Raw genomic sequence first — 230,686 nt, 5'->3', positions numbered from 1 at the left:
TTCATTAAAGGCTGCCATGAAATCGTTCTTCACCAGACGACGGATCTTCTGCGCTTTCAGGTAGTAGGCGTCGTAGTAACCGGCGGACAGCGCGTAGGCACCGACCATGATCCGGCGCTGCACTTCAGGCCCGAAGCCTTCGCCACGGGAGCGCTTGTACAGGTCGATGAGGTTTTCCGGGTTCTCGCAGCGATGGCCGAAACGCACGCCGTCGAAACGCGACAGGTTCGAGGAGGCTTCTGCCGGGGCGATCACGTAGTACGCCGGAATCGCATGCTGCATGTTCGGCAGGCTGATTTCCTTGATCACCGCACCGAGCTTCTGCAGCTGCTGGATGCTGTTCTGGATCAGCTCGGCGATGCGCGGGTCGAGACCGGCGCTGAAGTATTCCTTCGGCACGCCAATGCGCAGGCCTTGCAGGGAATCGCCGAGGCTGGCGGAGTAATCCGGCACCGGCTCATCGATGCTGGTCGAATCGTTCTGATCGAAACCGGCCATGCCTTGCAGCAGAATCGCGCAGTCTTCAGCGGTGCGCGCGAGCGGGCCACCCTGATCGAGGCTGGAGGCGTAGGCGATCATGCCCCAGCGCGATACGCGACCGTAGGTCGGTTTCAGGCCGGTCAGGTTGGTGAATGCCGCCGGCTGACGGATCGAGCCGCCAGTGTCGGTGGCGGTCGCGGCAGGCAACAGGCGAGCGGCCACAGCGGCGGCCGAACCACCGGACGAACCGCCCGGTACGTGTTCCAGATTCCACGGGTTTTTCACCGCGCCGTACCAGCTCGACTCGTTGGCCGAACCCATGGCGAATTCGTCCATGTTGGTCTTGCCCAGGGTCACGGCGCCGGCAGCGGCCAGCTTCGCCACCACGGTGGCGTCGTACGGGGCCTTGAAGTTGTCGAGCATCTTCGAGCCGCAGCTGGTGCGAATGCCTTGGGTGCAGAACAGGTCTTTGTGGGCGATCGGCGCGCCGAGCAGGGCGCCGCTCTCACCATTGGCGCGGCGCGCATCGGCGGCTTTCGCCTGCTCGAGGGCCAGCTCTTCGGTGAGGCTGATGAAACTGTTGAGCTGCGGATCGAGCTGGGTGATTCGCGCCAGCAGGACCTTGGTCAGCTCTTCGGAGGAAAACTTTTTATCGGCGAGACCGCGGGCGATCTCGGCCAGAGTCATTTGATGCATTGCAGGCTCTTTCCCTTTAGTCGATGACTTTCGGAACCAGATACAGGCCGTTTTCGACCGCTGGTGCGATGGACTGGTAGGCCTCGCGGTTATTGGTCTCGGTCACAACGTCGGCGCGCAGGCGCTGACTGGCTTCCAGCGGGTGGGCCAGAGGCTCGATTCCGTCGGTATTTACAGCCTGCATTTCGTCGACCAGACCGAGAATGCTGTTGAGGGCGGAAGTAATGTGTGGAAGATCGGCATCATTGAGGCCAAGGCAGGCCAGATGAGCGATTTTTTCCACGTCGGAGCGTTCTAGCGCCATCGGGATTCTCCTGTGGAAAACAGAACGGACGGCGTCCGTGTGTTAGATTGTCGGAACACTACCGCACTTCTACGGTCATAAGGCCGCGATTGTGGGGCTTGGTGCACAGAAAAGCGGCCAATTTAACATATTGGCGCCTTGCCCAAAATCCCTGTCGTTGTTAGAGTTTGCCGCACTTTTTTACCCACGCGTTGCCTAGGGTCCCTTTCCCATGTTCAAGAAACTGCGTGGCATGTTTTCCAGCGATCTTTCCATTGACCTGGGCACTGCCAACACCCTTATTTACGTGCGCGAGCGCGGTATCGTCCTGAATGAGCCATCGGTTGTGGCCATTCGGACACACGGTAACCAGAAAAGTGTCGTCGCTGTCGGCACCGAAGCCAAGCGCATGCTCGGCCGTACGCCGGGCAACATTGCTGCCATTCGTCCGATGAAGGACGGCGTGATCGCCGACTTCAGCGTTTGCGAAAAGATGCTGCAGTACTTTATCAACAAGGTTCACGAAAACAGTTTTCTGCAGCCCAGCCCGCGTGTGCTGATCTGCGTTCCATGCAAATCCACTCAGGTCGAGCGTCGCGCCATTCGCGAGTCGGCGCTGGGTGCCGGCGCCCGTGAAGTATTCCTGATCGAAGAGCCAATGGCCGCTGCCATCGGTGCCGGCCTGCCGGTGGAAGAAGCCCGCGGTTCGATGGTGGTCGATATCGGTGGCGGTACCACTGAAATCGCGCTGATCTCCCTGAACGGCGTGGTCTATGCCGAATCCGTACGTGTGGGCGGCGACCGTTTCGACGAAGCGATCATCACTTACGTACGTCGCAACTACGGCAGCCTGATCGGTGAGTCCACTGCTGAGCGCATCAAGCAGGAAATCGGTACGGCCTACCCGGGCGGCGAAATCCGTGAAGTCGACGTTCGCGGTCGCAACCTGGCCGAAGGCGTTCCTCGCGCATTCACCCTGAACTCCAACGAAGTGCTGGAAGCTCTGCAAGAGTCGCTGGCAACCATCGTTCAGGCCGTGAAAAGCGCGCTGGAGCAGTCGCCGCCGGAACTGGCGTCCGACATCGCCGAGCGTGGCCTGGTGCTGACCGGTGGTGGTGCGCTGCTGCGTGACCTCGACAAGCTGCTGGCGCAAGAGACGGGTCTGCCGGTGATCGTTGCCGAAGATCCGCTGACTTGCGTAGCTCGCGGCGGTGGCCGTGCATTGGAAATGATGGATAAGCACACCATGGATCTGCTCTCGAGCGAGTAAGTCGCCGATTGCATTACGTGGGTGAACGCACAGGCAGCACTTTGCAGTGCTGCCTGTTGGCGTTTATCTTCTGTCAGTCTTCATCCAGGCCGGTTTGATGCCGTATGAATAAACAGAACATTTGCCTGGGAGGAGCGGCTTATTAAACCGCTTTTCACCAAAGGCCCTTCGTTGGGCGTGCGCCTGTTGGTGCTGGCCGTGCTCGCGGTCGCGCTGATGGTGGTCGATGCGCGTTTCGACCTGCTCAAGCCCGCGCGCAAACAAGCGTCGCTGGTGCTGATGGATGCCTACTGGATCACTGACCTGCCCGGCAGATTGTGGGACGGGGTCGCCAGTCAGTTCGGCAGCCGTACCGAGCTTGTCGCTGAAAACGAAAAACTCAAGACCGAAAACCTGCTGTTGCAGGGGCGCATGCAAAAGCTTGCCGCCCTGACCGAGCAGAACGTTCGGCTACGCGAGTTGCTCAATTCCTCCGCGCTGGTCAATGAAAAGGTCGAAGTGGCCGAGCTGATCGGCATGGACCCCAACCCCTTCACCCATCGCATCATCATCAATAAAGGTGAGCGCGATGGCGTGGTCCTCGGTCAGCCGGTGCTCGATGCCCGCGGGCTGATGGGCCAGGTGGTCGAATTGATGCCTTACACCTCGCGTGTATTGCTGTTGACCGACACCACCCACAGCATTCCCGTCCAGGTCAACCGTAACGGTCTGCGCGCGATTGCCAGCGGCACCGGCAATCCGGAGCGTCTGGAACTGCGCCATGTCGCCGACACCGCGGATATCAAGGAAGGCGATCTGCTGGTCAGCTCCGGTCTCGGCCAGCGTTTCCCGGCCGGTTACCCGGTGGCCACGGTGAAGGAAGTCATCCACGATTCCGGCCAGCCGTTCGCCATCGTCCGCGCCGTGCCGACCGCCGCGTTGAATCGCAGCCGCTACCTGCTGCTGGTGTTCAGCGACAGCCGCACCGCCGAAGAACGCGCCAACGAAGCCGCTCAGGCCCAGGAGCAGCTCGATGCCCACGGTGGCGGTCCGATGATGCCGGTCAACGTACCCAAGCCTCTGATCATGGCGACGCCGGCGACCCCGGCTGCTGCGCCTGCCAGCGAAGCGGCGGCACCCGCAGCCACGCCTGCTGCCACGCCTGCCAAGCCTGCTGCGACTAAACCGCCGGCCGCCGCCAAACCACCGGCAGCGACAAAGCCACCGGCGAAACCGCCAGCCACCACCGGGGGACGAGAATAATGGTCGGGGCCAAAGCTTCGGGGAATGGCTGGATGATCTGGCTAACGTTCGTCATCGGCATCCTGCTCAGCGTATCGCCGCTACCGATTTTCATGGAAATCCTGCGTCCGCTCTGGCTGGCCCTGCTGGTGACGTTCTGGGCGCTGTACATGCCGCACACGGTCGGCATGGTTACGGCGTTCTGTCTGGGCCTGGCCGAAGACGTGCTGCAAGGCGACCTGCTGGGGCAGAACGCGTTGATCCTGACGCTGATCACCTTTCTGGTGCTGTCGTTGCAGCAGCGTCTGCGCATGTTTCCGATGTGGCAGCAGTGCCTGGTGATCCTGGTGATTTTCGGTCTCGCGCAATTGGCTCAACTGTGGCTCAGCGCCTTGACCGGCAACCGTCAGCCAACTCTCGCCCTGGTCTTGCCGGCGTTGGTCAGTGCCTTGCTCTGGCCGTGGGTCAGTTTCGCCTTACGCGGATTGTGCCGACGTTACAGAATCTATTGAGCCGGTGAAGCAGGGCACTGAACAGGGAGATGTTTTGATGAAGCTGCTTTACCTCGCCTCCGGATCGCCACGCCGGCGTGAATTGCTCACGCAGATCGGCGTAGCGTTCACCGCCATCAGCGCGGACATCGACGAAACTCCTTTACTTGAAGAATCGCCCTCGGCCTATGTCGAACGCCTCGCGCGCGGCAAGGCTGACGCCGGGCGCCGCAGCGTCGTGTCCGCTCAGGGCTACTGCGTGTTGGGCGCCGACACCGCGGTGGTGCTTGACGGCAAAATTCTTGGCAAACCGGTGGACGAAGCCGACGCATGCGCCATGCTGATGATGTTGTCTGGCAGGGAGCATGAAGTGCTGACGGCCATCGCCGTGCTCGAAGGCGAACGCTGCGAGTCGCGGGTGGTGCGCAGTCTGGTGCGCTTTCGCCCGATCAGCCGCGAGGAAGCCGCCGCCTACTGGGCCAGCGGTGAACCCCAGGACAAGGCCGGCGGTTATGGCATTCAAGGCCTCGGCGGGGTGTTCGTTGCCAGCCTCAATGGCAGCTACTCGGCCGTGGTCGGCTTGCCCGTTTGCGAAACCTGCGAGGTATTGGGCCATTTCGGCATACCCTGTTGGCAAAACCTGAACGCGCCATAAGCGTCGTACCCATCCAGATGCGGCCATTATCGTGAACATGCCTGAACGAGATCCTGCCATGAGTGAAGAGATTCTGATCAACATCACGCCGATGGAGTCGCGCGTGGCGGTGGTCGAAAACGGTGTGCTGCAAGAAGTCCATGTTGAGCGCACGCAAAAGCGCGGGATCGTCGGCAACATCTATAAAGGCAAGATCGTGCGCGTATTGCCGGGCATGCAGGCGGCGTTCGTCGATATTGGTCTGGACCGTGCGGCGTTCATTCACGCCGCAGAAATTTCCCTGCGCGAAGGCCCGGCGGTCGAGAGCATCAGTTCGCTGGTGCACGAAGGCCAGAGCCTGGTGGTGCAAGTGACCAAGGACCCGATCGGTTCCAAGGGCGCACGCCTGACCACGCAACTGTCGATACCGTCGCGCTATCTGGTGTACATGCCACGCACGGCCCACGTCGGTATTTCGCTGAAAATCGAAGACGAAGCCGAGCGTGAACGTCTCAAGCAGGTGGTCAGCGATTGCGTGGCCAAAGAAGGTATCAAGGAAGCGGGTGGCTTTATTCTGCGTACTGCAGCCGAAGGCGCCGGTGCTGATGAAATCCTCATGGACATCCGTTACCTGCGGCGTTTGTGGGATCAGATCAACGAACAGATCAAAACCATCGCTGCGCCCAAGGTAATTTACGAAGACCTCGGCCTGGCGCTGCGCACGCTGCGCGATCTGGTCAACCCGAAAATCGAGAAGATCCGTATCGATTCCCGGGAAACCTTTCAGAAAACCACGCAGTTCGTCGCTGAACTGATGCCGGAAATCGCTGATCGTCTGGAGCATTATCCGGGCGAACGACCGATTTTCGACCTGTATGGCGTCGAAGACGAAATCCAGAAAGCCCTCGAGCGCAAGGTGCCGCTGAAATCCGGCGGCTATCTGGTGGTCGATCCGGCGGAAGCCATGACTACCATCGACGTCAACACCGGGGCGTTCGTTGGTCATCGCAACCTTGAAGAAACCATTTTCAAGACCAACCTCGAAGCGGCGACCGCGATTGCCCGGCAACTGCGCCTGCGCAATCTCGGCGGGATCATCATCATCGATTTCATTGACATGGAAGATGAAGAGCATCAGCGTCAGGTGCTGCGTACGCTGGAAAAGCAGCTGGAGCGTGATCACGCCAAGACCAACATCATCGGGATCACCGAGTTGGGCCTGGTGCAGATGACCCGCAAGCGTACCCGCGAAAGCCTCGAGCAAGTGCTCTGCGAGCCGTGCAGCAGTTGCCAGGGCCGGGGCAAGCTGAAAACCGCCGAAACCATCTGTTACGAGATCTTCCGCGAGATCCTGCGTGAAGCCCGTGCCTATCAGGCCGAGGGTTATCGGGTGCTGGCCAATCAGAAGGTGGTTGATCGCCTGCTCGATGAAGAATCCGGTAACGTCGCCGAGCTTGAAGGGTTTATCGGCCGCACCATACGCTTCCAGGTGGAAACCATGTATTCCCAGGAACAATACGACGTGGTGCTGCTCTGAACCCCTGCATCACCTTTAATCCACCGCGGCTGGCCTCAGCTTTTCGCAGTATTTTCGCCATGGGAGCCACCTGACATGGAGCGTCTGACCCGCATTCTGGCCGCACTCACCCGGTGGGGGCTGGGCCTGTGCGCGTTGGTTCTGGTGTTGATGGCGTTGTATGTCAGTCTCGGCCGCGAACTGACCCCGCTCGTGGCCGAATACCGTACCGATATCGAAGACAAGGCCAGTACTGCCCTCGGCATGCCGTTGCAGATCGGCGAGCTGGAGGGCAACTGGAGCGGTTTTGCGCCGATCCTGCTGGCGCATGACGTGATGGTCGGCAGCGGCGCCAACGCGCTGCGTCTGGACCGTGTACGCGCGGTGCCGGATCTGTGGGCCAGTCTGCTCGCCCGCGAAGTGCGCATTGCGCATCTTGAATTCAATGGCTTGAAGATCAGCCTCAAGGAAGGCGAAGACGGCAAGTGGGCGCTGGAAGGCCTGCCAGTGCAGAACGATCAGCCGTTCGACGCCGCGCAACTGTTCCAGCGTTCGCAGATGATCCAGCAATTGTCGATTCTCGACAGCCAGGTCACGCTGCAGCCGCTCGATCACCCGCCAATGACCCTGACCTACGTCGGGATCAATCTGAAAACCGGCGCCAGTCGCCAGCGTCTCGACGCACGCCTGACCTTGCCCGACGGCCAGCCTGTGGCGTTGAACCTGCGCACGCGGCTGCGTCCGGAGCAATGGCAGAACAGCACGGTCGACGGTTACGCCAGCCTGCCGCAGAGCGACTGGTCGAAGTGGCTGCCGGAACGCCTGACCCAGCAATGGAATTTTTCCGAGATCAAGGCCGGCGGCGAACTTTGGGTGAACTGGGCCGAGGGCACCCTGCAAAGCGCGGCGTTGCGCCTCAATGCTCCGCAAATCACCGGCGCCTACGCCGAGCGCAAACCAATCCAGATCAACAATCTGGCGCTCAATGCCTATTACCGCAACAGCGCCGAGGGCGCGAGCGTCATTCTCGATTCGCTGGCGATGAGCTTCGGCGAAACCCGCTGGGAATCGCGCGTGCAGGTGCAGCAGACCCGCGCGAACGACAAGGTCGAAGAGCTCTGGCATTTGCAGGCTGATCGCCTCGACCTGACGCCGATCACACCGCTGCTCAACGCGCTGGGGCCGCTGCCGCAGAGTTTCGCCACGGTGGTCGAGCGGCTCAAGGTCACCGGCGGCTTGCGCAATGTCCTGCTGGACTTCCACCCGAATGCCACCGACGGAACCAAATTCGGCTTTGCCGCCAATCTGGATAACGTCGGCTTCGATGCCTATCACGGCGCACCGGCGGCACGAAATGTCAGCGGTAGCCTGAGCGGCAATCTCGACGGCGGCGAGTTGCGCCTGGACAGCAAGGACTTTGTCCTGCACCTCGACCCGATCTTCGCCAAGCCCTGGCAATACCTGCAAGCCAACGCCCGGTTGACCTGGAAACTCGACAAGGACGGCTTCACCCTGATCGCGCCGTACCTGAAGGTGCTGGGCGAGGAGGGCAAGATCGCCGGCGACTTCCTGATTCGCCTGCACTTCGACCACAGCCAGGAAGACTACATGGACCTGCGCGTCGGTCTGGTCGAGGGCGATGGTCGTTACACCGCTAAATATCTGCCGGCAGTGCTCAGCCCGGCGCTCGATGAATGGCTGCGCACGGCCATTCTCAAAGGCGCGGTCGATCAGGGCTTTTTCCAGTATCAGGGCTCGCTGAGCAAGAATGCCGGGGATGCCGATCGCAGCATCAGCCTGTTCTTCAAGGTGCACGACGCCGAACTGGCCTTTCAGCCGGGCTGGCCGCATGTGAAGAAGGTCAGTGGCGATGTGTTCATCGAGGACAGTGGCGTGCGGATCTGGGCCGACAAGGGCCAATTGCTGGACACTCAGGTAAGCGATGTCTTCGTCAATATTCTCCATGTACCGGCCGGGCAAAACCCCCACCTGTTGCTCGATGGCGCGTTTGCCGGCGGCTTGGGCGACGGGCTGAAAATCCTCCAGGAAGCGCCGATCGGCACCGCCGATACGTTTGCCGGTTGGGAAGGCGCGGGTGATCTCACCGGCAAGCTCAAACTCGACGTACCGCTGGCCAAGGGCGAGCAACCAAAAGTCCTCGTCGACTTCAAGACCGCCAATGCCCGCTTGAAACTGGCCGAGCCGAAACTGGAACTGACGCAGCTCAAGGGCGACTTCCGCTTCGACAGCGCCAAAGGCCTGAGCGGGCAGAACATCGCCGCGCGTGCCTTCGACAAACCCGTCACCGCGCAGATTTTCGCCGATGGCAGCCCGGGCAAGCTCAAGACTCGGGTCGCTGCGACGGGGCAGGTCGAAGTCAAGAAACTCACTGACTGGCTGGGCGTGACCCAGCCGTTGCCAGTGTCGGGGACGATTCCCTATCAGTTGCAGTTGAATCTGGACGGCGTCGACAGTCAGTTGATGGTCAGCTCGAATCTCAAAGGCGTGGCGGTGGATCTGCCGGCGCCGTTCGGCATGGCTGCCGATGTCGGTCGTGACACGGTATTTCGCATGACCTTGCAGGGGCAGGAGCGGCGTTACTGGGTCAATTACGATCAATTGGCCAACTTCACCTTCGCGGCGCCGCCGAGCAATTTTGCCGAGGGCCGTGGGGAATTGTTCCTCGGTGCCGGCGAAGCGGTGCTGCCGGGCGCCAAAGGCTTGCGCATTCGCGGTGTGTTGTCGGAGCTGGACGTTGCGCCCTGGCAGAATCTGGTCAACCAGTACGCCGGGCAGGATCCGGGCGGCAGCGCCAAGCAATTGCTCAACAGCGCGGACTTCAAGGTCGGCAAGCTCACCGCAATGGGCACGACGCTGGATCAGGCATCGGTACAGCTCAATCGCAAACCCGCCGCGTGGAATCTGGCCCTCGACAGCCAGCAGGCCAAAGGCACGGCGAGCCTGCCGGACGCCAAAGGCGTGCCGATCGCGGTCAACTTGCAATACGTGAAACTGCCGGCGCCGGACCCGGCAGTGCAGGCTGACGAAAATGCGCCCGATCCACTGGCTTCAGTCGATCCGACGAAAATTCCGGCGCTGGATATTACCCTCAACCAGCTATTCCTCGGCCCCGATCTGGTCGGTGGCTGGTCGCTGAAAATCCGTCCCACCGCCAAAGGCATCGCTCTCAACAACCTCGACATGGGCCTCAAGGGCATCCTGCTGCAAGGCAACGGTGGCTGGGAAGGCACGCCGGGTTCGACCAGCAGTTGGTACAAGGGGCGTATCGGCGGCAAGAACCTCGCCGACGTGCTCAAGGGTTGGGGTTTCGCGCCGAGCGTAACCAGCGAAGAATTCCATATGGACGTCGACGGCCGTTGGCCGGGTTCGCCGGCCTGGCTGGCGACCAAGCGTTTCTCCGGGACACTGGATGCTTCGTTGAACAAGGGCCAGTTTGTCGAAGTGGAGGGCGGCGCGCAGGCCTTGCGTGTGTTCGGTCTGCTCAACTTCAACTCGATCGGCCGCCGCTTACGCCTGGACTTTTCCGACCTGTTCGGCAAGGGCTTGAGCTATGACCGGGTCAAAGGCCTGCTGGTGGCAAACAACGGCGTGTATGTGACCCGTGAGCCGATTCGCCTGACCGGCCCGTCGAGCAATCTTGAACTGGACGGCACCCTCGATCTGGTTGACGACAAGGTCGATGCGAAATTGCTGGTGACCTTGCCGGTGACCAACAACCTGCCGATTGCCGCGTTGCTCGTCGGCGCACCGGCAGTCGGTGGCGCCTTGTTCTTGATCGACAAGCTGATCGGGGACCGTGTGGCGCGCTTCGCCAGTGTCAAATACACGGTCAAAGGTCCATGGAAAGAGCCGAAAATCACTTTCGACAAGCCTTTTTGAGCGGCCCGGCCTTGGAGCGATGGAGTAGCATGGCCAGATACCTCGTTGGGAGTTCGCCATGTCTTTAGCGGTGATTCAAATGGTCAGCCAGAGCGACGTGCTGGCCAATCTGGCTCAGGCCCGGCGCCTGCTCGAACAGGCCGCGGCCGGCGGCGCGAAGCTGGCGGTGCTGCCGGAGAACTTCGCTGCGATGGGCCGTCGCGATGTCGCTGATATCGGTCGCGCCGAAGCGCTGGGCGAAGGGCCGATCCTGCCATGGTTGAAACAGACCGCCCGCGACCTCACCTTATGGATAGTGGCCGGCACGTTGCCGTTGCCGCCGGCGGATCAGCCGACTGCCAGGGCCCATGCCTGCTCGCTGCTGATCAATGATCAGGGCGAAATCGTTGCCCGCTACGACAAGCTGCACCTGTTCGATGTCGATGTGGCGGACAATCGCGGGCGTTACCGCGAATCCGATGACTATGCTTATGGCAGCAATGTGGTGGTGGCTGACACGCCAGTGGGCCGGCTCGGTCTGACGGTGTGTTACGACCTGCGGTTTCCCGAGTTGTACAGCGAATTGCGTGCGGCCGGTGCCGAGTTGATCAGCGCGCCGTCGGCGTTCACCGCGGTGACTGGCGCGGCGCATTGGGACGTTCTGATTCGCGCGCGGGCCATCGAGACCCAGTGTTACGTATTGGCGGCTGCGCAGGGCGGGACTCACCCGGGGCCGCGAGAAACCTTCGGCCATGCCGCGATCGTCGACCCGTGGGGCCGTGTGCTGGCCAGTCAGGATCAAGGCGAAGCGGTGTTGTTGGCCGAACGCGACATCAATGAACAAGCGTCCATCCGGGCGCGCATGCCGGTGACGAATCATCGGCGGTTTTTCTCGCAGGGCGCTCAGCGGCCTGCTTCAGAACACGAATTTAAGGCGTAAACCCATGAGCGAGTTGTTGTCCTCTGTCAGTGATCACCTGTTGGCGCCCGGCGGCGTGACGATCGAGAGCCTGCAAGGCGTGCTCGGCGATCTCGCCGGCCCCGGCATCGATGCCGCCGATCTGTATTTCCAGGGCCAGATTTCCGAGTCCTGGGCGCTGGAAGACGGCATCGTCAAGGAAGGCAGCTTCAACCTCGACCAGGGTGTCGGCGTACGTGCGCAGTCCGGGGAAAAAACCGGTTTCGCTTACAGCAACGCGATCACCCTCGAAGCCCTCGGCGCCGCTGCCCGTGCGGCGCGTTCGATCTCCCGTGCCGGGCAGAACGGCACGGTGCAGGCGTTCAGCACCCAGGATGTGGCGCAACTGTACGCGCCGGACAACCCGCTGGAAGTGCTCAGCCGCGCCGAGAAAGTCGAGTTGCTCAAGCGTATCGACGTCGCCACGCGCGCCCTCGACCCGCGTATCCAGCAGGTCAGCGTGAGCATGGCCGGGGTCTGGGAACGGATTCTGGTAGCGTCCACTGACGGTGGCCTGGCCGCCGATGTGCGCCCGCTGGTGCGCTTCAACGTTAGCGTCATTGTTGAGCAGAATGGCCGTCGCGAGCGCGGCGGGCATGGCGGTGGCGGGCGTACCGACTACCGCTATTTCCTCGCCGAAGACCGCGCCATGGGTTACGCCCGCGAGGCACTGCGTCAGGCGCTGGTTAACCTGGAAGCGATTCCGGCACCGGCCGGCACGCTGCCCGTGGTGCTGGGCTCGGGCTGGTCCGGGGTGTTGCTGCACGAGGCGGTCGGTCACGGTCTGGAAGGCGATTTCAACCGCAAGGGCAGTTCGGCCTACAGCGGACGCATGGGCGAGATGGTTGCGTCGAAACTCTGCACCATCGTCGACGACGGCACCTTGAGCGGCCGCCGCGGATCGCTGAGTGTCGACGACGAAGGCACGCCGACCGAGTGCACCACGCTGATCGAAAACGGCGTGCTCAAGGGTTACATGCAGGACAAGCTCAACGCGCGTCTGATGGGTGTGGCCCGCACCGGTAACGGCCGTCGCGAGTCCTACGCGCATCTGCCGATGCCACGCATGACCAACACCTACATGCTCGGCGGCGAAAGCGATCCGGCGGAAATCATCGCTTCGGTGAAAAAGGCATCTACTGCGCCAATCTCGGCGGCGGTCAGGTCGACATCACCAGCGGCAAGTTCGTGTTTTCCACCAGCGAGGCGTATCTGATCGAGGACGGCAAGATCACCGCGCCGGTCAAAGGCGCGACGTTGATCGGCAACGGTCCCGAGGCGATGAGCCGGGTGTCGATGGTCGGTAACGATCTGGCGCTGGACAGCGGGGTCGGCACGTGCGGCAAGGATGGGCAGTCGGTGCCGGTGGGTGTGGGCCAGCCGACGCTGAAAATCGATGCGATCACCGTCGGTGGCACGGGCGCATAAGAAGGGGTGGAGCTTCGGGTGGCGCGCAGGGCGGCCACCCGGTGGCGAAGATCAGCGCAGGCCGCGTTGAGTTTCGTCCAGCTCACGGATGTACTTGAAGATCTTGCGGCTGGAAGCAGGAGGTTTGTTTTGCGCAACCTCGTGCTGAGCCTGACGGATCAGGGAACGCAATTGCTGGCGATCGGCGTCCGGGTACTCGACGACGAATTTCTCCAGCACGGCGTCATCGCCGCCGATCAGGCGGTCGCGCCAGCGTTCGAGATTGTGGAAACGCTCGTTGTACTGACGGGTCGAGGCATCGAGTTGATCGAGCAAGGTCAGAATCGCGTCGGTGTCCTGATCGCGCATCAGTTTGCCGATGAACTGCAGGTGCCGTTTACGCGCGATGTTCGCGGTGTGCTTGGGCGCATCGGCCAGCGCCCGGCGCAGGGCGTCGGTCAATGGCAGTTTTGCGATCAAGTCAGGCTTGAGTGTGGTCAGGCGCTCGCCGAGGTCAACCAGAGCATGCAGCTCGCGTTTGACCTGAGATTTGCTTTTTTCTCCCGTATCGAGGGAGTCGTCGTAAGAATCAACCATGGTGGCAGTCCGCAAAGAAACGCCGCCATGATAACCAGTCGGGGGCCGCTTGTCCGGCCCGGTCGCTCGATGGCCCCAGCCGAAAGCAGAATTTGAGTGGAGATGAGCATGAGTGCAGTTCAAAGCGTCGGCCCGCAGGCATTGCCGGCACTGCAGGAACAGGTCGAGCAGATCATCGCCGAAGCCAAGCGTCAGGGGGCCAGTGCCTGCGAAGTCGCGGTGTCGCTGGAACAGGGTTTGTCGACATCGGTGCGCCAGCGTGAAGTCGAAACGGTCGAGTTCAATCGTGACCAGGGCTTTGGCATCACCTTGTACGTCGGCCAGCGCAAGGGCTCGGCCAGCACCTCGGCGACCGGCCCGGACGCTATTCGCGAGACCGTCGCAGCGGCGCTGGCGATTGCCAAACACACCTCCGAAGACGAAGCCTCGGGCCTTGCCGATGCAGCGCTGATGGCCAAGGAACAGCACGATTTCGATCTGTTCCACGAATGGGATATCACCCCGGAGCAAGCGATCGAGAAGGCCTTGCTGTGTGAAGCGGCGGCATTCGATGCCGACGCACGTATCAAGAACGCCGACGGCACCACCCTCAGCACCCATCAGGGCTGTCGCGTGTACGGTAACAGCCACGGTTTCATTGGTGGCTACGCATCGACCCGACACAGCCTCAGTTGCGTGATGATTGCTGAAGCCGACGGGCAGATGCAGCGTGATTACTGGTATGACGTCAATCGCCAGGGCACGCTGCTGGCCGATCCGGTGAGCATCGGCCAAAAAGCCGCGCAACGGGCGGCGAGCCGTCTCGGCGCGCGTCCGGTGCCGACCTGTGAAGTGCCGGTGCTGTTTTCCGCCGAGCTGGCTGGGGGCTTGTTCGGCAGCTTCCTCTCGGCGGTGTCCGGCGGCAGTCTGTATCGCAAATCGTCGTTCCTTGAAGGCACGCTGGGCCAGAAGCTGTTCCCGGAGTGGATGACCATCGACGAGCGTCCGCATCTGATGCGCGCCATGGGCAGCGCTTCGTATGACGGTGACGGTCTGGCGACCTACGCCAAACCGTTCGTCGAGAACGGCGAATTGGTCTCCTACATTCTCGGTACTTATTCCGGCCGTAAACTGGGTATGCCGAGCACGGCGAACGCGGGTGGCGTGCACAACCTGTTCGTCACCCATGGCGACGAAGATCAGGCGGCGCTGTTGAAACGCATGGGCCGTGGGCTACTGGTTACCGAGTTGATGGGCCATGGTCTGAACATGGTCACCGGCGACTATTCGCGTGGTGCGGCCGGTTTCTGGGTCGAGAACGGCGAGATTCAGTTCGCCGTGCAGGAAGTGACCATCGCCGGCAACATGCGCGATATGTTCAAGCAGATCGTTGCCGTTGGTAATGATCTGGAGCTGCGCAGCAACATTCGCACCGGTTCGGTGTTGATCGAGCGGATGACCGTCGCGGGCAGCTAAACCCCGGTCCGCTGAGCGAAAAGGCGCGTCATCCGCACTGGATGACGCGCCTTTTTTATTGCTCTCGCCACAGCCCCCTTGTGAGAGCGAGCATCTCCATGGCTGACACGCTTGTGTTGCGTCTTATTATCATTTAATAATCAATCCCATCTATCCGTTGGAAGAGCTACTTAAACCCTGAAAGCTCACCGCCGGCGGCGTGTAAACCCCGCAATCGCTTTGGAGGTTCACCATGGAGCACTGGAAACGCACGATCGAACGGGCCAATCGCTGCTTCATGCTCGGCGAATTGATCGACGCCCGTGAGGCTTACCTGCAAGCCCTGGCCTTGGCGCAAGTGCTGTTCGAGCGCTGGGCGGACCCCGACGAAGCGGTGGCGGCCTGCGTCATCTCCCACCACAACCTCGCGGATCTGCATCTGCGCCTGAATCAGCCCGAGGAGAGCGCCGAATACCTGTGCGCCATCCATCAGCGGCTGTTGCAGACCATGCAGGACGAGCGGCTGCGCCCGGCCCTGCGGGAAGCAGCATTGCGTCAGAGCAGCGAGACCTACGTCGAGCTGCTGAATTTCATCAGCGAACACGGCGAATACCCGCGCACCCAACGCCTGCTGCACCCGCATACCGGCAATGCCCGCCGCGCGCCTGTTTCACACCACTATGGAGTTCATTGAAATGGCTTTTACCTTGCCTGCCCTGCCTTACGCCTACGATGCCCTGGAACCGCACATCGATGCGCAAACCATGGAAATCCACTACACCAAGCATCACCAGACTTACATCAACAACCTCAACGCTGCCGTAGAAGGTACGGAGTATGCCGAGTGGCCGGTGGAGAAACTGGTCGCCAGCGTGCAGCAACTCCCGGAAGAAATGCGGGCGGCGGTGATCAATCAGGGCGGCGGTCACGCCAACCACTCGCTGTTCTGGGAAGTCATGGTGCCAGGCGGTGGTGGCAAACCGGATGGCGCGCTGGCCAGGGCAATCGATGAGCAACTGGGTGGCCTCGACAGTTTCAAGGAAGCGTTCACCAAAGCCGCGCTGACCCGTTTTGGCAGTGGCTGGGCGTGGCTCAGCGTCACCCCGGAGAAAAAATTGCTCGTTGAGAGCAGCGGCAATCAGGACAGCCCGCTGATGAACGGCAACACGCCGATTCTCGGTCTCGATGTCTGGGAGCACGCCTACTACCTGCGCTACCAGAACCGCCGCCCGGAATACATCAATGCGTTCTACAACGTGATCAATTGGCCTGAAGTCGCGGCGCGCTATCAGGCCGCACTGGTTTAACCCCTCTATAAAAACAAATCCAGGGCTGACTATGGGCACTGAAACACTGGCGACTGGCAGCGGGCGTATGTTTCGTTACGCAGTGGGATCGCTGTTGCTGTTGGCGGGGATGACCTTGCTGGTCGCTCACGGGCTGCAGTGGCTGAATCTGGAACCGCGCCTGTTGCGTGCACTTCAGGGCGGTGCTCTCTGCGCGCTTGGCACGGCGCTCGGCGCGGTGCCGGTGCTGATCATCCGGCGCATGCCGCAGGCGCTCAGCGATACCTTGCTGGGTTTTGGTGCCGGGGTGATGCTGGCGGCGACCGCGTTTTCGCTGATCGTGCCGGGCATCGCGGCGGCCGAGAGTCTCGGTCTGACACCTTGGGGCGCCAGTGGCCTGATCTGCTTCGGCATTCTGCTCGGCGCGTTGGGCCTGTATCTGGTCGATCGCAAGGTTTCTGGCGCTTCCCCGGAAATGCTGGTTGGCACCCTCGAACGTCCGGTGATCCCGCCGCGGATCTGGCTGTTCGTGTTCGCCATCATTGCCCACAACATTCCGGAAGGCATGGCCGTCGGCGTTTCTGCCGGTGGCGGTATGCCGGATGCGGACAGCCTGGCCATGGGCATCGCTTTGCAGGATGTGCCGGAAGGTCTGGTGATTGCGTTGGTATTGGCCGGTGCGGGGATGTCGCGGGTCAAGGCGTTTTTGATCGGTGCTGCGTCTGGTCTGGTCGAACCGGTGTTTGCGCTGTTATGTGCATGGCTGGTCAGTCTGGCGCAGGTGTTGTTGCCATTGGGACTGGCACTGGCGGCTGGGGCGATGTTGCTGGTGGTGACTCACGAAGTAATTCCCGAGTCGCGACGCCATGGCCATGACAAACTCGCGAGCCTTGGTTTGCTGATCGGGTTTTGCCTGATGATGGTGATGGATACGGCGTTGGGTTAAGCGGGGCGGAGGGAGCGAGCGCCCTCATCTGGCAAAGATCAGCCGCCTTCATCGAAATAGTTGTTGATCAGCGCTACCAAGGCGTCCATGGCTTCCTCGGCTTGTTCGCCTTCGGTACTCAAATGGATTTTGGTGCCCTTGCCTGCCGCGAGCATCATCATTGCCATGATGCTTTTGCCATCGACCACTGTCTCGGGGGTGCGGCCTACTCTGATCGTAGTATCCGGAAACTTGCCCGCCACGCCGACAAATTTTGCCGACGCTCGGGCATGCAAACCGAGTTTGTTGATGATTTCGATTTCACGAGCAGGCATCGCGGTGTGGATCCTTTAGGTGAGGTCGCGGTGGCGAACCTGGACGTTTTTCAAGGTTTTCTGCAGCGCCTGACCCAGACGTTCGGTCAGGTAGACGGAGCGGTGATGCCCGCCGGTACAGCCAATGGCGACGGTCACATAGGCGCGGTTGCTCGCAGCAAAGCGCGGCAGCCACTTGTGCAGGTAGGCGTAGATGTCCTGATACATTTCTTCGACGTCCGGCTGTTCCGCCAGGTACTCCGCCACCGGCGCGTCGAGACCAGACTGCTCACGTAATTCCGGCTTCCAATAGGGGTTGGGCAGGCAGCGAACGTCGAAGACCAAATCCGCATCCACCGGCATGCCGCGCTTGAAACCGAACGATTCGACGAGAAACGCCGTGCCCGGCTCAGGCTGGTTCAGCAGGCGCAACTTGAGCGTGTCGCGCAACTGGTACAGGTTGAGGTGGGTGGTGTTGATCTTCAGATCAGCCAGGTCGGCGATCGGGCCGAGCAGGGCGCTTTCATCGTGGATCGCTTCGGCCAGTGAGCGATTGGCGTTGCTCAGTGGATGGCGGCGGCGGGTTTCGGAAAAACGCTTGAGCAGGGTTTCTTCGTCCGCATCCAGGTACAGCACATCACACTGGATGTGCTTGCTGCGCGCGTCTTCGAGCAGTTCCGGAAATCGTGACAGATGACTGGGCAAGTTGCGCGCATCGATCGAAACGGCTACCAGCGGTTGCGCGAGTTCGGTGTGAATCAGCGCACGTTCGGCCAGTTCCGGCAGCAAGCCGGCGGGCAGATTGTCGATGCAGTAGTAGCCGTTGTCCTCAAGGACATTCAGCGCGGTACTCTTGCCCGAGCCTGAGCGGCCACTGACGATGATCAAGCGCATGATTAATGCCCGTTCTGCTCGTCCAGTACGACCTGGTACAAGGCTTCGTTGCTTGGTGCGCTGCGCAGTTTTTCACGCACTTCCTTGCGATCGAGCATGCTGGCGATCTGGCGCAGCAGTTCCAGGTGCGCATCGGTGGCGGCTTCCGGGACCAGCAACACGAACAGCAGGTCGACCGGGGCTCCATCGATGGCGTCGAAATCAATCGGGGCTTCGAGGTGCAGCAGGGCGCTGACTGGCCCTGCGCAGCCCTTAAGGCGGCAGTGGGGGATGGCGATGCCGTTGCCAAAACCGGTGGAACCGAGTTTTTCACGGGCGACCAACGCCTCGAAAACATCCTGCATCGCCAGATCCGGCACTTCGCGGTGGATCAGGTTGGCAATCTGTTCGAGGGCTTTTTTCTTGCTGCCGCCCGGCGCGTTCACTTGGGAGCGGCCGGGGGTCAGGATGGTTTCAAGTCGGATCATGGATGAGGGTGTTAACGACCGGTCGCGCCCTGGAGGAGGCTCTGGGTCTTTTCCTTATGCTTTTTGAGTTGGCGATCCAGCTTGTCGGTGAGTGAGTCGATCGCAGCATACATGTCGGTATCTTCTGCGTTGGCGACCACTTCACTGCCGGGAATATGCAAGGTGGCTTCGATTTTCTGCTTCAGCTTTTCGACACACATCGTGACTTGCACGTTGGTGATCTTGTCGAAATGTCGCTCCAGTCGTTGGAGTTTTTCCTCGATGTAGGAACGCAGAGGTTGGGTCACTTCCAGTTGGTGTCCACTGATGTTGACTTGCATACAGCTTCTCCTTCGTTGCCAGTGCATAAAGCGGCAGGCCGAAAAGCCTGCCACTGGAACGCTGTAACGTGGCTTACATCAACCGCTTGCGTTCGCTCGAAGGCGCGATTCCGAGGGATTCGCGATACTTGGCGACGGTGCGGCGAGCCACCTGAATGCCTTGTGCCTCCAGTAAACCAGCGATCTTGCTGTCACTCAACGGCTTTTTCTGATTTTCCGCAGCAACCAGTTTCTTGATGATCGCGCGGATCGCCGTGGACGAGCATTCGCCGCCCTCGGAGGTACTGACGTGGCTGGAGAAAAAGTATTTCAGCTCATAAATACCGCGCGGGGTATGCATGAATTTTTGTGTGGTCACCCGGGAAATCGTCGATTCGTGCATGCCCACCGCTTCGGCGATGTCATGCAGGACCAGCGGTTTCATGGCTTCGTCGCCATACTCGAGAAAACCGCGTTGATGCTCGACGATCTGCGTAGCGACCTTCATCAGGGTTTCGTTGCGGCTCTGCAAGCTTTTGATGAACCAGCGCGCTTCCTGCAGCTGATTGCGCATGAAGGTGTTGTCGGCGCTGGTGTCGGCGCGTTTTACGAAACCGGCGTACTGCGCGTTGACGCGCAGGCGCGGTACCGATTCCTGGTTCAGCTCGACCAGCCAGCGGTCGTTGTCCTTGCGCACAATAACGTCAGGTATGACGTATTCGGCTTCGGTGGACTCGATCTGCGAGCCTGGCCGCGGATTGAGGCTCTGCACCAGTTCGATGACCTGGCGCAGCTCGTCTTCCTTGAGTTTCATGCGCCGCATCAGTTGGCTGTAATCGCGGCTGCCGAGCAGATCGATGTAGTCGCTGACCAACCGCTTGGCTTCTGCCAGCCAGGGTGTCTTGGCCGACAACTGACGCAGTTGCAGCAGCAGGCATTCGCTGAGATTGCGTGCGCCGATGCCCGCGGGTTCGAACTGCTGGATGCGGTGCAGGACGGCTTCGATCTCGTCCAGTTCGATGTCGAGTTCTGGATCGAAAGCGTCGAGGATTTCTTCGAGGGTTTCGTCCAGATAGCCCTGATTGTTGATGCAATCGATCAGGGTCACCGCGATCAGGCGATCGGTGTCGGACATCGGTGCGAGGTTCAATTGCCACAGCAGGTGGCTTTGCAGGCTTTCGCCGACGGAAGTTCGGGTGGTGAAGTCCCACTCGTCATCGTCGCTGCTCGGCAGGCTGCTGGCGCTGGTCTGGTAAACGTCTTCCCAGGCCGTGTCGACCGGCAGCTCGTTGGGGATGCGCTCGCTCCATTCGCCGTCGTCGAGGTTATCCACCGTCGGCGCGGCCTCCTGGTAAGAGGGCTCCTGAATTTCAGTGTTGGGCTTTTGCTCGACGTTGTCGGCCAGTGGATCGGAGTTGTCGAAGTCCTCGCCTTCTTCCTGGCGTTCGAGCATCGGGTTGGATTCCAGAGCCTCCTGGATTTCCTGTTGCAGATCCAGGGTCGACAATTGGAGCAGGCGGATGGCCTGTTGCAGCTGCGGTGTCATCGTCAGCTGCTGGCCCATTCTCAAGACTAGCGATGGTTTCATGGCAGGGGCTTAACACCTTATTCGCCGGCGCTATGCGCCATCCACTACAGGGCGCCGAGGCGCCAAACTTAAGCAAATTATATGCCTGAAACTGAAGTGTTTGCCTAGAGCGCTGTAACAATTAAACGGTATAAAAAACGGCTTGATCGATACAGCACCCGCGCAGCTCACCCAACGGCTCGCGCTTACAGGCGGAACTCGTGACCCAGATACACTTCCTTGACCAGATCGTTGGCCAGGATAGTCTCGGCGTCACCTTCGGCGATCAGTTGACCGTCGTTGACGATGTAAGCGGTTTCGCAGATATCCAGCGTCTCACGCACGTTGTGGTCGGTGATCAATACACCGATGCCCTTGGCCTTGAGATGATGAATGATTTGCTTGATGTCGCCGACCGAGATCGGGTCGACACCGGCGAACGGCTCGTCGAGCAGGATGAATTTCGGCGCGGTGGCCAGTGCGCGGGCAATTTCCACCCGGCGCCGCTCACCACCCGACAGGCTCATGCCGAGGTTGTCGCGAATGTGGCTGATGTGGAATTCCTGCAGCAGGCTTTCCAGCTCTTTGCGACGGCCGGCCTTGTCGAGTTCCTGACGGGTCTCGAGGATGGCCATGATGTTGTCGGCCACCGACAGTTTGCGGAAGATCGACGCTTCTTGCGGCAGATAGCCGATACCGGCCTTGGCACGGCCGTGCATTGGCTGGTGGCTGACGTCCAGGTCGTCGATCAGTACGCGGCCCTGATCGGCCTGCACCAGGCCGACGATCATGTAGAAGCAGGTGGTCTTGCCGGCACCGTTCGGGCCGAGCAGGCCGACGATCTGGCCGCTGTCGATCGACAGGCTGACGTCCCGCACGACCTGGCGGCTTTTATAGGCCTTGGCCAGGTGCTGAGCTTTCAGAGTTGCCATTACTGGGTTTTCTCGTCGGTTTTCTTCTTCGGCTGGATCACCATGTCGATGCGCGGACGCGCCTCGGTGACCTTGCTGCCGGTAGCGCGACCGGCGCTGGCGAGTTTCTTCACGGTGTCATAGACGATTTTCTCGCCTTGAGTCACGTTGCCGTCCTTGTCGACGACCTTGGCCTTGTCGATCAGCACGACGCGGTTTTGCTGGGCGTGGTACTGGATCGTCACGCCGTAGCCTTGTACTGGTTTGGCGTCGCCCTGGGTTTGCAGCTGCTCGAAGTAAGCCAGGTTGCCCACGGAGGTCACAACGTCGATATCGCCGTTCGGCGCACGAGTCATGGTCACCGTGTTGCCTTTGACGATCATCGAACCCTGAGTGATGATCACATCACCTTTGTAGGTAGCGATGCCGTTCTTGTCGTCCAGTTGGGCGTCGTCGGCCTGAATGCGGATAGGTTGCTGCTGATCGTTCGGCAGAGCCCAGGCGCTCACGCTTCCCAGTGCTGCGCCCAGACTGAGCAAAATAGGGAGGGTTTTAACGAGCCTCATACTGTCCTCTTACGTTCGATTGCAGGTGTATCCTGCTGTCCTTCAGGTACGCTTTCATTCCGACGCCAGTCGACACACCGCCAGCGCCCTCGATTCTAACGGGTTGCGCGGTCTGCGCATATTCCTGCTGCGGGAATACGGTCATGCGAGTGCTGGTGATCAGGGTGTCGCGTTTCTTTTCGTCGGTGCGCTTCACGCGCACCGAGTCGATCAGTTCTACTTCGGTGCCGCCGGAATTCACTTCGCCGCGCTCACTGGTCACGTGCCACGGAAAATCCGTACCGCGATACATGTTCAGATCCGGTTTGGTCACCAGCGTGATGTCGGTGGCCTTGACGTGCTCGGCCTTGTCCGACGTCATCTCGTACTGCACCTTGCCGTCGGGCAGGTACTGGATGGTATGCGTATTGGTTGCATACCAGTCGATCGGATTTTCGGCGGCCGAGACCGGCGGCTTGTCGAGAAAGCGTTCCGGGCTGATGTTCCAGTAGCCGACCGCGGCGAAAATCGCCGCGATGCAGCCGAACAGCAGGAAGTTGCGAAATTTTTTACTGAACATGGCTTGGCTCACAGGTACGCGGCATTGGCCGCATCGAGGCGGCCCTGGGCGCGCAGGATCAATTCGCAGAATTCGCGGGCGGCACCTTCGCCGCCACGGGCGCGGGTCACGCCGTGGGCGTGCTCGCGGACGAAATCGGCGGCGTTGGCGACCGCCATGCCCAGACCGACACGGCGGATCACCGGCAGGTCAGGCAGGTCGTCACCGAGGTAGGCGACCTGTTCATAGCTTAGGCCCAGTTGCTCGAGCAGACCGTCGAGTACCACCAGTTTGTCTTCGCGGCCCTGAAACAGGTGCGGGATGCCGAGGTTTTTCGCCCGGCGCTCAACCACCGGCGTCTTGCGACCGCTGATGATGGCAGTTTCCACGCCGGCGTTCATCAGCATCTTGATGCCCTGACCGTCGAGGGTGTTGAAGGTCTTGAATTCACTGCCGTCTTCCAGGAAGTACAGGCGCCCGTCGGTGAGGACGCCGTCAACATCGAAAACCGCCAGTTTGATTGCCTTGCCGCGTTGCAGCAGTTCGTTGCTCATTACATGACTCCTGCGCGCAGCAGATCGGAGAGGTTGAAGGCGCCTACCGGGCGGTCCTCCTCGTCGACGACGACCAGTGCGTTGATTCGGTGATCTTCCATGATTTTCAGGGCTTCGGCAGCGAGCATTTCCGGGCGCGCGGTCTTGCCGTGTGCGGTCATGACCTGGTCGATGGTGGCGCTGCGAATGTCGATGGCGCGATCCAGGGTGCGGCGCAAGTCGCCGTCAGTAAAGATTCCGGCGAGCTTGCCGTCGGCTTCCAGGATCACGGTCATGCCCAGACCTTTGCGGGTCATTTCCATCAGCGCGTCCTTGAGCAAAGTGCCACGTTGTACCTGCGGCAGCTCCTGGCCGGCGTGCATGACGTTTTCGACTTTCAGCAGCAAGCGGCGACCGAGGGCTCCACCCGGATGGGAAAAGGCGAAGTCTTCGGCGGTGAAGCCGCGGGCTTCCAGCAAGGCCACGGCCAGTGCGTCACCCATGACCAGTGCAGCGGTGGTCGAAGAGGTCGGTGCCAGGTTCAGCGGGCAGGCTTCATGCTCGACGTGCACGTTGAGATTGACCTCGGCGGCCTTCGCCAGTGGCGATTGCGGGTTGCCGGTGACGCTGATCAGCTGGATGCCCAGGCGTTTGATCAGCGGCAGCAGCGTGACGATTTCATTGGTTGAGCCGGAGTTCGAAAGGGCGAGGATCACGTCATCGCGGGTGATCATGCCCATGTCGCCGTGACTGGCTTCAGCCGGGTGCACAAAAAATGCCGGGGTGCCGGTGCTGGCCAGGGTCGCGGCGATCTTGTTGCCGACGTGCCCGGACTTGCCCATGCCGACCACGACCACACGGCCCTTACTGGCCAGAATCATCTCGCAAGCGCGTACGAAATCGGCGTCGATATGGGGTAGCAAGCCTTGTACGGCTTCCATTTCGAGGCGGATGGTGCGTTGTGCCGATTGAATCAGGTCGCTGGATTGGCTCATGTCAGAAATCGTATAGCCCGATGAAAAGGCGGCGATTATAGCGGTTATGTGGCAAAGCCTCACGCAAGTTCGTCGTGCTTTGTCATTCCCCGTTACCAAAAGCCGGGAAAAGCCGCTGCAGACCTGTCATATCGCCGAATACAGGCTGGCACAAGCCTTGGGCGCGTGGCCTTTGCAGTGATATAGTTCGCCGCCAGTTCGGCCTGCCCGGGATGTATGTACTTTTTAACCAAAGACAGGCGTCCGAGTGAGAGGCTGCATCGCAAGGAGTTTAGATGAGTGCCGATAACGCCTACGCGGTCGAGCTGAAGGGAGTCTCCTTCAAGCGCGGTGCGCGCAGCATTTTCAATAACGTCGATATTCGCATCCCGCGCGGCAAGGTCACCGGCATCATGGGGCCTTCCGGGTGTGGCAAGACCACGCTGTTGCGGTTGATGGGCGCGCAGTTGCGTCCGGCCAGTGGCGAAGTCTGGGTCAACGGCCAGAACCTGCCGACGCTGTCGCGCAGCGATCTGTTCGATGCGCGAAAGCACATGGGCGTGCTGTTTCAGAGCGGCGCGCTGTTCACCGATCTCGATGTCTTCGAGAACGTGGCTTTCCCTCTGCGCGTGCATACCGAGTTGCCGGAAGAAATGATCCGCGACATTGTCCTGCTGAAATTGCAGGCGGTGGGGCTGCGCGGTGCCATCGAGCTGATGCCGGACGAGCTGTCGGGCGGCATGAAGCGCCGTGTGGCGCTGGCGCGGGCGATTGCGCTCGATCCGCAGATTCTCATGTACGACGAACCGTTCGTCGGTCAGGACCCGATCGCCATGGGCGTGCTGGTCCGCCTGATCCGCCTGCTCAACGATGCGCTGGGGATCACCAGTATCGTGGTCTCCCACGATCTGGCCGAGACTGCGAGCATTGCCGACTACCTTTATATAGTCGGTGACGGCCAGGTGCTGGGGCAGGGAACTCCGGACGAGTTGATGAACTCGGACGAGCCACGCATCCGCCAGTTCATGACCGGCGATCCCGATGGCCCGGTGCCGTACCATTTTCCAGCGACGGACTACCGCGCAGATCTTCTGGGGAAGCGCTGATGCGCAGAATTTCATTATTAGAGCGCGTGCGCCGATTCGGCGAGACGGCCATCGACGCCGTTGCGGTATTCGGCCGCGCGACGTTGTTCCTGTTTCACGCCCTGTTGGGGCGCGGCGGTATCAGCGGTGGTTTCAGTCTGCTGGTCAAGCAACTGCATTCAGTCGGCGTCATGTCGCTGGTGATCATCGTCGTTTCGGGGATTTTCATCGGTATGGTCCTGGCGTTGCAGGGCTTCAGCATTCTGTCGAGCTACGGCTCGGAGCAGGCGGTCGGGCAAATGGTCGCCCTGACCTTGTTGCGTGAACTGGGGCCGGTGGTGACCGCGCTGTTGTTCGCCGGGCGTGCCGGTTCGGCACTGACCGCCGAGATCGGTAACATGAAATCCACCGAGCAGCTGTCGAGCCTGGAAATGATCGGCGTCGATCCGCTCAAGTACATCATCGCCCCGCGTCTGTGGGCCGGTTTCATTTCCCTGCCGGTGCTGGCGATGATTTTCAGCGTGGTGGGTATCTGGGGCGGTTCGTGGGTGGCGGTCGACTGGCTTGGTGTGTATGAAGGCTCGTATTGGGCGAACATGCAGAACAGCGTGACCTTCACCAGTGATGTGCTCAACGGCATCATCAAAAGTATCGTTTTCGCCTTCGTCGTCACCTGGATCGCCGTATTCCAAGGCTATGACTGTGAGCCCACTTCCGAAGGGATCAGTCGTGCCACCACCAAGACCGTAGTGTTTGCCTCGCTGGCAGTGCTCGGCCTGGACTTTATTCTGACCGCTTTGATGTTTGGAGATTTCTGATGCAAAACCGCACCCTGGAAATCGGTGTCGGCCTGTTCCTGCTGGCAGGGATCCTGGCTTTGCTGCTGCTCGCCTTGCGGGTCAGTGGCCTGTCTCCGACTTCGTCCACCGATACCTATAAACTTTATGCGTATTTCGACAATATCGCCGGTTTGACGGTCAGAGCCAAAGTGACCATGGCCGGTGTGACCATCGGCAAGGTCACGGCCATCGATCTGGATCGCGACAGCTTCACCGGTCGGGTCACGCTGCAAGTGGACAAGAAGGTCGACAACCTGCCTGTTGACTCCACAGCGTCTATCCTCACCGCGGGTCTGCTGGGCGAGAAGTACATCGGCATCAGTGTCGGCGGCGAAGACACCCAATTGAAAGACGGTGGAACCATCCACGACACGCAGTCGTCACTGGTACTGGAAGACCTGATCGGTAAATTCCTGCTCAATACCGTTAGCAAAGACGCCAAATGAGGAGCTTTTGAATGATCTCTACCTTGCGACGTGGCCTGTTGGTGTTGCTCGCGGCCCTGCCGTTGATGGCTAACGCAGCACCTGGGCAATCGGCACACGATCTGATTCAGGACACCACCAACCGGATGCTGGCCGACTTGCAGGCCAACAAGGAAAAGTACAAGCAGGATCCGCAGGATTTCTATACGGCGCTGAACAACATTGTCGGCCCGGTGGTGGATGCCGAGGGCATTTCCAAAAGCATCATGACCGTCAAGTATTCGCGCAAGGCTACGCCTGAGCAAATGACGCGCTTTCAGGAGAATTTCAAGCGCGGCCTGTTCCAGTTCTACGGTAACGCGTTGCTTGAGTACAACAACCAGGGCATCACCGTTGACCCGGCCAAAGACGAATCGGGCGATCGCACCAGCGTCAACATGACCGTCAAGGGCAGCAATGGCGCGATCTATCCGGTGCAGTACACGCTTGAAAAAATCGGCGGCGAGTGGAAACTGCGCAACGTGATCATCAACGGCATCAACATCGGCAAGCTGTTCCGTGATCAGTTCGCTGATGCGATGCAGCGCAATGGCAACGATCTGGACAAGACCATCGATGGCTGGGCCGGTGAAGTGGCCAAGGCCAAGCAGGAAACCGACAAAGCTGCTGCGAAGCCAGCGCAATGAGTGAGGCGGCCGTGCGTATGAGTGATGTCGACGAGCTTCTGCTCAGTGGCGTGCTGGACTATCGCACCGGGCCGGACCTGAGAAAGGAAGGCCAGGCGCTGATCAAGTCGAGCAAGGCGAACTCGCTGGTCATCGATTGCTCGGCGGTGAAGAAGTCCAGCAGCGTCGGCCTGTCGTTGCTGCTGTGCTTCATGCGCGATGCACAGGCAGCCGGCAAGGCGGTCAGCATTCGCGCCATGCCGGAAGACATGCGCGAAATTGCCGAGGTCAGCGAGCTGACCGAGCTGTTCGCGCCACACTGATCCCGCATCTGCAACAAAAGCCCCCCGTCAGAGTCCTGCATTGCGGGGTTCGCAGGCGCGGGGCTTTTTTGTATGATGTCCGACCCGTGCGCACAGGGCGCCGATTGAGGTTGAGCATGCAGGCCGTAGAAGTGAAAAACTTCCTTGAAGGGAAGCTGCCAGGAATTCAGGTAGAAGTTGAAGGCGAAGGCTGCAACTTCCAGCTGAACGTGATTAGCGATGAACTGGCGGCGTTGAGCCCGGTCAAGCGTCAGCAGCAGGTCTATGCCCATTTGAACCCATGGATCGCTGATGGCAGCATCCACGCGGTCACCATGAAATTTTTCAGCCGCGCGGCCTGGGCCGAGCGCACCTGAGCCCTAGGGCGTCGAGATACTAATGGATAAATTGATTATTACCGGTGGCGCGCGTCTTGATGGCGAGATCCGCATTTCCGGCGCGAAGAACTCCGCTCTGCCAATCCTGGCGGCCACGCTGCTGTGCGATGGCCCGGTGACCGTTGGCAACCTGCCGCACCTGCACGACATCACCACCATGATTGAGCTGTTCGGTCGCATGGGCATTGAGCCGGTGATCGACGAGAAACTCAGCGTCGAAATCGACCCGCGCACCATCAAGACCCTGATCGCGCCGTACGAACTGGTGAAAACCATGCGTGCGTCGATCCTGGTACTGGGCCCGATGGTTGCCCGTTTCGGTGAAGCCGAAGTGGCACTGCCTGGCGGTTGCGCCATCGGTTCGCGTCCGGTTGACCTGCACATCCGTGGCCTCGAAGCCATGGGCGCAGTCATCGACGTCGAAGGCGGCTACATCAAGGCCAAGGCGCCTGAAGGCGGCCTGCGTGGCGCGCACTTCTTCTTCGATACCGTCAGCGTGACCGGTACCGAGAACATCATGATGGCCGCTGCTCTGGCCAAGGGCCGCAGCGTGTTGCAGAACGCCGCCCGTGAACCTGAAGTGGTCGACCTGGCGAACTTCCTCAACGCCATGGGCGCCAAGGTTTCCGGCGCCGGTACCGACACCATCACCATCGATGGCGTCGAGCGTCTGGGTTCGGCTTTCTACAAGGTCATGCCTGACCGTATCGAAACCGGCACCTACCTGGTTGCCGCCGCCGTGACCGGTGGTCGCGTCAAGGTCAAGGACACCGATCCGACCATCCTCGAAGCCGTTCTGGAAAAACTCCGTGAAGCCGGCGCAGAAATCACCTGCGGTGAAGACTGGATCGAGCTGAACATGCACGGCAAGCGTCCGAAAGCGGTCAACGTGCGTACCGCGCCGTACCCGGCGTTCCCGACCGACATGCAGGCGCAGTTCATCTCGCTCAACGCCATTGCCGAAGGCACCGGTGCGGTGATCGAGACGATCTTCGAAAACCGTTTCATGCACGTGTACGAACTGCACCGCATGGGCGCGAAAATCCAGGTCGAGGGCAACACCGCCATCGTCACCGGTACTGAAGTGCTCAAGGGCGCGCCAGTCATGGCCACCGACCTGCGTGCTTCGGCCAGTCTGGTGATCTCGGCGCTGGTCGCCGAAGGCGATACGCTGATCGACCGCATCTACCACATCGACCGTGGTTACGAGTGCATCGAAGAAAAACTGCAGATGCTGGGCGCCAAGATCCGTCGCGTTCCGGGCTGATTGCTGCATCGGGACACACGGACGTGTCCACTGAATTCGTTTCGAGTCGAGGGTGTGCGCACCCTCGATGTGTGTTCGGCGCCGATTGCGACCGGGCATGAGTACCTTGATAAGGACTGACGTTTCCCATGTTGACCATCGCACTGTCCAAGGGCCGCATCCTTGACGACACTCTGCCGCTTCTCGCTGAAGCGGGCATCGTGCCGACCGAGAATCCGGACAAGAGCCGCAAGCTGATCATCCCCACGACCCAGGACGATGTGCGTCTGCTGATCGTGCGGGCCACCGACGTGCCGACCTATGTCGAGCATGGCGCGGCCGACCTCGGCGTGGCCGGTAAAGACGTGTTGATGGAATATACCGGTCAGGGCCTTTACGAGCCGCTGGATCTGCAGATTGCCCAGTGCAAACTGATGACCGCCGGCAAGATCGGCGCTGCCGAGCCCAAGGGCCGTCTGCGCGTGGCGACCAAGTTCGTCAACGTTGCCAAGCGTTATTACGCCGAGCAGGGCCGTCAGGTCGACATCATCAAGCTGTACGGCTCGATGGAGCTGGCGCCGCTGATCGGTCTGGCCGACAAGATCATCGACGTGGTCGACACCGGCAACACCTTGCGCGCCAATGGCCTGGAACCCCAGGAACTGATCGCCACGATCAGCTCGCGTCTGGTGGTCAACAAGGCTTCGATGAAAATGCAGCACGCCCGAATCCAGGCGTTGATCGATACCCTGCGCAACGCAGTGGAATCGCGACACCGCGGCTGATCTACCAGCGCGGCCCGAGGCCGCGCCGTCTATCCGCCTCATAGCCAGAATTCTCAGGTGCCCAAGCGGATCGAATGTTAGTTTCGGGCGCCTGAGTTTTTGCCAATTCCTATGAGGCTCTCGCTATGACCGCACCGACTGCAATTCGCCGACTCAACGCTGCTGACCCGGATTTCGCGCATCATCTGGATCATCTGCTGAGCTGGGAAAGTGTGTCTGACGACTCGGTCAATCAGCGGGTGCTGGACATCATCAAGGCTGTGCGCGAGCGCGGTGACGCGGCGCTGGTCGAGTTCACCCAGAAATTCGATGGCCTTGAAGTCGCCTCGATGGCAGACCTGATCCTGCCGCGTGAGCGCCTGGAACTGGCCCTGACCCGCATCACTGTGGCCCAGCGTGAAGCGCTGGAAAAGGCTGCCGCCCGGGTGCGCAGCTACCACGAAAAACAGAAGCAGGATTCCTGGAGCTACACCGAAGCCGACGGCACCGTGCTCGGCCAGAAGGTTACGCCACTGGATCGCGCCGGCCTTTATGTACCGGGCGGCAAAGCCTCGTACCCATCGTCGGTGCTGATGAACGCAATTCCGGCGAAAGTGGCTGGCGTTACCGAAGTGGTGATGGTCGTGCCGACGCCGCGCGGTGAGATCAATGAGCTGGTGCTGGCCGCCGCGTGCATCGCCGGGGTTGACCGCGTGTTCACCATCGGCGGCGCGCAAGCCGTTGCGGCATTGGCGTATGGCACCGAAAGCGTGCCTAAAGTCGACAAGGTGGTGGGCCCGGGCAACATATATGTCGCCACCGCCAAACGCCATGTGTTCGGTCAGGTCGGCATCGACATGATCGCCGGCCCTTCGGAAATCCTCGTGGTCTGCGACGGTCAGACCGATCCGGACTGGATTGCCATGGACCTTTTCTCCCAAGCTGAGCACGACGAAGACGCGCAAGCGATCCTGGTCAGCCCGGACGCCGAATTCCTTGACAAGGTCGCCGCCAGCATCGACAAACTGTTGCCGACCATGGACCGCGCGACCATCATCGAGACCTCGATCAACGGCCGCGGCGCGCTGATTCAGGTTAACGACATGGCCCAGGCCATCGAGGTCGCCAACCGCATCGCCCCGGAACACCTGGAATTGTCAGTCGCTGATCCGCAAGCCTGGCTGCCGCAGATCCGTCACGCCGGGGCGATCTTCATGGGCCGTCACACCTCCGAAGCGCTGGGTGACTACTGCGCCGGTCCGAACCACGTGCTGCCGACCTCCGGCACCGCGCGATTCTCGTCGCCGCTGGGCGTGTATGACTTCCAGAAGCGTTCGTCGATCATCTTCTGCTCCGAGGCCGGTGCTTCCGAGCTGGGTAAAACCGCTTCGGTACTGGCCCGTGGCGAATCGCTCAGCGCGCACGCGCGCAGCGCCGAATACCGCATCAAAGATCAGGACTTTCTGAAAGGGCAGGGGGAATGAGCATGAGTAAATTCTGGAGCCCGTTCGTCAAGGATCTGGTGCCGTATGTGCCGGGCGAACAGCCGAAGCTGACCCGACTGGTCAAGCTCAACACCAACGAAAACCCCTATGGCCCGTCGCCAAAAGCCCTGGCGGCGATGCAGACCGAACTCAACGATAACCTGCGCCTGTACCCGGACCCGAACAGCGATCTGCTGAAAAATGCCGTGGCCGATTACTACGGCGTACAAAGCAATCAGGTGTTCCTCGGCAACGGTTCGGATGAGGTGCTGGCGCACATTTTCCACGGTCTGTTTCAGCACGATCAGCCGCTGCTGTTCCCGGACATCAGCTACAGCTTCTATCCAGTCTATTGCGGTCTGTACGGCATCCAGTTCGACGCAGTGCCGCTGGACGCGCAGTTCCAGATCGACCCGGCCGACTACGCCAGACCCAACGGCGGGATCATTTTCCCCAACCCGAACGCCCCGACCGGCTGCCTGCTGGCGCTGGAGGCGGTCGAGCAAATCCTCCAGGCCAGCCCGGATTCGGTGGTGGTGGTCGATGAGGCGTATATCGACTTCGGCGGCGAGACGGCGATCAGTCTGGTGGCTCGCTATCCGAATTTGTTGGTCACGCAGACGCTGTCCAAATCGCGTTCGCTGGCCGGTCTGCGGGTGGGGCTGGCGGTCGGGCATCCCGATCTGATCGAGGCGCTGGAGCGGATCAAGAACAGCTTCAACTCCTATCCGCTGGATCGCCTGGCAAATGTCGGCGCGGCGGCGGCGTTTGAAGATCGCGAGTATTTCGACAAGACCTGCCGTTTGGTCATCGAGCACCGCGAATGGGTGGTTGCGCAGTTGCAGGCCAAGGGCTTTGAAGTACTGCCCTCGGCGGCAAACTTCATCTTCGCCCGGCACCCGCAGCACGACGCGGCGGGGCTGGCGGCCAGGTTGCGTGAGCAGGGCGTGATCGTGCGGCACTTCAAGCAGGAGCGGATTGCGCAGTTTTTGCGGATTTCGATTGGCACGCCGGAGCAGAATCAGGCGTTGATCGACGGTCTCGGCGACCTCTAAAAGCAAGAGTCCCTCACCTAGCCCTCTCCCAGAGGGAGAGGGGACTGATTGGGGGATGCTGTTGAATTGCACCGTGCCTGATCTGGCTTTACCGAATCCATAATCGACTCGGATTCTCAGGTCGACGTATCCCGCCAGACACCTCGGTCGGCTCCCTCTCCCTCCGGGAGAGGGCTGGGGTGAGGGTGCTTTTATTCGTGATGCGGCTCGCCAAGGAATGTCAGCGATGTGAACAACCCGCGACTGTCCACATCCGCACTGTCCTTCACCGGCACTTCAACCTGCGCCGCAATCACATTCAACCCTTCATTCCTTACCAGCACCTGCGCACGGCCGTCCTTGTCGGTCTCCGTGCTCGGCGTGTTCGGCGCGCTGCGATAGTCGCCTATCAACTTGACCCCGGCCGCCGGTTTGCCATCGAGCAATACCCGCACCGGCAATGAGTTGCCCGGCCCGACGGTCAGCGGATCCACTTCCGGCAGGATCAACAGTTTGATCTGGTCAAGCTTCGGCAACTTCGCGCCGGGCTGATAAATCGCCAGGCTGTATTTGAATGTCTCGGTCGCCTCGATTGCGCCCGGTACTTTGCTGCGTCCTTGGTTGACCCACTTCTTGTCGGCCGTTTGCGACCACATGCCGTTGTTCAGGGCGACGGCCATTACCGCCGGTGACTTCAACGGTTTCAGGCGCGCGTGATCTGCCAGGCGCTCGACGCTGACCGGGATCATTTTGCCGCCCGCATCATAGGCCCACGCGCCGCTGATCTTTTGCGCTTTGAACGCGTTGTCTTCGGCGCCATGTCCGTAGACCACTTCAATGTTGCCGCGCCGCTGTTCGGTCCACAAACCGTGGGCCGAAACCTGACTGGCGAACAGGGCGGCGATCAGTACGAGGGTTTTGCCGTATTGCATGGTGACGTCCTTTTACAGGTTGAGTGTCAGGCTGACAGTGAAGTTGCGCGGCTCGCCGGGGTTGACCCAGTAGTTGCTGTACGAGCGCTCGTAATATTTCTCGTCGAAGAGGTTGTTCAGGTTCAGGCCGACCGTGACGTTGTCGCTGGCCTTGTAATGGGCGAGCAGGTCGACGGTGTGATAGGCCGGCAACTCGAAATCGCTGCCGGATTCGCCCGAGCGGTCGCCGACATAGGTGAACGCTGCGCCAAGGTCCGAGCCGCGCAGGTGGCCATCCTGAAATTCATACACGCCGAGCAGGCTGCCACTGCGTTTGGCCACGCCGAGAATGCGGCTGCCGGTGGGAATCGTCGCGTCGCCCTTGGTCACTTCGGCATCGATGTAGGCGAACGCGCCGATGACCCGCATCGCATCGGTCACTTGCCCGCTCACTTGCCAGTCGAAGCCCTGGCTGCGCGCCTTGCCCATGGCGCGACTGGTGTCGGTGCCCGGGTCGAGGGCGAGGACGTTTTCCTTGTCGATGTGGAAGAAGGCGAGGGTGCTGCTCACGCGCTCGTCGAACAATTCGTTCTTGATGCCGATCTCGTAGCCGACGCCTTCTTCCGGGTCGAATGATTTGCCGGCCGCATCGAGGCCATTGTTGGGTTTGAACGAGGTCGAGGCGTTAGCGAACAGGCCGGTGCTCGGTGTCAGTTGATAAAGCAGGCCCGCGCGTTGGGTGAGGGCATCGTGACGCTGGTTGCTGGTCGCGTTGCGGCTGTGATCGTCGATGTGCTGATCGAAATGTTCGAAACGCGCGCCGATCATCCCGCGCAGCTTGTCCGTGAAGATGATCTGATCCTGCACATTCAGCGCATGGGTTTCGACATGTTCGAAGAAGTCAGTGCCCGAGCGGGCGCCGTCGGGTTTTGCCTGGCCGTAGATCGGGTCGTAGATGTCGATGGCGTAGGGGCCGCCCGCGAGGGTGGTGACGCGTTCGTTCTTGCGGAAGTTTTCGTACTCGGTGCCGAGCAGCAACTCGTGTTGCCACGGGCCGAGGTCGAACAGGCCGCGCAATTCCAGTTGCGTGATGCTGTCGTGCCAACTCGTGTCGCGCTCGCGATAGCGGCGGTTGACGGTGAGGCCGTCGGCGTTCAGCGCCCGTTGTTCCGAGGCGTCGCCCCAGAGTTCGCCTTCCTTGTAATGGCTGGCCAGGCGCAGCTTCCAGTTGTCATTGAGGTGATGTTCGAGGGTCGCCTGCAGCAGATTGTTGTGGTTGTCGATGTTGCCGTCGTTGGGCTCGCCGAGGAAGGTCGAGCGTGATACGCCGCTCCATTTATTGTTCGGCGCAACGATGCCGCGATCGAAGGTCGAGCTGTGCCGGACGATCTCGCTTTCCACCAGCAGCGAAGTGTCCGGGCTCAATTGCCAACTGATCGACGGCGCGACAAACACACGCTGGCTGTCGACGTGATCGCGGAAGCTATGGTTGTCTTCGACCGCCAGGTTGATGCGTGACAGCACATCGCCCTGCTCATCGAGTGGGGTGTTGACGTCCAGCGCGGTGCGATAGCGATCCCAACTGCCAGCGCTGGTCTGCAGGGTCGTAAACGCTTCGGGCTGCGGCTTTTTCGTCACGATGTTCACCGTGCCGCCCGGATCGCCTCGGCCATACAGGCTGGCGGCCGGGCCTTTGAGCACTTCGATACGCTCGATGTTGGCGGCGTCCGGCGTGCTCGGGTAGCCGCGATTGGCGCTGAAGCCGTCCTTGTAGAACTCCGAGGTGGTGAATCCGCGCACGCTGTATTCGTAAAGCGTCAGGCCACCGAAGTTGTTCTGCTTCGACACGCCGCCGGCGAAATCCAGCGCCCGCTCGACGCTGCTGCTGCCCAGATCCTTGAGCACACTGGCCGGTACAACGCTGATGGCTTGTGGAATATCGCGGATCGCGGTGTCGGTTTTGGTTGCGCTGGAGGAGCGGGTGGCGCGGTAGCCTTTGACCGGACCGGTAGGCGATTCGTAATCGGATACGACGCTGATCGCTTCGAGCTCAACCGGCTGCGGCTCATCGGCAAAAGCGGGGTCGCAGAGCAATCCAAGGGTCAGGCCGAGCAGCGAGGCCTTTTTGCGAGACGGCATGTTATGTTGTTCCAATTGTCAGAATTGAAACAATATAACATGCCTGTTGAGAATGTCTGTTATTCGCGCCATTGGCGCGAATAAACTTTTATTCTTCTTTTTCTTTCACCGGTGCCGGAGGCGGACGCAGACCGATTTCAGCGGTCAGCTTCAGCTCTTTGCCGTTGCGCATCACCTGAATCGTGACCTTGTCAGTCGGCTTGATCCGCGCCACCTGATTCATCGAACGGCGGCCATCGCCTGCCGGCTCGCCATCGATACTCAGAATCACATCGCCCAGTTGCAGGCCTGCTTTCTGCGCCGGGCCGTCACGGAAAATCCCCGCAACCACAATGCCCGGGCGCCCGGACAAACCAAACGATTCGGCCAGTTCCTGAGTCAACGGCTGCACTTCAATGCCCAGCCAGCCCCGAATGACCTGGCCGTGCTCGATGATCGACTTCATCACTTCCATCGCCAGCTTCACCGGAATCGCAAAGCCGATGCCCTGCGAGCCGCCGGATTTGGAAAAGATCGCCGTGTTGATGCCGGTGAGGTTGCCGTTGGCATCCACCAGTGCGCCGCCCGAGTTGCCCGGGTTGATCGCCGCGTCGGTCTGGATGAAGTCTTCGTAGTTGTTCAGGCCCAACTGGTTGCGCCCGGTGGCACTGATGATGCCCATGGTCACGGTCTGGCCGACACCGAACGGGTTACCGATAGCCAGCGCGACGTCACCGATGCGAATGTTGTCGGAGCGGCCGACGGTGATCGCCGGGAGGTTTTTCAGATCGATCTTCAATACCGCAAGATCGGTTTCCGGATCGCTGCCGATCACGCGAGCGAGGGTTTCACGACCGTCCTTGAGCGCCACGACAATCTGGTCGGCGCCGCTGGTCACATGGTTGTTGGTCAGGATGTAGCCTTCCGGGCTCATGATCACCCCGGAACCGAGGCTCGATTCCATGCGCTTCTGTTTCGGCGAATTGTCACCGAAGAAGCGTCGGAACTGCGGATCCTCGAACAGCGGATGCGCCGGTTTGTTGATGACCTTGGTGGTGTAGAGATTGACCACCGACGGTGCGGCGATGGACACCGCGTCGGCGTAGGACACCGGCCCCTGTTGCACGCTGGTGGTCTGCGGTGCCTGTTGCAGGTTGACGTCGAGGCTCGGCAGCCCGACCCACTCGGGGTAACGCTGAATAATCAGCAGAGCGATAAGCACACCGGCCAGCAGCGGCCAGCCAAAAAAACGCAGCGCCTTGAACATTAAGCACGTCCTGGAAAAGTTGCAGGCGGGGTCAGACCGCCCATAATGTCGCGCATTATACGAGGCCGCGCGTGCCTCTGAACGGGATATTTAGGAGTCTTTCATGGCCGTTGCCCTCAGCACCCTCGTCGAAGAAGCCGACCGTTACCTGGCCAGTGCAAAAATCGCCGATTATTGCCCTAATGGTTTGCAGGTCGAAGGCCGCCCGCAGGTGATGCGCATCGTCAGCGGCGTCACCGCCAGCCAGGCCTTGCTCGATGCCGCCGTCGAGGCCGAGGCCGATCTGATCCTGGTGCATCACGGGTATTTCTGGAAAGGCGAAAACCCCTGCATCACCGGCATGAAGCAGCGCCGCTTGAAAACCCTGCTCAAGCACGATATCAGTCTGCTCGCCTATCACTTGCCGCTGGATCTGCACCCGGACGTTGGCAATAACGTGCAATTGGCGCGTCAGCTCGACATCACCGTCGAGGGGCCGCTGGACCCGAGCAATCCGAAAATCGTCGGTCTGGTCGGTTCGCTGAACGAGCCGATGACGGCGCGCGATTTCGCCCGCAAGGTGCAGGAAATCATGGGGCGTGAGCCGCTGTTGATTGAAGGCAGCCCGATGATTCGGCGGGTCGGCTGGTGCACCGGTGGCGGCCAGGGTTACATCGATCAGGGCGTTGCGGCGGGTGTCGATCTGTTCATCAGCGGCGAAGCCTCCGAGCAGACTTTTCACAGCGCGCGGGAAAACGATATCAGCTTCATCGCCGCCGGCCACCATGCCACCGAACGCTACGGCGTGCAGGCGCTGGGCGATTATCTGGCGAAACGTTTCGCCCTGGAACACATCTTCATCGATTGCCCCAACCCGATCTGACACACCGCGTTTCCCCTGTAGGAGTGAGCCTGCTCGCGATAGCGTTGTCATATCCAACATAGCGGTGACTGACTCACCGCTATCGCGAGCAGGCTCACTCCTACAGGGGCCGCAATGGCCGAACTGGTGGGCATATTCATATGCCCTTTCGTTCTAGCAGGCGTCCTGATTAGAAGAGGTCGCTGTGCTAGGATTCCCCGCTCGAACACGGCCCGCTGGCCGTTCATAAGAAAGCTTTCGTGAGTAGCCATGGTCGACAAACTGACGCATCTGAAACAGCTGGAGGCGGAAAGCATCCACATCATCCGCGAGGTGGCCGCCGAGTTCGACAACCCGGTGATGCTGTACTCCATCGGTAAAGACTCCGCCGTGATGCTGCACCTGGCACGCAAGGCGTTCTTCCCGGGCAAACTGCCGTTTCCGGTGATGCACGTCGACACCCGCTGGAAATTCCAGGAAATGTACAAGTTCCGCGACAAGATGGTCGAGGAACTGGGCCTGGACCTCATCACCCATATCAACCCCGATGGCGTGGCGCAGAACATCAACCCGTTCACCCACGGCAGCGCCAAGCACACCGACATCATGAAAACCGAAGGCCTGAAACAGGCCCTCGACAAGCATGGTTTCGACGCAGCGTTCGGCGGCGCCCGTCGCGATGAAGAGAAGTCCCGCGCCAAAGAGCGCGTCTACTCGTTCCGCGACAGCAAGCACCGCTGGGACCCGAAAAACCAGCGTCCGGAACTGTGGAACGTCTACAACGGCAAGGTCAACAAGGGCGAATCCATCCGTGTATTCCCGTTGTCGAACTGGACCGAGCTGGACATCTGGCAGTACATCTACCTCGAAGGCATCCCGATTGTGCCGCTGTACTTCGCCGCCGAGCGTGAAGTGATCGAGAAGAACGGCACGCTGATCATGATCGACGACGAGCGCATCCTCGAGCACCTGTCCGATGAGGACAAGGCGCGCATCGTCAAAAAGAAAGTGCGGTTCCGCACCCTTGGCTGCTACCCGTTGACGGGCGCCGTGGAGTCCGAGGCCGAAAGCCTCACGGACATCATTCAGGAAATGCTCCTGACGCGAACTTCCGAGCGCCAGGGCCGGGTCATCGACCACGATGGCGCAGGCTCGATGGAAGACAAAAAACGTCAAGGTTACTTTTAAGCTTCGAGTTACAAGCGGCAAGCTGCAAGTTAAAGGCGGTATGCGTAGCTTTGCAGTCTGGCGCTTGCAGCCGGTTGCTGCGAGCCGGAATCGGATGACTCGTAATGGATTTCGAGAGACTGGTTGTATGGCAGCGAAGCAAATGTCTGGCGGTGAGGATTTTCAAAGAGTTTGCGCGGTGCGGGGATTTTGGATTCAAGGATCAGATCACCCGTTCTGCACTTTCAGTGCCTTCCAATATTGCTGAAGGCATGGAGCGTCGGAGTTGCAAAGAAAAGGTTCATTTTCTTTGGATTGCGAAAGCTTCTTGTGGAGAGCTGCGCACCCAGATCCTGATAGGCCGAGATATCGCTTACATCGCAGAACCACTGGCTGAAAATTGGATTATGGAGACCCGAGAGCTTTCTAGGATGCTGGTTGGGTTGATCAACAAAATTTCTGACTAGCTGTACGCCGACAAGCTTGCCGCTTGAAGCTTACAGCTTGGAGCTTGAATGCAATGAGCCATGCTTCTGATTTGATCAGCGAGGACATCCTCGCCTACCTGGGCCAGCACGAACGTAAAGAACTGCTGCGCTTTTTGACCTGCGGTAACGTCGATGACGGCAAGAGCACCCTGATCGGGCGCCTGCTGCACGACTCGAAGATGATCTACGAAGATCACCTCGAAGCGATTACCCGCGACTCGAAGAAAGTCGGTACCACCGGTGACGACATCGACCTGGCGTTGCTGGTCGACGGTCTGCAGGCCGAGCGTGAGCAGGGCATCACCATTGATGTCGCGTATCGCTATTTCTCGACCGCCAAGCGCAAATTCATCATCGCCGATACCCCCGGCCATGAGCAGTACACCCGCAACATGGCCACCGGTGCCTCCACCTGTGACCTGGCGATCATTCTGGTCGACGCCCGTTACGGCGTGCAGACACAGACCCGTCGCCACAGCTTCATCGCCTCCCTGCTGGGCATCAAACACATCGTCGTCGCCATCAACAAGATGGACTTGAAGGACTTTGACGAAGGTGTGTTCGAGTCGATCAAGGCTGACTACCTGAAGTTCGCCGAAGGCTTGAAAATGAAGCCGACCAGCATGCACTTCGTGCCAATGTCCGCCCTCAAGGGCGACAACGTGGTGAACAAGTCCGAGCGCTCGCCGTGGTATACCGGTCAGTCGCTGATGGAAATTCTCGAGACCGTGGAAGTGGCGGGCGATCGCAATTTCAGCGATCTGCGTTTCCCGGTGCAGTACGTCAACCGTCCGAACCTGAACTTCCGTGGTTTCGCCGGTACGCTGGCCAGCGGCATCGTGCACAAGGGCGACGAAGTCGTCGTGTTGCCGTCGGGCAAGAGCAGCCGGGTCAAATCCATCGTCACCTTCGAAGGTGAGCTGGAACACGCAGGTCCCGGTCAGGCGGTGACGCTGACCATGGAAGACGAAATCGACATTTCCCGTGGCGACCTGCTGGTGCATGCCGACAACGTGCCGCCGGTCACCGACAGTTTCGAAGCGATGCTGGTATGGATGGCCGAAGAGCCGATGCTGCCGGGCAAGAAGTACGACATCAAACGCGCCACCAGTTACGTGCCGGGCTCGATTGCCAGCATCGTCAACAAGGTCGACGTGAACACCCTGGAAGAAGGCCCGGCGAGCGCGTTGCAGCTGAACGAAATCGGCAAGGTCAAGATCGCGCTCGACGCGCCGATCGCCCTCGACGGTTACGACAGCAACCGCACCACCGGCGCGTTTATCGTCATTGATCGGTTGACCAACGGCACCGTCGGCGCCGGCATGATCGTCGCGCAACCCGTGACGCATGGCACCGCCACGCACCACGGCAAACTGGCCCACGTGGCGACTGAAGAACGTGCCCAGCGCTTTGGCCAGCAACCTGCCACGGTGCTGTTCAGCGGCCTGTCGGGCGCGGGCAAGAGTACCCTGGCGTATGCGGTCGAGCGTAAGCTGTTCGACATGGGCCGTGCGGTGTTCGTGCTGGATGGGCAGAACCTGCGCCAGGACCTGAATAAAGGCCTGCCGCAGGATCGCGCCGGGCGTACGGAGAACTGGCGACGTGCCGCGCATGTGGCGCGTCAGTTCAACGAAGCGGGCCTGTTGACCCTGGCTGCGTTCGTTGCGCCAAGCGCCGAAGGTCGCGAGCAGGCCAGGGAACTGATCGGCAAGGAGCGTTTGTTGACGGTCTACGTGCAGGCCTCGCCAACCGTGTGCGCCGAGCGTGACCCGCAAGGTCTGTACGCTGCTGGCGGCGACAACATCCCGGGCGAATCCTTCCCGTACGATGTGCCGCTGAATGCCGATCTGGTGATCGACACGCAGTCGCTGAGTCTGGAAGAAAGCGTCAAGCAAGTGCTGGAGCTGCTGCGTAAACGCGGCGCCATCTAAGCAAAAGACAGCGGCAAGCTCTTAGCTTCAAGCTGCAAGAAAAAGCCCGCCGGTGAGCAGTCATCGGCGGGTTTTTTTGTTCTTGGTGATCGTTAACGCTTCGGTGATCGTTCCCACGCTCCGCGTGGGAATGCCTCATTGGACGCTCCGCGTCCGCTTCGGCAGGGACGCGGAGCGTCCCGGGCTGCATTCCCACGCAGAGCGTGGGAACGATCATCTCTAACGCTTTGGATACTCGCGGTGCAGTTGTTCCAGCAACGCATCCTTGTCCAGCCACAGCTGGTTGATCCAGCCCTGAAACTGCAAACGGTACTCGCCGTCCTGGTCGTAGTTCTTGCCAATGAAGGACGGCGGAATCTTCAGTTCTTCAAAGTGCACCACCACATCGCGCACGTTGCCGCTGAGCAGGTCCCAGAACCCCGGGCGCCCAGCCGGGTAGTGGATGGTCACGTTGACGATCGACTCCAGTTGCTCGCCCATCGCATCCAGCACGAAGGCAATCCCGCCGGCCTTGGGCTTGAGCAGGTATTTGAACGGTGACTGTTGCTGCGCATGCTTGCCTTCGGTAAAGCGCGTGCCCTCGACAAAGTTGAAAATCCCCACCGGGTTATTCCGAAACTTCGCACAGGTCTTGCGCGTGGTTTCCAGGTCTTTGCCTTTCTTCTCCGGGTGCTTGGCCAGGTAGGCTTTGGAGTAGCGTTTCATGAACGGAAAGCCCAGCGCCCACCAGGCCAGACCGATCACCGGCACCCAGATCAACTCCTGCTTGAGGAAGAATTTCAGCGGCTGAATTCGGCGGTTGAGCACGTATTGCAGGACCAGAATATCGACCCAGCTCTGATGGTTGCTGGTGATCAGGTACGAGTGCTGATAATCCAGACCTTGCAGGCCGCTGATGTGCCAGCGGGTGCGGCGGACCAGGTTCATCCAGCCTTTGTTGTTGCTGATCCATGCTTCGTGGGTGTGGCTCATCAACCACCCGGCGATGCGTTGCGTCAAGGCGAACGGCAACGCCTTGACCAGTGCCACGCAGAACAGGAACGAGCACAGCAGAATCGTATTGAGTGCCAACAGCAGCGAGGCGATCACGCCGCGCACGGGTGCAGGGAGAAAATCCAGCATTTACACATCCATAGGTCGGTTGGCGGCTTGAATCGCGGTGAGCGCGATGGTGTAGACGATGTCATCGACTTGCGCGCCGCGCGGCAGATCGTTCACCGGTTTGCGCAGGCCTTGCAGCATTGGCCCGAGGCTGACGCAATCGGCGCTGCGCTGCACCGCTTTGTGCGTGGTGTTGCCGGTGTTCAGATCCGGGAACACGAACACTGTGGCGCGCCCGGCGACCTGACTGTTCGGCGCCAGTTGCCGGGCCACTTCGGCGTTGGCGGCAGCGTCGTATTGCAGCGGGCCGTCGATCAGCAGTGAGTGCTGTTGCTCGTGAGCGAGCAGGGTGGCTTCGCGGACTTTCTCAACTTCTTCGCCGCTGGCCGATTCGCCGCTTGAATAGCTGATCATCGCCACACGCGGCGTAATGCCGAACGCCGCAGCGGAGTCAGCGCTTTGCAGGGCGATTTCAGCCAGCTCGCTGGCGCTTGGGTGCGGGTTCATCACGCAGTCGCCATACACCAGCACTTCTTCGGGAAACAGCATGAAAAACACCGACGACACCAACGTGCAGCCCGGCGCGGTCTTGATCAGTTGCAGCGCCGGGCGGATGGTGTTGGCGGTGGTGTTGATCACACCGGACACCAGACCATCGACTTCATCCAGCGCAAGCATCATGGTGCCGATCACCACGGTGTCTTCCAGTTGCTGCTCGGCCATGGGCGCGTTGAGGCTTTTGGTCTTGCGCAGGGCGACCATCGGCTCGACGTAGCGCTCGCGAATCAGGTCCGGATCCAGAATCTCCAGTCCGGCAGGCAAGACGATGCCTTGCGCGCGCGCTACCGCTTCGACGTCCTCGGGTTTGGCCAGCAACACGCAACGGGCAATCCCGCGTTCCTGGCAGATCGCCGCCGCTTGCACCGTGAACGGCTCGCTGCCTTCGGGCAGCACGATGCGCTTGTTGGCTGCCTGGGCGCGTTGAATCAGTTGGTAGCGGAACACCGCTGGCGACAGACGCATCTCACGCGGCGTGCCGCAGCGCTGATGTAACCAGTTGGCGTCGAGATGGCTGGCGACGAAATCGGTGATGATCTCGGCGCGCTCGCGGTCATCGATCGGGATTTCCTTGTTCAGGCCATTGAGCAGGTTGGCGGTGTCGTAGGAGCCGGTGCTCACCGACAACACCGGCAGGCCGGCCTGCAACGCGCCCCGGCACAAATCCATGATCCGCGGATCGGGCAGGGTGTCGCTGGTCAACAGCAGGCCGGCCAGCGGTACGCCATTGATTGCCGCGAGGCTGACGGCAAGGATGATGTCGTCGCGATCGCCCGGCGTCACCACCAGCACGCCCGGCTTGAGCAGCTCGACGGTGTTGCGCATGGTCCGTGCGCAAATGATGATGTTGCTCATGCGCCGGGTTTCGTAGTCGCCGGCATTGAGCACCTGCGCACCCATCAGGTCGGCGACGTCGCGGGTACGCGGCGCGTTGAGTTCCGGTTGAAACGGGATGCAGCCGAGCAAGCGGAAATCGCCGCTGCGCAGCAACGGCGAGTGTTCTTTCAGACGTGCGGCGAAAGCCTCCATGCTCTCGTCTGTCTTGACCTTGTTGAGAATCACGCCGAGCACTTTCGGGTCTTTCGGGCCGCCGAACAATTGCGCCTGCAACTCGACGCGGCCGGACAGTTCGGCGAGTACTTCGTTTTCCGGCGCCGAGACCAGAATCACCTCGGCATCGAGGCTCTTGGCCAGATGCAGATTGACCCGTGCGGCATAACTGGCGCTGCGGGTCGGCACCATCCCCTCAACAACCAGCACATCTTTGCCGACCGCCGCCTGTTGATACAGGGTGATGATTTCTTCAAGCAGTTCGTCGAGCTGACCGTCGCCGAGCATCCGCTCAACGTGCGCCAGGCCCAGGGGTTGCGGTGGCTTCAGGCCATGGGTGCGCGCCACCAGCTCGGTGGAGCGCTCCGGGCCGGTGTCGCCGGGGTGCGGCTGGGCGATTGGCTTGAAAAAGCCGACTTTAAGCCCCGCGCGCTCAAGCGTACGCACCAGCCCGAGGCTGATGGAGGTCAGGCCCACGCCAAAATCGGTGGGGGCGATAAAAAAAGTTTGCATGGGAATTCTCTATGCAAGGGTGTCGGCCTATGGCTGGCCGACTACCGAAATTCAGTCGCCAAGGTTATCGCTAACCGAGCCCTGTGCGCACCAGCCACAGGCAAAAGGTTGACCTGTTTTTTCAATACGTTGCGCCGGGTCCAGCACCCACGCGCGTGATTGCCATGGCGGCTGGTGACGCAGGTGCTGAGTGTGGCCACAGGAAAGTTCGACCACCCAATGACCCTCTTCATCCTGATGAAAGCCCGTGATCGTCGAAACCCGTTTGTCCGGGTTGTGGTCGCTTTCACGCGATTGCTTCGCTAAACTTGGCCTTTCTATATTCTTATGCAAAAGGTCTCGCCCCATGCTGATCGCCGCCAATAAGGCTGTCTCCATCGACTATACCCTGACCAACGACGCTGGTGAGGTCATCGACAGCTCCGCCGGCGGCGCTCCGCTGGTCTACCTGCAAGGCGCAGGCAACATCATCCCGGGCCTGGAAAAAGCCTTGGAAGGCAAGACTGTCGGCGACGAGCTGAAAGTATCCGTCGAGCCGGAAGATGCTTACGGCGAATACGCCGCCGAGCTGGTCAGCACCCTGAGCCGCAGCATGTTCGAAGGCGTCGACGAGCTGGAAGTCGGCATGCAGTTCCACGCTTCGGCGCCGGACGGCCAGATGCAGATCGTCACCATCCGTGACCTCGATGGCGACGACGTGACTGTCGACGGTAACCACCCGTTGGCCGGCCAGCGTCTGAACTTCCAGGTGAAGATCGTCGACATCCGTGATGCCAGCCAGGAAGAAATCGCTCATGGTCACGTCCATGGCGAAGGTGGCCATCACCACTGATTTTCTGCGCTAAGCTTCGAGTACTGGAGAGGCGCCTGCGGGCGCCTTTTTAGTCCGCGGCTGTCCTTGGTGGTCACGCCAAGTGGCTGTTTCGAGAAGAACAGAGAATCCTGGAGTTCGTCATGAGTGCTTTTCACGACCTTAAGTTGACAGCCCTGGATGGTCAGGAGCTACCGCTGGCGCCGTTCAAGGGCCAAGTCGTGCTGGTGGTCAACGTCGCCTCCAAATGCGGCTTGACCCCTCAGTACGCGGCGCTGGAAAACCTGTATCAGCAATACAAAGGCAAAGGCTTCAGCGTGCTGGGCCTGCCGTGCAATCAGTTTGCCGGACAGGAGCCGGGCTCGGAGCAAGAGATTCAGGAATTCTGCAAACTCAACTATGGCGTGACGTTTCCGTTGTCGAGCAAGCTCGAAGTCAACGGCCACGAGCGTCATCAGTTGTACCGTCTGCTGGCGGGCGAGGGCGCCGAATTTCCTGGCGACATCACCTGGAATTTCGAGAAGTTTCTGCTCGGCAAGGATGGCCGCGTCCTGGCGCGGTTCTCGCCGCGTACGGCGCCGGATGATCCATCCGTGATTGCCGCGATCGAGAAAGCGCTGAGCTGAACCATGAATATCGCAGTCAACCGGCTGCGATTTTTTTTGCCTGGCTTTTGACCTTTAATCATTCAGATCAATAGTGGTATCGCATTAGGCTGCGCGCGCATATTATCGCCGTCATATGAATTCATGACCTGTCGATCTTTTCGTGGAGCCTTTCGATGCCCGTTCAAGCCTTGTTCAAACCGTTCCACCTCGGTGCCCTCGAACTGCCGACCCGTGTGGTCATGGCGCCGATGACCCGCTCGTTCTCTCCCGGCGGCGTGCCGAACTCAAAAGTCATCGAGTACTACCGCCGCCGTGCGGCAGCCGGGGTTGGCCTGATCATCACCGAGGGCACCACGGTCGGCCACATTGCCTCCAACGGTTATCCCAACGTGCCGCAGTTCTTCGGTGAAGCGCCATTGGCCGGTTGGAAAAAAGTCGTCGATGCGGTCCACGCCGAAGGTGGCAAGATCGTTCCGCAACTGTGGCATGTCGGCAGTGTGCGCCGCATCGGCACTGAACCGGATGCCAGCGTGCCGGGCTATGGCCCGTCGGAAAAACTCAAGGACGGTCAGGTCGTGGTGCACGGCATGACTAAACAAGACATTCAGGATGTGATCGCTGCGTTCGCCCAGGCTGCCAAAGACGCACAAAGCATCGGCATGGACGGCGTCGAGATCCACGGCGCCCACGGTTACCTGATCGACCAGTTTTTCTGGGAAGGCAGCAACCAGCGTACGGACGAATACGGCGGCAGCCTGGCCAACCGCTCGCGTTTCGCCATCGAGCTGATTCAAGCTGTGCGCGCCGCGGTCGGCGAAGGTTTCCCGATCATTTTCCGTTTTTCGCAGTGGAAGCAGCAGGATTACACCGCACGTCTGGTGCAAACGCCGGAGGCGCTGGGCGAGTTCCTCAAGCCGTTGTCGGACGCCGGCGTGGATATTTTCCACTGCTCGACGCGGCGTTTCTGGGAGCCGGAATTCGACGGCTCCGACCTGAATCTGGCCGGCTGGACGCGCAAGCTCACCGGCAAACCGACCATTACCGTAGGCAGCGTCGGTCTGGATGGCGAGTTTTTGCAATTCATGGTCAACACCGACAAGGTCGCGCAACCGGCCAGCCTGGAAAACCTGCTCGAGCGTTTGAACAAAGAAGAGTTCGATCTGGTGGCAGTGGGCCGTGCGCTGCTGGTTGATCCGGACTGGGCGCAGAAGGTTCGCGAAGGGCGTGAGCAGGACATTTTGCCGTTCAGCCGTGAGGCGTTGATGACGCTGGTTTAAGCGGCGCCTGACAGGTCCTCATTGCCAGCAGGCTGGCCCCCACAGGGAATCGTGTTCACAACAAAGCCCCCGTGTAGGAGCGAGCCTGCTCGCGAAAGCGGTATCTGCTTCGATGGACATCTAAGGTAGTGTCTGAGCTCCAGGCACCACCTGCTCCCCACACAAGCCCCGCGCAAGTGCCCCTCAAACTGCTCAATAATCGCCCCCCACCCTTGGCGACTCGCATGCTGCCGCGCATTCAACCGCACACAGCGCAACCGTTCATCCTCCTCCAGCAACCACATCGCCGCCTCGCAAAACGCCTGCTCATCGCCGGGCATCGCCGACACGCCGTTGTAACCGTGGCGGATGTGCTGCGCCGCCGCTGCCGCCTGATCGTAAGCCACTACGCCAAGGCCCGAAGCCAGTGCCTCAAGTACCACGTTGCCGAATGTCTCGGTCAGGCTGGGAAACAGAAATACATCGCCTGACGCATAGTGCGCGGCCAGCGCTTCTCCGCGCTGTGCACCGCAGAAAATCGCCTCGGGCAAATCCCTTTCCAGCGCCGCACGTTGCGGTCCGTCGCCGACAATGATCAGTTTCAGATTGCGTTGTGGATAAGTTGCCTGGAGTAGTTCGAAGCAGCGTTTGAGCAGACCAAGGTTCTTCTCCGGCGCGAGTCGTCCTACGTGGATCACGGCAATGTCGCGCTCGGACAGACCCCATTGCTCCCGTAGTGCGTTCTGGCGTTTGCTCGGATGAAACAACTGACTGTCCACGCCCCGCGACAACAACGCCAAGCGCTCGAAATGTCGCCGTTCCAGTTCCAGCCGCTGACTGACACTGGGCACCAGAGTCAACGCCGAGCGGTTGTGAAACCAGCGCAGATAATGCGTGAGCATCCGGGTCAGCAAACCGAGGCCGTACTGGCTGGTGTATTGCTGAAAGTTGGTGTGAAAACCACTGACCACAGTAATGCCCAGGCGCCGTGCTGCTCTTAGCGCCGACAACCCCAGCGGGCCTTCGGTAGCGATGTACAACACATCCGGCCGCTGGCGCTTCCAGCGGCGCAGCAGCTTGTGCATCGACGACTGACCCCATTGCAGCCCCTGATATCCCGGCAATGGCCAGCCGCGACACAACAGCAACGCTTCGTCTTCACTGCGCTGCGGATCACTGGCTTGCCGCGGTCGCACCAGCTCGACCTGATGGCCGCGGGCGCGCAAGCCATCGCACAAACGGCCAAGGGTATTGGCCACGCCGTTGATTTCCGGAGGGAAGGTTTCGCTAATGAGGGTGATATGCAGAGCTGTCGTCATGACCTCAGTGTCGGATGAGGCCATGTCGACGTTGTGACGTTCGGATGATGGATTTGTGACGAGGTCAGCGCTGCGTCACAAGATTCTCGGCACCACGCTCGCGCACCCAGAACAACGTCGCCCCGGCCACAGCGGCCGGCATCATCAGGATATTCACCACCGGAATCAGCAGCACCAGATAGACGATCCCGCCAAAACTCATGCTCTGCCAGCGCTTTTGCCGCAGCCAGGCGAGCATTTCGTTCCAGCCCAGTTTGTGGTTGTCCGCCGGGTAGTCAATGTACTGGATCGCCATCATCCACACGCCGAACAGCAGCCATAGCGGTGCGGCGACGATGTTGACCACCGGAATGAACGAGAGGATGAACAGGCCGATCGCCCGCGGCAGGAAGTAGCCGAGCTTGCGCATTTCCCGGGCCAAGGTGCGAGGGATCATTGCGATCAGTTCGCCCCAGCTGAAGGCCGGGAAGTCATCGGTGCCGCGTACCACCACTTCGACTTTTTCCGCGAGAAACCCGTTGAAGGGCGCGGCGATCACGTTGGCCAGCATGGTGAAGGTGAAAAACACCATCAGTGCCACGAGTACTACGAACAACGGCCAGAGAATGTAGCTGAGAAAACTCAGCCACTCGGGCAACGAAGGCATCAATGTATCGACCCACAGGCTGAACTGATGGCCGGCCAGATAGATCAATCCGACGAACAGCACCAGGTTGATCGCCAGCGGCAGCAGCACGAACAGGCGCAGGCTGGGGCTGAGGACCAGTTTGAGGCCTTCGCGCAGGTATTGCGGGCCGGACAGAACAGGGGCGGGCATAAGGTGCTCCGAGCAAGGGAAAACGCGCCGACCTTACCGGCTTTGCCAGGGCAGCGAAAGCGCGGCAAAGCCATCGACATTCACTGTAACAAAGACGTCGATCACATCAGCGCTTCGGCATAGAGACCACCTATGAGCTGGATTGTTAAACCGTATTTCCTTAATCTTGCCCCCCTCGATACGCTTCACCCAACTTTTTACAGGACTGTCGAGTTCAAGCCTTCCCCAAGGTGTCCACGGTCCTTTTTTATTCTCGCCGGCAGTCCGGCGATCCGCGCCAGTGTTTCGGCCCGGTCAACAGGAGCAGGTCATGTCTGAAGTCCGTCATTCGCGAGTGATTATTCTCGGTTCCGGCCCTGCCGGTTACAGCGCTGCGGTCTACGCGGCCCGTGCCAACCTCAAGCCACTGCTGATCACCGGCATGCAGGCCGGCGGTCAACTGACCACCACTACCGAAGTCGACAACTGGCCGGGCGACGTTCATGGTTTGACCGGCCCGGTGCTGATGGAGCGCATGCGCGAGCACGCCGAGCGCTTTGAAACCGAGATCGTCTTCGATCACATCAATGCCGTCGACTTCGCTGCCAAGCCTTACACCCTGACCGGTGACAGCGCGGTCTACACCTGCGACGCGTTGATCATCGCTACCGGCGCCAGCGCCCGCTACCTGGGCCTGCCTTCGGAAGAAGCGTTCATGGGCAAAGGCGTGTCGGCCTGCGCGACCTGCGACGGTTTCTTCTACCGCAACAAGCCGGTCGCCGTGGTTGGCGGCGGCAACACTGCGGTTGAGGAAGCGCTGTACCTGGCCAACATCGCCAGCACCGTGACCCTGATCCACCGTCGCGAAACCTTCCGCGCCGAGAAGATCCTGATCGACAAGCTCAACGCCCGTGTGGCCGAAGGCAAGATCATCCTCAAGCTCAACGCCAACCTCGACGAGGTGCTGGGCGACAACATGGGTGTGACCGGTGCGCGTCTGCGCAACAACGACGGCAGCTTCGACGAGATCAAAGTCGACGGCGTGTTCATCGCGATCGGCCACACCCCGAACACCTCGCTGTTCGAAGGCCAGTTGACGTTGAAAGACGGTTATCTGGTGGTGCAGGGCGGCCGTGAAGGCAATGCCACCGCGACCAGCGTCGAAGGCATCTTTGCTGCCGGCGACGTGGCTGACCACGTTTACCGTCAGGCCATCACCTCGGCCGGCGCCGGCTGCATGGCGGCGCTGGACACCGAGCGTTACCTCGACGGTCTGCAGAACGCTACGTTCTAAGATCGCAGGCACAAAAAAACCGGCTAGATCGGCCGGTTTTTTTGTGCCCGTTATTCCTGCTCCACCGCAATTCATTGTAGGAGCGAGCCTGCTCGCGATAGCGGTTTTACATTCAGCACATGAGTCAATTGACAGACCGAATTCGCGAGCAGGCTCGCTCCCACAGGGAATTGTGGTTGGCTCTGGAATCAGCGGCGAGTCAGGGGCTGGGCGGTGAATTTGACACCGGCCAGGCCGTGCTTGATCAGTGCGCGGATGTTGCCGTGGTCGCTGCCCTCAGGCGTCGCCAGCACCGAGCGGTAGTGCTCGCCGAATGCCAGCAGCGCTTCGTCATCGCTCAGGCCTTCCAGCAGCGCCAGGCCCAGAGTCTTGCAGGAGCCTTCGTTCTGCCCGGCGGCGTTTTCCACCCCACCGTTGGTGAACGCCTGGGGCTGATAGTCGTAACCGGCGGCAATGAACGCCAGGGTGTCGGCGAAGGCGTGGTCACCGCTGTTGAGGCTGGCGCGCAGGGTGTTCAGATCAGTCATGGGGCTTTCCTTTGGCAAACGCGGCTTGCTGCTCGGCGCTGGCTTCTTGCTGATATTGGGCTTTCCACTCGGCGTAGGGCATGCCGTAAACCACTTCACGGGCATCGTCGAGGCTGACCTCGATCTGGCGCTCGTCGGCTTCGGCCTTGTACCACTTGGACAGGCAGTTGCGGCAGAACCCGGCGAGGTTCATCAGATCGATGTTCTGTACATCCTTGCGGCTGTCCAGGTGGGCGACCAGCCGACGAAAAGCGGCGGCTTCGAGTTCGAGGCGTTGTTGCTCGTTCATGGGAGTCTCTGCGAGACAGCTTCAAGCGACGAGCTTCAAGCTGCAAGATGGGTGGCGGTGATACGAAGTTTACAGCTTGCCGCTTGAAGCTTGAAGCTAGCGGCTCGCTGCAAGTGTAATTGATACGGATTCGGCAAAGCGCAGCGCATGCGGTTTGTCGACTTCGACTTCAGCGTACAGCACCGATTCGTTGCTCATCACCAGATCAAGCAACTCTTGGGTCAGGCGTTCGAGCAGGGCAAAGCGGTTGCCTTCGACATGGGCGATGATCGCCTTGGTGATGGTGCGGTAATTCAGTGCGTGGTCGATGTCGTTGTCACGTACCGCTTCCTGCGCGGCATACAGGATAGTCAGGTTGATCAGCACATCCTGCTTGTTGAGGATTTCGTCCTCGTTGATCCCGATAAAGGTGCGCAAGCGCAGATCCTTGACCCGGATGCGCGCCATTCCCGGCTGAAGTTGTGGCATTTACTTGCTCCGTCCAATCAATTGCAGAAACTCCTGGCGAGTCGTGTTCGACTCGCGGAACGCGCCGAGCATGACCGAGGTGTTCATCGTCGAATTCTGTTTCTCGACACCGCGCATCATCATGCACATGTGTCTGGCCTCGATGACCACGGCGACGCCAGCGGCACCGGTGACCTGTTGCACCGCATCGGCAATTTGCCGGGTGAGGTTTTCCTGAATCTGCAGGCGCCGGGCGAACATGTCCACCAAGCGCGCGACCTTCGACAAGCCCAGCACCTTGCCCGTCGGAATATAAGCCACATGGGCCTTGCCGATGAAGGGCAGCAGGTGATGTTCGCACAACGAGTACAGCTCGATGTCGGCGACGATGATCATTTCGTCCGTGTCGGACGCAAACAGCGCGCCATTGACGATTTCATCGACGCTCTGGGCGTAACCGTGACACAGGTATTGCATGGCCTTGGCCGCGCGCACCGGGGTGTCGAGCAAGCCTTCGCGGTCGGGGTTTTCACCGAGGCCAAGCAGGATTTCACGGTAATTCTCAGGCAGTGAGCGGGTCATGGAAATCCTCGCGAGTCGGCTTACTTAAGGTGCCGTCCGCCATTGACGGTCAGGGTCGTACCGGTGACATAGGGGTTGTCGAGCAGATAGCGCAGGCTCTGGTAGATCACTTCGCTGCCAGGCTCGATGCCCAGCGCCGATTTGGCCAGCGCCTTGGCGCGGTACGCCGCGTTGTCGTCGGGATTGAACAATAGCAGGGCCGGGGCGATGCCGTTGACCTTGATGGCAGGCGCATAGCGCGCCGCGAAAGACAGAGTCAGGCTGTCGAGCCCGGCTTTGCTCGCACAATAGCCGATATGCTTGCTGCTGCCCTTGCGCGTGACGTCGTCGCTGATGTGGATGATGTCGGCGGGCGTCGAGCGCTGCAGCAAATCGGCGCAGTGCAGATTGATCAGGTACGGCGCGAGCATGTGCAGATTGACCATGCGAGTGAAGGCTTCGGCCTCGTTGCCCGGCGTTTCGGCGAGCCATTCGGAGGCGTTGTGCACGATCGCGCGCAGGCTGCCGGTGTGGTTTTTCAGTGCGCTGATGAACGCCAGAATCCCGGCCTCGCTGGCGAAATCCGCAAACAGGCCGATGGCGCCCAGGTCGCGCAAGGTTTGTACGCCGGGGCGTTCAGTGCGGTAAGTGAAGATGACCCGATGACCCTCTTCGAGCAAACGCTGGGCGCAATGCAGTCCGACGCGTTGCGCGGCGCCAGTGATGAGAATCGGGGCGGCGGAATCAGGCATGAACGGCTCGCATCGCGGGGAAAGCAAAAACTATAACAGCGAGCGCAGCCGCACACCTATTGCCGCAGTGGCCAAAACCTGTGGGAGCGAGCAGGCTCGCTGCCACACGGGATCAACGATTTTGAGCGGCGGGTTCGGCAGACAGTCGCCGCGCCGGCGTGCTGTTCAGCCAGTTCGCGAGCAGGCGCGTCGACAGCGGAATAAACAGGTAGACCATCAGCGGCGTCAGGCACGCAGTGCTGAGCAGCACGCGCGGCAGCAAGCTCATTTCGCCCAGCAGTGGGCCAAGCAAAAAGTTGAAGATCAGTGACACCGGAAAAAACGCCAGCCAGATCGCCACGGCCTGCTTCCAGCGTGGAGGGCGCTGTCCGGCGGCGGCGAACCAGCCTTCGATACCGCTGACCCGATGCTCTTTGGGGTGGGCGAACAGGTCGCTGCCACGGCTCAGCCACGCGGTGCGCGATGCCGAATGTTCCCAGGCATGCAGGGTTTGCTCATCGACAAAGCGGAAGATGATCTGGAATTCATTGTCGCCGGGCGGCGGAGCGAGCACGCCGGAACCCAGATAACCGGAAAAGTCTGTGGCCAGTTGCTCGCCTTCGCGCAGCCAGGCCATCAGTTCTTGATAGCGGCCATCAGCGACGCGCCGGGCTACCATCAGCGTGACGGGGGATGTAGACATTTTGTATCTCCATATTTCAATCGCTTCGCTCCGGGTAGGAGTTTCGCCTGACGCAGCGCCGGGGTAGAGGGCTGCGTTTTACAACAAGCAAGGATTATTCCGGTTTTTACCGATTAAACCAGCGACATTCGTCGCATTTGCCTACTTGAATGCAATTGATAAATAGGCGTTAAAATGGGATCCAAATTTCTGACATGGAAGTTGAGTGCTTTATGCCTGTGATTACGGACGCAAACCCTGCTTCGCAGGTATCGCAAGCGCTCGAACGCGCTGAGCTTTTCCCTATTCGTGAAGTTGCCCGGCTCACTGGCGTGAACCCGGTGACCTTGCGCGCCTGGGAGCGCCGTTATGGTTTGATCCAGCCGACTCGCACCGAAAGCGGGCATCGGCTCTATTCGATGAGCGAAATCGAGCGCGTACGCAGCATCGTCGACTGGATCGATCGCGGTGTGGCGGTCAGCAAAGTCGGCAAGATCCTCGCCAAGACCGAACCGCTGAAAGCCCTGGCGCACATCATTCCTGACGATCTGGTTCAGGCTGATTACCGGCAATGGCAGGAACAGGTCCAGCAGGCTGTCAGTGCATTCGACGATCAGCAGCTGGATCGGGTCTATGGCCAGATCTTCTCCTCCTATGCACTGGCGGTGGTGTTCCAGGACATCCTGATGCCGCTGTGGCGGCAAATGCTGCAACGTCAGGACGCGTTCGGGCAAACCAGCGAGTGGCTGTTCTATGACGGATTCCTGCGCGCGCGGGTGTTGCAACGGATTGTCATGCTGCGTGGCGCGCAACCGCGCCGGGTGATCGTCAGCGCGCTGGCCGGGCAGTGCCGTGAATTGAGTTGTTGCTGGTGGCGGCGCTGTTTCTCAGCGGCAATAATTCCGGCGTTCGGGTGCTGACTACCGGTCAGCCATTCGATGAATTGACACTGGTCTGCGAGAAAGTCAAACCCGATGCGCTGGTGTTGTTTTCCAATCACGCGCCCGCTGCCGACTTGCCTCGGCGGTTGAACCGCTTGGCGATGAGCCTTGATTGTCAATTGATGCTGGCGGGGGATGCCGCGGATCTGGCGCAGGACAGTCTGGCCGGATCATCGGTTGCCTGCCTGGGTAACGAAGGGACAAACATGCGTCAACGCATGATGCAGTTTCTAGCGGGAACTCTGGATACCTGAATCAGGTATGCAGAGCCGGGTGGGTCAGGCGATGTTGCTGCAGAATGAACTGGCGCAGACGTTCGGTTTCATCGCTGTCGGTCTGGCTCAGTTCGTAGGCGTAAAAACCGTTTTCGGTTTCCCGTTCGAAATGCCCACGCAATGAAATGCGTTCATACCCTGAAGGACTGAACCACAACGCGAAATGCTTGGGCGGCTTGGTCTTGTTGCGCACTTCCAACAGCACACCTTTGTGCGACACCTCGTGCACCCACAACGTCCCCGGCTGACCCTTGGCGTTTTCCAGCGCTACCGGCTCTTCAAGCACCAGTCGCCATGGCCTTACCGATGGGCCGTCCTCGTAAATACTCGGTACGCCCAAGCGCAGATGCAGCGCGTGAAATTCGTCTTCCACCAAGTGCAGCGGGAAAGTCATTTGCTGGTTTTCGAAGTTCGCCTGAATGGTCACCTGCTCATGGGCGGCCAGCCGCGTGAGCAGGTCGCGGATCTGCGAACCGCCATTAACCAGCAGACTAGACGTCGCATCCCGCACGTTCAGTTGCGGGTTGTGCTGCATCTTCTGGATGAAATCCAGCTCATCCTGAGTGAGAAGGGCGTCACGCTGCATGGCTAACTCGAAAGATATAATTACAAAGTCATTGGTGATTGTAGTTAATGACCATCGGTTCGCGGTTTTGTTTTAACCGTTGGTCGCTTTCAAGGAATCCAGTTCCGCCTGCAGGGCGGCCACTTGGGCTTCGAGCTGCGCTACGCGCTGCTGGGCCTTGACCTGAACGGTGACATCCTTTTGCACACCGACGAAGTAGGTCTGCCCATCGTCGGCGTTTTTTACTGTCGACAGCGACAATTCATTCCAGAACGGCGTGCCATCCTTGCGATAGTTACGCAGGATCTCCCGACATGATCCACCCTCGCGCAATACGTCACGAATCAGACTCAGACTGTCCTGGTCGCGATCACCGGCCTGGAGAAAGCGGCAGTCCTGATAAAGGATCTCTTCACTGGTGTAGCCAGTCAGGCGTTCAAACGCCGGATTGACGTAAATCAGAATGTTGTCCTGCTCGCCTTCCTTCTCCGCCACGACGATTCCATCGTTGGATGCGTTGATCACCATTTGCAGCAGACTGGCGTTGATCATCCCTGAATTCCCGTTAAGTAATAGGCGATTGGCATTCTAGAAGAACCTTGGCGGCTGTCTACTGATCATTATCGCCAGTTGAGATTCAATCGCAGCCTTGCGCGACGGACTGTTACTATCGCCGATCTTATTTTCAGTTTTCAGGATCAGATTGATGAAAGTCGCCATCCTCTCCGGTTCGGTCTACGGCACCGCCGAAGAAGTCGCCCGTCACGCCCAGAACCTGTTGAAAGCCGCTGGTTTTGAAACCTTCTACAACTCGCGCGCCACGCTTGCCGACATTCAGGCATTCGGCCCGCAAGCGTTTCTCGCCGTCACCTCGACCACCGGCATGGGTGAGCTGCCGGACAACCTGCAACCGCTGTATTCGACCCTTCGCGATCAGTTGCCGGCCGCCTGGCGCGGTTTGCCGGGTGCGGTGATCGCCTTGGGCGACGCCAGTTATGGCGACACGTTCTGCGGTGGCGGGGAACAGCTCCGCGAGCTGTTCGAAGAATTGGGCGTTATCGAAGTGCAAAAAATGTTGCGCATCGACGCCAGCGAAAGCGTCACCCCGGAAACCGATGCCGAGCCGTGGCTGGCGCAGTTCATCGAAGCGCTCAAGGGCTGAACGGATCCAGACCGCTTGCATGGCTGACTCGGTCAGTCATCAAGCTGGCTGCCAATGCAACTACGCGATCACCTGCGTCTGACTAGACTGCGCATACGTGCAGAACAACAAGAACGCAGAGGTGCATACAGTGAGCGTAGCCCCCGTCCCATCGTCCCTTGATGTCAAAAGCCAGGTCAGCGCCGCCGAATGGCAGACCCGAGTCGATCTCGCCGCCTGCTATCGGCTGGTCGCACTGCATGGCTGGGACGACCTGATCTTCACGCATATCTCTGCCAAAGTCCCAGGCACCGAAGATTTCCTGATCAACCCGTTCGGTCTGATGTTTCATGAGATCACCGCGTCGAGCCTGGTGAAAGTCGATCAGGCCGGCAACAAACTCATGGCCAGTCCTTACGAGATCAATCCGGCCGGCTACACCATCCACAGCGCCGTACACGAAGTGCGCCACGATGTGGTGTGTGTGCTGCACACCCACACAGCCTCCGGTGTTGCGGTGTCGGCGCAAAAGCAGGGCGTGTTACCGATCAGCCAGCAATCGCTGTTCGTGCTGTCGAGCCTGGCCTATCACGCCTACGAAGGCGTGGCGCTGAATCACGAAGAGAAGGCGCGCCTGCAGGCCGATCTCGGCGACAGCAATTTCCTCATGCTGCACAACCACGGCCTGCTGACCTGCGGCGGCACCATTGCCGATACCTTTCTGATGATGTTTACCTTCCAGCGTGCCTGCGACATTCAGGTGATGGCGCAAACCGGCGGCGCTGAACTGATCGCCATCGAACCGCAGATCCTGGCGGGCGCCAAAGCGATGATCGCCGGTGTCACCAAAAGCGCTCAAGGCATGGGTGGTGCGCTGGCCTGGCCGGCGCTGCTGCGCAAACTCGATCAACAAGATTCCGGATATAAACTCTGATGCCACTCGCCGAGATTCCTCTGTGTGTCTGGCGCAAGCGCAGCCGGACCTTTGTTTTTCGCGGTCAGCCGATTCGCTACTGGACAGCGGGGCAGGGTGAGCCGTTACTGCTGATTCACGGTTTTCCGACCGCCAGTTGGGACTGGCATTATCTCTGGCAGCCGCTGGCCCAGCGCTATCGGGTGATCGCCTGCGACATGCTCGGCTTCGGCGATTCGGCCAAACCGCTCAAGCACACCTACAGCCTGCTGGAGCAGGCCGATCTGCAGCAGGCGTTGCTCGCGCATGTGCAGGCTGAACAACCGTTGCACATTTTGGCCCATGACTACGGCGACAGCGTTGCCCAGGAATTGCTGGCGCGGCATTACGAAGGGCGCCTCGAGATCGCCAGTTGCGTGTTTCTCAATGGCGGCTTGTTTCCCGAAACCCATCGTCCGGTGCTGATGCAGAAGTTGCTGCTCAGCCCGCTGGGCTGGATGATCGGCCGCGCGTTCAGTCGGGATGCGCTGGTAAAGAGCTTTCGGCAGATTTTCGGCCCGCACACCGGCCCGAGCGAAAGTGAACTGGACGATTTCTGGAGCCTGGTCGAGAGCAATCGCGGGCCACGGATCATGCACAAGCTGATCGGCTACATTCCCGAACGACGGCTGCAGCGGGATCGTTGGGTCAGGGCGATGCAGCGTGATGAAATTCCGTTACGGCTGATCGACGGTGAGGTCGATCCGATTTCCGGAGCGCACATGGTCGAGCGTTATCGCGAACTGATACCCAGCCCCGACACCGTGGTGTTGCCGGGGATTGGTCACTATCCGCAGACCGAAGCGCCGGTTCAGGTGCTTAAACATTACCTGGAATTCCGCGAGCGGCTGGTGCTGCCGCCGCGCAAGGTCGCGTATTCCTGATCGGGCCGGGAGGCATGCCGCCTCTCGCTGGCCCAAGGCTTTTCATCATCCCCCAGCCTTATTGCGCACCATTCAGCCGCAGTCGTGTTCGTTGTGACCCACAGCGCTGTGCCTGACACTCCCGGTCAATGTTCCATTGGCCTGTTGGAGTTGCCGCGATGAATGAGTCTGTGCGTTTCGAAGATAAAGTCGTGATCGTCACCGGAGCCGGTGGTGGCCTCGGCCGCGCCCACGCGTTGCTGTTCGCCAGGCAGGGCGCGAAAGTGCTGGTCAATGATCTGGGCGGCTCGACCCAGGGCGAAGGCGCCAACGCCTCAGCCGCCGATCGTGTCGTTGCGGAGATCCGCGCGGTCGGTGGCATCGCCGAAGCCAACCACGACTCGGTCACCGACGGCGACAAGCTGGTGCAGAACGCCCTCGATGCCTTCGGTCGCGTCGACGTGGTGGTCAACAACGCCGGCATCCTGCGCGACAAGACCTTCCACAAAATGGACGACGCCGACTGGGATCTGGTTTACCGCGTCCACGTCGAAGGCGCCTACAAAGTCACCCGCGCCGCCTGGCCACACCTGCGCGAGCAAAACTACGGTCGTGTGATCTTCACTGCCTCGACGTCCGGCATCTACGGCAACTTCGGCCAGTCCAACTACGGCATGGCCAAACTGGGTCTCTACGGTTTGACCCGCACGCTGGCCATTGAAGGGCGCAAGAACAACATCCTCGTCAACGCGATCGCCCCGACCGGCGGCACGCGCATGACCGAAGGCCTGATCCCGCCGCAAGTCTTCGAGCAACTCAAACCGGAACTGGTCAGCCCGTTGGTGGTGTACCTGGCCAGTGAGCAATGCCAGGAAACTTCCGGATTGTTCGAAGTCGGTGGCGGCTGGATGGGTAAAGTGCGCTGGGAGCGCAGCCTCGGCGCCGGGTTCGATCCACGGGTGGGCTTTTCGCCGGAAGATGTGGCCGCGCACTGGCAGCAGATTTGCGATTTCGAAGGGGCGGCGCATCCACAGGACAATATCGAGGCGTTGAAAGAGATGATGGCGAATTTGCAGAAGTATTCGCTATAACGAAGAAGGGCGGGCAGTCTCCATGTGCCCGCCCGGCTGAATATCCTGATGTAATTTTTCCCGCTCGCACTACGAATCCACCGATCACAGCCGCAGATCCCCAACTGTAATTCCCGCCGAATTAGCGCGAGTTGCGCCAAAGCTTCAGCCCCGCAAAGTCATCCTCCCAAAAAGCACCCGGAAAACTCACAGCCATAAAAAGGCCGCTGCAAACGCAGCGGCCAAGGTAAGACGTTGGATCAAGGAGCTACAAATCAACGTCAGTGAACAGCGGGGCGATCAACCGAAACCTTCGGTTCATCTGAAATCTGAAAGCAATGCCTGTTTTGCTCAAAGGCAGTGCTTGGTGCTTTACGGCGATCCCGTGAAAGCGCGGTCAGAATACGGCGTTGCGTCTGTAGGAAAAATACCGAATCCGGACATGCACTGTTGCGGAGCATGCAACAGTGCCGTGCCCTGAAAGGCGCCATGCGCGGCGCTGATGATCGCTTATCCAGCCGGTCCATGAATGGCGCAACGCCCCGCAGTGCGCGGGCATTCATCCTTTCGAGCGACAACGCAAATACCTCCTTGGTGCGCTTATCGATGCGATGGCGCGGCAGTAGGGTGAGGTCTTCTGTCACTCACCGGGGAAGACGCATGACAAAAACAACAATGCGCGCCATCTTCACACCGCAGGCGCTGGCTGCTGCGGTGGCTTTGGGTTGCTGCACCCAGGCGCAAGCGGTTGCATTCAACATCGGCGAAATCGAAGGCACCTTCGACTCGTCCCTGTCGATCGGCGCGAGCTGGGGTCTGCGCGATGCCGACAACTCGCTGGTGGGCACGGTCAATGGCGGGAGCGGGCAATCCTCGACCGGTGATGACGGGCGCTTGAACTTCAAAAGGGCGAGACCTTCTCGAAGATCTTCAAAGGCATTCACGACCTCGAACTCAAGTACGGCGATACCGGCGTGTTCGTGCGCGGCAAGTACTGGTACGACTTCGAACTCAAGGATGAAGACCGCGAGTTCAAGCAGATCAGTGACAGCGGCCGCAAGGAAGGCGCCAAATCCTCCGGCGCGCAGATTCTCGATGCTTTCGTTTATCACAACTACGCCATTGCTGATTTGCCGGGCACCGTGCGAGCGGGCAAGCAAGTGGTGAGCTGGGGCGAAAGTACCTTCATCGGCAACTCGATCAACAGCATCAACCCGATCGACGTTTCGGCGTTTCGCCGTCCCGGTGCAGAGATCAAGGAAGGCTTGATCCCGGTGAACATGCTATTCGGTTCGCAGAGCCTGACCGACAAACTCTCGGTTGAAGGTTTTTATCAACTGGAGTGGGACCAGACCGTGCTCGACAACTGCGGCACCTTTTTCGGTGTCGATGTCGCGGCAGACGGCTGCAATAACGGCTACACCGTTGGCAGCCCGGCGGTGGCGCCACTGGTGCCGTTGACTACCGCGTTCGGTCAAGGCATTCAGGTCACCCGTGAGGGCGTGGTGATTCCCCGTGGCGGCGATCGTGATGCGCGCGATTCGGGGCAGTGGGGCACGGCGTTGCGCTGGCTCGGCGAAGACACCGAATATGGCCTGTACTTCATGAACTACCACAGCCGCACGCCAACGGTCGGCACCACCACCGCGGGTTTGTCGACGCTGGCGGCGTTGCCCGGCATGGTTGGCATTGCCAACGGCCTCGCGCCTGGCAGCGGTGCGGGGCTGGCGCAAAGCGTGATGCTCGGGCGCGGCCAGTATTACCTCGAATATCCAGAAGACATCCGTCTCTACGGGGCAAGTTTTTCCACCACGCTGCCTACCGGTACCGCATGGACTGGCGAGATCAGCTACCGGCCCAACGCCCCGGTGCAGGTCAACACCAACGACCTGACCCTGGCGCTGGTCAATCCGATTGCCGGCGGCACCGCTTCACCACTGGCCACTTCGCCGGGCGCCGACAACAAGGGCTATCGCCGCAAGGAGGTCACGCAGGTCCAGAGCACGCTGACGCATTTCTTCGATCAAGTGCTGGGCGCCGAACGCCTGACCGTGGTCGGCGAAGCCGCGGTGGTCCATGTCGGTGGTCTGGAATCGCGCAACGAGCTGCGTTACGGCCGCGATTCGGTGTACGGGCAATACGGCTTTGGGGGTGACACCGACGGTTTCGTCACCTCGACCTCTTGGGGCTATCGCGCCCGGGCCATTCTCGATTACGCCAACGTGATCGGCGGGGTCAACTTCAAACCCAACCTGTCATGGTCCCATGACGTTGCCGGTTACGGCCCCAACGGCCTGTTCAACGAAGGCGCGAAAGCGATCAGCTTCGGCGTCGATGCCGACTACCGCAACACCTACACCGCGAGCCTCAGTTACACCGACTTCTTCGGTGGTGACTACAACGTGCTGGAAGACCGTGACTTCGTCGCCTTGAGCTTCGGTGTGAACTTCTGATCTGCCCGAGAAGGATAAATGCAATGCGCAAAATGATTCTGCAGTGCGGCGTACTGGCCCTGAGTCTGCTGGCGGCCAATGTCATGGCGGCGGTGTCGCCGGACGAAGCCAACAAGCTCGGCACCAGCCTCACCCCGCTGGGAGCGGAGAAGGCGGGTAATGCCGATGGTTCGATCCCGGCCTGGACCGGCGGTATTCCAAAGAATGCCGGTGCGGTGGACAGCAAGGGTTTCCTGGCTGACCCGTTCGCCAATGAAAAGCCGCTGTTCACCATCACCGCAGCCAACGTCGATCAGTACAAGAGCAAGCTTTCCGACGGTCAGGTAGCGATGTTCAAGCGTTACCCGCAAACCTACAAAATCCCGGTCTACCCGACGCATCGCACGGTCGGCGCGCCTGCGGAAATCTACGAATCGGCCAAACGCAGCGCGTTGAACGTGACCTCGATCAACGACGGCAATGGCCTGGCAAATTTCACCGGTAATCGCTATTACGCCTTCCCGATTCCGAAAAACGGCGTCGAGGTGCTGTGGAACCACATCACCCGTTATCACGGCGGCAACCTGCGGCGGATCATCACTCAAGTCACGCCGCAAACCAACGGCAGCTACACGCCGATCCGCTTTGAGGAAGAGGTGGCGGTGCCGCAGCTGATGAAGGAGCTCGATCCGGAAAAAGCCGCCAACGTACTGACCTTCTTCAAGCAGTCTGTCACCGCGCCGGCCCGTCTGGCCGGTAACGTGCTGCTGGTGCACGAAACCCTCGATCAGGTGAAGGAGCCGCGTCTGGCCTGGATCTACAACGCCGGACAACGCCGCGTAAGGCGCGCCCCGCAAGTCGCCTACGACGGCCCGGGCACCGCCGCCGACGGTCTGCGCACTTCGGACAACTTCGACATGTTCTCCGGCGCGCCGGATCGCTACGACTGGAAACTGGTTGGCAAGAAGGAAATGTACATTCCGTACAACAGCTACAAACTCGATTCGCCAAAACTCAAATACGACGACATCGTCAAGGCGGGCCACATCAATCAGGACCTCACCCGTTATGAGCTGCACCGGGTCTGGGAAGTGATCGGCACGGTCAAGCCAAATGAACGTCACATCTATGCCAAACGCCACATGTACATCGACGAAGACAGCTGGCAAGTGGCGCTGGTCGATCACTACGACGGGCGCGGGCAATTGTGGCGTGTCGCCGAAGGTCACTCGCAGTATTACTACGATCACCAGACCCAGGCGTACACCCTCGAGGCGCTCTACGACATCATTGCCGGCCGCTACATCGCCCTGGGGATGAAAAACGAAGAGAAGCACAGTTTCGAATTCGGCTTCGAAGCCAAGGCGGCCGATTACACGCCATCGGCCTTGCGCGCCGAGGGCGTGCGCTAACGGTTTCGATACCTGGGCAGTACGAAAGGCGACCGCACGGTCGCCTTTTTATGGTCGTCAATCAGCGCGCTGAATATTTATCAACAAGTTCGGGGAGAGGGCTAGGGTGAGCGCACAACGATAAAAAGGCTCAGCCGATGACCGCCATGACGCCCTGCCTGGATCGACCCGGATTTTTGCCCAGACTCTCCTCACATCACGTGCCGCGTGCGCGCCTGAGTGCGCCGCTGCCGCGAGTCGACGGCGCGGGTGCGGCTGCTTTGCGCTGCGCCGGGCAGTGGCAAAACCGCGCTGTTGACCGAGTGCCTGTTACACGCACCTGCGAGCTGCAGCGTGCACTGGTTGCCGTTGATGGGGGCGTCAATGAGCACCGGGCAATTTTGCCAGCGCCTGAGCCAGGCGCTGGGACTGCCGGAAGCGGACGAAGAGCAATTGATCGCTGCGTTGTCGCGCTGGTCTACCGCAACCTGGCTGTTCATCGACGATTATTGCCGCTGGCCTGACCCGGCACTCGATGCGTTGCTGGATCGTTTGCTGGCATTGAGCAGCCCGGCTCTGACCTGGTGGATCGGCACGCGTCGTCGCCCGCAATGCAACTGGCCCCGATTGCTGCTCGAGGACGAACTGTATGAATGCGAGAGCGCGACGCTGGCGCTGACCGAAGCGGAAATCGTCCAGGCGTTGGCGCATTTGCCAGCGGAACAAGCGGCCAGTGTGGCGCGACGCATGGTCCAGCGATCGGGTGGCTGGTGCGCGGGTGTGCGTATGGCGCTGCTGCAAAAATGCGACTGGGCCAACAGCAATCAACCGCAGCAACGGCTGGAAACGTTGCTCGATTATCTGCAGCACGAGTTGTTCAATCATCTGACCCCGGAGTTGGCGGAAGTCTGGCGCGTGCTGGCGAACATGCCGCGTTTCAATGCGCAGCTATGTGAGCATTTGTTTGGTGCGGGAGAGGGCGCGCAGAGTTTGCGTCTGCTGCAGACGCTCGGCTGCTTTATCGAGCCCTGGCAGGACTCGGCCGACTGGCTGCAGGTTTTTCCTCCGTTGGCGCGGGTCATGCAGGACGAACCCTGGCCAGCCGTCCGCTCATGGCATCGCCGCGCCTGTCAGTGGTTTGCGGCGAGTGAAGACTGGCACTCGGCGTTTGAACAGGCGCTCCTTGCCGAGGAACATGAAACGGCGGTCAGCCTGCTGCAGCACTTCACGTTTGAACATTTGTTCGAGGAACAGACCGTCGTACTGCTGTTGCGCCTGCATGAACGGCAGGACGAACAACTGACGCTGGCAACGCCGCACCTGGTCGGTCTGGTCACGGCAGCGTTGTTGTTCGCTGGCCGGTTCGAACAGGCTGAAGAGTGCATTGCGCATCTTTCGCGATTCCTGCCGCAACCTTCGGCGGCTCTCCAGCGGCAATTGATTGCGCGATGGCAGGCGCAGCAAGGCTGGCTGTTGCATCTGCAGGGGCGGATGGAGCCAGCCGAGGAACACTTTCGGCAAGCGCTGACTGAGCTTTGCGTGCAAGCGTGGCCTGCTCGTCTGTTGTGCCTGTCAGGACTGACCCAACAAGCCCTGCTCAAAGGAGAGCTGGAACAGGCCCATGCCATTAATCGTGAGGCGCTGCGACTTGCCAGATCACAAGGATCCTTGCTGTTCGAAAGCTTGCTGGAACTCGATCACGCACAGTTGCTTGAGCAACGTGGTGCGGCGGCAAGGGCGCGCGCATTACTCATCGGGATTGAGCAGTTGCTGGCTCAGCGCAGGGAACGCCCCGCTCCGTTGCTCGGGCGCATCGGGTTGTGTCGCGGCCGCCTGGCGATGAGTCTCGGATTGGAAGACGAAGCCGCTGCGTTGTTTCAACAAGGGCTTGAAGATTGTTCGCGCAATCACGATAAGCGCGTGCTTTATGGCTACTTGGGGCTGGCCCAATTGGCCGCCAACCGGTGCGATTACGCCCAGGCTTTTGTACGGTTGCGTGAGGCCGAGCGGTTGATGCAACAGCGTCTGATTCCCGACACGGTTTATCGTGGCGTGTTGTTGCAAGTCAGTAGTCAGTTCTGGATACAGCAGGGCCAGGCACACCTGGCACACGAAGCCTTGAGCCGGCTGCTGCGGCATTACCAACCACCCGAGGCGTTGCAGGCCCCGCCGGCGACCGTTGAACTGATTGCGCGTATTGAATATTTACTCATCCTGGCAAAAGTTTGCCTTCAGCCAGATAACGATCTGTTGGTTCATCTTCGAATGCAGTTAGGTCGGGCAAAAAGACTGGGGCTCTGGCATTGCAGGCTGAACTGCATTTTGCAATTGCAGAAACCGCATCGCTGCTGAATCAGACTGTGCTCGTCACTCAGCATAGGGAACAAGGGCTGAAGATGGTCCGGCAGTGTGATCTGCATTATTTGAAACGTCAGGTTTCATTACGTGCACCGCATTTGCTGGACGATGAGTCAGGCGCCTGTCCGGATTTGCGATCCGTTAAAAAAGTTGCGGTTGAAGGTGAGCTAAGTCAGCGTGAACTGCAGGTGTTGAAACTCATTGCCATGGGAGATTCGAATCAACAGATTGCCGAAAAGTTATTTCTTTCCCTGCATACTGTAAAAACTCATGTGCGAAGAATTTATACAAAGTTGGCGGTGGTGCGCAGAACTCACGCTGTCGCGAAAGCGCGAATGCTGGGTTTTCTATTCTGATTCCATGTTTTTTTTGAGAGTGGTGCGGCAATAAAAGACTATCTGTAAGCAAGCCTACATGCTTGGAAAAGTATTTTTCATATATCTTCTGCGCAGTTCTGAATTAGTTTTGATTGGCGAGGCAAGTGAAGTCAGGTTACTTGCCAGTCTTTAGCTAACAAGGAAAGCGATATGCAAGATGATGAAATGGATAATTCAAGCTTGAAAGAGCTGGGTGTTGCACTGCTGGATGTTAATAAAGAGTTAAAAAATATTCCGGTGTTTCGAGTGTTGACACAGAATGCACTGGCTGAGGAACTCTCTAAAATATCCTCTGGTCATCTGGTAAGCAGAGTCTCCATTAACGTGCTGGCGGGTCGCAAGCCAATTTCGAAGGAGCCGGTTGGGCGATTGCTGGATGTTCTGATCGAATGTTTGCGACAGGGTCGGGCGCCTCAGTATGATCCTGAAGTGTATGGGGTTTTCGAGCATCCTAACCTTACTTCCCGTGAGGACGCGATAACGCAAATATCGGTCGCCGATATTGAAATGGTGTTGCGTCGTGTACAAGGCAGTTTCCCTGCGCGATACGTTGCCGCTTTGCAGCGCTATTGGGAAAATGCAGACGCACTGGATAATACGGCGACCTATCCGCATCTTTCGCGTAAAGCGGCATTGGCCCTGCTTCAAAATATAGTGTTCATGCGCGAACTGGTGGTGCTGGTGGATCAGCAAGGTCTGTCGCTGAAAGAGGGCACGGCCATTAGCCGGTTGATCCAGCCAGGCCTGACCAGTACTTGCTATGGAGTAAGTATTGAAACCAATGAGGGCGAGTATGTTAATCAATCTTCGATGTTTGTCTTGCCAGCCGATGGTGTGGTACACGAACAACTTGTCGCAGAAAGTGAAGGCGCGTTGGTTTTCTATTCTTCGGATCGTGGTATTGAAAGATTCGCTTCAGCGGCCGAACTGCGACAGGTAATTTCAAGCAGGCTGAGTTCGGCAGCCAGTCAGGTAGCGTTTCTGCAGGCATTGCCTGGCGACGAGCGAAAGGTATTGACCGATGGAGCCGGGATCCGCTTCACGAAAATCCGTGCGAACCTGTTTGAGCGGTACACGGACGCACTGCTACGCAATCTATATGACACCGTCGGCCAGCATCTCGCGCTGTTGAACAAGTTTGATGCTGATTTCGAGGAGATCGTCGCGCTTGTGGAGTTCGCTCAGTCCTTGGGTCATATTCCTGGGCAGGCGAAACTGCGCCAAGCCGGCTTATTACGACGCGTGCAAAGCAACGCACGGCCGCTTTGGTTGAAGGAAGCCGATCAGGCAACTCAAGATATTTACGATGCGCTGGAGCAACGCCTGCTTGAAAGTCAAGTGCAATATCATGAAGCGACCAAAGGATTCGCATCGTTCAAGGATTATGTCAAAGACAAGGTCGAGGACTTCATCTCGCCGGGCACTGACGAGCGCATAGACCCTGACACGGTCTTGGTGAACGTGACTTATGTCTTGCCGCTGGACGATGGTAAAAAGATCGAACATCGCGAGCGCAAGACTTTGACTCAACTGTTCATGTATGGCGTTCATGAAGACAGTCGTCAGATTCAGGTTTCGGTTGAAGGACAATACTACAATTCAAAGTTTACCCACGCCAATCTGATATATGCCATTCGCAGCATGAATTTACGGGCGGCCTATAACCCGGTTCGGCAAGCGTTTTTTTCCCAAAATCATGTGATTGAATCTCTGCGAGAGCTGCTTGGACGAAAGGCAGCTTTATCTTTGTTCCGTGCTCAGTTGCGTAAGCAGTTCAGCATGGAAGGTTATAATGCGCTCACTCGCTATCACACTGGGGACAGCGCAAGTCTTATTAGCGCAAGAGTTGCGTTAGCCAAAGGCTTCGAATTGTTCAAGGACTTGATGGTCTATTCGCCGGTCGATATCCATAATCCAGGTAACACGGTGTATTTGTACGCGCCCGGGTTTCCGACGGGGCAGGAGTGGTATGAGTTCAGTGATGCGTCTTTGCTGCGCAAGCACATCGCCGCGTGGGTGACAGATGATCAGGCTTGGGAATATTTGCAGTCACAAGCCATTGTGTCCGATATTTCGCGAATGACCGCCCATGTGACAGGCGACGCAAGGGGACCTCGCAGGATTACGCCATGGGATTTCGTTCTGCAATATCGTGTCGATGACTTCCCCAGGAGTATGCAATCAAAAGCACGCTCGATTGGGAAATCAAACAAATCGAAGCCGTAACTCCCGTCTGGTATAGAAACGCCCGAGTCGAGGATCAGCAGCTGTTCACTCGGTTGAATACCGATTTGAAGTTGTTGACGCAAGCTTCGAAAGAGGCTTTGGCAGTTACCCCGTTTCATGAGTTTGCTCGTGAATTGATCATGAAATCGCTGCAGCAATATTTGAGTCGCGATGGAGGCTCCGCTCCGGTTATTGATCCCGATAAGGTTCGAGTGAAGTTTCACGCAGGACCGGAAATGACACTGACCAATTTGTTTGTGCAATGGCAACTCTGGGGCAGTGACGTTTCGGTGTTCGAGAAGGTCTTTCAATTCACACCGCTTGGTTCGTTACTGGTTGAGCTTAAAGAGAAACTACGCACAGCAACCTTCAAGACGCTTGAAGGCTACACAGTCACTGTGCTGAATGCGAAAGTAATCAATGACCTGATCGATCTGAAGCCTGGCGAGGTTTACGACCAGTACCTACGAGACAAATTTCTTCTGGCAACAGACAGACCGTTGAAAGAGGACCTGTTTCGCAAGATCAAACAGAACGAAATGCTGCGTACCGCCTTGCTGCAAAAGATCAACGGTACGCTGTCGCAAGATCAGTTCAATTGGTTGCAGACGCTGATCAACGGGTTTGACCATGATTTGCCACGGGGAAACATTATCGAGGTCGGTGTGAGACCAGGCGCCGGCGTGTATGGATTTACCCTCGAAGGGAAAACGATAACCGGGGCGTATGTTTTCGGACGTATCTTCAGCGGCCGACTGGAGCAAATTGTCTATGTGCCCGGGAGCCATGACGGCAGAGATTTTTTCGCTCTGGAAACACTGGCTGATCGCCTGAAACTCAGAGCGTTTACCGCTGATGTATTGAATCTGGCGCGGCTTGAGGACAAGGCTGTCATCGAAAACCTGATGCGTAAGTATTGGAGCTGGCCAATTCAGGCTACGGCGACTCCGGAACTGGTGAACAGTTATCAGATAAAAAGCTTCAAGAAGGGCGAGTACTCCGCACTGATCGGAAAATTCATCGCCGACGTGGACTTTCAAACAACCAGTTCGGCCGAGGCGTTCTGGAAAGATGCCAGGATTCTGATCGAGTTTGCCTTGGATGTGGCCTCGCTTTTCGTACCGCCTCTGGGGCTGGGGTTGAGCGTACTGCGCATTACCCAATCCGTCGTGAAAGGCATCGTGGCTTCCAGTCATGGAAGCGAAAGTGAGGCCAACGCGCATTTCGCTGCGGCCTGGCGAGGCGCGATCATGCTGTACATCGGCAAGGTTTCGGCGATAGGCGCACCGGTCAATCCAATCGGCTTACTGTCGCAGATCCGGGATTTCGCCGACCTGCTGTCGACAGTTACCGGTGTGCCGGTGACCGAGAGCTATCTGACCGCCGTCGCCGTTGCGCCTCACGAGATCGAAAGCACGACTCGACTGATCAATTGATGCGACTGAACGTGCCGAACGTTTACCGAAAGTAGTCCACACGCAGATCAAGCGTGCTTTTCATACCCCATCCGCCAACTCACGGCCCGCGTCGCCGCCAGCAACCGCTGCGCCGCCGGGCCGTTTTCGTCGGCGTGGAACAGCGAAGTCGGGCCGACGATGGTCAGCACCGCGGCGATCTGTCCGACGGCGTTGAACACCGGTGCCGAAAGCGCATCCACCCCTGGCATCAGCAAACCGTGCACATGATGCAGGCCGCGTTCGCGGATTTGTTCGCACAGCCTCGTATACACCTTTTCGTCCTTGAGCGGATGCTCAGCCGCGGCGACTTCCATTTCACGCAAGTCATCGGTTTCCCGGTGCGGCAGGTAGGCGCTGAACACCAGTCCGGTCGAGGAACTCAGCAGTGGCAGCACCGAGCCCAGTTGCGTGACCACCGTTACCGCGCGCACCGCCGGTTCGATGTGCACCACGGTTGCGCCTTGGTTGCCCCATACCGCCAGAAAACAGGTTTCGTTGAGTTCGTCGCGTAGTTCGGCGAGCGGCAGGGCGGCGACTTTCAGCACGTCCATGCTGTTGAGGGCGGCGAGGCCGACGCGCAGCGCTTCCCGGCCCAGACCGTAATGGTTGGTCGCAGCGTTCTGCTCGGCAAAACCCGAGGCGATCAACGCTTGCAGATAGCGATGCACCTTGCTCGCCGGCATCTGCACGTGCTCGGCCAGGCGCGACAACGAAGTCGATGGCGACAACTCGGCCAGCGCCTTGAGGATGTCGGTGCCGACCTCGGCGGAGCGGACTTTCTGTTTGCCGTTGCTGTCGCTGGTTTTTTCCATGGGGCTGGCGGTTCCGGTTCGAATGGGCGTCTTTATAGCTTGACGCTGGATAGCGAGCAAATTACGTTATGCGTAATCAGATTACGATAATAACAACCCCGGCTTGCCGAGACCTCTGAGCCAGAGCGATGGGCCACTGCCGACTCCCTGTTCAGGAGGCTCCATGAACTCCGATTCAACCGCTCAGGCCTTGGCGTATCAGACCGGGTTCGGCAACGAATTCAGCTCTGAAGCGTTGCCCGGCGCGCTGCCCGTTGGCCAGAACTCCCCGCAAAAAGCCCCGTACGGCCTCTACACCGAATTGTTTTCCGGCACCGCTTTCACCATGGCCCGCAGCGAAGCGCGGCGGACCTGGATGTACCGGATCCAGCCGTCAGCCAATCACCCGGCCTTCGTCAAACTTGAGCGGCAGATCGCTGGCGGTCCGTTGGGCGAAGTGACACCTAATCGCCTGCGCTGGAACCCGCTGGATATCCCCGCCGAACCGACCGATTTCATCGACGGACTGGTGAGCATGGCCGCCAATGCCAGCGCGGAAAAACCGGCCGGGATCAGCATTTACAATTACCTCGCCAACCGTTCGATGGAGCGCGTGTTCTTCAATGCTGACGGTGAATGGTTGCTGGTGCCACAGCTTGGCCGTCTGCGCATCGCCACCGAACTGGGCGTGCTGGAAGTCGCGCCGTTAGAGATCGCCGTGCTGCCGCGCGGTCTGAAATTTCGCGTCGAACTGCTCGACGCGCACGCACGTGGCTATATCGCTGAAAACCACGGTGCGCCGCTGCGCCTGCCGGACCTGGGGCCGATCGGCAGCAATGGCCTGGCCAATCCGCGGGATTTTCTCAGCCCGGTCGCCGCTTACGAGAACCTCCAGCAACCGACCACGCTGGTGCAGAAATTCCTTGGCCAGTTGTGGGCCACTGAACTCAATCATTCGCCGCTCAATGTGGTCGCCTGGCACGGCAACAACGTGCCGTACAAATACGATCTGCGCCGCTTCAACACGATCGGCACGGTCAGCTTCGATCACCCGGATCCGTCGATCTTCACCGTGCTGACCTCGCCAACGAGCGTGCACGGCTTGGCCAATCTCGACTTCGTGATTTTCCCGCCGCGCTGGATGGTCGCTGAAAACACCTTCCGTCCGCCGTGGTTCCACCGCAATCTGATGAACGAATTCATGGGCCTGATCCAGGGTGAATACGACGCCAAGGCCGAAGGCTTCGTGCCGGGTGGCGCATCACTGCACAGTTGCATGAGCGCTCACGGTCCGGATGGCGAAACCTGCACCAAGGCGATCAACGCTGAACTCAAACCGGCGAAAATCGACAACACCATGGCCTTCATGTTCGAGACCAGCCAAGTGCTGCGCCCAAGCCGCTTCGCCCTCGACTGCCCGCAATTGCAATCTTCTTACGACGCCTGCTGGGCCACGCTGCCCGCCACGTTCGACCCGACCCGGAGATAACCCATGACGCAGAATTCCATCACCCGCAGTTGGGTCGCCTCGGCCAACGGTCACGCTGATTTCCCGTTGCAGAACCTGCCCCTCGGCGTGTTCAGTAACAACGCTTCGGCGCCACGCGCAGGCGTTGCGATTGGCGAGCATATCTTCGATCTGCAAGTGGCGCTGGAAGCCGGGCTGTTCGACGGTGCGGCGCGCAGCGCTGTCGAAGCCATGCACGGCGGCCAGTTGAATGCGTTCTTCGAACTCGGCAGTGAGGCGCGGATTGCCTTGCGCACGCGTTTGCTGGAACTGTTCAGCGAAGGCAGTACCGAACGCGGCAGCATCGAAGCTCAGGGCGTAAAACTATTGCCACTGGCTGCCGATTGCCAGTTGCACCTGCCGGCACGCATCAGCGACTACACCGACTTCTACGTCGGCATCGAGCACGCACAGAACGTCGGCAAACTGTTCCGTCCCGACAACCCGTTGCTGCCGAACTACAAGCACGTACCGATCGGTTATCACGGTCGCGCCTCGACCGTGCGGGTGTCCGGCACTGACGTGCGCCGGCCGAAGGGCCAGACCCTGCCGGCTGGTCAGACTGAACCGGTGTTCGGCCCTTGCGCGCGTCTGGACTACGAACTGGAACTGGGCATCTGGATCGGCCCGGGCAACGAGATGGGCGACTCGATCGCCATCGGCGATGCCGCGCAGCATATTGCCGGTTTCTGCCTGCTCAACGACTGGTCGGCGCGCGATATCCAGGCTTGGGAATACCAGCCGCTGGGGCCGTTCCTGTCGAAGAGTTTCATCACCAGCGTGTCGCCCTGGGTGGTGACGGCCGAAGCGCTGGAGCCGTTCCGCACCGCGCAGCCAGCGCGTCCGCAAGGCGATCCGCAACCGCTGCCGTATCTGTTCGACAAACGCGATCAGGACGGCGGCGCCTTCGACATCGAACTGGAAGTGCTGCTGCTCACCGAAGCCATGCGCGAGCAGAACCTGCCGGCCCATCGCCTGACCCTCAGCAATACGCGCTACATGTACTGGACCGTTGCGCAGATGGTCGCGCACCACAGCGTCAATGGTTGCCAGTTGCAGGCCGGCGATCTGTTCGGCTCGGGCACCTTGTCCGGCCCGCAAAGCGGTCAGTTCGGCAGCCTGCTGGAAATTACCGAGGGCGGTAAAAAGCCGATCGAGCTGGCGTCTGGCGAGGTGCGTAAATTCCTCGAAGACGGTGACGAAATCATCCTGCGCGCACGCTGCGCCCGCGACGGTTTTGCCTCGATCGGCTTTGGCGAATGCCGCGGCAAAGTGCTGGCGGCGCGCTGAGGGGAGCGGCTATGGATCTCTATACCTATTACCGTTCGACCTCGTCGTATCGGGTGCGCATCGCACTGGCGCTCAAGGGGCTTGAGTATCAGGCGCTGCCGGTCAACCTGATCGCGCCAGCAGGTGGCGAGCATCGCCAAGCGGCGTATCTGGCGCTCAATCCGCAGGGCCGGGTGCCGACCTTGCGCACCGATGACGGCGCTTTGCTGATCCAGTCGCCGGCGATCATCGAATATCTCGAGGAACGTTATCCACAAGTGCCGTTGTTGCCGGATGATCTTGTCGCCCGGGCGCAAGTGCGTGGCGTGGCGGCGGTGATCGGCTGCGATGTGCATCCGCTGCACAACGTCAGCGTGCTCAATCGCCTGCGCCAGGCGGGGCAGGACGAGCCGCAGGTGGTCGAGTGGATCAGCCACTGGATCAGCCAGGGCCTGGCGACGGTGGAGCAGTTGATTGGCGAGAGTGGCTTCTGTTTCGGTGAGTGGCCGTGTGTGGCGGATGTGTATCTGATCCCGCAGTTGTATGCGGCTGAGCGCTTCAATGTGAGCCTGGAGGCTTATCCGAAAATCCGTCGTGTTGCGGCACTGGCGGCGGAACATCCGGCGTTCATCAAGGCGCATCCGGCCAACCAGCCCGACACCCCGTAGGGTGTCCTTGTGGGAGCGAGCCTGCTCGCGAAGGCGGAGTATCAAACACAGACGTGTTGGCTGACACACCGCATTCGCGAGCAGGCTCGCTCCCACACGTACCAGTGCTGAACCGTCAAAAAATCATAAAAACAAGACAGGTACCTTGCGATGCACAACCAGATTGCCAGCTTTCGCGCGGCACTCGACGCCCGCCCTGTGTCCCGATACCAATGGTTGCTCTTGATCCTGCTGGCGCTGCTGCTGGTCACCGATGGCTATGACGCCCAGGTGCTCGGTTATGTGGTGCCGGCATTGGCGCAGGATTGGGGGCTGGAGAAGTCGGCGTTCGGGCCTGTTTTCAGCGCCAACCTGCTGGGCCTGACGCTTGGCTCTCTGGTGGTGACGCCGCTGGCTGACCGCTTCGGCGTGCGGCGCATTCTGCTTGCCTGCGTACTGATCTACGCGACCTTGACGGTGCTGATGGTGTTCGCCGACTCGTTGAATGGTTTGATGATCGCGCGTTTTATTTGCGGCATCGGCATGGGTGGGGCGATGCCCAGTGCCATGGCGCTGATGTCGGAATATTCACCACCACGCTTGCGCACCCTGATGGTGACGCTGGCGGCCTGTGGTTTTTCCTTCGGCGGGGCGGCCGGTGGATTTGTCGCCGCCGGGTTCATCGACCGGTTCGGCTGGCAAGCGGTGTTCCTCGCCGGCGGCGTTACGCCGTTGCTGCTGTTTCCGTTCCTGTGGTGGATGCTGCCGGAGTCACTGCCGCGACTGCTGCGTGACGCGCCCCCTTATGCGCGTTTGCGAAAAGTCAGCGCGCGGATGCTGCCGGACTGGCAACCGCCCGTGGCCAGCGTCGAGCAGAACGAGCGCGAACAGGGCAGCAAACTGACCGTCGTCGAATTGTTTCGCAATGGCTACGCGCGGCCGACCGTGCTGATCTGGGCAACGTTTTTCGTCAGCCTGATTCTGTTGTATTTCATGATCAGCTGGCTGCCTTCGCTGCTGCTGGAAAGCGGCCTGAAACTCAACGAAGCCAATCTGGTGACCTCGATGTTCCTGTTCGCCGGCACGCTTGGCGCGATCTGCATGGCCTGGTTCGCTGACCGCTTGAAGCACAAGGTGCGTCTGTTGTCCGGCGTGCTCGCCGGCGCAGCGCTGTGCACGATTCTGCTCGGACTCAATCACGATAACCCGCGCTATCTGGTGGCCTGCGTGTTCGCGGCCGGGTTCTGCATCATCGGCGGGCAACTGACGCTGAATGCCTTTGCCAGCAACTTCTACCCCGCGCACGTGCGCGCCACCGGCACCGGCTGGGCCTTGGGCGTGGGGCGTTTTGGTTCGATCCTCGGGCCGTTGTTCGGCAGCCTGCTGCTGGCGATGCACATACCGGTGCAGCAGATTTTCTTTTTCTGCGCGATTCCAGCGGTCATTGCAGCGCTATTGATCATCCAGGTTCGCGCGCCTTTCGAAACCAAGCAAAGTCCTGCAGGATCCAGCCTGCTGGTGAAGAGCGATAATGCGGTTTGACGGATAGATGGAGTCGCCTGCATCGCTAGCTCTCACATAAAATCGCGCCTGACGAAAGGCCGAGTGGCAGCTCGCGTGCTTTTGATCTTGCTTTGAATCAAAGCCCCTCACCTAGCCCTCTCCCGGAGGGAGAGGGGACTGATCGCGGTGGATGCGAGAGCTACGCCGACTCGAAATACCGGGTCGTACGAAACTTCGAAGCCAACCCAAATCGGCTCCCTCTCCCTCGGGAGAGGGCTGGGGTGAGGGGCAGCCACACCACAAATCCAAAGCCAACCACCCGCTTCTAACCACTCAACAATGAGCGTTAGCTCGAGTGCTCTTGATCTTGATCTTGCCTAACCAGCGACATCGGAAGGCTGAGTGGAGGGAACGATCCGGGCGTGGGAGCGCAGCGACCGTACGACGAAGTCGTACACAGCGGAAGTAGGTGCAGCGGAGCAAACCGTAGCCGCTGCGCCCGGATCGATCCCGGAGCGAAGGAACCCGAGCCTGCGAGGGCCGAACGCAGGAGCAAAGCCTTTGGTTCCTTTTTGGCGTTTGAAAAAGGGACTCGCCGTAAGGGCGAAACCGCCAGCCGCAGCACCCGCAGCAACGGATATGTACCCAAAACTCAGCGCCTGAAAGCAAGCCATCGCGAGCAGGCTCACTCCTACAAAAACGACGGTTCAGTGAACCACAGAGTTGGGCGGCAAATGCCCGAGACGTTCAGTCAGGCGCAGGCGCTGGATCGGATCATCGCTAAGCAACAGAGCATGCTCCAGATCAAAGCGCTCGGCATTCGGACAATCGAGCCGCTGATACAAACTGGCGCGAGCCAGATAATCGGCGGCCGAAGCATTGCCCAGCTCCAGCACCCGTTCGGCGTCAACCAGCGCAGCAATAAAGTCATCGTGGCTCAAGTGCAACTGACGCAGATTGCGCGACAGGCGCTGCAACATTTGCTGCGGGCTGGCGGTCAGCAAATGCTCGGCACTGAGCTTCATGTTCGGCCCGTATTGGCGCTGCAGCAACTCACGGCAATCGTTGGGATACAGACGTCGCCCCCGCACGGATCAAGCAAATGATCGGCGCCCGGCACGCGCAGCAGGAAGTGTCCGGGGAAGTTGACCCCCACCAAAGGAATCTCCAGACCCCGCGCCAACTCCAGCGCAATCAGCGCCAGCGCCAACGGTTGCCCGCGACGGTTGTGCAAGACTTCAGGCAGCAACGCCGCCTGCGGGCGCAGCGGCAGAAAATCGTCCTTGGCAAAGCCCAGATCATTCATCCGCCGCAACAGCGGTTGCGCCAGTTCGCTGACCGGCAACATCGGCAAGCCATAGCTGACCCGTTGCTGCAGATCGTTGAATTCCTGCAACAACGCTCCGGGATCCACGGCTTTTTCGTGCTCGGCCGCGATCCACAACGCCGCTTCCAACAGTGCGGGCGGTGAGCGGTGCAGGCAGTCAAAAAAGCGCTGACGCGGGTTCATCGAAATCTCCAGGCATTGCCTCGTTTTTAGCCTCGTCTGCGGCATTCGTCCAGTGGCCTGTATGGCAGATACCGGGTTATGCCGCAAAGCGCTTGTCGGCGCGGGCGCTTATTCCGGTGCGCTCCAGCAATTTTCATGGGCAAGCCTATACTGGCGTTCTACAAGAAGTGATTCGGGAGCCTGTCGATGTTCGCTCTCATGCAAAGCACTCGCCTGGAATCGCTGCACCTTAGCGTCGACCCGGTTTCCGGGTTGAAGGCGGTCATTGCCATTCATAACAGTCGCCTCGGGCCTGCCCTGGGCGGGTGTCGTTACCTTGCCTATCCCGATGACGAATCAGCCATCGAGGATGCCATTCGTCTCGCTCAAGGCATGAGTTACAAAGCCGCGCTGGCCGGGCTTGGGCAGGGCGGTGGGGTGGCGGTGATCGTGCGGCCGGCCCATGTCGAAAATCGCGCCGCGCTGTTCGAAGCGTTTGGCCGTTGCATCGATCAGCTCGACGGCCGCTACATCACTGCCATCGACAGCGGCACTTCGGTGGCGGATATGGATTGCATCGCCCAGCAGACCCGCCATGTCACCAGCACCACGTCTGCCGGCGACCCGGCGCCGCACGCGGCGATGGGCGTATTCGCTGGCATTCGAGCCACGGCCATGGCGCGCCTGGGCAGCGACAACCTCGAAGGCTTGCGCATTGCCATTCAGGGGCTGGGCAATGTCGGTTTTGCCTTGGCCGAGCAACTGCACGCGGTGGGTGCCGAACTGCTGGTCAGCGATATCGACCACGGCAAGGTGCAACTGGCGATGGAACAACTCAACGCCCATCCGATTGCCAACGACGCCTTGCTCAGCACACCGTGCGACATCCTCGCGCCGTGCGGTCTGGGCGGCGTATTGAACAGCCACACGGTCAGCCAGTTGCGCTGCGCGGCGGTGGCCGGCTCGGCGAACAATCAGCTGACGCACCTGGACATGGCCGATCAACTGGAACGGCGCGGCATTCTTTATGCGCCGGATTACGTGATCAACGCCGGCGGCCTGATCTACGTTTCGCTGAAGCATCGCGGCGAAGAATTGCCGACCATCACCGCACATCTGTCGAAAATCAGCTCACGCTTGACCGAGGTTTTTGCCCACGCTCAGGCGGAAAAACGCTCGCCGGCGCGAGTGGCCGATGAACTGGCAGAGAAAGTTTTGTATCGCTGAGTTTCACAGGCATTAAAAGGCCCCGAGTCCTGCGACTCGGGGCCTGTTCAATTCAGGCGTTTATCACTTCGCAGCCTTCGCTGCTTTGGCCGGTTTTACCGGCGCTTCAGACGCTTGTACGTCCTCGGCAGGCTCGCTGGCCTCGACCGTTTCGGCCGGTGCGTTGATCAGTTCAGCCAGCGCGTCTGGCTGGCTCTTGAATGCCCGGGCGAACACATCGCGATTCTTCGCCATGTAGATCCCGGCTTCTTCCACTTGCTGTTCACTCAGAGACGGAACGGCTTTTTGCAGAACATCGGCCAGATATTCGGCCAGTTCGAGCATTTTGTCATGACGGTCAGCTTCGGCTTTATCCATGAACAAGCGCTCCAGATCTCGGCTGCTGCGGTATACCACTTCGACGGCCATTCACCACCTCACATGCCTTCACGTTAAGTTGTCTTGTCGACCACTGTATCCATATACAGCTAAAAGGATAAGCGAATCCCTGCGCCATGGGTAGTGGCTTTTCAATGTAGACCGGATTTTCGCTTTGTCAGTGAGTCAGGTATCGGCTGCATATGCGAGCAGCCTCGCTCCCACACAGGCAGCGACCGTGCGACGAAACGCCACGGGGCGGGGTTGGCGGCGGTTCGCCATGATGGCGTGGCCTCGTTTCTGCATGAAAACGTGCGCATGCCGCAAACCGTAACGTCCAACACGCATCATCCGCTCGAATCGGGCTAAGGAACATCATCGTGAAAATCAACTGGGCCGAGAAACTGCGGCAGAACGTGCATCAACTGGCCGAGTCCCTGGGCAACCTGTTCGTCGAAACCTTCCACTACCTGGCGCTGTTCGCCATCGGTGCGGTGACGGCGTGGGCAGCGGTGATGGAGTTTCTTGGCATGCTCGAAGTCGGGCACATCAAGATCGATGACATTCTGCTGCTGTTCATCTATCTGGAACTGGGAGCGATGGTCGGGATTTATTTCAAGACCAACCACATGCCGGTGCGCTTCCTGATCTATGTGGCGATCACCGCACTGACGCGTCTGCTGATCTCCAACGTCTCGCACCACAATCCGCCGGACATGGGCATCATTTACCTGTGCGGCGGCATTCTGTTGCTGGCGTTTGCGATCCTCGTGGTGCGTTACGCCTCGTCGCAATTTCCGTCAGTGAAGATCGAGAACCCGCAGCGCAAGATCGGCACGGGCTCAAGCGAACATCCGGAAGTCGAAAAGGGTGAGCTTTAAAGCCCCGCCGTCTGGCTCGGCGGGCTCTTGACTGGCGGCGGCGGGGTGAGCCCTGCGCCGTTGGTCATGGCTTCGAGAATCGACATGGCGCTGTGGCCCTGCTCGATGGCGATACCGAACTGGATGCTTTGCACCAGACGTTTCAAACGCGCAGGATCATTGCGCTGTTCGGCGCTGATCATGCGTTTGGCGACAATCCGGCCGCCGTTGGACAGGGTCAGCATGATGCTGCCGTCCAGCCCTTGAATGCTCAGGTTGATCTGATAGTCCGGCGCGAAAGCATCGGTAATGATCTGAAATGGGTTGTCCATGATGCGTCACCGCCTGATTGAACGTGCAGTTGTTGACCGGCCATGATCGGGTTGGTTCGCCATACCGGACCATTGGCATATCGTTCGCTGAGGTTCGCAAAGTCCGTTTGCCTCACAGGGGGTATAGCAAGGGCCATGCCGGAATAATTGTCGAACAATAAACACGGACACAACACAGGCGAGCGCTCGGGCTCGCCTGTGTTTATCGCGCGTTTTCAGGGCAGAAAGGCGTTGGTGGTCGCTGACGGTGCAGGTCGTTTCATCAACATTCCACCCAGTTCACGGCGAGGCCGCCGCGCGAGGTTTCCTTGTATTTGTCGTGCATGTCGGCGCCGGTATCGCGCATGGTGCGGATCACCCGGTCGAGGGAAATGAAATGATTGCCATCGCCGCGCAAGGCCATTTGCGTGGCGTTGATCGCCTTGACCGCGGCAATCGCATTGCGCTCGATGCACGGCACCTGCACCAGTCCGCCAACCGGGTCGCAGGTCAGGCCGAGGTTGTGTTCGAGGCCGATTTCCGCGGCGTTTTCCAGTTGCTCTGGCGTTGCGCCGAGGATTTCCGCCAGGCCCGCTGCAGCCATCGCGCAGGCTGAACCCACTTCACCTTGACAGCCGACTTCGGCGCCGGAGATCGAGGCGTTTTTCTTGCACAGAATGCCGACGGCGGCGGCGCCGAGAAAGAACGCGACGACATCATCGTCAGACGCGTCCGGGTTGAATTTCATGTAGTAATGCAGCACCGCCGGAATGATCCCGGCCGCGCCATTGGTCGGCGCAGTGACCATGCGCCCGCCGGCGGCGTTCTCTTCGTTGACAGCGAGGGCGAACAGGTTGACCCACTCCATGGCCGACAGCGTTGAACTGATCACATTCGGCTTGCCGATCTCCAGCAGGCTGCGATGCAGTTTCGCCGCGCGGCGCGGCACATTGAGACCGCCCGGCAGGATGCCTTCGTGGCTCAAGCCTTTTTCCACGCACTCACGCATCACCGCCCAGATGTGCAGCAGGCCCTGACGGATCTCGGCATCGCTGCGCCAGGCGCGCTCGTTGGCCATCATCAACTCGGACACGCGCAGGTTGTGCTGCTTGCACAGCGACAGCAATTGCGCAGCACTGGAAAAATCGTACGGCAATTCAACGTCGCCGCTTGGCGCCACACCGGACTCGGCTTCAGCGGCTTCGATGATGAAACCGCCGCCGACCGAATAGTAGGTTTGCTCGAACAACTCGCCGGTCGCGCCAAAGGCTGTGAGCGACATCGCGTTGGGGTGATAAGGCAGGCTCTCATCCAGCAAAAGCAGATCGCCCTGCCAGTCGAAAGCAATGGTTTGCTGGCCGCCGAGGCGCAGTTGGCCAGTTTCGCGCAGTTGTTGAATGCGGGCGTCGATGGTCGACGGATCGATGCTGTCCGGCCATTCGCCCATCAGGCCCATGACCGTGGCGCGATCGGTGGCGTGACCGACGCCAGTGGCCGAGAGCGAACCGTATAAACGGATTTCGACACGCCGTACGTCGTCGAGCAAATGTTGATCGATCAGGGCTTGGGCAAATGTCGCCGCCGCACGCATCGGACCCACGGTGTGGGAACTGGACGGGCCGATGCCCACTTTGAAAAGATCGAAAACACTGATAGCCATGCTAAACCCTTACAAGCAATGGAGGAGGAATCGCTGCCATTTTTTGTCGGACAAGCGCAATGTCGGCGATACTGCCCGCCTCGGTCCTAGGTGACCAACGAAACTTCCTAAGATAGCCTTTAGCAGGACTAAACGATGAGTCGTCAATTGCATGCCCAGACTTACGTCTGGCTGCAGGTGTTTTCCTGTGCCGCTCGGCACCTGTCGTTCACCCGGTGCGCCGAAGAACTGCACATCACCCCCGGTGCGGTCAGCCAGCAGATTCGGCAACTTGAAGAGCGCCTGGGATTTCGTCTGTTTCACCGGCGCGCGCGGCGTGGAACTGAGTGCGGAGGGGCAGCGCCTGGCGATTACCGTCAACGAGGCTTATGGCAGCATCGACGCGGAATTGCGACGGCTGGATGCCGGGATGATCAGCGGCACGCTGCGTGTGCGCTCGATTCCATCGTTTCTCAGTAAATGGCTGACGCCGCGTCTGCCTCGCCTGCAACAGCGCTATCCGGACATTCAGCTGCGCCTGGTGGCCGAGGACAGCAGCGTGCCGTTGCACGAAGGTGAGTTTGATCTGGCGATCGATCTGAACGACGGCAGCTACCCAGGATTGTTATCCACAGCCTTGCTCGACGAGCAGATATTTCCCGTATGCGCGCCGAGCCTGTTGCGCGGCCGGCCGCCATTGCATGGGCCGGCGGATCTGCTGCATTTCCCGCTGCTGCACGACATCACCGCGTGGCGCGGCAGCTACGAGTACGCCGAGTGGGAGTTTTATCTGAACGCGATCGGCTTCGAGGGCGCGGATGTGCGCCGGGGTCATACCTTCAATCGCAATCACCTGACCATCGAAGCGGCAATTGCCGGCATGGGCGTAGCGATTGCCCGACGTACTTTACTCAACGACGAGCTGGAACGCGGCGCGCTGATCGTGCCGTTCGGCCTGTCGGTGCCTAATCACAAACGTTACGTGCTGCTCTATGCGCCGGGGGCGCTGAGCCATCCGGGCGTACGTGCAGTGCATGACTGGCTTGTTGAGGAGGCGGGGATTTTCCGCAGCTTGCACCCGCTGAATGATGGGCAATTGTGAGCAAACTTTGCCGGGGCGCAGGGCGACCCAACTCCCGACCTTACCAGCGCTTCGCTCGGTTGTCCGGCTTTTTTTGCGAATCAATATTTATCTTTTTTCAGGGGTTGAAATGTTCGCCGCTCGGGCCGATTGTTGTAATCAAGGGGTCACGAAATCCTGTTCCAGGCCCCTTGCGAGCTAGCTGAAATAAGGGATGAACTATGCAAATCCAAGTCAACAGCGATAACCATATTCAAAGCAGTAAGCGACTGGAGGAGTGGGTACGTACAACTATTGAGAGCACGCTCGACCGTTATGAAGAAGACCTGACCCGTGTCGAAGTCCACCTGAGCGACGAGAACGGCGAGAAACCAGGTCCCCATGACTTGCGCTGCCAACTGGAAGCGCGGCCAAAAGGCCACCAACCGATTTCCGTGACCCATAAAGCCGATTCGCTGGAACAGGCGATCGACGGTGCTGCCGAAAAACTCGAGCACAAACTGGATCACCTGTTCGGCAAACTGCGAGGTAAACCACGCGCCGCTGTAGTGCCATTCACCGGCAAAGCGAATGACAAATTGCTGGCAGAAGAATTTGACGAGAACGAACAGGCAGCGATCAACAGTTGATGCGCTGATTTCATAAGCCACCCCAATGAGAACGGGCCTGCGAATGCAGGCCCGTTTTTGTTTGTGGCTGATTTGGTGTACGGCGTGAGAACGCAGCCCTCACCCCAGCCCTCTCCCGGAGGGAGAGGGGGCCGACCGCGTTGTCAGCGGGATGTATATCGACCTGACATACCGCGTCGATCATGGATTGCGTTCAGTACTGTCAGGTCGACGAATTTCTGGAGTATCCCCCAATCGGTTCCCTCTCCCTCCGGGAGAGGGCTAGGGTGAGGGCGCTTTTCGATTCGCCGCGATTCTGATGATCTGCTCCAGCACATCGTCCATTTGCTGCATCACCTCAAGATTACTGAAGCGCAAGACTTCAATGCCTTTTTGGTTCAGATAACGCGTCCGGCGTAGGTCGTGGATCACTCCCGGCGACTCATGGTGTTGTCCACCATCCAGCTCGATCGCCAACTTCAGCTCGGCACAGTAAAAATCCAGAACATAGGGTGCGCAAGGATACTGACGACGAAATTTCAGATTGGCGATTTGCCGGGCGCGAAGCTTTTGCCAGAGCAGGTGTTCGCAGTCGGTTTGTTTGGTGCGTAGCTGGCGGGCGAACTGGGCGAGGGTAGGGCGATTCTGCATGCTTCACGGTCCTTGTGAAGTGGATTTGATAACTCACTGTAGCCCAGAACCCTCACCCCAGCCCTCTCCCGGAGGGAGAGGGGGCCGACCGCGTTGTCAGCGGGATGTATGCCGGCCTGACACACCGCGTCGATCATGGATTCAGATTAGTACTCTCAGGTCGCTACACTTCTGAAATATCCCACAATCAGTCCCCTCTCCCTCCGGAGAGGGTTAGGGTGAGGGGCTTTTGATTTTGAATATGCAGCCTCAGAACGCCACCGAAGTCTGCACATAAACCGTCCGCGGCTCCCCACATATTTGCCCTTGTTGTTGTCATCGAACGAGCGCGTGAAGTACTGCGTGTTGAAGATGTTCTTCACCCCCACCGCCACGTTCAGATCGGACAACTGCGGCCCGAAGTCATACCCTGCGCGGCTGCTGAACAGCATGTAGCCGGGGATCTTGCCGGTGCTGCCATCGGCGCTTTCCTTTGCGGTATTGGCGTTGTCGGCGAACTGGTCGCTCTGGAAGGTGCTGTCCAGATTGAGTTTCCATGGCCCTTCGGTGTAGCCGACGCCCAGCGTGCCTTTGTGCTTCGAAGAGAACGGCACGCGGTTGCCCTTGTTCGGGCCGTCTTCGCGGATGGTCGCATCAACATAGGCGTACGAGGCGTAGACATCGAAACCGGCCAACGCCGGATTCAGGTCGTCGAGCGCGTAGTTGATGCTGGTCTCGATGCCTTGATGGCGGGTTTCACCGCGGGCGATCACCGAATCGTTGGTCTGGTTGCTTTCGTACTGGTTGTCGAAGTTGATCAGGAACGCGCCGATCTCCGCACGCAACGCGCCATTGTCGTAGCGTGTGCCGACTTCCCAGGTGCGTGCCTTTTCCGGTTTTACTTCACCGCTGGTGACGCGGTTGGGCATCTGGCTGTATTGCACGCTGCCGAACGAGCCTTCGGTGTTGGCGTATAGGTTCCAGCTGTCGTTGAGGTGATAAAGCACATTCAGCGCCGGCAGCGCGGTGTTGTAGTCGCCCTTGTATTTGACGTTGGTCAGGTTGTTGGTCTGCTGCGACTCGATCATTTCGTAGCGCACGCCGGGGGTGATGGTCCACTTGCCGATATCGATCCGATCGTCGACGAAGAACGCATTGGCCTCGGTGCCGCCACGGGTATCGCGGTCATTGCGGCTGTTGGTGGTCGGGTATTCGTTGCTGGCGATCGGCGTGCGATAGCGCAGTTCGTGGCCGGCTTCGTTGATGTAGCGGTAGCCGACGCCGACTTCATGGCTGGTCGGACCGAGGTCGAAGCCTTGGGCGAAACGGGTTTCCAGACCGCGCACCCAGTACTCGCGCGGCGACAGCGACAGGAACGTGCCCTGGTCCAGATAACCGCTGCGCAGGGTCTTGGTGAAGAAGGTGTTGGCGGTGAATTCGCGTCGATCTTCCTGATAGCGATAGCCGAAGTTGAACATCGTGCGGCGGCCCCAGAACTGGTCTTTCGGCCGTGTCGACTGGTACGGATCGGCGTCGTAGTCGGCGACGTTCAAACCACCAGGCATGTCGGCCTTGCCTTCGTAATACTGGGCCATGGCGTTGAAGCTGTTGGCCTCGTCGAGCTGGTATTTGCCTTTGAGAATCAGGTCATCGATTTCAGTATCGCTGTGTTCGCGCCAGTCGCCGCCGCGAGTGCCGGAGTAGAGCAACGCGCCGCCGAGGCCATTGGCGTTGCTGCCACCGGCCAGCAGGTTGGCGCTGGTCTTGAAGCCGTCGTGGCTCGACGAAGGGCTGGTTTCGGTCTGGAAACCGCCTTTCACCGTTGGCTCATCGGGAATCGCCCGGGTCACGAAGTTGACCACACCGCCGACGTTTTGCGGCCCGTAACGCACCGCGCCACCGCCACGCACCACGTCCACCGCGTCCATGTTGCCCATGCTGATCGGCGCGAATGATAGCTGCGGCTGGCCGTAAGGGGCGAAGGGCACCGGGATGCCGTCCATCAACACGGTCGAGCGCGCGGCCAGACGCGGATTCAAACCACGGATGCCGAAGTTCAGCGCCATGTCATGGCTGCCGGTGCCGTTGTTTTCCGGGGCGTTGACGCCGGGGATGCGGTTGAGCACGTCGCGCGCCTGCGTGGCGCCCTGGCGTTCGAATTCTTCGCGGCGGATCACGTCGCGGGCGCCGGGATGTTCGAACACATTGATCTGCGCCGCATCGCCAAGCCAGTCGCCGACGACTTTCGAGGTGTCCAGCTCCAGCGCCGCGTCTGCCAGCGGTTGCAGGCTGAACGCATTGTCGCCCTCGGCGCGTGCTTGCAGGCCGGTCCCTTCGAGCAAGGCATCGAGACCTTGCTCCGTGGTGTAATTGCCTTCCAGACCACGGCTTTGCAAGCCACCGGTGACTTGCGAGCCAAAGGAAATCAGCACCCCGGCTTCACGGCCGAATTGATTGAGCGCGTTTTCCAGCGACGACGGCGCAATGTGATAAGCCTTGGCGTCGGCGGCCAGCGCGGCGGCCAGGGCGCTGAAACTCAGGCTGGCGCCAAGGACGACGTTGCGCAAAGTGCGAGCCAGTGGCGTGAGGCGGATAGGGTGCATGGCGGATGATCCTGAGAAGGTTGAATCAAGGGGGCTTTCCTTCTCTGTCACGCCAGATCTGAAAAACGGCTCATTTATTTTTCAGGGGCTTTAAACCCGCGCTTCGACGCTCACCCAGTAGCGGGTGAAACGCCGGACTTTGACCGGCAGACTGATTTGCAGCAGATCGAGGATCCGCTCGCTGTCGTCCAATGGATACGTCCCGGAGATCAGCAAGTCGGCGACATTATTGTCGCAATGCAGCTGACCGCGACGGTAGCGGCCCAGCTCATCGAGGAAGTCGCCCAGACGCATGTGCGCGGCGACCAGCATGCCGTCAGTCCACGCGCCGCTGTTGGCATCCAGCGGTTTGGCTTCGCTGATGGAACTGGCGGTAAAGCTCAGCTGGCGCGCGACCGGCAGCAGCACGGGCGCGCGCTGGTTGACGGTCAGTTCGACTCGCCCGGCAAACAGGGCGATCTGCGTGCGGTCGGCAAACTGCCGCACATTGAGGCGCGCGCCTTGAGTGTTCAGAACACCTTGCGCGGTGCGGATCGCGAACGAGTTGGCAGCGCTGAGGAGCATTTCGCCTTCGAGCAGGCGAATCAGGCGCTGCTCGCCATCGATGTCTATGGCGCTCGCCGTGTTGAGCTGCAACAGATCGTCGCCACCCAGCGACACCTTGCGCCGCTGCCCGAGCGGCGTGCGGTAATCGGCGAGCAACGACGGCAGCGGCGTGTGCTCGCGCAGGCCCCAGGTCATGGCCGAACCGGCGCCCAGAATCAGCAGCAGTTTCAGCGCCTGTCGACGGCTGGCGGACTTCGGCCCATTCAGCGCCGCATGGGCCAGCGGCGACGCCACCCCGCGCAAGCGTTGATTGACCCGCTGCATGTGCTCCCAGGCGCGGCGATGTTCGCTGTGCGCGTCCAGCCATTGCTGCCAGGCCTGTTGCTGGCGCGGCGTAAGGGCGCCTTGCTGCATTTCCAGCAGCCAGTGCACGGCCTGCTCGGCCACTTGCGCGGAGAAATCCGGTGCGCGGTTCATAGCGCGAAATAGCAGCGCAGCGCCGCTTTGTGCAGGTGCCGTTTGACCGTGGCCACCGAGATGCCGAGTTCTGCGGCGATTTGTGGATACGTCAGGCCATCGACCTGCGCCAGCAGAAAGGCGCGTTTGACGGCACGCGGCAGGCCGTCGAGCAACTCGTCCAGCTCCATCAGGGTCTGCAGGATGATCGCTTTGTGTTCTTCCGACGGCGCGACGATCTCCGGCATCTGCGCCAGGGTTTCGAGGTAGGCGCGCTCCAAGTCCTGGCGGCGGTAATGGTTGAACAGTACGCGTTTGGCGAGGGTGGTCAGGAACGCGCGCGGCTCGATGATCAGCGGCGGCTCGCGTGCAGTCAGCACTTTGATGAAGGTGTCCTGGGCCAGGTCCGCCGCGCTGTCCGGGCAGCCGAGCTTGCGTCGCAACCAGCCGGTAAGCCAGCTGTGATGAGCCTGATAAAGCGATTCGACGGAGTGGGCGGACGACAACGGAATGACTCCGGACGCAAAACAGGCGTCGAGAACGTGCGTTAGAGAACAAGAACGGTTCGCATTGTAGGGTCGATTGCGTCATCCGGCAATCAGAATCCTTTGCGTATGAGAATATTTATCATTAATATCGCTGGCCTGATCCGGCTCGTCTGCCGGACGTTTTTCGTTTCAGGGTCGAAACATGAAAGACAAACTCCTCACACTGCCCATGTCCTATCGCCTGGCCGTCACCTCACGGATATTGGCGGCGGTGTTCGGTGGCTATCTCGTTGCCGCGCTGGCCAGCGTGACGCTGACCCTATGGTTGCCGCAGGGGCGTGCCGAAGCGCTGGTGACGGACATGGCCGTTTCGTTTCTGGTTTATCTGGTTGCCGTGCTGTGGTGCATGGCCTGTCGTACGGCATGGTCGGCGTGGGTCGGCTTGCTGGTGCCGAGCGTGATTCTGGCGACCGTTTCCGGGGTAGTGCGAGGCTTGGGGCTGGTATGAAAGCAGGCTTTCATCAGGTCCTGACCAGGCTGCAAACACGGGCGCAGGGCTGACATGCTGATCGGCCTGCCACCGGAGTCGCGCGACGACGAGCCGCATGGCGCGCGTGCGCATTTTCTTCAGGTGTTTCTGTCGCAGCGCTCGCAAATGGAAGCGCTGGTGAGCCGTCGTGTCGGTTGCCGCGCGACGGCGGCGGATCTGGTGCAGGATCTGTTTTTGCGTTTCTGGCGACGGCCGCTGGTGCAGGTCGAAGAGCTCAGCACCTACCTGTTGCGCTGCGCCGGCAACATTGCCATCGACCATCTGCGCAGCGAAGGCACGCGCGCGCGCGTCAACGAAGGCTGGCAGCCGGACGAGCCGCACAGCCACGGCAGCGAGCCGCAAGCTGCGCTCGAAGCCGGCAATGACCTGCGCCATGTCGAAGCGGCGTTGCGCGCCTTGCCCGAGCGCACCCGGCAGATTTTCCTGCTCAACCGCATCCACGGGCGCAAATACGCAGACATCGCCAGAGCCATGGGCCTGTCCCAAAGTGCCGTGGAAAAACATATGATGCGCGCCCTCGAGGCCTGCAAAGCCAGCCTGCGCGACCCCGCGCCACGTCTGCCAGGGAAAGCACCGTGAACCCCGCCGATAACATCGTTCCGACGCCCGCCCAGGAGCAGGCCGCTCTGGCCTGGCTGAGCCTGCTGCATGACCGGCCCAGCACCGGCGATCAACTGACCTTCAGCCAATGGCTGCGCGCCGACCCGGCCCACGCCCAGGCGTATGCCCAGGCGCAGGTGCTGTGGGAGCTGAGCGAAGGCCCGGCACAAACCCTGGCCGATGAAGAGGCGTTGGCGTTGCAGGGGTATCTCGAAGCAATGGACCGTCCGCGACGTTCGCCGGTTTTGCGCTGGTCCGGGGTGTTTGCCATGGCGGCGTGTCTGCTGCTGATGGTCAGCCTCGGCACGGGATGGCAAGCGCAGCGCTGGCTCGATGATCTGGGCGCCGATTTTGTCTCGGCACCCGGTGAGATCCGCACGGTGACGCTGGCCGATCAATCGCAAGTGACACTGGATGCCGACAGCGCAATTGCCGTCGACTTCAGCCACGGCGAGCGCCATGTACAGCTGCGTCGTGGTGCCGGATTCTTCAGCGTCAGCCACACCGGCGCGCCGTTTGTCGTCGCGGCCGAAAACGGTGAGGCGCGGGTGCTCGGCACGCAATTCGAAGTGCGCTTGCAGCCCCAGGGCGCGCAGGTCACGGTGCTGTCGGGGCGGGTGGGCGTAACGGCGAGCCGCGATGGCGAACAGCAGATTCTCACCGCGGGCCAGCAGGTGGCTTACGGCGAAGGTGCAGCGGAAAAACTTCATGCGGTCGACAGCGAAGCGCAACTGGCCTGGCGTCAGGGTTGGCTGACTTACTACAAATCGACGCTGGCCGAGGTGGTCGAGGATTTGCGCCGCTATTACCCGGGCAGGATCGTATTGCTCAATGATGAGCTGGCGGCGCGCAAGGTCAGCGGCAGCTTCCCCAGCAAGGATCCGCAAGCGGTGCTCAATTCGCTGCAGGGGGTGTTGGGGTTTGAGCAGCATCGGGTGTTGGGGCATTTGATTATTTTGCGTTGAGCCGCCTGACGCCATCGCGAGCAGGCTCACTCCTACAGGGGAAACGCATTCCAGATGTAGGAGTGAGCCTGCTCGCGATGGCGCCGGATCAGTCAGCGCAAAAATAATTTCAGATTATGAGTGAGGTAAACCCAGCCCCCATCCGTGTAGTGACTGAAACTGCGAGTCATTCGCATCCGTTGCGGTTCTACACAGGTCATTGAGTCATGAAGTCCAGGGCAAAATCGGGTTCGGTCAAACAGTGGTTGGGCAGGTCGGCGTTGAGTTTTTCGGCACTGGCGATGTTGCCGGTCAGCATCGCATTGGCCGCTGAAACGCTCAGCAGCCAGGCGCAAAAGCAGTTCAGTTTTTCGCTGGCCGCCAAACCGCTGCCGCAAGCCTTGAGCGACTTCAGCCGCGTCACCGGGCAAAGCGTGGTCTACACCGACGAAGCGCCATACGGGCTGACGGCGCCGGCGGTCAACGGCCAGATGAGCGCCGAACAGGCACTGCAGCGCTTGCTCAGCGGCTCCGGCCTGAACTTCCGCCGCACCGACAGTCACACGCTGGCGCTTGAGCCCAAACCCACCGAAGGCGCACTGAGCCTCGGCGCCACCACCATCACTTCGACGCGCGACGACTCAACCAGCTATCAACCGCCAGAGACCAGTTCGGTGATGCGTTCCTCGGCGTCGTTGCAGGAGGTGCCGCAGACCGTCAACGTCATCCCGGCCCAGGTGATCCGCGATCAGGCGCCGCGCAATCTCGACGATGCGCTGGCCAATGTCAGCGGCATCACCCAGGGCAACACTTTGGGCAGCACTCAGGACTCGGTGATGACCCGCGGCTTTGGCGACAACCGCAACGGCTCGATCATGCGCGACGGCATGCCGATCGTGCAGGGCCGAGGGATGAACGCCACGGTCGATCGCGTCGAAGTGCTCAAGGGCCCGGCCTCGTTGCTCTATGGCATTCAAGACCCGGGCGGCGTCGTCAACCTGGTCAGCAAGAAACCGGAACTGACGCCCTACAACGCGCTGACGGTGCGCGGCTCGACCTATGGCGAGGGCAAGAATGGCAGCGGCGGCAGCTTCGACAGTACCGGCGCACTGGGTGAGTCCGGGCTGGCCTATCGCATGGTGGTGGATCACGAGGACGAGGATTACTGGCGCAATTTCGGCACTCACCGCGAAACCCTGATCGCGCCGTCGCTGGCCTGGTTCGGTGAAAACACCCAATTGCTGTTCGCCTACGAGCATCGCGAATTTCTCACGCCGTTCGACCGCGGTACGCTGATCGACCCGCGCACCAATCATCCGCTGGACATCTCGCGCAAGCAGCGCCTCGACGAGCCGTTCAATGACATGGAAGGGCGCTCGGATCTTTATCATTTCGAAGCCGATCACCAACTCAACGACGACTGGAAAGCCCATTTCGGCTACAGCTGGAATCGCGAAACCTACGACGCCAGCCAGGTCCGGGTGACCGCGATCGACACGAAAAAAGGCACGCTGACGCGCAGCATGGACGGCACGCAGAACGCGATCAGCACTGACCGCTTCACCACCGCCAGCCTTGAAGGCAAGGTCAATGTGCTGGGCATGCAGCATGATCTGGTGTTCGGCGTGGACGACGAGTACCGCAAGATCTACCGTGAAGACCTGATCCGGCAGAAGAGCCTGACCACCTTCAGCTACGTCAACCCGGTGTATGGCCGCGAAGTGATGGGCACCACAGTCAGCGCACCGGACAGCGCACAGACCGATGAACTGCGCAGCGATTCGCTGTTCCTGCAGGACTCGATTCACCTCACCGATCAGTGGATTCTGGTGGCCGGCGGGCGTTTTCAGGAATACGACCAGTACGCCGGCAAAGGTGTGCCGTTCAAGGCCAACACCGACAGCAACGGCCAGAAATGGGTGCCGCGTGCCGGCCTGGTGTATCGCTACACCGACGCCTTGTCGTTCTACGGCAGCTACACCGAGTCGTTCAAACCCAACTCGACCATCGCCCCGCTGAGCGGCAGCAGCACCGTGCTCGACGGCAGCATCGCGCCGGAAGAAGCCAAGTCGTGGGAACTGGGGGCGCGGCTGGATCTACCGGGGCGTATCACCGGCAACGTCGCGTTGTTCGACATCAAGAAACGCAACGTACTGGTGGCCAACGCCGAAGGCCCGACGACGCTTTACAGTGCTGCCGGTGAGGTACGTTCGCGCGGCCTCGAGGTGGATTTGAGCGGGCAGCTCAGTGAGCGCTGGAGCATGATCGGCAGCTACGCCTACACCGATGCCGAAGTCACCGAAGATCCGGACTACAAGGGCAAGCGCCTGCAAAACGTGGCGAAAAATTCCGGCTCGCTGTCGGCGGTTTATGATTTTGGCAGCGTGTTCGGCGGCGATCAGTTACGCGTGGGGGCGGGAGCGCGTTACGTCGGTGAGCGCGCGGGGAATGCGGTGAATGATTTCGATCTGCCGAGCTACACCGTGGCCGATGCGTTTGCGACTTACGACACGAGGGTGGAAGGGCAGAAGGTCAAGTTTCAATTGAACGTGAAGAACCTGTTTGACCGCACGTATTACACGTCGTCGGCGAGCCGGTTCTTTGTGTCGATGGGGGATGCGCGGCAGGTTTCGTTGTCGAGCACTTTGGAGTTTTAAGGCAAGATCAAAAGCCCCTCACCCTAGCCCTCTCCCGGAGGGAGAGGGGACTGACCGTGTGTTATTCGAAAGGAACTTCGGCCTGAGATTTATGTGCTGAATCCATAATCGACTGGTTCTGTCAGGTCGGCGGAGAACCTGAGACACCTCGGTCGGCCCCCTCTCCCTCCGGGAGAGGGCTGGGGTGAGGGGAACGGGTTCAACGCAAAAACGCCTGCCGATACTCCCCTGGCGTCCCGCCCAACACCTGCTTGAACCGATTAGTAAAATGACTCGCACTGGCAAACCCGCACGCCAGCGCAATCTCACCCAGCGGCAGCATGGTCCCGCGCAACATCTGCCGCGCCCGATCCAGGCGCCGCGCCAGCACATATTGATGCGGTGGCAACCCGAAACTCGCACGGAACATCCGCGCGAAATGGTATTCCGACAGCGCACACAATCCGGCCAGTTGTCCGAGGCTGATCGGCTCGGCCATTTGGCTGTCGATGTACGCCACCAGTTGCCGGCGTTGATGCGCCGCCAGTCCACCCTTCAAACGCAAGCCCTGACGCGCACCGACCTGGCTGAGCAAGGTGTGGCTGATCAATTCATGGGCGATGCTGCTGGTCAGCAAGCGCTCGGCGGGTTCGTCCCAGTTCAGCGCCAGCAATTGGCGAAAACGCTGTGCCTGTTGCGGGTCTTCGAGGAAGGTGTGCTCGCGCAACTGCATCTCGCGTGGCTCGCGGTCGAGCAAGGTCACGCAGCCGAGGGCGAATTGTTCGGCGCTGAAATACAGGTGCGCCAGGCGGATGTCGCCGTTGACCACCCAGCCCGACTCATGCTCGGCCGGCAGGATGCACAGCTTGTCCGGTGCACCCTTTTGCTGCGGTTGGCCGCGCCGAAACGTCCCGGTGCCGCCGGCGATGTAGCAGGACACAGTGTGGTGGCCCGGCGCTGAATATTCGCGGGCGTCGTGGTGATTGGTCCACACCGCGGCGGACAAGCCGTCGCCGAGCTCGGCGCTGTGCACCAGGCGGGCGTTTGGCGAGCTGTTGAGCTCTTGAAAGACTTGCAGGGTATCGATGGCGGCCATGGGCGATTTTCTCCGACGCCTTGCATGCTACTCCGTAGGCGCCGGGCTGCCAGCCAGTCAACCGAGAAAAGCGCAAGAATCTGCAAGCGTGCACAGCGGCGCCAGACCGACACTGATGCTCTGTCGAGGAGAGTGCATCATGAACTTGTCGTTGTATTTGTTGACCGTAGTGATCTGGGGCACCACCTGGATTGCCCTGAAATGGCAGTTGGGCGTGGTGGCGATACCGGTGTCGATCGTCTACCGCTTCGGCCTCGCCGCGCTGGTGTTGTTTGCGCTATTGCTGCTCAGCCGCCGTCTGCAGCCGATGAATCGTCGCGGGCATCTGATTTGTGTGGCGCAAGGGTTGTGTCTGTTTTGCGTGAATTTCATGTGTTTTCTCACCGCCAGCCAATGGATTCCCAGCGGACTGGTCGCGGTGGTGTTTTCCACGGCGACACTGTGGAATGCGCTCAACGCGCGGGTGTTCTTCGGCCAGCGCATCGCACGCAACGTGCTGATGGGCGGCGGGCTCGGTTTGTTCGGCCTGGGCCTGCTGTTCTGGCCGGAACTGGCCGGGCATCAAGCCAGCCCGCAAACCCTGCTAGGGCTAGGTCTGGCGCTGTGTGGGACCCTGTGTTTTTCGGCGGGCAACATGCTCTCGAGTCTGCAACAGAAGGCCGGCCTCAGACCGCTGACCACCAATGCCTGGGGCATGGCGTATGGCGCGGCGATGCTGACGCTCTGGTGCCTGGTCAAAGGCATCCCGTTCGACATGGATTGGAGCTCGCGGTACGTCGGCGCGCTGTTGTATCTGGTGATTCCGGGTTCGGTGATTGGCTTCACCGCCTACCTGACACTGGTCGGGCGCATGGGCCCCGAGCGGGCGGCGTACTGCACGGTGCTGTTTCCGGTGGTGGCGTTGAACGTCTCGGCGTTTGCCGAAGGTTATCAATGGACAGCACCGGCGTTGATCGGTCTGGTGTTGGTGATGCTGGGCAACGTGCTGGTGTTTCGTAAACCGAAAATAGCGATAGCCCCCGTGCCCGGAAAATTGGCTTGAGTGATTGAGCACCGAACTTCAGTGCTCAACTTTCAAGCTGATGTAAATCATTACCGGAAAGATGAAGTCGACAATATGTCGGGCCCAGTCTTTGGCATTCCAGGATTGCGAAGTGTCCATGTCGAACCATTCGACGCCGACGGTTTGCAGGCAAACGTAGTAAATGAAAATAGCCGCCAGAATACCCATGATTGAAAACTTTTTCGCTTCATGGAAAATCTCGGCGGAGGAGTTGATATGCCGATACAGCTGATAGGTGCCGATCAGGCAGAGCACGGTATAGGTAACTTCCAGGGTAATGATGAACCAGTAGATCCGGTGGTGGACCATCGGTGACTCAATCGCCCGATACTTGATACTCTCGCTGGCGGTGGTGGTATCCATACTCAGGATATGCGCAACGTAAGTGTAGTTTGATTCGTAGTCGGTGAAGTTGTGAATCATTACCAATAGTCCAAAGAAGCTGATGTAGGCCATCAGGATTACTTTGCTGTAACGGATCAGTTTTTCGGTGGTCAGGGTGTTCACGGTATTGGCTCTCCATGGCAAATGTCTTTAGATAGACGGATACGGAGAGCTTATAGTGCGGTTGTGGAAGTTTGGTCGTTGTTCGATTGCAAGTTGTGTATATATAACTAACGGGCAAGTGCAATGTGCACTTGCCCGTTGTTTTTTCAGCCACGCCAGACTTGCGGGTTGACCAGATCCTGCGGACGTTCGCCGAGCAGGGCGCTGCGCAGGTTGGCCAGTGCGCGATTGGCCATGGCTTCACGGGTTTCGGTGGTGGCCGAGCCGATGTGCGGCAGGGTCACGGCGTTACTCAGCTGGAACAGCGGCGACTCGGCCAGCGGTTCCTTTTCGTAGACGTCCAGCCCGGCGCCACGGATGCGCTGGTTTTGCAGGGCTTCGATCAGTGCCGGTTCATCGACAACCGGGCCGCGCGAGATGTTGACCAGGATGGCGCTCGGTTTCATCAGCGCCAGTTCGCGGTGGCTGATGAGGTGGCGGGTCTTGTCGCTGAGCGGCACCACCAGGCAGACGAAATCGGCTTCGGCGAGCAGTTGCTCAAGGCTGCGAAATTGTGCGCCGAGTTCCTTTTCCAGTTCGGTCTTGCGACTGTTGCCGCTGTAGATGATCGGCATGTTGAAGCCGAAACGGCCGCGGCGAGCGACGGCGGCGCCGATGTTGCCCATGCCGACAATGCCGAGGGTTTTGCCATGGACGTCGCAACCGAACAGGGGCGCGCCGACGCTGGCTTGCCATTGCCCGGCCTTGGTCCAGGCGTCCAGTTCGGCGACGCGGCGGGCGCTGCTCATGATCAGGGCGAAGGCGAGATCGGCGGTGCTTTCGGTGAGCACGTCGGGGGTGTTGGTGAGCATGATCCCGCGCTGGTTGAAGTAGTCGAGGTCGTAGTTGTCGTAGCCGACGGAGACGCTGGAGACCACTTCGAGTTTGGTCGCGCTTTCGAGTTGTGCCTGGCCGAGTTTGCGGCCAACGCCGATGAGGCCGTGGGCGTGGGGCAGGGCTTCGTTGAATTGGGCGTTGATGTCACCGCTCTTTGGGTTGGGGACGATGACGTCGAACTCCTGTTGCAGGCGTTCGATCATGGGCGGCGTGATGCGGCTGAAGGCCAGGACTGTTTTTTTCATTGCTCGGGGCTCGTCGTGCGGCTTGATTGAAAGCACGCTAACATTTTCTGGGCTGGGTTGTCTTGGCGGCCTCTGGGCCGACCAGGCTCCGGGGTTTTTGGGTGAATATCCGTTTTTTGGGTGATGCTGATGGCGGTTTCGCCCTTACGGCGAGTCACCTTTTCCAGACGCCGAAAAGGTAACCGAAAAGGCTTGCTCCTGCGTTCGGCCCTCGCAGGCTCGGGTCCCTTCGCTCCGGGATCGATCCGGGCGCAGCGGCTACGGTTTGCTTCGCTGCACCTCCTTGCGCTGTGTCTGGCTGCGCCAGACGGTCGCTGCGCTCCCACGCCCGGATCGATCCCTCCACTCAGCCTTCCGATGTCGCCGGTTAGGCAAGATCAAGAGCACTCGAGCTTCGCTCATTGTAATGAGTGGTTAGGAGCGGGTGGTTGGCTTTAGGTTTGTGGTGTGGCTGCCCCTCACCCCAGCCCTCTCCCTCTGGAGAGGGAGCCGATTTTGGTTGGCTTCGAAGTTTGCGTACGACTCGGTATTTCAGGTCGGCGTACTTTTCGCATTCGCTGCGGTCGGTCCCCTCTCCCTCCGGGAGTGTATGTACCGGAGACATGGTGGACACATGTTCGGAGACATGGTGGACGGTTTTAGATCTTCTTACCTGCCGTCACGATCTGCAAGTTCAAGTCGATTCGGGCGATACGATGTCTACTCCAGTAGACATCGTGGATGCCGTCCTCCGTCGTCTCCCTGATCGCTATGCACCTGCCATAAAAAGCCTTTCCGATCTTGTATTCCCGATTCCTCCAGAAGATTTCGCCTCCCACCTGTACCTTCCTGACCACATCTGCGTCGTTGTACTCCGGTTCCGCCGGTCGCTCCTGATATTCCCGTGGGCTGCCACTGTAACGAGCCGCCGGCACCGCCATGCCCAGCGCCTGATGAGGGCGTTTCTGGTTGTAGATGTCGCGCCAGGTATCAAACGCCCGTTGTGCGTCGTCGAGATCGGTGAAAAACCGGCCTTGCAGGACTTCATTTTTCAGGCTGCGGTGGAAGCGCTCCAGTTTTCCCTGAGTCTGCGGATGATAAGGCCGGGAGTGACCGACCTTAATGCCTTGGCTCATCAGCCAGACTTCCAGCGCAGTATAAACGCCAGTCTGATCGCCCCATGGCGAGCCGTTGTCCATCGTCATGCGCAACGGCAGACCGTAGCGTCGAAACGTCCGGATTAGATGGTCTTGTACAGTTTGGCGCTGCTCATTGGCACATGCGGCAATGCACAGCGAAAAGCGTGAGTGGTCGTCCAGTATTGTGAATGGATGGCAGCGTCCGTGACTCAGACTGAAATGTCCCTTGAAGTCGATCTGCCATAGATCGTTAGGCGCTTCGTGCTCAAAGCGGATAAATGGTTTGATCTCGGTAGCCTTTGGATCAACACGCGAATGACGCTGCAAAACCGCATGCACAGTGCTGACAGAGGGCATCACAGCGCCTTCATCTTCCAGCACGCGCTTGAGCTTGCGGGCACCCCAGGCGTCGTATTGCTGACTCATGGTCAGAATCTGCTGCTCAACCTCATCAGCACAACGTTTCGGTGATGTTTTCGGTCGACGGGACTGATCGTGCAACCCCTCTACACCTGATATTTCAAACCTGTTGAGCCATTTGTAGGCAGTACTTGGGCTGATATTGAATCGACGGCAAAGCTGCCGAACATTCGCTCCTTCTTGCCGAGCCAAATGCACAAACTCTGTACGAAGTTGCATGGTGGATGCCTCTTGCCAGGACACAGGTCATCTCCTTGATGATGAGCAATGTGCCTATTAAAAAGTGTCCACCATGTCTCCGAACACCTGTCCACCATGTGTCCGGTACATACAGGGAGAGGGTTAGGGTGAGGGGCTTTTCAGTTTTGGGCAGGGAGTGGCTGGCTTGGTCGGACTTTACAACCCTTCACCCCTCGATAATCTCGAGGTCTTGAACATCAATACGACCATCATGAATCTGGTGTTCCTTATTGTTGTTGTCGAAGTCCTGGCCAACGCAGATTCAGAGCGAAATACTGTCCCGCCCTTCAATGTAGAATTTGCCATCATTGACTTCCAGTTCCTTACCTTCAGCGCCAGCAGATTTGAACTGTAAGCTCCCCTTGTACACCTCTAGATCATGATCAAAACTCAAGGTGATGGAACCGGTATCAGCACTGTAAGTTTCAAAGCGGATATGGGTCTCCACTTGCCATATCTTCCAAAAAGTCGCACAGACTTTTTTATCTTCGAAGTTATAGGTGCCGCTCGAGACGTCGTGTGGGAACACTATTTCAATGCCACGCTCGATTTGGTTTCCATTTGCATCGGTAGTGAGCTGCACCGTGTTTAAAGACAAGTGCAGTTTATTGTCGGTGGTGTAGTGGTCGTGGGCGAAGCCTAAGCTTTCCGAGGTGAAGCCCAGATCACCCGATATGCGGGCGGTCAAACTCCCGATGCAGGGAGAGGTTTTGATAATGGGAAACTGATGCCTGGTGAACATGATGAACTCCTTGGCGTTGATCGTTCCGTGAACCAGACAAAGTCTGGCGACGTTTTCAAGCTAGGAGTGACGGGCAGCCCCGTCAACTGTCAGAGTTGACAGTTGACAATAAAGAGAATCGAACGTCAGAAGGACTGCCAACGCCAATCGCACCCGTTCAGCAACGTCGGCAGAACGCTACATTCAGTTGGCGACGCGCACGCCGGCCAGACTCCCGCTCAATTCATACGCCGCCAGTTCCGCCTGATGCGCCGCCAGTATTTCCGGCAACGAGCCGCGCAGGTATTCGACCCACGTCTTGATCTTTGCATCCAGATACTGCCGCGACGGGTAGATCGCATACAGGTTGAGCTCTTGGGAACGGTAGTTCGGCATCACTCGCACCAAAGTGCCGTTGCGCAGGCCTTCGATGGCGGCGTACACCGGCAATACGCCCACGCCCATGCCGCTGGTGATCGCGGTTTTCATGGCGTCGGCGGAGTTCACCAGGAACGGCGAGCTGTTGATGGTGACCATTTCCTGGCCGTCCGGGCCGTCGAAGGCCCATTTTTCCAGGGGGATCACCGGGCTGACCAGGCGCAGGCAGGCGTGGTTGAGCAGGTCGCTGGGTTTTTGCGCGGCGCCGTTGGCTTTCACGTAGGCCGGTGAGGCGCAGACGATGCTGTAGGTGATGCCCAGGCGTTGTGAGACGAAACCCGAGTCCGGCAGTTCGCTGGCGAGCACGATGGACACGTCGTAGCCTTCGTCGAGCAGATCCGGCACGCGGTTGGCCATGGTCAGGTCGAAAGTCACGTCCGGGTGGGTCTTGCGATAGCGGGCGATGGCGTCGATGACGAAGTGCTGGCCGATGCCAGTCATGGTGTGCACTTTCAACTGTCCGGCGGGGCGGGCGTGGGCGTCGCTGGCTTCGGCCTCGGCTTCCTCGACGTAGGCGAGGATCTGCTCGCAGCGCAGCAGGTAGCGCTTGCCGGCCTCGGTGAGGGCGATGCGCCGCGTGGTGCGGTTGAGCAGGCGGGTTTGCAGGTGGGCTTCGAGGTTGGAAACCGCGCGCGAGACGTTGGCGGTGGTGGTGTCGAGTTGCACGGCGGCGGCGGTGAAGCTGCCGGCTTCGGCGACGCAACTGAAGGCGCGCATGTTTTGCAAGGTGTCCATGGGGTGCTCTCAAGGGAGATGGCAAATTGTGACACGAAGTTTCAGGGGCTGAGACCCCAGACTTAAGGATTATCGCGTTAACCGTAACAAAGATTCACAGAAAACCCAGCTTATCGCCGCAAAGGCGCCCCCCTAGAATTGCGCCGTTGTGGGAGTCGAGGCGCACAGGCCGGTTGTTCAGCCCGACCCAAGTTGCTGCTTTGACGAGCAGGCTCGCGTCCACAACGTCCCGGTTTATCCCCTTTTCAGGAATTCGCAGCTGTGCCGCGTCGCATCAACAGAGCGCTTTTGCCGCTCAGTGTTCTGGCTTTCACCCTGGGTCTTGGCGGCTGCATCTCAACGCAAGGAATCGCCCCGCACAGCGAGGCATTGGCGGCCAATTCACTGGCCACCGACGAGGCCATTGCCCACGCCGCCCGTGACGCCCATTGGCCCAGCGCGCAATGGTGGCAAGCCTACGGCGACCCGCAACTCAACCACTGGATCGACCTCGCGGTGCAAGGCAGCCCGACGATAGTCATGGCCGCCGCGCGGGTGCGCCAGGCCAAGGCGTTGGCCGGCGTCGCCGAGGCGGCGGAGTCGTTGCAGGTCAATGGCCAGTCGACGCTCAAACGGCACAACTGGCCGACCGATCAGTTCTATGGCCCCGGCGAGCTGGCCAACACCACGACCTGGGACAACAACGCCGCGTTAGGTTTCAGCTATGCGCTCGATCTCTGGGGGCGTGAGAGCAATGCCAGTGAGCGCGCGGTGGATCTGGCGCACATGAGCGTCGCCGAGGCGCGGCTGGCGCAGCTTGAACTGCAGAACAACATCGTGCGCGCCTACATCGAACTGTCGCTGCATTACGCCCAGCGTGACATCGTCGCGGCGACGCTGGCGCAGCAACAGCAAATTCTCGATCTGGCGCAGAAACGTCTTGATGGCGGGATCGGCACGCACTTCGAAGTCAGCCAGGCTGAAACGCCGCTGCCGGAAACCCATCGCCAACTTGATGCGCTGGACGAAGAAATCGCCCTGAGCCGCAATCAGATCGCCGCGCTCGCCGGCCAGGGACCGGGCGCGGGTGCGCAGTTGCAGCGCCCAACCCTGGCCCTTGGCGCGGCATTGAAACTGCCTTCGGCGTTGCCCGCCGATCTGCTCGGCCAGCGTCCCGACGTGGTCGCCAGTCGCTGGCAAGTGGCGGCGCAGGCGCGCGGCATCGATGTCGCTCATGCGGGTTTTTACCCCAACGTCGATCTGGTCGGCAGCCTCGGCTATATGGCCACCGGTGGCGGCGCGCTGGAGTTTCTGACGGGCAAGAAACTCAACTACAACGTCGGCCCGGCGATTTCATTGCCGATTTTCGATGGCGGGCGATTGCGTGCCGAGTTGGGCGAGGCGGCGGCCGGTTACGACATCGCCGTGGCGCACTACAACCAGACGCTGATCAACGCGTTGAAGAACATTTCCGACCAGTTGATCCGCCGCGAATCGATGGACAAGCAGCAAGGCTTTGCCGCCGAGTCGGTGGCCACGGCGCAGAAAACGTACGACATCGCGATGATCGCTTACCAGCGCGGCCTCACCGATTACCTCAACGTGCTCAACGCGCAGACCTTGCTGTTCAAACAGCAGCAAGTGCAGCAGCTGGTGCAGGCGGCGCGGTTGAGTGCGCATGCCGAACTGGTGACGGCGTTGGGTGGCGGCCTCGGTGCCGGCAGCGACGTGCCAAGTGCCGAGCAGACCCAGGCGCCGAAAACCCCGGCACTCCTGAAGTGAACCCACATCCCATTGTAGGAGTGAGCCTGCTCGCGAAAGCGGTGTATCAGTCGACGTCAATGTTGAATATGAAAACGCATTCGCGAGCAGGCTCGCTCCCACAGGTTCTGCGACCAGACCAAATCTCATTGAGCACATCTGAATGACGCCCTTGCCCGCACCCATACGCTGGCTCTACACCCTGGAATGGCGCCGCGGTTTCTATGACTGGGCGCGCAGCGACGGCGTGACCTGGGTCTACATTTTCAAAGTGTTGATCGCCGCATTCCTGACCTTGTGGCTGGCGATGCGCCTGGAATTGCCGCAACCGCGTACGGCGATGATTACCGTTTTCATCGTCATGCAGCCGCAGAGCGGTCAAGTGTTCGCCAAGAGTTTCTATCGTTTCCTCGGCACATTGGCCGGGTCGGCGATGATGGTCACGCTGATCGCTTTATTTGCGCAGAACACCGAACTGTTTCTCGGTTGCCTGGCGATCTGGGTGGGCATCTGCTCGGCTGGCGCGGCGCGCTGCCGTAACTTTCGCGCGTACGGTTTTGTGCTGGCCGGTTACACCGCGGCGATGGTCGGTTTACCGGCACTGGCACACCCCGACGGCGCGTTCATGGCGGCGGTGTGGCGTGTGCTGGAGATCTCGTTGGGGATTCTCTGCGCCACCCTGATCAGCGCGGCGATCCTGCCGCAGACCGCCAGCGCCGCCATGCGCAACGCCTTGTATCAGCGCTTCGGCGTGTTCGCGCTGTTCGTCACCGATGGTCTGCGCGGGCGCAGCAAAGCCGAGGCCTTCGAGGCCAGCAACGTGCGCTTCATTGCCGAAGCCGTGGGCCTGGAAGGGTTGCGCAGCGTGACCGTGTTCGAAGACCCGCACATGCGTCGGCGCAATGGTCGGCTGAGCCGTTTGAACAGCGAATTCATGGGCATCACCACGCGTTTCAACGCCCTGCACCAGTTGCTTGAACGCTTGCGCGGCAATGGCGAAGAACACGTTGTCGCGGCGATCAAACCGGGTCTGCAGGACCTTGCCGAAGTGCTCGACGGTTTCAGTGGCCGCGCCCTGACCAGCCCCGATGCCGCACGTCTGGCGACAGCGCTGGCGATCTACAAGGACGGTTTGCCGGCGCGCGTGCGGACCCTGCGCGGGCTGTTTCAGGAGACCGCGCCGAGCGAGGCCGAACAACTGGACTTCCACACCGCGTACGAATTGCTTTATCGCTTCGTCGACGACTTGCACGGCTACGCCCAGACCCACGCGTCCCTCGCCGAGCACCGGCACGAACGCGAGCGCTGGGACGAACCGTTCATGCCACAGACCAACTGGTGGGCGGCTGCCGCTTCCGGGATTCGCGCCTCGTTCATTCTGCTGTTGCTGGGCAGCTATTGGGTCGCCACGGCGTGGCCGAGCGGCGCGACGATGACCCTGATTGCCGCCGCCACCGTGGGCTTGTCCGCCGCCACGCCAAACCCCAAACGCATGGCGTTTCAGATGGCCTGCGGGACGTTTCTCGGTGCGTTGATCGGCTTCGTCGAGATGTTTTTCCTGTTTCCGTTGATCGACGGTTTCCCACTGCTGTGCGTGATGCTCGCTCCGGTGATCGTGCTCGGTTCGTTCCTCACCTCGCGGCCGCAATACGCCGGGGTCGGCCTCGGTTTGTTGATTTTTTTCAGCACCGGATCAGTGCCGGACAACCTGACGATCTACAACCCCTACACCTTCATCAACGACTACATCGCCATGGTCATGGGCATGCTCGTTTGCGCGGCGGCGGGGGCGATTATTCTGCCGCCGAACAGTCGCTGGTTGTGGCAGCGGCTGGAGCAGGATCTGCGCGGTCAAGTGGTCTACGCAATCAGCGGCAAACTCAAGGGGCTGGCATCGAGTTTCGAGAGCCGCACCCGCGATCTGCTGCATCAGGCTTATGGCCTTGCGGCCGGCCAGCCGAAGGTGCAGAAGAACCTGCTGCGCTGGATGTTCGTGGTGCTGGAAGTCGGTCACGCGATCATCGAGTTGCGCAAGGAGCAGGCGATTCTGCCGGTGCATCCGGCCTACGCCGAATCGCAGCCGTGGCGTCAGGCGATCCGCGTGATGGGCCGCGCGCTGGTGCGGCTGTTTCTGCAACCCAACTCGAGCAATCTGGAACGGGCGCTGGTCGCCGTCGACCATGCGATCAGTCGCGTTGCGGCCACCGACGAGCCGTTCGCGCCGCACTTCGATACCTCGGCGTTGCGTCGGGTGAAAAGCTACCTGCACTTCATCCGCACCTCGCTGCTCGATCCGCAATCACCGCTCGCTGAATACGCCATCGTCAGCCCCGAAGGACCTGCCCGTGCCTCGTGAAATAGCCTTCCACGGCGTGTACATGCCGACCATGACCCTGATGTTTTTCATCGCTGCGGCGCTGGCCTGGGCGCTCGACCGCTTCCTTTCGGGGTTCGATCTGTACCGCTTTTTCTGGCACCCGGCGCTGCTGCGTCTGAGCCTGTTTACCTGTCTGTTCGGCGCGATGGCGCTGACTGTCTACCGTTGAGAAGATCTTGATGAAAAAGTTTTTCAGCCTGCTCGCAACCCTGCTGGTGCTGGCCCTGGCGTTGTGGATCGGCCGCACCTTGTGGCAGCACTACATGAACACGCCGTGGACCCGCGACGGCCGCGTCCGCGCCGACATCATCAACGTCGCCGCCGACGTCACCGGCGAAGTGGTCGAGGTGCCGGTGCGTGACAATCAGTTGGTGAAGAAGGGGGATCTGCTGATGCGCATCGACCCCGAGCACTACCGCATCGCGGTGAAACAGGCGCAATCGCTGGTCGCTGCGCGCAAGTCGACGTGGGAGATGCGCAAGGTCAACGCCCATCGCCGCGCCGACCTCGACAATCTGGTGATCTCAAAAGAAAACCGCGACGACGCCAGCAACATCGCCGACGCTGCACTCGCCGATTACCAACACGCGCAAGCGCAACTGGAAGCCGCCGAACTCAACCTCAAACGCACCGAAGTGCGCGCGGCGGTGGATGGTTACGTGACCAACCTCAACGTGCATCGCGGCGACTACGCGCGCATCGGCGAGGCGAAAATGGCCGTGGTCGACATGAATTCGTTCTGGGTTTACGGCTTCTTCGAGGAGACCAAACTGCCGCACGTAAAAGTCGGCGACAAGGCCGAGATGCAGTTGATGAGCGGCGAAGTGCTCAAGGGCCATGTGGAAAGCATTTCACGCGGCATCTACGACCGCGACAACCCGGAAAGCCGCGAGTTGATCGCCGATGTGAACCCGACGTTCAACTGGGTGCGCCTGGCCCAACGGGTACCGGTGCGGATTCACATCGATGAAGTGCCGGAAGGGGTGTTGCTGGCGGCGGGGATTACTTGCACGGTGGTGGTGAGGCAGGATGCTTTGGATAACTGATGAACCGCGTCGTCTGCATCGCGAGCAGGCTCACTCCTACACTGGATCTGCGTTACACCGAAGATCACCTGTAGGAGTGAGCCTGCTCGCGATAAGGGCGACTCGGTGTATCAGACCAACACCGGAAATCAATCACTCACTGCAAAACGTCTCCTGCAAATGCAGCCACAACACCCGCCCGGATTCGAGCTTTTCAAACACCACCGTCGAGCGCCGATCCGTGTGCACTCCGCTGGCATCGCTCTGCTGTTCGCGGTAACTCACGGTCGCGCCACGCTGATGCAAGGCAATCACGCGTAACTCACTGAGCTGGATTCGGAAACCTTTCTTCTGTCCCCCGGCGGCTCGAAACAGCAGGCGCAAGGCGTCGACATCCAGTGCTCGGCCCGACGGCGTCACCATGGAAAAGCGTGGCGAAAAACGCCCCAGCAAACGCTGCAGCGCGGCGTCCTCTTCTTCTACGGCAAACCATCGTTCGATGGCTTCGTGCGCCTGAATCACTTCGTCCAGGTAGGGCGTGGCGTCGTTCATGCAGTTTTTTCCTCAAGGGCAGGTGGGTTCAATAGCGCGAGCACGTGCGTCGAGTCGAAACGCAGGACGGCGACCATGGGCAACAGGGTCAGTAGCGCGGCGGCGATAAAGCACCCGTGGAAACCGTTACCACCCAACGCGCCCAACAGGGAGCTGAGCAGCGCCGCCGCGAGACAGAAACCGAGTTGGCGATTGATGTTCCAAAGGGCACTGGAGTGGCCCATTTTTTCTGGCGCGATGCGGACAAACGCCAAGGTCTGCGCGGTGACACTGCACAGGCTGCCGCCCAGCCCCATCAGCGCGTAGGCGATGATCAACGGCGTGCTCGCCGGTTGTTCGATGTGCATCAGCAGTACGATGCCCAGGCATTGCAGGAGCATGCCGGCGCTGAGCAATGGCTTGGGGCCGATGCGATTGAAACTGCGTTTGCCAAGCATGATCGCCACGCCCGAACCGACGGCCCAGGGCAGCATCAATGCGCCGGTCTGCGCCGCGCCGACGCCGAGGGTGTGCAGGTACAACACGGCAATCATGTGGGTGCCGGTGAACACTCCCGGCACGCACAGGTAGATCAGCATCGCCAGACGCAGCGACGGGTGCTTGATCAGTTGCAGATCGAGGATCGCGCCGGATTTGTACCAGCCATCACGCAGATACATGCACAGAGTCAGAAGGCTCAGCGCCAGAACAAAGACGCCGACGATTCGGCTCTCGGCGTCGCTCAAAAGGCTCACGGCGATCAACAACAGACTCAGCGCCGAGGCCGCCAGCAGCAGGCCGCGGATGTCCAGCGTCGGGCGCTCACTAAGAGGCTGATCGGCTTTCAGCCAGAGCAGACCAAGCCCGAATGCGAGCAGTGTCAGCGGCAGATTCAGGTAAAAAATCCAGCGCCACGACAACGCCTGAACAATCAAACCACCGGCCGCTGGCGACAGTGCCGGTACCAGCAGCGCCACCAGCAACACCACACCGGTGAAGTGCGCGCGTTGCGTGGCCGGGAACTGTCGATACGCCAGGGCTTGCCCCACCGGCAACAGTAGTCCGCCACCGAGGCCTTGCAGCAGTCGCCAGGCAATCAGGCTTTCGATCGAACCGGCCTGTGCCACCAGCGCCGAACCCACGCCGAACAACAGCAGCGACGCGAGGATCAGCCGCCGCTCGCCGACCCGTGTCGCCAGCCACACGCTCAACGGAATGATCAGCGTCAGGCCCAACATGTAGGCGTTGCTGATCCACGCCAGTTGCGTCACCGAGGCGTGCAGTTGTTGAGCGATGTCGGGGTAGGCAATGCTGGCGACGAACATGTTCAGCAGGTCGAGCGCGAAGCCCAACAAATACACCAGCGCGACTTTCGAGCGATAAGCCATGGCAGCTTCCCTGTGATGAGACGTGCAGGGTAAGGCGCTTCTGGCGATAGGAAAACGCTGGTTCGCCTGCTAGTTTGTCAAAATTATTTTGACAAGGAGCGCCTTGGTCATGGTCAGCCTGGATCGTTTTGACACCTTCAAAGCCGTGGTCGAAGCAGGTTCCTTGACCGCTGCGGCCGATACGCTGGGGCAGACGCGCGCGGTGGTCAGCTTCAACCTCAAGCGCCTGGAGGAAGAACTGGGCGTGACCTTGCTCACGCGTAACACGCGGCAACTGGCGCTGACCGATGCCGGTGAACGCTTTTATCGACGCTGTCTGCGCACGCTGGATGAAGCGCGGCTGGCGATCGAAGAGGCGCGGTCCGAGCACGCACAACTCAAAGGCACATTGCGCATCACCACGACTGTCGAGTTTGCCTTGGCTCAAGTGGTGCCGGCGCTGGAGGTGTTTCGCCAGCAGCAACCGCAATTGAACATTCATTTGTCGACGTCTTCGACACATGCCGATCTGATCTCCGAGCGCTTTGACATGGCGATTCGTCTGGGGCGCATGCACGACTCCAATTTGCGTGCGGTGCAGTTGTCGACGTTTGAAGTGTTTGCCGTGGCGGCGCCAGGATTGGTCGAGCGCTTTGCGCCGGTGGTGACGCTGGCCACGCTGGAGTCGATGCCGACCCTGGGTCATGGGCGAGTGCCGGAATTGACGGTGACCGATCCGGCCGGTGAGGAACATGTCTACCTGCCAAAACCGGGAACCACTGCCATCGTCGCGGACAATTCGGCGACGTTGCGGGCGTTCGCGTTGACCGGGCAAGGTGTGGCGATTTTGCCGCAATGGTTGATTCAGGATGATCTGGAAGCGGGGCGGTTACAGCGTTTGCTGGTGGATTACCGGTTTGCGCAGCAGGGGGTGTATGCGCTGTACCCGGATACCCGGCATTTGCCGCTGAAAGTGCGGGCGTTCATTGATTTCATGAAAGAGTGGCGCTGAGTGTTGACTGATCCGGCCTCTTCGCGAGCAGGCTCGCTCCCACAGGGGACCCTCGGCATGACAGAGAACCCATGTGGGAGCGAGCCTGCTTGCGAAAGCGTCAACCCGGTCTCAGAAAACTTTGCGCGTAACCCGAACCGCTTTATCAACGTCGATTCCAGCAATCCCTTTGGCAACAACTCCGCCAACAACGGCAACGCCCGGCAGCCATCGCCGATGCGGATCAACCGATGTAACTGTCAATTCGTCCTAACCCGCTCAAGTGCTCGAAATTGAAGGACAAAAAGATATAGTTGTCTGAGCGCGCGACTAATTGACAAGGCGGGAGTTTACCTACGTCCGCGTTGTTCAGTTTTACGTGACCCAGGTTGCCAAATTCCTGATCCGCCTGGCCATCCGGCAGAATCCGTGCCAAGTACAATTCGAGGTCTCCCGACAGCGCTACGATGCGGCCATCCTGCTGTATGTAGCCACAACGCCAGCGGACTCCCTCCGATGCCCCATCAAAGTGGGTGAGCAGGGGCTGGCCCCTATTGAAGATCCGATGCGGTGTGCCGTTGGGCGTCAGCAGGGTCAGCAGACCCTGGCTGTCTGGTTCTGCATCGGCCCCGCACTGCCCGAAACAAGCCAGGCTGCCATCGGATTTTTTGTTTAAGTCATTGAATTTACAGTCTTTTTGATTGATCCGAAGGATGTGGAGGCCCGGGGTTTTCGGATCGCCGAAGCGCTGATCAAGCTGGCCGTCATGGCTAATCCGGGCGACGTAAGCGTGATCCAGTCCGTGCCATAGTGCGTTTCCCGCAACCAGCAGTTTGTCTCCTTGTTCCAGACAAGCGTTGACTGCCGTGAACGGCCCGGTGGTGTCGACTCTGAAGTCCAGGCGGCCTGTACCGTTGAAATCGGTGTTCCACGAACCATCCGGACGGACGCTGAAGATACGCCCGCTGAAGTGATCGGAGGCATGCGGATCGACATAGTTCGCTGTCACGAAAAAATTGTCTTGAGTGGTGGTTTGCATGGTTTCCGATGTCACTACGAACTTGCTGCGCTCGGCGTTTTCGATGATGAGTCGTCCATGGTCACCAAAGCCTTCATCCACGTTTCCATTTTGATTGAAGCGGGCAATGACCAAATGTGCCCAGCCGTCATCTTCGCGGAGCGTCCAGCCCAGCAACAATAGCTTGCCATCGGCCAGCACCCTTACTTTGCCACTGCCACAGCTCTGACCTTTTACGAAGCTGGCGCTTTGAATGCCCTGTTCCGCAAATGTTTTATCGAGGCTGCCATCAGTGTGCAAGCGGATCAAGGCATAGACGCTGCGATCTGACTTACCGTTGAACAGTTCGGCCCCGATAATTATTTTTCCATCGGGTTGTAAAGCCAGTCCTTTAACCAAACGTGTTCCGTTAAATTCTTCGGGAAGATCCAGGCGACGCAGCGTAAGTTCGCCAGATACTCCGAAATCAAGGTTCGGACTACCGGGTTGATGTCGTTGAACAGTGTTCATGAGGACCTCTTGGTACAGACCCGCTTGATCAATGCGCTAAAGCATTGCTTCCAATGAAAGGTTTTCCTTTGCTCTTGGCCAACGCTGACCGCCGATCAATGAGTTACGCCAAGTTGCAGAAGTCCACCGATTTCCCGTTTGAGCATCGTGTGGCATCGGTCAGAGGTCGTCTACTGTCAGAGTTGACAGGTGTGCTATTGGAAAAAGTATGCACGAGTGGTTTGGTAACGATCGCGATACGGTCTCAGAGCTGCCCACATAATCCGAAGCGCTTCATCAACGTCGACTCCAGCATGCCCTTTGGCAATAACGTCGCCAGTAACGGCAACGCGCGGCTGCCATTGCCAATACGGATCAACCGCGGCGGCTTGCTCTTCTGCACGGCTTTGAGCAACACCGCAGCAAACTCTGCGGCCGGGGTCGGTTTGTCCTGCGAGGCCTTGGCCCGTGCGCGAATGCCTTCGCGCAGGGGGAACCACGGCGATTGCTCGTTGATCAGTTGCTCGGCTTCATGCCCGGCATTCTTGGCGAAGCTTGACTGGATCGCGCCGGGCTGCACTTCCATCACACGAATGCCGAACGGTGCCAGTTCCATGCGCAAGGCATCGCTCAGCGCATGCACCGCCGCTTTCGAAGCGCAATAGGCGCCGGCAAACGGCGTGACCAGTACACCGGACACACTGCCGATATTCACCACCAATCCTTTGGCTCGACGCAGCACTGGAAACAGCGCGCGGGTGACGCCGACAATCGAAAACACATTGGTCTCGAACTGCCGCTGCATGGCCGCTACGCCACCGTCGAGCAGCGGCCCCATCGCGCCGTAACCGGCGTTGTTGATCAGCACATCGAGGCCGCCATGCTCGCGGTTGATGCGCTCGCCCAGTTGCTCCAGCGCGGGGTTGTCATTGACGTCGAGTTGCACGGCGGTGAAGCCGGCGCTGGCTAACATCGCCACGTCTTCGGCCCTGCGCGCAGTGGCCCAGACCTGGTAACCCGCCGCTTTGAAGGCATCGGCGAGGGCGCGGCCGATGCCGCTGGAGCAACCGGTAATCAACGCAACGGGCATGGCGCATTCCTTGTGCAGAAAATGAAAGGGGAGATCAATCGGAGAAACTGCCCTGCAAATGCTCGGCGCGAAACTCCAGGGTCTGCGGACGATAACCGGGACGCAGCGGTGGCAGCGGCAGGCAGTCTTGCCAATTGCCGCCGGCCTGCAATTCACCGGGGCCGCGATAGCGCGGGGCAGTGTACTGGTTGTCGGCCAGGTTGACCGTGTCGCCCGGGGCATAAGCCGCGATGCGCCAGCGCAGTTCGGTCAGCGGTACGTCGTTGCCGTTATTCATTTTCAGTTGCAGTGGGCGATCGGCCGGGCATTGATCCGGCGCGTAGGCAATGCGCAGTTCCAGCCGCGCCAGTTGCTTGATCTCGCGGTTGTCCAGCCACACCACCCACATCGCGACAACACCCAGGCCAATCGCCGCCGCCACGGACACCGGCAGCGCCTTGGCCGGATAGCGCAGCAACAGGATCAGCCAGGTGATGACCAACAGGACGCCGATGAACATGCTTGAACGCTCCGTGGATGAATGAGCCCATCCTACCGAAGGCGTTGCGCGATGGATATTCATGTCGGTTATCAGGTCACCGTTGGTCGGGACTGTAATTTCTGACAGTGGTGCTGCCTAGCCTGCACCGGTTAACTGGTCCAGGGCACACACGGACGTTGACAGATCATGGGCATCCACAGCAAAACGCCAACGCTAGCCGTCAACGATTCGCGGGGGTTGGCAATCCTGACGATCAATTACTGGCGGGCCGATGCAGCGCTGCCCAGCGAGAAGCGGATCGAGCGGACGCTGCGCGACCCGGCCGGACGCGCCGTCAAGCAATGGGACGCACGGCTGTGGGCTCTGCAGGCGGACGATCCCGATACGCCGCCCAGTGTCGTCAGCGTCTGCGCCTTGAACGACAGCGTGCTGCGCTCGGTCAGCACCGATGCCGGGGGCAGCGTCCATTTGCGTGGTCTGGCAGGCGAGCAACTGCTCGGTTGGGACAGCAGAATGACCCGCCGTGAGGTTGAATACGATGATCTGCTGCGACCGCTCGCCGTGTTCGAAGAAGGTGCTGGCGTGCCGCGGCGCTGTGCCGAACGTTTTGCCTATGGCTCGCCCGATGCTGGCGACCCGCTGCACAATCAGCTCGGACAATTGATCCGTCATGACGATCCGGCCGGCAGCGTGCTGTTCGAGCAGTTTTCAATCACGGGACAGTGCAGCAAAAACACTCGGCATTTCACCCTTGAACCGGTTACCCCAGACTGGCCGGAAGCCGTCACGGATCGGCAGAAACTGTTGGAAGCCGGCGCGGGCGCGTCTACGCATCGACGCTTTGCGCCCTACGACGCTGTGCTGGAACAGGTGGATGTCGGCGGTCATCGGCAGACATTCGCGTTGACCCTCGATGGTCGTTTGCGCGCGGTTGATCTGCAGCTCGGGTTGCAGACGGAGGGCTACCCGGTTGTCAGCGATATACGCTACGACGCACACGGGCAAGTCACACACGAACTGGCGGGCAACGGGGTGCTGACTACGCTGGGTTACCGTGCCGAAGACGGTCGGTTGAGCTCGCGTCATGCGCAGGACCGACTGGGCAATGTGTTGCAGCACCTGCTTTATGACTATGACCCGGTAGGCAATGTAACGCGTATCGAGGATAAGGCATTGCCAGTGCGCTGGTTCGCCAACCAGCGCATCGAACCCGTCAGCCTTTATTGCCACGACAGTCTTTCGCAACTCCGCCAGGCCAGTGGTTGGGAAGCCGGCATCGCCGGTGGCGGGCCGACCGCGGTCGCCAATTACACTCAAAGGTACCGTTATGACGCCGGCGGCAATTTGCTCGAGCTGACCCACGTTGGCGCACAGAGTCCCGGGCATCAATTGCAAGCCGCGCGCTATAGCAATCGCTGTCTGCCCTGGCGCAATGGTGTACCGCCTGATGAGGCAGAGATTGGCGCGGCGTTCGATGCGCGGGGCAATTTGCTGTTGCTGGATCAGGGGCGCCAGTTGCAGTGGAATCTGCGCAATCAGCTGGACTCGGTCGTGGCCGTGCAACGCGAATCAAGGGTTGATGATCGCGAAAGCTATCTCTACGACGGCGCCGGTCAACGTGTACGTAAAACGCGATTATCCCTGGCCGGCGCACGCAGTCTGCTCACCGACGTCCGTTATCTGCCGGGCCTGGAAATGCGTGCCGACACCGGCACCGGGGAAAGGCTGCAAGTCATCATCGTAGAGACCGGACTCAACAGCGTTCGCGTTCTGCACTGGGAGAGCCCGCCACCGACCGGTATCAACGATCTTTACCGATACAGTTTCAGCGATCATCTGGGTTCGATCAGCCTTGAGCTGGACGCTGATGGGCAACTGATCAGTCGCGAGCATTTCTATCCCTTCGGTGCGACGGCATGGGCGGATGAGCCCGACGTCAGCTACAAGACAGTGCGGTATTCAGGCAAAGAGCGTGACGCGACCGGGCTTTATTACTATGGGTATCGCTATTACATGCCGTGGTTGCAGCGCTGGCTCAACCCGGATCCCAAAGGATTTGTCGATGGGCCGAATCTCTTTCAAATGGTTGGCAATTCGCCCATCCGCTACGCGGACAGCGATGGTGCAGGCAAAGATGAAAAGATGCTGGCGCAAAGCATGAACAACCAACGCAAGCTTCTGGACTCCGTAGGCTCCACCGTTTCTGTGATTCAAAACTCGATTATCAATCAGCTCCAGCCGGGGCAGCGTTTTCGAGCGCTGATTCGGCGAGTCCTTACACAGGCTGGCAGCACCGCAGCGAGTGCGCTTGGCACTGCCGCCGGCGGCTCTGTCGGGACACTCGTAGGCGGACTGGTCGCGACGCCTGCAGGGGGCGCCATGGGCGGAGTGATAGGCGCGAAGGTTGGCGGCAAGATGGCAGGCAAACTCTTTGACAAGACGGCGGATGCCTTCCAGTTGAACAGGCCGATCAACCTGACCGGGAATGAGTTGAATCCCAAAGCCCTCATCGAAAGCGTCGATCGAGCTCAATTCAAGCTATCCGGGCTTCCCATGCGAGCCAGGTTGCAGGTGCAGATCCAGATGCAGGCGCATGATCCGCGAGACGCCGAGGGGCGCGCGCTTGTCGCTGACAAGCTCATGGACGCAGCGACGGACAAAGTGATCTCCAAGGTGGAAGATTCGATTGGCTCATTGGCCTCGGGAATGGTCGGTATCGCGCGTGAGTTCCACCGCGCCGGTCAGGGACTGAATGCGGATGCCTTGAGCCAGGTTTATGACGACGCAGCTGACACCAGTGCCATGCTGGAATACAGAACACAGGCCATTGCCGTTGAGTTTGCGGGTATTGGCAGCAATGACCCCGAATTGTTTGAAAACGTCGCCGCGCTCTCCAGCCAGACACAGGGTACCGTGCAGAAACTGAGCCGTACGCAGGACTTCATTGGTTTGGTGGCACCCAAACCTTATGCGGGACGAGCGAATTCGCTGGGACAGCGCACCGGCCCGATTCTGAAGCGGCAAAAGACAGTCGGTGGCTGAATGAAAAAGCCCCCGCCCAACCCGCTGCGGATAGGGGACGCAACGGGCTGGACGAGGGCTTCTTTTTTCAGAGCGATTACTGCGCGATGGTTTTCACCGACACGCCGCGTTCGATCGGGGTGGAACGGCCGTAGATATCTTCGAAACGTTCGATGTCGTCTTCACCCAGATACGAACCCGACTGAACTTCGATGATTTCCAGCGGGATCTTGCCCGGGTTACGCAGGCGATGCACCGAAGCGATCGGGATATAGGTCGACTGGTTTTCGGTGAGCAAGAACACGTTCTCGTCGCAGGTCACTTCGGCGGTGCCGCTGACCACGATCCAGTGTTCGGCGCGGTGGTGGTGCATCTGCAGCGACAGGCACGCGCCCGGCTTGACCGAGATGTGCTTGACCTGGAAGCGGCCACCCATGTCCACCGAGTCGTACGAGCCCCACGGACGATAGACTTCACAGTGGTTCTGGGTTTCGCTGCGGCCCTGTTCGTTGAGCGTGTTGACCATCTGCTTGACGCCCTGAACCTTGTCCTTGTGGGCGATCATCATGGCGTCTTTGGTTTCGACCACAACGATGTTTTCCAGACCGATCACCGAGACCAGTTTGCCGTTGCCGTGGATCATGCAGTTCTTGCTGTCCTGAATCACCACATCGCCTTTGCTAACGTTGCCGTTGGCGTCTTTTTCGTTGACTTCCCACAGCGACGACCAGCAACCGACATCGCTCCAGCCAGCGGTCAGCGGCACGACGCAGGCGCGCTGGGTTTTTTCCATCACCGAATAGTCGATGGAGTTGTCCGGGCAGCAGGCGAACGTGGCTTCGTCCAGGGTCACGGTGTCGGCATCCTGCTGGCTGCGCTCAAGGGTCAGCAGGCAGGTGTCGTAGATGTCCGGATCGTGCTTTTTCAGTTCTTCGAGGAAACGGCTGGCGCGGAACAGGAACATGCCGCTGTTCCAGTAGTAACCGCCGGATTCGACGTATTCGGTGGCGCGCTTGACGTCCGGTTTTTCAACGAAGTGCGAAACACGGCTGACGCCTTCCGGCAGCAGCGAATCGCCAGTGGATTTGATGTAGCCGTAACCGGTTTCCGGTTTGGTTGCCGGCACGCCGAACAGCACCATTTCGCCATTTTCAGCGGCGACGGTGGCCAGGGCGAGAGCGCGCTGCAGGGCTTTCTGGTCTTCCAGAACGTGGTCGGCCGGCAGTACCAGCATCAACTCGTCACGGCCTTCATTGACCAGCATCATCGCGGTCAGCGCCACGGCCGGTGCGGTGTTGCGGCCGAACGGTTCCATCAGGATGCGCTGGCATTCCAGGTTGCGATTGGCCAACTGCTCGTTGACGATGAAACGGTGATCCTTGTTGCAGACCACGATCGGGGTGTCCATGCCTTCGAACACCAGACGTTCCAGGGTTTGCTGGAACAGCGTGTGTTCGCCGGTCAGGGCGAGGAATTGTTTAGGGAACTGCTTACGCGAAAGTGGCCACAGACGCGAACCGCTACCACCTGACAAGATCACCGGAATCATAATGTTTACTCCATAAAATGCAGTTGAGAGCTGCAAGCTGCAAGCGGTGAGTTAGAAGCACTTCACTTGCAGCTTGAAGCTAGTAGCTGATAGCTCGAGCGATTAGCGAGTCGACACCGGGCGTTTCACCCAGACTGGCGACAGGTTGCTGCCGTTACCGGTGACGTACAGCACTGCTGCTTCACCGCGCTCCAGAGCGACGGGTTTGACGTCGCCGACTTTCTTGTCACCTTCGTACAGCGCCAGGCTGACTTTCACCGGGTTGATTTCACGTTCGCCACGGCCCTTGGCAGCCACGTTCGGCACCACTTCGGTCTTGCCGTCGGCGGTCTTCAGGGTCAGCGGCTTGTCGCTGAGGTTCTGCACGCGCACCAGGGATTTCTGCTTGTTCTTGAACGGCGGCTCTTCGATCAGTTGCGGCGCGCCGGAGGCGTTGTTGACCAGGGTGTAGTAGTGGTCACCGGCGAGTTTCACCGGCAGGGTCTGGCTGCCGACCTTGGCGCTGTAGTCGCCGCCCGGCATGAAGCTGAAATCGCTGCTGGCCAGTGGCGCGATGTCGCTCAGGTTGGTGCTGCCGACGGTGGCGCTGACTTCAGCGTTGCTGGCGTTGTAAACGCGCACGAAGGTCGAGCCTTTCGGTGCAGTCGGGCCGTACAGCGCGGCGTCGCCACCGGCGAAAGCAGGGACGGAAAGCACGCTGAGGCCAGCGACCAGAGCGAAGCTTTTAGCGAGACGACGAGGAGTAGTAGTGAAAGTCATGGTGTACCTCTCTTTCAGTTTTGCGCCCGATCGGGCGTCTCGGATTTAGTGTTGATGGCTACGTTTTGTTGGCGGGCGCCGGCTTGTTTGAGCTCTGCGACCCACTGTGGGTCGGCGTCGCCGATTTCGTTGTTCACAGGCAGATATCGTTCAGGAAACTCCCAGATCAGCACTTGTGGCGGGCTGTTCTTGAAGTCATCGCTTTTCAGGTAGCTGAGCATCGGCAGGATCGGGCCGTGGCCGTCTTCGGCGTAATTGACCACGTCGCTGTGCAGTGCCTGCTTCAGCGCGCCGACGAAGTTCCAGTTCGGGTTGGCGCTGTAGCTGGTGCCAATCAGCGCGACCGGTACTTCGCTGTTGGCGAACAGGGCGTCGTCACCGGCAGGCTGCTCGGCGGCCACGGTGTTGCGCTTCTGCAATGGCTCCGGCGCCGGCATCATGTTTTCGAACAGCGGATCGAGCGGCAGGAACAGACGCAGATCGCCCTTGTGCGTGACCGTCTCCGCCGGCGTGGTGACGAAGCGCTGTGGCTCGCCGCTGAGCGGGAATTTCTCGGCAATGGTCTTGGCCAGGGTGTTGGCGGCGATTTCGGCACCTTCCGGAGTCCAGTGGGTGTCGGTGCGAAGGAACACTTGCTGACCGTTCTGCTTGGCCTGTTGCAACGGGCCGAGCAGGTCAGGGGCGAGGATCTTGTCGCCGGCAACGCGGGCATGGAAGTCCTGATAAAGGTTTGCGTGGATGCTCGAAGGTTTCACTTCATCCAGATGTTCCGGATAAAGGCGCGCCTTGGCCGGAACGATCGCCATTACCAGCTTCACGCCTTTGTCTTTCAAGGTCTGGCGCACGCCTTCGACCAGCGCGTAGTTGCCTTGCAGGTTCAGCTCTTCGTTGACGATCGGGTTGAATTCCTCGTCGCTGTACAGCCACTGATCGCGACCGAGCACCACGCCCGGACGACCTTCGTTGAACAGTTTGAAATCCAGCGCGGCCCAGAGGTTGGTGCCCAGACGCTTGATCGGAAATTCATCGTCATAGTGGGTTTCCACCGCTTTGGTCCAGCGGCCGTTGAGCACCGTCGCATCGGCGTTGGTGCTGAAGCCGAAGAAGCTGCGAACCGACCACAGACCGAGGACCAACAGCGTCACCAGAAACAGGGCGATGTAGAAGATGCGTAATGAGCGGGTCATGTCAGATCCCTCAGAACTGGAAGTAAAGGAACGGCGAGAAGCTTTGCGCCGAGAGTTTGAGAATCGAGGCAATGAACAGCAGCAGGATCAGCCCGCGCATCACGTAGCGCGACCAGTCAGCGGTCCAGTAGGCCGGTTGCACCTGGGCTTCGACGCCGACGGTGTAGCCAGGTTCATGGATGCTCGCCGGGTTTTCGCCAGGCGCTGCCTTGATCATTCCAGGCGTTGCAGTCGCAGGACCATCGGCCTCGACGTTGACCGCAGGTTTGGTCTTGGCTGGCGGCTGATTGGTGTACAGATCACGCAGTCCGAAGAACGCCAGGGTCAGGTAAGCCACCACCAGGGTTGCCACTTGCAGACCGGTCAGGCTGGCCTGATTGAGTTCCGACAGCGACCAGTCACCGAAGCTGAACATTGCGCCGTACATACGCCCGGCAACGTGCAGGTTCTCGGCACGGAAGATCACCCAGCCCATCACCACCAGCAGGAAGGTCAGCGCCCAGCGGATCGGGTTGAGGCTGCGCGGCGAGGTGTTCAGGCCGAGCATTTTTTCGATCGCCAGCCACATGCCGTGCCAGGCGCCCCAGATGATGTAAGTGATGTTCGCGCCGTGCCACAGACCACCGAGCAGCATGGTCAGGAACAGGTTGCGATAGGTCATCAGCGTGCCTTTACGGTTACCGCCCAGGGTGATGTACAGATAGTCACGCAGCCAGGTCGACAGGCTGATGTGCCAGCGGCGCCAGAACTCGGTGATCGACTGGCTGATGTACGGCTGTTTGAAGTTCTCCATGAAGCGGAAACCCATCATCAAGCCCAGGCCGATGGCCATGTCGCTGTAACCGGAGAAGTCGAAGTACAACTGCGCGGTGTACGCCAGTGCGCCGAGCCATGCGTCGCCGGTGGTCGGGTTTTGCAGGGCGAAGCAATGGTCCGCAACCACCGCGAGGGTGTCGGCGATGAAGACTTTCTTGATGAAACCCTGCATGAACCGCGTGCAGCCCTCGGAGAACTTGTCGAGGGTGTGCTTGCGGTTGTTGAACTGGTCGGCCAGATCGCGGAAACGCAGGACCGGACCGGCAATCAGGTGCGGGAAGATCGCCACGAATGCCGCGAAGTCGATCAGGTTACGCGTGGCAGGGGTGTCGCCACGGTATACGTCGATGATGTAACTGATCGATTCGAAGATGTAGAACGAAATACCGATCGGCAACAGCACGTGCGTGAGGATGAACGGCTCCAGACCCACCGACGTCATCATCGCGTTGATGCTGTCGACACCGAAGTTGGCGTACTTGAAGTAGCCGAGAATGCACAGGTCGACGGCCACGCCGAGCAGCAGCCAGCGCTGGGCCGGTTTGGTTCTGACGCCGGCGGCACCGACTTTCAGGCCGATCCAGTAGTTCCACAGCGTGACGGCTGCGAACAGCGCGAGGAAGTCCACACGCCACCAGGCGTAGAACACGTAGCTGGCGATCAGCAGCAGCAGGTTGCGATAGCGTTGCCCGCTCAAGTAGTACAAGCCGAGAAAGATCGGCAAGAACAGAAACAGGAACACGTTGGATGAAAATACCATCCCGATCTCTCCATGTTTGAACCAACAGTCAAGGGCCAAAGCCCCCCCAAACCCCCCACGTGAAACCGGGTGGTTGTATGATCGTTCCCACGCTCTGCGTGGGAATGCCTCTTGTGACGCTCTGCGTCACGCTTTGGGACGCAGAGCGTCCCGTGCTGCATTCCCACGCAGAGCGTGGGAACGATCAGCGACTAACTGCCTTTATTGCCCTTTTCATGCGACGGGTCATAAACCTTGGTCAAGTCCCCACCCAGGCGGAAGGTTTTGAACGGTTGCATGTCGCGTTTCTTCTCGATCACATCCGGCGCGCAGGTGTAGAGGGTGCAGAACGGTTCGAGCCAGGCGAATTTCATGTCCTCTTTCAGATCGGTCATGTCCTGCTCTTTGCCGTTCTTCTCTTCGAACTCATCCGGGTCTTTCACCCCGGACAACACCCGGTCACCCAGACGCTTGAGCGCCGAATTGTTTTCCTGACGCAGATCGACCCCGTTGACCTGGGCGAAACTGGCGATCATCGCCAGTGGCGGCAGGGCGTAGTTGTGATAGGCGAGGGCGCGTTGCTGGCGCTTGAGCTCATTGGGCAGGTAGCCGTCGGCATCGACCTGATTGACGCCGACCTTGTATTCCTTCACGGCCCAGTCGAACAGGTCGCGGCGGTTGGTCGCGACGGCGGTGGCCATCACCGACCAGGCGGCCCAGTACGAGTGGTTGTTGGTTTTTTCCAGCGGCAGGTTGTCCCAGTCGCTCACCACCTGATCGGCCATTTTGCTGAACCACGCCTCGATCAACTGCGCTTGCTGCTGATGCTCCGCGAGTGGATGCGAGTCGGAGAACTTCAGGCGAATGTACGAAGAGGCCATGCTGCCCAGCGCCCATTTGCGCATCGACTTGCCGGTGTGGTTGAAGTCTTTGGACATCAACGCGTCGGCCTTGGCCCACGCGGTCAGCCAGTTCAGCGTGCATTCGAGCTGTTCCGGGCGACCGTCGCGCATGAACTGCATGACGCGCTTGGCGGTGCCGCGCTCCAGCGTGGTGATGTCTTTGGTGGTGTCGCGAAAGGCTTTTTCCGACTGCACGTTCAGCGTCGCGCGGGCCTTGTCCGAGCCTTCGTACTTGCTGCGAAATTGCAGCGGCCCGGTGTACGGTGCCGGCATCGCATCGCAACCGTCGCTCTTGTCGCCGCTCTTGAATTTATCCACCGGAGCGAAGTAGCCCTGTGGCGGACGCAGTGGCGCGGCGGCCTGGGTGGCCCCGGCGAACATCGCCAGGGTCAGCAGGGAAGGCGCGAGCAGGTGTTTGATCGTTCGATTTCGCATAGCAGACCTCATTGCCCAAGCTGCGCGGTCTGTTGACCGACGCCCGGGAATACGTTGCGTTTGCAGATTTTCGCTTCGACTTTTTGCGGCGCGGCGCCAGGTGCGGCTTCTGGGCCCTGGACCTCAACGGCCAGCAGGTTTTGCGAGGCCCAGTCTTCGTCCGTGCGCAGCTCAAAGGCGAAACGACCGTCGGTGTCGGAGGTTTCCGGTTTCTCGATCTTGATGTCCTCGTGGCGACCGTTCATGTACCAGAGGGTGGCTTGCAGGGTTTTCACCGAGGTGTCGGCGAAGCGGATGTCGACCTGATGGTTGGCGTTCTGCAGGTTCAGGTTCTTGCTGTTGACCATCAGTTCCTGTTTGCTGCCCGGCTTCAGCGTGGCGCTGCCGGTCATCTGTGCGTCTTTGCCTTCGCAGCCGTTATCGAGCAAGGCCATCATCTGGCGATAGATGGTTTCCTGGTCGAGGCGATACAGCGGCGAGAATTCCCAGATGAGGATCTTCGGTGGCGACTTCTGGAATTCCTCGCTGCCCAGGTACTGCAGCATCGAACCTTCAAAACCGCCGCCGGGGAAGGCAACGTTGAGAATGTCGGCGCCGATGGCTTCTTCGAGGAAGCCGGCGAAGTTGTAGTTCTTGCCGCTGTGCGAGGTACCGACCAGCGTGATCTGCGGATTGCCGGAATCGCCGAACAGGTCGCCGTCACCCGCTTCGCCTTTCGGCTCGGTGGTGAACTGATCCATGTACTGGATCGCGTAGCTGGTGCCGCACAGTTGCCCGGCCATGTTGTGCAGGGTGCCGGTCTTGCCCATGCGCCCGGACTTCTTGGTCTCGAACTCACGCTTGGGAATGTCGGCGAAGGCCGGGATCTGCTTGACCTTCTCGGCGACGATTTTCGCTGTGCGCTGAGCACCGTACGGCGTCCAGTGCTGGTCGCCACGGAAGTAGAAATCGTGAGCGGGCAGGGTGTCCGGCAGCGATTCGTTGGTCAGTGGCGACAGGTCCGGCACCACGTAACCCATCTTGGCGAAACGGCCGAGCATGGTCTTGTAGTTGCCCAGCGCTTTCTCGTAATCGAACGCGGCTTTTTCCTGCGGGTTGAGCTTGTTGCGGTTCACCAGGCCACGGGTCGGCTGGTAAACGATCACCAGCTCGACGCCTTTGCTCTTGAACGCATCGTGCAACTGCTGCAGGCGCTTGTAGCCGGCCGGCGTGGTGTTGAACTCGGTACGCAAGTCTTCCTGGGTCCGGAACAACCAGTCGCCCTGGGCTTGCACCAGTGTGGTGAAGTTCTGCTGATAACGCGTGGTGTAGTTCTTCGCGTCATGGGCGGCCGGGCACAGGTTGCAGCATGGCTCAGCGGTGAATTTCGGCGGCGCGGCCGTTTCACTGCCAGCGTCGGCACGTGCATTGCCGGCGGCGAGAATGCCAAGGGTCAGGGCCGAGAGGCTGAGCAGTTTGATCATGTGTGGGTGCATAAAAATTATCCTCAGTCCCGCATTTCGGTCTGGCGTTCGACAGGGTCGATCAGCACGGCTTTCTGCTGGCGCACCAGCAAGTCGAGAATTTCATCCTGGCGCTCGCCAAGGATGCCGTTGAAGCTGATGCCGCTGGATTTGGTCGGCGCCAGCATCGACACGCGATATAGCTCGACACTCAACGGCGAATCGATCGACAGCGGGCCGCTGCCATTGGCCGCCAACTCGCCGCCGACAACGATCAGCGAGACCTGGGCATCGAACGGGTCGAGCTTGATGTCGCGGTCGGTGTCGGTCAGGTCCTTGATGTGCCCGTAAATGCCGGTCAGGCCGTTGGTCATGGCAACGTTTTCGTACAGGCGGATGTTCACGCTGTTACGAATACGGATGCCGTGACGCCGGTTGCTGATGACCTTGTTGCCCCACAACAGGTTGTCGGCCGACTCGTAGAGCGTGATGCCGTCGGTGTGGTTCTTGTAGATCTCGTTGTAGGCAATGATGTTGTTGATGCTGTTACGGTCGATCACCAGGCCCGACAACTTGTTGTCGTAGCTCTTGTTGTTGAAGATGAAGCTGTCGTTGACCTCTCGGGAAATGATGATCCCGTGCTTCTTCTTCGTGCCGTACACGGTGTTCTCGGCAATGATCAGCCGGTGCGAACGGTCGTGCGGGTCGATGCCGTAGACGATGTTGTCTTTGTAGGTGTTGCCCTTGACCACAAAGTCACTGGTTTCGTAGCAGTAGAAGCCATACCACATGTCCGAGAACTCGGAGCCGACGATCCAGCCGGTCGGCTCGGGACGCTTGAGGACTTTGGCCATGTTCGGTGTGTACTGGGAAATACTCACCCCGTACGACTTACTGTTGGCGTAGCCGAAGCTGGCCATCTTGCTGTTGACGATGTAGGTCTCGGTGCCGCCCCAGGCGAGCAGGAACGGACGGAATTCCTTCGGCGTACGGAAGGTTGCCGGGCCGTTCTCCTTCTCGCGCCAGCCAGTGACTTTGGTGTCACTGACGAACAGTTTGCCGTCGTTGACCATGAACGCACCGGCCTCTTGGGACAGACGCAGTTCCTGGGTCTGACCGTCGATTTCGAGGATGCCTTTCTCGCCGACCACGATCGGCAGCTTGGCCAGGTACACGCCCGGCGCGGTCTCGCTGAAGTACTGCTTGGGCAGTTTCTTCGCCAGATCCTTGAGGTTCATGTAGCCGTCGTCGATGAAGATCGCCTGCGGGATACCGTGCTGACGCACCACCCATTCGGCCATCTTGTTATCGCCGCCGATGAAGTCCTTCAGGGCGTTTTCCTGCATCATCCGGCGCACGCTGATCTTGCCCGCTTTGCTGCGTACGATCTTCGCCGCAGCGGCTTCGGCGGTGAAACCGGAAAGGTCAGGCAGTTTCGGCTTGGCCAGTTGCAGCGCGTCGGTTGGCGCGCTGCTGACGGTGTAGGTCTTGGCCTGTTGCAGTTCCTTGGCCACGGTGGCCGGCTTGCCCGCCTGGGGCGCGACCGGTTCCACGTTGGCAAAGGCGCCAGCGCTGGCCAGCAGCATCGCGCCGGCCAGCAGGCTGAGTGAGCCTGTTCTGGTGCTGATCATGTCGGGCACTCCCTTGGCGGTTTGCATCAGAAGCGCCAGATCACGTCGATGAATGCGCGGTGCATGTACGAATCAACCTGGCTGCCATAGGCATCGCCCGGCTTGAACACACCGCCACGGAAACGCACCAGTGCCGAAGGCTCGTCGATCGACTGGCTCAACGCCGCCGGCAACAGGCCTTGCTTGAAGTACTTGGTGACGACCAGGTCCATCTCCTGACCCAGGTCCTTGTTGCCGTCTTCAAGCGGCAGCGAGGTGCTGGAAAGGATGGCGCCGGTGACGTCGTCGGTGTTGTTTTCCACCGCGTTGATGCCGTTGCTGCCCACCGGCTTGTTGCCGTCGACACGCCAGAACTTGTGGTAGATCAGGCTGGCGTCGTATTCGTCGTTGACCATCCAGGAACCGAACAGGGTCGCGGTCTGCATGTTGTTCATTTCACCGCGGAAGGCTTCGCCGAAACGGTGTACGCGCGAACGGGTACCGGTGTAGTTGGAGCGGTTGCTCTCCAGACCGTTCTGTTCGTAATCGGCGCTGGCGCGGGCATAGGCACCGCCGACTTGCCAGTGCGGATCGAGGCGCAGACGCACGCCGAGGTCAGTGGCCCAGCCGCTGATGTCATCGCTGCGCTTGGCTTGTGCAGGACGGCTGCCATCGGCGTTCAGCGCGTTGACCGTGTCACGGTCGCCACTCATGCCGGTGATGCTGCCCCAGTAGTTGACGGTGTTGGTATTGCGCCAGTTGTAGGCGTCGCTGTCGGCAGTCAGGCCGATCCAGCTGATGTCGCCGTTCTCGGTCTTGTCCAGCGAGTCACGCGGCACGCCCGGTTCGGCGTAATCGAGTTTGCCGTCGTCGTGGGTGTGGTGGCCGCGAATGCCGACCCACTGGCCCGGCGTCCACTGATACGCGGCGTCGGCGTAAGCGTGCAGGCGATCCTTGTCTTTCGGCGCCAGCTCTTTCAGGTCGGTGCGGTATTCGCTGAAGCGTTCGGCAACACCGGCGTTGGCCCGTAGCAGGGTGGTGTCGAAGGTCCAGTTCAACGCTTCGATGTTGGTGTCGCGCCATTGGCCGTCGTCATTGCGCAGACGCTGGCGACCGAACTTGAGGATCTCGCCAGGGTAGGGCGTGAAGCCGCTGTAGCCGACCCAGAATTCGCGCATCGCCAGATAGTTTTTCTTGGTTTCGCGATCACCGCTGTCGGTGGTTTGCGCACCGTCGGATTGCTGCAGGGTGTCGGTCTCGATGATATCGGTCGAGGTCACGGCCTGGCCCATGGCGTAGGCGCTCCACGCGCCGCTTTCGCCGTAGATCCACGGACGCAGGTCGAGGCCGACGCCGTTGACGTCGCCGCCGCCGGCAGTGCCGAGGTCACGGTCGTCTTCGGACTGGCCGGTGAGTTTCACTTCCAGACCGAAGTTCTTGCTTTCAGTCATCGCAGCCAGTGTCGGGCAAGACCAGATCAGCGCGAAGGTGAGGCCAATACCGGCCTTCACAAATGGGTTCAGCTTCATAGATTTTCCTCGCCGTCTTCTTCTTGCAGGGCGTGCAGTTGCAGCGTGTTCGAGTTCAGCGAGCCACGGCTGGCTTGCTCTTGTTGCAGCAGGCGGCGAGCTTCAGGCAGACGCTCGGGCGGCAATTGCGCCTCGAGGGTGGCGGCCAGCTCAGCGGCTTGCGGAGTGTTTTGCGCCTTGGCCAATTGGCTGAAGACGTACGCGTTCAGTGGGTCGGGCTTGGTGCCCTTGCCTTGGGAAAACAGTTGGGCGATGGCGAAGTCGGCGCTGTTCTGGCCGTTGCGCGCAGCGGTCAGCAGGTGATCGAGAGCCTTCTGCGGATAGACCTTGCCCAGGTAGCCACGGCGATAGATCTGGCCGAGGTAGTAATCGGCGGCGACTTCACGGCCGACGGCTTTCTGGAAATGTTCCTCGGCGACTTTTGCGTCGGCCGGAACTAGTTTGCCTTCGTAGTAGACCTTGCCCAGCAACAGTTCGGCGCGCGGCTGGTCGGCGGCGCGGCCGTTGTCCAGGTACTTCATCATCTGATCGACGTCGCCCAGTTCTGGGAAGTCGTAGAGCAGTTGCGCGAGGCTGACCCACGCCGCCGGGTAGCCCGGAGCGATCGGCTCGAGCAGCGACTGCGCGGTTTTCTCGTCAGTCTTGCCCAGGGTCGAATCGGCGAGTACGCGGGCGACCGAATCAACGCGCTGCGCGGTGACGGTGCCACGGCTGTAACCGGCCTGCATCTGCTTGATCAGCTCGGCCTGCTGCTCTGGCTGGCCACGTTTCTGGTAAACGGTGGCGAGTTCGACGTAGCAGATATCGGTGGTGTTGAGCGCGGCCTTGCAGATTTTTTCCACGTCATCCAGGTGCTGGTCGTAGGTACCCTGGGTGCGATACAGCAGCACCTGAGCCAGACCGGCTTCCGGGTAACCGGCCTTGCGCCACTGATCGATCTGCTGCTGGGCGTTGATGTTGGGGAAGCTGTGCGGGTATTGCAGATAGAGCATCGCCAGCGGAATCAACGTATTGCCTTCGCCATTGGCGGCGGCTTTTTTCAGCAGGGTTTCGGCTTCGTGGTGCTCGGCTTCGGTCGAGCCCGGTTTGGCCACCAGCAGGCGACCGAGACGGGCCTGGGCACGCGGCGACACGCTGGCCGCTGCGCGGTAAGTCGCTTCGGCCTGTTTCATTTGCGCCGGGTCACGGCTGTCGACCTGGATATCGGCGAGGCCGACTTGCGCCTCGCTGTAGCCCAGGTCGGCCAGTTGCTGGTAGTTCTGCGCAGCAGTGGCAGTGTCGCCACGCTTGAGCGCTTCGTTGGCCAGACGCTGGTCGGGCAGGCCGGCGCAACCGGCCAGAGAAGCGCCAAGGCACACATGGGGCCCTTGTGGGAGCTGGCTTGCCAGCGATTCAGGCGACTCGGTGTTTCAGCAAGACCGCACTGATCCAATCGCTGGCAAGCCAGCTCCCACAGGGATCGCGGCGTTCTGAAGAGACTGGTAATAGTCACAGGCATGTCCTCGACTTAAAGACCGGCAGCCATGGCTTTGTCGATCAGCCAGTTCAGGTTCGGGCCACGGTCGCTGTTCACTTCCACCGGGCGGCCGGCGAAGCTGCTGTCGAGCGGCTCGTCAGGCTGGATCTGCACGCGGATATCGGAGGACAGGTCGGCGCTCTTCAGGCTGGTGCTGCTGACGATCTTGCCGGTGCGGGTCTTGTCTTCGCCGGCGATCTGGAAGCTCACCGGAGTGCCTGGGCGAACGTCGCCGAACTGGCGATAGGAGAAGCGCGCATCAATGGTGGCCTGGGTGTTGCGCGGCACCAATTGGAAGATCACGTCACCCTTGCTTGCGTACTGACCGTCGGCGACCAGTTGCTGGGCCACGGTGCAGTCGCACGGCGAGGTCAGGGTGCCGGTCATCTGCTTGCCGAACAGTTCCTCAACCTTGGCCGGGGCCAGTTGGTCTTCGGCCAGATGACCCTTGAGCACGTCGAGCATGCTGGTGCTGAAGGTCGCCAGCGGCGCGCCTTTGGCGGCAACGCCGTCGGACTTGACCAGGCTCTGCACGGTGCCGTCACGCGGCATGGTGATGTTCATCCCCGGCACGCTGACCAGACCGGCTTGCGCATGGCTGACGAAGTACATGCCATACACCGACTTGAAGATGAAACCGGCAGCGACCAGACCAACAGCGAAAATACCAGCGCTGAAAGTCACGGCTTTCAGACGGCCGAACGCGGTCATGCCGGTGTCGTTGCTCTTGTTCTTGCGCGCCTTGGTGAAGTTGTCGCGCTGCAGGGTCGCCAGCACTTCGCCGATGCTGACGATGTCGCCGGCCAGGTGCGAAGTGATCAGGTGGCGCAGGGTGGAAATGTCCTGTGGCTCAAGGTTCTGGAACTGGCAGCCGGCACGGCCGGTGGCGCGATCGAAGGAACGCACCTGCAGTTCAACGTCCATGGCCAGGCCAAGGTTGTCGATGACAAATTGCAGACGCGCCTTGTACACCTCGCCGATGGTCAGCGGCATCTGCCCGGCGTTGAACGCCAGACCGCCAGCCGACAGGTCCAAAACCCGCGCTTCGAGCGGAGTCCGGTCAGGGCCGAAGAAACGCAGCTTGGCCGGGATTTTCACGCGAGCGTGCTGGCGCTGGGCTTCGGATTCATGCACTACGTTGACGTTGACGGCGGTATTCATAGGGGCGATTTCCTTGTTAATTCAATAGGAGCGGGTCAGACCATCATCAGCAGCACGGCGACAAAAATGCTGCCGGCGGAGAAGGTCATGGTCCGAGACGACCAGGTGTTGAACCAACGTTGAAAGCTGGCGAGGTCACGGGTCAGGGATGTGGGCTGGCGAGTCCACGATTGTTGGTCGAGGCGGAAGAACACGTAGATCTTCACCAGCGCGCCAACGATCTGGTTGTAATACAGAATCGCCGGGTAAGCCGGGCCGATACGGTGGCCGGAACACGACAGCAACAGCGTCAGGATCAGGCGGGTGATGCCGATCCACAGCAGGTACACGAGGATGAACGCGGTGCCGTACTTGAAGCTGGCGATCAGTGCCACGGTCAGACCGAGCAGGGAAGTCCACATCGACACACGCTGGTCGAACAGCACCACCGAAGTGAACGCGCCGAGACGACGGATACCCAGGCCCAGTGCACGCGAGTTCTGGCGCAGGTTGTTGCCGTACCAGCGGAACATCAGCTTGCGGCTGGCCTTGATGAAGCTCTTCTCCGGCGGGTGTTCAACGGTGTTGATCGCCGCGTCCGGCACGTAGAAGGTGTCGTAACCCAGGCGCATCAGGCTGAACCAGCTCGACTTGTCGTCGCCGGTCAGGAACTTGAAGCGGCCCAGACGCCAGTGTTGCAGCGAGTCGCTTTCAACGTCGGCGATGAATTCCGGGTTGGTCACCACGGATGCTTTGAACACCGACATACGACCGGTCATGGTCAGTACGCGCTTGGACAGGGCCATCGAGCACATGTTGATGTGGCGCTGGGCGAAACGCAGCTTGTGCCATTCGCTCATGATGTAGCCGCCGCGCACTTCGCAGAACTCGTTGGTGGTCAGGCCGCCGACGTTGCCGAACAGCTGGAACCACGGCACGGTCTTGCGCACGACGCCTTCGCCGAGCACGGTGTCGCCGTCGATCACGGCCACTACGGCACGGTCATCCGGCAGGTGACGGGAGATCGCGCGGAAACCGAAGGCCAGGCCATCGCGCTTGCCGGTGCCGGGAATGCGCACGAAGTCGAGCTTGACCCGCTCCGGCGGATTCATCCGTGCCCACAGCGCCTTGACCAGCAGCTCGTCGGACATTTCCACGATCGAGCAGACGATGGTGGTCGGCAGATCGCAATCGATGGCTTCGCGGATCACCGAGCTGTAGACCTGCGCGGTGGTCAGCGCGTCAATACGGAAACTGGTGACCATCAGAAACACATGCGATGGATCGGCGGCCTTGCCCAGCTTGCGCACTTTGCGACGCAGATGCGGGTAGACGATGTAGAGAAAAATCATGCCGCGCACAAAGTGCGTTGCACCCATCGAGTAGCGCCAGGTACCCACGGCGCCAATCAGGAAAATGAAGTCCTTCGACTCGGAGTCGAATGTGGACGTGGGCAGCATCAAGGCCAGGCCCATCAGCAGACTGAGATAAAAAAGCCAGCCGGCTGATTGCAGAAAAAAATGTTTGAGCTTGGTCATAACCGTCATCCGAAGGTAAGGGAAGCCGCAAGTTGCAAGCTTCAAGCTGCAAGCCAATCGCGTTGACTTGCAGCTCGACGCTTGTCGCTTGGCGCTGCGTTACCAGCAAATACCTTCGGTGCGGCTACCGGCGCTGGTGGCCTTGGACATGAAGCCCACCAGGTCGATGACTTGCTTGCCCTGCGGCGCTTCCTGGGCCAGCGAACGGAATTTCTCGTCGCGGTTGCCGAGGATGATCACGTCGGAGTTGTCGATCACCGAATCGAAGTCCGAGTTGAGCAGGGACGATACGTGCGGGATTTTCGACTCGATGTAGTCTTTGTTCGCGCCGTGAACACGGGCGTACTCGACGTTGCTGTCGTAGATGCTCAGGTCGTAACCCTTGCCGATCAGCATTTCGGCCAGTTCGACCAGCGGGCTTTCGCGCAGATCGTCAGTGCCGGCCTTGAAGCTCAGACCGAGCAGGGCGACTTTGCGTTTTTCATGGCTTTCAACGATGTCGAAAGCGTTCTGCACTTGCGATTCGTTACTGCGCATCAGCGAGTTCAGCAGCGGCGCTTCGACGTCCAGCGAACCGGCGCGGTAGGTCAGGGCGCGGACGTCTTTTGGCAGGCACGAGCCGCCGAAGGCGAAGCCTGGGCGCATGTAGTACTGGGACAGGTTGAGGGTCTTGTCCTGGCAGACCACTTCCATCACTTCACGACCATCGACGCCGACCGCTTTGGCGATGTTGCCGATCTCGTTGGCGAAGGTCACTTTGGTCGCGTGCCAGACGTTGCAGGTGTACTTGATCATTTCGGCAACGGCGATGTCCTTGCGGATGATCGGTGCGTCGAGTTCTTCGTACAGCGATTGCAGAACGTCACCGGAGGCGGTGTCGAACTCGCCGATGACCGTCATCGGTGGCTGATCGTAGTCGGCGATCGCGGTGGATTCGCGCAGGAACTCAGGGTTGACCGCAACGCCGAAGTCGACGCCGGCTTTCTTGCCCGAGCAGTCTTCAAGAATCGGGATGACGACGTTGGCAACGGTGCCTGGCAGCACGGTGCTGCGCACGACGATGGTGTGACGGGTGGTTTTTTCACGCAGAACAAAACCGATCTCGCGGCATACCGCTTCGATGTAGTTGAGTTCCAGGTCGCCGTTCTTTTTGCTCGGTGTACCGACGCAGATCATCGACAGATCGGTGTCGCGAATGGCTTCGGCGAAGTTGGTCGTGCCGCGCAGACGACCGGTCTGGATTCCCTGTTGTAGAAGTTCGCCCAGACCCGGTTCAACGATCGGCGATTTGCCGGCATTGATCATGTCGATCTTGTCTTTGGCAACATCGACGCCAACTACGTCATGGCCCCGTGCAGACAGGCAACCGGCACATACTGCGCCAACGTAACCCAAACCAAATATGCTGATGCGCATCGCAATTACCTCTGTATATATCAGGCCTTAGAGGCCGGAGTTAATGGTGTTCAGCGGACACTAGTGCACTCGAAAGTGCGGCTTACAGGCGCCACAATGCCGTGTGCAGGCATACTAAGTTTCGAGTGTCTAAATAAGTGCACTCAAGATGTGCGCAACCAGGCCTTATTGTTATGACTTGCCCTGTTATGCAGCGGATCTTCTTTTGAAGACTCTTGTGCAATCTTCTTGCGCGCTTGATGCGGGGGTGAAAATCCCTGTAAATCAAGCGGTTCAGTGCTCAGGCGAGCACGTTTAAAGGGTACGACCATGGCCTTTGCAGGGGATATCAATGGTGCGTATCGCCTGTCCATCGTTTCGTTTTCAGACCCGTTAGTCATCTAGTCAAGTTGCTGTGACAACTTGGTTACATGGCTATCAGTCCTGCGTAAGTTATCTCGTACAAACTCGCCGAGAATCGTTACCGGTGGTATGAGCTACGCATTTGGACATAGTTCCAGCCCGCTCATCGTGCCACCTGAAATTTTTTGAAATATTGGTAAAGATGGCACTGCTTTCAATTTGATAGCACTTGCGATTTCGCCCTTTAGTTCTGGGGCTATAACCGCGCTAGATAGTTTTGTGCCACTACTGCAAAAAAATTTAGGTGCCACTACTGAAAAAACTGACGAGTGTCGAGTGAAAGAAATCTCAGAAAAGACAGGGGTATTTTTCTGGCGCCATTAAACTGGCGAAATACAGCGGGGGAATTCTGACATCGTGCGAGGTGCACGACTCCAGATGAAAAGAGTCGTGCATTGGGCATGCTTTATTCCGGGGCGTGATCGCGCAGAAACACCAGATTGTCGGGTTTCGACTGCTCGGCGCTGTAGCGATAACCCTGCACATCGAAGTGCTTGAGATGCGCCGGATCGTTGATCTTTTCCTGAATCACGAAACGGCTCATCAGACCGCGGGCTTTTTTCGCGTAGAAGCTGATGATCTTGTACTGGCCGTTCTTCTGATCCTTGAACTCGGTATTGATGATCCGCGCGTTCAGGGCAGTGCGTTTGACGGCCGAGAAGTACTCGTTGGAGGCGAGGTTGAGCAGCACATCATCGCCTTGTTCAGCCAGCGCTTCGTTGAGCCATTCGCTGATGCGTGTGCCCCAGAAGGCATACAGGTCTTTGCCTCGGGCGTTGGCCAGTTTGGTGCCCATTTCCAGGCGATAGGCTTGCATCAGGTCGAGGGGGCGCAGCAAGCCATAAAGGCCGGAAAGCATGCGCAGGTGTTTTTGTGCGTAATCAAAATCGGCTTCACTGAAGGATTGCGCATCCAGACCGGTATAGACGTCACCCTTGAAGGCGAGCAATGCCTGCTTGGCATTCTCTGGCGTGAACGCTGGCGTCCAACTGCCGAAACGTGCGGCGTTGAGCCCGCCGATCTTGTCCGATACGTGCATCAGCTCGCTGATCTGCGCCGGGCTCAGCTCGCGCAATTGCTGGATCAGTTCCTGGGAATGGTCCAGGTATTGCGGCTGGGTAAAGCGCTGGGTCGCCGGCGGTGTTTCGTAGTCGAGGGTCTTGGCGGGGGAAATCACCATCAGCATGAAGTCGTCTCCTTTAATCGTGGGGGCGATTCTAGGAGGTTGGCGGGGTTGACTCCAGCTATCAAGTCCATAGGTGATCGACGGCTCTGTGCCAGATCGTTACCACGCGGAGCGTGGGAACGATCATCCAAACCAATATCAGCTCCCTCTCCCCTTGGGAGAGGGCTGGGGTGAGGGTAGCGACCTTGAACCATGCACATCAGCTATAGTGCCGCGCGGGTTTTGTTATGGAGACGTCCCCTTGCGCATTGTTCTTTTATTCACCGCCTGGCTGTTGAGTTTCGCTGTCGTCGCCGCGCCCGGTGATCCGGCGACGCTGGATCGCACGACCTGGCCGGAGCAGCTCAGCAGTCCGACCCTGTTCGACGTCGCCTCACGCGCAGAAATCCTGATGTTCGCCCGTGGCCTGCTCGGCACCGAATCGATCGACGAGGCCGCATTGGCCCAGCGCCTCGGGCTGCGCACGGTCAACATCGACGCGGTCAATCAACTGCGCCAACGTCTCTGGCAGCGCCTGCTCGCCAATTACAACCATGCCCAGCAAAGCTGTGACCAGGACGCCTCGTTCTGCTTCCTCGTCGAAGACCTGCCGACCCTGCGTGAGCAAGCCGCCAAGTTCGTGGTCAGCGACGACAGCTATTACACCAAGTGGGCCGAACCGAGCCGGATCTTCCATCTGCAGTACCTGGATGAGCTGCTGCGCAAGGCCGCGTTGTTCCCGCAAACCAGCAGCGAAGTCGATCGTTTCGGCGACTATGAGCGCAACGGCGACGACATGCACGATCGCCTGTTTCTGCTGACCTTCGACAGCGCCGCCAACGTCCAGCCGGACAACACCGACTGGCTCACCGAATACCTGCGCAAATCCAATATGAGCGGGACGTTTTTCGTGTTGGGCAAGGATATTCAGGCGCGGCTGGCGGATCGCTCGGTCAGCAGCCTGCAAGCGAGTTTCTCGACGCAGTGCGTGGGTGTGCAAGGCTGGGAGTTCCGCTCCCACAGCCACTGGCAGGACTGGCAGGACTCGGTACGGCGCAGTGCCGATCTGGTGAAGAGCAAATTGCCGGAAAACTACGTGCCGCTGTTCCGCCCGCCCGAAGGCCAGCGTCGCAGCGATGCGCAAGGTTTCTTCAATGCCCAGGGCCTGCAAGTGGCGCTGTGGGACATCGATGCTCAGGACGGCGCTGGCAGACTCAAGGGCCCGGCGAGCGCGCAGCGGGTCCTGACCCTGATGCTGTTGTGGCGCCACGGGGTGATCAATTTCAACATGAAACAGGATGCGGTGAAGACCGCGTTGCCGTGGCTGATCACGCAAACCGCGCAAAGCGGCATTGGCTGGGAAGACTGTCAGGACGCGTTTCGATGACTAGCACCAAAAGCCCCGTAAACATTGGGCTTTGGGCAATTTTTCGAAGGGGTTCGATGCAGGCGGACTTCCGACTTTAGCGGTGTCTGGTGAGTCCGCCAAGGGCTTTTCGTCACTCTGCAAAATAAACTTAAAAAAACCGTCAAAGTACTTTTTTATGTCATCGGTTTTGGAGTATTACGAAGACAGACCGCCGAAACCTGCAACACAGGTGGCGTCTTCCAAGACCCGTTTGTTTGCAGTCACTTGAATCTCCGCAGGTGAGATTTCGGCAGTCACTTCGAGGCGCAGCACCGCTCAGGTATTGCGTCTACTGGCTCTGACATAGGTGACCGAGTATGGATGATCACGGACGTAGCCCTTCCTCCAACCAGCCAATCCTGTATGTACTCGATACCAACGTATTGATTCACGATCCAAATGCCCTGCTGAACTTCGAAGAACACCACGTTGCCATCCCGATGACCGTGCTTGAAGAGCTCGACAAGCTCAAGAGCGGGCACCATAGCGTTGCCGCTGAATGCCGCCAGGCGATCCGGCTGATCGACAAGACCCTGGGCGATGCGTCTCCCGAAGACGTTGAACTGGGTGTGCCGATCCAGCGCGGCAAGGGCGGGCCGAAGGGCTTGCTGTCAATTCTGATGAGCAAGCAGGCCGAATCGAACCTGATTCTGCCCGAGCATCTGAACGACAACAAAATCATCAACCAACTGATCGACCTGCACGCCCGCGACCCGCAAAAGCCGGTGGTGCTGGTCACCAAAGACATCAACATGCGCCTCAAGGCGCGCGCCTGCGGCATCGACGCCGAGGATTACAGCACCGACCAACTGGTCGATGACGTGTCCCTGCTGCCCAACGGCTACCACACCATGACCGGCTCGTTCTGGGACCGCGTGAGCAAGGTCGACACCCGCCAGGATCACGGCCGCACCTGGCATCAAGTGCAACTGATCGACAACCTGCCGGCAGTGCACATCAACGAGTTCATCATCGACGAACAGGGTTTCGTCGGCTGGATCAAAGAGATCGATGAAGCCAAGTTGCTGATCCTCGATCTGCATCAGGAACCGCTGCTGCACCAGGAAGCCTGGGGGCTCAAGCCACGCGACATCTACCAAAGCCTGGCGCTGTACGCGCTGCTCGACCCGGACATTCACCTGGTCAACCTGTCCGGCGCTGCCGGTTCCGGTAAAACCATTCTGGCCCTGGCCGCGGCGATCGAGCAGACCATGGTCAGCAAACGTTATCGGCGCATCATCGCCACCCGCAGCGTGCAGGGTCTGGACCAGGAAATCGGTTTCCTGCCCGGCACCGAAGCGGAAAAAATGGAGCCTTGGCTGGGCGCCATCACCGACAACCTCGAAGCCTTGCACATGGATGACGAAAACACCCATGGCAGCGTCGATTACATCCTCAGCAAAGTGCCGTTGCAGTTCAAATCGCTCAACTACATTCGCGGTCGCAGCTTCCAGCAGAGCCTGATCCTGATCGACGAATGCCAGAACCTCACGCCACACCAGATGAAAACCATCATCACCCGTGCCGGCGCCGGTTCCAAAGTGGTGTGCCTGGGCAACCTCGCACAGATCGACACCCCATACCTGTCCGCGACCAGTTCCGGGCTGACCTACCTGACCGAACGCTTCAAGGATTTCCCCAACGGTGTGCACATCACCCTGCAAGGGGTGCCTCGCTCGATTCTGGCTGAATACGCCGAATCTCATCTCTAAGAGGAGCAGCGACAAGCTTCAAGCCGCAAGCTACAAGTGGTCCGAGTGAAATTCACTTGCCGCTTGAAGCTTGCGGCTTTCGGCTGTTTAAATGCGAGCTTTCCTGACGCCTGCCTACCGCGCTTTAACTTGCCGCTTGTAGCTTGCCGCTCGCAGCTGCCTCAAGGAGGCCCTCGTGCTGACTCATCTCGATTCCCAAGGTCGCGCCAACATGGTCGACGTCACCGAAAAAGCCGTGACGTTCCGTGAAGCGACGGCCCAAGCGCTGGTGCGCATGCTCCCCGAAACCCTGCAGATGATTGTCAGCGGCGGCCATCCCAAGGGTGATGTGTTTGCCGTGGCGCGCATCGCCGGGATCCAGGCGGCGAAGAAGACCAGCGATCTCATTCCGCTGTGCCATCCGCTGATGCTCACCGGCGTCAAGGTTGAACTGAGCGCCGAAGGCGACGATAGCGTGCGCATCGTCGCCCGCTGCAAACTCTCCGGACAGACTGGCGTCGAGATGGAAGCGCTGACCGCCGCCAGCGTCGCCGCCCTGACCATCTATGACATGTGCAAAGCCGTGGACCGTGGCATGACCATCGAAAGCGTGCGCCTGCTGGAGAAAGTTGGCGGCAAGAGCGGCCACTTTCAGGCGGAGCAGCCATGAACCTGACCGTGAAGTTTTTTGCTCGATACCGTGAAGCGCTGGGCGTCGATTCGGTAAAGGTTGAAGGTGATTTTGCTACGGTCGATGACGTGCGCAGCCTGTTGGCGCAGCGTGACGGCGCCGAGGTGTTGCGCGAGCAGAACCTGATGTGCGCCCGCAACGAAGAGCTCTGTCAGCTCGACGAGCCGGTAGCCGACGGCGACGAAGTGGCGTTTTTCCCCACCGTGACCGGAGGCTGAGCCATGGCGATTCGTGTGCAGGCCACACCGTTCGATCCGGGCGCTGAAGTCAACGCCATGCACGCGGCCAACGTCGGCGTTGGTGCGGTGGTGAGTTTTGTCGGCTATGTACGCGACTTCAACGACGGCCTCGACGTGGCCGGGATGTTTCTCGAACACTATCCGGGCATGACCGAAAAAGCCCTGGGCAAGATCGCCGTCGAAGCCGAAGAGCGCTGGCCGCTGCTCAAGCTGGAAGTGTTGCATCGCATCGGCGCGCTGGAACCGGGCGAGCCCATCGTCTTCGTCGGCGCCGCCAGCGCCCATCGCCAGGCCGCGTTCGATGCCTGCGCCTTCGTCATGGACTACCTGAAAACCCGTGCACCGTTCTGGAAGAAAGAAAACACCAGCGACGGCCCGCGTTGGGTGGAAGGGCGCGACAGTGATCATGCGGCTGCGGATCGCTGGAAGAAGTAAGTCCTGTATCGCCCTCCAGTCAGTCTTCGCGAGCAGGCTCGCTCCCACAGTTGAAATGCGTTCCCCTGTGGGAGCGAGCCTGCTCGCGAAAGCGTCATCAGCGACACCGAAAATCCTCCCCTCTCTACCCGGTTGACGATTTGTACCTGGGAGTCCAGTATGGATTTCCAAGTACAAAAAAGCTTCTGTCTTGCAGCTATGAGCTCACCGCTTGTAACTGCTCTTCTTCGCCAAACCTACAACAACTTCCGCGAGAGAACGAACATGAAGAAACTCCCCCTCATCACCGGTCTGGCCTTCAGTCTGCTGGCCTGCGCCAGCAGCTTCGCCGCCGAGAAAACCCTGCGCATCGGCATCGAAGCCGCCTACCCGCCGTTTGCCTCGAAAACCGACAAGGGTGAAATCGTCGGTTTCGACTACGACATCGGCAATGCCCTGTGCGCGCAGATGAAGGTCAAGTGTGTGTGGGTCGAGGGTGAGTTCGACGGGCTGATTCCATCGCTGAAAGTGAAGAAGATCGACATGGCCCTGTCGTCGATGACCATCAACGAGGATCGCAAGAAGTCGGTGGATTTCACCCACAAGTATTACTTCACTTCCTCGCGTCTGGTGATGAAGGAAGGCGCCAGCGTCGATGATCAGTACGCCAGCCTCAAGGGCAAGAATGTCGGTGTCCAGCGTGCTACCACCACTGACCGGTATGCCACCGAGGTGTTCGAGCCCAAGGGCGTCAACGTCAAGCGCTACAGCAACAACGAAGAGATCTACATGGATCTCGCGGCAGGGCGGCTCGATGCGATCTTCGCCGACACCATTCCACTGAATGACTTTCTGTCGATGCCGCGTGGCAAGGGCTATGCGTTTGTCGGGCCGGAGCTGAAGGACCCGAAGTATGTTGGTGAAGGCGCGGGGATCGCGGTGCGCAAGGGCAATTCGGAACTGGTCAGCCAGTTGAACGGGGCCATTGATGGCATTCGTGCGAGTGGCGAGTATCAGAAGATTTCCGAGAAGTATTTCAACACCGATATCTACGGCGATTGATAGTGCGCTATCGCTGGCAAGCCAGCTCCCACAGGATTTGTGAGCGCCACAAAACCCCTGTGGGAGCTGGCTTGCCAGCGATGGGGCCGGATTGCCAATGCAAATCTCTAACCCTTCACTTCCTTCAAATGCTTGTACACCGTCGCCCGCCCCATGTTCAGCACATTGGCCACATAGTTCGAGGCACTCTTGCCCTTGAACGCGCCCTCGGCGTGCAGCGCCAGCACCAGTTCACGTTTGTGATCGCGGGTCAGCAGATTCAGGCTCAACTGACGCTCGCGTAACCAGGCATGCAGGAAGGTGTTGATGCGTTCCTGCCAGTCATCGCGAAACAGGGCGTCCGGTTGCGGGATCAGTTTGCTCGGCGAGAGGAACAGGTCGAGCGCGGCCTTGGCGTTTTCGAACAATGAAATATTCAGGTTGATGCACAGCACCGCCAGCGGCGCGCCTTCGCTGTCGCGCAGAACGCTGCTCAGGCTGCGGATCTTCTGACCGTCCCAGTTGAGCTTTTCGTACGGGCCGATGTTGCGATCGCTGACATCCTCGCTGAGCATGTCTTCCAGTGACGAATCGTCGCCGATCACGCGTTTGGACAGGTTATTGGCGATGTAGTCGACCTTTTGCGTGCGCAGGTCATGCAGCACCACTTCGGCGTGCGGGAAGAACAGGGTGGCGATGGCATCGGCGATGGCGCGGAAATTATCCAGCGCCGGGTCGAATTCGGGGGCGGTCATGACAGTGGAGCTCCAGGCAGCGTCAACGCCTCCGTGATCAGGAGGCGCAGGGAGTGTGCCGCAATCCGTGGCGCGCGTCACCGCACGGTTTCAGCGCAGGCGAGCAGGGGAGAGCATGGCGCTGTTCAGCCCGAATTGCTGCAGGTGTTCGGGCAGCGAATGACCGCGCACCAGTGCCGCGCTGGCCTGGCCCATCGCCGGCGACGTCTGAATGCCATAGCCGCCCTGCGCCGCCACCCAGAACAACCCCGGCAACTGCGGATCGAAACCGCTGAGCAAATCGCCGTCGGCGACAAAGCTGCGCAACCCGGCCCAGGTGCGGGTCGGGCGGCGGATGGTCAGCGTGGTGGCTTCTTCGATCTGGTAAATGCCCATGGCGATGTCGAGTTCTTCTGGCTGCACATCGTGAGGCTCGACTGGGTCGGCATTGGCTGGCGAGCCGAGAAACATCCCGGCATCGGGCTTCATGTAGAAGGACTCGTCGAGGCTGACCAGCATCGGCCAGTGATGAATATCGACTCCCTCAGGCCCTGCGAAGATGAACGCGGCACGGCGTTTCGGTTGCAGGCCCAGCGCCGTTGCGCCGGCCATGACGCCGATCTTGTCGGCCCAGGCGCCGGCGGCGTTGATGATCACCGGGGCGCTGAACGTCTGGCCGTTGGTTTGTACATGCCACACCCCCTCGGCGTCGCGGCTCAGGCCGAGCACTTCGCAATCAGTGTGTACTTCGCCGTTGTGGCGGCGGATGCCGCGCAGGTAACCCTGATGCAAAGCATCGGTATCGATATCGCTGGCGCTCGGATCGTAGATCGCGCCGTGGACTTTTTCCCGGCGCAGAATCGGCAGACGCGCGCAGGCTTCGTCGGCGCTGAGCAGTTGCATCTCTGGCACCGTGGCTTTGGCGCTGAGGTATTGGTTGTTCAATTCGGCGGCGTCACCGGTGAAGTCCACAGTCATTTCGCCGCGTGGCGTCAGCAGCGGGTGTTCACAGAAACCGGCCGGTGGATGGTCGAAAAACGCGCGGCTGGCCTGGGTCAGCGCGCGCACCTGCGGCGTGCCGTAAGCCGCGGTGAACAGCGCGGCGGAACGGCCGGTGGAGTGATAAGCCGGGTGGGATTCGCGTTCGAGCACAATCACTTTGGCGTGTGGCGACAGCCAGAAACCGGTGGAAGCGCCGGCAATTCCGCCGCCGATGATGATGAAATCTGCCTGGCTCATAAGGGGCTCCGGTGTGTACACCATATTCAGAAATTGCACCGTCCCCTGTAGGAGTGAGCCTGCTCGTGATGGCGGTATATCAGACGATGCATCGCTGAATGGTAAATCGCTATCGCGAGCAGGCTCACTCCTACAGGGGCTTTGTGTGTTCAGTGATGAAGGTGATAAATGGCATTGGCCAGGGCAATGTCCTCCAGCCCCAAGCCGATCGAACGGAAAAACACATGACGCTGGTAGTCGGGACGCTGCACGTTCTCGCTGAGCAGATCCGCCAGGTCACCCACGACTGAATCCTTGTTCCAGCCATGCTGCTCAGCCGCAATCAGCATCTCACCCGCCGAGTCTGGCGTGGTCAGACGATAGTCGCAGAACACCTGCATGTCGTTGAGGCTTTGCGGCGGCACTTCGTGGGCGCGCGGCGCGTTGGTGCTGATCGAGGTGATCAGTGCCGGTTTGCTCAGCGTGGCCGGGTCGATCACCGGCCCGGCGGACGAGGTGCACAGCATGATGACGTCAGCATCGGCGAGAGCAGTTTCGCGGCTGGCGGCGATGTTCAGCTCGGGCGCGATGGCTTTCAACGCGGCTTGAGTTTCAGCGTCGTGGTGCAGCGAAGGCGAATACACGCTGATGCTCTGCCAGTCGCGCAACGTTTTCACATCGTGCAGATGCGCCTGGGCAACCTTGCCGCTGCCGATTATCGCCAGCCGTGTAGCGTTCGCGGGGGCAAGGGCATCGATCGCCACAGCGGTGGTCGCCGCAGTCCGCGCGGTGGTCAGTTCGCCTGCATCGCACAGCAGCAGTGGCTGGCCGGTTTGCATCGACATCAGCAATGTCCACGCCGTCACCAGCGCGCCTTGCTCGCGGACGATATACGGCGAAGTCTTCACTCCGTACACGCCGTCTTCCGCCAGCACGCCCAGGTAGTTGATGAAATCGCCTGCGCCTTGCGGGAATTCAACCCACTGCTGCGCCGGCTGCACCGCGCTGCCGGCCGCAAGATCGCGGAACAGCTTGCGCAAAATCTGCGGCACATCGATCTGGGCCAGCAGTTCACGGGCCTGAGCCTGGTGGATCACGTAGGGCGTGCTGGACATGATGCGCTCCGAAACTAAACTTATTTTTCCATTATGGACTTTTAGTTATCGCGAGCAATACGCAGGCGAAAAAAAGCGCAGTCCGTTGCCGGCTGCGCTTTTTTGTTGAGCGTCGCTTACTGCGGACGCTTGCGCTCAACCGGGCGCAGCAGATGCGTCGGCGGCGTTTCACAGCTGATCTTGCGACCGAGCTTTTCTTCGATGGACGGCAACTGGTAGGAGTCGTCCTCGCCGGCGAAGCTGATCGACACACCATCGGCCCCGGCACGACCGGTACGGCCGATGCGGTGCACGTAATCGTCCGGGACTTCCGGCAGGGTGAAGTTGATCACATGGCTGATGCCGTCGATGTGAATGCCGCGACCGGCCACATCGGTGGCGACCAATACGCGAATCTTGCCTTCGCGGAAACCTTCCAGGGTCTTGATGCGCTTGTGCTGCGGCACATCGCCAGACAGTTGCGCGGCATTGATGCCGTCGCGCACCAAGCGCTCTTCGATACGGCGCACTTCGTCCTTGCGGTTGGCAAACACGATGACCCGCTCCCAGCCGTTGTCGTTGACCAGGTTGTAGAGCAGTTTGTATTTGTCGGCAGCGGCCACCGCGTAGATGTGCTGTTCAACGTTTTCGTTGGCGACGTTGGTGACTTCGATTTCGACAATGGCCGGATCGGTAGTCCATTGCTTGGCGAGGTTCATCACGTCTTCGGTGAAGGTCGCGGAGAACAGCAGGGTCTGGCGCTCGGACTTCGGTGGAGTCTGGCGAATGATCTGCCGGACTTGCGGGATGAAACCCATGTCGAGCATGCGGTCGGCTTCGTCCAGCACCATCACTTCGACCATGTCCAGGTGCACGTCGCCACGCTGGTTGAAATCGAGCAGGCGGCCCGGGGTCGCCACGAGAATGTCGCAGTGTCGCGCTTCGAGGTGCTTGAGCTGCTTGTCGAAATCCATGCCGCCGACAAAGGTCATCACATTGAGACCGGTGTACTTGGTCAGGTCAGCGGCATCTTTGGCGATCTGCACCACCAGCTCACGGGTCGGCGCGATGATCAGCGCACGGGGTTCGCCCATGTAGCGTTCTTTCGGCGGTGGCGTCTGCAACAGCTGGGTGATGATCGAGATCAGAAACGCGGCGGTCTTGCCGGTGCCGGTCTGTGCGCGGCCGATGGCGTCTTTGCCGGCGAGGGTGTAACCGAGCACCTGCGCCTGGATCGGTGTGCAATACGGAAAGCCCAGATCCTGGATGGCGTGCATCAGTTCTGGCGAAAGCTTGAAATCGTGGAAGCGGGTTTTGCCTTCCTGAGGCTCGACGACGAAGTCTTCGAGTTGCCATGGAATCACCGGGGCCTTGGGCTTCGGTTCGCGGCGCGGTCTGGCCGGTGTCGGCGCTTCGCTGCGGGCAGACTCGGCGGCAATTGGTGCGGCCGTAGCGAGTTGCGGCGGTTGTTTCGGTTCTGGCTTCGGGGACGCTACGGGAGCGGGGCGGTCGGCCTGCGGGGCATCGTTGCGATGACCGGCGGCGTGCGACGGCGCGCTGGGAACTGGCGCGAGCTGCTCAGCCTCGCTTTTACCGAACATCTTCTTGAGTGCTTTGAGCACGGTCATCTCATCAATTGGTTAAGGAATGTACGCCGGCCAGTGTAATGCAAGAAACGGGCGCGGCGTAGGGGGAGGATCAAAGGCTGCGATTAAAGCCGACGCTTAGCGCAGGCGTTCGCTCAACCAGACGCCGATGTCGCGAATTTCTTCGGGTAACACTTCGTGCTCCATTGGGTATTCCTGCCATGTCACGGTGACACCATGCTTCAGCAAATGCTCGTACGCGCTGCGGCCCATCGAGTTCTGTACCACGCCATCGAACTGGCCGTGCAGGCACAGCGCCGGAATCCGTTGTTGGCTGGCGGATAACTCTAGTTCATCGCTGAACGTCGGCGCGTAGGTCGACAGCGCCAGAACCCCACCCAAGGGTCCCTGCCATTTCACAAAAGCGGTGTGCAGCACCACGGCGCCGCCTTGGGAAAAGCCTGCAAGAAAGATCCGCGAGGCGTCTATTCCGCTGGCGCGCTCGGTTTCGATCAATTCAATGATGCGATCTGCCGACGCTTCCAGCTGGTCACGGTCAATCGCCCGGGCCGGGCTCATGGCCTTGATGTCGTACCAGCTGGGCATGGCATATCCGCCATTTATCGTCACAGGAAGGGTCGGCGCCTGGGGTAGCACAAAACGGGTGCTCAGCAGGCTTTCCTGCAGCGCCTCGGCCACTGGCAGGAAGTCGTAGCGGTCGGCGCCGAGGCCGTGCAGCCAGATTACGCAGGCGTCTGCGGGCTTAACAGGCTGAAGAATCAAGGGCTCGGTCATGGCTGCTCCAAAAATGTGCGGGCGCTCTCATTGAGTGCGTGATTGAAGTGCGCGCCCGGTTGATCCGTTAAGAAGATGTCGCAAGGTTACAAGTTTAGCTATTGACGTGTCGCGCAATCGCTTCGGCAAGCGGTGTGGTACGGCGTTTGCTATGGAGCTTTGCGTACGAAGCATCCGTTGCGCGGCGGTAACACTATCAGTGTCAGTCGCGCGATGGGATAGCAACGAATCCGGTGATGGATGTTCGCCAATGGCCGCTACGGGCTTAGCGAACGTGAAAGGGCTACAGCCCGTTCGGCCGATTGGTGAGAAGTGAGTGGTCCATGATGTGGATTTTCTCCTACTAGACTCATAGCGAAGGTCTTACGTCGGTTGACCCCAAAAAAAGCCAACACGGGTCAACAACGCCTCAAAAGGGTGCGACTGGACTCAAGCTCCGACACAACAAGAGCAAAACTGGAGGTTTGAATGAAGATGTTGAAATCCACTCTGGCGGTCGTGACTGCTGCAGCAGTACTCGGTGTCAGCGGGTTCGCTCAGGCGGGTGCAACCCTGGATGCGGTACAAAAGAAAGGTTTCGTGCAGTGTGGCGTGAGCGACGGTCTGCCAGGCTTCTCGGTACCGGATGCAACCGGCAAGATCCTCGGCATCGACGCTGACGTCTGCCGCGCTGTGGCCGCCGCCGTTTTCGGTGACGCGAACAAGGTCAAGTTCAGTCAGTTGAACGCCAAGGAGCGCTTCACCGCGCTGCAATCGGGCGAGATCGACATCCTGTCGCGCAACACCACCATGACCAGCTCTCGCGATGCGGGGATGGGCCTGAAATTCCCGGGCTTCATTACCTACTACGACGGCATCGGCTTCCTGGTTAACAACAAGCTGGGCGTTAAGAGTGCCAAAGAGCTGGACGGCGCGACCATCTGCATCCAGGCCGGTACCACCACCGAGCTGAACGTTTCCGACTACTTCCGCGGCAACGGTCTGAAATACACCCCGATCACTTTCGACACCTCCGATGAAAGCGCCAAGTCGCTGGAATCCGGTCGTTGCGACGTGCTGACCTCCGACAAGTCGCAGCTGTTCGCCCAGCGCAGCAAGCTGGCCTCGCCGAAGGACTACGTGGTTCTGCCGGAAACCATTTCCAAAGAACCTCTGGGCCCGGTCGTGCGTAACGGCGACGACGAGTGGCTGGCCATCGTCCGTTGGGTCGGCTACGCGCTGCTCAACGCTGAAGAAGCCGGCATCACTTCGAAGAACGTCGAAGCAGAAGCCAAGTCGACCAAGAACCCGGACGTGGCCCGTATGCTCGGTGCTGACGGCGAGTACGGCAAAGACTTGAAACTGCCGAAGGACTGGGTAGTACAGATCGTCAAACAAGTCGGCAACTACGGCGAAATCTTCGAGAAAAACCTCGGCAAGAGCACTCCGCTGGAAATCGACCGCGGCTTGAACGCCCTGTGGAACAACGGCGGCATTCAGTACGCACCACCAGTGCGCTAATGGTTCTATCACCCGGCGGGCCAACCGCCGGGTGATGTTCTTGTTCCATTTCTTGCGGGGCACTTCATGCAAAATTCTATCGGCGCACCAAAGCAGAGGTTCAGCCTCAGCGATCCACGAGTGCGTGCGTGGCTATTCCAGATCATCACCGTTGTGGCGGTGGTCTCGCTTGGCTGGTACCTGTTCGACAACACGCAAACCAACCTTCAGCACCGGGGCATTACGTCCGGTTTCGGCTTTCTGGAGCGCAGTGCCGGGTTCGGCATCGCTCAACACCTGATCGACTACACCGAAGCGGACAGCTATGCCCGCGTCTTTGTCATCGGTCTTCTCAACACCTTGCTGGTGACCGTGATCGGTGTCGTTCTGGCGACGATTCTCGGGTTCATCATCGGCGTGGCACGGCTGTCGCAGAACTGGATCATCGCCAAACTGGCGACGGTGTATGTGGAAGTGTTCCGCAACATTCCACCGCTGCTGCAAATCCTGTTCTGGTACTTCGCGGTGTTCCTGACCATGCCGGGGCCGCGCAACAGCCACAACTTCGGCGACACCTTCTTCGTCAGCAGCCGTGGCCTGAACATGCCGGCCGCACTGGCTGCCGATGGCTTCTGGGCCTTCGTGATCAGCATCGTGGTGGCGATTGTCGGCATCGTGCTGATGACCCGCTGGGCCAACAAGCGCTTCGAAGACACCGGTGTGCCATTCCACAAGTTCTGGGCCGGCCTGGCGATCCTGCTGGTGATTCCGACCTTGTGCGCACTGATCTTCGGCGCACCGCTGCATTGGGAAATGCCTGAGCTCAAGGGCTTCAACTTTGTCGGCGGCTGGGTGTTGATCCCGGAACTGCTGGCGTTGACCCTGGCCCTGACCGTGTATACCGCAGCGTTTATTGCGGAAATCGTGCGGTCCGGGATCAAGTCGGTCAGCCATGGCCAGACTGAAGCGGCGCGTTCGCTCGGCCTGCGCAACGGCCCGACCCTGCGCAAGGTGATCATTCCGCAAGCGCTGCGCGTGATCATTCCGCCGCTGACCAGCCAATACCTGAACCTGGCGAAAAACTCTTCGCTGGCGGCCGGTATCGGTTACCCGGAAATGGTTTCGCTGTTCGCTGGCACCGTGCTCAACCAGACCGGGCAGGCCATCGAAGTGATTGCCATCACCATGAGCGTGTACCTGGCGATCAGTATCAGCATTTCCCTGCTGATGAACTGGTACAACAAGCGCATTGCGCTGATCGAGCGGTAAGGAAAAGCGCATGAGTACTCATACTTTCAAACCCGACATGCCTCCACCGAACAGCAGCATCGGCGTGGTGGCGTGGATGCGCGCGAACATGTTCTCCAGCTGGCTCAACACCCTGCTGACGCTGTTTGCGTTCTACCTGATTTACCTGGTCGTGCCGCCGATCCTCAGCTGGGCCATCATCGATGCCAACTGGGTCGGCACTACTCGCGCCGACTGCACCAAGGACGGCGCCTGCTGGGTGTTCATTCAGCAGCGTTTCGGTCAGTTCATGTACGGCTATTACCCGCCTGAACTGCGCTGGCGCGTTGACCTGACCGTGTGGCTCGCGGTCATCGGCGCCGCCCCATTGTTCATCTCGCGTATGCCGCGTAAAGCGATCTACGGGCTGAGCTTTCTGGTGCTGTATCCGATCATTGCCTTCACCTTGCTGCACGGCGGTTTTGGTCTGAGCAATGTGGCGACCAGCCAGTGGGGCGGCCTGATGTTGACTCTGGTCATCGCCACTGTCGGTATCGCTGGTGCGTTGCCGCTGGGGATTGTGCTGGCGCTGGGCCGTCGTTCGAACATGCCGGCGATTCGTGTGGTCTGCGTGACCTTCATCGAATTCTGGCGCGGCGTGCCGTTGATCACTGTGCTGTTCATGTCCTCGGTGATGCTGCCGCTGTTCCTGCCTGAAGGCATGAACTTCGACAAGCTGCTGCGGGCACTGATCGGCGTGATCCTGTTCCAGTCGGCCTATGTGGCCGAAGTGGTGCGCGGTGGTCTGCAAGCAATTCCTAAAGGCCAATACGAAGCCGCAGCGGCAATGGGCCTCGGTTACTGGCGCTCGATGGGCCTGGTGATTTTGCCGCAAGCCCTGAAGCTGGTAATTCCCGGCATCGTCAACACGTTCATTGCGTTGTTCAAGGACACCAGCCTGGTGATCATCATCGGCCTCTTCGACCTGCTCAACAGCGTCAAGCAAGCCGCTGCCGATCCGAAATGGCTGGGCATGGCCACCGAAGGCTACGTGTTCGCCGCCCTGGTGTTCTGGATTTTCTGTTTTGGTATGTCGCGCTATTCCATGCATCTGGAACGCAAGCTCGACACTGGCCACAAGCGTTAGGAGTTCTCTGTAAATGAGCGAAGCAATCAAAAAGCCTGTGGGCCCTGAAGGCATCATCCAGATGCAGGGCGTCAACAAGTGGTACGGCCAGTTCCACGTATTGAAAGACATCAACCTCAACGTCAAGCAGGGCGAGCGTATCGTCCTGTGCGGGCCGTCGGGCTCGGGCAAATCGACGACGATTCGTTGCCTCAACCGCCTGGAAGAACACCAGCAGGGCCGCATCGTTGTCGATGGCGTGGAACTGACCAATGACCTCAAGCAGATCGAAGCGATCCGCCGCGAAGTCGGCATGGTGTTCCAGCACTTCAACCTGTTCCCGCACCTGACCATTCTGCAGAACTGCACCCTGGCGCCAATGTGGGTACGCAAGATGCCCAAGCGCAAGGCCGAGGAAATCGCCATGCATTATCTGGAGCGCGTACGCATTCCGGAGCAGGCGCACAAGTACCCGGGACAACTGTCCGGTGGTCAGCAACAACGTGTGGCGATCGCCCGCGCGTTGTGCATGAAACCGAAAATCATGCTGTTCGATGAACCGACTTCAGCGCTCGATCCAGAGATGGTGAAGGAAGTGCTCGACACCATGATCGGCCTCGCGGAAGACGGCATGACCATGCTCTGCGTGACTCACGAAATGGGCTTCGCCCGCACCGTGGCGAACCGCGTGATCTTCATGGACAAGGGCGAGATCGTTGAGCAGGCGGCGCCGAACGACTTCTTTGATAATCCGCAGAATGAGCGGACGAAGTTGTTCCTGAGTCAGATTCTGCATTGATGGTTGTTGCGTAAAACCAACCCGGCCATGTGCCGGGTTTGTTTTTTGGGGGTCAGGAGACGGAAAGGAATTCGTGTTCTTTATGGACGATGTGTTCGAAACCTCTTAAATCTGCACCTTCGCCGAGAGTCTTTACATCGGTTAGCAAGTACGGGTAGCGATCCAATAAACGCATCAACAGTATGAGTGCCTTGGGCGGCAATATTTCGCCGCGTTCGTAGCGAGAGAATGCGTTATGCCCGCCCCCGGATAGTATTTGCACCGTCTCTTTTTGCGTCAGATGTAATTTGCGGCGAATTCTTCTCATCTCGTTGCCGACCATTTTCCTGCTGGCGATAACGAGTTCATCGCATGCATCTGAATAACGTTGCCCGCACAATTCATCGAGCTCGATTTCTCCGCACTTCTGACATTCCCATCCCGACAGGTTGTCAATCCGGCGCTCCATCCCTTTGACGCTCACGGTTTCGCCTCGGCCGTCGAAATGCACCATGCCTTCAGCGGCACCGCAACTGAAACACTGTTGCGTACTCATGAGTTGTTCTCCTTGAAAGAGATCACAGGTGGGCGCTTGTCGTAGTGATATGACACCTTTATGTAAATCTCCAGACCATGTGAATTGATGTGATAGACATCCTGCCAAATACGGTGGTTGTCATAGGTCGTCATCGACTTGTAGAGCATGCTGCGCTGCAGCCTGAAAACCACTTCCTGCATGTCTGCGAGCGTCAGCTCCAGCTCAGATCCGCTTCTTCTGGCAGTGTGCGTGAACGCCCTCCAGCCTAGCCTCCTGACATCCGCCTTGATCACCGCCAAGTCGTAATGGGGTGTGTTCTTTTCCATAAGAAGCCAAAAACCCTGTCCCTGAAATTACCCTTAAAGGGTAATTTTGACCAATCGAAAATGCCGCTCCATGTGTCTCGATTGACCCTAGGTGGTTGCCGTCCTACATGGGTCTGACTAACATGTCGGAAAATTCATCCTATGATTGGATGAAAGGACGAGACCTATGTCAGACATTTCTCCACTCATCAAACGGTCGCTGGTCGATCAGGCGCTGGATCAGTTACGCCAGCGCATCAACAGCGGCGCATGGCAGGTCGGCGAGCGCTTGCCGACCGAGCCTGAGCTGTGCGCCGAGCTGGGCATCAGCCGCAACACGGTGCGCGAGGCCATGCGTGTGCTGGCGTTTTCCGGGCTGATCGAAATCCGTCAGGGCGACGGCAGTTATTTGCGCGCAGTGGTCGATCCGCTCGACACGCTGAAGGCGCTGTCGCGGTGTTCGCTGGATCAGGCGCGGGAAACCCGGCACATCCTCGAAGTCGAGGCGATCGGCCTGGCGGCGCTGCGTCGCACCGACGAGGATCTGGCGGCACTGCGCGAGGCGCTCGGCACCAGCGGCAGCCATTACCACGGTGACCTCGACACCTACATCGCCTGCGATCTGGTGTTTCACCGGCGTCTGGTCGACGCCGCGCACAATCCGACCCTCAGCGAGCTGTATCGCTATTTCTCCAGCATCGTCGGCGCGCAATTGCGCCAGACCCTGAACATCGTCCCGCGCCGTCAGGAAGTGTTCGATCTGCACATCGACTTGCTCGATGCGGTCGAACAACGCGACCCGGAGCGGGCCAAAGCCTTGTCGAGGCAGTTGATCAATGAACCCTGAAACCGAGAAAACCATGTCCCGCAGCGAGATAGCCACAGCGAACAAACGCACGCCAGAACTGGAAGAGTTGCTGATCGATGCCGAGGCCGACGACGAGCAAGTGCAGCAAAGCCATCCGCTGGTGAAGCGTCCGTGGCTGTTGCTGCTTGGGTTGATTCTGGTAGCGCTTAACCTGCGCCCGGCACTGTCGAGCATGGCGCCGCTGCTCAGCGAGGTCTCCAGAAGCCTTGGATTGTCGGCGGCGCAGGCGGGTTTGCTGACGACGTTGCCGGTGCTGTGCCTGGGCTTGTTCGCGCCGCTTGCGCCGATTCTGGCGCGGCGTTTCGGTGCTGAGCGGGTGGTGCTGGGGATTCTGCTGACGCTGGCTGGCGGGATTATCCTGCGCAGCAATTTTGGTGAGATTGGCCTGTTCGCCGGCAGCGTCCTCGGTGGCGCGAGCATTGGCATTGTCGGCGTTCTGCTGCCCGGCATCGTCAAGCGCGACTTTGCCAAGCACGCCGGAACCATGACCGGCGTCTACACCATGGCCCTGTGTCTGGGCGCGGCGATGGCGGCGGGTTCGACCGTGCCGTTGAGTGAGCACTTCGGCAACAGCTGGGCGATGGGGCTGGGTTTCTGGGTGATCCCGGCGCTGCTGGCCGCGGTGTTCTGGCTGCCGCAAGTCGGCTCGAAACATGGCGCGCATAACGTCGCTTATCGGGTGCGCGGGCTGTTGCGTGATCCGCTGGCCTGGCAAGTGACGTTGTATATGGGCCTGCAATCGTCGCTGGCCTACATCGTATTCGGTTGGTTGCCGTCGATCCTTATCGGTCGCGGGCTGACGCCAACCCAGGCCGGTCTGGTGCTGTCCGGCTCAGTAATCATTCAACTGGCCAGCTCGCTGGCCGCGCCATGGCTGGCGACGCGCGGCAAGGATCAGCGTCTGGCCATCGTCGTAGTGATGGCGCTGACCCTTGGCGGTCTGTTCGGTTGCCTGTATGCACCAATCGAAGGTCTGTGGGGCTGGGCGATCCTGCTCGGCCTGGGGCAGGGCGGCACATTCAGCCTGGCGCTGACGCTGATTGTGCTGCGCTCGCGCGATTCCCATGTCGCGGCGAACCTGTCGAGCATGTCTCAGGGCTTCGGTTATACGTTGGCCTCGATGGGGCCGTTCGCGGTCGGCGTGGTGCATGACTGGACGGGTGGCTGGAGTGCCGTGGGCTGGATTTTCGGCATCATTGGTACCGGAGCGATCATTGCCGGCCTCGGTGCCGGGCGTGCGCTGTATGTGCAGGTGCAAAGCGAAAGGATCTGACGCGATTCAAACTGTAGGAGTGAGCCTGCTCGCGATAGCGGTGGTTCAGTCAGCGCAACGTTGACTGGAAGGACGCTATCGCGAGCAGGCTCACTCCTACAGGTTTTGCGTGCTGCAGGTATTCGGTGTGCGAATGCCGATAGTGTTTCCGCGCTCGGCGGATTATCGTGCTGGCAATCTGTACCTCTTTCTTTGGAGATTGTCTTGAGCGAAGCCCACAGCGCCCTGATCACCCGTTTCTACCAGGCCTTCCAGCGCCTCGACGCCGAAGCCATGGCCGCCTGCTACACCGATGACGTGGTCTTCAGCGATCCGGCCTTCGGCGAATTGCGCGGTCGCGATGCCGGCGATATGTGGCGCATGCTCACCACCCGCGCCAAGGATTTCTCGCTGACCTTCGACAACGTCCGCGCCGACGAGCGTACGGGTGGCGCGCACTGGGTCGCCACCTACCTGTTCAGCCAGACCGGCAATATCGTGATCAACGATATCCGGGCTCGTTTCGTCTTTCGCGACGGCAAGATCTGCGAGCACCATGATCATTTCGACCTGTGGCGCTGGTCGCGTCAGGCCCTCGGTTTCAAAGGCCGTCTGCTCGGCTGGACGCCGCTGGTGCGCAACGCCGTACGCGCTCAGGCGCGCAAGGGACTGAAGGCATTTCAGGCCGGACGCTGATAAAATCGCCGCCTGTTTTCCTACACGCCTTGATCCCGAAGTGACCAGCCTTAGCGAAAATTCTGTCGTTGTTGCCGAGCCGGTGAGCAAATCCTGGTTCGTCTACCTCGTTCGCGCCGCCAATGGCTCGTTGTATTGCGGGATCAGCGATGATCCCGTGCGCCGTTTTGCCAAGCACCAAAGCGGCAAGGGCGCGCGGTTCTTTCTTTCCAGCCCGGCGATGGCGCTGGTCTATACCGAACGGTGTCGCGACAAAAGCGATGCGTTGCGCCAGGAGCGGCTGATCAAAAAGCTGCGCAAGAGCGCCAAGGAATGCCTGGTCGCGTCTTATCAATCTGACTGATAGGTTCCCATCAGGCGGATCTGTAGGCTGCTAATCAAATGCGCGTTAAGCTGCGGGCTCATTATCTGAGCGGCGGAGCCGAGCATGTCCGAGTTGATTCTCCATCATTACCCGACCTCTCCATTTGCCGAGAAGGCCCGCCTGCTGCTGGGTTTCAAAGGTTTGTCGTGGCGCTCGGTGCACATTTCGCCGGTGATGCCGAAACCGGATCTGACGGCGCTGACCGGTGGCTACCGCAAGACCCCGGTGCTGCAGATTGGTGCTGACATCTATTGCGACACTTCGCTGATTGCGCGTCGTCTGGAGCAAGAGAAGGCTTTGCCGGCGTTCTTCCCCGAGGGCCAGGAATTCACAGCCGCCAGTTTTGCCACATGGGCCGATTCGGTGGTGTTTCAACATGCGGTGAGTCTGGTGTTCCAGCCGGAGTCGGTGGCGGTGCGTTTCGCCAAGTTGCCGCCGGAAGCGATCAAGGCGTTTATTGCCGACCGCGCGGGTCTGTTCAGTGGTGGCAGCGCCACGCGTTTGTCTGCAGAACAGGCCAAGCATCAATGGCCGACGATCATGGCGCGTCTGGAGCAGCAGTTGCAGCGCGAGCAGGGCGACTTCCTGTTCGGCGAACCATCGATTGCCGACTTCGCCATGGCGCATCCGCTGTGGTTCCTCAAGGCCACTCACGTGACCGCACCGCTAGTCGATGAGTATCCGGCTGTCGTCGCGTGGCTGGGGCGCGTGCTGGGCTTTGGTCATGGCGCGGCGAGCGAGATGTCCTCCGCCGAGGCGTTGGAAGTTGCGCGTAACGCCACACCGGCGGCATTGCCGGATGAACAGTTCGTTGATCCGAATGGCTTTACGGCCGGGCAGCAAGTGGCGATTGCAGCCATCGACTATGGCGTCGATCCGGTGGTCGGCGAGTTGCTGTTTGCCGGTCGCGAGGAATTGATCATCCGCCGCGAAGACGAGCGCGGCGGCCTGGTGCATGTGCACTTCCCGCGCTTCGGTTTCCGCATCGAAGCACGCTGATCTCTCAAGTCCGATGCAAAACCCTGTAGGAGCGAGCCTGCTCGCGATAGCGGTGTGTCAGTCAGCGGATTCATCAACTGACACACCGCTATCGCGAGCAGGCTCACGCCTACAGGTTATTTCAGGGCGGCGAGAATTTCGTCCGGGTCAAACCCGCGAATCAACGTGCCGTTCACATCGATCAGCGGAATCCCGCGTCCACCCAATGCCTCGTACGCCTTGCGCGCCTCGGCATCCTTCTCGATATCAAATTCCTTGAACGGGATGCCCTTGCTGTCGAGGAAGCGTTTGGTCTGCTTGCAGTAGCCGCACCAGTCGGTGGCGTAGAGCACGACGTTGGCCTGCGCGCGCGTTTGCTCGGCAACCATCTGCGAGGGATTGAACACCCGCTCGATCTTGCCCCAGTTCTGATAGACCACGACCACCAGCAGAACCAGCGCCACCTTCTTCAGCACTTTGCCGAGCATCAGTTGCGCCGCTTCAACTGATCGGTAAGCGATGTCGGCAGACCTTTGATGATCAGGGTGCCGTTCTCTTCGTCGTATTCAATCTTCGAGCCCAGCAGGTGTGCTTCGAAGCTGATCGACAAGCCTTCGGCACGGCCGGTGAAACGGCGGAATTGATTGAGGGTGCGCTTGTCCGCCGGAATCTCTGGCGACAGGCCGTAGTCCTTGTTGCGGATGTGATCGTAGAAGGCTTTCGGGCGTTCTTCATCGATCAGCTCCGACAGCTCTTCCAGACCCATCGGTTCGCCGAGTTTGGCCTGGCTGCTGGCGTAATCGACCAGGGTCTTGGTTTTCTCGCGGGCGGAGTCTTCCGGCAGGTCTTCGCTCTCGACGAAGTCACTGAACGCCTTGAGCAGCGTGCGGGTTTCGCCCGGGCCGTCGACGCCTTCCTGACAGCCGATGAAGTCGCGGAAATATTCCGAGACCTTCTTGCCGTTCTTGCCCTTGATGAACGAGATGTACTGCTTGGACTGCTTGTTGTTCTGCCACTCCGAGACGTTGATCCGCGCCGCCAGGTGCAACTGGCCGAGGTCGAGGTGGCGCGACGGGGTCACGTCCAGCTCGTCGGTCACCGCCACGCCTTCGCTGTGGTGCAGCAGGGCGATCGCCAGGTAATCGGTCATGCCTTGCTGATAGTGGGCGAACAGCACGTGGCCGCCGACCGACAGGTTGGATTCTTCCATCAGTTTTTGCAGATGCTCGACCGCGACCTTGCTGAAGGCGGTGAAGTCCTTGCCGCCGTCCATGTACTCCTTCAACCAGCCGCTGAAGGGGAACGCGCCGGACTCCGGATGGAACAGACCCCAGGCTTTGCCCTGTTTGGCGTTATAGCTTTCGTTGAGGTCGGCGAGCATGTTTTCGATGGCTGCGGACTCGGCCAGTTCGGTGTCACGGGCGTGCAGAACTGCGGGCGTGCCGTCGGGTTTTTTGTCGATCAGGTGGACGATGCAATGACGGATCGGCATGGGCTTCTCGGCTGTTGGAAGGGAGGAGGGCAGGCTCCCCCGAAAAAGCGCCCAGTGTACCGCAACCACTGGTTTTGGCGCGGGTTGCAGGGCAAAACCGGGGCGCGTGCCCGGCCTTATGCGGTTTTTTAGCGGTTTAGAGCAATAAAGCTGACCAAATGGGTAGCTAGAGGCGGATATTTCCTTGTCGCTGTGCTAGTTTTGCCCGGTCTTACGCGAAGTCACTGCGTTAAGCGTGCATTCAGCATTTGTCAGGTCGAACCAAACCCTGATTTCGGCATCTATAACCCGACTCGTCGTGGTTATCGCCGAGGGTGCCAGATCCAGAAGATCGGGCTCGATGGCTGACACTGCACTCTGCAATCCATATGAATTTGATAGGGAAGGAACACTACATGGCTCTTACTAAAGACCAACTGATCGCCGACATTGCTGAAGCTATCGACGCGCCGAAAACCACCGCGCGTAACGCTCTGGACCAACTGGGCCAAATCGTTGCCGATCAGCTGGAAAATGGCGGCGAAATCACCTTGCCAGGTATCGGCAAGCTGAAAGTGACCGAGCGTCCTGCCCGCACCGGCCGTAACCCATCGACTGGCGCTGCCATCGAAATCCCTGCCAAGAAAGTGATCAAGCTGGTTGTGGCCAAAGGCCTGACCGACGCTGTGAACAAGTAAGACGCAGCGATAAAAAAACCGTGCTCCGGAGCGATCCGGGCACGGTTTTTTTGTGTCTGTGATTTGATGCTGCGCTGAGCAGCATTGTGGGAAACGAGCCTGCTCGCGAATGCGGTGGATCAGTCACGTTGAATGTCGACTGCTACACCGCTTTCGCGAGCAGGCTCGCTCCTACAGGGATTTGCTGTGTGTCAGCGGGTCCAGCGCTCACGCCGCCAGATCTGCTGCTCGGACTTGGTCTGGAACGTCCAGGCCACGAAGCGGCTCTGCTTCTGCCCCTGGGACATCTCCACCACCTGGCTTTCCAGCACACCCGCTTTCTTCAGCGCGGTTTCGATGGCTGGCAGGTTCGATGCTTTTGAAACCAGCGTGCTGAACCACAGCACCTTGTGCTGGAAGTTGGCGCTTTCGGCAATCAGTTGCGTCACAAAACGCGCTTCACCGCCTTCACACCACAGCTCCGCCGATTGGCCGCCGAAATTCAGCACCGGCAGTTTGCGTTTCGGATCGGCTTTGCCCAAGGCGCGCCATTTGCGCTCGCTGCCTTTGGTCGCTTCGTCCATCGAGGCGTGGAACGGCGGGTTGCACATGGTCAGGTCGAAACGCTCGCCCGGTTCCAGCAAGCCGATGAGGATGTGCTTGCGGTTTTCCTGCTGGCGCAGCTTGATGACCTTGCTCAGGTCGTTGGACTGCACGATGGCGCGAGCGGCCGCCACGGCGGTTGGATCGATCTCCGAGCCAAGGAAGTGCCAGCGATACTCACTGTTGCCGATCAGCGGGTACACGCAGTTAGCGCCCATGCCGATGTCCAGCACGTTGACGATCGCGCCGCGCGGGACCTTGCCGTCGTTCATGCTTGCCAGCAAATCGGCGAGAAAATGCACGTAATCGGCGCGGCCCGGCACGGGCGGGCAGAGGTAGTCGGCCGGGATGTCCCAATGCTGAATGCCGTAAAACGATTTGAGCAGCGCCCGGTTGAACACGCGCACCGCGTCGGGGCTGGCGAAGTCGATGCTTTCCTTGCCGTACGGGTTGGTGATCACGAACTTCGCCAGTTCCGGCGTGGTCTTGATCAGCGCAGGGAAGTCATAACGACCCTGATGGCGATTGCGCGGATGCAGGCTGGCCTTTTCACGCGGCTCGACGGCCTTGGGCGGGGTCGCGGAATCAGGCTTCTTGCGCGCAGGTTTGGGTGTGCGGGGGGCGGTCATGGGCGTGGTCGATTCGGGTATGGCTGAAAGTGGCGGGTATTGTCCCACATCTAAAGGCCACACCGTTCAAACCTGTGGGAGCGAGCCTGCTCGCGATAGCGGTGTGTCAGTCCCGAATGATGGCAACTGACACACCGCTTTCGCGAGCAGGCTCGCTCCTACAGGGATTTGTGGTGTTTGGGAATAAAAAAAGGGAGGCCATTGTGGCCTCCCTTTTCACTGCGATCTGCCGTTACAGGCTGGCAATCCGCGCATGCTGCTCGGCCAGCTTGCCCAGGGCCTGTTCGGCCTCGGCCAGTTTGGCGCGTTCCTTGTCGATGACTTCGGCCGGGGCCTTGTCGACGAACCCGGCGTTGGCCAGCTTGCCGCCGACGCGCTGGACTTCGCCTTGCAGACGCAGGATTTCCTTGTCCAGACGCGCCAGTTCCGCAGCCTTGTCGATCAGACCGGCCATCGGCACCAGCACTTCCATCTCGCCGACCAGTGCGGTGGCGGACAACGGTGCTTCTTCGCCAGCGGCGAGTACGGTGATAGATTCCAGACGTGCCAGCTTTTTCAGCAGCGCTTCGTTCTCGCTCAGGCGACGCTGGTCTTCAGCGCTGACGTTTTTCAGGAAGATAGGCAGCGGTTTGCCCGGGCCGATGTTCATTTCGCCACGGATGTTGCGCGTGCCGAGCATCAGTTCCTTGAGCCATTCGATGTCGTCTTCGGCGGCCGGATCGATACGCTCTTCATTGGCCACTGGCCAAGGTTGCAGCATGATCGTCTTGCCCTGAATACCGGCCAGCGGCGCGATGCGCTGCCAGATTTCTTCAGTGATGAACGGCATGAACGGATGCGCCAGGCGCAGCGCCACTTCCAGCACGCGAACCAGCGTGCGGCGAGTGCCGCGCTGACGCTCGACCGGCGCGTTCTCGTCCCACAGCACTGGCTTGGACAGTTCCAGATACCAGTCGCAGTACTGGTTCCAGATGAACTCGTACAGCGCCTGCGCGGCGAGGTCGAAACGGAACTGATCGAGCTGACGGGTCACTTCGGCTTCGGTGCGTTGCAGTTGCGAGATGATCCAGCGATCAGCCAGCGACAGCTCGTAGGCTTCGCCGTTCTGGCCGCAGTCTTCGCCCTTGTCCAGCACATAACGTGCGGCGTTCCAGATCTTGTTGCAGAAGTTGCGATAGCCTTCGACGCGGCCCATGTCGAACTTGATGTCGCGACCGGTGGAGGCCAGCGAGCAGAAGGTGAAGCGCAGGGCGTCGGTGCCATAACTGGCGATGCCATCGGCGAATTCTTCGCGGGTGGCTTTCTCGATCTTCTTCGCCAGTTTCGGCTGCATCAGGCCCGAGGTGCGTTTCTGCACCAGGGTTTCCAGGTCGATGCCGTCGATGATGTCCAGCGGGTCCAGAACGTTGCCCTTGGACTTGGACATCTTCTGGCCTTGGCCGTCGCGCACCAGACCGTGTACGTACACGGTCTTGAACGGAACCTGCGGCGTGCCGTCTTCGTTCTTCATCAGGTGCATGGTCATCATGATCATCCGGGCAACCCAGAAGAAGATGATGTCGAAACCGGTGACCAGCACGTCGGTGGAGTGGAATTTCTTCAGGAACTCGGTCTGCTCAGGCCAGCCCAGGGTGGAGAAGGTCCACAGGCCGGAACTGAACCAGGTGTCGAGAACGTCGTTGTCCTGTTGCAGCGCAACGTCGGGGCCGAGGTTGTGCTTGGCGCGCACTTCGGCTTCGTCGCGACCGACGTAGACCTTGCCCGACTCGTCGTACCAGGCCGGAATCCGGTGGCCCCACCACAGCTGACGGCTGATGCACCAGTCCTGGATGTCGCGCATCCACGAGAAGTACATGTTTTCGTACTGCTTGGGCACGAACTGAATGCGCCCGTCTTCAACAGCAGCGATGGCAGGTTCGGCCAACGGCTTGGTCGATACGTACCACTGGTCGGTCAGCCACGGCTCGATGACGGTGCCGGAGCGATCGCCTTTCGGGGTTTTCAGGTTGTGATCGTTGATGCTCACCAGCAGGCCGGCGGCATCGAACGCAGCGACGATCTGTTTGCGCGCTTCGAAACGTTCCAGGCCAGCGAACTCGGCGGGAATCTTGCCGTCGATGCTCTCGTTCAGCGTGCCATCGAGGTTGAACACCTGTGCGGCCGGCAGCACGTTGGCGTTCTTGTCGAAGATGTTCAGCAGCGGCAGGTTGTGGCGCTTGCCGACTTCGTAGTCGTTGAAATCGTGGGCCGGGGTGATTTTCACGCAACCAGTGCCGAATTCAGGGTCGCAATAATCGTCGGCGATGATCGGGATGCGGCGGCCAACCAACGGCAGCTCGACGAATTTGCCGATCAGGGCTTTGTAGCGCTCATCGTTCGGGTTAACCGCGACGGCGGAGTCGCCGAGCATGGTTTCCGGACGGGTAGTCGCGACGATCAGGAAGTCATTGCCTTCGGCGGTTGTTACGCCGTCGGCCAATGGATATTTCAGATTCCACAGGAAACCTTTCTCTTCGTGGTTTTCCACTTCGAGGTCGGAAATCGCCGTGTGCAGTTTGGTGTCCCAGTTGACCAGGCGCTTGCCGCGGTAGATCAGGCCGTCTTCGTGCAGGCGCACAAAAGCTTCCTTGACCGCTTCCGAAAGGCCGTCGTCCATGGTGAAGCGCTCACGGCTCCAGTCGACGGACGAGCCGAGGCGACGGATCTGCCGGCTGATGTTGCCGCCCGACTGTTCCTTCCACTCCCAGACTTTCTCGAGGAATTTCTCGCGACCCAGGTCGTGACGATTCTGCCCCTGGGCTTCCAGTTGGCGCTCCACCAGCATTTGCGTGGCGATACCGGCATGGTCGGTGCCCGGTTGCCACAGGGTGTCGCGACCCTGCATGCGGCGGAAACGGATCAGTGCGTCCATGATCGCGTTGTTGAAACCGTGACCCATGTGCAGGCTGCCGGTGACGTTCGGCGGCGGGATCATGATGGTGTAGGACTCGCCCGCGCCTTGCGGGGCGAAGTAGTTCTCGGACTCCCAGGTCTTGTACCAGGAAGTTTCAATGGCGTGCGGCTGGTAGGTCTTATCCATGCGCGGCGGGACCCTATTGGCATTTATTCAGGAAAAGCCGGCAAGTATAGCTGGGGGGCGAGCTGCAAGCTACAAGCCACAGCAAGCCACAAGCTGCAAGCTGCAAGCTGCAAGCTGCACGCCACAAGCTGCAAGAGGATAGCGGTGGGTTTGGCTTTCTTTGGCTTTGGCTTGCAGCTTAAATCTTGCCGCTTGCAGCTGCGGCGAGCAGCCGCTCCATCCGCGCATCAAGGCGGCGTTTGATCTCGGTTTCGATGTGCGGGGCGAAGTCGTCGATCACGTCTTGCATGATCAATTGCGCGGCGGCGCGCAGTTCGCTGTCCAGATGCAGCAGGGCGTCCGGGCCTTTGTCGGCCGGTGCAGCCGATTGCGCGGTGGCGGTCGGGGCTGGCGCGGCAGGCGGCTCGACGGCGGGCGGCTCGTTGCCGACCGGGTCGAACAGCATCGGAATCTGTTCCTGTTCGCCTTCCTCGACCGTGTCGGTCAGCAGTGGCGGTTGCAGGTTGTCATCGCCGAGCAACTGGCGGATCGATTCGAGATCGTCCAGCAGGTGTGCGGACTTCTGTTGCGGTTTCGGAGTGTCCATTGGAGTGCTCAGAGTCGCTGTAAACGGTGGTCTTGCAGAGAATAGCCCTGTTCGCGGTAGAAGCGGAAACTCTCCCGCGCGGCCGCTCGAATCGTCGGGTCTTCGACCACCACTTCCGCCACACGGGCGAATTTGTTGGCGAACGCCGGGACTTTCAGGTCGAGATTGACCAGCAGATCCTGATGTTGACCGCAATCGTCACCCAGGCCCAGCACGATCAAACCTTCCGGTTCGCTGTCTGCCGGGCCGTGCGGCACAAAGCTCTCGCCTTTGAAGGTCCACAGGCGCGCATCGAGATCATCGCGCTGAGCGGCATCGCTGCAGTGCAGGTAGATGCGATGGCCCATGCGCCAGGCTTTCTCGGTGAGTTTGCAGGCAAAGTCCAGGCGAGCCGAAGGATCGGCGCTGGGCAGGATATAGAAATCGACTTTGGTCATTACGGGTCCAGGGCAGCAAGCGACGTCACCCGAGAGTGACGCCACTTTTCAGCGGGTTCAGGCTTTGGCGCGATCCAGCAGGTATTGAGTCAGCAGCGGCACCGGACGGCCGGTTGCGCCCTTGTCCTTGCCGCCGCTGGTCCACGCGGTGCCAGCGATGTCGAGGTGCGCCCAGTTGAGGTTCTTGGTGAAGCGCGACAGGAAGCACGCCGCGGTGATGGTGCCGGCCTTCGGCCCGCCAATGTTGGCGATGTCGGCGAACGGGCTGTCCAGCTGTTCCTGGTACTCATCGAACAGCGGCAGTTGCCAGGCGCGGTCGTCGGCGGCCTGACCGGCGCTGAGCAACTGCCCGATCAGTTCGTCGTTGTTGCCCAGCAAGCCCGAGGTGTGCGCACCCAAGGCTACGACGCAAGCGCCGGTCAGGGTGGCGATATCGATGACCGCTTGTGGCTTGAAACGCTCGGCGTAGGTCAGTGCGTCGCACAGCACCAGACGGCCTTCGGCGTCGGTGTTGAGGATTTCCACGGTCTGCCCGCTCATGGTGGTGACGATGTCGCCCGGGCGCGAAGCGTTGCCGCTCGGCATGTTTTCCGCACAGGCGAGGATGCACACCAGATTGATCGGCAGTTTCAGCTCAAGCACGGCGCGCAGGGTGCCGAACACGCTGGCGGCGCCGCCCATGTCGTATTTCATTTCGTCCATGCCGGCGCCCGGCTTCAGGCTGATGCCGCCGGTGTCGAAGGTGATGCCTTTACCGACCAGCGCGTACGGCTTCTCGGATTTCTTGCCGCCGTTGTATTGCATGACGATCAGGCGCGGCGGCTGGGCGCTGCCCTGGCCAACGGCGTAGAACGAACCCATGCCGAGGGATTTGATCTTCTTCTCGTCGAGCACTTCGACTTTCAGATCCTTGAACTCTTTGCCGAGGTTTTTGGCCTGTTCGCCCATGAAGGTCGGGTGGCAGATGTTCGGCGGCAGGTTGCCCAGATCGCGGGTGAAGGCCATGCCGTTGGCGATAGCGGTGGCGTGGTTCACGGCGCGTTGCACTTCGGCCTGTGCAGCCTTGATGGTCAGCAGGGTGATTTTCTTCAGGGCGCGCGGTTCGGCTTTCTGGCTTTTGAACTGGTCAAAAATGTAGCCGCCGTCGACCAGGGTTTCCGCGAGCAGGCGGGTCTTGCCGTAGCTGTCGCGGTTTTTAACGATAATTTCATCCAGCGCCAGCACGGCGTCGCTGCCGCCCAGGCCTTTGAGGGTGGTGAGGATGCCGGCAGCGATTTTGCGCAACGGACGGTCGCCCAGTTCTTCGTCCTTGCCCACGCCGACCAGCAACACGCGCTCGGCTTTCAGGTTCGGCAGGCTGTGCAGCAGCAGGCTCTGACCGACCTTGCCGGCGATATCGCCACGCTTGAGGACTGCGCTGATCGCGCCGCCGCTCAGTTCGTCGACCTGGGTGGCGGCCACGCCGAGTTTGCGGCCTTCGCCGACGGCAACCACCAGGGTGGCGGTTTTCAACGTTTCTGGGCTAACGCTTTTTACAACCAGTTCCATGTCCGGATCCCTGAATGAATGGTCAACACGCAGGCGTTCGACGTTGTCCGCAGTCGCCTGCTTATAGATAGAAGAGGCGCAGGCCAAAGCCTGCGACAAGGGCCGCAGTTTGAACCTCGCTCCCCGCGCCTGACAACCCTAGGGCGCGTTCTCAATTAGTTTTCACACCGCGTTGTCGCCTTAAAGCCAGCCAGGCAAGGCGCAGGCCGCTGGGAATGGTTGTTCCCTTTCCAAGGCCTGCAACGCAGACTGGCCGGCTTTAAGGCACAACCCGAAGGGCCGGGCCTGCTGTTGTGCAGGGCTGCGTTGCTCGAAGCTTATTTGGAATGACCAAACCACGCTTCTCGCGCCTTGCCCTGCACAACAGCAGACTCGGCGCGGTGTGAAAACTAATTGAGAACGCCCCCTGGGTTGTACGATCAGCAAAGGATTACAGAGATGGATGAGTGTGCGCAGTGACAGGCGCCCCCAATCACAGGATAATGCCGCATCTTTTTTCGACCGCTCTGCGTTGCGGGCCGGTCGATGTGCTTGCTTGTTTGGCCGCCTTAGCCTGACAACCCTGGAGTGTCTGGTTTGATCGTCTTCCGTTATCTGTCCCGCGAAGTCTTGTTGACCCTCAGCGCCGTAAGTGCCGTGCTGCTGGTCATCATCATGAGCGGTCGCTTCATCAAATATCTGGCTCAGGCCGCTGCCGGCCAGCTCGATCCGGGCTCGCTGTTCCTGATCATGGGCTTTCGTCTGCCGGGTTTCCTGCAACTGATTCTGCCGCTGGGCCTGTTCCTGGGGATCCTGCTGGCCTACGGTCGGCTGTACCTGGAAAGCGAAATGACCGTGCTTTCGGCCACCGGCATGAGTCAGCAGAAGCTGTTTCGCATGACCCTGTTCCCGGCGACCCTGGTGGCGCTGGTGGTGGCGTGGCTGAGCCTGGGGCTGGCCCCGCAGGGTGCCAACCAGTTCCAGTTGCTGCTGAACAAGCAGGATGCGCTGACCGAGTTCGACACCCTTGAGCCCGGCCGTTTTCAGGCACTGCGCGACGGTACGCGGGTGACCTACACCGAAACCCTCAGCGACGATCGGGTCAATCTGGGCAGCGTGTTCATTTCGCAGAAAAACCTCGGCGCCGATCAAAAGGATCGCGGCATTTCCGTGCTGGTGGCCGAATCGGGCCGTCAGGAAATCCGCCCTGATGGCAACCGCTATCTGATCCTCGACAATGGCTATCGCTATGACGGCAGCCCGGGTCAGGCCGATTACCGCGCCATTCACTACGAAACCTACGGCGTGCTGCTGCCCAAGCCGGACGTCAGCGAGGAAGTCACCGACCGTGACGCCATGCCAACGTCCGCGCTGCTGGGCAGCGACGACATCCGTTCCCGAACCGAACTGCAATGGCGTTTGTCGCTGCCGCTGCTGGTGTTCATCGTGACCCTGATGGCGGTGCCGCTGTCGCGCGTCAACCCGCGTCAGGGGCGTTTCCTCAAGCTGCTGCCGGCGATTCTTCTTTATATGGCTTACCTGAGCATCCTGATTGCCGCCCGCGGTGCGCTGGAGAAGGGCAAGATCCCGCCGGCGCTCGGCTTGTGGTGGGTGCATGCGATCTTCCTGCTGATTGGCCTCGGCCTGCTGTATTGGGAGCCGCTGCGCCTGAAAATGGCCAGCCGTCGCTCCGCTGCGCTGGAGGTGGCCCGTGGTTAAACTCGACCGCTACATCGGCAGCAGCGTGTTCATGGCGATCATCGCTGTGCTGGCAATCATTCTCGGTCTGGCGACGCTGTTCGCCTTCATCGATGAAATGGGCGACGTCAGCGATACCTACACCCTGGTCGACGTGCTCGGCTTTGTATTGCTGACCGCGCCGCGCCGGCTCTATGAAATGCTGCCGATGGCCGCGCTGATCGGTTGCCTGATCGGCCTCGGCAGTCTGGCCAGCAGCAGTGAGCTGACGGTGATGCGCGCCGCGGGCGTGTCGATCGGCCGCATCGTCTGGGCCGTCATGAAGCCGATGCTGGTGCTGATGCTGGCCGGCGTGCTGATCGGCGAATATGTCGCCCCGGCCACCGAAAGCATGGCGCAGGCCAATCGTTCGCTGGCCCAGGGCAGTGGCGATGCGCAAAGCGCCAAGCACGGCATGTGGCACCGTCAGGGTGAGGAATTCATCCACATCAACGCCGTGCAACCGAACGGCCTGCTGTATGGCGTGACCCGCTACCACTTCGACAAAGAGCGCCACCTGCTCAGCTCCAGCTTCGCCAGGAAGGCCGAGTTCGACGGCACCAAGTGGCAGCTCACGGACGTTGCCACCACGCTGTTCCACGAGCGCAGTACTGAAGTCGTCAATACCCCGAGCGAGGAATGGGACGTGGCGTTGAGCCCGCAACTGCTCAGCACCGTGGTCATGGCGCCGGAATCGCTGTCGATCAGCGGTCTGTGGGGTTATATCCACTATCTGGCCGAGCAAGGCTTGAGCAACGGCCGTTATTGGCTGGCATTTTGGGTCAAGGTGTTGCAGCCGCTGGTCACCGCCGCGCTGGTGCTGATGGCTATTTCCTTCATCTTCGGTCCGCTGCGATCGGTGACCCTGGGTCAACGCGTTTTTACCGGCGTGCTGGTGGGCTTCACCTTCCGTATCGTCCAGGATTTGCTCGGTCCGTCGAGCCTGGTGTTCGGTTTCTCGCCGCTGTTTGCGGTGCTGGTACCGGCCGCTGTCTGCGCGCTGGCGGGCGTCTGGTTGCTCAGACGAGCGGGCTGATGAACAAGCTTTCATTCAGCGCTTGAACCCTGAAAACGCCCCGCTCGTAAGAGCGGGGCGTTTTTGCATGCAATCCGGGTGACAGGCGAACGTGACGCTTGCGCGGACTATCAGGTACAATTCCCGGCTATTTTTCGGCGGGCCATGCCTGCAGCCTTTTTGAGTGTTGATCCGTGAGTGATTTGAGTCATATCCGCAATTTCTCCATCATCGCCCACATTGACCATGGCAAGTCGACGCTGGCCGATCGCTTCATCCAGATGTGCGGCGGCCTGGCCGAGCGTGAAATGGAGGCCCAGGTCCTCGATTCCATGGACCTTGAGCGTGAACGCGGGATCACCATCAAGGCCCACAGCGTCACCCTTTATTACACCGCCAAAGACGGCATCAAGTACCAGCTGAACTTCATTGACACCCCGGGCCACGTCGACTTCACCTACGAAGTCAGCCGTTCCCTGGCCGCGTGTGAAGGTGCGCTGCTGGTGGTCGATGCCGGTCAAGGCGTTGAAGCCCAGTCCGTGGCCAACTGCTACACCGCGATCGAGCAGGGCCTGGAAGTCATGCCGGTGCTGAACAAGATCGACCTGCCACAGGCCGATCCTGATCGCGTCAAGGACGAGATCGAGAAGATCATCGGCATCGACGCCACCGACGCCGTGACCTGCAGCGCCAAGACCGGCCTGGGTGTCGACGAAGTCCTCGAGCGTCTGGTCCACACCATTCCTGCGCCGACCGGCAACATCGAAGATCCGCTGCAAGCGTTGATCATCGACTCGTGGTTCGACAACTACCTGGGCGTTGTCTCCCTGGTGCGTGTGCGTCACGGCCGGGTGAAGAAGGGCGACAAGATTCTGGTCAAGTCCACCGGCAAGATCCACCTGGTCGACAGCGTCGGCGTATTCAACCCCAAGCACACCGCCACCACCGACCTGAAAGCCGGCGAAGTGGGCTTCATCATCGCCAGCATCAAGGACATTCACGGTGCCCCGGTCGGTGACACCCTGACCCTGGCCTCGACCCCGGACGTTGAAGTGCTGCCCGGCTTCAAACGCATCCAGCCACAGGTTTACGCCGGTCTGTTCCCGGTCAGCTCCGACGATTTCGAGGACTTCCGCGAAGCGCTGCAGAAGCTGACCCTCAACGACTCGTCGCTGCAGTACACCCCGGAAAGCTCCGACGCCCTGGGCTTCGGCTTCCGTTGCGGCTTCCTCGGCATGCTGCACATGGAAATCATCCAGGAGCGCCTCGAGCGCGAATACGACCTGGACCTGATCACCACTGCGCCGACGGTAATCTTCGAGCTGGTGCTGAAAACCGGTGAAACGATTTACGTCGACAACCCCTCCAAGCTCCCGGACGTGTCGTCGATCGAAGACATGCGCGAGCCGATCGTGCGGGCCAATATCCTGGTTCCGCAGGAACACCTGGGCAACGTCATCACCCTGTGCATCGAGAAACGTGGTGTGCAGGTCGACATGCTGTTCCTCGGCAATCAGGTGCAAGTGACCTACGACCTGCCGATGAACGAAGTGGTCCTGGACTTCTTCGACCGTCTCAAGTCCACCAGTCGCGGCTATGCTTCGCTGGATTACCATTTCGATCGTTATCAATCGGCTAATCTGGTGAAACTGGACGTGCTGATCAACGGCGACAAGGTCGATGCTCTGGCATTGATCGTGCACCGTGACAACTCGCACTACAAAGGTCGCCAGTTGACCGAGAAGATGAAAGAGCTGATCCCGCGGCAGATGTTCGATGTAGCCATTCAGGCCGCCATTGGTGGCCAGATCGTTGCGCGGACAACCGTCAAGGCGCTCAGAAAGAACGTATTGGCCAAATGCTACGGTGGTGACGTCAGCCGTAAGAAGAAACTGCTGGAGAAGCAGAAGGCCGGTAAGAAACGCATGAAGCAGGTCGGCAACGTGGAAATTCCACAGGAAGCCTTCCTTGCCGTGCTCAGGTTGGAATAGTCAGGTCCTATGTCACTAAATTTCCCGCTGTTGCTGGTCATCGCCGTGTTCGTCTGCGGCCTGTTGGCGTTGCTTGATCTGTTGATTCTGGCGCCGCGTCGCCGTTCGGCCATCGCTTCCTATCAGGGCAGCGTCAGCCAGCCAGATGTCGTGGTGGTCGAAAAGCTCAACAAGGAACCGCTGCTGGTTGAATACGGCAAGTCGTTCTTCCCGGTGTTGTTCATCGTGCTGGTGCTGCGTTCGTTCCTGGTGGAGCCGTTCCAGATTCCGTCGGGCTCGATGAAGCCGACCCTGGACGTCGGCGACTTCATTCTGGTGAACAAGTTTTCCTACGGGATCCGCCTGCCGGTGATCGACAAGAAGATCATCGAAGTCGGTGATCCGCAGCGCGGCGATGTGATGGTGTTCCGTTACCCGAGCGACCCGAACGTCAACTACATCAAGCGTGTGGTCGGCCTGCCGGGCGACACGGTGCGCTACACCGCTGACAAGCGTCTTTTCGTCAACGGCGAATCGATTGCCGAGCAGATGGTCGGCTCCGAGCCGGGCACGCTGGGCAGCGCTGAACTCTACAAAGAGAAACTGGGCGCCGCCGAGCACCTGATCCGCAAGGAGATGAGCCGCTATCGCGCCACGCCGGACCGTTCGTGGACCGTGCCTGCCGGGCACTACTTCATGATGGGCGACAACCGCGACAACTCCAATGACAGCCGTTACTGGGATGATCCGAACATTCCCAAGAACCTGCTGGGCATGGTTCCCGACCAGAATATCGTCGGCAAGGCCTTTGCGGTCTGGATGAGCTGGCCGGAGCCAAAACTCAGTCACCTGCCGAATTTCTCGCGGGTTGGCCTGATCAAGTAATCACACACGGCGCTGTTGACCACAGCGCCGAATGCATTTCTGGAGCCGGCACAATCGGCTTTACAATCGCCAGGATTTAATTTTTGAACACAGCGTTAATTGTCCCAGGCCTGCGCCGCACCCCGGCGATGGCAGTGGAATCCAGCCACGAACTCAGCGTGGGTAAACCGTGAGCGTTTCTCTAAGCCGTCTCGAGCGCCAGCTCGGTTACACCTTCAAGGACCAGGAGCTGATGCTGCTGGCCCTCACGCACCGCAGTTTTGCCGGGCGCAACAACGAACGCCTGGAATTCCTCGGTGATGCCATCCTCAATTTCGTCGCCGGCGAGGCGTTGTTCGATCGCTTCCCGCTGGCCCGCGAAGGCCAGTTGTCGCGTTTGCGCGCACGCCTGGTAAAAGGTGAGACGCTGGCCGTACTGGCCCGCGGTTTCGATCTTGGCGATTACCTGCGACTGGGTTCCGGTGAGCTGAAAAGCGGCGGCTTCCGTCGCGAATCGATCCTGGCCGATGCCCTCGAAGCGCTGATCGGTGCGATCTACCTCGATGCCGGCATGGACGTTGCCCGTGAACGTGTACTGGCCTGGCTGGCCGGCGAGTTCGAAGGGTTGACGCTGGTCGACACCAACAAGGACCCGAAAACCCGTCTGCAGGAACATCTGCAGTCGCGCGGTTGCGAACTGCCGCGCTACGAAGTGGTGGATATCCAGGGCGAGCCGCACTGCCGAACCTTCTTCGTCGAATGCGAAGTGGTCTTACTGAATGAAAAAAGCCGAGGTCAGGGTGTGAGCCGTCGTATTGCCGAACAGGTAGCGGCCGCCGCAGCACTGATTGCCCTGGGCGTGGAGAATGGCAATGACTGATACAAACGCAACTCGCTGTGGCTACGTTGCCATCGTCGGCCGTCCCAACGTCGGCAAGTCGACGCTGCTCAACCACATCCTCGGCCAGAAGCTCGCGATCACCTCGCGCAAGCCGCAGACCACGCGCCACAACATGCTCGGGATCAAGACCGAAGGCGACGTGCAGGCGATCTATGTCGATACGCCCGGCATGCACAAGGGTGGCGAAAAGGCCCTGAACCGTTACATGAACAAAACCGCTTCGGCGGCGTTGAAAGACGTCGACGTAGTGATCTTCGTGGTCGACCGCACCAAGTGGACCGAAGAAGACCAGATGGTCCTCGAACGTGTGCAATACGTCACCGGCCCGCTGATCGTCGCGCTGAACAAGACCGATCGCATCGAAGACAAGGCCGAGCTGATGCCGCACCTGAGCTGGTTGCAGGAGCAGTTGCCGAACGCGCAGATCATCCCGATTTCCGCGCAGCACGGGCATAACCTCGAAGCGCTGGAAAAGGTCATCGCCGATCACCTGCCGGAAAACGATCACTTCTTCCCGGAAGACCAGATCACCGACCGCAGCAGCCGCTTCCTCGCCGCCGAACTGGTGCGCGAGAAAATCATGCGCCAGATGGGCGCCGAGCTGCCGTACCAGATCACCGTCGAGATCGAAGAGTTCAAGCAGCAGGGCAAGACCCTGCACATCCATGCCTTGATCCTCGTCGAGCGTGACGGCCAGAAGAAAATCATCATTGGCGACAAGGGCGAGCGCATCAAGCGCATCGGCACCGAAGCGCGCAAGGACATGGAGCTGCTGTTCGACTCCAAGATCATGCTCAACCTGTGGGTCAAGGTGAAGGGCGGCTGGTCCGACGACGAGCGTGCGCTGCGTTCGCTGGGTTATGGCGATCTGTAAGCGCCGAGCCTGAGAACACCGATACCCACTGTGGGAGCGAGCCTGCTCGCGAAGGGGATGTAACATTCAGCATTGATGTTGACTGTCACTCCGCTTTCGCGAGCAGGCTCGCTCCCACAGTAGTTTTGGGTTGTGTATAAAACTGCGTTTGTTCATCGAGAACTCAATGTCGCAAAACCCGCCTCCTGCCCAGCCCGCCTACGTCCTGCACTCGCGCGCCTATCGCGAAACCAGTGCGCTGGTCGACTTCCTGACGCCGCAAGGTCGGCTGCGGGCGGTGTTGCGCAGCGCGCGAGGCAAGGCCGGCACGCTGGCGCGGCCGTTCGTGGCGCTGGACGTCGAGTTTCGTGGCAAGGGCGAGTTGAAGAATGTCGGGCGCATGGAGAGCTCCGGTACCTCGGCGTGGCTCAACGGTGAGGCGTTGTTCAGCGGTCTCTACCTCAACGAGCTGTTGATTCGTCTGCTGCCGGCTGAAGATCCGCATCCCGCTGTGTTCGATCACTACGCCGCGACCTTACTTGCATTGGCTGAAGGCCGGCCGCTGGAACCGTTGTTGCGTTCGTTCGAATGGCGTCTGCTTGATGACCTCGGCTATGGCTTCTCGCTCAATACCGATGTGCACGGTGAGCCCATTGCTGAAGACGGCCTCTATCGTCTGCAAGTGGATGCCGGGCTTGAGCGAGTTTTTTTGCTGCAACCGGGCCTGTTCAACGGCGTTGAACTGCTGGCCATGGCCGAAGCTGATTGGTCAGCCGCTGGCGCGCTGTCGGCGGCCAAGCGCCTGATGCGTCAGGCATTGGCGGTGCATCTGGGCGGTCGACCGTTGGTAAGCCGCGAGCTGTTTCGCAAGCCCTGATATGCTGTGCGCCGAATTCTTCCCTTCAGGAGCGCACTCGTGACCAGCAGCAATCGCATTCTTCTCGGCGTGAACATCGACCACGTGGCCACCCTGCGTCAGGCCCGTGGCACCCGATATCCGGATCCGGTCAAGGCAGCGCTGGACGCAGAAGAGGCGGGCGCCGATGGCATCACCGTGCACCTGCGTGAAGACCGTCGCCACATTCAGGAGCGCGACGTCCTGCTGCTCAAGGATGTGCTGCAGACGCGGATGAACTTCGAAATGGGCGTCACCGAAGAAATGATGGTGTTCGCCGAGCGGATTCGTCCGGCGCACATCTGTCTGGTGCCGGAGACCCGCCAGGAACTGACCACTGAAGGTGGTCTTGATGTAGCGGGGCAGGAAGAGCGCATCAGGGCAGCGGTGGAACGGTTGTCGAAGATCGGCAGCGAAGTCTCGCTGTTCATCGATGCCGATGAGCGGCAGATCGCAGCCTCGAAACGCGTCGGTGCCCCGGCGATCGAGTTGCATACCGGGCGTTACGCCGACGCCGAAACCCCGACGCAAGTGGCTGAAGAGCTCCAGCGTGTTGCCGATGGCGTCGCGTTCGGGCTGGCGCAAGGCCTGATCGTCAACGCCGGGCATGGCCTGCATTACCACAACGTCGAGGCTGTGGCGGCGATCAAAGGCATCAATGAATTGAACATCGGCCATGCGCTGGTGGCGCATGCGTTGTTTGTCGGGTTCAAGTCCGCTGTTTCCGAAATGAAAACGCTGATCCTGGCTGCCGCCAGGCACTAAGCCCCACCGCAATCTCCTGTAGGAGTGAGCCTGCTCGCGAAAGCGGTGTGTCAGACAACATAACATTGGCTGACACACCGCTTTCGCGAGCAGGCTCACTCCTACATTTGATTTGGGTGTTGGCTTAGAGCGGGGCTGGCTCTTGCGCCGGTTTCGACTTGTCGATGCCCGGCACATGCAGGTTGCCCTCGGCCACCTGATCGCCTTCGAGCTGCGGCTGGGTCACCCAGGTGAGGATGTCGTAGTAGCGACGGATGTTCGCCACGAAATGCACCGGCTCGCCGCCGCGGGCGTAGCCATAACGGGTCTTGCTGTACCACTGCTTCTGCGACAGGCGCGGCAGGATCTTCTTCACGTCCAGCCACTTGTCCGGGTTCAACCCTTCCTTGGCGGTCAGTTTGCGTGCGTCATCAAGGTGACCGCTGCCGACGTTATAGGCCGCCAGCGCGAACCAGGTGCGGTCCGGCTCCTTGATCGAATCGTCGAGCTGATCCTTCATGTAAGCCAGGTATTTGGCGCCGCCCATGATGCTTTGCTTGGGGTCGAGGCGGTTGGACACGCCCATCGCCTGCGCGGTGTTCTGGGTCAACATCATCAAGCCGCGCACGCCGGTTTTCGAGGTGACGGTCGGCTGCCATAGCGATTCCTGATAACCGATTGCCGCCAGCAGGCGCCAGTCGACTTTCTCTTTCTTTGCGTAATTCTTGAAGTGCTGTTCGTATTTCGGCAGGCGCTGCTGCAAGTGCTGGGCGAAGGTCGTGGCGCCCATGTAGCCGAGCACGTCGACGTGGCCGTAATAACGGTCCTTCAAGCGTTGCAAGGTGCCGTTTTTCTGCACCTTGTCGAGGTAGGCGTTGATTTCGTTGAGCAGGCTGTTGTCCTCGCCCGGCCCCACCGCCCAGCTCTGGCTGCGCGCATCGCCAAGGTCGAAGGCCACGCGAATGTTGGTGAAGTACACCTGATTCATCGCCACTTCGTTGGAGTCGACCAACGTCAGATCAATCTGGCCTTCATCGACCATGCGCAACAGGTCGACCACTTCTACCGCGTCAGACTCTTCGTATTCGATAGCGGGAAATTTCTGTTTCAGCTCGGCCAGTTGTTCGGCGTGGGTGCTGCCCTTGAGCACCATGATCTTCTTGCCCACCAGATCACCGGGATCGGTTGGCCGCGACTGGCCGTTGCGGTAGATGATCTGCGGGGTGACTTCCAGGTAGGAGTGGGAAAACCGCACCTGCTTCTTGCGTTCATCGCTGCTGACCAGGCCGGCCGCAGCGAGCACCGGGCCATTGGGCTTGCCGATCTGGTTGAACAGGTCATCGAGGTTGTCGGCGGTCTCGATCTTCAGCTCGACGCCCAAATCGTCGGCAAAGCGCTTCACCAGCTCGTATTCGAAGCCGGTTTCACCGCTGCGATCCTGAAAGTAGGTGGCGGGGCTGTTACGGGTGATCACCCGCAGCACACCGTCCTCCTTTACGCGCTCAAGCGTGTTGGGTTTATCAACACAGCCACCGAGCATCAGGAAGAGTCCGGTTGCGATCAGCCATTTGGCGTACCGCGGACGCAAAGCCGTTGGAAAAAACATCTGCGCAGTATACGCAAACGGCCACGGGCGCCATATCTCGACAGCGCGCAAGGAGTCTGCTAAAGGTCACAAAATCGAGCGAAACCCCCTGAAAACGGGCGCAACAGGCTTTTTGTTACAGTAAAAATAAGCCGCTGTTACACGGGTGATTTACCTGACCCCGGAGGCAGAAACACACAACGGTATGCCAATGCAACCGTGCGTAGCGTTTCGGGTGATGTTGAGGGCGGTTTAGGCTAGAATGCACGGCCTCAAAGCACACCCCTTCCCGAGGCTGTCCCGAAGATGTTGATCCTGCGCGGCGCTCCTGCCCTTTCTGCCTTTCGCCACAGCAAACTCCTTGAGCAACTGAGCCAGAAGGTTCCAGCTGTCAGTGGCCTGTATGCTGAATTCGCTCACTTCGCCGAAGTCACCGGCGTCCTGACCGGCGACGAACAGCAGGTGCTTGCGCGCCTTCTGAAGTACGGCCCAAGTGTTCCGGTTCAAGAGCCGACCGGCCGTCTGTTTCTGGTGTTGCCGCGTTTCGGCACCATCTCGCCATGGTCGAGCAAGGCCAGCGATATCGCCCGCAACTGCGGCCTGAGCAAGATCCAGCGTCTGGAGCGCGGTATCGCCTTCTACGTTGCCGGTCAGTTCAGCGAAGCCGAAGCCCAGCAGATTGCCGACGTGCTGCATGACCGCATGACCCAGATCGTACTGGCCAACCTTGAACAGGCTGCCGGCCTGTTCAGCCACGCCGAGCCGAAGCCGCTGACCGCGATCGACATCCTCGGTGGCGGCCGCGCCGCGCTGGAAAAGGCCAACACCGAGCTGGGCCTGGCCCTGGCCGAAGACGAGATCGACTATCTGGTCAACGCCTTCAACGGTTTGAAGCGCAATCCGCACGACATCGAACTGATGATGTTCGCCCAGGCCAACTCCGAGCACTGCCGCCACAAGATCTTCAACGCCAGTTGGGACATCGACGGTCAGAGCCAGGAAAAAAGCCTGTTCGGCATGATCAAGAACACCTATCAGATGCACAGCGAAGGCGTGCTGTCCGCTTACAAGGACAACGCTTCGGTGATCGTCGGCAACGTTGCCGGCCGCTTCTTCCCGAACCCTGAAACCCGCCAGTACGGCGCGGTGCAGGAGCCGGTGCACATTCTGATGAAGGTTGAAACCCACAACCACCCGACCGCGATCGCCCCGTTCCCGGGCGCATCGACCGGTTCCGGCGGCGAGATCCGTGACGAAGGCGCTACCGGTCGTGGCGCCAAGCCAAAAGCCGGCCTGACCGGTTTCACCGTATCGAACCTGCAGATCCCCGGCTTCGCACAGCCATGGGAAGTGCCGTACGGCAAACCTGAGCGCATCGTTACCGCGCTGGACATCATGATCGAAGGCCCGCTCGGCGGCGCCGCGTTCAACAACGAATTCGGTCGTCCGGCCCTGACGGGTTACTTCCGCACCTTCGAACAATCGATCACCACCCCCCACGGTGACGAAGTGCGCGGTTACCACAAGCCGATCATGCTCGCTGGTGGCATGGGCAACATCCGCGAAGAACACGTCAAGAAAGGCGAGATCGTCGTTGGCTCCAAGCTGATCGTGCTCGGCGGCCCGGCGATGTTGATCGGTCTGGGTGGCGGCGCAGCTTCCTCGATGGCCACCGGCACCAGCTCGGCGGATCTGGATTTTGCTTCCGTTCAGCGTGAAAACCCTGAGATGGAGCGTCGCTGCCAGGAAGTCATCGACCGTTGCTGGCAACTGGGTGACAAGAACCCGATCAGCTTCATCCACGACGTCGGCGCGGGCGGTCTGTCCAACGCCTTCCCGGAACTGGTCAACGACGGCGACCGCGGTGGCCGTTTCGAACTGCGCAACATTCCCAACGACGAGCCGGGCATGGCCCCGCACGAAATCTGGTCCAACGAATCCCAGGAACGTTACGTTCTGGCGGTCGGCCCGGCTGATTTCGAGCGCTTCAAGGCGATCTGCGAACGCGAGCGTTGCCCGTTTGCCGTAGTCGGTGAAGCCACCGCCGAACCGCAACTGACCGTGACCGACAGCCACTTCGGCAACAACCCGGTGGACATGCCCCTGGAAGTGTTGCTGGGCAAGGCCCCGCGCATGCACCGTTCGGTGGTTCGCGAAGCTGAACTGGGCGATGACTTCGATCCGTCGAACCTCGACATCACCGAGTCCATTGAGCGCGTTCTGCATCACCCAGCCGTGGCGAGCAAGAGCTTCCTGATCACCATCGGCGACCGCACCATCACCGGCCTCGTGGCCCGTGACCAGATGGTTGGCCCATGGCAAGTGCCGGTGGCCGACGTTGCCGTCACCGCGACCAGTTTCGACGTTTACACCGGTGAAGCGATGGCGATGGGCGAGCGCACGCCGCTGGCTCTGCTGGATGCCCCGGCCTCGGGCCGCATGGCGATTGGCGAAACCATCACCAACATTGCCGCCTCGCGCATCAACAAGCTGTCCGACATCAAACTGTCGGCGAACTGGATGTCCGCGGCCGGCCACCCGGGCGAAGACGCGCGGCTGTACGACACCGTGAAAGCGGTCGGCATGGAACTGTGCCCTGAGCTGGGCATCACCATTCCGGTGGGCAAGGACTCGATGTCCATGGCCACGCGCTGGAACGACAACGGCGAAGAAAAAACCGTGACCTCGCCGATGTCGCTGATCGTGACCGGTTTCGCGCCAGTGGCTGACATCCGTCAGACCCTGACCCCGGAACTGCGCATGGACAAGGGCACCACCGACCTGATCCTGATCGACCTCGGTCGCGGGCAGAACCGCATGGGTGCGTCGATCCTTGCGCAAGTTCACGGCAAACTCGGCAAGCACGCGCCGGACGTCGATGACGCCGAAGACCTCAAAGCTTTCTTCGCGGTGATCCAGGGCTTGAACGCCGACGGTCACCTGTTGGCGTACCACGACCGTTCCGACGGTGGTCTGCTGACCTCCGTGGTGGAAATGGCATTCGCCGGCCACTGCGGTCTGAGCCTGAACCTGGACAGCGTTGCCGAATCCGCCGCGGAAATCGCCGGTATTCTGTTCAACGAAGAACTGGGTGCGGTCATCCAGGTACGTCAGGACGCCACCCCGGACATCCTCGCGCAGTTCAGCGCTGCTGGTTTGGGCGACTGCGTGTCGGTGATCGGCCAGCCGATCAACAACGGCCAGATCAACATCACCTTCAACGGTGACACCGTGTTCGAAGGCCAGCGCCGTCTGCTGCAGCGTCAGTGGGCCGAGACCAGCTATCAGATCCAGCGTCTGCGCGACAACGCCGAGTGCGCCGAGCAGGAATTCGACGTACTGCTGGAAGAAGACAATCCGGGCCTGAGCGTCAAGCTCAGCTACGACGTCAACCAGGACATCGCCGCGCCGTACATCAAGAAGGGCATTCGTCCACAGGTGGCGGTGCTGCGTGAGCAGGGCGTCAATGGTCAGGTGGAAATGGCCGCGGCGTTCGACCGCGCCGGTTTCAGCGCGATCGACGTGCACATGAGCGACATTCTCGCCGGCCGTGTCGACCTCAACGAGTTCAAAGGCCTGGTGGCCTGCGGTGGTTTCTCTTACGGCGACGTGCTCGGCGCCGGTGAAGGCTGGGCCAAGTCGGCGCTGTTCAACAGCCGCGCCCGCGATGCGTTCCAGGGCTTCTTCGAGCGTAACGACAGCTTCACCCTCGGCGTGTGCAACGGTTGCCAGATGATGTCCAACCTGCACGAACTGATTCCGGGCAGCGAGTTCTGGCCGCACTTCGTGCGCAACCGCTCCGAGCAGTTCGAAGCGCGCGTGGCGATGGTGCAGATCCAGGAGTCGAACTCGATCTTCCTGCAGGGCATGGCCGGTTCGCGCATGCCGATCGCCATCGCCCACGGTGAAGGTCACGCCGAATTCGCCAGCGAAGAAGCACTGCTCGAGGCCGATCTGTCCGGTTGCGTGGCGATGCGTTTCGTCGACAACCATGGCAAGGTCACTGAAGCCTACCCGGCCAACCCGAACGGCTCGCCGCGCGGGATCACCGGCCTTACCAGCCGTGACGGCCGCGTAACGATCATGATGCCGCACCCTGAGCGGGTATTCCGCGCGGTGCAGAACTCGTGGCGCTCGGAAGACTGGAACGAAGATGCACCTTGGATGCGTATGTTCCGTAATGCTCGCGTCTGGGTTAACTGAGGCCTGTGTACAAGCTCGCGTTTTTCGTGCCCGACAGCCATGTCGAGGTGGTCAAGGGTGCTGTGTTCGCTGCCGGTGGCGGGCGGGTCGGTGCCTATGACCACTGTGCGTGGCAGGTGCCTGGCGTTGGTCAGTTTCGACCGTTGGACGGCAGTCAGCCGTTCATTGGCGAGGCGGGGCAGGTTGAGCGGGTCGAGGAATGGAAGGTTGAGCTTGTTGTTGCGGATGAGTTGATCGTTGCTGTTGTGGCAGCGTTGAAATTGAGTCATCCGTATGAGACGCCGGCTTATGAGGTGTGGCGGCTGGAAGATTTCTGATCTTTGTAGCGGCTGAAACGGGAAACCCGCAGATGAGTGATCGTCTGCGGGTTTTTTGTTGGGCCCGCTATGTCTGGCTGCGCCAGACGGTCGCTGCGCTCCCAGGCCCGGATCAATCCCTCCACTCGGCCTAAGCGAGGGTGGCGCGATTTTTGTGAGAGCTTGCCTGTAAGCGATGACGGCCTGACAGTCGATCATCGGAAACAGACCGTATACGTCACAACTGGTGAAGGGTCGTATGCTCGCAATCTTGCAGCACCAGGCCGGGAAGCAGGCTGGTCAGTTATATTGTCTTGAACTCTTCAAAGCTGATGAATTCATCTTTATCTTTATTCATTTCATTCCATAAATCCTCAAGGATTTCTTTTGGAACCTCTTTGAATGCTTCTTGGTATTCGGTAAACGAGATATTGCCGTTGCTGTCGGCATCTAATTTTTTAAATCTTTCTATCAAGTTTTGCTGAAATTCAGCGTCGGTCATTTTCTTTGCCATTTCGCAGTCGTCCTTTACTAAGGTCAAACATTAGCGAAGCTCATAACTTCCTGCCTCCCAGTTAAGTCAAAATAGTAATGCCTTTTGCCAAGGTCAACTGTCAGGCCTGACAGTTGACAGAACCGGTAATGGTGAGGGCGCGAAGAAGCAGTCCGTATTCCCGAGCGTTGTCTGCCGCAACCACCGGGCTCTCAAACCGAGTGGTTTCCAAAACGCGTAAGTGAACCGGCGTTACTTCACCTGCGTCAATTTGACGTCTGCCACAAGCATCTCGATCAGCGTGCGCAGGTATTTGAAGCCCTGATCTTTCTTCTCCCAACGGTCGACGAACAACAAGCCTTTGTCATTGACCTGGATCGGCGTGACAACGATGTCGCCGGTCCTGGATTTATGCACCACGCGCGCACCGGTCGAGCCTTCGTGTTCGATCAGGAACAGACCCGGGTGGGTCAATTTTTTGCGGCTGACAGATGGCGTCGTGGCAGGTTTTTTCTTTCCGGCAACGGCCACTTCCATGATGAAATCGCTGCGCAGGCCTCGATAGTTGGTTCCGCGCTTTTCAGCCACGTCAGCGACGATTTCCCCTGTGCCGCGGTGAATATCTCTGGCGAGTTCAGTGGGGGTGTCGCGCACGTGGAGGCTGGCAACTGACAGGGTGTCCGCCAGGCCTGGCACACCGAGATTGTAATTGGTGTGCGCATTGCCAATGAGCGCCACCCATTTGTGCGGCCCGTTCGCCAGTTGGTCAGCCTCGATGACTTGGGTTGCGAAATAGCTGAACATCTCGTTTCGCGAAACAACTTCGTCCGAAAGGCCCTTGAGATGGTAAGACGCCGTGCAGTCGAGCGCTTTGATGCGGATATTGTATTTGGCAGCTGCCTGATAGACCTCAGTGTACGTATCGTTACCCTCATAGCCTCGCATATGCCCGTGGTCTTGACTGCGCAGATAAGCTTTGAGTCTGTCCGGCATACGCTGGGTCTGTAGAAAGATATTCAGATCGGCCTGATGCAAGTCCGTCAATACATGCTCCATATACAACGTGTCGTAACCGGCTTGCTTGAGTGCCTTCATGTGTTTTTTTCAGCAGCGCTTTGCTCGATACGTCGCCATGGGCTTCGCCGATCAGCAGATTCAAGCGCAGCTCGGACAATTGCTGTAGAAAAGCTTCGAACGTAGTGTCGGACGTGAGCGATGGCAGAATCGGCGCTTCGGGAGGGGTGTAGTCGGTAAACGTGTCCCTTGCCTTTTTCTCCAGACGCTTGCGGCTGGCAATGAAGGCGTCGTAGGCGGCTTTTTCGCTCGGTGGTACCCAGCCATAGCGTGAATCCATGGCATGGGGGCCATGCAACATTTTTGCGATGTCGTCACGCAGTGACGGAGCGACGTCGTAGTCGCTGAAATGATCAACCACGGCGGTAGTTTCCGCTGGCTTCGAGACCGGTTTAGGCGTTTTGTACGCGGTCGGTGTCTGCACAAGGTAATCGCCACACGCTGCCGCATCGCCGGCGATCGAACCTGGCGCATCCAGGCCGACACGTTGAGGTTGGTACAGGTCGATGTCTTCAACCCGCACGGCAATGGCATTCTGCAGGTCGGCCAGGCCAGGCGTCTTGTCGAAAGTGCTCATGCGGGTCTGTTCGGTGAGGACGATCCAGCGTTCTTCCGTTGCATCGGCGATATCCGCGGACAACGCCTTGTGCGAATAAAAGTTCCTGATGGTGTTGCTGCGCGGGGTCAATGGCGAGACGTCGGCCAGCACCATGGCGTGCTCCAGTTGATAACTGGTCGAGGCGTCCAGCGCATGAATCGTCATGCCTTTTTCCCGTGCTGTTCGCACCAGTGCCAGATACGAGTACGACGCGTCCTTCTCGTGCCCCAGCGCGCGATCAACCGCTTTGAGATGGGTTTTGATGTGTTTCCAGGCACCGCCCTTGTTCAGTTTTGCAAGCTTGGGATAAAACACATCTCCCGCCAGGTACTCGACATAGAGGCGCTTGAATCCGTTTGCAATGAGTTCGTCGACATGATCGATCAGTAATTGTTTGCTGGCGATAGAACCGACCTCAGCACCAATGACCAGGTTTTTGCCTTTGAATGCATCGCTGGCGATCAACTGTGCAATCGAGGTATTGGCAGCCACGGCCGGGACTTCGGCGCGAGCGGGCAGGGGCGCGAGTTCGGCGAAATGACGGGTGGCATCGGTAGTGAGTTTTTCGACCTGTTTCAGGTAGGCGATGCGTGCCTTGGCGAGCTCATCGGCGGCACCGGCGACGATCGCATGGGGAGTCGTGCCCATGTAGTCCTGACTGCGCAGAATGATGTTTTCGCGGGTTTGCGGGTTCATCACCGTTTCGACGCGCTGGCGATACTTGTCCGCCACGCCATAATCCCTGTGCGGGCCCGGCGTCTCTGGCACGGCATCGTACTTTGGCGCGCCGCCGGCCATTCCGCTGCGCACCATCAGGCCGTTTGCATCGGGCACTACCAGAATGCCGGTCGAAACGAGGTCAGGCGAGTTTGGCTTTGGTTTGTAAAGCAAATGGCGTCCGAGTGCGTCGGGATTTTTCCCTGTGTAGTAAAACTGGCTTCTGAAAATCACGACGCGCATGTCATCCCACTCGGGTTGGGGCTCGACCTGATTGACCAGCGTCGTGACGTTTTGCTGGTCATTGCCGGCACTGGCGATTGCTTGGCGCAACGGCCGGCGCACGGGTTTGAGTGAACGCAGCGCGGGACGCAAATCGGTCAGTATCGCGCCGGCACTGTTGAACAGATAACCGAGCAGATGCTGGAAGGCTTCGCCATTGTTGCCCTGACGATAAGCGTGCAGGGCGAGCATGGCGTCCTTGAAGGCCAGCAGCAAACCTGTGCTCAAACTGAGTAGCGGAAATGGGGCGGTGGCAATCGCGGCGAGCCATTCGACGCTGGTCCAGATCAGCCCGGCAATCATCTCGGTTCGACTGGTGGTGGTGGCGTGGACATTGTCGATCCGGCGTTGCAGCTTCATGTTGTACAGCGCCGCGCGCAGATCGCTGACGGCAGCGGTGGCCGGTGTTGAATCGTAGCGTGCCGGGCTGGGCGTGGTTTTATTGAGGTCTTTGGGTAGCTGTTTTTTTGCGTTTTCAAGAAACGTCCGTACCCGTGTCTGAGCACTCACGCCAACCCGGGACGTGAGGTATTCGATCATGCCGGCCTGCTGCTGAAGCAGGTAATTGAACAGCCGCGCTTCGCGAAACCTGACACCGTCGGGCGCGTCCGGGGTATAGAGCAAAACCGGGTTGTCGGCATGGCTGAACAGCCATGCATCCATTACCCATTCGCCGTCGATCATCAAGCGATGGACGGGAAACTTCGTGCGAGTGGGCCCAGAGCTTTCGTCCATGCTGGTGATGCTCTGCTCCAGCCATTGCAGATCGCTGCTGGCGATATGACCTTGCAGCTGAGATTCCAGCGCGGCGCTTTTCATCTGACGCTGAGTGATCGCCAATGTCGCGTTGCGTCTGAAATCGTAGCCTTCGCTGGTCGAACTTTGCAGGTCGTTCCTGACCTTGTCGGTGTAGCGTTGGCCGATCCACACCCCCGTGACCGAGCGCGCGACGTTTTGCGCGGTCAGGCTGCTGACATCGATGCCCGGTGGGCCTTTGAACCGGGCCGAGCGGGAGAATTTCTCATCGAGAAAACCGACACCGTCGGCGTAGCCGTCGCGAAACAGGCGGGTGTACGACAGCGGTTTCGGGGTCAATGACGGCACGATGGACATCGGCGCATACGCCCAGACGGTATCCGGGTCGACATCGTTGGCCGGACGCTTGAGCAGGCGGTTCAAACTGATTCTGGCTTGCTCGTGCACGTAGTCGTCAAATGCCGGAAACTCGCTTCCGGACAAGGCGTGCCGGTTGAATGCACGCAAAGCGCCTTCGGCATCTTCGCTCAGGGTGGTCAGCTTTCTGCGATTGGCAGCAGTGGTCGAGCGATACCACAGGGGAGTGCTGAAGTCATAGTCGTCAACGCGCGTAGCGAGCACGTGTTCGGCCATGGCTTTGAGGCATGCGAGATGGTCGCCACAGTTATCGAATGTCACCTTCTGGTGTTCCATCGCCTCAGGCTTGAAGCTCAGGCCGGCCAGCACTTTGCGTAACGTCGCACGAAAGCGCATCGGGGCGCGGCTGATCAGGTAACCGGCCATGCTGTCGGCAACGTCGCTGTGCTTCGCCCAGCCCAGCAGATGGGTCTGGCATTCGCGCTCGCTGGCGAAGGCCTGAAACTGCTGCTCGCGGGGGCTTGTGGCGTGCACAGCAAGATACGCTGAATGGCGCCGTCGGCGTCACTCTGGCGCAGTACCCATAAATCCTGCAGTTGTGCGCCATGCAGCGACAGGGTGGCGGCGCGCAGGTGCGGATCGCCGCCGCTGCGCAAGCGCTGGATCAATGGCAAATCGGTTTCGAGCAGGTGCCCTTGCAGCACGGCCGTATGGGCGAGGGCGACGACTCTCTGGTCAAGCATGCGCTCAATGGCGGGTTTGATGGCGGCACCGGCATGCATCTGGTTTTGCAAGCGATGGAAGTCAACGCGAGGCTCCAGGCTTAGCGCCTGTTTGACCAGCCATGCCGGTGTCAGGTCAGCATAACTTTCCGGCAAGGGGGCGCCGTCGTAGGTGAGGGTGGTGTAGCTCAGGAACTCCGAACCCGGCAATTCATCGCCGGTGTGCGGGCCGCGCAAGGACAGATCGAGCAGCGTGTATTGATGTATGTAAACGCCGTAGCCCGGTACTCGGCGATCAGTGCTGATTTGCAGCTTTTCCGGTTCCAGATCGTCGATTTCCAGATCATCGCTCAAGCGTTCCAGCCACTGCTGGCGAGCCAGTGCCGTCAGACTGCCCACCGGCTGCATCAGGTCGAGCCAATGTTGCCGCGCCTGTTGGTAGTTGCTCAGGTGCTGCGCCAGTTCGAGCTGTTTTGCGCTGCTGGCGTTACGGTACCAATCCGGTGCGCTGTAGCGCAGGTGGCGTTCGAACAGGGTCTGTGCGCGTAACTCCAGGCGCGGCGTCAGATCCGGCAGGGCAGCGGCGATTGCGGTTTCGAGCGCCGTGCGCAACAGCGTGGCGTCCTGCTGCGGGTTGTCGGCGAGGCTCAACGCACGCTCGATATCCTGCGTGCGTCTTTCGATGAGCGCGTCGTAAATGTGTTCGAACAAGGGTCGGCTGTCGATTGGCGCCAGCTGCAGCGGCCAGATTCCTGCGGCGCCGACCTGGTGATAGCGCGTCGGCAGCAATTGCATGAACTCGGCGCGGCTGCTGCGCGAATTCAGCGACTCACGCAGGTGGGCATCGAGATCAGCCAGGGAATTGAAAAACTCCAGACCGCGAGCCGGGGTGAACAGTACGGCGTAGCCGACGCTCTGGTCTGTCAGCAGATCGGTGATGCGCGGGCTGTCCTTTTGTGTAACGACAAAGGCGCCGGCCAATTCGACCGTGGTGCTCTGATAACTGAACTGCAGTGCATAAATGGCAGGCCGCAGCATCGGTCCCAGATCGAGTTTGTTCAGCAGTTCGCCGGCTTGCGGGTGGAGCAGGCGATCACTGACGGCTTGCCGCGCTTCGTGGCCGATGGCGGTGAATCCGGCATCGTACTTCAGGAAGGTTTTCGCCGGTTTGTCGTCGATCTGGTCGCGCAGGTCCATGTTGATCAGTTGGGTGCTGAGTCTGGTCTTCAGCGTCGCGATGAGCTGCTTGCCTGCGGCGCTTTGCAGGTCGCTGGTTTCCAGCGCCTGGTACAGCGCACGGCTGCGTCGCAGGTAGCCGGTGCGATAGGTTTTCAGCTGCTCGTTGAGGTTTTGCAGGTAGGCCTGTTCGGTGCTCGGTTGGTTTTCCGGCAGCAACGGGTCGGGTGTCTGGAACAGGTACTCGCCGATCTGGTTGAGATCGCTTTTGATCTCTTCGGCGGTGGGGGCTTTGGGCGTGCTCATGGGCACTTTCTCCAGGCTGGGATGAGGGCCCAGCATGGCGAGGGGAGCGTTTTCCAAGGTGGTATCTATGTATGTCGTTGTTGTCAGGCCTGCTCGCGAGCGCGCCTGACAACAACCTGGTGGCTCAGACCTGCGTAGTGACCGGCGCGCGACTGACCAAGCCCTTCATCGCCGCACTCAGACTCGTGGCCTTATCCCCCACCAGCAAATGCCAGACTCCGCCCTGCAACTGGCTGACACCCTGGCACCCCAGCGCTTTGAGCTGCGCCTCGGACAGCGCCTCGCCATCGGCCAGTTGCAGGCGAATCCGGGTCAGGGCGATGCAATCGAGTTGCTGAATATTGTCGCTACCGCCTAACGCCTTCAGCCATTGCTGCGCTTCGGCACTGGCAACCGTCAGGGTTTTCGGCTCATCGACAACCGCCGTCGGCGAGGTGACCGGAGCACGGCCCAAGGTCGGCAAGGCCAGGCGAATCTCATCGGCAATGCTGTCCGCCAGCGGCCCGACCACCACCTGCAAACTGCCGCCCTTGCCGGGGCGAACCACCGCCATCGCGCCGAGTGCTTTCAACTCGCTATCCAGCGCCTTGTTGCGGTCGACCATCTCCAACCGCAACCGTGTCGTGCAAGCACCCACCGTCAGCAGGTTCTCGGCGCCGCCCAAAGCTTTGATATAGGCACTGGCGCGCTCGTTCTCGGTGAGTACGGCTTTCTCTGCGACCGCCACATCTTCGCGTCCTGGTGTTTTCAGGTTGAAGCGCCGGATGCAGAAATCGAACACGCAGTAATAGATCACGGCATAGGCAAGGCCTACCGGAATCACCAGCCAGCCATTGGTCGAACGACCCCAGCCGAGAATCATGTCGATGAAGCCGCCGGAGAAGGTGAAGCCGAGCTGGATGTTCAGGCCATTGGTGATCGCCATCGACAAACCGGTGAGCAACGCATGCAGCAAATACAGCAGCGGCGCGAGGAACATGAAAGCGAATTCGATCGGCTCGGTTACCCCGGTCAAAAACGAGGTCAGGGCCATCGACAGGAAAATCCCGCCCATGACCTTGCGCCGCTCCGGCAGGGCGTTGCGGTACATCGCCAGACACGCCGCCGGCAAGCCGAAGATCATCATCGGGAACATCCCGGTCATGAACTGGCCACCCTTCGGATCGCCGGCGAAATAGCGCGACAGATCGCCCGTCACCAGTGCGCCGGTGCTCGGATCGGTGAAGTTGCCGAACACGAACCACGCCATGTTGTTGAGGATGTGGTGGAGGCCGGTAACGATCAGCAGGCGGTTGAACACGCCGAACACGAACGCGCCGATACTGCCGCTTTCCATCATCAGCGCGCCGAACGCGTTGATGCCGTGCTGGATCGGCGGCCAGATGTAGCCGAACAGCACGCCCAGCCCGACCGCGGCGAAACCGGTGACGATCGGCACGAACCGCCGCCCACCGAAGAACGCCAGATACTCCGGCAGCTTGATGTCCTTGAAACGGTTGTACAGCGCACCGGCCATCAGGCCGCTGACGATCCCGGCGAGCATGCCCATGTTGATGGTCGAGTCGAGCACCTTCAGCGTCGAGATCATCACCAGATAACCGATCACCCCGGCGAGGCCCGCCGTGCCGTTATTGTCCCTGGCGAAACCGACCGCGATGCCGATGGCAAAGATCATCGCCAGGTTGGCGAAGATCACCTGCCCGGCGTCATGAATGATGGCGATGTTCAACAGATCGGTATCGCCCAGGCGCAGCAACAGGCCGGCGATCGGCAGGATCGCGATCGGCAGCATCAGCGCGCGGCCGAGGCGTTGCAGGCCTTCGATGAAAAGTTGGTACATGGTGGTTCTCCTGCTCTTTAGCGAGAGCTTGTTGTTAGGGCAGCGGCCAATGTTGCTGACAGGCGTGACGCACGGCGGCGGCGCTGCCGAGCTTGAGCAGGTCTTGGCTCAGACGCTGGCATTCGGCCTCGTGCAGCTGACGGACACGGTCCTTGATTTCACCGATCTGCACCGGGCTGACCGACAGTTCGCTCACGCCGAGGCCGATCAGCACCGGCGTCGCCAGCGGGTCGGACGCGAGGGCGCCGCAGACGCCGACCCAGCGTTTGTGCACCGCCGCACCGGCGCAGGTCATGGCGATCAGCCGCAGCAACGCGGGGTGCAGGGCGTCGACACGCGCCGCCAGACCGGCATGGTCGCGATCCATGGCCAACGTGTATTGCGACAGGTCGTTGGTGCCGATCGAGAGAAAGTCCGCGTGCTCGGCCAGTTGTTCGGCTTGCAGCGCGGCCGCGGGTACTTCGATCATCACGCCGATTTCCGGGCGCTCACTGATGTTCAGTTCCACACACAACGCTTCGACCTGCTGGCGAATCTGCAACAACTCGTCCACTTCGGTGACCATCGGCAACAGGATCCGGCAGCGGCGCAACGGCTTGACCTGCAACAGCGCGCGCAATTGCTGATCAAGAATTTCCGGGCGCGCCTGCGCCAGACGAATGCCGCGCAAACCAAGCACCGGGTTGGCTTCGGCGGGCAGCGGCAAATAGTCGAGTTGTTTGTCGCCGCCGACGTCGATGGTGCGAATGATCACCGACTTGTTGCCCATCGCATCGAGCACCGCTTGATAAGCGGCGCGCTGCTCTTCGATATCCGGCGCAGTCTGGCGATCGACGAACAGAAACTCGGTGCGTAGCAGACCGACACCATCGGCGCCGTTGGCGAAGGCGTCTGCGGCTTCGCTGCCAGAGGCGACGTTAGCGACGACTTCGATGGCCACGCCATTGCGCGTTTCGGCGGGCAAGTGAGCCTTGGCCTGTTGCGCGTCGCGACGCTGCTGGCGCTCGATTTGCGCTTGTTGCACATCGGCCAGGCGCTCAGCGGTCGGCGTCAGTTCGAGGCGGCCGCCATCGGCATCCAGCACCACCGCCTGGTCTTGCGCCTGATCGAGCAAGGCCGAACCCAGCGCCACCAGGCACGGCAAGCCTTTGCCGCGAGCCAAAATCGCCACATGCGAGGTCGCGCCGCCCTCGGCCATGCACAAGCCAGCGACACCTTGCGCGCTGAGTTGCAGCAGATCCGACGGGGTCAGTTCATGCGCCGCGACAATCGCACCGGCCGGCACATCGTAGTGCCAGGTCTCGCCAAGCAAGGCCCGCAGCACACGCTGCTTGAGGTCGCGTAAATCATTGGCGCGCTCGGCCAGCAGCGCGCTGCCGATGCTCTGAAGCATGTCGCACTGCGCGTCGATCGACTGACTCCAGGCGTGAGTCGCCGCGCTGCCTTGCGTGATCAATTGCTTTGCGGCATCGAGCAGCGCCGGATCTTCGAGCAAAGCCATGTGCGCGGCGAAGATGGCTTCTTCGTCGGCGTTCTTGTGCTTCGTCGCTTGGGCGAGGGTGGCGGCGATGTCGCTGCGCACCGTATTCAGTGCCGCATCGAGAATCTGTTGTTGCTGCACCGGATCGTGGTTGCCCGCATCCGCCGGCAAGCTGATCGCGCTCAAGCGAAACAACGGCCCGGCGACCAGCCCCGGCGCCGCACAGACGCCGTGCAACACACCCGCTTCGGCCGGGCGTTTCAGCGGCGCAGTACTGACGGGCGCTTTAGCGTGATGATCATCCGGCAGTGCGGTGGCCAATGCGCTGAGCAAGGCTTGCAGCGCCGCCTCGGCATCCGCGCCCTGACAGCTGACCTGCACCTCATCCTGCTCGCCAATCGCCAGGCCCATTAGGCCGATCAGGCTGTTGCACGGTGCCGACTTACCGCCGAAGTGCAGTTGCGACTGACTGTTGAAACCCTGCGCAGTCTGGCGGATCAGCGCCGCCGGACGCGCATGCAAGCCACCGCGATGGGCCACGCGCACCTGCCCGCGAACCTCGGGGCCAGCGCTGGCTTCAACATTCGCCACCGAACCATTGCGCGCGACGATGTGCAGCAATGGTTCGCCGACCTTCACCGCTTTGAGCGTGATCGGCCGCACCTGAAAGTCGTGGCTGTTGGTCAGGATCAACAGGCTGACCAGGCTTTTGCAGTGCTGGCCGACCTGGTCCTGGTCGTAGCGCAACAACGGCTGGCCGAGGCTGACCCGCTGATCTTCGCTGACCAGCATCGAGAAACCGGCGCCGTTCAACTCAACGGTATCGAGGCCAAGATGCAGAAGGATTTCTGCGCCATTGTCAGCGCGCACGGTGACAGCGTGAGCGGTGCGCGCGACGTGAATGATCACCCCGGCGCACGGCGAGTACAGCGTGTCGTTGAGCGGGTCGATGGCGATGCCGTCGCCCATCGCGCCGCTGGCGAACACGGCGTCCGGGACTTTGCCGAGCGTCAGCACCGGGCCGCTGAGCGGGGCGCTGAGGGTCAGCTCTTTATTGTTGTTGTGCATGGCTCGGTCTCATCAGGTGTGCAGTCGGGGCACTCAGTGGGTGCGGGTCACTTTGCTCAGGTGGCGCGGCTGATCCGGGTCCATGCCCCGGGCTACAGCAAGGCCTGCGGCCATGACGTAGAAGCTCTGGATCGCCAGAATCGGGTCGAGGGCCGGGTGTTCGGCGCGGCTCAGGGTCAGGTCACGCTCGGCCACGTCATCAGGGGCAGCCAGCAACACGCGGGCGCCGCGCTGACGCATTTCCGCCGCGAGGCTCAACAGCCCGGCCTGTTCCGCCCCACGCGGGGCGAATACCAGCAGCGGATAATGCTCATCGATCAGCGCCATCGGACCATGACGGACTTCGGCGCTGCTGAAGGCTTCAGCCTGGATCGCCGAGGTTTCCTTGAATTTCAGCGCCGCTTCCTGAGCGATGGCGAAGCCGGCGCCACGGCCGATCACCATCAACCGCTGGCAATCGCGCAGCGCGTCGATGGCGGCGCTCCAGTCCTGGGTCGCGGCTTCGCGCAGCCCATCCGGCAGGGCGTTGTGTGCCTGCAACAGTTCGTCATCCTCTTTCCAGTGCGCGATCAGACGGGCGCTGGCGCTGAGGGTGGCGATGAAGCTTTTGGTCGCGGCGACGCTGCTTTCCGTTCCGGCGAGCAGCGGCACGCTGAATTCACACGCCGCTTCCAGCGGTGAATCGGCGGCGTTGACCATCGACACGCTCAGCGCGCCACGCTTGCGCAACAGGCGCAGGCTGTTGACCAGATCCGGGCTTTGTCCTGATTGGGAGAAGGCGAACGCGACCTGACCGCTGACCTTCAATGGCGCTTGCTGCATGGTTACCACCGACATCGGCAACGACGCCACCGGCACGCCCAGTTGCTGCATGGTCAGGTAGGCAAAATAGCTCGCCGCATGGTCGGAGCTGCCCCGGGCCACGGTCATTGCCACTTGCGGCGGCTGACGGCGCAGACGCCCGGCGATCTCGATCAGTTGCGGGTCGAGCTGTTGCAACTGGGCGTGCACGGCCTCGAACGAGGACAGCGCCTCCTCAAGCATTTTTGAAGTCAATGTCTTCTCCTTCGACCATGACGGCGGTCAGTGTGAGTGAGCGATCGAGCCGCACGCAGTCGGCCCAGGCGCCGGGGGCGAGGCGCCCGCGTTCGTTGAGGCCGAGGTAATCGGCGGGGAATTGCGACAGACGCTGCGAAGCCTCGGCAATCGGCAGGCCGATCTTCACCAGATTGCGCAGGGCCTGATCCATGGTCAGCGTGCTTCCGGCCAGGGTGCCGTCGGGCAGGCGCACGCCGCCCAGGCATTTGGTCACGGTGTGGCTGCCGAGCTTGTATTCGCCGTCGGGCATACCGGCGGCGGCGGTCGAATCGGTGACGCAGTACAGGCACGGGATCGAGCGCAACGCCACGCGGATCGCACCGGGATGCACATGCAGCAGATCCGGGATCAGCTCGGCGTATTGCGCGTGGGCCAGCGCCGCGCCGACGATCCCCGGCTCGCGGTGATGCAACGGGCTCATGGCGTTGTACAAATGGGTGAAGCTGGTGGCGCCGGCGTTCAACGCGGCAACGCCTTCTTCATAGCTGCCGAGGGTGTGGCCGATCTGCATGCGGATGCCGCGGCTACTCAGCTCACGGATCAACTCGTCGTGGCCGGCGATTTCCGGCGCGATGGTGATCACCCGGATCGGCGCCAGGGCCAGATATTCTTCGACCTCGGCCATCAACGCGGTGTGGGCGAAGTTCGGTTGCGCGCCGAGTTTGCCGGGATTGATATAAGGGCCTTCGAGGTGAACGCCGAGGACCCGCGCGGCGCCTTGCGCACGCTGCTCGCAGAAGTCTCCGACCTCTTTGAGGACACTGGCGATCTCGGCACGCGGCGCGGTCATGGTCGTGGCCAGCAGCGACGTGGTGCCGAAACGCACGTGGGTTTTGCTAATGGTCTCGAAAGCGCTGGCGCCTTCCATGATGTCTTTGCCACCGCCGCCGTGGACGTGCAGATCGATGAAGCCTGGCAGCAGGTACGGCAGGTCGTTGTCGGCCGGATCGCAGGGCTCGCCTTCGACCGCCACGACTTTGCCGTGAGCGTGGATCAGCCGGCCGCGAATCCAGCCGTCAGCGGTGAGGATGTTGTCTTCGGACATGATGTTTTCTCGGTTCCGGCGCCGCTTTCAGCGGCGCAGCTCTGCCACAAAGTCGTAGTAGTCGTTGCGGCAATAGGTGTCGGTGACTTCGATTGGCGTGTTGTCTTCCAGATAACCGACCCGGGTCATCAGCAGCATGGCGGTGCCGGGGGCGATGCCGACCAGTGCGGCGAACTCGTCCGAGGCATTGATCGCCTGGATGTGCTGCAAGGCGCGGACGATCGGTTTGCCGATGCCGTCGAGGTATTCGTAGAGCGAATCGCCCACCGCTTGCGGTTTGGGCATGATCGAGGCGGGCAGGGTGCTCATTTCGATGGCCATCACGGTGTCGTCGGCTTTGCGCAGACGCTTCATGCGCGCCACCTTGTCGTTCGGCGACAGGCCGAGGCGGATCAGTTCTTCGTGGGTCGGCAGGGTGATTTCCCGTTCCAGCCACTGTGAGCTGGGGACGAAGCCCTTGAGGCGGAGCATTTCGCTGAAACCGGAAAGACGCGACAGCGGTTGTTCCAGGCGCGGGGTGATGAACGTGCCAGAACCTTGCAGACGACGGATCAGGCCTTGCTCCAGCAGAACTTCCAGCGCCTTGCGTGCGGTCACTCGGGAAATCCCCAGCAACTCGCTGAGATTGCGCTCCGATGGCATCGCCTGTTCGGCTTTCCATTGCCCGGCATGAATGGCCGCTTCCAGATTGCGCGCCAGTTGCAAGTACAGCGGCGTCGGCTGGGCGTCATCGGGGCGGAGGGCGTGGAGATCGTTCATGTAGGGCTTTTCCGGCGCTGGTATAGGATTGTTGTCGCTCGGTAGTCGGGCGAAAACTAATACCACTTGCATACCATGTCAACGCAGTGAAAAAGCGCTATTGCCGTGTGTACGGGGCTTGGAGGGTGGGTGGGTTGGAAGTGGTATTAGTGGTGGGCGCGATAAACAAAAAAATCGCAGCCTGCGTCAGTCCCTGCCGGTAAGAGTGGTATCACCGTGCAGTGGTTGACGCGTGCTGCGATTTTTTTGGTTTATTTTTTCAGGCCGACCAGTGGTCGTGACGATTATGGGCGGATCTCGACCATCGTGCCGTCCGGCACCAGGTTCCAGACTTCGCGCATGTCGACGTTGCGCATGGCGACGCAGCCATCGGTCCAGTCCAGGGTATGGAACAAGTCTTCCGGAGTCTCTTCCGAATCCGGCGTGCCGTGGATCATGATCATGCCGCCGGGCTCGACACCTTCGCGGCGAGCGCGGGCAGCATCGCTGATGTTCGGATAGGAAATGTGCATCGAGAGATTGAATTTGTCGCTGGTCTTGCGCCAGTCGATCCAATAGAAACCTTCCGGCGTACGCTTGTCGCCTTCGATCAGCTTCGGACCTTTTTTCGCGCCTTTGCCCCGGGAAATGCGATAAGTCTTCAGCGGCTTGCCGTCGACAATCAATTGCAACTGGTGGGCCGATTTGAGCACCAGGACTTTTTCGATCAAGGGCGTACTCGATGGCGTCACGGTGGTCACGAATGACGCTTGCGAGACCGTGACGAACGACAGGCAGAACAGGGCAAGCAACCAGCGCATTGAAACAATTCCCCAAAAGTGACGCAGATACAGGTTGAACAGCGGTTGTGGCGCCGTGTGTCCGGCGCTGTGTGGTGTTATCGGCCAGTGCGCGACGAAATCAAGTAAGCACCGGTTGCACCAGCGGCGGAATCGATTCCGAACGCACCGGGTAACTTTCGGCCCGGCGATCCGCGAAGAAGCATTCCAGGGTCCGCCCGACCGTGCGGAAAGCCAGCTCGTCCCAAGGGATGTCGGCTTCATCGAACAGCTGCACTTCGAGGCTTTCGGGGCCAGCGGCAAAATCCAGATCGACCAGTTCGGCGCGGAAGAATACGTGAACCTGACTGATATGCGGCACGTCGATCAGCGTATAGATGCTCAGATTGCGCACCCGGGCGCAGGCTTCTTCGGCGGTTTCGCGCACGGCGGCCTGCTCGATGGTCTCGCCGTTTTCCATGAAACCGGCGGGCAGGGTCCAGTAACCCAGGCGCGGCTCGATCGCACGACGACAGAGCAGCACTTGACGGCCCCAGGTCGGCACGCACCCGGCGACAATATTGGGATTCTGGTAGTGAATGGTCTGACAGCTATCGCAGACATAGCGCAGCCGCGAATCGCCTTCGGGAATGCGCTGGGTGACCGGGTTACCGCAGTGGCTGCAAAATTTCATGCTGAGGTTCCTGAATGCTGCGCCTATCTTGGCGTGCGGCGGTGCCGGTCGGCAAGTTGTCGTTTCGCGACACGTCGGGTTTCGGGGGCTTGGGCGCTCGCATCGATTGGTGCATGATGCCGGGTAAGGTACCGATCGAGAACACTCATGCTGGATGAGCTACTGCACAGGGTCAGCACCCACACACCGCGCACGCTGGAGACCGACGCACGCTTTCCCGAGGCCGCCGTACTGGTGCCGATCACCCGCAGCGACGAGCCGGAACTGGTCCTGACCCTGCGTGCCAGCGGGCTCTCGACCCACGGCGGCGAAGTCGCCTTTCCGGGCGGCCGGCGCGACCCGGAAGACCCGGACCTGATCTTCACCGCACTGCGTGAAGCCGAAGAGGAGATCGGCTTGCCACCGGGGCTGGTGGAAGTCATTGGCCCGCTCAGCCCGCTGATCTCCCTGCATGGCATCAAGGTCACGCCGTACGTCGGAGTGATTCCCGATTTCGTCGAATACCAGCCCAACGACGCCGAAATCGCTGCGGTGTTCAGCGTGCCGCTGGAGTTTTTCCGCAAGGATCCGCGCGAGCACACCCATCGCATCGACTATCAGGGGCGCAGCTGGTACGTGCCAAGCTACCGCTTCGGCGAGTACAAGATCTGGGGGCTGACGGCGATGATGATCGTCGAACTGGTCAATCTGCTCTATGACGCGAGGATCAACCTGCACCAGCCGCCGAAAAGCTTCATCAATACCTAGCCATCGTTCGAATGGCCCATCACCGCAAGCCCTGAGGATCACACCATGAAATACCGCCTGGGCGACGCCCGTGTCGAAACCCATCCACAGAGCTGGGTTGCCCCCAATGCCGTGCTGGTGGGCAAGGTTCGACTGGAAGAGGGCGCCAACGTCTGGTTCAACGCCGTGCTGCGCGGTGACAACGAACTGATCCTGATCGGCAAAAACAGCAACGTGCAGGACGGCACGGTGATGCACACCGACATGGGCTACCCGCTGACCATTGGCACTGGCGTAACCATCGGCCACAACGCCATGCTCCACGGCTGCACGGTCGGCGATTACAGCCTGATCGGCATCAACGCGGTGATCCTCAACGGTGCGAAGATCGGCAAGCACTGCATCATCGGCGCCAATTCGCTGATCGGCGAGGGCAAGGAGATTCCCGATGGTTCACTGGTGATGGGCTCACCGGGCAAGGTTGTGCGTGAACTCACCGAGGCGCAAAAGAAGATGCTCGAAGCCAGTGCCGCGCACTATGTGCATAACTCCCAGCGTTATGCCCGCGATCTGGTCGAGCAAGAACAATGACCACCGCTGAACGACCTGTTGCCTCGCCCTGCGTGAATATCTGTGCGCTGGATGAGGCTGATGTTTGCACCGGGTGTCAGCGTACCGTGGAAGAGATTACTCGCTGGAGCCGCATGAACAACGATGAGCGCCGGGTGGTGCTGGGGTTGTGTCATGAACGGGCGAAGGCCAGTGGGCTGGTGTGGATGTTGCCGGCGAAATCAGGCGTCTGAACCAACGCTTTCGCGAGCAGGCTCGCTCCCACCTTGAAAATGCATTCCACTGTGGGAGCGAGCCTGCTCGCGAAGACGTCGGTCCTGTCACCGCGCCTATTGGCGCAATACCAGCGGTCCAGTAACCTGTGCGCCAAATCCACAGGCCGCCACCCATGATTTTTCTCATCGCCTACATCAGCAGCGTCGTGCTGATCAACTTCGCCTTCTCCACCGCACCGCACCTGGACATCATCTGGTCGGCCTGGGGCGGGCTGGTGTTCGTGCTGCGTGACATGGTGCAAACGCGCTTCGGCCACGGTGCGATCGTGGCGATGCTGGCGGCGCTGGTGCTGTCCTACGTCACGTCCGATCCGTCCATTGCGCTGGCCAGCGCTACGGCGTTCGCGGTGTCCGAGTGCATCGACTGGCTGGTGTTCAGCATCACCAAGCGGCCGTTGCGCGACCGCTTATGGATCAGTTCGGCGCTGAGCATACCGCTTGATACCTTCATCTTCTTCGGCATGATCGACCTGCTGACCCCGCCGGTGATCATCACCGCCCTGGCCTCGAAATTCGCCGGGGTTACCGCCGTCTGGCTGATCATGGCCTGGCGCGAGCGCAAACAGGCCGTCGCCGGCTGAAGCCAAACCTGCGGGTTCATGTAAAATGCCGCGCTTTCTCCCCATGGAAAGCGCGGCTGGCGTTGCTTTCCTCGATGATCCGCTGCTTTGAGGACCTGAGATGACCCGTATCGGAACTCCACTGTCGCCAACCGCGACCCGCGTATTGCTGTGTGGCTGTGGTGAGTTGGGCAAAGAGGTGGTGATCGAGCTGCAGCGCCTGGGCGTTGAAGTGATTGCCGTCGACCGTTACGCCAACGCGCCGGCCATGCAGGTTGCGCATCGCAGCCATGTGATCAACATGCTCGACGGCGCCGCCCTGCGTGCCGTGATCGAAGCCGAGAAGCCGCACTTCATCGTGCCGGAAATCGAAGCCATCGCCACCGCCACGCTGGTCGAACTGGAAGCCGAAGGCTTCACCGTGATCCCGACTGCACGTGCGGCGCAGTTGACCATGAACCGCGAAGGCATCCGTCGTCTGGCCGCTGAAGAGCTCGACCTGCCGACCTCGCCGTACCACTTTGCCGACACCTTCGAGGATTACAGCAAAGCCGTTGAAGACCTCGGCTTCCCGTGCGTCGTCAAACCGGTCATGAGTTCGTCCGGCAAAGGCCAGAGCCTGCTGCGCAGCGTCGATGACGTGCAGAAAGCCTGGGACTACGCGCAAGAGGGCGGTCGCGCCGGCAAAGGGCGGGTGATCATCGAAGGTTTCATCGACTTCGACTACGAAATCACCCTGCTGACCGTGCGTCACGTCGGCGGCACCACGTTCTGCGCGCCGGTCGGTCACCGTCAGGAAAAGGGCGATTACCAGGAATCCTGGCAGCCGCAGGCCATGAGCCCGGTAGCCCTGGCTGAATCCGAGCGCGTGGCCAAAGCGGTCACCGAAGCGCTGGGCGGCCGTGGCATTTTCGGTGTCGAGCTGTTCATCAAGGGCGATCAGGTGTGGTTCAGCGAAGTGTCGCCGCGCCCGCATGACACCGGTCTGGTCACACTGATTTCCCAGGACCTCTCGCAGTTCGCCTTGCACGCTCGGGCGATTCTGGGCCTGCCAGTACCGCTGATCCGTCAGTTCGGGCCATCGGCTTCGGCAGTGATTCTGGTTGAAGGGCAATCGACCCAGACTGCCTTCGCCAACCTCGGCGCCGCGCTGAGCGAGCCGGACACGGCGTTGCGTCTGTTCGGCAAACCTGAAGTCAACGGCCAGCGCCGCATGGGCGTGGCGCTGGCGCGGGATGAGTCGATCGAGGCCGCGCGTGCCAAGGCGACCCGTGCTTCTCAGGCTGTCGTAGTCGAGCTCTGACAGCGTCGCGGCATTCGCGAGCAGGCTCGCTCCCACGGTGGAATGCATTCCAATTGTGGGAGCGAGCCTGCTCGCGAAGCTTTTGATCTGCCGTCAGGCAACCCGATTCAGGTCGTTATTCCTCGTTTCCTTCAGGCACAGCACCGCAATCAAACTCAGCACCGCGGCCGCCGACACATACCCGCCGACATAACTCAAACCGCCCATCGCCACCAGCTTCTGCGCAAAGAACGGTGCCGCCGAGGCGCCGACGATCCCGCCCAGGTTGTACGCCGCTGAAGCGCCGGTATAACGCACATGGGTTGGAAACAGCTCCGGCAACAGCGCCCCCATCGGCGCGAATGTAACGCCCATCAGGAACAGTTCGATGCACAGGAACAGCGCCACGCCCCAGGTCGAGCCCTGCGTCAGCAACGGTTCCATCAGAAACCCGGAAAGCACCGCCAGCACGCCGCCGATGATCAGCACCGGTTTACGCCCGTAACGGTCGCTGGCCCAGGCCGACAACGGCGTGGCAGCAGCCATGAACAGCACGGCAAAACACAGCAGGCCGAGGAAGGTCTCGCGGCTGTAGCCCAGCGTAGACACGCCGTAGCTCAGGGAAAACACCGTCGAGATATAGAACAGCGCATAGCACACCACCATCGCCGCTGCGCCCAGAAGCGTCGGCGCCCAGTACTGGCTGAACAGCTCGACCAGCGGCACTTTGACCCGCTCCTGACGAGCAATCGCGTTGGCGAACACCGGCGTTTCATGCAGCTTGAGGCGCACATACAGGCCGACCATCACCAGCGCTGCACTGAGCAGAAACGGAATGCGCCAGCCCCAGCTGCGGAACTGCTCGTCATCGAGGGTCATGGCCAGGGTCAGGAACAGACCGTTGGCGGCGAGAAACCCGATCGAAGGCCCGAGTTGCGGGAACATGCCGAACCAGGCGCGCTTGCCTTTCGGTGCGTTTTCCGTGGCCAGCAACGCGGCTCCGCCCCATTCGCCGCCCAGCCCCAGGCCTTGGCCGAAGCGCAGCACACACAGCAGAATCGGCGCCCATGCGCCGATGCTGTCGTACCCCGGCAACACGCCGATCAAGGTGGTGCAGACGCCCATCAGCAGCAATGAGGCGACCAGCGTCGATTTACGCCCGATGCGGTCACCGAAGTGGCCGAACAGCGCCGAGCCGAGCGGGCGGGCGAGGAAGGCGATGCCGAACGTCAGAAACGCCGAGAGCATCTGTGCGGTGCCGGATGACTGCGGAAAGAACACTGGCCCGATCACCAGCGCGGCGGCGGTGGCGTAAACGTAGAAGTCGTAGAACTCGATGGCGGTGCCGATAAAGCTTGCCGTCGCCACGCGGGTGGCGGAATTGGTCGGCTGGGCAGGCGCGTCGTCGCGCAAAGCGGTTGTGGTGGTCATGCGGTGATCCCTGACAGTCATGAGCTCCGTTGGAGCGAATTATTATGGTCGAACACCCAGGGATGTGGGGTAGGGCGCGAGCGCTGTTTCGAGTAGGAACAGTCGTCGGTTTGCAGCGAAAACAGTCGCGATCCGTGGCGTGCCGGGTAGGCACAGGGATCGACGGCGCTTGGGTAAGCTCGGCGATTATAGGAAGCGGGCTAACGATTGAACAAGAGGCGATCTAGCGTGCCAGTACCAGGGCTGGCACAGAGGCGGTCAGCCAGATCAGCACTTTGCTTACGCGGTTGTCTTCGGTCTCGAGGATTTCCAGCCGGTAACGGCCGATCTTCAGGCAAACCGCGCTTTCCGGAATGGTTTCCAGCGCCTCGGTCACCAGCCCGTTAAGGGTTTTCGGGCCGTCGCTGGGCAGGTGCCAGCCCAGGCATTTGTTCAATTCGCGGATCGACGCCGCACCATCGATCACCATGCGCCCGTCGGCTTGCGGGTGGATGTGCGGATTATCGAGGCTGTGCTCGCTTTCGAATTCGCCGACGATCTCTTCGAGAATGTCTTCCAGCGTAACAATGCCGAGCACTTCGCCGTATTCGTCGACCACCATGCCCAGGCGCCGCTGTTGCTTGTGAAAGTTCAGCAGTTGCAGTTGCAGCGGGGTGCTTTCCGGAACGAAGTAGGGTTCGTAGCTGGCTGCCAGCAAGGCTTCGCGGGTCAGTTCGCCATTGCTCAGCAAGTGGCCGACCTGACGGGTGTTGAGGACCGCTTCGACCTGGTTGATGTCGCTGTGAAACACCGGCAGGCGCGTGCGTTCGTTATTGCGCAGTTGCTCGATGATCGCTTCGATCGGATCGTCGAGATTGATGCCATCGACGTCGCTGCGTGGCACCAGAATATCGTTGACCGTGATGTTGTCCAGGGCGTGGATCCCGGAGACCGGGTGCGCACGAACCGGATGTTCGGCATCGTCGTGGCGGTCGGCCGGCACGTCGTCTTCGCTGTGCTGAACGACCTGGGCCTTGCGCACGAACGGGCTCAACAGCAAACCGCTGATGCGGCTGAACAGCCAGGCAAACGGATAGACAATCTTCAGCGGTACCGCGAGCAGCGTATTGCCAAGCCCCAGCACTGCATCGGGATAACGCTGGGCCACGCTGCGCGGGAAGTAATCGGCGAACACCAACAGGATGGCGCCGACGCCGAGGCATGCTGCCCAAGGGCCGTTCTGCGCACAAAGGAAAATCGCCAGCAAGGTGGCAATCACCACCGCCAGCGCGCGGCACAGGGTGTTGCACAGGATCAGGCTGTCGAGCGGGAAGCTGAGCCTGGCCAGCGGCTTATCGCTGGCGCGCGAGGCGGTGCGCTGCGCGAGCAACTGCTGTTGCGCGATTTCGACGGCGGTAAACAGCCCTGACCACATAATCAGCAGAGCGAATACCGCGAGCATCGGCCCTATGGGCAAACCGTCCATTTATACGCCCGTCAGATGTGCAGAATGTATTCGCGAACCAGTTTGCTGCCGAAATACGCCAACATCAGCAGGCAGAAACCGGCGAGCGTCCAGCGAATCGCCTTATGCCCGCGCCAGCCGAGGCGATTGCGCCCCCACAGCAGCACGCTGAAGACGATCCATGCCAGGCACGCCAGCAGGGTCTTGTGCACCAGATGCTGAGCGAACAGGTTCTCGACGAACAGCCAGCCGGAGATCAGCGACAGCGACAGCAGCGTCCAGCCGGCCCAGAGGAAACCGAACAGCAGACTTTCCATGGTTTGCAGTGGCGGGAAGTTCTTGATCAGCCCGGACGGGTGCTTGTGCTTGAGCTGGTGGTCTTGCACCAGCAGCAGCAAGGCTTGAAACACCGCAATGGTGAACATGCCGTAGGCAAGGATCGACAGCAGGATGTGGGCGAGAATGCCCGGCTCTTCATCGATGATCTGCACCGTGCCGGTCGGCGCGAATTGCGCCAGCAGCACGGTGATCGCACCGAGCGGGAACAGCAGCACCAGCAGGTTCTCCACCGGAATTCTCGAACAGGCCAGCAGGGTCAGCGCGATCACCGCTGCGGCAATCAGGCTGGAGGCGCTGAAGAAATCCAGGCCCAGGCCGATCGGCGTCAACAGGTGTGTGAGCAGGCTGGCGCCGTGGGCGAGCACGGCGAAGACGCCGAGGCTGACCAGCAGGCGCTTGTTCGCCTTGGCGCCAGTGGCCAGACGGGTGCTTTGGTACAGGGTCGCAGCGGCATACAGGAGGGCGGCGGCGAGGGTGGTCAGTAAGCTGGGTGACAAGGGGAGCATAAATCCTGATGGGCGGGCCCGAAAGACGCTGAGTTTGGCATAGAACCGCCGCGACACGAAAGACTCGGCAAGCTGACAGCGAGGTGTGCGCCGGGCGCAGTCTTCGCTATAATCCGCGACCTGCCCACGCCGCAGGCTCGCCGAGCACATGTTGATTCCGGTCTGGGCCGCCATTATCCCGGTCTGTACAGGGCCTGAAAGGATCGCGCAATGTTTGAAAACTTAACCGACCGTCTCTCGCAGACGCTGCGCCATGTCACCGGCAAGGCGAAGCTGACCGAGGACAACATCAAAGACACCCTGCGTGAAGTGCGCATGGCGTTGCTCGAAGCCGACGTCGCGCTGCCAGTGGTCAAGGACTTCGTCAATTCGGTCAAGGAACGCGCCGTCGGCACCGAGGTGTCACGCAGCCTGACGCCGGGCCAGGCGTTCGTGAAGATCGTCCAGGCCGAACTCGAAAGCCTGATGGGCGCCGCCAACGAAGACCTGAACCTGAGCGCCGTGCCGCCAGCGGTCATTCTGATGGCCGGTCTGCAGGGTGCCGGTAAAACCACCACCGCAGGCAAGCTCGCGCGCTTCCTTAAAGAGCGCAAGAAGAAGTCGGTCATGGTCGTCTCGGCGGACGTTTACCGTCCTGCGGCGATCAAGCAGCTGGAAACCCTGGCCAACGACATCGGCGTGACGTTCTTCCCGTCCGACCTGAGCCAGAAGCCGGTCGACATCGCCAGCGCCGCTATTAAAGAAGCCAAACTGAAATTCATCGACGTGGTCATCGTCGATACCGCCGGTCGTCTGCACATCGACGAAGAGATGATGGGCGAGATCAAGGCGCTGCACGCCGCGATCAATCCGGTCGAAACGCTGTTCGTGGTCGATGCCATGACTGGCCAGGACGCGGCCAACACGGCCAAGGCCTTCGGTGATGCGCTGCCGCTGACCGGCGTGATCCTGACCAAGGTCGACGGCGACGCCCGTGGCGGTGCCGCGCTGTCGGTACGTGCCATCACTGGCAAGCCGATCAAGTTCATCGGTATGGGCGAGAAGAGCGAAGCGCTCGATCCGTTCCATCCCGAGCGTATCGCCTCGCGCATTCTCGGCATGGGCGACGTACTCAGCCTGATCGAACAGGCCGAAGCGACCCTCGACAAGGACAAGGCCGACAAACTGGCCAAGAAGCTGAAGAAGGGCAAGGGCTTCGACCTCGAAGACTTCCGCGATCAGCTGCAACAGATGAAGAACATGGGCGGCCTCGGCGGGCTCATGGACAAACTACCGAGCATCGGCGGCGTCAACCTGTCGCAAATGGGCAATGCCCAGAACGCCGCTGAGAAGCAGTTCAAACAGATGGAAGCCATCATCAACTCGATGACCCCGGCCGAGCGCCGCGACCCGGAGCTGATCAGCGGTTCGCGTAAGCGCCGCATCGCCATGGGTTCCGGCACTCAGGTGCAGGACATCGGTCGCTTGATCAAGCAACACAAGCAAATGCAGAAGATGATGAAGAAATTCTCCGCCAAGGGCGGGATGGCGAAAATGATGCGCGGCATGGGCGGAATGTTGCCCGGCGGCGGCATGCCGAAAATGTAAGACAGGACACCAAGACTTCGCCGGTCGTCGCACCGGCGCAGACCCTGCAAGGACGCAGGATCAACAGCAAACCCGCACTCGGCGGGAGCTGACTGGCCGTTTTCATCGACGGCTCTCCATGCAAATCTGCACGGCATGCCACAGGCGCCGGAAAAAGTCATTTGCAAAAGTCCGGATATTCCTTAGAATATGCGGCCTTTCGGGCACCCATGCCCGCTGTGCATTTAGATTTGCAGCACCGACTACAGGAACGATGTTCACATGCTAACAATCCGTCTTGCCCTTGGCGGCTCCAAAAAGCGCCCGTTTTACCACCTGACTGTAACCGACTCGCGTAACCCGCGTGACGGCTCCCACAAAGAACAGGTTGGTTTCTTCAACCCTGTTGCCCGTGGTCAGGAAGTTCGTCTGTCCGTGAACCAAGAGCGCGTAGCCTACTGGCTGAGCGTTGGTGCACAGCCTTCTGAGCGCGTTGCTCAGTTGTTGAAGGAATCTGCCAAGGCTGCGGCCTGAGCAATATGAACGCGACGCCTGCTGTTGCCGATGATTTGATCGTTATTGGCAAAATTTATTCTGTTCATGGCGTTCGCGGCGAAGTGAAGGTGTATTCCTTTACTGATCCGACTGAAAACCTGTTGCAGTACAAAACCTGGACGCTCAAGCGCGAAGGCAATGTCAAACAGGTCGAGCTGGTCAGTGGACGCGGGAGCGACAAGTTCCTGGTCGCCAAGCTCAAGGGTCTTGATGATCGTGAAGAAGCTCGTCTTCTGGCCGGTTACGAGATCTGCGTGCCGCGCAACCTGTTCGCTGAATTGACCGAAGGCGAGTACTACTGGTACCAGCTGGAAGGTCTGAAGGTCATCGACACCCTTGGGCAATTGCTCGGGAAAATCGATCATCTTCTGGAAACCGGCGCCAATGATGTAATGGTCGTCAAGCCTTGCGCTGGCAGCCTGGATGATCGCGAACGCCTGTTGCCTTATACCGGGCAATGTGTGTTGGCAGTCGACCTGGCCGCGGGCGAGATGAAGGTGGATTGGGACGCGGACTTCTGAACGTGGCTAACTTGCGCGTTGAAGTGATCAGTTTGTTTCCCGAGATGTTTTCCGCCATTGGCGATTACGGCATCACCAGTCGTGCGGTCAAACAGGGGCTCTTGCAGCTGACCTGTTGGAATCCGCGAGATTACACGACGGATCGGCATCACACTGTGGACGATCGCCCGTTTGGCGGTGGTCCGGGCATGGTGATGAAGATCAAGCCCCTGGAAGATGCTCTGGTTCAGGCCAAGGCAGCAGCCGGGGAGGCGGCGAAGGTGATTTACCTGTCCCCCCAAGGCCGTCAGCTGACTCAGTCGGCGGTACGCGAGCTGGCACAATCGGATGCATTGATCCTGATTGCCGGCCGCTATGAAGGCATTGACGAGCGCTTTATTGAGGCTCATGTCGATGAAGAGTGGTCGATTGGCGACTATGTACTGTCTGGCGGCGAGCTGCCGGCCATGGTCCTGATTGACGCGGTTACACGACTGCTGCCTGGAGCTTTAGGGCATGCGGATTCCGCTGAGGAAGATTCCTTTACGGATGGTCTGCTGGATTGCCCGCACTACACCCGACCGGAGGTGTATGCGGATCAGCGTGTTCCCGACGTGTTGCTAAGTGGCAATCACGCGCATATCCGGCGTTGGCGTTTACAGCAGTCCCTTGGTAGGACCTATGAACGACGCGCCGATCTTCTGGAAAGCCGCTCGCTTTCTGGAGAAGAGAAGAAGCTGCTCGAGGAATACATCCGCGAGCGGGACGATAGTTAACAACGTATCGATGGTAGATCGAACGATTTACCTTAGGAGCACAGCATGACCAACAAAATCATCCTTGCACTCGAAGCAGAGCAGATGACCAAAGAAATCCCTACCTTTGCCCCGGGCGACACCATTGTCGTTCAGGTGAAAGTGAAGGAAGGCGATCGTTCCCGTCTGCAAGCGTTCGAAGGCGTTGTCATCGCCAAGCGTAACCGCGGCGTGAACAGTGCGTTCACCGTTCGTAAAATCTCCAACGGTGTTGGCGTAGAACGTACTTTCCAGACCTACTCGCCGCAAATCGACAGCATGGCTGTCAAGCGTCGCGGTGACGTACGTAAAGCCAAGCTGTACTACCTGCGCGACCTGTCGGGTAAAGCAGCTCGCATCAAGGAAAAACTGGCTTAAGCCCAGCTTCCGATGCAGAAAAAAGCAGCCTTCGGGCTGCTTTTTTGTTGCCTGCGTTTTGTGCCTTGAAGGTTTTGCAGTCTTGAGCAGAACCGAGTCGCGAATCGATCTGTCAGGCGCTGGAAGCTTCCGGTTGTATCAACGCCAGCAACGTCCACCCCGCACCCGGCTTCAATGTCGTTTCCGGCGTCACTACATGCACCCAGCCGCTGTCATCGCGCATAAACAGCAAGGTGGCACGATGGCCATGCAGGGCGCGGTAATCCTCCCAGCCAAAGCCATCCGTCAACGTTGTGCTGTACAACTCGGCGCCCTGGCCCATTTGCCCGGCCAGTTTCGAATAGGTCAGCGCTTCACTGCCCAATTGGTTGCCGCGATGTTCCAGGCTAGCCCGATGTTTGTCGCTGCGCCGGCTCTCGTGCCCACTGGCCAGACCAAACAGGCGTTGATGCCCGAAGTCATGACGAAAGCGCATCGCCGCCAATGTATTGAGTTCACCCGACGGTGACAGCGCCAGCAAATGCCCCAGGCCGACGAGGTCGAGATGCGCGTCAGCATGCTGAGAGGCCGGGTTACCGAAGTAGGTCGGCAAGCCTTCCATACGCGCCGCACGAATGTTTTCCCAACTCGAGTCGGTCAGCAGCACGCGACTGCCCAGCTGTTGCAGTGATTTGCCCAATTCACGCGCCGGGCCGTTGGCGCCGACGATCAGGAAGCCACTAGGCGCCGGCTCCGCGACTTTCAGCAGGCGCGCCAGCGGGCGCGCTGTCGCACTTTGCAGGACCACCGTGCCGATGATTACCGCAAACGTCAGCGGCACTAGCAGCAGGGCGCCTTCGTGCCCGGCTGCATCCAGGCGAATGGCGAAAATCGCCGACACCGCGGCCGCGACAATTCCGCGTGGGGCAATCCAGCACAACAGTGCTCGTTCACGCCAGCTCAGGCTGGAGCCCGCCGTACTGAGCAGCACGTTCAGCGGGCGGGCGACCAACTGGATCACCAGCAGCAGAATCAACACCAGCGGCCCCAGCCCGATCAGCGCATTCAGGTCAAGCCGCGCCGCCAACAGGATGAACAATCCGGAAATCAGCAACACGCTGAGGTTTTCCTTGAAGTGCAGGATATGCCGCACATCCACGCCTTTCATGTTCGCCAGCCACATGCCCATCAGCGTGACCGCCAGCAAACCCGACTCATGCATCACCGCGTTGGCGGCAATAAAGATCCCGAGCACCGCTGCCAGTGAGGCAAGGTTATGCAGATACTCGGGCAGCCATTGTCGGCGGATCACCGTGCCGAGCACCCAGCCGCCGACAATGCCGAACGCTGCACCGCAGACAATCACCCCGGCGAAGGTGAACAGACTCTGCTTGAGGCCATGACCTTCGGCGCTGGCGATAATGAAGCTGTACACCACCACGGCGAGCAGGGCGCCGATCGGGTCGATGACGATGCCTTCCCAGCGCAGAATATTGGCGATCGAAGCTTTCGGCCGGACCACTCGCAGCATCGGTACGATCACCGTCGGGCCGGTGACCAGCGTCAGGCTGCCGAACAGGATCGCCAGCATCCAGTCGAAACCGAGCAGGAAATGCGTGGCGACTGCAATGACGATCCAGGTCGAAATCGCCCCGACCGTGACCAGTCGGTGGACCACACTGCCGATCTCTTTCCATTCCGACAGGTGCAGGGTCAGGCTGCCCTCGAACAGAATCAGCGCGACCGCCAGCGACACCAGCGGCATCAGCAGCGGGCCGAACATTTCCTGCGGATCGAGCCAGCCGAGCACTGGGCCGACGAGGATGCCGGTCAACAGTAGAAACAGAATGGCCGGCAACTTCAGGCGCCAGGCCAACCACTGGCAACCGAGCGCAGCGGCGCCGATCCCGCCAAAAGCCAAGAGAATTTGCTGCTCGTTCATTGATGCTCCCTGTTCCTTGATCTGGCTGGCTATGAAAGACTAGCGGCCATTCCCGTCGTTCACTGTCTATTTGCACGCAGTGTAGAAAACCGCCTGCCCTGAGCACCCATGCCTGCCATCGACCATCCGCTGATTGACCAATTCCTTGACGCTTTATGGCTGGAAAAAGGCCTGTCCGACAACACCCGCGGCGCCTACCGCAGCGATCTGGCACTGTTCAATGGCTGGCTGCAGGAGAAAAACCTCGAGCTGATCAACGCCGGCCGCGAGCTGATCCTTGATCATTTGGCCTGGCGCCTCGAGCAGAATTACAAGCCGCGCTCCACCGCCAGATTTCTCTCCGGGGTGCGTGGCTTTTATCGCTATCTGCTGCGGGAAAAGCTGATCAGTGTCGACCCGACTTTACGCATCGACATGCCGCAACTGGGCCGGCCACTGCCCAAGTCGCTGTCCGAGGCCGACGTTGAAGCGCTGCTCAAGGCGCCGGACCTGAGCGAAGCCATCGGCCAGCGTGATCGCGCCATGCTCGAAGTCCTGTATGCCTGCGGCTTGCGCGTGACCGAACTGGTCAGTCTGACGCTGGAGCAGGTCAACCTGCGCCAGGGTGTGCTGCGAGTGATGGGCAAAGGCAGCAAGGAGCGCCTGGTGCCGATGGGCGAGGAGGCGATCGTCTGGGTTGAACGCTACATGCGCGACGGGCGTGGCGAACTGCTCGGTGGGCGACCCAGCGATGTGCTGTTTCCCAGCCAGCGTGGCGAACAGATGACCCGTCAGACCTTCTGGCACCGGATCAAACATCAGGCCAAAGTCGCCGGGATCAATAAATCGCTGTCACCGCACACCCTGCGTCACGCGTTCGCCACGCATTTGCTCAACCACGGCGCAGATTTGCGCGTGGTGCAGATGTTGCTCGGGCACAGCGACTTGTCCACAACGCAAATCTACACCCATGTCGCGCGCGCCCGTTTGCAGGATCTGCACGCCAAACACCACCCGCGCGGCTGAACACACAACCCCCTTGTAGGAGCGAGCCTGCTCGCGATAGCGTTCTGTCTGCAAACACAGTGCTGAATGAAAGACCGCTATCGCGAGCAGGCGAAGGCCTACAGGTTCTTTAGTGCTCTCAAAATCTATGGCGACCGGCGCATTCGGCCACCGTGACCTTATGTGTTAGGCTTTGCCGGTTTGCACGATGGGCGGTTATGACCCGGTGTTCCGGCACGGGCGTTCTGATCGTTCCATTTGTCCGCCTTCAGGAGTTCTCATGCGTCTGACCCAGATTTTCGCCGCCGCAGCCCTTGCGTTGGTCAGCACCTTTGCCGCCGCCGATGACGCGGCCGATAAAGCCATTCGTCAAAGCCTGGAAAAGCTCGAACTCGAGGTTCCGGTCGAAAGCATCAGCGCCAGCCCGCTGCCGGGCATGTACGAAGTCAAGCTCCAGGGCAGCCGCGTGCTGTACGCCAGTGCCGATGGCCAGTACATCGTTCAGGGCAACCTGTACCAACTGGCGAACGGCAAACCGGTCAACCTGACCGAGAAGACCGAACGCCTGGGCATCTCCAAACTGATCAACGCCATTCCGGTGGCCGAAACCGTGGTCTACCCGGCGGTCGGCGAAACCAAATCGCACATCACCGTGTTCACCGACACCACCTGCCCGTATTGCCACAAACTGCACGCCGAAGTGCCAGAGCTGAACAAGCGTGGCATCGAAGTGCGTTACGTGGCGTTCCCGCGTCAGGGCCTGAATTCGCCGGGTGACGAACAGCTGCAAGCGGTGTGGTGCTCGAAAGACAAGAAAGCCGCCATGGACAAAATGGTCGATGGCAAGGAAATCAAGGCCGCCAAGTGCGATAACCCGGTTTCCAGACAGTTCGCCCTCGGCCAGTCGATCGGCGTGAACGGCACACCGGCCATCGTTTTGGCCGACGGCCAGGTCATTCCGGGCTACCAGCCTGCGCCACAAGTCGCCAAACTGGCGCTCGGCGCGAAGTAATTCGTATCGTCACGGTCCGCCGCTGACGATCATGGTCCGGCAGCCACATCGCCGGGCCATCAATAGAGAGCCGCGAGCACGCGGTTGTTTTCCGGCCGACCCTGCGTCGGCCGTTTCATGGGGAGTTCACAGTGAATCCGGTCAAAGTAGGCATCTGTGGGTTAGGGACCGTCGGTGGCGGTACCTTCAACGTACTTCAGCGCAACGCCGAGGAAATTGCTCGTCGTGCCGGGCGTGGGATCGAAGTGGCACAAATTGCCATGCGCACGCCAAAGCCTCAGTTCCAGACGACCGGTATTGCGATTACCAACGATGTCTTCGAAGTGGCCACGAACCCTGAGATCGACATCGTCATAGAGCTGATGGGCGGCTACACCGTTGCCCGCGAGCTGGTACTCAAGGCCATCGAGAATGGCAAGCATGTGGTCACCGCGAACAAGGCGCTGATAGCCGTTCACGGTAATGAGATTTTCGCCAAGGCACGCGAGAAAGGCGTGATCGTGGCATTCGAAGCAGCGGTAGCCGGTGGCATTCCGGTGATCAAGGCGATTCGTGAAGGCCTGTCGGCCAACCGTATCAACTGGGTCGCGGGGATCATCAACGGCACCGGTAACTTCATCCTCACCGAAATGCGCGAGAAGGGCCGTACCTTCGAAGACGTGCTGGCCGAAGCACAGGCGCTGGGTTATGCCGAAGCCGATCCGACCTTCGACGTCGAAGGCATCGATGCGGCGCACAAGCTGACCATCCTGGCCTCGATCGCGTTCGGTATCCCGCTGCAGTTCGACAAGGCGTACACCGAAGGCATCACCAGACTGACCACCGCTGACGTGAATTACGCCGAAGCGCTGGGCTACCGCATCAAGCACCTGGGCGTGGCGCGCAGCACCGCTGCGGGTATCGAGTTGCGCGTGCACCCGACGCTGATCCCGGCCGATCGCCTGATCGCCAACGTCAACGGCGTGATGAATGCGGTGATGGTCAACGGTGACGCGGCCGGTTCGACGCTGTTCTACGGCGCCGGCGCCGGCATGGAGCCGACCGCTTCGTCGGTGATCGCCGACCTGGTCGACGTGGTCCGCGCGATGACCTCCGACCCGGAAAACCGCGTACCGCACCTGGCCTTCCAGCCGGACTCGCTGTCGGCGCATCCGATCCTGCCGATCGAAGCTTGCGAAAGCGCCTACTACCTGCGCATCCAGGCCAAGGACCATCCGGGCGTTCTCGCTCAGGTGGCGAGCATCCTGTCGGAGCGCGGCATCAATATCGAATCGATCATGCAGAAAGAAGTCGAAGAGCATGACGGCCTGGTGCCGATGATCCTGCTGACCCACCGCGTGGTCGAGCAGCGCATCAACGATGCGATCGCCGCGCTGGAAGCTCTTGCAGGCGTTGACGGCCCGGTCGTACGAATCCGCGTCGAACATTTGAACTAAAAAAGCAGCTGCGAGCTTCGAGCTGCAAGCGGCAAGAAAAAGCAGTCCGGCTTTTACTTGAAGCTTGTAGCTCGTAGCTTGCAGCTCAAACCAAAGGTTTGCCCCTTATGCGATATATCAGTACTCGCGGCCAGGCACCGGCCCTGAATTTCGAAGAGGTCCTGCTGGCTGGTCTTGCCACGGACGGCGGTTTGTACGTCCCGGAAAACCTGCCACGTTTCACCCAGGAAGAAATCGCTTCCTGGGCCGGCCTGCCGTATCACGAACTGGCCTTCCGGGTGATGCGTCCGTTCGTGACCGGCAGCATTCCCGACGCCGATTTCAAAAAGATTCTTGAAGAAACCTACGCCGTCTTCGCCCACAGCGCAGTGGCGCCGTTGCGTCAGCTCAATGGCAACGAATGGGTGATGGAGCTGTTCCACGGCCCGACTCTGGCGTTCAAGGATTTCGCCCTGCAACTGCTTGGCCGTCTGCTCGACTACGTGCTGGAAAAGCGCGGCGAGCGCGTGGTGATCGTCGGTGCCACTTCCGGTGATACCGGTTCGGCGGCCATCGAAGGCTGCAAGCACTGCGAAAACGTCGACATCTTCATCCTGCACCCGCACAACCGTGTGTCCGAAGTGCAGCGCCGGCAGATGACCACGATCGTGGGCGAGAACATCCATAACATCGCCATCGAAGGCAACTTCGATGACTGCCAGGAAATGGTCAAGAATAGCTTCGCCGACCAGAGCTTCCTCAAGGGAACGCGCCTGGTGGCGGTGAACTCGATCAACTGGGCGCGGATCATGGCCCAGATCGTCTACTACTTCCACGCCTCGCTGCAGTTGGGCGGGCCGGCGCGTTCGGTGTCGTTCTCGGTGCCGACCGGCAACTTCGGCGACATTTTCGCCGGTTACCTGGCGCGCAACATGGGCCTGCCGATCAACCAGTTGATCGTCGCCACCAACCGCAACGACATCCTGCACCGCTTCATGAGCGGCAACCAGTACGTGAAAGAAACCCTGCACGCTACGCTGTCGCCGTCGATGGACATCATGGTCTCGTCGAACTTCGAACGCTTGCTGTTCGACCTGCACGGTCGCAACGGTGCAGCGATCGCCGGGTTGATGGACTCGTTCAAACAGGGTGGGGGTTTCAGCGTCGAACAGGAACGCTGGACCGAAGCGCGCAAACTGTTCGATTCGCTGGCGGTGGACGATGCGCAAACCTGCGAGACCATCGCCGAAGTTTACGCACAGACCGGTGAAGTGCTGGACCCGCATACCGCGATCGGCGTCAAGGCCGCGCGCGAGTGCCGTCGCAGCCTGGACATCCCGATGGTGATCCTCGGCACTGCGCATCCGGTGAAATTCCCGGATGCAGTGGAGAAAGCCGGTGTAGGAAAAGCGCTCGAACTGCCTGCACATCTTTCTGATTTGTTTGAGCGAAACGAGCGCTGCACTGTTTTGCCGAACGAGCTGAAAGCCGTGCAGGCCTTTGTCAGCCAGCATGGCAACCGCGGCAAGCCGCTGTAAGCCGGCAAAAGCTGTCACATTTTGAAGCCCGTCTCCTGACGGGCTTTTTTGTTTTCGCTGCCACACTGCTCGGGTTTTCACCCACGCAGGACGGGTGAGTCGATCACGAAGGAAGTGGCAATGCTGTTTTATAGAGGTTTGAAGCCGGCGCTGGGCGGGCTGGTTCTGTTCGGGTTACTGGGCTTGCTGCGTTGCAGTGTGGCGGCGCAACTGACGCTGCACGACGATGCGGTGGCGTACGATGTGCAGCCTGTCGAACTGGCCGCCCACGAGCGCGAGTGGATTCGCGACAACCCGACGGTGACCGTGGCGTCGGTGCAATACCCGCTGTACCTGTTTCAGGACGAACATGGCCAATGGAGCGGCTTGAACAACGATGTGCTCAAACGCGTGACGGCGATGACCGGCTTGCAGTTCGTGCATCAGGAGTCATTCTCCACCGACCACATGCTTGAGCGTCTGCAGAGCGGCGCGGCGGACATCAGTACGACGCTGGCGATGAGCGAGGAGCGCAAGGCGTTTCTCGATTACAGCCACGCCTTCGGTGGGGCGGGTTGGGTGTTCGTCGGGCGAGCCGACGCGCCCCGTCTGGAGTCTTTCGAGCAACTGGCCGGACGCAGACTGGTGCTGCCGGCCCGGCACGCTCTGGAAGACATGATCAGGCGCGACTTTCCAACAGTCGAAATCCATTCGGTCAAGACCTATGCCGAGGCGCGGGCACTGGTCGAAAGTGGCGAAGCCTACGCCACCATCGAAAACGAAATTGGCGCGCAGCTGTATCCCCTGGGATTGCTCAAGGTCGGTGGTCTGGTTGAGGGCAAGTGGGAAGCCGACAACCTCGCGGTGCGCAAAGGCATGCCGGAGCTTCTGGGAATTCTCAACAAGGCCCTGGAGGCTTTTCCGCCCGCCGAGTTGCGCGCGATCCGCCTGAAGTGGCTGGAGGGAATAGCCCCGGCGCCCGTGCCGACCCTCGGGCAGCAACTGCTCGAATGGGCATGCTGGGCCATGGGCGGGCTCGGCGTGTTCGGCTTGCTGTCGCTGGTGTGGAATCGGCGTTTGACCACGGTCATCAAGCTGCGGCGGGCAGCGGAGAAGGATCTGGGCGACCAATTGGCGTTTCAGCACGCGCTGATCGATGCCATGCCGGACCCGGTATTCGTCCGCGATCTGCACGGGCGTCTGATCACCTGCAACCGCAGCTACGAGGAAGCGTTGTCGGTACGTCTGGATCAGGTCATGGGGCGCTTGTTGATCGAACTCGACACACTGCCCGAAGCCACAGCGCTGATGCTGCACCAAGAGTTCATGCTGCAGTTGCGCACGCGCAAGTCGCGCTTCAGCAAACGCCACTTGCAGTTCAAGAACGGCCCGCGTGAGGTCTATCAATGGACCGTGCCGTTCTACAGCGCCGACGGCAAATTGCGTGGCTTGCTGGGCGGCTGGACGGATATCACTCAGCGCCGGGCCGAGAGCGGGTGTCGATGTCCACAATGAAGATGGGAAATGTCCTATACGACGCGGCTACTTTTCCGATGGGAGGCTTAGGACGGCTGGCCTAGAGTGACAACCACTGCGGTGAGAGTCCGCGATTGTCGCTCCAGAGGTCGCTTATGCGCTCGCTTAAAGTACTGATACTTGAACCCAATCCGTTTCAACTGATGGCGTTGCACCAGATGCTCAATGCCGTCGGCATCTACGATGTACTCACCGCACCGTCGCTGACAGCGGCCATGTCGTCGCTGGAGTACCGCGGTGTGGTCGACATCGCCATCTGCGATCCGCAGTTGAAGGGCGGCGATGGTCTGGCGCTGATGCAGCATCTGACGGCTCGCCAGCAAGCGCGTGCGGTGATTCTGCTCGGTACGGTCGCACCGAGTCTGCTCAACGATCTTGAGCCGCTGCTGGACCAACACCGTGTGCGCTTGTTGGGCCGCCTGCAGACGCCGGTGTCGGCGGTGCTGATGCGCGGTTTGCTCGACAGTTACCTGAACGCCGCTTCGTCGCCACTGGGTGTGTAAAGCGTCAGGAAGTCTTTCTGTCATCTTCAGCGTGCATGCTCTTTAAGGCCGGTGACGCTGCGACAGGGAGGCAATCGATACGCAGAACTTTCTTCTCGGGCCGGTGGTCATTTATATGTACACGCCCCAGGCGCACAGTTTTCGGACTATTGAGTGGAGATCGAGATGGAAAGTATCAGTCTATTGCTCGGTGAGGCTCTGAGCCCGTATCAGGTTTCGTTGACCCCCAGCGGCCGGCATGGTCAATGCCTGGTGACGTTAAAGAACAGTCACGGCGCGATCGTGGTGGAGCGCGAATTCAACCAGGCGCAACTGACCGACAAGCGTCTGCTGACCGACGTTGTCGATGGTCTGCACCGTGACGTGCTGATCGCCGAAGGCCGGCTCGAACCCTGCGTGATTGCAGCCTTGCGCAACGCCGCGCTGGACAAGCGGGCAGCGCTGTAAAGATGAAATATTTTTTGTGGGAACCTTCCTGCGTTCCTGTCAGTCAGACCCCATAACAGCAGGATCAAGCATTGTGCTCCGGTGCTTGTCGCTTGCTGCTACGGGTCTTTATGTAGGCCACGTTTAACCCCGAGTCGTCTCCCCACTTCTCGGGGTTTCTTTTTGCCTGCGATTTCTCATTGCGCGGCCTGGCGGTCGAAAAACGTGCGGGCCTGTTGCAGGTAGTCGGCTCGGCGCTCCGGGTCGAGCCATTCGGCGTACAACCGATTGAGCGGTTCGTGGGGCACCGTGCGCAGTAGATGGTTGATCTCTTCGATGGCCTGGCGTCCCTCGGCAGTGTTGGAGCACGCCACATGACCGGAGAGATATTTTTGCGTGCCGCGAATCGGGTAGAACGCCAGTTCATTTTCGGCAATCTGCGCCTGAGTGGCCTGATAACGAATCTCCGGCCAGTAACCCAGTACCACCTGCAAGCGGCCCAGACGCTGCATCGACAGCAGGTTGCTCAGCGCGTCGTTGCCGTAGTGTGGCGTCAGGGCACCGCGCGGCGCTTGCTGCAGAAGGTTGTCGATGAATTCGCCATAACTGCGTTCGGCGACGATGCCGACCTTGCGCTCAGGCGCTGCCAGCAAAGCCGCCAGGTCAACTTCTCCTTCCACCAGATAAGGTGCCAGCACCGCGCGATCTTGTTGGCGCACCACCAGGCCATTGCTCACGGCGCGGATCGCCGGAATCGAATACACAATCCACTGCGCGCGCTCCTTGCTCCACAGCAGCGCGGGATCGCAAGCGAACGAATGTTCCTGCAGCATCTGCAGTCCGCGGGCGCGATTGACCCGCAGCAGTGTGTGCTCGTATTGCGGCATGCCGGCGATCAGCAGTGGCATCAAATGATCGATGACGCCCTGACCTTTTTCGGTCCCTCGAAAATGGTCATGGGCGGCAGGTCGCGCAGCAACCAGATCAGCGTCGGTTTGGCCTGCGCGGCGCTCGACAGCGAGAGCAGGCACAGCAAGCACAACAGCCGCCACGTCCAACCGGAATGCGTGCGGTTGGCAGGGGAGGGCAGCAGGCGCTTCAGCTTAAATGGCTCCGTCTTCGCGTAACCTGGCGATCTGCTCTGCGTCGTAGCCAAGGTCGTGGAGTACCTGCGCATTGTGCTCACCCAGTTGCGGCCCGACCCATTCGGAACTGCCGGGTGTCTCGGACAGTTTCGGCACGATGCCGGGCATCTTGAAATCCTTGCCGTCGGGCAGCTTCGCATGCAGGAACATTTCACGCGCCAGGTACTGCGGATCGCTGAACATGTCCTCGGCGCTGAAGATCCGGCTGGCTGGCACTTCGGCCTGATTGAGCAGGTCGAGCACGGTTTGCAGCGGCAGTGAATTGACCCAGCGATCGATCACGCCGTACAACTCGTCGCGGCGGCTGTCGCGTCCGTCGTTGCTGGCCAGTGCCGGGTCGTTGGCCAAGTCTTCGCGACCGATGATCAACATGAAACGTTTGAAGATCGCGTCGCCATTGGCGCCAATCTGCACATGCTTGCCGTCGGCGCTGGTGTGAATGGAGGAGGGCGTGATGCCGGGCATGATGTTGCCGCTGCGCTCGCGGATGAACCCGAACACATCGAACTCCGGCACCATGCTTTCCATCATCGCGAAAATCGCTTCATACAGCGCGACATCGACGACCTGTCCGAGGCCGCCGTTGACTTCGCGGTGACGCAGCGCCATCAGCGCGCCGATCACGCCCCACAGCGCGGCAATCGAGTCGCCGATGGAAATCCCGGTGCGCACCGGTGGCCGGTCTTCGAAACCGGTGATGTAACGCAAACCGCCCATGGACTCGCCAACCGCGCCGAAGCCCGGTTGATCTTTCATCGGCCCGGTCTGGCCGAAACCGGACAGGCGTACCATCACCAGTTTCGGGTTCAGCGCGTGCAGGGTTTCCCAGCTCAGGCCGAGCTTTTCCAGCACGCCGGGGCGGAAGTTTTCGATGAGAATGTCGACTTCGCTGAGCAGTTGTTTGAGGATCGCCAAACCGTCAGGATGCTTGAGATTCAGCGTCAGTGATTTTTTGTTGCGCGCCTGGACGAACCACCACAGCGAAGTGCCTTCATACAGCTTTCGCCATTTGCGCAGCGGGTCGCCACCGTCCGGCGATTCGATCTTGATCACTTCAGCGCCGAACTCGCCGCAAATACGCGAGGCAAACGGCCCGGCAATCAATGTTCCCAATTCAATGACTTTCAGACCCGAGAGCGGTTTGCTGGTGAACGGCATGCGAGATCCTGTAGGGCAAGGCTGAGCGGATACAGCGTTTTAACATAGCCGGCTGTCAGACGCCGCAGCTTGATCGCCATCAATTCGATGATTGCCTACGGCATCGGTTAGACTTGCCGACTTTCCTCGTATCAAGAAGCCCGTTCATGGCCCAGCCGTCCACTACCTACAAATTCGAACTGAACCTCACCGACCTCGACCGCAGCGTCTACGAGAGCGTCAAGCAGACCATCGCCCGTCACCCTTCGGAAACCGAAGAACGCATGACCGTGCGCCTGCTGGCCTACGCCCTCTGGTACAACGAGCAGTTGTCGTTTGGCCGAGGTCTGTCGGACGTGGATGAACCGGCCTTGTGGGAAAAGAGCCTGGACGACCGCGTTCTGCACTGGATCGAGGTCGGTCAGCCGGATGTCGATCGCTTGACCTGGTGCTCGCGCCGCACCGAGCGTACCAGTCTGTTGGCCTATGGCAGCCTGCGCGTTTGGGAAACCAAGGTGATCCCGGCGATCAAGAACCTGAAGAACGTCAACATCGCCGCTGTCCCGCAAGAAGTGCTGGAAACCCTGGCCAAGGACATGCCCCGCGTCATCAAGTGGGACGTGATGATCAGTGAAGGCACGGTCTTCGTCACCGACGATCGCGGTCAGCACGAAGTCCAGTTGCAATGGCTGCAAGGTGAGCGCGGCTGATCCTGCGCCAGCACCGGAATAATCCCACGTAACCAAGAGAAGTCTCCGTCACTCCATGCGTATCGAACCTCGTCAACTGCCCGCCACGCTGCCCTTTCTGGGTGATCTGCCACCGCTGCTGACGCGCCTGTATGCGGCGCGTGGCGTGCAGTCCGAGGCCGAGCTGGACAAGAGCCTGGCGCGGTTGATCCCGTATCAGCAACTCAAGGGCATCGAGGCCGCCGTCGACCTGCTGGTGACCGCGCTGGAGCAACGTCAGCGCATCCTTATCGTCGGCGATTTCGATGCGGACGGCGCCACGGCCAGCACCGTTGGCGTGCTGGGTTTGCGCCTGCTGGGCGCGGCCCATGTTGATTACCTGGTGCCGAACCGTTTCGAATATGGCTACGGCCTGACCCCGGAAATCGTCGACGTCGCGCTGACCCGCGAGCCGCAATTGCTCATCACCGTCGACAACGGTATCTCCAGCGTCGAAGGCGTGGCTGCGGCGAAACGCGCCGGCCTGAAAGTGCTGATCACCGACCACCACTTGCCCGGCGATGAGTTGCCGCAGGCCGATGCGCTGGTCAACCCGAACCAGCCGGGCTGCGAATTTCCGAGCAAGGCGCTGGCCGGTGTCGGGGTGATTTTCTATGTTTTGATGGCGTTGCGCGCGCGCCTGCGCAGCCTCGGCTGGTACGAGAGCAAGGCGCAACCGAACATCGGCGAACTGCTCGATCTGGTGGCGCTGGGCAGCGTCGCCGACGTGGTGCCGCTGGACGCCAACAATCGCATTCTGGTGCACCAAGGGCTTGAGCGGATTCGCGCCGGCCGGGCGCGACCGGGGATCAAAGCGATCCTGGAAGTGGCCAAGCGTGACGCCGCGCGTATCACGTCTACGGATCTGGGCTTTATTGTCGGCCCGCGTCTCAACGCTGCCGGTCGTCTGGATGACATGAGCCTGGGCATTGAATGCCTGCTCACCAGCGATGCCAATCTGGCCCGGGAAATGGCTGCGCAACTGGACGGCATGAACCAGGACCGCAAATCCATCGAGCAGGGCATGCAGCGTGAAGCGCTGGCGCAGCTCAAGGACTTGCCGGTGGAGTCGATGCCGTTTGGCCTGTGCCTGTTCGATCCGGAGTGGCATCAGGGTGTGATCGGTATTCTCGCTTCGCGAATGAAAGAGCGTTATTTCCGTCCAACCATTGCCTTCGCCGATGCTGGCGATGGCCTGCTCAAGGGCTCCGGACGCTCGGTGCAGGGCTTCCACATTCGCGATGCGCTGAGCGTGGTCGCCGCACAGCATCCGAACCTGATCGCCAAGTACGGTGGCCACGCGATGGCGGCCGGTCTGACCTTGGCGCAGGAAAATTTTCCGTTATTCGCCGAGGCCTTCGACGCCGAAGTGCGCAGGCAACTTCGCGAGGAAGACCTGACCGGGCGCATGCTCACCGATGGCACCCTGGCGGTCGAGGAATTCCACCTCGAACTGGCCCGCGCGTTGCGCCATGCCGGGCCTTGGGGCCAGCACTTTCCGGAGCCGGTGTTTCATGGCGTGTTTCAGTTGGTCGAACAGCGTGTGGTTGGCGAGCGGCATTTGAAGGTGGTGCTGAAAAGCGAATGTGGCTCGGTGAAGCTCGATGGCATCGCGTTTGGCATTGATCGGGATGTCTGGCCGAACCCAACGATTCAGTGGGTGGAACTGGTTTACAAACTCGACGTGAACGAGTTTCGTGGCAATGAGACTGTGCAATTGATGATTGCTCACATCGAACCGCGTTAAAGCCAATCGCGAGCAGGCTCACTCCTACAGGTCCGGTGTAGTCCATGGGGGAGCGAGCCTGCTGGCGAAAGCGTCCTTCACATACTGAATCACTCTGAACCCTCCTTCTTCCCGCGTTGTCGACTAGGCTCTAAGCACTGCTTGATTGGCCTTGTGACGTCTTGTCGATTTCTTGCCCGCGGGGGCGGGTGCTGCACCTTTTTCTGTCACTCGTCGACTTTTCAAACAGAACCCTGGAGCCTGCCCACTGATTCGAGAGGTGCCCCATGAGTCTGCTGCTTGAACCTTTTACCCTGCGCCAACTGACCCTGCCCAACCGCATCGCCGTCTCGCCGATGTGCCAGTACTCCAGCGTCGACGGCCTGGCCAACGACTGGCATCTGGTGCATCTGGGCAGTCGCGCGGTGGGCGGCGCCGGTCTGGTGTTTACCGAAGCCACGGCAGTCACCGCCGACGGGCGGATCACCGCCGAAGACCTTGGCCTGTGGAACGACGAACAGATCGAACCGCTGCAACGCATCACCCGCTTCATCACTTCCCAAGGCGCAGTCGCCGGCATTCAACTGGCCCACGCCGGACGCAAGGCCAGCACCCATCGGCCGTGGATTGGCAAGCATGGCAGCGTCAAACCCGAGGAGGGCGGCTGGACCCCGGTCGGGCCGTCGCCGATCGCTTTCGATCCGCAGCACACGCAACCCAAACAGCTCGATGAAGGGCAGATCGCCAATGTCATTCAGGCCTTCGTCGATGCCGCCAAACGCGCGTTGACGGCAGGTTTCAGTGTGGTCGAGGTGCATGCCGCGCACGGTTATCTGCTGCATCAGTTTCTCTCGCCGCTGAGTAATCAGCGCCAGGATCAATACGGCGGATCGTTCGAAAATCGTATCCGGCTGGTGCTGCAAGTCACCGAAGCAGTGCGGGCGGTGTGGCCGGAGGAACTGCCGGTGTTTGTTCGGGTGTCCGCCACCGACTGGGTGGAAGACGGCTGGAACCCGGATGAAACCGTGGAGCTGGCGCGGCGTCTGCACACGCTGGGCGCTGACCTGATCGATGTGTCCTCGGGCGGTACGGCGGCCAACGCGGAAATTCCGGTCGGGCCGGGTTATCAGACGCGCTTCGCCGAACGGGTGCGCAAAGAGTCAGGCATCGCCACCGGCACCGTGGGCATGATTACCGAGCCGGCGCAGGCCGAGCATATTTTGCGTACCTGTCAGGCCGATATCATTTTCCTTGCCCGGGAATTGCTGCGCGATCCGTACTGGCCGCTGCATGCCGATGATGATCTGGGCGGGCGCAAAGCGGTGTGGCCGGCGCAGTATCAGCGCGCGACCCATCGGGATCAGCCGATTCATGAGTCTGATTTGCGAGATTGAATCAGTCGAGATAAAGCAAAAAGCCCCGGTCAGTGATGGCCGGGGCTTTTTTTCGTCTGGTGTCTCTGTTGCCATGCTGGCGCCATCGCTGGCAAGCCAGCTCCCACAGGTTTGGTGGCGTACGCAAAATGTGTGCTCGACACCATTCACTGTGGGAGCTGGCTTGCCAGCGATGAGGCCGTGCAGGCGCCTTAAATTTTCAAGGATATTTGCGCTTGTCCGGCGCCGGCGGGAAGTACTGGTACAACCAGGTCTCGCTCAACGTACGGTCGTTGGTACGAATGAACAGGCGCAGTTCCACCGGCTCGACGCTGTCATTGGTCGGGTACCAGTCGAACAGGATCCGGTAACCCTTGATGTCATCCAGCACCAGTACGCTGAAGTCCTGCACCTTGCCGTTCGAGCAGGTCACCACCGGTTCAATCCCGGTGCCCTGCGGCAAGCGCTCCAGACCGCCACCGGTGAAGTCCACGGCAAAGCGTCGTGCCCACACCTTCGGGTAATGCTCGCCCGGTGCCCAGCCTTCGGTGAAACCGCCCATGCCGGAGCGGGTCGCGTGCACCCGTGCCAACGGCGTGCCCACGGGCGGCAAGGCGCTCCAGTAGAGCTTGTAGCCGTAATTCAGCGAATCGCCAGCGGCCACCGGTTTCTTCGGCGTCCAGAACGCCACGATATTGTCCAGCGTCTCGCCGGTCGTAGGGATTTCCAGCAAGTCGATCGAGCCTTCGCCCCACGGGGTAGTCGGTTCGACCCACAGGCTCGGACGCTTGCTGTACCAGTCGACCGTGTCCTGATAGTTGGCGAATTCGTGGTCGGTCTGCACCAGGCCGAAACCCTTCGGATCCTTGTCGGCAAAGGCGTTGAATTGCAGGGTGGCCGGGTTGTTCAGCGGGCGGCAGATCCACTCGCCGTTGCCGCGCCACATCGCCAGGCGATCCGAGTCGTGGATTTGCGGGTGAATGGTGTCGCACATGCGCCGCTCGTGTGTGCCGCAGCTGAACATGCTGGTCATCGGCGAAATGCCCAACTGTTCGATGGCGGTACGCGCATTGATGTGCGCGTCGATTTCCATCACCACGCGTTCGGCCTGGCAATCGATGTCGAAGCGATAGGCACCGGTGGCGCTCGGCGAGTCGAGCAGGGCGTAGACCACAAAACGCGTGGCATTCTTGTCCGGCGTCTCGAACCAGAATTTGGTGAAGTCGGGGAATTCTTCGCGTTTCTTGGCGTAGGTGTCGATCGCCAGGCCGCGCGCCGAGAGGCCATATTGGCCAGAAGCGTCGACGGCACGGAAATAACTCGCACCGAGAAACGACACCACGTCATGCCGATCCAGTTCCGGTGCCTTGAACAGTTTGAACCCGGCGAAACCCAGATCGCCTTTCAACTGCTGGGTGTCGACCGAAGTGTTCTCGTAATTGAACAGCGCCGGACGGAAATGCACCTCGCGCGCCATGCGTGTCTTGGGATCGACGCTGTACATACGCACCGGCTGACGGAAGCCCATGCCGACGTGGAAGAACTGCACGTCCAGCTGGCCCTTGTTTTCCTTCCACAACGAATGCTCGCCGTCGTAGCGGATCGCATTGAAATTCTGCGGCGTCATGGTCGCCAAGGTGGGCGGCAATACCTGTTTCGTATCCTGATAGGCGCTGCCGGCCAGTTGCTTGGCCTGACGCTTGAGCGCTTCGAAATCAAACGCCTGCGCTTCGCCATCGGCGGCGGTGCCATTGGCTGCCCAGGCACGCGTGGCCAGCAGGCCAGTGGCCGAAAGACCGGTGTAAGCCGCAATGGCCATGGACGCTTTGAGCAAATTCCTGCGATGCATATATACAACCTGTCGTGTGCAATCCCGTGCCGTTCCTGGCACGTAGCGGATCGGAAATTACGGTTCGGTCATGCCTTCGGCCAAACGCAACGGACTATAAACAGATGCCCGCTAGCTTAATCGGTTCGATTGTCGAGCAAAAAGCCTTGTTTGCGTGCCGTCAGCTGGCAATGAAACAAGACATGTCTGTAATTTTTCTGACAGGGTCCTCTGATTTAAAGGGCATAACTGCTTTTTTCGATTAATTACTCTAAAAACTGCTTTTCAGCGCCGATTTAATTCCTATTCTATGGGCAAGACCGGATACAAGCCTTCGTGTCGGCGGGGCACACGACACTGCTCAAAAGAGGCAGGGCGATGTGAGGTTCAGCAGTTTCTTGACTCATCAGAGAAGGACATCGTCCATGGCAAAAATACACGGCATCACCGAAATGTTAGGAATCTTTCCATGCTTGGGCATCGGGCGCAGAAGACGCCGGCTCAGTTCGGAAGAGTTGAAGCTGGTCGAGCGTTATCGAGAGCTTTCCGAGAATGACCGGATTGCGATGAGGTATCTGGTGGATGCGATGCGGAGTGTTTCGCGGTTTTAGCGCTGAGGCAGGAACCATGAAAGGCATTTGGCTTTCACGGTGGACAAATTAATAAACCTGACCTGTGGCGAGGGCGTTTGCTCCCTCGCCACAGGTTTTGGCAGCAACTGGATGATGCTGTAGGAAATGGGAGTTTTTCAGGAGGGTCGTATCTGTAGGAATGACTGTTACACAGGGAAGTCGCTCAAGGATTTGCATTCCAGATGCCGACAAGGTTGCCGCGATTGGAGACAGTTTCAGCGTCAATGATGAAATCACCACCGATGGGCGCTGGAATGTTTTGGTTGTAGACGATTTGTTTGGTAGCGGCGCTTCGATGGACGCGGCCTGCGCCGTTTTACGTAAATATCCAAAGGTCGGAAAGATTTACGTAGCGGCACTAACCTGGAAATGAACTCAATGACCACTGTATTTATTGCTGGCTCTATCAATATCAAGAACCTCGATCCAAAGGTTAAAGAGCGTATCAATAATATCGTTGCGTCTGATTTTGAGGTGGTGGTGGGTGATGCGGGTGGCGCTGATAGCTCCATTCAGGAATACCTGCTGAGTCTCGAAGCCTCCAGAACAACGGTGTTCTGCAGCGGTCCGGTCCCCAGGAATAACCTGGGGCAGTGGCCCGCCAGGACCGTGGCCTCAAAACATTCCAAGGGATCGAGAGCCTTTTTCACCGAAAAAGACTTGGTCATGGCCGAAGCGGCTGATTACGGGTTGATGATCTGGGATGCAAAAAGTACCGGTACGCTCAGCAACGTCATTGAACTGTTATCGCGAAAAAAGAAGTCGCTTGTATTCGTCAACAAGGAAAAACAATTCAAAGTGGTAGGAGACGTCAGCCAGCTCGAGGAGTTGATTGCAGTCATGTCCGATCACGCCAGGCAACAAGCCAACGAAAAAATCAGGCTGTGCGATCGTATTTCCTTGCTGAAACACGATCAGGCAGAGCTTTTGTTTTGATGATGCTTCTCGGGGTTTTATGGCCCCTGAACTTCTTCATGCGGGCCTCAAAAAGTGGTGCATCGAGCCGGTTACCGTTCTGAAGCCGCAGTGACACATTCGCGAGCAGGCTCGCTACCACAGGGAATAGGGATCAAATGTGGGAGCGTGCCTGCTCGCGAAGTTTCCGGGTCCTAGTGCTTGAACATCACATGCCGAACCGTGGTGTAGTCCTCCAGCCCATACATCGACATGTCCTTGCCGTACCCGGACAATTTCTGACCGCCGTGGGGCATTTCGCTGACGAGCATGAAGTGCGTGTTGACCCAGGTGCAGCCGTACTGCAGCCGCGCTGACAGGCGATGCGCGCGCCCTGCGTCGGCGGTCCAGATGGAGGAGGCGAGGCCGTAGTCGGAATCGTTGGCCCACTCAAGCGCTTGTGCTTCATCGGTAAATTTCGTCACCGAAACCACGGGCCCGAATACCTCACGGCGTACGATTTCATCATCCTGCTGCACATCAGCCAGCACGGTCGGCTCGAAGAAGAAACCATCGCCTTCGACACTCTTGCCGCCGGTAATCAGGCGAATGTGCGGCTGCGCCACGGCGCGCTCGACGAAAGCGGCGACGCGGTCGCGGTGTTGTGCAGTGATCAGCGGTCCCAACTCGGTGGAGGGATCATCCTGCATGCCGTATTTGATCGTGCTGACCGCCGCGCCGAGTTTTTCAACGAATTTGTCGTAAATCCCTTGTTGCGCGTAGATCCGGCACGCGGCAGTGCAGTCCTGCCCGGCGTTGTAGAAACCGAATGTACGAATGCCTTCCACCGCCGCATCGAGGTCGGCATCGTCGAAGATGATCACCGGTGCCTTGCCGCCCAGTTCCATGTGCATGCGCTTAACGCTGTCGGCGGTGCTGGAAATGATGTTCGACCCGGTGGCGATCGAACCGGTCAGCGACACCATGCGCACTTTCGGATGGCTGACCAGTGGACTGCCGACAGTAGCGCCCCGGCCGAATACCAGATTGAGTACACCGGCCGGGAAAATGTCCGACGCCAGTTCGGCCAGACGCAACGCCGTCAGCGGGGTTTGTTCCGACGGCTTGAGCACCACGGTATTACCGGCGGCCAGCGCCGGGGCGATTTTCCAGGCGACCATCATCAGCGGGTAATTCCACGGCGCGATGGAGGCGATCACTCCGACCGGATCGCGACGGATCATCGAAGTGTGACCGGGCAAATATTCGCCAGCGGCCGAACCGCTCATGCAACGGCTGGCGCCGGCGAAGAAACGGAACACATCGGCAATCGCCGGGATCTCGTCGTTGAGTGCGGCATTGTAGGGTTTGCCGCAATTGTCGGATTCGAGTTTCGCCAGTTCCTCGCCATGGGCTTCGATGGCGTCGGCGAGTTTGAGCAACAGCCGCGAGCGGTCTTTCGGCGCGGTTTGCGACCACTTGGCAAAAGCGTTGTCGGCGGCGCGCACGGCAGCATCGACCTGGGCTTCGCTGGCTTCATTGATTTCCACCAGTACTTCGCCCAGCGCCGGGTTGAGCACCGATTGCGCAGGGCCTTCGCCGTTGACCAGTTGTCCGTTGATCAAGAGTCGGGTTTGCATGGGTTTGTCCTCTATAGTTCTGCCGAAACCGGTTTGAAAACTGTGGGAGCGAGCCTGCTCGCGAAGGCGGTGTGTCAGGCGACATCACCGCCGGATGTGACGGCCTCTTCGCGAGCAAGCTCACTCCTGACGACGGTCTCGTCGACCGACAACCCGGTCACAAGAGCGTGGTCGATCGGGCGCATCTAGGCAACGGCGATGGAAATTTCGCGCTGGGCTGAAGTGTAGATCGGATTTTTCAAGGTCAGACGCGAGCGCGAGCAACATCTCGAAGCACACTCGCACCGCCGTTTCGGGCACTTTCGCACTAGGCTGAGGGCCTTACAGATCCGGTTAACCCCTGTTTGGAGGCGGAACATGAACACCCGTGGATTGCTCGATCAACTGCTCAAATCCGGCCAGGACCTGCTGCAGAACAAGGCTGGCGGCGCATCGAACAAATCGGCTGCCGGCGGGCTGGGTGGCCTGCTCGGCGGCTCGTCAGGCGCCAGCGGCCTCGGCGGCCTGCTCTCCGGCGCAGGCGGTGGCGCACTGGCGGCCGGCGCCATGGGCCTGCTGCTCGGCAACAAAAAAGTGCGCAAGGTCGGCGGCAAAGTCGCCATCTACGGCGGCCTCGCCGCACTCGGCGTGCTGGCCTACAAAGCTTATGGCAACTACAACGCACAAAAAGGCAGCGCCCCCCAAACCGAGCCGCAAACCCTCGACCGCCTGCCACCGGCGCAAGTCGAACAACACAGCCAGGCCATCCTCAAAGCCCTGGTCGCCGCCGCCAAAGCCGACGGCCACATCGACGAGCGCGAGCGCGAACTGATCGAAGGCGAATTCACCAAACTCGACAACGACCAGGAACTGCAACACTGGCTCCACGCCGAACTCAACAAACCCCTCGACCCCACCGACGTCGCCCGCGCCGCGAGCACGCCGGAAATGGCGGCAGAGATGTACATCGCCAGTGTGATGCTGGTGGATGAGGAGAGCTTTATGGAGAAGAGCTATCTGGATGAACTGGCGCGGCAGTTGAAGCTGGAGCCGGGGTTGAAGGTGGAGTTGGAGAGGCAGGTGCGGTTGGCGGGGGGGTGAAGTTCTGGGGGGAAATCGCAGCGTTGAGTTGCGATTTTCCTTTGTTGTTGAACGGGGCTTAAAACGGAGGTTGAAGTTTGTAATTCCGTTCTGGACCAGGTTCGATTGAAATTACGAGGGGACCAACTGGTTGGGATTTTGTTCGGGTCGTAGCGAGAGAGCGTCAGGCGGGAGCCGTTGAGGTCGATGCTGCTGAGTTGCCCGCCAGGTTGGTGGCGGTAATCGAGTTTGCTGCCATCGGGCAAGCGGCAGTGCTTGAGCGGGCCGACGCTATCGTATTCGTAGCGCAGAGTGCCCCAGCCTTGGTGTTCCTCGATGAATCGGTCTTGCAGGTCGTATCTATAGGCAAACGGCTAATCACTGCCGTCGACGTTGACTAGTCGACGCGAGCGCGTCGATGCTCTAAGTTTTTTTACTTTATCCAACGTGTTATCTAACGCTTTCTCAAGATCGCCCAAAGTTTTGGCCGTTTCGGTGTATATAGGTGATTCCCAGTTTTGGTTTGCGATTAATGAGATTCTGAAGGCACCGTGTTCACTGAATTCGGGATACCATCCAATGTCTATTATTTGCTCGTGCGGGAATGATGCCTGTAATAGATCTTCCCTTAATTTATCTGTGGGGAGCGCAATTTTCGATCCGTCTAGGCTGGTTAATTCGTCAAAAGTTATCTTTCCGTCAAGATTTTTTATCTTTTCAGTATTCATAATTTATTTGTTCTTTTTCGTTGGATTGTAGGTAGGCGCGCGTGTGGCTCCTCCGGGTAGGGTATCCTGCGTCAGGCGGTCGAGGGCATCCCATTGCTAATTAGTGATCGCACCGGATTAGTCGTTACGGGCGATTTGCCCGAATATGTATTGGGATTAAGTTTTGTTTTCGACATTGCTTGATAATTAAATGCTATCTGGTTACAGGTTTGCTCTGAGGTTGTTTAGGGGCCTCGCTGCGCGAAGTGGACGCAGTCATGTACATCTAAGTATATTAATGTGCTTAAGTTTTCAGGGGTTATCCAGAATGGAAAGCCTGTTGATTCGAAAAGTAGCGTTCTTAGGTCTTCCGTGGTTTCAAGCCTCCAAGCGTGAATATGGTCGTCTTGAACTATGAGAATAGGCTTCTCAAAATTTTCCAGTGTGTCAACTGTCTTCCAGTATTCTGGGTCGTGTTTTTTTTTGGTGTCTTTCAGAAAATATGGATCCATATTTTTCGCTTTTGATGAGAAAAAAAGCGACGTTATCTTGCTTGTGAGTGCTGATAAATCATGGGCGCTGAATTTTTTATTTTTTTTTTTTTGCTGTGCCAATGTTGTATCGATTTCTTTTTCCAAGTAATTCATTGGGCAATATTCAGGCGTAGTTCGCTTTGATATGAAGATTTTGGCAAGTTGTAGGCGCAAGGATGCACTGTCTAATTTGCTTTACTCTTGATCGGGGTGTGCTTGTAGTCAAGAGAAAGCCATGATTAAGTAAAAATTGCTTGTTACTTTAATTCGTAGTTGAACTTTTCACCTAAGTCTAGAGAAATGTCTTGGTTTTTAGTTCGTTCGAATATCGCTATTATTTTCTCATATGTTTCGCCAAGATTTTGTTTAGAGTCTCTCGAATTTCGCCATACTATATTAATCGGGCGTTCCACATTCGTGCTTAGCAGGTCCCATAAGGCGTTTAGGTTGTTTCCGTAGTATTGTGATACGGAAAAGGCAGAAGCTATACGCTTATGAAAGTCTTGTTCGTTTAAGATTGATAAGCCATCAAGTTCAATTTTCATTTGTTATTGCTTCCATGTTCCAATTGGGCTGACGGTATCATAGTGATCGCTGGTGATATATAGCAGGCCGTCATTCGAATAGAGTAACCTGGTTCCCGGTTGGTTGCTCCGTGACATTGTGTTGCTGAGGCCGACGTCGGCTTCATACCAAGTTCGGCCAGAGGCGGATGGAAGGATATTTGTATCATTATAGAAAATATCTCCACCTATCTGCCCACCGGGGACGCTGTTGTTGACTGCCTTACCTGGTTTCCATCCGCTCTGAGCAGCCTGAGCCTTAGTAACGTAATTAGGAGGAAGCTCTCCGGTAGATCGCAGGCTTCGACTAAGGGGTTAGCGGCCTCAGTCGTTCTAAGGTCCCGTTTCATTGCAGCGTATTTAGCAGCGTTATGGGCAGAGTTGTCATATGGTTCGGGTTGTTCACAATCTTTACTTGCAAGCCCCAACGGATCCACCCACCCCGTAGGGTTAGGCACGTACTGGTAGCTATTCAACCCACCCGCAAGCTTGATCGGATCCGGCGTCAAGAACCGTCCAGTTCCCGGATTGTAGTAGCGGTGGCGGTTGTAATGTAACCCTGTCTCGGCGTCGAAATATTGACCTTGAAAACGCAGCGGGTTATCGATTTCGCTGACGTCCAGCGCCGCGAGGTTGCCATAGGCACGGTACTTCGCCGACCACATGATTTCGCCGCTGTAGTCGGTCAGTTCCTGCGGTGTGCCGAGGTGGTCGAGTTGGTAGTAGAACGGGGCCGCTTTTAGCGGGCCTTCGCCGTCGAGCATCGCCAGCGGGCGGAAGCTGCCCGGTTCGTAGACGTAGCTGCGGTAGCGGTTTTCTGCGCTTTCAGCGATGAGGCGTTCGCCTTGCCACAGAAACTCGGTGCTGTGACCGTCGACTGACTTTTCAATGCGGCGGCCAAAGGCGTCGTATTTGTAGGTTGCTGTGCTGCCGCCCGGCAGGCTGACGCCGATCAGACGGTGCTGGCAGTCGTAGCGGTATTCGGTGATGAGCTTTTGGCCGGTGCCTCGACTCTCGCGGACTAGGTTGCCATAGGCGTCGTAATCGTAGTGGCGGTCGCCTTGCATGAGCAGGCGATTGCCTTTGACGTTGGCGAGATTCGCAACGGGCAGGTCATTTTGTCCGAGCAGGTTGCCCGCCGGGTCATGGGCGAAGCTCTCTGGCGTGGCGCCACGAACGCTGATCAGGCGATCCAGCGGGTCGTAGTGATAGCTGCGGTTGCCCTTGCGGCTGTCATCGATGCCGGCGAGGTTGCCGTTGGCGTCGTAGTTGTAGCGACGCTGGAACAGGTGTTTTTCTCGCTGGCTGACGCTGTGCGCTTGGAGGCGTCCCTGTTCATCGTATTGGTATTGGCTGAGCAGCAGACCTTGTTGGCGCTGTTGCTCTCGACCGGCGTTGAACTGATGAGAGGTCAGGCGAGAACCGTTGAGGTCGATGCTGCTGAGTTGCCCGCCAGGCTGGTGGCGGTAATCGAGTTTGCTGCCATCGGGCAAGCGGCAGTGCTGGAGCTGGCCGACGCTATCGTATTCGTAGCGCAGAGTGCCCCAGCCTTGGTGCTCCTCGATGAGTCGGTCTTGCAGGTCGTATTTGTAGGCGAGCGGCCAGTGGCCGTCGTCAACGTTAACGAGGCGGCCAAGCGCGTCGTAGCTGTAGTGAATCTCTTCGCCGTCGGGCAGCGTTTTTACAAGCAACCGACCTGCGGCATCACGCTGATATGCGGTGACCAGTTCGCTGCCGTCGTCGCCGAACTCGGTTTTCTTCAGCAGTTGGCCGTTGAGGTCGTACTCGTAGCCAGTCCGACGACCGTCGAAGCCGGTTTCCTGTTGAATCAGGCCGTTGGCGTAGTAATCAAGGTGATAGTGCTCGCCGCGCTCGTTTTCAATTTCAGTGAGCAACAGACGCGAGTTGTCGTAGCGGTAGCGCAGTTGGCTGCCGTCGGGATTGATTCGGCGGCTGACGAGGTGGAGATTGTCAGCGTATTCGTAGCGGGTGATACGGCCAAGCTCGTCACGTTCAGCAGTGACATTGCCGTAGGCGTTGTAGCTGAATGCGCGAGTGGCGCCGCCGGGCAGCGTAACCTGGGCAAGGCGATTGGCAGCATCCCATTGGTAATGAGTGATCGCGCCGGACTCTTCCTGGCGAGTGATCTGCCTGCCTAGTGCATCGTAACGGTACTTGCGCTGACCGCCGTCGGGCAGGCGTTCTTCAAGCAGTTGACCGAGATTGTTCCAGCCGAGTTGATGACGGCTGCCGTCCGGGTGACGGATTTCCAGCAGACGACCCTGCGGGTCATAGCTGTAATGGGTGGCATTGCCGTCCGGGTCAATCTGCGCAGTGACATCACCCTGTCGGTTGCGTTGATACTTCCAACTGGCTTTGCCGCGACGAACGTCGCTGACGAAGCCGTTGATATATTCGTAAGTTGTAGCCTCGTCTTCTGGGGGGATGACAGCGGTCATCAGTCCGTTGTCGTCGTAGCGGTATTCGGTAACGGCGCCCAATGGGTCCTTTTCCGCGATCAATTGACCCTTGTCGTTATAGGCTTTTTGATGCTCGGCACCATCGGGATCAATTTTGCTGATCAGTCGCGCCTGATCATCGTGGGTGTAGACCTCTTCGCTACCATCGGCGTTGGTTACGGTAACGCTGCCTTTGTCGTCCCAGGCGTATTGCGCTTCCATCTGGGAAAAGTTGGCCCAGTGACGTGTACACCGAGACAGTTTGCCTTCGTTTTCCCACTCCCAGTAGAACGCCGCGCCGCCTGCCAATTGCCGCTCGAGAATGACGTGCTGGTCGTTGTAGCGATAGCGTTCGGCTTCGCCGGCGGCGTTCTTCGCCTCAATCAAGCGATGCTGCGTGTCGTAGCTGTAAGTGACCAGCGTCTGCACCGTGTTCCATGCGGCCTCAAGATTGTCCGCTGGCAGGAACTGTTGATAGTCGACGGCGATGATGTGCTTGCGATCGTAGCGCAGGAGCAGCGCGCGGCCGGCACCGTTGTCGAGACGTTTGATGCGACCATGGATGTCGCGAGTAACGTGCAAGCGGTTGCCATAGCTATCGCTGATGGCGATCAGGGTCGCGCCTTTGCTGTCGAAGCGGAAGTGATAGAACGATGGTCGCTTGCCAGCCTGCGCGAGAATCAGCTCGGATGGATCGTCACCTAGGAAGATGGCCGCGTGCGACAGGCTGTTGGTGATGGCGGGACGCTGCTCGCTCGGAAGTGGGAAAACGGTGGAGCGGTTTTCCTGATCGGTCCAGATGACTTCATCGCCATTGATCTCGATGCGCTGGGCGAGCGCGTGGCTCCAGCCATAGCCGAGACCGCAGTCGATTTCCACAGCGCTGGTGCGATAGAGACGGGTCCATTCGAATGGCAGCAGGCCGTCGAGTTGGCCGTCAGTTAACGTCAATAACTCTTCGCCAGTGACCATCGAAACAGGGCACCCGCTAGTGCAAGTCTTTGCAGCAGGTTCTGCGCTTTTTTCGGCGGGATTCGTCGCTTGGTTCGATACGTCATCAGCGACTTTACCGTCTGCAATTCTGGCGTTTTTCTTGCCATCAAAACGCAACTCGGAAATCCCGTTCCTAACCTTAGCCGTCACCCCTCGCGCCGCCACAGCGGTGTACTTGGCGACATACTCCATAAAACCATTGATGATCTTGAATACCGACTTCACGAAGCCGATGACTGCATTGAGTACAAGTTCGCCATACTTTTTCAGTCGGGCAGCCAGATAAATAACCCCGGTGCCTTCAGCCGCGATTGTCAGCACGACACCGATAACAATGTCGATCGCAATACCGACAACGATCGCCGTGGTCATTTTCGCTACGTCGCCTGCCATCTTCATCGGCGGCAAGCCTGCCAGCCAGATCACTGCACTGCGTACCAGCAGGAACAGGGCTGCTTCGTCACTCGCCAGCAACATGGCTTTTTTCATGACGTCTGGCGAGCTTTTGGCGACTTTGATCAGCTCGTCTGCGCCAGCGCCGAGATCGTTGGCGAATTTCTTCGGATCCTGGAGGATATCGAGCACAAGGCTGATGCCGTCCCACACACCCTTGATGGCCTCCCAGCCGCCTTCGAGTATGCCGTTACCAACCGCCATCACCGTGCCGGAGGTGGAAAGGTTCGACCACTGGGGTTTGAAGCCCGCCCATTCCTTGCGCAGGAAGCCTTCCAGGTCCGCGGTCACGCCGCTGTAGGAGCTGAAGAGGGCGTCGATTTGCGCCGGCGTCACTTCGTTATGCACGCGGATCTGGTAGAACTTGCCGGGTACACCGCCGGTCCAGGCGGCTTTGCCTTGAGCGTCGAGTTTGACCTTGCTGACTGCGCCACCGTCCACAGCAACGATTTCGACTTCGATATCACCCACCGGAATGTCGTAAACCGATTCGAATTTGCTCTCGATCAGCAACGGACCTTTGAGCGGGCATTGAGCCACGTTCGAGCTGAAGCTACCGTCAGTCATGCTCACGGCTTTACTGGTGT

The 230,686-nt window shown here is 59.9% G+C and carries 198 protein-coding genes and 13 pseudogenes (2 of these 211 only partly in view); 109 read left to right on the top strand and 102 right to left on the bottom strand.

What is annotated here, in order from left to right:
• Both gatA and gatC read right to left on the bottom strand, forming a co-directional pair.
• On the bottom strand, nucleotides 1-1,176 hold the 5' portion of the coding sequence (gene gatA / locus M0746_RS21375) for an Asp-tRNA(Asn)/Glu-tRNA(Gln) amidotransferase subunit GatA (RefSeq protein WP_258450501.1). It extends 276 nt beyond the left edge of the window; 1,176 of the gene's 1,452 nt are visible here — the first part of the coding sequence; its start codon is at nucleotides 1,174-1,176; its stop codon lies off the left edge, out of view.
• A 16-nt stretch (nucleotides 1,177-1,192) separates the two neighbouring features.
• Nucleotides 1,193-1,480, bottom strand: a complete 288-nt coding sequence (gatC, locus tag M0746_RS21370) for an Asp-tRNA(Asn)/Glu-tRNA(Gln) amidotransferase subunit GatC (protein ID WP_007976465.1) — start codon at nucleotides 1,478-1,480, stop codon at nucleotides 1,193-1,195.
• Between the two features lie 211 nt (nucleotides 1,481-1,691).
• Here gatC and mreB point away from each other — a divergent pair, with 211 nt between their 5' ends.
• The 8 genes and pseudogenes from mreB to tldD all read left to right on the top strand — a co-directional run bounded on the left by mreB (nucleotide 1,692) and on the right by tldD (nucleotide 12,856).
• Nucleotides 1,692-2,729: a rod shape-determining protein MreB gene (gene mreB / locus M0746_RS21365; protein WP_015093487.1), complete on the top strand. Its 1,038-nt coding sequence runs from the start codon at nucleotides 1,692-1,694 to the stop codon at nucleotides 2,727-2,729.
• A 141-nt stretch (nucleotides 2,730-2,870) separates the two neighbouring features.
• Nucleotides 2,871-3,971, top strand: a complete 1,101-nt coding sequence (gene mreC / locus M0746_RS21360) for a rod shape-determining protein MreC (protein WP_258451513.1) — start codon at nucleotides 2,871-2,873, stop codon at nucleotides 3,969-3,971.
• Nucleotides 3,971-4,462 carry a rod shape-determining protein MreD gene (gene mreD, locus M0746_RS21355; RefSeq protein ID WP_090281766.1) on the top strand — a complete coding sequence of 164 codons (492 nt, stop codon included), beginning with the start codon at nucleotides 3,971-3,973 and terminating at the stop codon, nucleotides 4,460-4,462. The genes mreC and mreD overlap by 1 nt, the downstream gene beginning before the upstream one ends.
• A 37-nt stretch (nucleotides 4,463-4,499) precedes the next feature.
• Nucleotides 4,500-5,096 (top strand): Maf family protein, encoded by a 597-nt coding sequence (locus tag M0746_RS21350; RefSeq protein WP_258450500.1) that lies wholly within the window; start codon nucleotides 4,500-4,502, stop codon nucleotides 5,094-5,096.
• 58 nt (nucleotides 5,097-5,154) lie between these two features.
• Nucleotides 5,155-6,612 (top strand): ribonuclease G, encoded by a 1,458-nt coding sequence (rng, locus tag M0746_RS21345; RefSeq protein ID WP_208938739.1) that lies wholly within the window; start codon nucleotides 5,155-5,157, stop codon nucleotides 6,610-6,612.
• Between the two features lie 75 nt (nucleotides 6,613-6,687).
• Entirely contained in the window at nucleotides 6,688-10,491 is a 3,804-nt protein-coding gene (locus tag M0746_RS21340) for a YhdP family protein (protein ID WP_258450499.1), read from the top strand.
• 58 nt (nucleotides 10,492-10,549) lie between these two features.
• Nucleotides 10,550-11,410: a carbon-nitrogen hydrolase family protein gene (locus M0746_RS21335; RefSeq protein ID WP_258450498.1), complete on the top strand. Its 861-nt coding sequence runs from the start codon at nucleotides 10,550-10,552 to the stop codon at nucleotides 11,408-11,410.
• A 4-nt stretch (nucleotides 11,411-11,414) separates the two neighbouring features.
• Nucleotides 11,415-12,856 (top strand): annotated as a pseudogene (tldD, locus tag M0746_RS21330) (metalloprotease TldD).
• 51 nt (nucleotides 12,857-12,907) lie between these two features.
• Here the strand turns inward: tldD and yjgA are convergent.
• Entirely contained in the window at nucleotides 12,908-13,432 is a 525-nt protein-coding gene (gene yjgA, locus M0746_RS21325) for a ribosome biogenesis factor YjgA (protein ID WP_090281772.1), read from the bottom strand.
• A gap of 108 nt (nucleotides 13,433-13,540) precedes the next feature.
• Here yjgA and pmbA point away from each other — a divergent pair, with 108 nt between their 5' ends.
• The 4 genes from pmbA to M0746_RS21305 all read left to right on the top strand — a co-directional run bounded on the left by pmbA (nucleotide 13,541) and on the right by M0746_RS21305 (nucleotide 17,098).
• Entirely contained in the window at nucleotides 13,541-14,887 is a 1,347-nt protein-coding gene (pmbA, locus tag M0746_RS21320) for a metalloprotease PmbA (protein WP_446731280.1), read from the top strand.
• A gap of 232 nt (nucleotides 14,888-15,119) precedes the next feature.
• A complete protein-coding gene (locus M0746_RS21315) occupies nucleotides 15,120-15,560 on the top strand; it encodes a hypothetical protein (protein ID WP_258450497.1) in 441 nt (146 codons plus the stop codon).
• Nucleotide 15,561: 1 nt separating this feature from the next.
• Nucleotides 15,562-16,173, top strand: coding sequence for a superoxide dismutase (locus M0746_RS21310; RefSeq protein ID WP_258450496.1), 612 nt, complete (start codon nucleotides 15,562-15,564; stop codon nucleotides 16,171-16,173).
• A gap of 31 nt (nucleotides 16,174-16,204) precedes the next feature.
• Nucleotides 16,205-17,098 (top strand): ZIP family metal transporter, encoded by an 894-nt coding sequence (locus M0746_RS21305; RefSeq protein WP_258450495.1) that lies wholly within the window; start codon nucleotides 16,205-16,207, stop codon nucleotides 17,096-17,098.
• Between the two features lie 38 nt (nucleotides 17,099-17,136).
• On the opposite strand, the gene M0746_RS21300 is transcribed toward M0746_RS21305, so the two are convergent.
• The 10 genes from M0746_RS21300 to M0746_RS21255 form a co-directional block, all read right to left on the bottom strand.
• Nucleotides 17,137-17,412, bottom strand: coding sequence for an HPr family phosphocarrier protein (locus M0746_RS21300; RefSeq protein ID WP_208938732.1), 276 nt, complete (start codon nucleotides 17,410-17,412; stop codon nucleotides 17,137-17,139).
• A 15-nt stretch (nucleotides 17,413-17,427) separates the two neighbouring features.
• A complete protein-coding gene (gene rapZ / locus M0746_RS21295) occupies nucleotides 17,428-18,285 on the bottom strand; it encodes an RNase adapter RapZ (RefSeq protein WP_208938731.1) in 858 nt (285 codons plus the stop codon).
• Nucleotides 18,286-18,287: 2 nt separating this feature from the next.
• Complete coding sequence (gene ptsN, locus M0746_RS21290; protein WP_090281779.1) at nucleotides 18,288-18,752, bottom strand: PTS IIA-like nitrogen regulatory protein PtsN; 465 nt, start codon at nucleotides 18,750-18,752, stop codon at nucleotides 18,288-18,290.
• Nucleotides 18,753-18,763: 11 nt separating this feature from the next.
• Entirely contained in the window at nucleotides 18,764-19,072 is a 309-nt protein-coding gene (hpf, locus tag M0746_RS21285) for a ribosome hibernation-promoting factor, HPF/YfiA family (protein ID WP_007912419.1), read from the bottom strand.
• A 73-nt stretch (nucleotides 19,073-19,145) separates the two neighbouring features.
• Nucleotides 19,146-20,639: an RNA polymerase factor sigma-54 gene (locus M0746_RS21280; RefSeq protein WP_258450494.1), complete on the bottom strand. Its 1,494-nt coding sequence runs from the start codon at nucleotides 20,637-20,639 to the stop codon at nucleotides 19,146-19,148.
• A gap of 185 nt (nucleotides 20,640-20,824) precedes the next feature.
• Nucleotides 20,825-21,550, bottom strand: a complete 726-nt coding sequence (lptB, locus tag M0746_RS21275; protein ID WP_008085069.1) for an LPS export ABC transporter ATP-binding protein — start codon at nucleotides 21,548-21,550, stop codon at nucleotides 20,825-20,827.
• Nucleotides 21,550-22,095: a lipopolysaccharide transport periplasmic protein LptA gene (gene lptA, locus M0746_RS21270; RefSeq protein WP_095119478.1), complete on the bottom strand. Its 546-nt coding sequence runs from the start codon at nucleotides 22,093-22,095 to the stop codon at nucleotides 21,550-21,552. The genes lptB and lptA overlap by 1 nt, the downstream gene beginning before the upstream one ends.
• Nucleotides 22,082-22,654: an LPS export ABC transporter periplasmic protein LptC gene (gene lptC / locus M0746_RS21265; protein ID WP_258450493.1), complete on the bottom strand. Its 573-nt coding sequence runs from the start codon at nucleotides 22,652-22,654 to the stop codon at nucleotides 22,082-22,084. Before lptC ends, lptA begins: the two co-directional genes overlap by 14 nt.
• Before the next feature lie 8 nt (nucleotides 22,655-22,662).
• A complete protein-coding gene (locus M0746_RS21260; protein WP_090281784.1) occupies nucleotides 22,663-23,187 on the bottom strand; it encodes a KdsC family phosphatase in 525 nt (174 codons plus the stop codon).
• Nucleotides 23,187-24,161, bottom strand: coding sequence for a KpsF/GutQ family sugar-phosphate isomerase (locus M0746_RS21255; RefSeq protein WP_090281785.1), 975 nt, complete (start codon nucleotides 24,159-24,161; stop codon nucleotides 23,187-23,189). Before M0746_RS21255 ends, M0746_RS21260 begins: the two co-directional genes overlap by 1 nt.
• 275 nt (nucleotides 24,162-24,436) lie before the next feature.
• Between M0746_RS21255 and M0746_RS21250 the strand changes: the two genes are divergently transcribed.
• From M0746_RS21250 to hisC, 10 genes are all read left to right on the top strand, one after another.
• Nucleotides 24,437-25,246 carry an ATP-binding cassette domain-containing protein gene (locus M0746_RS21250; protein ID WP_090281786.1) on the top strand — a complete coding sequence of 270 codons (810 nt, stop codon included), beginning with the start codon at nucleotides 24,437-24,439 and terminating at the stop codon, nucleotides 25,244-25,246.
• The gene (mlaE, locus tag M0746_RS21245) at nucleotides 25,246-26,043 is read left to right on the top strand and encodes a lipid asymmetry maintenance ABC transporter permease subunit MlaE (protein WP_208938727.1); all 798 of its coding nucleotides are present in this window, start codon (nucleotides 25,246-25,248) and stop codon (nucleotides 26,041-26,043) included. Before M0746_RS21250 ends, mlaE begins: the two co-directional genes overlap by 1 nt.
• Nucleotides 26,043-26,510, top strand: coding sequence for an outer membrane lipid asymmetry maintenance protein MlaD (gene mlaD, locus M0746_RS21240; RefSeq protein WP_016771673.1), 468 nt, complete (start codon nucleotides 26,043-26,045; stop codon nucleotides 26,508-26,510). The genes mlaE and mlaD overlap by 1 nt, the downstream gene beginning before the upstream one ends.
• A gap of 11 nt (nucleotides 26,511-26,521) precedes the next feature.
• Nucleotides 26,522-27,175, top strand: a complete 654-nt coding sequence (locus M0746_RS21235; RefSeq protein ID WP_258450492.1) for an MlaC/ttg2D family ABC transporter substrate-binding protein — start codon at nucleotides 26,522-26,524, stop codon at nucleotides 27,173-27,175.
• The gene (locus M0746_RS21230) at nucleotides 27,172-27,477 is read left to right on the top strand and encodes an STAS domain-containing protein (protein ID WP_258450491.1); all 306 of its coding nucleotides are present in this window, start codon (nucleotides 27,172-27,174) and stop codon (nucleotides 27,475-27,477) included. Before M0746_RS21235 ends, M0746_RS21230 begins: the two co-directional genes overlap by 4 nt.
• Before the next feature lie 116 nt (nucleotides 27,478-27,593).
• A complete protein-coding gene (locus tag M0746_RS21225) occupies nucleotides 27,594-27,833 on the top strand; it encodes a BolA family protein (protein ID WP_258450490.1) in 240 nt (79 codons plus the stop codon).
• Nucleotides 27,834-27,855: 22 nt separating this feature from the next.
• Nucleotides 27,856-29,121: a UDP-N-acetylglucosamine 1-carboxyvinyltransferase gene (gene murA / locus M0746_RS21220; RefSeq protein WP_007912385.1), complete on the top strand. Its 1,266-nt coding sequence runs from the start codon at nucleotides 27,856-27,858 to the stop codon at nucleotides 29,119-29,121.
• Between the two features lie 128 nt (nucleotides 29,122-29,249).
• The gene (gene hisG / locus M0746_RS21215) at nucleotides 29,250-29,885 is read left to right on the top strand and encodes an ATP phosphoribosyltransferase (protein WP_007967226.1); all 636 of its coding nucleotides are present in this window, start codon (nucleotides 29,250-29,252) and stop codon (nucleotides 29,883-29,885) included.
• 125 nt (nucleotides 29,886-30,010) lie between these two features.
• Nucleotides 30,011-31,348 (top strand): histidinol dehydrogenase, encoded by a 1,338-nt coding sequence (gene hisD / locus M0746_RS21210; RefSeq protein ID WP_206415486.1) that lies wholly within the window; start codon nucleotides 30,011-30,013, stop codon nucleotides 31,346-31,348.
• Nucleotides 31,349-31,350: 2 nt separating this feature from the next.
• Entirely contained in the window at nucleotides 31,351-32,403 is a 1,053-nt protein-coding gene (gene hisC / locus M0746_RS21205) for a histidinol-phosphate transaminase (protein ID WP_258450489.1), read from the top strand.
• A gap of 191 nt (nucleotides 32,404-32,594) precedes the next feature.
• Here the strand turns inward: hisC and M0746_RS21200 are convergent, their stop codons facing one another.
• The 3 genes from M0746_RS21200 to algW form a co-directional block, all read right to left on the bottom strand.
• Complete coding sequence (locus M0746_RS21200; protein WP_258450488.1) at nucleotides 32,595-33,314, bottom strand: DUF4198 domain-containing protein; 720 nt, start codon at nucleotides 33,312-33,314, stop codon at nucleotides 32,595-32,597.
• A gap of 12 nt (nucleotides 33,315-33,326) precedes the next feature.
• Nucleotides 33,327-35,432, bottom strand: a complete 2,106-nt coding sequence (locus M0746_RS21195; protein ID WP_258450487.1) for a TonB-dependent siderophore receptor — start codon at nucleotides 35,430-35,432, stop codon at nucleotides 33,327-33,329.
• Nucleotides 35,433-35,520: 88 nt separating this feature from the next.
• Complete coding sequence (gene algW / locus M0746_RS21190) at nucleotides 35,521-36,678, bottom strand: Do family serine endopeptidase AlgW (RefSeq protein ID WP_258450486.1); 1,158 nt, start codon at nucleotides 36,676-36,678, stop codon at nucleotides 35,521-35,523.
• Between the two features lie 103 nt (nucleotides 36,679-36,781).
• Between algW and M0746_RS21185 the strand changes: the two genes are divergently transcribed.
• From M0746_RS21185 to cysN, 4 genes are all read left to right on the top strand, one after another.
• Nucleotides 36,782-37,540: a Nif3-like dinuclear metal center hexameric protein gene (locus M0746_RS21185; protein ID WP_258450485.1), complete on the top strand. Its 759-nt coding sequence runs from the start codon at nucleotides 36,782-36,784 to the stop codon at nucleotides 37,538-37,540.
• A gap of 249 nt (nucleotides 37,541-37,789) precedes the next feature.
• Complete coding sequence (cysD, locus tag M0746_RS21180) at nucleotides 37,790-38,707, top strand: sulfate adenylyltransferase subunit CysD (RefSeq protein ID WP_007912374.1); 918 nt, start codon at nucleotides 37,790-37,792, stop codon at nucleotides 38,705-38,707.
• A gap of 104 nt (nucleotides 38,708-38,811) precedes the next feature.
• Nucleotides 38,812-39,153: a four helix bundle protein gene (locus M0746_RS21175; protein ID WP_039759341.1), complete on the top strand. Its 342-nt coding sequence runs from the start codon at nucleotides 38,812-38,814 to the stop codon at nucleotides 39,151-39,153.
• A gap of 53 nt (nucleotides 39,154-39,206) precedes the next feature.
• The gene (gene cysN, locus M0746_RS21170) at nucleotides 39,207-41,105 is read left to right on the top strand and encodes a sulfate adenylyltransferase subunit CysN (RefSeq protein WP_258450484.1); all 1,899 of its coding nucleotides are present in this window, start codon (nucleotides 39,207-39,209) and stop codon (nucleotides 41,103-41,105) included.
• 219 nt (nucleotides 41,106-41,324) lie between these two features.
• On the opposite strand, the gene M0746_RS21165 is transcribed toward cysN, so the two are convergent.
• The 3 genes from M0746_RS21165 to M0746_RS21155 are packed head-to-tail and all read right to left on the bottom strand — an operon-like array spanning nucleotide 41,325 to nucleotide 44,705.
• Nucleotides 41,325-42,227: an acyltransferase gene (locus M0746_RS21165; RefSeq protein WP_208938718.1), complete on the bottom strand. Its 903-nt coding sequence runs from the start codon at nucleotides 42,225-42,227 to the stop codon at nucleotides 41,325-41,327.
• Nucleotides 42,228-44,327, bottom strand: a complete 2,100-nt coding sequence (pta, locus tag M0746_RS21160; RefSeq protein ID WP_093104641.1) for a phosphate acetyltransferase — start codon at nucleotides 44,325-44,327, stop codon at nucleotides 42,228-42,230.
• Between the two features lie 51 nt (nucleotides 44,328-44,378).
• Nucleotides 44,379-44,705, bottom strand: a complete 327-nt coding sequence (locus M0746_RS21155; protein WP_208938716.1) for a DUF3565 domain-containing protein — start codon at nucleotides 44,703-44,705, stop codon at nucleotides 44,379-44,381.
• On the opposite strand from M0746_RS21155, the gene M0746_RS21150 reads away from it, so the two are divergent.
• From M0746_RS21150 to M0746_RS21140, 3 genes are all read left to right on the top strand, one after another.
• Nucleotides 44,674-45,159, top strand: coding sequence for an FKBP-type peptidyl-prolyl cis-trans isomerase (locus tag M0746_RS21150; protein WP_203420772.1), 486 nt, complete (start codon nucleotides 44,674-44,676; stop codon nucleotides 45,157-45,159). The genes M0746_RS21155 and M0746_RS21150 overlap by 32 nt on opposite strands.
• Nucleotides 45,160-45,281: 122 nt before the next feature.
• Entirely contained in the window at nucleotides 45,282-45,764 is a 483-nt protein-coding gene (locus tag M0746_RS21145; RefSeq protein ID WP_208938714.1) for a glutathione peroxidase, read from the top strand.
• 155 nt (nucleotides 45,765-45,919) lie between these two features.
• Nucleotides 45,920-47,023, top strand: coding sequence for an NADH:flavin oxidoreductase (locus M0746_RS21140; RefSeq protein ID WP_258450483.1), 1,104 nt, complete (start codon nucleotides 45,920-45,922; stop codon nucleotides 47,021-47,023).
• Between the two features lie 120 nt (nucleotides 47,024-47,143).
• Here M0746_RS21140 and M0746_RS21135 read toward each other — a convergent pair.
• A pseudogene (locus M0746_RS21135) lies at nucleotides 47,144-48,345 on the bottom strand (glycosyltransferase family 4 protein).
• 40 nt (nucleotides 48,346-48,385) lie between these two features.
• A complete protein-coding gene (cysZ, locus tag M0746_RS21130; RefSeq protein WP_007957203.1) occupies nucleotides 48,386-49,138 on the bottom strand; it encodes a sulfate transporter CysZ in 753 nt (250 codons plus the stop codon).
• 310 nt (nucleotides 49,139-49,448) lie between these two features.
• Between cysZ and trxB the strand changes: the two genes are divergently transcribed.
• A complete protein-coding gene (gene trxB, locus M0746_RS21125; RefSeq protein WP_016771656.1) occupies nucleotides 49,449-50,411 on the top strand; it encodes a thioredoxin-disulfide reductase in 963 nt (320 codons plus the stop codon).
• Between the two features lie 188 nt (nucleotides 50,412-50,599).
• Here the strand turns inward: trxB and M0746_RS21120 are convergent, their stop codons facing one another.
• The 6 genes from M0746_RS21120 to M0746_RS21095 all read right to left on the bottom strand — a co-directional run bounded on the left by M0746_RS21120 (nucleotide 50,600) and on the right by M0746_RS21095 (nucleotide 53,669).
• On the bottom strand, nucleotides 50,600-50,938 hold the full coding sequence (locus M0746_RS21120; protein ID WP_208938708.1) for a HopJ type III effector protein: 339 nt from the start codon (nucleotides 50,936-50,938) through the stop codon (nucleotides 50,600-50,602).
• Nucleotides 50,931-51,227, bottom strand: a complete 297-nt coding sequence (locus M0746_RS21115) for a DUF1244 domain-containing protein (protein ID WP_208938707.1) — start codon at nucleotides 51,225-51,227, stop codon at nucleotides 50,931-50,933. The genes M0746_RS21120 and M0746_RS21115 overlap by 8 nt, the downstream gene beginning before the upstream one ends.
• 96 nt (nucleotides 51,228-51,323) lie before the next feature.
• Entirely contained in the window at nucleotides 51,324-51,695 is a 372-nt protein-coding gene (folX, locus tag M0746_RS21110) for a dihydroneopterin triphosphate 2'-epimerase (RefSeq protein WP_005791287.1), read from the bottom strand.
• Nucleotides 51,696-52,256: a GTP cyclohydrolase I FolE gene (gene folE, locus M0746_RS21105; protein ID WP_258450482.1), complete on the bottom strand. Its 561-nt coding sequence runs from the start codon at nucleotides 52,254-52,256 to the stop codon at nucleotides 51,696-51,698.
• 20 nt (nucleotides 52,257-52,276) lie between these two features.
• Nucleotides 52,277-52,987 (bottom strand): dihydromonapterin reductase, encoded by a 711-nt coding sequence (gene folM, locus M0746_RS21100; protein ID WP_208938704.1) that lies wholly within the window; start codon nucleotides 52,985-52,987, stop codon nucleotides 52,277-52,279.
• Between the two features lie 112 nt (nucleotides 52,988-53,099).
• Nucleotides 53,100-53,669 carry an antibiotic biosynthesis monooxygenase gene (locus tag M0746_RS21095; RefSeq protein ID WP_258450481.1) on the bottom strand — a complete coding sequence of 190 codons (570 nt, stop codon included), beginning with the start codon at nucleotides 53,667-53,669 and terminating at the stop codon, nucleotides 53,100-53,102.
• A 212-nt stretch (nucleotides 53,670-53,881) separates the two neighbouring features.
• Here M0746_RS21095 and M0746_RS21090 point away from each other — a divergent pair.
• A pseudogene (locus M0746_RS21090) lies at nucleotides 53,882-54,843 on the top strand (MerR family transcriptional regulator).
• 1 nt (nucleotide 54,844) lies between these two features.
• On the opposite strand, the gene M0746_RS21085 reads toward M0746_RS21090, so the two are convergent.
• Both M0746_RS21085 and M0746_RS21080 read right to left on the bottom strand, forming a co-directional pair.
• Nucleotides 54,845-55,450: a hypothetical protein gene (locus M0746_RS21085; protein ID WP_093104630.1), complete on the bottom strand. Its 606-nt coding sequence runs from the start codon at nucleotides 55,448-55,450 to the stop codon at nucleotides 54,845-54,847.
• Between the two features lie 72 nt (nucleotides 55,451-55,522).
• A complete protein-coding gene (locus tag M0746_RS21080; protein WP_208938701.1) occupies nucleotides 55,523-55,981 on the bottom strand; it encodes a PAS domain-containing protein in 459 nt (152 codons plus the stop codon).
• 154 nt (nucleotides 55,982-56,135) lie between these two features.
• On the opposite strand from M0746_RS21080, the gene M0746_RS21075 reads away from it, so the two are divergent.
• The 9 genes and pseudogenes from M0746_RS21075 (at nucleotide 56,136) to M0746_RS21035 (ending at nucleotide 69,675) form a co-directional block, all read left to right on the top strand.
• A complete protein-coding gene (locus M0746_RS21075) occupies nucleotides 56,136-56,591 on the top strand; it encodes a flavodoxin (protein ID WP_258450480.1) in 456 nt (151 codons plus the stop codon).
• A 130-nt stretch (nucleotides 56,592-56,721) separates the two neighbouring features.
• Nucleotides 56,722-57,504 (top strand): class II aldolase/adducin family protein, encoded by a 783-nt coding sequence (locus tag M0746_RS21070; RefSeq protein WP_208938699.1) that lies wholly within the window; start codon nucleotides 56,722-56,724, stop codon nucleotides 57,502-57,504.
• Nucleotides 57,504-58,406, top strand: a complete 903-nt coding sequence (locus tag M0746_RS21065; RefSeq protein ID WP_258450479.1) for an alpha/beta fold hydrolase — start codon at nucleotides 57,504-57,506, stop codon at nucleotides 58,404-58,406. The genes M0746_RS21070 and M0746_RS21065 overlap by 1 nt, the downstream gene beginning before the upstream one ends.
• A 158-nt stretch (nucleotides 58,407-58,564) precedes the next feature.
• Nucleotides 58,565-59,476 carry an SDR family oxidoreductase gene (locus M0746_RS21060; RefSeq protein WP_258450478.1) on the top strand — a complete coding sequence of 304 codons (912 nt, stop codon included), beginning with the start codon at nucleotides 58,565-58,567 and terminating at the stop codon, nucleotides 59,474-59,476.
• Between the two features lie 639 nt (nucleotides 59,477-60,115).
• A pseudogene (locus M0746_RS21055) lies at nucleotides 60,116-61,908 on the top strand (DUF1302 domain-containing protein).
• A gap of 23 nt (nucleotides 61,909-61,931) precedes the next feature.
• Entirely contained in the window at nucleotides 61,932-63,299 is a 1,368-nt protein-coding gene (locus tag M0746_RS21050; RefSeq protein ID WP_208938696.1) for a DUF1329 domain-containing protein, read from the top strand.
• Between the two features lie 137 nt (nucleotides 63,300-63,436).
• Nucleotides 63,437-65,992: pseudogene (locus M0746_RS21045) on the top strand (LuxR C-terminal-related transcriptional regulator).
• Nucleotides 65,993-66,163: 171 nt separating this feature from the next.
• Nucleotides 66,164-68,239 (top strand): dermonecrotic toxin domain-containing protein, encoded by a 2,076-nt coding sequence (locus tag M0746_RS21040; protein ID WP_258450477.1) that lies wholly within the window; start codon nucleotides 66,164-66,166, stop codon nucleotides 68,237-68,239.
• A 65-nt stretch (nucleotides 68,240-68,304) separates the two neighbouring features.
• Nucleotides 68,305-69,675 carry a dermonecrotic toxin domain-containing protein gene (locus M0746_RS21035; RefSeq protein ID WP_258450476.1) on the top strand — a complete coding sequence of 457 codons (1,371 nt, stop codon included), beginning with the start codon at nucleotides 68,305-68,307 and terminating at the stop codon, nucleotides 69,673-69,675.
• 47 nt (nucleotides 69,676-69,722) lie between these two features.
• On the opposite strand, the gene M0746_RS21030 is transcribed toward M0746_RS21035, so the two are convergent.
• Nucleotides 69,723-70,508, bottom strand: a complete 786-nt coding sequence (locus M0746_RS21030; protein ID WP_208938693.1) for an IclR family transcriptional regulator — start codon at nucleotides 70,506-70,508, stop codon at nucleotides 69,723-69,725.
• Nucleotides 70,509-70,671: 163 nt separating this feature from the next.
• Between M0746_RS21030 and hmgA the strand changes: the two genes are divergently transcribed.
• From hmgA to M0746_RS21010, 4 genes are all read left to right on the top strand, one after another.
• Nucleotides 70,672-71,976, top strand: a complete 1,305-nt coding sequence (gene hmgA / locus M0746_RS21025; protein ID WP_258450475.1) for a homogentisate 1,2-dioxygenase — start codon at nucleotides 70,672-70,674, stop codon at nucleotides 71,974-71,976.
• A gap of 3 nt (nucleotides 71,977-71,979) precedes the next feature.
• Nucleotides 71,980-73,284: a fumarylacetoacetase gene (fahA, locus tag M0746_RS21020; RefSeq protein ID WP_258450474.1), complete on the top strand. Its 1,305-nt coding sequence runs from the start codon at nucleotides 71,980-71,982 to the stop codon at nucleotides 73,282-73,284.
• Nucleotides 73,285-73,295: 11 nt separating this feature from the next.
• On the top strand, nucleotides 73,296-73,931 hold the full coding sequence (gene maiA, locus M0746_RS21015) for a maleylacetoacetate isomerase (RefSeq protein ID WP_258450473.1): 636 nt from the start codon (nucleotides 73,296-73,298) through the stop codon (nucleotides 73,929-73,931).
• Nucleotides 73,932-74,081: 150 nt separating this feature from the next.
• The gene (locus M0746_RS21010; RefSeq protein ID WP_258450472.1) at nucleotides 74,082-75,452 is read left to right on the top strand and encodes an MFS transporter; all 1,371 of its coding nucleotides are present in this window, start codon (nucleotides 74,082-74,084) and stop codon (nucleotides 75,450-75,452) included.
• 668 nt (nucleotides 75,453-76,120) lie between these two features.
• On the opposite strand, the pseudogene M0746_RS21005 reads toward M0746_RS21010, so the two are convergent.
• Nucleotides 76,121-76,923: pseudogene (locus tag M0746_RS21005) on the bottom strand (SirB1 family protein).
• Nucleotides 76,924-77,109: 186 nt separating this feature from the next.
• On the opposite strand from M0746_RS21005, the gene M0746_RS21000 reads away from it, so the two are divergent.
• Nucleotides 77,110-78,129 (top strand): Glu/Leu/Phe/Val dehydrogenase family protein, encoded by a 1,020-nt coding sequence (locus tag M0746_RS21000; RefSeq protein ID WP_258450471.1) that lies wholly within the window; start codon nucleotides 77,110-77,112, stop codon nucleotides 78,127-78,129.
• A 153-nt stretch (nucleotides 78,130-78,282) separates the two neighbouring features.
• Here the strand turns inward: M0746_RS21000 and M0746_RS20995 are convergent.
• Nucleotides 78,283-78,537, bottom strand: a pseudogene (locus M0746_RS20995) (YebG family protein); the annotation flags it as partial.
• Nucleotides 78,538-78,866: 329 nt separating this feature from the next.
• Between M0746_RS20995 and M0746_RS20990 the strand changes: the two are divergent.
• Complete coding sequence (locus tag M0746_RS20990; RefSeq protein WP_090281834.1) at nucleotides 78,867-79,367, top strand: phosphate-starvation-inducible protein PsiE; 501 nt, start codon at nucleotides 78,867-78,869, stop codon at nucleotides 79,365-79,367.
• Here M0746_RS20990 and M0746_RS20985 read toward each other — a convergent pair.
• Together M0746_RS20985 and M0746_RS20980 are read right to left on the bottom strand one after the other, a co-directional pair.
• Nucleotides 79,364-79,678, bottom strand: coding sequence for a DUF3509 domain-containing protein (locus M0746_RS20985; protein WP_208938684.1), 315 nt, complete (start codon nucleotides 79,676-79,678; stop codon nucleotides 79,364-79,366). The genes M0746_RS20990 and M0746_RS20985 overlap by 4 nt on opposite strands.
• A 262-nt stretch (nucleotides 79,679-79,940) precedes the next feature.
• Entirely contained in the window at nucleotides 79,941-81,317 is a 1,377-nt protein-coding gene (locus M0746_RS20980; RefSeq protein ID WP_208938683.1) for an L-serine ammonia-lyase, read from the bottom strand.
• Nucleotides 81,318-81,452: 135 nt separating this feature from the next.
• Here M0746_RS20980 and M0746_RS20975 point away from each other — a divergent pair.
• A pseudogene (locus M0746_RS20975) lies at nucleotides 81,453-82,398 on the top strand (LysR substrate-binding domain-containing protein).
• A 200-nt stretch (nucleotides 82,399-82,598) separates the two neighbouring features.
• A complete protein-coding gene (locus M0746_RS20970; RefSeq protein WP_016771629.1) occupies nucleotides 82,599-83,006 on the top strand; it encodes an HPF/RaiA family ribosome-associated protein in 408 nt (135 codons plus the stop codon).
• 261 nt (nucleotides 83,007-83,267) lie between these two features.
• Here the strand turns inward: M0746_RS20970 and M0746_RS20965 are convergent, their stop codons facing one another.
• The 4 genes and pseudogenes from M0746_RS20965 to M0746_RS20950 all read right to left on the bottom strand — a co-directional run bounded on the left by M0746_RS20965 (nucleotide 83,268) and on the right by M0746_RS20950 (nucleotide 87,726).
• A complete protein-coding gene (locus M0746_RS20965) occupies nucleotides 83,268-83,636 on the bottom strand; it encodes an endonuclease domain-containing protein (RefSeq protein ID WP_258450470.1) in 369 nt (122 codons plus the stop codon).
• 249 nt (nucleotides 83,637-83,885) lie between these two features.
• Nucleotides 83,886-86,218: pseudogene (gene fecA / locus M0746_RS20960) on the bottom strand (TonB-dependent Fe(3+) dicitrate receptor FecA).
• A gap of 90 nt (nucleotides 86,219-86,308) precedes the next feature.
• Nucleotides 86,309-87,241: a DUF4880 domain-containing protein gene (locus M0746_RS20955; RefSeq protein WP_258450469.1), complete on the bottom strand. Its 933-nt coding sequence runs from the start codon at nucleotides 87,239-87,241 to the stop codon at nucleotides 86,309-86,311.
• Nucleotides 87,238-87,726: a sigma-70 family RNA polymerase sigma factor gene (locus tag M0746_RS20950; protein WP_208938679.1), complete on the bottom strand. Its 489-nt coding sequence runs from the start codon at nucleotides 87,724-87,726 to the stop codon at nucleotides 87,238-87,240. The genes M0746_RS20955 and M0746_RS20950 overlap by 4 nt, the downstream gene beginning before the upstream one ends.
• Before the next feature lie 184 nt (nucleotides 87,727-87,910).
• On the opposite strand from M0746_RS20950, the gene M0746_RS20945 reads away from it, so the two are divergent.
• From M0746_RS20945 to M0746_RS20930, 4 genes are all read left to right on the top strand, one after another.
• Nucleotides 87,911-88,216: a DUF3649 domain-containing protein gene (locus M0746_RS20945; RefSeq protein WP_258450468.1), complete on the top strand. Its 306-nt coding sequence runs from the start codon at nucleotides 87,911-87,913 to the stop codon at nucleotides 88,214-88,216.
• Nucleotides 88,217-88,270: 54 nt separating this feature from the next.
• Nucleotides 88,271-88,837 carry an RNA polymerase sigma factor gene (locus M0746_RS20940; protein ID WP_208938677.1) on the top strand — a complete coding sequence of 189 codons (567 nt, stop codon included), beginning with the start codon at nucleotides 88,271-88,273 and terminating at the stop codon, nucleotides 88,835-88,837.
• Nucleotides 88,834-89,823, top strand: coding sequence for a FecR family protein (locus tag M0746_RS20935; protein WP_258450467.1), 990 nt, complete (start codon nucleotides 88,834-88,836; stop codon nucleotides 89,821-89,823). The genes M0746_RS20940 and M0746_RS20935 overlap by 4 nt, the downstream gene beginning before the upstream one ends.
• Nucleotides 89,824-90,029: 206 nt before the next feature.
• Nucleotides 90,030-92,459, top strand: a complete 2,430-nt coding sequence (locus M0746_RS20930; RefSeq protein ID WP_258450466.1) for a TonB-dependent siderophore receptor — start codon at nucleotides 90,030-90,032, stop codon at nucleotides 92,457-92,459.
• 199 nt (nucleotides 92,460-92,658) lie between these two features.
• On the opposite strand, the gene M0746_RS20925 is transcribed toward M0746_RS20930, so the two are convergent.
• Complete coding sequence (locus M0746_RS20925) at nucleotides 92,659-93,534, bottom strand: AraC family transcriptional regulator (RefSeq protein WP_258450465.1); 876 nt, start codon at nucleotides 93,532-93,534, stop codon at nucleotides 92,659-92,661.
• A gap of 139 nt (nucleotides 93,535-93,673) precedes the next feature.
• Between M0746_RS20925 and M0746_RS20920 the strand changes: the two genes are divergently transcribed.
• On the top strand, nucleotides 93,674-94,576 hold the full coding sequence (locus M0746_RS20920) for a DMT family transporter (RefSeq protein ID WP_258450464.1): 903 nt from the start codon (nucleotides 93,674-93,676) through the stop codon (nucleotides 94,574-94,576).
• An 18-nt stretch (nucleotides 94,577-94,594) separates the two neighbouring features.
• Here M0746_RS20920 and M0746_RS20915 read toward each other — a convergent pair whose 3' ends face one another.
• From M0746_RS20915 to M0746_RS20895, 5 genes are all read right to left on the bottom strand, one after another.
• Nucleotides 94,595-95,104 carry a DUF2165 family protein gene (locus M0746_RS20915; RefSeq protein ID WP_258450463.1) on the bottom strand — a complete coding sequence of 170 codons (510 nt, stop codon included), beginning with the start codon at nucleotides 95,102-95,104 and terminating at the stop codon, nucleotides 94,595-94,597.
• Nucleotides 95,105-95,250: 146 nt separating this feature from the next.
• Nucleotides 95,251-96,225 carry a 2-hydroxyacid dehydrogenase gene (locus M0746_RS20910; protein ID WP_258450462.1) on the bottom strand — a complete coding sequence of 325 codons (975 nt, stop codon included), beginning with the start codon at nucleotides 96,223-96,225 and terminating at the stop codon, nucleotides 95,251-95,253.
• Between the two features lie 638 nt (nucleotides 96,226-96,863).
• Nucleotides 96,864-98,006 carry an IS481 family transposase gene (locus tag M0746_RS20905; RefSeq protein ID WP_446731279.1) on the bottom strand — a complete coding sequence of 381 codons (1,143 nt, stop codon included), beginning with the start codon at nucleotides 98,004-98,006 and terminating at the stop codon, nucleotides 96,864-96,866.
• A 259-nt stretch (nucleotides 98,007-98,265) separates the two neighbouring features.
• Nucleotides 98,266-98,745 carry a hypothetical protein gene (locus M0746_RS20900; protein ID WP_258450461.1) on the bottom strand — a complete coding sequence of 160 codons (480 nt, stop codon included), beginning with the start codon at nucleotides 98,743-98,745 and terminating at the stop codon, nucleotides 98,266-98,268.
• Between the two features lie 183 nt (nucleotides 98,746-98,928).
• A complete protein-coding gene (locus tag M0746_RS20895) occupies nucleotides 98,929-99,897 on the bottom strand; it encodes a LysR family transcriptional regulator (RefSeq protein ID WP_258450460.1) in 969 nt (322 codons plus the stop codon).
• 261 nt (nucleotides 99,898-100,158) lie between these two features.
• Here M0746_RS20895 and M0746_RS20890 point away from each other — a divergent pair, with 261 nt between their 5' ends.
• The 4 genes from M0746_RS20890 (at nucleotide 100,159) to M0746_RS20875 (ending at nucleotide 105,060) form a co-directional block, all read left to right on the top strand.
• On the top strand, nucleotides 100,159-101,658 hold the full coding sequence (locus tag M0746_RS20890; RefSeq protein ID WP_258450459.1) for an efflux transporter outer membrane subunit: 1,500 nt from the start codon (nucleotides 100,159-100,161) through the stop codon (nucleotides 101,656-101,658).
• A 142-nt stretch (nucleotides 101,659-101,800) separates the two neighbouring features.
• On the top strand, nucleotides 101,801-103,993 hold the full coding sequence (locus M0746_RS20885; protein ID WP_258450458.1) for an FUSC family protein: 2,193 nt from the start codon (nucleotides 101,801-101,803) through the stop codon (nucleotides 103,991-103,993).
• A complete protein-coding gene (locus M0746_RS20880) occupies nucleotides 103,983-104,183 on the top strand; it encodes a DUF1656 domain-containing protein (protein WP_015096751.1) in 201 nt (66 codons plus the stop codon). The genes M0746_RS20885 and M0746_RS20880 overlap by 11 nt, the downstream gene beginning before the upstream one ends.
• 10 nt (nucleotides 104,184-104,193) lie before the next feature.
• The gene (locus M0746_RS20875; RefSeq protein WP_258450457.1) at nucleotides 104,194-105,060 is read left to right on the top strand and encodes an efflux RND transporter periplasmic adaptor subunit; all 867 of its coding nucleotides are present in this window, start codon (nucleotides 104,194-104,196) and stop codon (nucleotides 105,058-105,060) included.
• Nucleotides 105,061-105,192: 132 nt separating this feature from the next.
• On the opposite strand, the gene M0746_RS20870 is transcribed toward M0746_RS20875, so the two are convergent.
• Nucleotides 105,193-105,591, bottom strand: coding sequence for a DUF4440 domain-containing protein (locus M0746_RS20870; protein ID WP_258450456.1), 399 nt, complete (start codon nucleotides 105,589-105,591; stop codon nucleotides 105,193-105,195).
• Nucleotides 105,588-106,958 carry an MFS transporter gene (locus M0746_RS20865; protein ID WP_258450455.1) on the bottom strand — a complete coding sequence of 457 codons (1,371 nt, stop codon included), beginning with the start codon at nucleotides 106,956-106,958 and terminating at the stop codon, nucleotides 105,588-105,590. The genes M0746_RS20870 and M0746_RS20865 overlap by 4 nt, the downstream gene beginning before the upstream one ends.
• Before the next feature lie 109 nt (nucleotides 106,959-107,067).
• Between M0746_RS20865 and M0746_RS20860 the strand changes: the two genes are divergently transcribed.
• Nucleotides 107,068-107,949, top strand: a complete 882-nt coding sequence (locus M0746_RS20860) for a LysR family transcriptional regulator (protein WP_258450454.1) — start codon at nucleotides 107,068-107,070, stop codon at nucleotides 107,947-107,949.
• Between the two features lie 119 nt (nucleotides 107,950-108,068).
• Here the strand turns inward: M0746_RS20860 and M0746_RS20855 are convergent.
• From M0746_RS20855 to M0746_RS20840, 4 genes and pseudogenes are all read right to left on the bottom strand, one after another.
• A pseudogene (locus M0746_RS20855) lies at nucleotides 108,069-108,179 on the bottom strand (SDR family oxidoreductase); the annotation flags it as partial.
• Complete coding sequence (locus M0746_RS20850) at nucleotides 108,173-109,456, bottom strand: hypothetical protein (RefSeq protein ID WP_258450453.1); 1,284 nt, start codon at nucleotides 109,454-109,456, stop codon at nucleotides 108,173-108,175. The pseudogene M0746_RS20855 and the gene M0746_RS20850, both read right to left, overlap by 7 nt.
• A gap of 244 nt (nucleotides 109,457-109,700) precedes the next feature.
• The gene (locus M0746_RS20845) at nucleotides 109,701-110,525 is read right to left on the bottom strand and encodes an SDR family oxidoreductase (protein ID WP_258450452.1); all 825 of its coding nucleotides are present in this window, start codon (nucleotides 110,523-110,525) and stop codon (nucleotides 109,701-109,703) included.
• A 34-nt stretch (nucleotides 110,526-110,559) separates the two neighbouring features.
• Nucleotides 110,560-111,024, bottom strand: a complete 465-nt coding sequence (locus tag M0746_RS20840; RefSeq protein ID WP_258450451.1) for a multidrug transporter — start codon at nucleotides 111,022-111,024, stop codon at nucleotides 110,560-110,562.
• Nucleotides 111,025-111,192: 168 nt separating this feature from the next.
• On the opposite strand from M0746_RS20840, the gene M0746_RS20835 reads away from it, so the two are divergent.
• Nucleotides 111,193-114,048, top strand: a complete 2,856-nt coding sequence (locus tag M0746_RS20835) for an RHS repeat-associated core domain-containing protein (RefSeq protein ID WP_258450450.1) — start codon at nucleotides 111,193-111,195, stop codon at nucleotides 114,046-114,048.
• Between the two features lie 76 nt (nucleotides 114,049-114,124).
• On the opposite strand, the gene M0746_RS20830 is transcribed toward M0746_RS20835, so the two are convergent.
• The 13 genes from M0746_RS20830 to yaaA all read right to left on the bottom strand — a co-directional run bounded on the left by M0746_RS20830 (nucleotide 114,125) and on the right by yaaA (nucleotide 132,193).
• A complete protein-coding gene (locus M0746_RS20830; RefSeq protein WP_090281856.1) occupies nucleotides 114,125-115,576 on the bottom strand; it encodes a mannose-1-phosphate guanylyltransferase/mannose-6-phosphate isomerase in 1,452 nt (483 codons plus the stop codon).
• Nucleotides 115,577-115,678: 102 nt separating this feature from the next.
• Nucleotides 115,679-116,335: an alginate O-acetyltransferase AlgF gene (locus M0746_RS20825; protein ID WP_016771605.1), complete on the bottom strand. Its 657-nt coding sequence runs from the start codon at nucleotides 116,333-116,335 to the stop codon at nucleotides 115,679-115,681.
• Between the two features lie 14 nt (nucleotides 116,336-116,349).
• A complete protein-coding gene (locus M0746_RS20820) occupies nucleotides 116,350-117,522 on the bottom strand; it encodes an alginate O-acetyltransferase (protein ID WP_258450449.1) in 1,173 nt (390 codons plus the stop codon).
• Between the two features lie 10 nt (nucleotides 117,523-117,532).
• Complete coding sequence (locus M0746_RS20815) at nucleotides 117,533-119,098, bottom strand: MBOAT family O-acyltransferase (RefSeq protein WP_258450448.1); 1,566 nt, start codon at nucleotides 119,096-119,098, stop codon at nucleotides 117,533-117,535.
• 191 nt (nucleotides 119,099-119,289) lie between these two features.
• A complete protein-coding gene (locus tag M0746_RS20810; protein WP_208938659.1) occupies nucleotides 119,290-120,414 on the bottom strand; it encodes a mannuronate-specific alginate lyase in 1,125 nt (374 codons plus the stop codon).
• Nucleotides 120,415-120,422: 8 nt separating this feature from the next.
• Nucleotides 120,423-121,889: an alginate O-acetyltransferase gene (locus M0746_RS20805; protein WP_258450447.1), complete on the bottom strand. Its 1,467-nt coding sequence runs from the start codon at nucleotides 121,887-121,889 to the stop codon at nucleotides 120,423-120,425.
• An 11-nt stretch (nucleotides 121,890-121,900) separates the two neighbouring features.
• Complete coding sequence (algG, locus tag M0746_RS20800; RefSeq protein WP_258450446.1) at nucleotides 121,901-123,487, bottom strand: mannuronan 5-epimerase AlgG; 1,587 nt, start codon at nucleotides 123,485-123,487, stop codon at nucleotides 121,901-121,903.
• A gap of 26 nt (nucleotides 123,488-123,513) precedes the next feature.
• Nucleotides 123,514-124,995, bottom strand: a complete 1,482-nt coding sequence (locus M0746_RS20795; protein WP_208938656.1) for an alginate export family protein — start codon at nucleotides 124,993-124,995, stop codon at nucleotides 123,514-123,516.
• A complete protein-coding gene (algK, locus tag M0746_RS20790) occupies nucleotides 124,992-126,353 on the bottom strand; it encodes an alginate biosynthesis TPR repeat lipoprotein AlgK (RefSeq protein WP_342454897.1) in 1,362 nt (453 codons plus the stop codon). The genes M0746_RS20795 and algK overlap by 4 nt, the downstream gene beginning before the upstream one ends.
• A gap of 149 nt (nucleotides 126,354-126,502) precedes the next feature.
• Nucleotides 126,503-127,672 carry an alginate biosynthesis protein Alg44 gene (locus tag M0746_RS20785; protein WP_258450445.1) on the bottom strand — a complete coding sequence of 390 codons (1,170 nt, stop codon included), beginning with the start codon at nucleotides 127,670-127,672 and terminating at the stop codon, nucleotides 126,503-126,505.
• A 35-nt stretch (nucleotides 127,673-127,707) separates the two neighbouring features.
• Nucleotides 127,708-129,189, bottom strand: coding sequence for a mannuronan synthase (alg8, locus tag M0746_RS20780; protein ID WP_258450444.1), 1,482 nt, complete (start codon nucleotides 129,187-129,189; stop codon nucleotides 127,708-127,710).
• Between the two features lie 99 nt (nucleotides 129,190-129,288).
• Entirely contained in the window at nucleotides 129,289-130,605 is a 1,317-nt protein-coding gene (locus tag M0746_RS20775) for a nucleotide sugar dehydrogenase (protein ID WP_016771595.1), read from the bottom strand.
• An 808-nt stretch (nucleotides 130,606-131,413) separates the two neighbouring features.
• Nucleotides 131,414-132,193 carry a peroxide stress protein YaaA gene (gene yaaA, locus M0746_RS20770; protein WP_258450443.1) on the bottom strand — a complete coding sequence of 260 codons (780 nt, stop codon included), beginning with the start codon at nucleotides 132,191-132,193 and terminating at the stop codon, nucleotides 131,414-131,416.
• 241 nt (nucleotides 132,194-132,434) lie between these two features.
• Here yaaA and M0746_RS20765 point away from each other — a divergent pair, with 241 nt between their 5' ends.
• The 6 genes from M0746_RS20765 (at nucleotide 132,435) to M0746_RS20740 (ending at nucleotide 137,677) form a co-directional block, all read left to right on the top strand.
• Nucleotides 132,435-133,559: a polysaccharide deacetylase family protein gene (locus tag M0746_RS20765; protein WP_258450442.1), complete on the top strand. Its 1,125-nt coding sequence runs from the start codon at nucleotides 132,435-132,437 to the stop codon at nucleotides 133,557-133,559.
• Between the two features lie 338 nt (nucleotides 133,560-133,897).
• Nucleotides 133,898-135,292 (top strand): PhoH family protein, encoded by a 1,395-nt coding sequence (locus M0746_RS20760; protein WP_090281867.1) that lies wholly within the window; start codon nucleotides 133,898-133,900, stop codon nucleotides 135,290-135,292.
• A gap of 175 nt (nucleotides 135,293-135,467) precedes the next feature.
• Nucleotides 135,468-135,941 (top strand): cyclic pyranopterin monophosphate synthase MoaC, encoded by a 474-nt coding sequence (gene moaC, locus M0746_RS20755; protein ID WP_007972660.1) that lies wholly within the window; start codon nucleotides 135,468-135,470, stop codon nucleotides 135,939-135,941.
• Nucleotides 135,938-136,180 carry a molybdopterin converting factor subunit 1 gene (moaD, locus tag M0746_RS20750; RefSeq protein WP_258450441.1) on the top strand — a complete coding sequence of 81 codons (243 nt, stop codon included), beginning with the start codon at nucleotides 135,938-135,940 and terminating at the stop codon, nucleotides 136,178-136,180. The genes moaC and moaD overlap by 4 nt, the downstream gene beginning before the upstream one ends.
• A gap of 3 nt (nucleotides 136,181-136,183) precedes the next feature.
• Nucleotides 136,184-136,636 carry a molybdopterin synthase catalytic subunit MoaE gene (gene moaE, locus M0746_RS20745; protein ID WP_258450440.1) on the top strand — a complete coding sequence of 151 codons (453 nt, stop codon included), beginning with the start codon at nucleotides 136,184-136,186 and terminating at the stop codon, nucleotides 136,634-136,636.
• Nucleotides 136,637-136,900: 264 nt separating this feature from the next.
• Nucleotides 136,901-137,677, top strand: a complete 777-nt coding sequence (locus tag M0746_RS20740) for an ABC transporter substrate-binding protein (protein WP_258450439.1) — start codon at nucleotides 136,901-136,903, stop codon at nucleotides 137,675-137,677.
• A 107-nt stretch (nucleotides 137,678-137,784) separates the two neighbouring features.
• Here M0746_RS20740 and M0746_RS20735 read toward each other — a convergent pair whose 3' ends face one another.
• From M0746_RS20735 to M0746_RS20715, 5 genes are all read right to left on the bottom strand, one after another.
• Nucleotides 137,785-138,411: a helix-turn-helix transcriptional regulator gene (locus M0746_RS20735; protein ID WP_208938648.1), complete on the bottom strand. Its 627-nt coding sequence runs from the start codon at nucleotides 138,409-138,411 to the stop codon at nucleotides 137,785-137,787.
• Between the two features lie 90 nt (nucleotides 138,412-138,501).
• A complete protein-coding gene (locus tag M0746_RS20730; RefSeq protein WP_258450438.1) occupies nucleotides 138,502-139,629 on the bottom strand; it encodes an NAD(P)/FAD-dependent oxidoreductase in 1,128 nt (375 codons plus the stop codon).
• Between the two features lie 149 nt (nucleotides 139,630-139,778).
• Nucleotides 139,779-140,723: an ornithine cyclodeaminase family protein gene (locus tag M0746_RS20725; RefSeq protein WP_274705836.1), complete on the bottom strand. Its 945-nt coding sequence runs from the start codon at nucleotides 140,721-140,723 to the stop codon at nucleotides 139,779-139,781.
• Between the two features lie 116 nt (nucleotides 140,724-140,839).
• On the bottom strand, nucleotides 140,840-142,330 hold the full coding sequence (gene rhlB, locus M0746_RS20720) for an ATP-dependent RNA helicase RhlB (RefSeq protein ID WP_258450437.1): 1,491 nt from the start codon (nucleotides 142,328-142,330) through the stop codon (nucleotides 140,840-140,842).
• 96 nt (nucleotides 142,331-142,426) lie between these two features.
• On the bottom strand, nucleotides 142,427-143,083 hold the full coding sequence (locus M0746_RS20715) for an alpha/beta hydrolase (protein WP_093104534.1): 657 nt from the start codon (nucleotides 143,081-143,083) through the stop codon (nucleotides 142,427-142,429).
• A 468-nt stretch (nucleotides 143,084-143,551) separates the two neighbouring features.
• Here M0746_RS20715 and M0746_RS20710 point away from each other — a divergent pair, with 468 nt between their 5' ends.
• The 4 genes from M0746_RS20710 to M0746_RS20695 all read left to right on the top strand — a co-directional run bounded on the left by M0746_RS20710 (nucleotide 143,552) and on the right by M0746_RS20695 (nucleotide 147,714).
• Nucleotides 143,552-144,583: an amino acid ABC transporter substrate-binding protein gene (locus tag M0746_RS20710; protein WP_016771583.1), complete on the top strand. Its 1,032-nt coding sequence runs from the start codon at nucleotides 143,552-143,554 to the stop codon at nucleotides 144,581-144,583.
• 66 nt (nucleotides 144,584-144,649) lie between these two features.
• Complete coding sequence (locus M0746_RS20705) at nucleotides 144,650-145,831, top strand: amino acid ABC transporter permease (protein ID WP_208938644.1); 1,182 nt, start codon at nucleotides 144,650-144,652, stop codon at nucleotides 145,829-145,831.
• A 10-nt stretch (nucleotides 145,832-145,841) separates the two neighbouring features.
• Nucleotides 145,842-146,936, top strand: coding sequence for an amino acid ABC transporter permease (locus M0746_RS20700; protein ID WP_258450436.1), 1,095 nt, complete (start codon nucleotides 145,842-145,844; stop codon nucleotides 146,934-146,936).
• Nucleotides 146,937-146,949: 13 nt separating this feature from the next.
• A complete protein-coding gene (locus M0746_RS20695) occupies nucleotides 146,950-147,714 on the top strand; it encodes an amino acid ABC transporter ATP-binding protein (RefSeq protein ID WP_124319255.1) in 765 nt (254 codons plus the stop codon).
• A gap of 52 nt (nucleotides 147,715-147,766) precedes the next feature.
• Here M0746_RS20695 and M0746_RS20690 read toward each other — a convergent pair whose 3' ends face one another.
• The gene (locus tag M0746_RS20690; RefSeq protein WP_258450435.1) at nucleotides 147,767-148,249 is read right to left on the bottom strand and encodes a type II toxin-antitoxin system MqsA family antitoxin; all 483 of its coding nucleotides are present in this window, start codon (nucleotides 148,247-148,249) and stop codon (nucleotides 147,767-147,769) included.
• Nucleotides 148,246-148,557, bottom strand: coding sequence for a type II toxin-antitoxin system MqsR family toxin (locus tag M0746_RS20685; RefSeq protein WP_203420838.1), 312 nt, complete (start codon nucleotides 148,555-148,557; stop codon nucleotides 148,246-148,248). Before M0746_RS20685 ends, M0746_RS20690 begins: the two co-directional genes overlap by 4 nt.
• Nucleotides 148,558-148,723: 166 nt before the next feature.
• Here M0746_RS20685 and M0746_RS20680 point away from each other — a divergent pair, with 166 nt between their 5' ends.
• The 5 genes from M0746_RS20680 to M0746_RS20660 all read left to right on the top strand — a co-directional run bounded on the left by M0746_RS20680 (nucleotide 148,724) and on the right by M0746_RS20660 (nucleotide 152,715).
• Nucleotides 148,724-149,383, top strand: coding sequence for a FadR/GntR family transcriptional regulator (locus M0746_RS20680; RefSeq protein WP_258450434.1), 660 nt, complete (start codon nucleotides 148,724-148,726; stop codon nucleotides 149,381-149,383).
• Nucleotides 149,373-150,677 (top strand): CynX/NimT family MFS transporter, encoded by a 1,305-nt coding sequence (locus M0746_RS20675; protein WP_258450433.1) that lies wholly within the window; start codon nucleotides 149,373-149,375, stop codon nucleotides 150,675-150,677. The genes M0746_RS20680 and M0746_RS20675 overlap by 11 nt, the downstream gene beginning before the upstream one ends.
• Nucleotides 150,678-150,881: 204 nt before the next feature.
• Nucleotides 150,882-151,352 carry a nuclear transport factor 2 family protein gene (locus M0746_RS20670; RefSeq protein WP_258450432.1) on the top strand — a complete coding sequence of 157 codons (471 nt, stop codon included), beginning with the start codon at nucleotides 150,882-150,884 and terminating at the stop codon, nucleotides 151,350-151,352.
• Between the two features lie 40 nt (nucleotides 151,353-151,392).
• Complete coding sequence (locus M0746_RS20665; protein WP_258450431.1) at nucleotides 151,393-151,695, top strand: GIY-YIG nuclease family protein; 303 nt, start codon at nucleotides 151,393-151,395, stop codon at nucleotides 151,693-151,695.
• 84 nt (nucleotides 151,696-151,779) lie between these two features.
• Complete coding sequence (locus tag M0746_RS20660) at nucleotides 151,780-152,715, top strand: glutathione S-transferase family protein (RefSeq protein WP_258450430.1); 936 nt, start codon at nucleotides 151,780-151,782, stop codon at nucleotides 152,713-152,715.
• Between the two features lie 116 nt (nucleotides 152,716-152,831).
• On the opposite strand, the gene M0746_RS20655 is transcribed toward M0746_RS20660, so the two are convergent.
• Nucleotides 152,832-153,182: a glutaredoxin family protein gene (locus M0746_RS20655; protein WP_160038408.1), complete on the bottom strand. Its 351-nt coding sequence runs from the start codon at nucleotides 153,180-153,182 to the stop codon at nucleotides 152,832-152,834.
• Complete coding sequence (gene yejK / locus M0746_RS20650; RefSeq protein WP_093104504.1) at nucleotides 153,182-154,186, bottom strand: nucleoid-associated protein YejK; 1,005 nt, start codon at nucleotides 154,184-154,186, stop codon at nucleotides 153,182-153,184. The genes M0746_RS20655 and yejK overlap by 1 nt, the downstream gene beginning before the upstream one ends.
• A 395-nt stretch (nucleotides 154,187-154,581) precedes the next feature.
• Here yejK and M0746_RS20645 point away from each other — a divergent pair, with 395 nt between their 5' ends.
• Nucleotides 154,582-154,863, top strand: a complete 282-nt coding sequence (locus M0746_RS20645; protein ID WP_003221909.1) for an HU family DNA-binding protein — start codon at nucleotides 154,582-154,584, stop codon at nucleotides 154,861-154,863.
• Between the two features lie 191 nt (nucleotides 154,864-155,054).
• On the opposite strand, the gene rlmF is transcribed toward M0746_RS20645, so the two are convergent.
• From rlmF to M0746_RS20620, 5 genes are all read right to left on the bottom strand, one after another.
• Nucleotides 155,055-156,074: a 23S rRNA (adenine(1618)-N(6))-methyltransferase RlmF gene (gene rlmF / locus M0746_RS20640; protein ID WP_258450429.1), complete on the bottom strand. Its 1,020-nt coding sequence runs from the start codon at nucleotides 156,072-156,074 to the stop codon at nucleotides 155,055-155,057.
• A gap of 232 nt (nucleotides 156,075-156,306) precedes the next feature.
• Complete coding sequence (locus tag M0746_RS20635) at nucleotides 156,307-159,153, bottom strand: valine--tRNA ligase (protein ID WP_258450428.1); 2,847 nt, start codon at nucleotides 159,151-159,153, stop codon at nucleotides 156,307-156,309.
• Between the two features lie 178 nt (nucleotides 159,154-159,331).
• The gene (locus M0746_RS20630) at nucleotides 159,332-159,739 is read right to left on the bottom strand and encodes a DNA polymerase III subunit chi (protein ID WP_258450427.1); all 408 of its coding nucleotides are present in this window, start codon (nucleotides 159,737-159,739) and stop codon (nucleotides 159,332-159,334) included.
• Nucleotides 159,740-159,747: 8 nt separating this feature from the next.
• Nucleotides 159,748-160,176 carry a DNA polymerase III subunit chi gene (locus M0746_RS20625; RefSeq protein WP_208938632.1) on the bottom strand — a complete coding sequence of 143 codons (429 nt, stop codon included), beginning with the start codon at nucleotides 160,174-160,176 and terminating at the stop codon, nucleotides 159,748-159,750.
• Nucleotides 160,177-160,233: 57 nt separating this feature from the next.
• Nucleotides 160,234-161,724, bottom strand: a complete 1,491-nt coding sequence (locus M0746_RS20620) for a leucyl aminopeptidase (protein ID WP_208938631.1) — start codon at nucleotides 161,722-161,724, stop codon at nucleotides 160,234-160,236.
• 576 nt (nucleotides 161,725-162,300) lie between these two features.
• Here M0746_RS20620 and lptF point away from each other — a divergent pair.
• The 8 genes from lptF to pdxJ all read left to right on the top strand — a co-directional run bounded on the left by lptF (nucleotide 162,301) and on the right by pdxJ (nucleotide 170,703).
• Nucleotides 162,301-163,422 (top strand): LPS export ABC transporter permease LptF, encoded by a 1,122-nt coding sequence (gene lptF / locus M0746_RS20615; protein ID WP_258450426.1) that lies wholly within the window; start codon nucleotides 162,301-162,303, stop codon nucleotides 163,420-163,422.
• Entirely contained in the window at nucleotides 163,415-164,476 is a 1,062-nt protein-coding gene (gene lptG / locus M0746_RS20610; protein ID WP_258450425.1) for an LPS export ABC transporter permease LptG, read from the top strand. Before lptF ends, lptG begins: the two co-directional genes overlap by 8 nt.
• Nucleotides 164,477-164,649: 173 nt before the next feature.
• Nucleotides 164,650-166,446 (top strand): translation elongation factor 4, encoded by a 1,797-nt coding sequence (gene lepA / locus M0746_RS20605; protein WP_090281894.1) that lies wholly within the window; start codon nucleotides 164,650-164,652, stop codon nucleotides 166,444-166,446.
• Between the two features lie 9 nt (nucleotides 166,447-166,455).
• Nucleotides 166,456-167,310 (top strand): signal peptidase I, encoded by an 855-nt coding sequence (lepB, locus tag M0746_RS20600; RefSeq protein ID WP_208938628.1) that lies wholly within the window; start codon nucleotides 166,456-166,458, stop codon nucleotides 167,308-167,310.
• A gap of 169 nt (nucleotides 167,311-167,479) precedes the next feature.
• A complete protein-coding gene (gene rnc / locus M0746_RS20595; RefSeq protein WP_024011703.1) occupies nucleotides 167,480-168,169 on the top strand; it encodes a ribonuclease III in 690 nt (229 codons plus the stop codon).
• Nucleotides 168,162-169,064, top strand: a complete 903-nt coding sequence (gene era / locus M0746_RS20590; RefSeq protein WP_064586098.1) for a GTPase Era — start codon at nucleotides 168,162-168,164, stop codon at nucleotides 169,062-169,064. Before rnc ends, era begins: the two co-directional genes overlap by 8 nt.
• A gap of 166 nt (nucleotides 169,065-169,230) precedes the next feature.
• Nucleotides 169,231-169,920: a DNA repair protein RecO gene (gene recO / locus M0746_RS20585; protein WP_208938627.1), complete on the top strand. Its 690-nt coding sequence runs from the start codon at nucleotides 169,231-169,233 to the stop codon at nucleotides 169,918-169,920.
• 39 nt (nucleotides 169,921-169,959) lie between these two features.
• Nucleotides 169,960-170,703 (top strand): pyridoxine 5'-phosphate synthase, encoded by a 744-nt coding sequence (gene pdxJ, locus M0746_RS20580; protein WP_258450424.1) that lies wholly within the window; start codon nucleotides 169,960-169,962, stop codon nucleotides 170,701-170,703.
• 124 nt (nucleotides 170,704-170,827) lie between these two features.
• On the opposite strand, the gene mltF is transcribed toward pdxJ, so the two are convergent.
• The gene (gene mltF, locus M0746_RS20575; protein ID WP_208938625.1) at nucleotides 170,828-172,288 is read right to left on the bottom strand and encodes a membrane-bound lytic murein transglycosylase MltF; all 1,461 of its coding nucleotides are present in this window, start codon (nucleotides 172,286-172,288) and stop codon (nucleotides 170,828-170,830) included.
• Nucleotides 172,289-172,573: 285 nt separating this feature from the next.
• On the opposite strand from mltF, the gene purL reads away from it, so the two are divergent.
• Nucleotides 172,574-176,470, top strand: a complete 3,897-nt coding sequence (purL, locus tag M0746_RS20570) for a phosphoribosylformylglycinamidine synthase (protein WP_258450423.1) — start codon at nucleotides 172,574-172,576, stop codon at nucleotides 176,468-176,470.
• Between the two features lie 5 nt (nucleotides 176,471-176,475).
• Entirely contained in the window at nucleotides 176,476-176,787 is a 312-nt protein-coding gene (locus M0746_RS20565) for a YqfO family protein (RefSeq protein ID WP_258450422.1), read from the top strand.
• Between the two features lie 283 nt (nucleotides 176,788-177,070).
• On the opposite strand, the gene M0746_RS20560 is transcribed toward M0746_RS20565, so the two are convergent.
• The 11 genes from M0746_RS20560 to M0746_RS20515 all read right to left on the bottom strand — a co-directional run bounded on the left by M0746_RS20560 (nucleotide 177,071) and on the right by M0746_RS20515 (nucleotide 191,989).
• Nucleotides 177,071-177,280: an EF-hand domain-containing protein gene (locus M0746_RS20560; protein WP_258450421.1), complete on the bottom strand. Its 210-nt coding sequence runs from the start codon at nucleotides 177,278-177,280 to the stop codon at nucleotides 177,071-177,073.
• 231 nt (nucleotides 177,281-177,511) lie between these two features.
• Nucleotides 177,512-178,204 (bottom strand): membrane-targeted effector domain-containing toxin, encoded by a 693-nt coding sequence (locus M0746_RS20555; RefSeq protein ID WP_258450420.1) that lies wholly within the window; start codon nucleotides 178,202-178,204, stop codon nucleotides 177,512-177,514.
• Entirely contained in the window at nucleotides 178,191-181,043 is a 2,853-nt protein-coding gene (locus M0746_RS20550; protein ID WP_446731342.1) for a membrane-targeted effector domain-containing toxin, read from the bottom strand. Before M0746_RS20550 ends, M0746_RS20555 begins: the two co-directional genes overlap by 14 nt.
• A gap of 410 nt (nucleotides 181,044-181,453) precedes the next feature.
• The gene (locus M0746_RS29240; RefSeq protein ID WP_342454991.1) at nucleotides 181,454-183,247 is read right to left on the bottom strand and encodes a hypothetical protein; all 1,794 of its coding nucleotides are present in this window, start codon (nucleotides 183,245-183,247) and stop codon (nucleotides 181,454-181,456) included.
• A gap of 124 nt (nucleotides 183,248-183,371) precedes the next feature.
• Nucleotides 183,372-185,087, bottom strand: a complete 1,716-nt coding sequence (gene nagE, locus M0746_RS20545; RefSeq protein ID WP_258450418.1) for an N-acetylglucosamine-specific PTS transporter subunit IIBC — start codon at nucleotides 185,085-185,087, stop codon at nucleotides 183,372-183,374.
• Nucleotides 185,088-185,121: 34 nt separating this feature from the next.
• Entirely contained in the window at nucleotides 185,122-187,635 is a 2,514-nt protein-coding gene (gene ptsP / locus M0746_RS20540; RefSeq protein WP_258450417.1) for a phosphoenolpyruvate--protein phosphotransferase, read from the bottom strand.
• 33 nt (nucleotides 187,636-187,668) lie between these two features.
• On the bottom strand, nucleotides 187,669-188,691 hold the full coding sequence (locus M0746_RS20535; protein WP_258450416.1) for an SIS domain-containing protein: 1,023 nt from the start codon (nucleotides 188,689-188,691) through the stop codon (nucleotides 187,669-187,671).
• Entirely contained in the window at nucleotides 188,672-189,778 is a 1,107-nt protein-coding gene (gene nagA / locus M0746_RS20530) for an N-acetylglucosamine-6-phosphate deacetylase (protein WP_258450415.1), read from the bottom strand. The genes M0746_RS20535 and nagA overlap by 20 nt, the downstream gene beginning before the upstream one ends.
• Nucleotides 189,779-189,805: 27 nt before the next feature.
• Nucleotides 189,806-190,537, bottom strand: coding sequence for a GntR family transcriptional regulator (locus M0746_RS20525; protein ID WP_208938617.1), 732 nt, complete (start codon nucleotides 190,535-190,537; stop codon nucleotides 189,806-189,808).
• 284 nt (nucleotides 190,538-190,821) lie between these two features.
• Nucleotides 190,822-191,337, bottom strand: a complete 516-nt coding sequence (locus M0746_RS20520; RefSeq protein WP_258450414.1) for a L,D-transpeptidase family protein — start codon at nucleotides 191,335-191,337, stop codon at nucleotides 190,822-190,824.
• A 100-nt stretch (nucleotides 191,338-191,437) separates the two neighbouring features.
• Nucleotides 191,438-191,989, bottom strand: coding sequence for an NUDIX hydrolase (locus M0746_RS20515; RefSeq protein ID WP_258450413.1), 552 nt, complete (start codon nucleotides 191,987-191,989; stop codon nucleotides 191,438-191,440).
• Nucleotides 191,990-192,136: 147 nt separating this feature from the next.
• On the opposite strand from M0746_RS20515, the gene M0746_RS20510 reads away from it, so the two are divergent.
• The 5 genes from M0746_RS20510 to purT all read left to right on the top strand — a co-directional run bounded on the left by M0746_RS20510 (nucleotide 192,137) and on the right by purT (nucleotide 195,423).
• The gene (locus M0746_RS20510; RefSeq protein ID WP_258450412.1) at nucleotides 192,137-192,736 is read left to right on the top strand and encodes a CoA pyrophosphatase; all 600 of its coding nucleotides are present in this window, start codon (nucleotides 192,137-192,139) and stop codon (nucleotides 192,734-192,736) included.
• 45 nt (nucleotides 192,737-192,781) lie between these two features.
• Entirely contained in the window at nucleotides 192,782-193,306 is a 525-nt protein-coding gene (locus M0746_RS20505; RefSeq protein ID WP_258450411.1) for a gamma carbonic anhydrase family protein, read from the top strand.
• Nucleotides 193,303-193,518, top strand: coding sequence for a DUF1289 domain-containing protein (locus M0746_RS20500; RefSeq protein WP_258450410.1), 216 nt, complete (start codon nucleotides 193,303-193,305; stop codon nucleotides 193,516-193,518). The genes M0746_RS20505 and M0746_RS20500 overlap by 4 nt, the downstream gene beginning before the upstream one ends.
• A gap of 155 nt (nucleotides 193,519-193,673) precedes the next feature.
• Entirely contained in the window at nucleotides 193,674-194,141 is a 468-nt protein-coding gene (locus M0746_RS20495) for a VUT family protein (protein ID WP_016986366.1), read from the top strand.
• Nucleotides 194,142-194,241: 100 nt separating this feature from the next.
• Entirely contained in the window at nucleotides 194,242-195,423 is a 1,182-nt protein-coding gene (purT, locus tag M0746_RS20490) for a formate-dependent phosphoribosylglycinamide formyltransferase (protein WP_258450409.1), read from the top strand.
• Nucleotides 195,424-195,516: 93 nt separating this feature from the next.
• Here purT and M0746_RS20485 read toward each other — a convergent pair whose 3' ends face one another.
• From M0746_RS20485 to M0746_RS20475, 3 genes are all read right to left on the bottom strand, one after another.
• Complete coding sequence (locus tag M0746_RS20485; RefSeq protein ID WP_258450408.1) at nucleotides 195,517-196,833, bottom strand: MFS transporter; 1,317 nt, start codon at nucleotides 196,831-196,833, stop codon at nucleotides 195,517-195,519.
• 223 nt (nucleotides 196,834-197,056) lie between these two features.
• Nucleotides 197,057-198,298, bottom strand: a complete 1,242-nt coding sequence (locus M0746_RS20480) for a transporter associated domain-containing protein (protein WP_258450407.1) — start codon at nucleotides 198,296-198,298, stop codon at nucleotides 197,057-197,059.
• Nucleotides 198,299-198,309: 11 nt separating this feature from the next.
• Nucleotides 198,310-199,122 carry a cytochrome C assembly family protein gene (locus tag M0746_RS20475; protein ID WP_258450406.1) on the bottom strand — a complete coding sequence of 271 codons (813 nt, stop codon included), beginning with the start codon at nucleotides 199,120-199,122 and terminating at the stop codon, nucleotides 198,310-198,312.
• Nucleotides 199,123-199,332: 210 nt separating this feature from the next.
• Between M0746_RS20475 and ffh the strand changes: the two genes are divergently transcribed.
• From ffh to rplS, 5 genes are all read left to right on the top strand, one after another.
• On the top strand, nucleotides 199,333-200,709 hold the full coding sequence (ffh, locus tag M0746_RS20470; RefSeq protein ID WP_090281918.1) for a signal recognition particle protein: 1,377 nt from the start codon (nucleotides 199,333-199,335) through the stop codon (nucleotides 200,707-200,709).
• Nucleotides 200,710-200,970: 261 nt separating this feature from the next.
• Complete coding sequence (rpsP, locus tag M0746_RS20465; protein ID WP_003198088.1) at nucleotides 200,971-201,222, top strand: 30S ribosomal protein S16; 252 nt, start codon at nucleotides 200,971-200,973, stop codon at nucleotides 201,220-201,222.
• A 5-nt stretch (nucleotides 201,223-201,227) separates the two neighbouring features.
• Nucleotides 201,228-201,764, top strand: a complete 537-nt coding sequence (gene rimM / locus M0746_RS20460) for a ribosome maturation factor RimM (protein WP_090281919.1) — start codon at nucleotides 201,228-201,230, stop codon at nucleotides 201,762-201,764.
• Between the two features lie 2 nt (nucleotides 201,765-201,766).
• A complete protein-coding gene (gene trmD / locus M0746_RS20455) occupies nucleotides 201,767-202,519 on the top strand; it encodes a tRNA (guanosine(37)-N1)-methyltransferase TrmD (protein ID WP_090281920.1) in 753 nt (250 codons plus the stop codon).
• Nucleotides 202,520-202,564: 45 nt separating this feature from the next.
• Complete coding sequence (gene rplS, locus M0746_RS20450) at nucleotides 202,565-202,915, top strand: 50S ribosomal protein L19 (protein WP_003175895.1); 351 nt, start codon at nucleotides 202,565-202,567, stop codon at nucleotides 202,913-202,915.
• A 112-nt stretch (nucleotides 202,916-203,027) separates the two neighbouring features.
• On the opposite strand, the gene M0746_RS20445 is transcribed toward rplS, so the two are convergent.
• On the bottom strand, nucleotides 203,028-204,836 hold the full coding sequence (locus M0746_RS20445) for a cation:proton antiporter (protein ID WP_258450405.1): 1,809 nt from the start codon (nucleotides 204,834-204,836) through the stop codon (nucleotides 203,028-203,030).
• A gap of 108 nt (nucleotides 204,837-204,944) precedes the next feature.
• Here M0746_RS20445 and xerD point away from each other — a divergent pair, with 108 nt between their 5' ends.
• From xerD to M0746_RS20410, 7 genes are all read left to right on the top strand, one after another.
• On the top strand, nucleotides 204,945-205,841 hold the full coding sequence (gene xerD / locus M0746_RS20440; protein WP_258450404.1) for a site-specific tyrosine recombinase XerD: 897 nt from the start codon (nucleotides 204,945-204,947) through the stop codon (nucleotides 205,839-205,841).
• 259 nt (nucleotides 205,842-206,100) lie between these two features.
• Complete coding sequence (dsbC, locus tag M0746_RS20435) at nucleotides 206,101-206,832, top strand: bifunctional protein-disulfide isomerase/oxidoreductase DsbC (protein ID WP_208938606.1); 732 nt, start codon at nucleotides 206,101-206,103, stop codon at nucleotides 206,830-206,832.
• Between the two features lie 131 nt (nucleotides 206,833-206,963).
• A complete protein-coding gene (locus M0746_RS20430) occupies nucleotides 206,964-208,268 on the top strand; it encodes a homoserine dehydrogenase (RefSeq protein ID WP_208938605.1) in 1,305 nt (434 codons plus the stop codon).
• 107 nt (nucleotides 208,269-208,375) lie between these two features.
• Nucleotides 208,376-209,785 (top strand): threonine synthase, encoded by a 1,410-nt coding sequence (gene thrC, locus M0746_RS20425; RefSeq protein ID WP_090281925.1) that lies wholly within the window; start codon nucleotides 208,376-208,378, stop codon nucleotides 209,783-209,785.
• A 120-nt stretch (nucleotides 209,786-209,905) separates the two neighbouring features.
• Complete coding sequence (locus M0746_RS20420) at nucleotides 209,906-211,279, top strand: transporter substrate-binding domain-containing protein (protein ID WP_258450403.1); 1,374 nt, start codon at nucleotides 209,906-209,908, stop codon at nucleotides 211,277-211,279.
• Nucleotides 211,280-211,395: 116 nt separating this feature from the next.
• Nucleotides 211,396-211,803 carry a response regulator gene (locus M0746_RS20415; protein ID WP_258450402.1) on the top strand — a complete coding sequence of 136 codons (408 nt, stop codon included), beginning with the start codon at nucleotides 211,396-211,398 and terminating at the stop codon, nucleotides 211,801-211,803.
• 165 nt (nucleotides 211,804-211,968) lie between these two features.
• Nucleotides 211,969-212,250 (top strand): DUF3509 domain-containing protein, encoded by a 282-nt coding sequence (locus M0746_RS20410; protein ID WP_203420876.1) that lies wholly within the window; start codon nucleotides 211,969-211,971, stop codon nucleotides 212,248-212,250.
• Nucleotides 212,251-212,426: 176 nt separating this feature from the next.
• Here the strand turns inward: M0746_RS20410 and M0746_RS20405 are convergent.
• Nucleotides 212,427-213,406: pseudogene (locus M0746_RS20405) on the bottom strand (TIGR02285 family protein).
• Entirely contained in the window at nucleotides 213,333-214,532 is a 1,200-nt protein-coding gene (locus M0746_RS20400; protein ID WP_258450401.1) for a CaiB/BaiF CoA transferase family protein, read from the bottom strand. The pseudogene M0746_RS20405 and the gene M0746_RS20400 overlap by 74 nt, the downstream one beginning before the upstream one ends.
• Nucleotides 214,533-214,678: 146 nt before the next feature.
• Here M0746_RS20400 and M0746_RS20395 point away from each other — a divergent pair, with 146 nt between their 5' ends.
• The 3 genes from M0746_RS20395 (at nucleotide 214,679) to M0746_RS20385 (ending at nucleotide 218,359) form a co-directional block, all read left to right on the top strand.
• Nucleotides 214,679-215,221: a YaeQ family protein gene (locus M0746_RS20395; protein WP_093104404.1), complete on the top strand. Its 543-nt coding sequence runs from the start codon at nucleotides 214,679-214,681 to the stop codon at nucleotides 215,219-215,221.
• Nucleotides 215,222-215,276: 55 nt separating this feature from the next.
• Nucleotides 215,277-216,986, top strand: a complete 1,710-nt coding sequence (recJ, locus tag M0746_RS20390; RefSeq protein WP_258450400.1) for a single-stranded-DNA-specific exonuclease RecJ — start codon at nucleotides 215,277-215,279, stop codon at nucleotides 216,984-216,986.
• Between the two features lie 266 nt (nucleotides 216,987-217,252).
• A complete protein-coding gene (locus M0746_RS20385; RefSeq protein ID WP_208938599.1) occupies nucleotides 217,253-218,359 on the top strand; it encodes an NADH:flavin oxidoreductase/NADH oxidase in 1,107 nt (368 codons plus the stop codon).
• A gap of 199 nt (nucleotides 218,360-218,558) precedes the next feature.
• On the opposite strand, the gene M0746_RS20380 is transcribed toward M0746_RS20385, so the two are convergent.
• Nucleotides 218,559-220,187 carry a glucan biosynthesis protein D gene (locus tag M0746_RS20380; protein ID WP_258450399.1) on the bottom strand — a complete coding sequence of 543 codons (1,629 nt, stop codon included), beginning with the start codon at nucleotides 220,185-220,187 and terminating at the stop codon, nucleotides 218,559-218,561.
• A gap of 404 nt (nucleotides 220,188-220,591) precedes the next feature.
• Between M0746_RS20380 and M0746_RS20375 the strand changes: the two genes are divergently transcribed.
• The 3 genes from M0746_RS20375 (at nucleotide 220,592) to M0746_RS20365 (ending at nucleotide 221,734) form a co-directional block, all read left to right on the top strand.
• Nucleotides 220,592-220,777 (top strand): hypothetical protein, encoded by a 186-nt coding sequence (locus M0746_RS20375; protein WP_090281934.1) that lies wholly within the window; start codon nucleotides 220,592-220,594, stop codon nucleotides 220,775-220,777.
• 160 nt (nucleotides 220,778-220,937) lie between these two features.
• The gene (locus tag M0746_RS20370) at nucleotides 220,938-221,171 is read left to right on the top strand and encodes a phosphoribosyltransferase (protein WP_258450398.1); all 234 of its coding nucleotides are present in this window, start codon (nucleotides 220,938-220,940) and stop codon (nucleotides 221,169-221,171) included.
• Nucleotides 221,172-221,176: 5 nt separating this feature from the next.
• Nucleotides 221,177-221,734, top strand: coding sequence for a hypothetical protein (locus M0746_RS20365; RefSeq protein ID WP_208938596.1), 558 nt, complete (start codon nucleotides 221,177-221,179; stop codon nucleotides 221,732-221,734).
• 173 nt (nucleotides 221,735-221,907) lie between these two features.
• Here M0746_RS20365 and M0746_RS20360 read toward each other — a convergent pair whose 3' ends face one another.
• Nucleotides 221,908-223,332: a gamma-aminobutyraldehyde dehydrogenase gene (locus M0746_RS20360; RefSeq protein WP_258450397.1), complete on the bottom strand. Its 1,425-nt coding sequence runs from the start codon at nucleotides 223,330-223,332 to the stop codon at nucleotides 221,908-221,910.
• Nucleotides 223,333-223,689: 357 nt separating this feature from the next.
• On the opposite strand from M0746_RS20360, the gene M0746_RS20355 reads away from it, so the two are divergent.
• Nucleotides 223,690-224,412: a tellurite resistance TerB family protein gene (locus M0746_RS20355; protein ID WP_258450396.1), complete on the top strand. Its 723-nt coding sequence runs from the start codon at nucleotides 223,690-223,692 to the stop codon at nucleotides 224,410-224,412.
• A 137-nt stretch (nucleotides 224,413-224,549) separates the two neighbouring features.
• Here the strand turns inward: M0746_RS20355 and M0746_RS29555 are convergent.
• From M0746_RS29555 to M0746_RS20330, 5 genes and pseudogenes are all read right to left on the bottom strand, one after another.
• Nucleotides 224,550-224,795 (bottom strand): annotated as a pseudogene (locus tag M0746_RS29555) (hypothetical protein); the annotation flags it as partial.
• A 548-nt stretch (nucleotides 224,796-225,343) separates the two neighbouring features.
• Nucleotides 225,344-225,745 (bottom strand): hypothetical protein, encoded by a 402-nt coding sequence (locus M0746_RS20345; protein ID WP_258450394.1) that lies wholly within the window; start codon nucleotides 225,743-225,745, stop codon nucleotides 225,344-225,346.
• Between the two features lie 143 nt (nucleotides 225,746-225,888).
• Nucleotides 225,889-226,176 (bottom strand): barstar family protein, encoded by a 288-nt coding sequence (locus M0746_RS20340; RefSeq protein ID WP_258450393.1) that lies wholly within the window; start codon nucleotides 226,174-226,176, stop codon nucleotides 225,889-225,891.
• A 3-nt stretch (nucleotides 226,177-226,179) separates the two neighbouring features.
• The gene (locus tag M0746_RS20335; protein ID WP_258451510.1) at nucleotides 226,180-226,494 is read right to left on the bottom strand and encodes a ribonuclease domain-containing protein; all 315 of its coding nucleotides are present in this window, start codon (nucleotides 226,492-226,494) and stop codon (nucleotides 226,180-226,182) included.
• A 92-nt stretch (nucleotides 226,495-226,586) separates the two neighbouring features.
• Nucleotides 226,587-230,686: pseudogene (locus tag M0746_RS20330) on the bottom strand (RHS repeat-associated core domain-containing protein); its annotated part runs 166 nt beyond the window's last position; the annotation flags it as partial.

The organism is Pseudomonas sp. S11P7 (assembly GCF_023195435.1).
GTDB classification, from domain to species: Bacteria; Pseudomonadota; Gammaproteobacteria; order Pseudomonadales; family Pseudomonadaceae; genus Aquipseudomonas; species Aquipseudomonas fluorescens_G.
The sequence above is the reverse complement of the archived record's forward strand: the minus strand, read 5'-3'. Positions and strand labels throughout refer to the sequence as shown.

Coding starts and splice junctions, on each gene's coding strand:
- gatC (WP_007976465.1), bottom strand. CDS start 1,480: ATGGCGCTAGAACGCTCCGACGTGGAAAAAATCGCTCATCTGGCCTGC.
- mreB (WP_015093487.1), top strand. CDS start 1,692: ATGTTCAAGAAACTGCGTGGCATGTTTTCCAGCGATCTTTCCATTGAC.
- mreD (WP_090281766.1), top strand. CDS start 3,971: ATGGTCGGGGCCAAAGCTTCGGGGAATGGCTGGATGATCTGGCTAACG.
- M0746_RS21350 (WP_258450500.1), top strand. CDS start 4,500: ATGAAGCTGCTTTACCTCGCCTCCGGATCGCCACGCCGGCGTGAATTG.
- rng (WP_208938739.1), top strand. CDS start 5,155: ATGAGTGAAGAGATTCTGATCAACATCACGCCGATGGAGTCGCGCGTG.
- M0746_RS21340 (WP_258450499.1), top strand. CDS start 6,688: ATGGAGCGTCTGACCCGCATTCTGGCCGCACTCACCCGGTGGGGGCTG.
- M0746_RS21335 (WP_258450498.1), top strand. CDS start 10,550: ATGTCTTTAGCGGTGATTCAAATGGTCAGCCAGAGCGACGTGCTGGCC.
- yjgA (WP_090281772.1), bottom strand. CDS start 13,432: ATGGTTGATTCTTACGACGACTCCCTCGATACGGGAGAAAAAAGCAAA.
- pmbA (WP_446731280.1), top strand. CDS start 13,541: ATGAGTGCAGTTCAAAGCGTCGGCCCGCAGGCATTGCCGGCACTGCAG.
- M0746_RS21315 (WP_258450497.1), top strand. CDS start 15,120: ATGGAGCACTGGAAACGCACGATCGAACGGGCCAATCGCTGCTTCATG.
- M0746_RS21310 (WP_258450496.1), top strand. CDS start 15,562: ATGGCTTTTACCTTGCCTGCCCTGCCTTACGCCTACGATGCCCTGGAA.
- M0746_RS21305 (WP_258450495.1), top strand. CDS start 16,205: ATGGGCACTGAAACACTGGCGACTGGCAGCGGGCGTATGTTTCGTTAC.
- M0746_RS21300 (WP_208938732.1), bottom strand. CDS start 17,412: ATGCCTGCTCGTGAAATCGAAATCATCAACAAACTCGGTTTGCATGCC.
- rapZ (WP_208938731.1), bottom strand. CDS start 18,285: ATGCGCTTGATCATCGTCAGTGGCCGCTCAGGCTCGGGCAAGAGTACC.
- ptsN (WP_090281779.1), bottom strand. CDS start 18,752: ATGATCCGACTTGAAACCATCCTGACCCCCGGCCGCTCCCAAGTGAAC.
- hpf (WP_007912419.1), bottom strand. CDS start 19,072: ATGCAAGTCAACATCAGTGGACACCAACTGGAAGTGACCCAACCTCTG.
- M0746_RS21280 (WP_258450494.1), bottom strand. CDS start 20,639: ATGAAACCATCGCTAGTCTTGAGAATGGGCCAGCAGCTGACGATGACA.
- lptB (WP_008085069.1), bottom strand. CDS start 21,550: ATGGCAACTCTGAAAGCTCAGCACCTGGCCAAGGCCTATAAAAGCCGC.
- lptA (WP_095119478.1), bottom strand. CDS start 22,095: ATGAGGCTCGTTAAAACCCTCCCTATTTTGCTCAGTCTGGGCGCAGCA.
- lptC (WP_258450493.1), bottom strand. CDS start 22,654: ATGTTCAGTAAAAAATTTCGCAACTTCCTGCTGTTCGGCTGCATCGCG.
- M0746_RS21260 (WP_090281784.1), bottom strand. CDS start 23,187: ATGAGCAACGAACTGCTGCAACGCGGCAAGGCAATCAAACTGGCGGTT.
- M0746_RS21255 (WP_090281785.1), bottom strand. CDS start 24,161: ATGAGCCAATCCAGCGACCTGATTCAATCGGCACAACGCACCATCCGC.
- M0746_RS21250 (WP_090281786.1), top strand. CDS start 24,437: ATGAGTGCCGATAACGCCTACGCGGTCGAGCTGAAGGGAGTCTCCTTC.
- mlaE (WP_208938727.1), top strand. CDS start 25,246: ATGCGCAGAATTTCATTATTAGAGCGCGTGCGCCGATTCGGCGAGACG.
- mlaD (WP_016771673.1), top strand. CDS start 26,043: ATGCAAAACCGCACCCTGGAAATCGGTGTCGGCCTGTTCCTGCTGGCA.
- M0746_RS21235 (WP_258450492.1), top strand. CDS start 26,522: ATGATCTCTACCTTGCGACGTGGCCTGTTGGTGTTGCTCGCGGCCCTG.
- M0746_RS21230 (WP_258450491.1), top strand. CDS start 27,172: ATGAGTGAGGCGGCCGTGCGTATGAGTGATGTCGACGAGCTTCTGCTC.
- M0746_RS21225 (WP_258450490.1), top strand. CDS start 27,594: ATGCAGGCCGTAGAAGTGAAAAACTTCCTTGAAGGGAAGCTGCCAGGA.
- murA (WP_007912385.1), top strand. CDS start 27,856: ATGGATAAATTGATTATTACCGGTGGCGCGCGTCTTGATGGCGAGATC.
- hisG (WP_007967226.1), top strand. CDS start 29,250: ATGTTGACCATCGCACTGTCCAAGGGCCGCATCCTTGACGACACTCTG.
- hisD (WP_206415486.1), top strand. CDS start 30,011: ATGACCGCACCGACTGCAATTCGCCGACTCAACGCTGCTGACCCGGAT.
- hisC (WP_258450489.1), top strand. CDS start 31,351: ATGAGTAAATTCTGGAGCCCGTTCGTCAAGGATCTGGTGCCGTATGTG.
- M0746_RS21200 (WP_258450488.1), bottom strand. CDS start 33,314: ATGCAATACGGCAAAACCCTCGTACTGATCGCCGCCCTGTTCGCCAGT.
- M0746_RS21195 (WP_258450487.1), bottom strand. CDS start 35,432: ATGCCGTCTCGCAAAAAGGCCTCGCTGCTCGGCCTGACCCTTGGATTG.
- algW (WP_258450486.1), bottom strand. CDS start 36,678: ATGTTCAAGGCGCTGCGTTTTTTTGGCTGGCCGCTGCTGGCCGGTGTG.
- M0746_RS21185 (WP_258450485.1), top strand. CDS start 36,782: ATGGCCGTTGCCCTCAGCACCCTCGTCGAAGAAGCCGACCGTTACCTG.
- cysD (WP_007912374.1), top strand. CDS start 37,790: ATGGTCGACAAACTGACGCATCTGAAACAGCTGGAGGCGGAAAGCATC.
- M0746_RS21175 (WP_039759341.1), top strand. CDS start 38,812: ATGGATTTCGAGAGACTGGTTGTATGGCAGCGAAGCAAATGTCTGGCG.
- cysN (WP_258450484.1), top strand. CDS start 39,207: ATGAGCCATGCTTCTGATTTGATCAGCGAGGACATCCTCGCCTACCTG.
- M0746_RS21165 (WP_208938718.1), bottom strand. CDS start 42,227: ATGCTGGATTTTCTCCCTGCACCCGTGCGCGGCGTGATCGCCTCGCTG.
- pta (WP_093104641.1), bottom strand. CDS start 44,327: ATGCAAACTTTTTTTATCGCCCCCACCGATTTTGGCGTGGGCCTGACC.
- M0746_RS21150 (WP_203420772.1), top strand. CDS start 44,674: ATGCTGATCGCCGCCAATAAGGCTGTCTCCATCGACTATACCCTGACC.
- M0746_RS21155 (WP_208938716.1), bottom strand. CDS start 44,705: ATGGAGACAGCCTTATTGGCGGCGATCAGCATGGGGCGAGACCTTTTG.
- M0746_RS21145 (WP_208938714.1), top strand. CDS start 45,282: ATGAGTGCTTTTCACGACCTTAAGTTGACAGCCCTGGATGGTCAGGAG.
- M0746_RS21140 (WP_258450483.1), top strand. CDS start 45,920: ATGCCCGTTCAAGCCTTGTTCAAACCGTTCCACCTCGGTGCCCTCGAA.
- cysZ (WP_007957203.1), bottom strand. CDS start 49,138: ATGCCCGCCCCTGTTCTGTCCGGCCCGCAATACCTGCGCGAAGGCCTC.
- trxB (WP_016771656.1), top strand. CDS start 49,449: ATGTCTGAAGTCCGTCATTCGCGAGTGATTATTCTCGGTTCCGGCCCT.
- M0746_RS21120 (WP_208938708.1), bottom strand. CDS start 50,938: ATGACTGATCTGAACACCCTGCGCGCCAGCCTCAACAGCGGTGACCAC.
- M0746_RS21115 (WP_208938707.1), bottom strand. CDS start 51,227: ATGAACGAGCAACAACGCCTCGAACTCGAAGCCGCCGCTTTTCGTCGG.
- folX (WP_005791287.1), bottom strand. CDS start 51,695: ATGCCACAACTTCAGCCGGGAATGGCGCGCATCCGGGTCAAGGATCTG.
- folE (WP_258450482.1), bottom strand. CDS start 52,256: ATGACCCGCTCACTGCCTGAGAATTACCGTGAAATCCTGCTTGGCCTC.
- folM (WP_208938704.1), bottom strand. CDS start 52,987: ATGCCTGATTCCGCCGCCCCGATTCTCATCACTGGCGCCGCGCAACGC.
- M0746_RS21095 (WP_258450481.1), bottom strand. CDS start 53,669: ATGTCTACATCCCCCGTCACGCTGATGGTAGCCCGGCGCGTCGCTGAT.
- M0746_RS21085 (WP_093104630.1), bottom strand. CDS start 55,450: ATGCAGCGTGACGCCCTTCTCACTCAGGATGAGCTGGATTTCATCCAG.
- M0746_RS21080 (WP_208938701.1), bottom strand. CDS start 55,981: ATGATCAACGCCAGTCTGCTGCAAATGGTGATCAACGCATCCAACGAT.
- M0746_RS21075 (WP_258450480.1), top strand. CDS start 56,136: ATGAAAGTCGCCATCCTCTCCGGTTCGGTCTACGGCACCGCCGAAGAA.
- M0746_RS21065 (WP_258450479.1), top strand. CDS start 57,504: ATGCCACTCGCCGAGATTCCTCTGTGTGTCTGGCGCAAGCGCAGCCGG.
- M0746_RS21060 (WP_258450478.1), top strand. CDS start 58,565: ATGAATGAGTCTGTGCGTTTCGAAGATAAAGTCGTGATCGTCACCGGA.
- M0746_RS21050 (WP_208938696.1), top strand. CDS start 61,932: ATGCGCAAAATGATTCTGCAGTGCGGCGTACTGGCCCTGAGTCTGCTG.
- M0746_RS21040 (WP_258450477.1), top strand. CDS start 66,164: ATGCAAGATGATGAAATGGATAATTCAAGCTTGAAAGAGCTGGGTGTT.
- M0746_RS21030 (WP_208938693.1), bottom strand. CDS start 70,508: ATGGAAAAAACCAGCGACAGCAACGGCAAACAGAAAGTCCGCTCCGCC.
- hmgA (WP_258450475.1), top strand. CDS start 70,672: ATGAACTCCGATTCAACCGCTCAGGCCTTGGCGTATCAGACCGGGTTC.
- fahA (WP_258450474.1), top strand. CDS start 71,980: ATGACGCAGAATTCCATCACCCGCAGTTGGGTCGCCTCGGCCAACGGT.
- maiA (WP_258450473.1), top strand. CDS start 73,296: ATGGATCTCTATACCTATTACCGTTCGACCTCGTCGTATCGGGTGCGC.
- M0746_RS21010 (WP_258450472.1), top strand. CDS start 74,082: ATGCACAACCAGATTGCCAGCTTTCGCGCGGCACTCGACGCCCGCCCT.
- M0746_RS21000 (WP_258450471.1), top strand. CDS start 77,110: ATGTTCGCTCTCATGCAAAGCACTCGCCTGGAATCGCTGCACCTTAGC.
- M0746_RS20985 (WP_208938684.1), bottom strand. CDS start 79,678: ATGGACAACCCATTTCAGATCATTACCGATGCTTTCGCGCCGGACTAT.
- M0746_RS20980 (WP_208938683.1), bottom strand. CDS start 81,317: ATGGCTATCAGTGTTTTCGATCTTTTCAAAGTGGGCATCGGCCCGTCC.
- M0746_RS20970 (WP_016771629.1), top strand. CDS start 82,599: ATGCAAATCCAAGTCAACAGCGATAACCATATTCAAAGCAGTAAGCGA.
- M0746_RS20965 (WP_258450470.1), bottom strand. CDS start 83,636: ATGCAGAATCGCCCTACCCTCGCCCAGTTCGCCCGCCAGCTACGCACC.
- M0746_RS20955 (WP_258450469.1), bottom strand. CDS start 87,241: ATGAACCGCGCACCGGATTTCTCCGCGCAAGTGGCCGAGCAGGCCGTG.
- M0746_RS20945 (WP_258450468.1), top strand. CDS start 87,911: ATGAAAGACAAACTCCTCACACTGCCCATGTCCTATCGCCTGGCCGTC.
- M0746_RS20940 (WP_208938677.1), top strand. CDS start 88,271: ATGCTGATCGGCCTGCCACCGGAGTCGCGCGACGACGAGCCGCATGGC.
- M0746_RS20930 (WP_258450466.1), top strand. CDS start 90,030: ATGAAGTCCAGGGCAAAATCGGGTTCGGTCAAACAGTGGTTGGGCAGG.
- M0746_RS20925 (WP_258450465.1), bottom strand. CDS start 93,534: ATGGCCGCCATCGATACCCTGCAAGTCTTTCAAGAGCTCAACAGCTCG.
- M0746_RS20920 (WP_258450464.1), top strand. CDS start 93,674: ATGAACTTGTCGTTGTATTTGTTGACCGTAGTGATCTGGGGCACCACC.
- M0746_RS20910 (WP_258450462.1), bottom strand. CDS start 96,225: ATGAAAAAAACAGTCCTGGCCTTCAGCCGCATCACGCCGCCCATGATC.
- M0746_RS20900 (WP_258450461.1), bottom strand. CDS start 98,745: ATGTTCACCAGGCATCAGTTTCCCATTATCAAAACCTCTCCCTGCATC.
- M0746_RS20895 (WP_258450460.1), bottom strand. CDS start 99,897: ATGGACACCTTGCAAAACATGCGCGCCTTCAGTTGCGTCGCCGAAGCC.
- M0746_RS20885 (WP_258450458.1), top strand. CDS start 101,801: ATGACGCCCTTGCCCGCACCCATACGCTGGCTCTACACCCTGGAATGG.
- M0746_RS20875 (WP_258450457.1), top strand. CDS start 104,194: ATGAAAAAGTTTTTCAGCCTGCTCGCAACCCTGCTGGTGCTGGCCCTG.
- M0746_RS20870 (WP_258450456.1), bottom strand. CDS start 105,591: ATGAACGACGCCACGCCCTACCTGGACGAAGTGATTCAGGCGCACGAA.
- M0746_RS20865 (WP_258450455.1), bottom strand. CDS start 106,958: ATGGCTTATCGCTCGAAAGTCGCGCTGGTGTATTTGTTGGGCTTCGCG.
- M0746_RS20860 (WP_258450454.1), top strand. CDS start 107,068: ATGGTCAGCCTGGATCGTTTTGACACCTTCAAAGCCGTGGTCGAAGCA.
- M0746_RS20850 (WP_258450453.1), bottom strand. CDS start 109,456: ATGAACACTGTTCAACGACATCAACCCGGTAGTCCGAACCTTGATTTC.
- M0746_RS20845 (WP_258450452.1), bottom strand. CDS start 110,525: ATGCCCGTTGCGTTGATTACCGGTTGCTCCAGCGGCATCGGCCGCGCC.
- M0746_RS20840 (WP_258450451.1), bottom strand. CDS start 111,024: ATGTTCATCGGCGTCCTGTTGGTCATCACCTGGCTGATCCTGTTGCTG.
- M0746_RS20835 (WP_258450450.1), top strand. CDS start 111,193: ATGGGCATCCACAGCAAAACGCCAACGCTAGCCGTCAACGATTCGCGG.
- M0746_RS20830 (WP_090281856.1), bottom strand. CDS start 115,576: ATGATTCCGGTGATCTTGTCAGGTGGTAGCGGTTCGCGTCTGTGGCCA.
- M0746_RS20825 (WP_016771605.1), bottom strand. CDS start 116,335: ATGACTTTCACTACTACTCCTCGTCGTCTCGCTAAAAGCTTCGCTCTG.
- M0746_RS20820 (WP_258450449.1), bottom strand. CDS start 117,522: ATGACCCGCTCATTACGCATCTTCTACATCGCCCTGTTTCTGGTGACG.
- M0746_RS20815 (WP_258450448.1), bottom strand. CDS start 119,098: ATGGTATTTTCATCCAACGTGTTCCTGTTTCTGTTCTTGCCGATCTTT.
- M0746_RS20810 (WP_208938659.1), bottom strand. CDS start 120,414: ATGCGAAATCGAACGATCAAACACCTGCTCGCGCCTTCCCTGCTGACC.
- M0746_RS20805 (WP_258450447.1), bottom strand. CDS start 121,889: ATGCACCCACACATGATCAAACTGCTCAGCCTCTCGGCCCTGACCCTT.
- algG (WP_258450446.1), bottom strand. CDS start 123,487: ATGATCAGCACCAGAACAGGCTCACTCAGCCTGCTGGCCGGCGCGATG.
- M0746_RS20795 (WP_208938656.1), bottom strand. CDS start 124,995: ATGAAGCTGAACCCATTTGTGAAGGCCGGTATTGGCCTCACCTTCGCG.
- M0746_RS20785 (WP_258450445.1), bottom strand. CDS start 127,672: ATGAATACCGCCGTCAACGTCAACGTAGTGCATGAATCCGAAGCCCAG.
- alg8 (WP_258450444.1), bottom strand. CDS start 129,189: ATGACCAAGCTCAAACATTTTTTTCTGCAATCAGCCGGCTGGCTTTTT.
- M0746_RS20775 (WP_016771595.1), bottom strand. CDS start 130,605: ATGCGCATCAGCATATTTGGTTTGGGTTACGTTGGCGCAGTATGTGCC.
- yaaA (WP_258450443.1), bottom strand. CDS start 132,193: ATGCTGATGGTGATTTCCCCCGCCAAGACCCTCGACTACGAAACACCG.
- M0746_RS20760 (WP_090281867.1), top strand. CDS start 133,898: ATGGATGATCACGGACGTAGCCCTTCCTCCAACCAGCCAATCCTGTAT.
- moaD (WP_258450441.1), top strand. CDS start 135,938: ATGAACCTGACCGTGAAGTTTTTTGCTCGATACCGTGAAGCGCTGGGC.
- moaE (WP_258450440.1), top strand. CDS start 136,184: ATGGCGATTCGTGTGCAGGCCACACCGTTCGATCCGGGCGCTGAAGTC.
- M0746_RS20740 (WP_258450439.1), top strand. CDS start 136,901: ATGAAGAAACTCCCCCTCATCACCGGTCTGGCCTTCAGTCTGCTGGCC.
- M0746_RS20735 (WP_208938648.1), bottom strand. CDS start 138,411: ATGACCGCCCCCGAATTCGACCCGGCGCTGGATAATTTCCGCGCCATC.
- M0746_RS20730 (WP_258450438.1), bottom strand. CDS start 139,629: ATGAGCCAGGCAGATTTCATCATCATCGGCGGCGGAATTGCCGGCGCT.
- M0746_RS20725 (WP_274705836.1), bottom strand. CDS start 140,723: ATGTCCAGCACGCCCTACGTGATCCACCAGGCTCAGGCCCGTGAACTG.
- rhlB (WP_258450437.1), bottom strand. CDS start 142,330: ATGACCGTGCTCAAAGCACTCAAGAAGATGTTCGGTAAAAGCGAGGCT.
- M0746_RS20715 (WP_093104534.1), bottom strand. CDS start 143,083: ATGACCGAGCCCTTGATTCTTCAGCCTGTTAAGCCCGCAGACGCCTGC.
- M0746_RS20710 (WP_016771583.1), top strand. CDS start 143,552: ATGAAGATGTTGAAATCCACTCTGGCGGTCGTGACTGCTGCAGCAGTA.
- M0746_RS20705 (WP_208938644.1), top strand. CDS start 144,650: ATGCAAAATTCTATCGGCGCACCAAAGCAGAGGTTCAGCCTCAGCGAT.
- M0746_RS20700 (WP_258450436.1), top strand. CDS start 145,842: ATGAGTACTCATACTTTCAAACCCGACATGCCTCCACCGAACAGCAGC.
- M0746_RS20695 (WP_124319255.1), top strand. CDS start 146,950: ATGAGCGAAGCAATCAAAAAGCCTGTGGGCCCTGAAGGCATCATCCAG.
- M0746_RS20690 (WP_258450435.1), bottom strand. CDS start 148,249: ATGAGTACGCAACAGTGTTTCAGTTGCGGTGCCGCTGAAGGCATGGTG.
- M0746_RS20685 (WP_203420838.1), bottom strand. CDS start 148,557: ATGGAAAAGAACACACCCCATTACGACTTGGCGGTGATCAAGGCGGAT.
- M0746_RS20680 (WP_258450434.1), top strand. CDS start 148,724: ATGTCAGACATTTCTCCACTCATCAAACGGTCGCTGGTCGATCAGGCG.
- M0746_RS20675 (WP_258450433.1), top strand. CDS start 149,373: ATGAACCCTGAAACCGAGAAAACCATGTCCCGCAGCGAGATAGCCACA.
- M0746_RS20660 (WP_258450430.1), top strand. CDS start 151,780: ATGTCCGAGTTGATTCTCCATCATTACCCGACCTCTCCATTTGCCGAG.
- M0746_RS20655 (WP_160038408.1), bottom strand. CDS start 153,182: ATGCTCGGCAAAGTGCTGAAGAAGGTGGCGCTGGTTCTGCTGGTGGTC.
- yejK (WP_093104504.1), bottom strand. CDS start 154,186: ATGCCGATCCGTCATTGCATCGTCCACCTGATCGACAAAAAACCCGAC.
- M0746_RS20645 (WP_003221909.1), top strand. CDS start 154,582: ATGGCTCTTACTAAAGACCAACTGATCGCCGACATTGCTGAAGCTATC.
- rlmF (WP_258450429.1), bottom strand. CDS start 156,074: ATGACCGCCCCCCGCACACCCAAACCTGCGCGCAAGAAGCCTGATTCC.
- M0746_RS20635 (WP_258450428.1), bottom strand. CDS start 159,153: ATGGATAAGACCTACCAGCCGCACGCCATTGAAACTTCCTGGTACAAG.
- M0746_RS20630 (WP_258450427.1), bottom strand. CDS start 159,739: ATGGACACTCCGAAACCGCAACAGAAGTCCGCACACCTGCTGGACGAT.
- M0746_RS20625 (WP_208938632.1), bottom strand. CDS start 160,176: ATGACCAAAGTCGATTTCTATATCCTGCCCAGCGCCGATCCTTCGGCT.
- M0746_RS20620 (WP_208938631.1), bottom strand. CDS start 161,724: ATGGAACTGGTTGTAAAAAGCGTTAGCCCAGAAACGTTGAAAACCGCC.
- lepB (WP_208938628.1), top strand. CDS start 166,456: ATGTCACTAAATTTCCCGCTGTTGCTGGTCATCGCCGTGTTCGTCTGC.
- era (WP_064586098.1), top strand. CDS start 168,162: ATGACTGATACAAACGCAACTCGCTGTGGCTACGTTGCCATCGTCGGC.
- recO (WP_208938627.1), top strand. CDS start 169,231: ATGTCGCAAAACCCGCCTCCTGCCCAGCCCGCCTACGTCCTGCACTCG.
- mltF (WP_208938625.1), bottom strand. CDS start 172,288: ATGTTTTTTCCAACGGCTTTGCGTCCGCGGTACGCCAAATGGCTGATC.
- purL (WP_258450423.1), top strand. CDS start 172,574: ATGTTGATCCTGCGCGGCGCTCCTGCCCTTTCTGCCTTTCGCCACAGC.
- M0746_RS20560 (WP_258450421.1), bottom strand. CDS start 177,280: ATGGCAAAGAAAATGACCGACGCTGAATTTCAGCAAAACTTGATAGAA.
- M0746_RS20555 (WP_258450420.1), bottom strand. CDS start 178,204: ATGCGAGGCTATGAGGGTAACGATACGTACACTGAGGTCTATCAGGCA.
- M0746_RS20550 (WP_446731342.1), bottom strand. CDS start 181,043: ATGTCCATCGTGCCGTCATTGACCCCGAAACCGCTGTCGTACACCCGC.
- M0746_RS29240 (WP_342454991.1), bottom strand. CDS start 183,247: ATGAGCACGCCCAAAGCCCCCACCGCCGAAGAGATCAAAAGCGATCTC.
- nagE (WP_258450418.1), bottom strand. CDS start 185,087: ATGTACCAACTTTTCATCGAAGGCCTGCAACGCCTCGGCCGCGCGCTG.
- ptsP (WP_258450417.1), bottom strand. CDS start 187,635: ATGCACAACAACAATAAAGAGCTGACCCTCAGCGCCCCGCTCAGCGGC.
- nagA (WP_258450415.1), bottom strand. CDS start 189,778: ATGTCCGAAGACAACATCCTCACCGCTGACGGCTGGATTCGCGGCCGG.
- M0746_RS20525 (WP_208938617.1), bottom strand. CDS start 190,537: ATGAACGATCTCCACGCCCTCCGCCCCGATGACGCCCAGCCGACGCCG.
- M0746_RS20520 (WP_258450414.1), bottom strand. CDS start 191,337: ATGCGCTGGTTGCTTGCCCTGTTCTGCCTGTCGTTCGTCACGGTCTCG.
- M0746_RS20515 (WP_258450413.1), bottom strand. CDS start 191,989: ATGAAATTTTGCAGCCACTGCGGTAACCCGGTCACCCAGCGCATTCCC.
- M0746_RS20510 (WP_258450412.1), top strand. CDS start 192,137: ATGCTGGATGAGCTACTGCACAGGGTCAGCACCCACACACCGCGCACG.
- M0746_RS20505 (WP_258450411.1), top strand. CDS start 192,782: ATGAAATACCGCCTGGGCGACGCCCGTGTCGAAACCCATCCACAGAGC.
- M0746_RS20500 (WP_258450410.1), top strand. CDS start 193,303: ATGACCACCGCTGAACGACCTGTTGCCTCGCCCTGCGTGAATATCTGT.
- M0746_RS20495 (WP_016986366.1), top strand. CDS start 193,674: ATGATTTTTCTCATCGCCTACATCAGCAGCGTCGTGCTGATCAACTTC.
- purT (WP_258450409.1), top strand. CDS start 194,242: ATGACCCGTATCGGAACTCCACTGTCGCCAACCGCGACCCGCGTATTG.
- M0746_RS20485 (WP_258450408.1), bottom strand. CDS start 196,833: ATGACCACCACAACCGCTTTGCGCGACGACGCGCCTGCCCAGCCGACC.
- M0746_RS20480 (WP_258450407.1), bottom strand. CDS start 198,298: ATGGACGGTTTGCCCATAGGGCCGATGCTCGCGGTATTCGCTCTGCTG.
- M0746_RS20475 (WP_258450406.1), bottom strand. CDS start 199,122: ATGCTCCCCTTGTCACCCAGCTTACTGACCACCCTCGCCGCCGCCCTC.
- ffh (WP_090281918.1), top strand. CDS start 199,333: ATGTTTGAAAACTTAACCGACCGTCTCTCGCAGACGCTGCGCCATGTC.
- rpsP (WP_003198088.1), top strand. CDS start 200,971: ATGCTAACAATCCGTCTTGCCCTTGGCGGCTCCAAAAAGCGCCCGTTT.
- rimM (WP_090281919.1), top strand. CDS start 201,228: ATGAACGCGACGCCTGCTGTTGCCGATGATTTGATCGTTATTGGCAAA.
- rplS (WP_003175895.1), top strand. CDS start 202,565: ATGACCAACAAAATCATCCTTGCACTCGAAGCAGAGCAGATGACCAAA.
- M0746_RS20445 (WP_258450405.1), bottom strand. CDS start 204,836: ATGAACGAGCAGCAAATTCTCTTGGCTTTTGGCGGGATCGGCGCCGCT.
- xerD (WP_258450404.1), top strand. CDS start 204,945: ATGCCTGCCATCGACCATCCGCTGATTGACCAATTCCTTGACGCTTTA.
- dsbC (WP_208938606.1), top strand. CDS start 206,101: ATGCGTCTGACCCAGATTTTCGCCGCCGCAGCCCTTGCGTTGGTCAGC.
- thrC (WP_090281925.1), top strand. CDS start 208,376: ATGCGATATATCAGTACTCGCGGCCAGGCACCGGCCCTGAATTTCGAA.
- M0746_RS20420 (WP_258450403.1), top strand. CDS start 209,906: ATGCTGTTTTATAGAGGTTTGAAGCCGGCGCTGGGCGGGCTGGTTCTG.
- M0746_RS20415 (WP_258450402.1), top strand. CDS start 211,396: ATGCGCTCGCTTAAAGTACTGATACTTGAACCCAATCCGTTTCAACTG.
- M0746_RS20410 (WP_203420876.1), top strand. CDS start 211,969: ATGGAAAGTATCAGTCTATTGCTCGGTGAGGCTCTGAGCCCGTATCAG.
- M0746_RS20400 (WP_258450401.1), bottom strand. CDS start 214,532: ATGCCGTTCACCAGCAAACCGCTCTCGGGTCTGAAAGTCATTGAATTG.
- M0746_RS20395 (WP_093104404.1), top strand. CDS start 214,679: ATGGCCCAGCCGTCCACTACCTACAAATTCGAACTGAACCTCACCGAC.
- recJ (WP_258450400.1), top strand. CDS start 215,277: ATGCGTATCGAACCTCGTCAACTGCCCGCCACGCTGCCCTTTCTGGGT.
- M0746_RS20385 (WP_208938599.1), top strand. CDS start 217,253: ATGAGTCTGCTGCTTGAACCTTTTACCCTGCGCCAACTGACCCTGCCC.
- M0746_RS20380 (WP_258450399.1), bottom strand. CDS start 220,187: ATGCATCGCAGGAATTTGCTCAAAGCGTCCATGGCCATTGCGGCTTAC.
- M0746_RS20375 (WP_090281934.1), top strand. CDS start 220,592: ATGGCAAAAATACACGGCATCACCGAAATGTTAGGAATCTTTCCATGC.
- M0746_RS20370 (WP_258450398.1), top strand. CDS start 220,938: ATGACTGTTACACAGGGAAGTCGCTCAAGGATTTGCATTCCAGATGCC.
- M0746_RS20365 (WP_208938596.1), top strand. CDS start 221,177: ATGACCACTGTATTTATTGCTGGCTCTATCAATATCAAGAACCTCGAT.
- M0746_RS20360 (WP_258450397.1), bottom strand. CDS start 223,332: ATGCAAACCCGACTCTTGATCAACGGACAACTGGTCAACGGCGAAGGC.
- M0746_RS20355 (WP_258450396.1), top strand. CDS start 223,690: ATGAACACCCGTGGATTGCTCGATCAACTGCTCAAATCCGGCCAGGAC.
- M0746_RS20345 (WP_258450394.1), bottom strand. CDS start 225,745: ATGAATTACTTGGAAAAAGAAATCGATACAACATTGGCACAGCAAAAA.
- M0746_RS20340 (WP_258450393.1), bottom strand. CDS start 226,176: ATGAAAATTGAACTTGATGGCTTATCAATCTTAAACGAACAAGACTTT.